The organism is Nonomuraea sp. N2-4H (assembly GCF_045291505.1).
Classification (GTDB): Bacteria; Actinomycetota; Actinomycetes; order Streptosporangiales; family Streptosporangiaceae; genus Nonomuraea; species Nonomuraea fastidiosa.
In genome coordinates this window covers 1024561-1255246 of sequence record NZ_CP147987.1, presented here as the reverse complement: position 1 = coordinate 1255246, position 230686 = coordinate 1024561, and the positions used below count along the sequence as shown (strand labels likewise).

At 70.9% G+C, this 230686-nt stretch carries 199 protein-coding genes, 1 other RNA gene and 8 pseudogenes (2 of these 208 running past the window's edge); 105 read left to right on the top strand and 103 right to left on the bottom strand.

All coding sequences use genetic code 11. The features are described from left to right. On the bottom strand, positions 1 to 408 hold the start of the coding sequence (locus tag WBK31_RS05755; protein WP_364067446.1) for a PucR family transcriptional regulator ligand-binding domain-containing protein. It extends 1194 nt beyond the left edge of the window; the window shows 408 of its 1602 coding nt (coding positions 1-408); it begins with the start codon at positions 406 to 408; the stop codon falls past the left edge of the window. A gap of 130 nt (positions 409 to 538) precedes the next feature. On the opposite strand from WBK31_RS05755, the gene WBK31_RS05750 reads away from it, so the two are divergent. The 9 genes from WBK31_RS05750 to WBK31_RS05710 all read left to right on the top strand — a co-directional run bounded on the left by WBK31_RS05750 (position 539) and on the right by WBK31_RS05710 (position 11123). Continuing rightward, the gene (locus tag WBK31_RS05750) at positions 539 to 1405 is read left to right on the top strand and encodes a DUF2877 domain-containing protein (RefSeq protein WP_364067445.1); all 867 of its coding nucleotides are present in this window, start codon (positions 539 to 541) and stop codon (positions 1403 to 1405) included. After that, positions 1402 to 2850 (top strand): FdrA family protein, encoded by a 1449-nt coding sequence (locus WBK31_RS05745; protein ID WP_406674429.1) that lies wholly within the window; start codon positions 1402 to 1404, stop codon positions 2848 to 2850. The genes WBK31_RS05750 and WBK31_RS05745 overlap by 4 nt, the downstream gene beginning before the upstream one ends. 121 nt (positions 2851 to 2971) lie before the next feature. After that, positions 2972 to 4360, top strand: coding sequence for a DUF1116 domain-containing protein (locus WBK31_RS05740; protein ID WP_378784428.1), 1389 nt, complete (start codon positions 2972 to 2974; stop codon positions 4358 to 4360). Positions 4361 to 4595: 235 nt separating this feature from the next. Continuing rightward, positions 4596 to 5546, top strand: coding sequence for a serine/threonine-protein kinase (locus tag WBK31_RS05735; RefSeq protein WP_406674428.1), 951 nt, complete (start codon positions 4596 to 4598; stop codon positions 5544 to 5546). Further along, positions 5501 to 6823 carry a hypothetical protein gene (locus WBK31_RS05730; RefSeq protein ID WP_406674427.1) on the top strand — a complete coding sequence of 441 codons (1323 nt, stop codon included), beginning with the start codon at positions 5501 to 5503 and terminating at the stop codon, positions 6821 to 6823. Before WBK31_RS05735 ends, WBK31_RS05730 begins: the two co-directional genes overlap by 46 nt. Positions 6824 to 6864: 41 nt before the next feature. After that, entirely contained in the window at positions 6865 to 7437 is a 573-nt protein-coding gene (locus tag WBK31_RS05725; RefSeq protein ID WP_364067440.1) for a TetR/AcrR family transcriptional regulator, read from the top strand. A gap of 52 nt (positions 7438 to 7489) precedes the next feature. Continuing rightward, positions 7490 to 8686, top strand: a complete 1197-nt coding sequence (locus tag WBK31_RS05720) for a Cmx/CmrA family chloramphenicol efflux MFS transporter (protein ID WP_364067438.1) — start codon at positions 7490 to 7492, stop codon at positions 8684 to 8686. Further along, the gene (locus WBK31_RS05715) at positions 8683 to 9504 is read left to right on the top strand and encodes an MOSC domain-containing protein (RefSeq protein ID WP_378784433.1); all 822 of its coding nucleotides are present in this window, start codon (positions 8683 to 8685) and stop codon (positions 9502 to 9504) included. Before WBK31_RS05720 ends, WBK31_RS05715 begins: the two co-directional genes overlap by 4 nt. Before the next feature lie 350 nt (positions 9505 to 9854). Further along, on the top strand, positions 9855 to 11123 hold the full coding sequence (locus WBK31_RS05710) for an MFS transporter (protein WP_406674426.1): 1269 nt from the start codon (positions 9855 to 9857) through the stop codon (positions 11121 to 11123). Positions 11124 to 11232: 109 nt separating this feature from the next. Here WBK31_RS05710 and WBK31_RS05705 read toward each other — a convergent pair. Further along, positions 11233 to 12799: pseudogene (locus WBK31_RS05705) on the bottom strand (bifunctional 3'-5' exonuclease/DNA polymerase). Between the two features lie 29 nt (positions 12800 to 12828). Beyond that, positions 12829 to 13986, bottom strand: a complete 1158-nt coding sequence (locus tag WBK31_RS05700; protein ID WP_364067434.1) for a metallophosphoesterase — start codon at positions 13984 to 13986, stop codon at positions 12829 to 12831. Between the two features lie 545 nt (positions 13987 to 14531). On the opposite strand from WBK31_RS05700, the gene WBK31_RS05695 reads away from it, so the two are divergent. After that, positions 14532 to 14885, top strand: a complete 354-nt coding sequence (locus tag WBK31_RS05695) for a hypothetical protein (RefSeq protein ID WP_406674425.1) — start codon at positions 14532 to 14534, stop codon at positions 14883 to 14885. A 48-nt stretch (positions 14886 to 14933) separates the two neighbouring features. On the opposite strand, the gene WBK31_RS05690 is transcribed toward WBK31_RS05695, so the two are convergent. Next, positions 14934 to 16496 carry an FAD-binding oxidoreductase gene (locus WBK31_RS05690; RefSeq protein WP_364067700.1) on the bottom strand — a complete coding sequence of 521 codons (1563 nt, stop codon included), beginning with the start codon at positions 16494 to 16496 and terminating at the stop codon, positions 14934 to 14936. Between the two features lie 31 nt (positions 16497 to 16527). Here WBK31_RS05690 and WBK31_RS05685 point away from each other — a divergent pair, with 31 nt between their 5' ends. The 5 genes from WBK31_RS05685 to WBK31_RS05665 all read left to right on the top strand — a co-directional run bounded on the left by WBK31_RS05685 (position 16528) and on the right by WBK31_RS05665 (position 21106). Then, positions 16528 to 17040, top strand: a complete 513-nt coding sequence (locus WBK31_RS05685; protein WP_364067432.1) for a helix-turn-helix domain-containing protein — start codon at positions 16528 to 16530, stop codon at positions 17038 to 17040. Continuing rightward, positions 17033 to 18550, top strand: coding sequence for a glycerol-3-phosphate dehydrogenase/oxidase (locus WBK31_RS05680; protein WP_406674424.1), 1518 nt, complete (start codon positions 17033 to 17035; stop codon positions 18548 to 18550). Before WBK31_RS05685 ends, WBK31_RS05680 begins: the two co-directional genes overlap by 8 nt. Before the next feature lie 127 nt (positions 18551 to 18677). Further along, positions 18678 to 19523 carry a sucrase ferredoxin gene (locus WBK31_RS05675; protein ID WP_364067429.1) on the top strand — a complete coding sequence of 282 codons (846 nt, stop codon included), beginning with the start codon at positions 18678 to 18680 and terminating at the stop codon, positions 19521 to 19523. 100 nt (positions 19524 to 19623) lie between these two features. Beyond that, positions 19624 to 19935 (top strand): WhiB family transcriptional regulator, encoded by a 312-nt coding sequence (locus WBK31_RS05670; RefSeq protein ID WP_080036407.1) that lies wholly within the window; start codon positions 19624 to 19626, stop codon positions 19933 to 19935. 511 nt (positions 19936 to 20446) lie between these two features. Further along, entirely contained in the window at positions 20447 to 21106 is a 660-nt protein-coding gene (locus WBK31_RS05665; protein ID WP_406674423.1) for a hypothetical protein, read from the top strand. A gap of 88 nt (positions 21107 to 21194) precedes the next feature. On the opposite strand, the gene WBK31_RS05660 is transcribed toward WBK31_RS05665, so the two are convergent. Together WBK31_RS05660 and WBK31_RS05655 are read right to left on the bottom strand one after the other, a co-directional pair. After that, a complete protein-coding gene (locus tag WBK31_RS05660) occupies positions 21195 to 21428 on the bottom strand; it encodes a DUF397 domain-containing protein (protein WP_364067425.1) in 234 nt (77 codons plus the stop codon). A 132-nt stretch (positions 21429 to 21560) separates the two neighbouring features. Continuing rightward, complete coding sequence (locus WBK31_RS05655) at positions 21561 to 22385, bottom strand: helix-turn-helix domain-containing protein (RefSeq protein WP_406674422.1); 825 nt, start codon at positions 22383 to 22385, stop codon at positions 21561 to 21563. A gap of 188 nt (positions 22386 to 22573) precedes the next feature. Between WBK31_RS05655 and WBK31_RS05650 the strand changes: the two genes are divergently transcribed. Beyond that, positions 22574 to 23047 (top strand): ATP-binding protein, encoded by a 474-nt coding sequence (locus WBK31_RS05650; RefSeq protein WP_406674421.1) that lies wholly within the window; start codon positions 22574 to 22576, stop codon positions 23045 to 23047. Here WBK31_RS05650 and WBK31_RS05645 read toward each other — a convergent pair. Both WBK31_RS05645 and rsgA read right to left on the bottom strand, forming a co-directional pair. Beyond that, positions 23012 to 23671 carry a phosphoribosyltransferase family protein gene (locus WBK31_RS05645; protein WP_364067422.1) on the bottom strand — a complete coding sequence of 220 codons (660 nt, stop codon included), beginning with the start codon at positions 23669 to 23671 and terminating at the stop codon, positions 23012 to 23014. The genes WBK31_RS05650 and WBK31_RS05645 overlap by 36 nt on opposite strands. Positions 23672 to 24152: 481 nt before the next feature. Continuing rightward, positions 24153 to 25250, bottom strand: a complete 1098-nt coding sequence (gene rsgA, locus WBK31_RS05640; RefSeq protein WP_378784442.1) for a ribosome small subunit-dependent GTPase A — start codon at positions 25248 to 25250, stop codon at positions 24153 to 24155. Between the two features lie 353 nt (positions 25251 to 25603). Here rsgA and WBK31_RS05635 point away from each other — a divergent pair, with 353 nt between their 5' ends. Both WBK31_RS05635 and WBK31_RS05630 read left to right on the top strand, forming a co-directional pair. Next, on the top strand, positions 25604 to 26092 hold the full coding sequence (locus WBK31_RS05635) for a sigma-70 family RNA polymerase sigma factor (RefSeq protein WP_378790126.1): 489 nt from the start codon (positions 25604 to 25606) through the stop codon (positions 26090 to 26092). Next, the gene (locus WBK31_RS05630; protein ID WP_406674420.1) at positions 26089 to 26820 is read left to right on the top strand and encodes an anti-sigma factor family protein; all 732 of its coding nucleotides are present in this window, start codon (positions 26089 to 26091) and stop codon (positions 26818 to 26820) included. Before WBK31_RS05635 ends, WBK31_RS05630 begins: the two co-directional genes overlap by 4 nt. A gap of 175 nt (positions 26821 to 26995) precedes the next feature. Here the strand turns inward: WBK31_RS05630 and glyA are convergent, their stop codons facing one another. From glyA to WBK31_RS05605, 5 genes are all read right to left on the bottom strand, one after another. After that, positions 26996 to 28246: a serine hydroxymethyltransferase gene (gene glyA, locus WBK31_RS05625; RefSeq protein WP_378784445.1), complete on the bottom strand. Its 1251-nt coding sequence runs from the start codon at positions 28244 to 28246 to the stop codon at positions 26996 to 26998. Positions 28247 to 28423: 177 nt separating this feature from the next. Beyond that, positions 28424 to 29869: a serine/threonine-protein kinase gene (locus WBK31_RS05620; RefSeq protein WP_406674419.1), complete on the bottom strand. Its 1446-nt coding sequence runs from the start codon at positions 29867 to 29869 to the stop codon at positions 28424 to 28426. Positions 29870 to 29907: 38 nt separating this feature from the next. Beyond that, on the bottom strand, positions 29908 to 30840 hold the full coding sequence (locus WBK31_RS05615) for a YihY/virulence factor BrkB family protein (protein WP_378784448.1): 933 nt from the start codon (positions 30838 to 30840) through the stop codon (positions 29908 to 29910). A gap of 63 nt (positions 30841 to 30903) precedes the next feature. Next, positions 30904 to 31278 carry a YccF domain-containing protein gene (locus WBK31_RS05610; RefSeq protein ID WP_378784449.1) on the bottom strand — a complete coding sequence of 125 codons (375 nt, stop codon included), beginning with the start codon at positions 31276 to 31278 and terminating at the stop codon, positions 30904 to 30906. 54 nt (positions 31279 to 31332) lie between these two features. Beyond that, a complete protein-coding gene (locus WBK31_RS05605; protein WP_364067412.1) occupies positions 31333 to 32115 on the bottom strand; it encodes a TIGR03084 family metal-binding protein in 783 nt (260 codons plus the stop codon). 18 nt (positions 32116 to 32133) lie between these two features. On the opposite strand from WBK31_RS05605, the gene WBK31_RS05600 reads away from it, so the two are divergent. The 5 genes from WBK31_RS05600 to WBK31_RS05580 all read left to right on the top strand — a co-directional run bounded on the left by WBK31_RS05600 (position 32134) and on the right by WBK31_RS05580 (position 35869). Continuing rightward, positions 32134 to 32259, top strand: coding sequence for a hypothetical protein (locus WBK31_RS05600; protein WP_378790275.1), 126 nt, complete (start codon positions 32134 to 32136; stop codon positions 32257 to 32259). A 74-nt stretch (positions 32260 to 32333) separates the two neighbouring features. Next, on the top strand, positions 32334 to 32417 hold the full coding sequence (locus tag WBK31_RS05595; protein WP_311132608.1) for a putative leader peptide: 84 nt from the start codon (positions 32334 to 32336) through the stop codon (positions 32415 to 32417). A gap of 110 nt (positions 32418 to 32527) precedes the next feature. After that, the gene (locus WBK31_RS05590; RefSeq protein ID WP_364067411.1) at positions 32528 to 34216 is read left to right on the top strand and encodes a nitrite/sulfite reductase; all 1689 of its coding nucleotides are present in this window, start codon (positions 32528 to 32530) and stop codon (positions 34214 to 34216) included. Between the two features lie 166 nt (positions 34217 to 34382). Continuing rightward, the gene (locus tag WBK31_RS05585) at positions 34383 to 35111 is read left to right on the top strand and encodes a phosphoadenylyl-sulfate reductase (protein ID WP_406674418.1); all 729 of its coding nucleotides are present in this window, start codon (positions 34383 to 34385) and stop codon (positions 35109 to 35111) included. Positions 35112 to 35170: 59 nt separating this feature from the next. After that, the gene (locus WBK31_RS05580) at positions 35171 to 35869 is read left to right on the top strand and encodes a sirohydrochlorin chelatase (RefSeq protein WP_406674417.1); all 699 of its coding nucleotides are present in this window, start codon (positions 35171 to 35173) and stop codon (positions 35867 to 35869) included. A 79-nt stretch (positions 35870 to 35948) separates the two neighbouring features. Here WBK31_RS05580 and WBK31_RS05575 read toward each other — a convergent pair whose 3' ends face one another. Beyond that, entirely contained in the window at positions 35949 to 36665 is a 717-nt protein-coding gene (locus WBK31_RS05575; RefSeq protein ID WP_406674416.1) for a DUF1707 domain-containing protein, read from the bottom strand. 184 nt (positions 36666 to 36849) lie between these two features. Here WBK31_RS05575 and WBK31_RS05570 point away from each other — a divergent pair, with 184 nt between their 5' ends. Continuing rightward, on the top strand, positions 36850 to 38193 hold the full coding sequence (locus tag WBK31_RS05570; RefSeq protein ID WP_364067407.1) for an ankyrin repeat domain-containing protein: 1344 nt from the start codon (positions 36850 to 36852) through the stop codon (positions 38191 to 38193). A 46-nt stretch (positions 38194 to 38239) separates the two neighbouring features. Here WBK31_RS05570 and WBK31_RS05565 read toward each other — a convergent pair whose 3' ends face one another. Both WBK31_RS05565 and WBK31_RS05560 read right to left on the bottom strand, forming a co-directional pair. Next, positions 38240 to 38818: an HD domain-containing protein gene (locus WBK31_RS05565; RefSeq protein ID WP_364067406.1), complete on the bottom strand. Its 579-nt coding sequence runs from the start codon at positions 38816 to 38818 to the stop codon at positions 38240 to 38242. A 166-nt stretch (positions 38819 to 38984) separates the two neighbouring features. Then, positions 38985 to 39545 (bottom strand): hypothetical protein, encoded by a 561-nt coding sequence (locus tag WBK31_RS05560; protein WP_378784451.1) that lies wholly within the window; start codon positions 39543 to 39545, stop codon positions 38985 to 38987. Between the two features lie 286 nt (positions 39546 to 39831). Between WBK31_RS05560 and WBK31_RS05555 the strand changes: the two genes are divergently transcribed. From WBK31_RS05555 to glgX, 3 genes are all read left to right on the top strand, one after another. Continuing rightward, on the top strand, positions 39832 to 41115 hold the full coding sequence (locus tag WBK31_RS05555) for an IS701 family transposase (RefSeq protein ID WP_364070937.1): 1284 nt from the start codon (positions 39832 to 39834) through the stop codon (positions 41113 to 41115). 420 nt (positions 41116 to 41535) lie between these two features. Further along, positions 41536 to 41961, top strand: coding sequence for an OsmC family peroxiredoxin (locus tag WBK31_RS05550; protein WP_364067403.1), 426 nt, complete (start codon positions 41536 to 41538; stop codon positions 41959 to 41961). An 80-nt stretch (positions 41962 to 42041) separates the two neighbouring features. Next, a complete protein-coding gene (gene glgX, locus WBK31_RS05545) occupies positions 42042 to 44174 on the top strand; it encodes a glycogen debranching protein GlgX (protein ID WP_364067402.1) in 2133 nt (710 codons plus the stop codon). Between the two features lie 152 nt (positions 44175 to 44326). Here glgX and WBK31_RS05540 read toward each other — a convergent pair whose 3' ends face one another. Beyond that, positions 44327 to 44722 (bottom strand): hypothetical protein, encoded by a 396-nt coding sequence (locus WBK31_RS05540; protein ID WP_406674415.1) that lies wholly within the window; start codon positions 44720 to 44722, stop codon positions 44327 to 44329. 145 nt (positions 44723 to 44867) lie between these two features. On the opposite strand from WBK31_RS05540, the gene WBK31_RS05535 reads away from it, so the two are divergent. Genes WBK31_RS05535 through WBK31_RS05525 form a run of 3 tightly spaced genes read left to right on the top strand, consistent with a single transcriptional unit; the run spans position 44868 to position 47130 of the window. Further along, positions 44868 to 45593, top strand: a complete 726-nt coding sequence (locus WBK31_RS05535; protein ID WP_364067399.1) for a pyrimidine reductase family protein — start codon at positions 44868 to 44870, stop codon at positions 45591 to 45593. Beyond that, a complete protein-coding gene (locus WBK31_RS05530) occupies positions 45586 to 46743 on the top strand; it encodes an ATP-dependent DNA ligase (protein WP_364067398.1) in 1158 nt (385 codons plus the stop codon). Before WBK31_RS05535 ends, WBK31_RS05530 begins: the two co-directional genes overlap by 8 nt. A gap of 24 nt (positions 46744 to 46767) precedes the next feature. Next, positions 46768 to 47130: a hypothetical protein gene (locus tag WBK31_RS05525; RefSeq protein WP_364067397.1), complete on the top strand. Its 363-nt coding sequence runs from the start codon at positions 46768 to 46770 to the stop codon at positions 47128 to 47130. 315 nt (positions 47131 to 47445) lie between these two features. On the opposite strand, the gene pgeF is transcribed toward WBK31_RS05525, so the two are convergent. Then, on the bottom strand, positions 47446 to 48153 hold the full coding sequence (gene pgeF / locus WBK31_RS05520; RefSeq protein ID WP_364067395.1) for a peptidoglycan editing factor PgeF: 708 nt from the start codon (positions 48151 to 48153) through the stop codon (positions 47446 to 47448). Positions 48154 to 48364: 211 nt separating this feature from the next. Here pgeF and WBK31_RS05515 point away from each other — a divergent pair, with 211 nt between their 5' ends. Continuing rightward, on the top strand, positions 48365 to 49747 hold the full coding sequence (locus WBK31_RS05515; RefSeq protein ID WP_378784456.1) for an MFS transporter: 1383 nt from the start codon (positions 48365 to 48367) through the stop codon (positions 49745 to 49747). Between the two features lie 32 nt (positions 49748 to 49779). On the opposite strand, the gene WBK31_RS05510 is transcribed toward WBK31_RS05515, so the two are convergent. Next, positions 49780 to 50853 (bottom strand): class I SAM-dependent methyltransferase, encoded by a 1074-nt coding sequence (locus WBK31_RS05510; protein ID WP_364067393.1) that lies wholly within the window; start codon positions 50851 to 50853, stop codon positions 49780 to 49782. 182 nt (positions 50854 to 51035) lie between these two features. Here WBK31_RS05510 and WBK31_RS05505 point away from each other — a divergent pair. The 3 genes and pseudogenes from WBK31_RS05505 to WBK31_RS05495 form a co-directional block, all read left to right on the top strand. Beyond that, positions 51036 to 51554: pseudogene (locus tag WBK31_RS05505) on the top strand (aldehyde dehydrogenase family protein); the annotation flags it as partial. 182 nt (positions 51555 to 51736) lie between these two features. Next, positions 51737 to 52102: an aldehyde dehydrogenase family protein gene (locus tag WBK31_RS05500; protein WP_378784458.1), complete on the top strand. Its 366-nt coding sequence runs from the start codon at positions 51737 to 51739 to the stop codon at positions 52100 to 52102. A gap of 28 nt (positions 52103 to 52130) precedes the next feature. Then, complete coding sequence (locus WBK31_RS05495; RefSeq protein ID WP_364067390.1) at positions 52131 to 53006, top strand: tetratricopeptide repeat protein; 876 nt, start codon at positions 52131 to 52133, stop codon at positions 53004 to 53006. A 176-nt stretch (positions 53007 to 53182) separates the two neighbouring features. On the opposite strand, the gene WBK31_RS05490 is transcribed toward WBK31_RS05495, so the two are convergent. Together WBK31_RS05490 and WBK31_RS05485 are read right to left on the bottom strand one after the other, a co-directional pair. Then, entirely contained in the window at positions 53183 to 53590 is a 408-nt protein-coding gene (locus WBK31_RS05490) for an RNHCP domain-containing protein (RefSeq protein WP_364067389.1), read from the bottom strand. Further along, on the bottom strand, positions 53590 to 53925 hold the full coding sequence (locus WBK31_RS05485) for an RNHCP domain-containing protein (RefSeq protein ID WP_364067388.1): 336 nt from the start codon (positions 53923 to 53925) through the stop codon (positions 53590 to 53592). Before WBK31_RS05485 ends, WBK31_RS05490 begins: the two co-directional genes overlap by 1 nt. A 353-nt stretch (positions 53926 to 54278) precedes the next feature. Between WBK31_RS05485 and WBK31_RS05480 the strand changes: the two genes are divergently transcribed. Beyond that, on the top strand, positions 54279 to 54464 hold the full coding sequence (locus WBK31_RS05480; RefSeq protein WP_364067386.1) for a hypothetical protein: 186 nt from the start codon (positions 54279 to 54281) through the stop codon (positions 54462 to 54464). Positions 54465 to 54470: 6 nt separating this feature from the next. Further along, positions 54471 to 55283, top strand: coding sequence for an MBL fold metallo-hydrolase (locus WBK31_RS05475; protein ID WP_378784461.1), 813 nt, complete (start codon positions 54471 to 54473; stop codon positions 55281 to 55283). Between the two features lie 101 nt (positions 55284 to 55384). Here WBK31_RS05475 and ligD read toward each other — a convergent pair whose 3' ends face one another. Continuing rightward, positions 55385 to 56386, bottom strand: coding sequence for a non-homologous end-joining DNA ligase (gene ligD / locus WBK31_RS05470; RefSeq protein WP_364067384.1), 1002 nt, complete (start codon positions 56384 to 56386; stop codon positions 55385 to 55387). Between the two features lie 506 nt (positions 56387 to 56892). Here ligD and msrB point away from each other — a divergent pair. Beyond that, a complete protein-coding gene (msrB, locus tag WBK31_RS05465; RefSeq protein WP_364067383.1) occupies positions 56893 to 57294 on the top strand; it encodes a peptide-methionine (R)-S-oxide reductase MsrB in 402 nt (133 codons plus the stop codon). Positions 57295 to 57475: 181 nt separating this feature from the next. Here msrB and WBK31_RS05460 read toward each other — a convergent pair whose 3' ends face one another. From WBK31_RS05460 to hemE, 4 genes are all read right to left on the bottom strand, one after another. Then, entirely contained in the window at positions 57476 to 58300 is an 825-nt protein-coding gene (locus tag WBK31_RS05460) for a hypothetical protein (protein ID WP_406674414.1), read from the bottom strand. Positions 58301 to 58791: 491 nt separating this feature from the next. Then, the gene (gene hemQ, locus WBK31_RS05455; RefSeq protein WP_364067379.1) at positions 58792 to 59493 is read right to left on the bottom strand and encodes a hydrogen peroxide-dependent heme synthase; all 702 of its coding nucleotides are present in this window, start codon (positions 59491 to 59493) and stop codon (positions 58792 to 58794) included. Between the two features lie 5 nt (positions 59494 to 59498). Then, positions 59499 to 60902, bottom strand: coding sequence for a protoporphyrinogen oxidase (gene hemG, locus WBK31_RS05450; protein WP_406674413.1), 1404 nt, complete (start codon positions 60900 to 60902; stop codon positions 59499 to 59501). Positions 60903 to 61711: 809 nt separating this feature from the next. Then, positions 61712 to 62734, bottom strand: coding sequence for a uroporphyrinogen decarboxylase (hemE, locus tag WBK31_RS05445; RefSeq protein ID WP_364067375.1), 1023 nt, complete (start codon positions 62732 to 62734; stop codon positions 61712 to 61714). Positions 62735 to 63332: 598 nt separating this feature from the next. On the opposite strand from hemE, the gene WBK31_RS05440 reads away from it, so the two are divergent. From WBK31_RS05440 to WBK31_RS05420, 5 genes and pseudogenes are all read left to right on the top strand, one after another. Beyond that, entirely contained in the window at positions 63333 to 63929 is a 597-nt protein-coding gene (locus WBK31_RS05440; protein WP_393205110.1) for a DUF3000 domain-containing protein, read from the top strand. Between the two features lie 45 nt (positions 63930 to 63974). Further along, positions 63975 to 65199 (top strand): annotated as a pseudogene (locus tag WBK31_RS05435) (HRDC domain-containing protein). 474 nt (positions 65200 to 65673) lie between these two features. Further along, complete coding sequence (locus tag WBK31_RS05430; protein ID WP_378784471.1) at positions 65674 to 66819, top strand: Gfo/Idh/MocA family protein; 1146 nt, start codon at positions 65674 to 65676, stop codon at positions 66817 to 66819. Continuing rightward, on the top strand, positions 66816 to 67982 hold the full coding sequence (locus WBK31_RS05425) for a dihydrodipicolinate synthase family protein (protein ID WP_364067367.1): 1167 nt from the start codon (positions 66816 to 66818) through the stop codon (positions 67980 to 67982). The genes WBK31_RS05430 and WBK31_RS05425 overlap by 4 nt, the downstream gene beginning before the upstream one ends. A gap of 17 nt (positions 67983 to 67999) precedes the next feature. After that, on the top strand, positions 68000 to 68866 hold the full coding sequence (locus tag WBK31_RS05420) for a sugar phosphate isomerase/epimerase family protein (protein ID WP_406674412.1): 867 nt from the start codon (positions 68000 to 68002) through the stop codon (positions 68864 to 68866). 27 nt (positions 68867 to 68893) lie between these two features. On the opposite strand, the gene WBK31_RS05415 is transcribed toward WBK31_RS05420, so the two are convergent. From WBK31_RS05415 to WBK31_RS05390, 6 genes are all read right to left on the bottom strand, one after another. Next, positions 68894 to 71476 carry a PEP/pyruvate-binding domain-containing protein gene (locus WBK31_RS05415; RefSeq protein ID WP_406674411.1) on the bottom strand — a complete coding sequence of 861 codons (2583 nt, stop codon included), beginning with the start codon at positions 71474 to 71476 and terminating at the stop codon, positions 68894 to 68896. Positions 71477 to 71551: 75 nt separating this feature from the next. After that, positions 71552 to 72472 (bottom strand): alkaline phosphatase family protein, encoded by a 921-nt coding sequence (locus WBK31_RS05410; protein WP_406674410.1) that lies wholly within the window; start codon positions 72470 to 72472, stop codon positions 71552 to 71554. Positions 72473 to 73369: 897 nt separating this feature from the next. Further along, a complete protein-coding gene (locus tag WBK31_RS05405; RefSeq protein ID WP_406674409.1) occupies positions 73370 to 74035 on the bottom strand; it encodes a sugar phosphate isomerase/epimerase family protein in 666 nt (221 codons plus the stop codon). After that, complete coding sequence (locus WBK31_RS05400) at positions 74032 to 75024, bottom strand: LacI family DNA-binding transcriptional regulator (RefSeq protein WP_364067357.1); 993 nt, start codon at positions 75022 to 75024, stop codon at positions 74032 to 74034. Before WBK31_RS05400 ends, WBK31_RS05405 begins: the two co-directional genes overlap by 4 nt. 222 nt (positions 75025 to 75246) lie before the next feature. Then, positions 75247 to 76611 (bottom strand): hypothetical protein, encoded by a 1365-nt coding sequence (locus tag WBK31_RS05395; RefSeq protein ID WP_406674408.1) that lies wholly within the window; start codon positions 76609 to 76611, stop codon positions 75247 to 75249. Between the two features lie 227 nt (positions 76612 to 76838). Further along, entirely contained in the window at positions 76839 to 78224 is a 1386-nt protein-coding gene (locus WBK31_RS05390) for an LCP family protein (protein ID WP_406674407.1), read from the bottom strand. A gap of 400 nt (positions 78225 to 78624) precedes the next feature. On the opposite strand from WBK31_RS05390, the gene WBK31_RS05385 reads away from it, so the two are divergent. From WBK31_RS05385 to WBK31_RS05370, 4 genes are all read left to right on the top strand, one after another. Beyond that, complete coding sequence (locus WBK31_RS05385) at positions 78625 to 79356, top strand: hypothetical protein (RefSeq protein ID WP_364067351.1); 732 nt, start codon at positions 78625 to 78627, stop codon at positions 79354 to 79356. Between the two features lie 62 nt (positions 79357 to 79418). Continuing rightward, the gene (locus tag WBK31_RS05380; protein WP_364067694.1) at positions 79419 to 80582 is read left to right on the top strand and encodes a thiolase family protein; all 1164 of its coding nucleotides are present in this window, start codon (positions 79419 to 79421) and stop codon (positions 80580 to 80582) included. Further along, entirely contained in the window at positions 80579 to 82678 is a 2100-nt protein-coding gene (locus WBK31_RS05375) for a 3-hydroxyacyl-CoA dehydrogenase NAD-binding domain-containing protein (protein WP_378784484.1), read from the top strand. The genes WBK31_RS05380 and WBK31_RS05375 overlap by 4 nt, the downstream gene beginning before the upstream one ends. Before the next feature lie 98 nt (positions 82679 to 82776). After that, entirely contained in the window at positions 82777 to 83160 is a 384-nt protein-coding gene (locus WBK31_RS05370; protein WP_364067349.1) for an SSI family serine proteinase inhibitor, read from the top strand. A 28-nt stretch (positions 83161 to 83188) separates the two neighbouring features. On the opposite strand, the gene WBK31_RS05365 is transcribed toward WBK31_RS05370, so the two are convergent. Continuing rightward, positions 83189 to 84661, bottom strand: a complete 1473-nt coding sequence (locus WBK31_RS05365; protein WP_364067347.1) for an amino acid permease — start codon at positions 84659 to 84661, stop codon at positions 83189 to 83191. A gap of 129 nt (positions 84662 to 84790) precedes the next feature. After that, complete coding sequence (dxs, locus tag WBK31_RS05360) at positions 84791 to 86671, bottom strand: 1-deoxy-D-xylulose-5-phosphate synthase (RefSeq protein ID WP_406675452.1); 1881 nt, start codon at positions 86669 to 86671, stop codon at positions 84791 to 84793. 132 nt (positions 86672 to 86803) lie between these two features. On the opposite strand from dxs, the gene WBK31_RS05355 reads away from it, so the two are divergent. Genes WBK31_RS05355 through WBK31_RS05340 form a run of 4 tightly spaced genes read left to right on the top strand, consistent with a single transcriptional unit; the run spans position 86804 to position 89342 of the window. Further along, positions 86804 to 87694, top strand: a complete 891-nt coding sequence (locus tag WBK31_RS05355) for a neutral zinc metallopeptidase (RefSeq protein ID WP_364067345.1) — start codon at positions 86804 to 86806, stop codon at positions 87692 to 87694. A 49-nt stretch (positions 87695 to 87743) separates the two neighbouring features. Beyond that, positions 87744 to 88163 (top strand): hypothetical protein, encoded by a 420-nt coding sequence (locus WBK31_RS05350; protein ID WP_406674406.1) that lies wholly within the window; start codon positions 87744 to 87746, stop codon positions 88161 to 88163. Beyond that, positions 88055 to 88546 carry a neutral zinc metallopeptidase gene (locus tag WBK31_RS05345; RefSeq protein WP_406674405.1) on the top strand — a complete coding sequence of 164 codons (492 nt, stop codon included), beginning with the start codon at positions 88055 to 88057 and terminating at the stop codon, positions 88544 to 88546. The genes WBK31_RS05350 and WBK31_RS05345 overlap by 109 nt, the downstream gene beginning before the upstream one ends. A 31-nt stretch (positions 88547 to 88577) precedes the next feature. Next, positions 88578 to 89342: a neutral zinc metallopeptidase gene (locus tag WBK31_RS05340; RefSeq protein WP_364067342.1), complete on the top strand. Its 765-nt coding sequence runs from the start codon at positions 88578 to 88580 to the stop codon at positions 89340 to 89342. 310 nt (positions 89343 to 89652) lie between these two features. Here the strand turns inward: WBK31_RS05340 and WBK31_RS05335 are convergent, their stop codons facing one another. From WBK31_RS05335 to WBK31_RS05320, 4 genes are read right to left on the bottom strand one after another with little or no spacing between them, the layout of a single operon-like run. Beyond that, entirely contained in the window at positions 89653 to 90855 is a 1203-nt protein-coding gene (locus tag WBK31_RS05335; protein WP_378784488.1) for an ROK family protein, read from the bottom strand. 35 nt (positions 90856 to 90890) lie between these two features. Continuing rightward, positions 90891 to 92153: an ABC transporter permease subunit gene (locus tag WBK31_RS05330; RefSeq protein ID WP_364067338.1), complete on the bottom strand. Its 1263-nt coding sequence runs from the start codon at positions 92151 to 92153 to the stop codon at positions 90891 to 90893. Further along, positions 92150 to 92914, bottom strand: a complete 765-nt coding sequence (locus tag WBK31_RS05325) for an ATP-binding cassette domain-containing protein (protein ID WP_364067337.1) — start codon at positions 92912 to 92914, stop codon at positions 92150 to 92152. The genes WBK31_RS05330 and WBK31_RS05325 overlap by 4 nt, the downstream gene beginning before the upstream one ends. 57 nt (positions 92915 to 92971) lie before the next feature. After that, complete coding sequence (locus WBK31_RS05320; protein ID WP_364067335.1) at positions 92972 to 94090, bottom strand: substrate-binding domain-containing protein; 1119 nt, start codon at positions 94088 to 94090, stop codon at positions 92972 to 92974. Between the two features lie 269 nt (positions 94091 to 94359). On the opposite strand from WBK31_RS05320, the gene WBK31_RS05315 reads away from it, so the two are divergent. After that, entirely contained in the window at positions 94360 to 95409 is a 1050-nt protein-coding gene (locus WBK31_RS05315) for a hypothetical protein (RefSeq protein WP_406674404.1), read from the top strand. 243 nt (positions 95410 to 95652) lie between these two features. Here the strand turns inward: WBK31_RS05315 and WBK31_RS05310 are convergent, their stop codons facing one another. The 3 genes and pseudogenes from WBK31_RS05310 to WBK31_RS05300 form a co-directional block, all read right to left on the bottom strand. Beyond that, on the bottom strand, positions 95653 to 96354 hold the full coding sequence (locus tag WBK31_RS05310) for a sulfite exporter TauE/SafE family protein (protein ID WP_364067331.1): 702 nt from the start codon (positions 96352 to 96354) through the stop codon (positions 95653 to 95655). A gap of 761 nt (positions 96355 to 97115) precedes the next feature. Continuing rightward, positions 97116 to 99847, bottom strand: a pseudogene (gene acnA / locus WBK31_RS05305) (aconitate hydratase AcnA). A 137-nt stretch (positions 99848 to 99984) separates the two neighbouring features. Continuing rightward, positions 99985 to 100710 carry a metal-dependent hydrolase gene (locus tag WBK31_RS05300; protein WP_406675451.1) on the bottom strand — a complete coding sequence of 242 codons (726 nt, stop codon included), beginning with the start codon at positions 100708 to 100710 and terminating at the stop codon, positions 99985 to 99987. Positions 100711 to 101037: 327 nt separating this feature from the next. Between WBK31_RS05300 and WBK31_RS05295 the strand changes: the two genes are divergently transcribed. Both WBK31_RS05295 and WBK31_RS05290 read left to right on the top strand, forming a co-directional pair. Beyond that, positions 101038 to 101772, top strand: a complete 735-nt coding sequence (locus WBK31_RS05295) for a PadR family transcriptional regulator (RefSeq protein WP_364067329.1) — start codon at positions 101038 to 101040, stop codon at positions 101770 to 101772. Between the two features lie 5 nt (positions 101773 to 101777). Further along, on the top strand, positions 101778 to 102332 hold the full coding sequence (locus WBK31_RS05290; RefSeq protein WP_378784499.1) for a DUF1707 domain-containing protein: 555 nt from the start codon (positions 101778 to 101780) through the stop codon (positions 102330 to 102332). 10 nt (positions 102333 to 102342) lie between these two features. On the opposite strand, the gene WBK31_RS05285 is transcribed toward WBK31_RS05290, so the two are convergent. The 5 genes from WBK31_RS05285 to WBK31_RS05265 form a co-directional block, all read right to left on the bottom strand. Further along, a complete protein-coding gene (locus tag WBK31_RS05285; RefSeq protein ID WP_364067325.1) occupies positions 102343 to 103233 on the bottom strand; it encodes an ATP-binding cassette domain-containing protein in 891 nt (296 codons plus the stop codon). After that, on the bottom strand, positions 103233 to 104174 hold the full coding sequence (locus WBK31_RS05280; RefSeq protein ID WP_364067323.1) for an ABC transporter ATP-binding protein: 942 nt from the start codon (positions 104172 to 104174) through the stop codon (positions 103233 to 103235). The genes WBK31_RS05285 and WBK31_RS05280 overlap by 1 nt, the downstream gene beginning before the upstream one ends. Further along, entirely contained in the window at positions 104171 to 105052 is an 882-nt protein-coding gene (locus WBK31_RS05275) for an ABC transporter permease (protein ID WP_406674403.1), read from the bottom strand. Before WBK31_RS05275 ends, WBK31_RS05280 begins: the two co-directional genes overlap by 4 nt. Beyond that, positions 105049 to 106044 (bottom strand): ABC transporter permease, encoded by a 996-nt coding sequence (locus WBK31_RS05270; RefSeq protein WP_364067319.1) that lies wholly within the window; start codon positions 106042 to 106044, stop codon positions 105049 to 105051. The genes WBK31_RS05275 and WBK31_RS05270 overlap by 4 nt, the downstream gene beginning before the upstream one ends. A gap of 86 nt (positions 106045 to 106130) precedes the next feature. Next, complete coding sequence (locus WBK31_RS05265) at positions 106131 to 107888, bottom strand: ABC transporter substrate-binding protein (protein ID WP_364067317.1); 1758 nt, start codon at positions 107886 to 107888, stop codon at positions 106131 to 106133. A 429-nt stretch (positions 107889 to 108317) separates the two neighbouring features. Here WBK31_RS05265 and WBK31_RS05260 point away from each other — a divergent pair, with 429 nt between their 5' ends. Then, positions 108318 to 108776, top strand: a complete 459-nt coding sequence (locus WBK31_RS05260; protein WP_406674402.1) for a lamin tail domain-containing protein — start codon at positions 108318 to 108320, stop codon at positions 108774 to 108776. Positions 108777 to 108883: 107 nt separating this feature from the next. On the opposite strand, the gene WBK31_RS05255 is transcribed toward WBK31_RS05260, so the two are convergent. Genes WBK31_RS05255 through WBK31_RS05240 form a run of 4 tightly spaced genes read right to left on the bottom strand, consistent with a single transcriptional unit; the run spans position 108884 to position 112913 of the window. Beyond that, complete coding sequence (locus WBK31_RS05255; protein WP_364067313.1) at positions 108884 to 109483, bottom strand: response regulator transcription factor; 600 nt, start codon at positions 109481 to 109483, stop codon at positions 108884 to 108886. After that, positions 109480 to 110592, bottom strand: a complete 1113-nt coding sequence (locus WBK31_RS05250) for a sensor histidine kinase (RefSeq protein ID WP_406674401.1) — start codon at positions 110590 to 110592, stop codon at positions 109480 to 109482. The genes WBK31_RS05255 and WBK31_RS05250 overlap by 4 nt, the downstream gene beginning before the upstream one ends. Next, a complete protein-coding gene (locus WBK31_RS05245) occupies positions 110589 to 111704 on the bottom strand; it encodes a sensor histidine kinase (RefSeq protein ID WP_406674400.1) in 1116 nt (371 codons plus the stop codon). Before WBK31_RS05245 ends, WBK31_RS05250 begins: the two co-directional genes overlap by 4 nt. A 57-nt stretch (positions 111705 to 111761) precedes the next feature. Continuing rightward, positions 111762 to 112913, bottom strand: a complete 1152-nt coding sequence (locus WBK31_RS05240) for a hypothetical protein (protein ID WP_364067307.1) — start codon at positions 112911 to 112913, stop codon at positions 111762 to 111764. A 119-nt stretch (positions 112914 to 113032) separates the two neighbouring features. Between WBK31_RS05240 and WBK31_RS05235 the strand changes: the two genes are divergently transcribed. Together WBK31_RS05235 and WBK31_RS05230 are read left to right on the top strand one after the other, a co-directional pair. Further along, complete coding sequence (locus tag WBK31_RS05235) at positions 113033 to 113950, top strand: LLM class F420-dependent oxidoreductase (RefSeq protein WP_364067305.1); 918 nt, start codon at positions 113033 to 113035, stop codon at positions 113948 to 113950. Positions 113951 to 114457: 507 nt separating this feature from the next. Then, positions 114458 to 115858 (top strand): sugar porter family MFS transporter, encoded by a 1401-nt coding sequence (locus tag WBK31_RS05230; protein WP_364067304.1) that lies wholly within the window; start codon positions 114458 to 114460, stop codon positions 115856 to 115858. A gap of 250 nt (positions 115859 to 116108) precedes the next feature. Here WBK31_RS05230 and WBK31_RS05225 read toward each other — a convergent pair whose 3' ends face one another. Both WBK31_RS05225 and WBK31_RS05220 read right to left on the bottom strand, forming a co-directional pair. After that, complete coding sequence (locus WBK31_RS05225) at positions 116109 to 116852, bottom strand: CAP domain-containing protein (RefSeq protein ID WP_364067302.1); 744 nt, start codon at positions 116850 to 116852, stop codon at positions 116109 to 116111. A 364-nt stretch (positions 116853 to 117216) separates the two neighbouring features. Further along, positions 117217 to 118470, bottom strand: a complete 1254-nt coding sequence (locus tag WBK31_RS05220; RefSeq protein WP_364067300.1) for a class I SAM-dependent RNA methyltransferase — start codon at positions 118468 to 118470, stop codon at positions 117217 to 117219. 65 nt (positions 118471 to 118535) lie between these two features. Between WBK31_RS05220 and WBK31_RS05215 the strand changes: the two genes are divergently transcribed. Continuing rightward, positions 118536 to 120161 carry an alpha/beta hydrolase gene (locus WBK31_RS05215; RefSeq protein ID WP_406674399.1) on the top strand — a complete coding sequence of 542 codons (1626 nt, stop codon included), beginning with the start codon at positions 118536 to 118538 and terminating at the stop codon, positions 120159 to 120161. Here WBK31_RS05215 and WBK31_RS05210 read toward each other — a convergent pair. Then, the gene (locus WBK31_RS05210) at positions 120154 to 122196 is read right to left on the bottom strand and encodes an APC family permease (RefSeq protein WP_364067296.1); all 2043 of its coding nucleotides are present in this window, start codon (positions 122194 to 122196) and stop codon (positions 120154 to 120156) included. The two genes, WBK31_RS05215 and WBK31_RS05210, sit on opposite strands and share 8 nt — an antisense overlap. A 102-nt stretch (positions 122197 to 122298) precedes the next feature. On the opposite strand from WBK31_RS05210, the gene WBK31_RS05205 reads away from it, so the two are divergent. After that, on the top strand, positions 122299 to 122964 hold the full coding sequence (locus WBK31_RS05205) for a TrkA family potassium uptake protein (RefSeq protein ID WP_364067294.1): 666 nt from the start codon (positions 122299 to 122301) through the stop codon (positions 122962 to 122964). Beyond that, the gene (locus WBK31_RS05200; protein WP_364067292.1) at positions 122964 to 123623 is read left to right on the top strand and encodes a TrkA family potassium uptake protein; all 660 of its coding nucleotides are present in this window, start codon (positions 122964 to 122966) and stop codon (positions 123621 to 123623) included. Before WBK31_RS05205 ends, WBK31_RS05200 begins: the two co-directional genes overlap by 1 nt. 43 nt (positions 123624 to 123666) lie before the next feature. On the opposite strand, the gene WBK31_RS05195 is transcribed toward WBK31_RS05200, so the two are convergent. Further along, positions 123667 to 123897 (bottom strand): hypothetical protein, encoded by a 231-nt coding sequence (locus tag WBK31_RS05195; protein WP_364067290.1) that lies wholly within the window; start codon positions 123895 to 123897, stop codon positions 123667 to 123669. 117 nt (positions 123898 to 124014) lie between these two features. Here WBK31_RS05195 and WBK31_RS05190 point away from each other — a divergent pair, with 117 nt between their 5' ends. Then, positions 124015 to 125742 (top strand): HAD-IIB family hydrolase, encoded by a 1728-nt coding sequence (locus WBK31_RS05190; RefSeq protein WP_364067288.1) that lies wholly within the window; start codon positions 124015 to 124017, stop codon positions 125740 to 125742. 343 nt (positions 125743 to 126085) lie between these two features. On the opposite strand, the gene WBK31_RS05185 is transcribed toward WBK31_RS05190, so the two are convergent. The 6 genes from WBK31_RS05185 to WBK31_RS05160 form a co-directional block, all read right to left on the bottom strand. Then, positions 126086 to 126757: a DUF3159 domain-containing protein gene (locus WBK31_RS05185; RefSeq protein ID WP_364067286.1), complete on the bottom strand. Its 672-nt coding sequence runs from the start codon at positions 126755 to 126757 to the stop codon at positions 126086 to 126088. A 4-nt stretch (positions 126758 to 126761) separates the two neighbouring features. Continuing rightward, entirely contained in the window at positions 126762 to 126968 is a 207-nt protein-coding gene (locus WBK31_RS05180) for an OB-fold nucleic acid binding domain-containing protein (RefSeq protein WP_225289212.1), read from the bottom strand. 207 nt (positions 126969 to 127175) lie between these two features. Further along, a complete protein-coding gene (locus WBK31_RS05175; protein WP_364067282.1) occupies positions 127176 to 127817 on the bottom strand; it encodes a DUF3710 domain-containing protein in 642 nt (213 codons plus the stop codon). Positions 127818 to 127900: 83 nt separating this feature from the next. After that, complete coding sequence (gene dut, locus WBK31_RS05170; RefSeq protein ID WP_406675450.1) at positions 127901 to 128293, bottom strand: dUTP diphosphatase; 393 nt, start codon at positions 128291 to 128293, stop codon at positions 127901 to 127903. A gap of 47 nt (positions 128294 to 128340) precedes the next feature. Next, on the bottom strand, positions 128341 to 128895 hold the full coding sequence (locus WBK31_RS05165) for a PaaI family thioesterase (RefSeq protein WP_364067278.1): 555 nt from the start codon (positions 128893 to 128895) through the stop codon (positions 128341 to 128343). 490 nt (positions 128896 to 129385) lie between these two features. Then, complete coding sequence (locus tag WBK31_RS05160) at positions 129386 to 130873, bottom strand: AI-2E family transporter (RefSeq protein WP_406674398.1); 1488 nt, start codon at positions 130871 to 130873, stop codon at positions 129386 to 129388. Positions 130874 to 131166: 293 nt separating this feature from the next. Here WBK31_RS05160 and WBK31_RS05155 point away from each other — a divergent pair, with 293 nt between their 5' ends. Then, complete coding sequence (locus WBK31_RS05155) at positions 131167 to 133344, top strand: DUF6351 family protein (RefSeq protein WP_406674397.1); 2178 nt, start codon at positions 131167 to 131169, stop codon at positions 133342 to 133344. 68 nt (positions 133345 to 133412) lie between these two features. Beyond that, positions 133413 to 134018, top strand: a complete 606-nt coding sequence (locus WBK31_RS05150) for an ArsR/SmtB family transcription factor (RefSeq protein ID WP_378784516.1) — start codon at positions 133413 to 133415, stop codon at positions 134016 to 134018. A gap of 27 nt (positions 134019 to 134045) precedes the next feature. Here WBK31_RS05150 and valS read toward each other — a convergent pair whose 3' ends face one another. Further along, positions 134046 to 136586, bottom strand: coding sequence for a valine--tRNA ligase (valS, locus tag WBK31_RS05145; RefSeq protein ID WP_406674396.1), 2541 nt, complete (start codon positions 136584 to 136586; stop codon positions 134046 to 134048). 78 nt (positions 136587 to 136664) lie between these two features. On the opposite strand from valS, the gene WBK31_RS05140 reads away from it, so the two are divergent. Beyond that, positions 136665 to 136949, top strand: coding sequence for a DUF4235 domain-containing protein (locus tag WBK31_RS05140; protein ID WP_364067270.1), 285 nt, complete (start codon positions 136665 to 136667; stop codon positions 136947 to 136949). Here the strand turns inward: WBK31_RS05140 and WBK31_RS05135 are convergent. The 3 genes from WBK31_RS05135 to WBK31_RS05125 are packed head-to-tail and all read right to left on the bottom strand — an operon-like array spanning position 136882 to position 140815. Beyond that, on the bottom strand, positions 136882 to 138315 hold the full coding sequence (locus WBK31_RS05135; RefSeq protein ID WP_364067268.1) for a trehalose-6-phosphate synthase: 1434 nt from the start codon (positions 138313 to 138315) through the stop codon (positions 136882 to 136884). The two genes, WBK31_RS05140 and WBK31_RS05135, sit on opposite strands and share 68 nt — an antisense overlap. A 17-nt stretch (positions 138316 to 138332) precedes the next feature. Further along, on the bottom strand, positions 138333 to 139871 hold the full coding sequence (locus WBK31_RS05130) for an FAD-dependent monooxygenase (RefSeq protein WP_364067266.1): 1539 nt from the start codon (positions 139869 to 139871) through the stop codon (positions 138333 to 138335). Further along, positions 139868 to 140815, bottom strand: a complete 948-nt coding sequence (locus WBK31_RS05125) for an MBL fold metallo-hydrolase (RefSeq protein ID WP_406674395.1) — start codon at positions 140813 to 140815, stop codon at positions 139868 to 139870. The genes WBK31_RS05130 and WBK31_RS05125 overlap by 4 nt, the downstream gene beginning before the upstream one ends. Positions 140816 to 141019: 204 nt before the next feature. Here WBK31_RS05125 and paaI point away from each other — a divergent pair, with 204 nt between their 5' ends. From paaI to WBK31_RS05110, 3 genes are all read left to right on the top strand, one after another. Further along, the gene (gene paaI / locus WBK31_RS05120; protein ID WP_364067684.1) at positions 141020 to 141388 is read left to right on the top strand and encodes a hydroxyphenylacetyl-CoA thioesterase PaaI; all 369 of its coding nucleotides are present in this window, start codon (positions 141020 to 141022) and stop codon (positions 141386 to 141388) included. A gap of 51 nt (positions 141389 to 141439) precedes the next feature. Continuing rightward, on the top strand, positions 141440 to 142705 hold the full coding sequence (paaK, locus tag WBK31_RS05115) for a phenylacetate--CoA ligase PaaK (RefSeq protein WP_378790129.1): 1266 nt from the start codon (positions 141440 to 141442) through the stop codon (positions 142703 to 142705). Between the two features lie 88 nt (positions 142706 to 142793). Next, positions 142794 to 143345 carry a TetR/AcrR family transcriptional regulator gene (locus tag WBK31_RS05110; RefSeq protein ID WP_406674394.1) on the top strand — a complete coding sequence of 184 codons (552 nt, stop codon included), beginning with the start codon at positions 142794 to 142796 and terminating at the stop codon, positions 143343 to 143345. Positions 143346 to 143362: 17 nt separating this feature from the next. Here the strand turns inward: WBK31_RS05110 and WBK31_RS05105 are convergent, their stop codons facing one another. The 4 genes from WBK31_RS05105 to WBK31_RS05090 form a co-directional block, all read right to left on the bottom strand. Next, positions 143363 to 144190: a hypothetical protein gene (locus tag WBK31_RS05105; protein WP_364067258.1), complete on the bottom strand. Its 828-nt coding sequence runs from the start codon at positions 144188 to 144190 to the stop codon at positions 143363 to 143365. Between the two features lie 92 nt (positions 144191 to 144282). Continuing rightward, positions 144283 to 144582, bottom strand: coding sequence for a DUF4193 domain-containing protein (locus WBK31_RS05100; RefSeq protein WP_020542847.1), 300 nt, complete (start codon positions 144580 to 144582; stop codon positions 144283 to 144285). A gap of 308 nt (positions 144583 to 144890) precedes the next feature. Beyond that, on the bottom strand, positions 144891 to 146159 hold the full coding sequence (locus WBK31_RS05095) for a sensor histidine kinase (RefSeq protein WP_378784522.1): 1269 nt from the start codon (positions 146157 to 146159) through the stop codon (positions 144891 to 144893). Between the two features lie 38 nt (positions 146160 to 146197). Beyond that, complete coding sequence (locus tag WBK31_RS05090; RefSeq protein ID WP_364067254.1) at positions 146198 to 146851, bottom strand: response regulator transcription factor; 654 nt, start codon at positions 146849 to 146851, stop codon at positions 146198 to 146200. 265 nt (positions 146852 to 147116) lie between these two features. On the opposite strand from WBK31_RS05090, the gene WBK31_RS05085 reads away from it, so the two are divergent. After that, positions 147117 to 147281 carry a hypothetical protein gene (locus WBK31_RS05085; protein ID WP_364067252.1) on the top strand — a complete coding sequence of 55 codons (165 nt, stop codon included), beginning with the start codon at positions 147117 to 147119 and terminating at the stop codon, positions 147279 to 147281. Positions 147282 to 147340: 59 nt separating this feature from the next. On the opposite strand, the gene WBK31_RS05080 is transcribed toward WBK31_RS05085, so the two are convergent. Both WBK31_RS05080 and WBK31_RS05075 read right to left on the bottom strand, forming a co-directional pair. Next, positions 147341 to 148129: an inositol monophosphatase family protein gene (locus WBK31_RS05080; protein WP_364067250.1), complete on the bottom strand. Its 789-nt coding sequence runs from the start codon at positions 148127 to 148129 to the stop codon at positions 147341 to 147343. Next, positions 148129 to 150150: an alpha/beta fold hydrolase gene (locus WBK31_RS05075; RefSeq protein WP_406674393.1), complete on the bottom strand. Its 2022-nt coding sequence runs from the start codon at positions 150148 to 150150 to the stop codon at positions 148129 to 148131. Before WBK31_RS05075 ends, WBK31_RS05080 begins: the two co-directional genes overlap by 1 nt. Positions 150151 to 150224: 74 nt before the next feature. Here WBK31_RS05075 and WBK31_RS05070 point away from each other — a divergent pair. Beyond that, positions 150225 to 150647: pseudogene (locus WBK31_RS05070) on the top strand (ferrochelatase); the annotation flags it as partial. Between the two features lie 71 nt (positions 150648 to 150718). After that, positions 150719 to 151114 (top strand): ferrochelatase, encoded by a 396-nt coding sequence (locus tag WBK31_RS05065; RefSeq protein ID WP_406675449.1) that lies wholly within the window; start codon positions 150719 to 150721, stop codon positions 151112 to 151114. Between the two features lie 15 nt (positions 151115 to 151129). Here the strand turns inward: WBK31_RS05065 and WBK31_RS05060 are convergent, their stop codons facing one another. After that, positions 151130 to 152329 carry a lytic murein transglycosylase gene (locus WBK31_RS05060; RefSeq protein ID WP_364067244.1) on the bottom strand — a complete coding sequence of 400 codons (1200 nt, stop codon included), beginning with the start codon at positions 152327 to 152329 and terminating at the stop codon, positions 151130 to 151132. A 114-nt stretch (positions 152330 to 152443) separates the two neighbouring features. Here WBK31_RS05060 and WBK31_RS05055 point away from each other — a divergent pair, with 114 nt between their 5' ends. From WBK31_RS05055 to WBK31_RS05045, 3 genes are read left to right on the top strand one after another with little or no spacing between them, the layout of a single operon-like run. After that, positions 152444 to 153625, top strand: a complete 1182-nt coding sequence (locus tag WBK31_RS05055; protein ID WP_406674392.1) for an MFS transporter — start codon at positions 152444 to 152446, stop codon at positions 153623 to 153625. Positions 153626 to 153679: 54 nt separating this feature from the next. Next, entirely contained in the window at positions 153680 to 154453 is a 774-nt protein-coding gene (locus tag WBK31_RS05050; RefSeq protein ID WP_406674391.1) for a polysaccharide deacetylase family protein, read from the top strand. A 59-nt stretch (positions 154454 to 154512) separates the two neighbouring features. Continuing rightward, the gene (locus WBK31_RS05045; RefSeq protein WP_406675448.1) at positions 154513 to 155781 is read left to right on the top strand and encodes a D-arabinono-1,4-lactone oxidase; all 1269 of its coding nucleotides are present in this window, start codon (positions 154513 to 154515) and stop codon (positions 155779 to 155781) included. A 76-nt stretch (positions 155782 to 155857) separates the two neighbouring features. Here WBK31_RS05045 and WBK31_RS05040 read toward each other — a convergent pair whose 3' ends face one another. Further along, complete coding sequence (locus WBK31_RS05040; RefSeq protein WP_364067236.1) at positions 155858 to 156622, bottom strand: hypothetical protein; 765 nt, start codon at positions 156620 to 156622, stop codon at positions 155858 to 155860. 113 nt (positions 156623 to 156735) lie between these two features. Here WBK31_RS05040 and WBK31_RS05035 point away from each other — a divergent pair, with 113 nt between their 5' ends. Then, the gene (locus WBK31_RS05035; RefSeq protein ID WP_406674390.1) at positions 156736 to 157683 is read left to right on the top strand and encodes a protease inhibitor I9 family protein; all 948 of its coding nucleotides are present in this window, start codon (positions 156736 to 156738) and stop codon (positions 157681 to 157683) included. Beyond that, positions 157670 to 160267 carry a septation protein SepH gene (gene sepH, locus WBK31_RS05030; protein WP_406674389.1) on the top strand — a complete coding sequence of 866 codons (2598 nt, stop codon included), beginning with the start codon at positions 157670 to 157672 and terminating at the stop codon, positions 160265 to 160267. Before WBK31_RS05035 ends, sepH begins: the two co-directional genes overlap by 14 nt. A 451-nt stretch (positions 160268 to 160718) precedes the next feature. Here sepH and WBK31_RS05025 read toward each other — a convergent pair whose 3' ends face one another. The 3 genes from WBK31_RS05025 to WBK31_RS05015 form a co-directional block, all read right to left on the bottom strand. Continuing rightward, positions 160719 to 162191, bottom strand: a complete 1473-nt coding sequence (locus tag WBK31_RS05025) for a PH domain-containing protein (RefSeq protein WP_364067230.1) — start codon at positions 162189 to 162191, stop codon at positions 160719 to 160721. A gap of 371 nt (positions 162192 to 162562) precedes the next feature. Beyond that, positions 162563 to 163084: a PH domain-containing protein gene (locus WBK31_RS05020; RefSeq protein WP_364067228.1), complete on the bottom strand. Its 522-nt coding sequence runs from the start codon at positions 163082 to 163084 to the stop codon at positions 162563 to 162565. A gap of 481 nt (positions 163085 to 163565) precedes the next feature. Further along, the gene (locus tag WBK31_RS05015; protein WP_406675580.1) at positions 163566 to 163952 is read right to left on the bottom strand and encodes a hypothetical protein; all 387 of its coding nucleotides are present in this window, start codon (positions 163950 to 163952) and stop codon (positions 163566 to 163568) included. On the opposite strand from WBK31_RS05015, the gene WBK31_RS05010 reads away from it, so the two are divergent. The 4 genes from WBK31_RS05010 to WBK31_RS04995 all read left to right on the top strand — a co-directional run bounded on the left by WBK31_RS05010 (position 163843) and on the right by WBK31_RS04995 (position 169310). Continuing rightward, entirely contained in the window at positions 163843 to 164292 is a 450-nt protein-coding gene (locus tag WBK31_RS05010; RefSeq protein WP_406675447.1) for a YbhB/YbcL family Raf kinase inhibitor-like protein, read from the top strand. The genes WBK31_RS05015 and WBK31_RS05010 overlap by 110 nt on opposite strands. Before the next feature lie 255 nt (positions 164293 to 164547). Then, the gene (locus WBK31_RS05005; protein ID WP_406674388.1) at positions 164548 to 166029 is read left to right on the top strand and encodes a hypothetical protein; all 1482 of its coding nucleotides are present in this window, start codon (positions 164548 to 164550) and stop codon (positions 166027 to 166029) included. Positions 166030 to 166107: 78 nt separating this feature from the next. Further along, the gene (locus WBK31_RS05000; protein ID WP_406674387.1) at positions 166108 to 168393 is read left to right on the top strand and encodes a SulP family inorganic anion transporter; all 2286 of its coding nucleotides are present in this window, start codon (positions 166108 to 166110) and stop codon (positions 168391 to 168393) included. A 269-nt stretch (positions 168394 to 168662) separates the two neighbouring features. Continuing rightward, positions 168663 to 169310 (top strand): class I SAM-dependent methyltransferase, encoded by a 648-nt coding sequence (locus WBK31_RS04995; protein WP_406674386.1) that lies wholly within the window; start codon positions 168663 to 168665, stop codon positions 169308 to 169310. A gap of 252 nt (positions 169311 to 169562) precedes the next feature. Here the strand turns inward: WBK31_RS04995 and WBK31_RS04990 are convergent, their stop codons facing one another. The 3 genes from WBK31_RS04990 to WBK31_RS04980 all read right to left on the bottom strand — a co-directional run bounded on the left by WBK31_RS04990 (position 169563) and on the right by WBK31_RS04980 (position 170206). Then, complete coding sequence (locus WBK31_RS04990) at positions 169563 to 169772, bottom strand: hypothetical protein (protein WP_364067218.1); 210 nt, start codon at positions 169770 to 169772, stop codon at positions 169563 to 169565. Positions 169773 to 169877: 105 nt separating this feature from the next. Continuing rightward, entirely contained in the window at positions 169878 to 170078 is a 201-nt protein-coding gene (locus tag WBK31_RS04985; protein WP_364067217.1) for a hypothetical protein, read from the bottom strand. Continuing rightward, entirely contained in the window at positions 170066 to 170206 is a 141-nt protein-coding gene (locus tag WBK31_RS04980; RefSeq protein ID WP_364067215.1) for a hypothetical protein, read from the bottom strand. The genes WBK31_RS04985 and WBK31_RS04980 overlap by 13 nt, the downstream gene beginning before the upstream one ends. 611 nt (positions 170207 to 170817) lie before the next feature. On the opposite strand from WBK31_RS04980, the gene WBK31_RS04975 reads away from it, so the two are divergent. Further along, positions 170818 to 171273 carry a DUF488 domain-containing protein gene (locus WBK31_RS04975; protein WP_364067213.1) on the top strand — a complete coding sequence of 152 codons (456 nt, stop codon included), beginning with the start codon at positions 170818 to 170820 and terminating at the stop codon, positions 171271 to 171273. Here the strand turns inward: WBK31_RS04975 and WBK31_RS04970 are convergent. From WBK31_RS04970 to WBK31_RS04945, 6 genes and pseudogenes are all read right to left on the bottom strand, one after another. Then, positions 171270 to 172109, bottom strand: coding sequence for a hypothetical protein (locus WBK31_RS04970; RefSeq protein WP_406674385.1), 840 nt, complete (start codon positions 172107 to 172109; stop codon positions 171270 to 171272). The genes WBK31_RS04975 and WBK31_RS04970 overlap by 4 nt on opposite strands. Before the next feature lie 372 nt (positions 172110 to 172481). After that, a pseudogene (locus WBK31_RS04965) lies at positions 172482 to 173602 on the bottom strand (IS701 family transposase). Between the two features lie 545 nt (positions 173603 to 174147). After that, positions 174148 to 174538: RNase P RNA component class A (rnpB, locus tag WBK31_RS04960), an RNA gene on the bottom strand. A gap of 99 nt (positions 174539 to 174637) precedes the next feature. Further along, positions 174638 to 175912: a bifunctional RNase H/acid phosphatase gene (locus WBK31_RS04955; protein ID WP_406674384.1), complete on the bottom strand. Its 1275-nt coding sequence runs from the start codon at positions 175910 to 175912 to the stop codon at positions 174638 to 174640. Then, a complete protein-coding gene (locus WBK31_RS04950) occupies positions 175909 to 176649 on the bottom strand; it encodes a C4-type zinc ribbon domain-containing protein (protein ID WP_364066714.1) in 741 nt (246 codons plus the stop codon). Before WBK31_RS04950 ends, WBK31_RS04955 begins: the two co-directional genes overlap by 4 nt. A gap of 2 nt (positions 176650 to 176651) precedes the next feature. After that, positions 176652 to 177452, bottom strand: a complete 801-nt coding sequence (locus WBK31_RS04945) for a Nif3-like dinuclear metal center hexameric protein (protein ID WP_364066716.1) — start codon at positions 177450 to 177452, stop codon at positions 176652 to 176654. A 103-nt stretch (positions 177453 to 177555) separates the two neighbouring features. On the opposite strand from WBK31_RS04945, the gene WBK31_RS04940 reads away from it, so the two are divergent. The 3 genes from WBK31_RS04940 to WBK31_RS04930 all read left to right on the top strand — a co-directional run bounded on the left by WBK31_RS04940 (position 177556) and on the right by WBK31_RS04930 (position 181270). Then, positions 177556 to 179007, top strand: a complete 1452-nt coding sequence (locus WBK31_RS04940) for a flavin-containing monooxygenase (RefSeq protein ID WP_378784536.1) — start codon at positions 177556 to 177558, stop codon at positions 179005 to 179007. A gap of 96 nt (positions 179008 to 179103) precedes the next feature. Beyond that, entirely contained in the window at positions 179104 to 180129 is a 1026-nt protein-coding gene (locus WBK31_RS04935; RefSeq protein ID WP_364066720.1) for a dipeptidase, read from the top strand. 40 nt (positions 180130 to 180169) lie between these two features. Next, complete coding sequence (locus WBK31_RS04930) at positions 180170 to 181270, top strand: M20 family metallopeptidase (RefSeq protein WP_406674383.1); 1101 nt, start codon at positions 180170 to 180172, stop codon at positions 181268 to 181270. A gap of 330 nt (positions 181271 to 181600) precedes the next feature. Here WBK31_RS04930 and WBK31_RS04925 read toward each other — a convergent pair whose 3' ends face one another. The 3 genes and pseudogenes from WBK31_RS04925 to WBK31_RS04915 form a co-directional block, all read right to left on the bottom strand. After that, complete coding sequence (locus tag WBK31_RS04925) at positions 181601 to 182254, bottom strand: TetR/AcrR family transcriptional regulator C-terminal domain-containing protein (protein ID WP_364066724.1); 654 nt, start codon at positions 182252 to 182254, stop codon at positions 181601 to 181603. Beyond that, entirely contained in the window at positions 182251 to 183144 is an 894-nt protein-coding gene (locus tag WBK31_RS04920; protein WP_364066726.1) for an alpha/beta hydrolase, read from the bottom strand. Before WBK31_RS04920 ends, WBK31_RS04925 begins: the two co-directional genes overlap by 4 nt. 894 nt (positions 183145 to 184038) lie before the next feature. Then, positions 184039 to 184997 (bottom strand): annotated as a pseudogene (locus WBK31_RS04915) (helix-turn-helix transcriptional regulator). Between the two features lie 90 nt (positions 184998 to 185087). On the opposite strand from WBK31_RS04915, the gene WBK31_RS04910 reads away from it, so the two are divergent. The 4 genes from WBK31_RS04910 (at position 185088) to WBK31_RS04895 (ending at position 189099) form a co-directional block, all read left to right on the top strand. Further along, entirely contained in the window at positions 185088 to 185630 is a 543-nt protein-coding gene (locus WBK31_RS04910) for a DinB family protein (protein ID WP_406674382.1), read from the top strand. A gap of 118 nt (positions 185631 to 185748) precedes the next feature. Further along, positions 185749 to 186558, top strand: a complete 810-nt coding sequence (locus WBK31_RS04905) for a GNAT family N-acetyltransferase (protein WP_406674381.1) — start codon at positions 185749 to 185751, stop codon at positions 186556 to 186558. A gap of 64 nt (positions 186559 to 186622) precedes the next feature. Then, positions 186623 to 188053 carry an Nramp family divalent metal transporter gene (locus WBK31_RS04900; RefSeq protein ID WP_364066734.1) on the top strand — a complete coding sequence of 477 codons (1431 nt, stop codon included), beginning with the start codon at positions 186623 to 186625 and terminating at the stop codon, positions 188051 to 188053. Between the two features lie 101 nt (positions 188054 to 188154). Continuing rightward, positions 188155 to 189099 carry a zinc-binding dehydrogenase gene (locus tag WBK31_RS04895; protein ID WP_364066736.1) on the top strand — a complete coding sequence of 315 codons (945 nt, stop codon included), beginning with the start codon at positions 188155 to 188157 and terminating at the stop codon, positions 189097 to 189099. A gap of 45 nt (positions 189100 to 189144) precedes the next feature. Here the strand turns inward: WBK31_RS04895 and WBK31_RS04890 are convergent, their stop codons facing one another. Genes WBK31_RS04890 through WBK31_RS04880 form a run of 3 tightly spaced genes read right to left on the bottom strand, consistent with a single transcriptional unit; the run spans position 189145 to position 192842 of the window. Then, positions 189145 to 190656 (bottom strand): AMP-binding protein, encoded by a 1512-nt coding sequence (locus WBK31_RS04890; RefSeq protein ID WP_406674380.1) that lies wholly within the window; start codon positions 190654 to 190656, stop codon positions 189145 to 189147. Continuing rightward, positions 190657 to 191679 (bottom strand): acyl-CoA dehydrogenase family protein, encoded by a 1023-nt coding sequence (locus WBK31_RS04885; protein ID WP_378784547.1) that lies wholly within the window; start codon positions 191677 to 191679, stop codon positions 190657 to 190659. Then, a complete protein-coding gene (locus WBK31_RS04880) occupies positions 191676 to 192842 on the bottom strand; it encodes an acyl-CoA dehydrogenase family protein (RefSeq protein WP_406674379.1) in 1167 nt (388 codons plus the stop codon). Before WBK31_RS04880 ends, WBK31_RS04885 begins: the two co-directional genes overlap by 4 nt. 161 nt (positions 192843 to 193003) lie before the next feature. Here WBK31_RS04880 and WBK31_RS04875 point away from each other — a divergent pair, with 161 nt between their 5' ends. Both WBK31_RS04875 and WBK31_RS04870 read left to right on the top strand, forming a co-directional pair. After that, entirely contained in the window at positions 193004 to 194344 is a 1341-nt protein-coding gene (locus WBK31_RS04875) for a sensor histidine kinase (protein WP_378784548.1), read from the top strand. Between the two features lie 162 nt (positions 194345 to 194506). Further along, positions 194507 to 195106, top strand: coding sequence for a TetR family transcriptional regulator C-terminal domain-containing protein (locus WBK31_RS04870; protein ID WP_364066746.1), 600 nt, complete (start codon positions 194507 to 194509; stop codon positions 195104 to 195106). Between the two features lie 102 nt (positions 195107 to 195208). Here WBK31_RS04870 and WBK31_RS04865 read toward each other — a convergent pair whose 3' ends face one another. Continuing rightward, a complete protein-coding gene (locus WBK31_RS04865; protein WP_364066748.1) occupies positions 195209 to 195979 on the bottom strand; it encodes a class I SAM-dependent methyltransferase in 771 nt (256 codons plus the stop codon). Positions 195980 to 196031: 52 nt separating this feature from the next. Here WBK31_RS04865 and WBK31_RS04860 point away from each other — a divergent pair, with 52 nt between their 5' ends. Together WBK31_RS04860 and WBK31_RS04855 are read left to right on the top strand one after the other, a co-directional pair. Further along, positions 196032 to 196772, top strand: a complete 741-nt coding sequence (locus tag WBK31_RS04860; protein ID WP_406674378.1) for a copper resistance protein CopC — start codon at positions 196032 to 196034, stop codon at positions 196770 to 196772. Then, on the top strand, positions 196769 to 197803 hold the full coding sequence (locus WBK31_RS04855; RefSeq protein WP_364066752.1) for a CopD family protein: 1035 nt from the start codon (positions 196769 to 196771) through the stop codon (positions 197801 to 197803). Before WBK31_RS04860 ends, WBK31_RS04855 begins: the two co-directional genes overlap by 4 nt. A gap of 10 nt (positions 197804 to 197813) precedes the next feature. On the opposite strand, the gene WBK31_RS04850 is transcribed toward WBK31_RS04855, so the two are convergent. The 4 genes from WBK31_RS04850 to WBK31_RS04835 form a co-directional block, all read right to left on the bottom strand. After that, positions 197814 to 198998 (bottom strand): hypothetical protein, encoded by a 1185-nt coding sequence (locus tag WBK31_RS04850; RefSeq protein WP_364066754.1) that lies wholly within the window; start codon positions 198996 to 198998, stop codon positions 197814 to 197816. A gap of 80 nt (positions 198999 to 199078) precedes the next feature. Continuing rightward, positions 199079 to 199405 carry a hypothetical protein gene (locus WBK31_RS04845; RefSeq protein WP_364066756.1) on the bottom strand — a complete coding sequence of 109 codons (327 nt, stop codon included), beginning with the start codon at positions 199403 to 199405 and terminating at the stop codon, positions 199079 to 199081. A gap of 47 nt (positions 199406 to 199452) precedes the next feature. Next, complete coding sequence (locus tag WBK31_RS04840; protein WP_406674377.1) at positions 199453 to 199650, bottom strand: hypothetical protein; 198 nt, start codon at positions 199648 to 199650, stop codon at positions 199453 to 199455. 68 nt (positions 199651 to 199718) lie between these two features. Then, positions 199719 to 201050 (bottom strand): cytochrome P450, encoded by a 1332-nt coding sequence (locus WBK31_RS04835; RefSeq protein ID WP_378784549.1) that lies wholly within the window; start codon positions 201048 to 201050, stop codon positions 199719 to 199721. Positions 201051 to 201160: 110 nt separating this feature from the next. On the opposite strand from WBK31_RS04835, the gene WBK31_RS04830 reads away from it, so the two are divergent. The 3 genes from WBK31_RS04830 to WBK31_RS04820 all read left to right on the top strand — a co-directional run bounded on the left by WBK31_RS04830 (position 201161) and on the right by WBK31_RS04820 (position 205450). After that, positions 201161 to 201568: a PaaI family thioesterase gene (locus WBK31_RS04830; RefSeq protein WP_406674376.1), complete on the top strand. Its 408-nt coding sequence runs from the start codon at positions 201161 to 201163 to the stop codon at positions 201566 to 201568. Between the two features lie 298 nt (positions 201569 to 201866). After that, entirely contained in the window at positions 201867 to 204605 is a 2739-nt protein-coding gene (locus WBK31_RS04825) for a CocE/NonD family hydrolase (protein WP_406674375.1), read from the top strand. Then, positions 204602 to 205450, top strand: coding sequence for an ABC transporter permease subunit (locus WBK31_RS04820; protein WP_364066765.1), 849 nt, complete (start codon positions 204602 to 204604; stop codon positions 205448 to 205450). The genes WBK31_RS04825 and WBK31_RS04820 overlap by 4 nt, the downstream gene beginning before the upstream one ends. Positions 205451 to 206035: 585 nt before the next feature. On the opposite strand, the gene glpK is transcribed toward WBK31_RS04820, so the two are convergent. The 3 genes and pseudogenes from glpK to WBK31_RS04805 form a co-directional block, all read right to left on the bottom strand. Next, positions 206036 to 207547, bottom strand: a complete 1512-nt coding sequence (gene glpK / locus WBK31_RS04815) for a glycerol kinase GlpK (protein WP_364066767.1) — start codon at positions 207545 to 207547, stop codon at positions 206036 to 206038. Between the two features lie 9 nt (positions 207548 to 207556). Further along, positions 207557 to 208363 carry an MIP/aquaporin family protein gene (locus WBK31_RS04810; RefSeq protein ID WP_364066769.1) on the bottom strand — a complete coding sequence of 269 codons (807 nt, stop codon included), beginning with the start codon at positions 208361 to 208363 and terminating at the stop codon, positions 207557 to 207559. Positions 208364 to 208520: 157 nt separating this feature from the next. Continuing rightward, positions 208521 to 208981 (bottom strand): annotated as a pseudogene (locus tag WBK31_RS04805) (N-acetyltransferase family protein). Positions 208982 to 209224: 243 nt separating this feature from the next. Here WBK31_RS04805 and WBK31_RS04800 point away from each other — a divergent pair. The 4 genes from WBK31_RS04800 (at position 209225) to WBK31_RS04785 (ending at position 214842) form a co-directional block, all read left to right on the top strand. After that, complete coding sequence (locus tag WBK31_RS04800; RefSeq protein WP_364066773.1) at positions 209225 to 211324, top strand: AAA family ATPase; 2100 nt, start codon at positions 209225 to 209227, stop codon at positions 211322 to 211324. Between the two features lie 143 nt (positions 211325 to 211467). Continuing rightward, positions 211468 to 212484, top strand: a complete 1017-nt coding sequence (locus WBK31_RS04795; RefSeq protein ID WP_364066774.1) for a hypothetical protein — start codon at positions 211468 to 211470, stop codon at positions 212482 to 212484. Positions 212485 to 212825: 341 nt separating this feature from the next. Then, complete coding sequence (locus WBK31_RS04790) at positions 212826 to 213725, top strand: PAC2 family protein (RefSeq protein WP_364066775.1); 900 nt, start codon at positions 212826 to 212828, stop codon at positions 213723 to 213725. Positions 213726 to 213789: 64 nt separating this feature from the next. After that, positions 213790 to 214842: a Gfo/Idh/MocA family oxidoreductase gene (locus WBK31_RS04785; protein WP_406674374.1), complete on the top strand. Its 1053-nt coding sequence runs from the start codon at positions 213790 to 213792 to the stop codon at positions 214840 to 214842. A gap of 177 nt (positions 214843 to 215019) precedes the next feature. Here the strand turns inward: WBK31_RS04785 and WBK31_RS04780 are convergent, their stop codons facing one another. Then, complete coding sequence (locus WBK31_RS04780) at positions 215020 to 215871, bottom strand: tyrosine-protein phosphatase (RefSeq protein WP_364066779.1); 852 nt, start codon at positions 215869 to 215871, stop codon at positions 215020 to 215022. Between the two features lie 64 nt (positions 215872 to 215935). On the opposite strand from WBK31_RS04780, the gene WBK31_RS04775 reads away from it, so the two are divergent. Beyond that, positions 215936 to 216808, top strand: coding sequence for a hypothetical protein (locus WBK31_RS04775; protein WP_364066781.1), 873 nt, complete (start codon positions 215936 to 215938; stop codon positions 216806 to 216808). A 67-nt stretch (positions 216809 to 216875) separates the two neighbouring features. Here WBK31_RS04775 and WBK31_RS04770 read toward each other — a convergent pair whose 3' ends face one another. Further along, a complete protein-coding gene (locus WBK31_RS04770) occupies positions 216876 to 218969 on the bottom strand; it encodes a M6 family metalloprotease domain-containing protein (protein WP_378784559.1) in 2094 nt (697 codons plus the stop codon). 106 nt (positions 218970 to 219075) lie between these two features. Here WBK31_RS04770 and WBK31_RS04765 point away from each other — a divergent pair, with 106 nt between their 5' ends. From WBK31_RS04765 to WBK31_RS04740, 6 genes are all read left to right on the top strand, one after another. Next, on the top strand, positions 219076 to 220233 hold the full coding sequence (locus WBK31_RS04765) for a PucR family transcriptional regulator (RefSeq protein WP_378784561.1): 1158 nt from the start codon (positions 219076 to 219078) through the stop codon (positions 220231 to 220233). A 137-nt stretch (positions 220234 to 220370) separates the two neighbouring features. Further along, the gene (locus WBK31_RS04760; protein WP_406674373.1) at positions 220371 to 222104 is read left to right on the top strand and encodes an ABC transporter ATP-binding protein; all 1734 of its coding nucleotides are present in this window, start codon (positions 220371 to 220373) and stop codon (positions 222102 to 222104) included. A 166-nt stretch (positions 222105 to 222270) separates the two neighbouring features. After that, positions 222271 to 222702 carry an Hsp20/alpha crystallin family protein gene (locus tag WBK31_RS04755; protein WP_364067193.1) on the top strand — a complete coding sequence of 144 codons (432 nt, stop codon included), beginning with the start codon at positions 222271 to 222273 and terminating at the stop codon, positions 222700 to 222702. Between the two features lie 62 nt (positions 222703 to 222764). Then, on the top strand, positions 222765 to 223076 hold the full coding sequence (locus tag WBK31_RS04750; RefSeq protein ID WP_364066789.1) for a MerR family transcriptional regulator: 312 nt from the start codon (positions 222765 to 222767) through the stop codon (positions 223074 to 223076). A 34-nt stretch (positions 223077 to 223110) separates the two neighbouring features. Next, on the top strand, positions 223111 to 224655 hold the full coding sequence (locus WBK31_RS04745; protein ID WP_406674372.1) for a gamma-glutamyltransferase family protein: 1545 nt from the start codon (positions 223111 to 223113) through the stop codon (positions 224653 to 224655). 117 nt (positions 224656 to 224772) lie between these two features. Then, on the top strand, positions 224773 to 225096 hold the full coding sequence (locus tag WBK31_RS04740) for a DUF5709 domain-containing protein (RefSeq protein WP_364066793.1): 324 nt from the start codon (positions 224773 to 224775) through the stop codon (positions 225094 to 225096). 105 nt (positions 225097 to 225201) lie between these two features. Here WBK31_RS04740 and WBK31_RS04735 read toward each other — a convergent pair whose 3' ends face one another. The 3 genes from WBK31_RS04735 to WBK31_RS04725 form a co-directional block, all read right to left on the bottom strand. Continuing rightward, positions 225202 to 225855 carry an HAD family hydrolase gene (locus tag WBK31_RS04735; RefSeq protein WP_364066795.1) on the bottom strand — a complete coding sequence of 218 codons (654 nt, stop codon included), beginning with the start codon at positions 225853 to 225855 and terminating at the stop codon, positions 225202 to 225204. A gap of 116 nt (positions 225856 to 225971) precedes the next feature. After that, positions 225972 to 229916: an ATP-dependent RNA helicase HrpA gene (gene hrpA, locus WBK31_RS04730; RefSeq protein WP_406674371.1), complete on the bottom strand. Its 3945-nt coding sequence runs from the start codon at positions 229914 to 229916 to the stop codon at positions 225972 to 225974. Between the two features lie 92 nt (positions 229917 to 230008). Beyond that, a complete protein-coding gene (locus tag WBK31_RS04725) occupies positions 230009 to 230368 on the bottom strand; it encodes a VOC family protein (RefSeq protein ID WP_364066797.1) in 360 nt (119 codons plus the stop codon). 58 nt (positions 230369 to 230426) lie between these two features. Between WBK31_RS04725 and WBK31_RS04720 the strand changes: the two genes are divergently transcribed. Next, positions 230427 to 230686, top strand: partial view of a MarR family transcriptional regulator gene (locus tag WBK31_RS04720; protein WP_364066799.1) — the 5' portion only. Its footprint extends 172 nt past the window's final position; the window shows 260 of its 432 coding nt (coding positions 1-260); its start codon is at positions 230427 to 230429; the stop codon falls past the right edge of the window.

The following is a 230686-nucleotide window of genomic DNA, read 5'->3' as shown; positions in this document are numbered from 1 at the left end:
CACCTGGTTGAGAATGTCGTCGAAGCCGACGTCGTTGGGCAGCAGGATGAGGGGGAAGCCGAGCCTGTCGGCCTGCTCGACCATCTCGTCGGGCAGCTCGTCGACGTACCGGCCGAGCTTGATGGCCAGCGCGGACAGCCCGCGCTCGTCGAGGTCGGCCACCAGCCTGCCGAGCGACTGCGGCGTGTTGCGCAGCGGGTAGCCGGTGGTGAGCAGCAGCTCGTGCGGTTTGACCCAGGCCAGGATGTCGGGCACTTCCATGACGTTGAGCCGCTGCACGATGCGGCCGAGCCCGCTCTCGCCCGCGATCAGCCGCGCGCCCGCGAGGGTGGAGGCGCCGAGCACCTCCCCGACGGATACGCCGTGGATGATCGTGCCGGTGCTGGCGAGGCGGACGGGGGGCTCCATGAGCTGATTGTGACGCGGCGGCCGTCTGTCAGGAAGAGCCAACCTTCCCGCTCACTGTTGGCAAATTTACCCGTACGGAGGGTTCCGGCCGCCGTTCTACGGTCACTTCCAAGGTCGGTTGGGAGGTCAGGTGACCGTCAGTACTCATGCGCGGCGTACCCGCGTGCACGTCACGGGCGCGGCGAGCACGGCGGTGCGCGCGCTGCTGGAGTCCCAGCGGCGCCCCGCGCGGGTGCTCGCGGCCTTTTCCCAGGGCGTCTACCTGGAGGTCAGGACCGAGGCGGAACCGTCGGTGATCGCGGTGATCACGGGTGAGGCCACCCGGCTGCCGAACTCCGTGGTGCTGGCCGGCCCGCTGCCGAACCTCACGATGGGTGACGACGCGGCGGTGGGCGACCGGGCGATCGAGCTGGGCCCGCTGAGCCTGACCGTACGCCGGTGGTGGGATCCGTCGCCGCCCCTGGCCCCGCTGGACCGCGACCTGCTGGCGCGGGCCGCAGACGAGCTGACCGACCCTCCCGGCGCCGGGCTGGCCGGTGACGCCTCCGTTGAGCTGCTGGCCGAGAGCTGCGCGAAGGGGTGGCTGCTCGGCGCGGTGACGGCGGCCGAGCGGCTCGTCGGGCTGGGTCCCGGGCTGACGCCGAGCGGCGACGACGTGCTCGCCGGGCTGCTGGTGGCGCTGCGGCACCTGGGCGGGGCGGCGGGCGCGGGGCGGGCCGTGTGGCTGGCGGACTGGCTGGCGGCGACCGTGACGTACGACGCCCGCACCCGTACGACACCGATCTCCGCCACGCTGCTGCACTGCGCGGCCAGGGGCGAGGCAAGCCCCGAGGTGCTCGCCGTGCTGCGCGGCCTGGCCGGGCGGCAGGCGCTCGCGCCCGCGCTGCGCCGCCTGTACCGGCTCGGCCACACCTCCGGCGCGGACCTCGCGCAGGGCATCGGTATCGGCGCGCGCACCGTGCTGTCGCTCGCGGCCTCCTCGGGAGCGGCGGGATGAGCGAGCCGGTGGTGCTGGTACGGCGGGGCGCCTACCACGACTCGGTGACGCTCATGCGGGTCAGCCGCGCCCTGTCGGAGCTGCCCGGCGTGACGGCCGGCATGGTCGCGATGGCGACGGAGCTCAACGTCTCGATCCTGCGCGACATGGGTTTCCAGGTGCCGGACGCGGGGCCGTCCGACCTGGTGATCGCGGTACGCGCCGACGACGCGGGCCCGGCCGTCGAGGAGGCGGAGCGGCTGCTCACGGCGACGGCGCAGCCGGCCGGGACGGCGGCTTCGGAGCAGCCGCCGCTGACCACCCGTTCGGCCGCCGCCCGCGAACCCGCCGGCCTGGTGCTGGTCTCGACGCCCGGCGAGTACGCCTTCTTCGAGGCGCTGGACGCCGTCGAGGCCGGACTGCCCGTCATGATCTTCAGCGACGGCGTCCCCGTCGAGCAGGAGCGGCGGCTGAAGGAGCTGGCCGAGGCCAAGGACGTGCTGGTCATGGGCCCTGACTGCGGCACCGCCGTGATCGCCGGCGCCGGGCTGGGCTTCGCGAACGTGCTGTCGCCGGGCCCCGTCGGCGTGGTGGCCGCGTCCGGCACGGGGGCGCAGCAGGTGACGTCGCTGCTCGACTGGGCGGGCGTGGGCGTGAGCCACGTGCTCGGCGTGGGCGGCAGGGACCTGTCGGCCGAGGTGGGCGGCCTGTCCACGCGGCGCGCCCTGCGCATGCTCGACGACGACCCGGCCACCGAGCTCATCGTGCTCGTCTCCAAGCCGCCATCGCCCGAGGTGGCGCGCTCGGTGGCGGAACTACCGCTGCGCACGCCGGTCGTACGCGCGCTTCTCGGCGTGAACCGCCCCGATGCGGCGTCGCGCTCCGCAGTGGCGGGCCCCGCGGCGGCGAACCCCGCGGCGGCGGACCCCACAGCGCCGGACCCCACAGCGCCGGACCCCACAGCGCCTGATCTGACTGGGGCTGCCGAGGAGGTGCTGCGGGCGCTCGGCAGGGCCGTCCCCGAGTGGCCCGCCTGGCTCGCGGAGCCAGGCCCGCGCCCCGCCGCCAAAACGCTCAAGGGCCTGTACGCCGGCGGCACGCTGAGCGCGGAGGCCGCGCTGCTCGCCGGCACCGGCGACTTCGTGGACTTCGGCGACGACGCCTACACCAGGGGCCGCGCCCACCCGATGATCGACCCGACGCTGCGCGTGGAAACCCTGTCCCGGGCTGTGGAGACGGACGTGGTGCTCATGGACGTCGTCCTCGGCCACGGCGCCGACCCTGACCCGGCGGCCTCGCTCGCGCCCGCGATCGCCCGTACGCCGGCCACGGTGGTGATCGCCCTGATCGGCACCCGGGGCGACCCGCAGGATGTGGACCGGCAGGCGCAGGCGTTCCGCGAGGCGGGCGCGTCGGTCTTCGTCTCCAACGCCCAGGCCGCCCGCCACGCCAGGAGCCTGCTGTGAGCCCGCGAACCGCCCGCCGCATCAGGAAGCCCGCCGTGAGCCCGCGAACCGCCCGCCACGCCGGGAGTGCGCCCGCACGGCGCGGGCGGGCCCGCGCCGTCCTTCTCGCCGGGAGCCTGTCATGACAGCTCAGCCGCGCCTGCTCGACGGGCCGCCCCGCGTCATCACCGTCGGGGCGGGGCTGCTCGACGAGGCGCTGCGCGCACAGGCCGTGCCGACGACACCGGTCGCGTGGCGTCCGCCGCTGCCGGGCACCGCCGAGGCGCTGGCCCGGGTGCTCGCCGATCCGCGCAGGCAGGAGGCCAACGCGGTGGCCGTCGGGCGGCTGACGTCCGCCCGCCCGCACCTGGTGGGCGTGCGGCGGGCGTCGGGGGTCCTCGAACCCGGCGTGTTCCTGCACGCGGGCCCGCCCATCACGTGGGAGCGGGCGTCGGGGCCGATGCGCGGCGCGCTGATCGGTGCGATGCTGCTCGAAGGTCTCGCCGCCGACGAGGAGGACGCGGCGGACCGGCTGGCGGCGGGCGCGGTCGAGCTGCGCCCCTGCCACGAGCACGGCGCGGTCGGCCCGATGGCGGGCGTGGTGAGCCCGTCGATGTGGTTGTTCGAGGTGCGCGACGCCGAGCACGGCGGCACCGCGTACTGCTCGCTCAACGAGGGCCTGGGCAAGGTGCTGCGCTACGGCGCGTACGGACCCGAGGTGCTCGACCGGCTGCGCTGGATGGACCAGGTGCTGGGCCCGGCGCTGGCGGGGGCGCTTGAGCGTACGGGGCCGATCGACCTGCGCGCGCTGATCGCGCAGGCCCTGCAGATGGGCGACGAGCTGCACAACCGCAACCGCGCGGCCACCTCGCTGCTGCTGCGCGAGCTGGCCCCGGCGATCGTGGAGGCGGCGCCCGGCGAGGCTGCCGAAGTGCTGCGCTTCATCAACGGCAACGACCACTTCTTCCTGAACGCGGGCATGGCCGCGGCCAAGGTGAGCACCGACGCCGCCCGCGACGTGCCCGGCTCGTCGCTGGTGGTGGCGATGGCGCGCAACGGCACCGACTTCGGGGTGCAGGTCTCGGGGCTGGGCGGGCGCTGGTTCACCGGGCCCGCGGGGGTGCCGCATGGGCTCTATCTCGGTACGTACGGCCCCGAAGACGCTAATCCGGACATCGGCGACTCGACGATCACGGAGACGTCGGGACTGGGCGGTTTCGCGATGGCGGCGGCGCCGGCGATCGTGCGGTTCGTGGGCGGCGAGGTGGCGGACGCGGTGCGGGCCACGCGCTCGATGTACGAGATCACGCTCGCCGAGCATCCCGTCTACCAGATCCCCGGTCTCGGCTTCCGCGGCACGCCGGTCGGCATCGACGTCGCGCTGGTGGCCCGGACAGGGCTGTTGCCGGTGGTCAACACGGGGATCGCGGGCCGGGTCGCGGGCACGGGGCAGGTCGGCGCGGGCCTGGTCGAGCCGCCCGTCGAGGCCTTTGTGAGAGCGCTCCACGCGCTGTCCGATATGCGTAAGTGATCCATTTTATTACTGATATTTCCGCATGTCAGGAATGGTGTCAGCGCGCCTCGCCTTCCCTTGTTCATTTACCGCCGATATCGTGACGATCCTCCATAATCTGCAAGTAGCGTGAAGAACGCACGTGACGGATGAGGCGAGATGGGGGCGGAAGATGGCAGCCGACCGCTTGCTCAGCGGACCCGGCCCAGACGGGGGCACCACGGGAGGCGGCGCTCCGCAGAGCCAGGGACGCTTGATCGGCAGGCGTTACCGGTTGTTGTCGCCCGTGGGCAGGGGCGGCATGGGCATGGTGTGGCACGCCCATGACGTGCTGCTCGACCGTGACGTCGCGGTCAAAGAGCTGATCCTGCCGTACGGGCTGGACAACGCGGGCAGGCAGATCGCGCACCGGCGCATGCTGCGCGAGGCCAGGTCGGCCGGGCGGCTCACGCATCCCGGCATCGTCACCGTGCACGACGTGGTCGAGGAGGACGGCCGGCCCTGGATCGTGATGGAGCTGGTGCGCGCGTGGTCGCTGGAGCAGGCCGTACGCCAGAGCGGCCCGCTGCCGGTGGTCCAGGCGGCCGAGATCGGCATCCGGGTGCTCGACGCGCTCAGGCACGCGCACGCGGCGGGCATCCTGCACCGCGACATCAAGCCCGGCAACGTGCTGCTGACCTCCGACCGGGTGGTGCTGACCGACTTCGGCATCGCGGCCATCGAGGGCGATGTGACGATCACGCAGACCGGCCTGCTCATGGGCTCGCCCGCGTACATCCCGCCGGAGCGGCTGTCGGGCCAGCCGATCGGTCCCGCCGCCGACCTGTGGTCGTTCGGCGCGACCCTGTACACCGCGGTCGAGGGGCGGCCGCCGTACGAGGGGCCGGACCCGGTGGCGGTGCTCGGCGCGGTGCTGACCCAGGAGCCGACCAAGCCGCAGCGAGCGGGCGCGCTGCGGCCGGTGATCGAGGGCCTGCTGCGTAAGAACCCGGCCGAGCGGCTGACCGTCGACCAGGTCATGGAGATGCTGGAGGCGGTGCTGCGCGCGCACGGCGCGCCGCGGCCGCGTACGCCGGAGACGCTGCCGAGCCCGACCGACTCCACGCCGGCCTGCTGCCGCCGCTGGAGCCGCCGTCCGGGCCGCTGCCCTCGCGCATCGTGGAGACGCCGTCGGGGCCCGTGCGGGTGCCGTACGACCCTGTGAGCAGCCCGTCGGGCGGGCACTCGATGCCGTACGAGGGGATGACGAGCCCGTCGGGCAGCCACCGTACCGACCGGCTGCCGCAGCCGCCCGCCACCGGCGACGCACCCGGCACCTATGACTCACTGGCCGGCTCGTCGGGGCCGTATCCTTCGAGCGCGTCCGGGCCATACGACTCCCTGGCGAGTTCGTCCGGTCCTTACACCTCGGCCGGGGGCTCGTCCGCGCCGTCGTACGACTCGCTCAGCAGCCCGTCCGCGCCGTCGTACGACTCCCTCGGCGGATCGTCCGCGCCGTCGTACGACTCCCTCGCAAGCTCGTCCGGCCCCTACGACTCCCTGGGCGGCGCGTCGGGACCGCAGCAACCTCCGTTCGGGGCGTCGGGACCGCAGCAGCAGCCGTTCGGCGCGCCGCCGCCCCCGACTCCCCCGGCCCGCGACTTCGACGACGACCTCGACGGCGGCAGCGGCCCGCGCCCGCAGCCGATACTCCCCCTCACCACCGACAGCCGCACCTCGGGCGCCGCTCCGTGGCCGCTGCCCACGCCCGACGACCTGGCCGACTTGTCCAGGAACATCAGCGCCGAGGTCAGCAAGGGCAGCCTGACATCGCTGCCGCCGGTCGAGCCGCGTACCGGCAAGAGCCGGCGCAGGCGAGAGGACGACGAGGGGCTGTGGATGCGCGGCGGCCGCCCGACGCCGCTGGCGATCGGCAGCTCCGTGGCGGCGGTGGCCGTCGTCGCGGGGGCCCTCGCGGTCGTCCTGACCGGCGGCTCCGGCGAGGCCCCGGTGTCCGCCGCGCCGTCGGCCGCGAGCACCGCCGCACAAGCGGGCCGGCCGTCTCCGGTGCCGAACGGCTACAAGGAGCACGCCGGCCCCAGGTTCACCGCCGCCGTGCCGCAGGACTGGAAGCTGTCGGTGGCGGGCGGCGTGGCCACGTTCAGCGGGCCGAAGGACTCGAACATGCGGATCGTGGTCGAGAAGGCCGTCCCGCAGCCCGACGGCGGGGTGGCCGAGCTGGGCAAGCTGGAGGCCGAGGGCGGCAGGGAGAACTACATCCAGGTGCGCCTGCAGGCCGTGAAGTACCGGGGCACTCCGGCCGCCGACTGGGAGTACACCTACACCACGGACCAGGGCGTCCCCATGCACGCCCTGGTCAGGTACGCCGCGCTCGGCACCGAGCTGGCCCACAAGATCACGTTCGACCTGCCCGATCTGCGGTGGGACGAGCAGGCGGCGACGCGGAAGGTGTTCCTGGACACGTTCCAGCCCGTCGCCTGACGTATTGCATCGATCAGTCCAAAACCGGTAGCATGCGGTGCATGGCACGGCCGAGGAAGTTCGAGGAGGACAAGGCGATCGAGGCGGCGATGCGCGCGTTCTGGAACGCGGGCTACGAGGCCACCTCGACGCAGGACCTGTGCGCCGCGACCGGCCTCGGCCGCAGCAGCATCTACAACACGTTCGCCAGCAAGCACGATCTGTTCATGCGCGCGCTGCGCCACTACATGGACGTGCACAACCGATCGCTCGCCGAGCTGATGGACAGCGACCTGCCGATCAAGGAGAAGGTCAAGACCGTGCTCTGGTGGGCGGTCGAGCCCGCCCCCGACGAACCAGCCGGCTGCATGGTGGTCAACGCCAGCATCGAGCTCGGCCCCCGCGACCCCGAGATCGCCGCGTTGCTGCGCCACGACAACGCCAAGCGCATAGAGCTGCTCAGGTCCGGCATCGAGGCCGCGCGCACGCGCGGCGAGGTGGACTCGGGGCATGATCCGCTGGCGCTGGCCCGCTTCGTCGCCGCCACGGTCAACGGCCTGCGGGTGATGGCGCGGGCCGGCGCCGACAAGCAGACGCTCGAATCGACGGCGAACGTCGCGCTGAGCGTCTTCTGATTTTTTCATGCCCGGTTTTTGTACTGATCAATTCAAAATGAAGGAGGTAGCCATGCCATTGGCCATCTATATCCTCGGCCTGTCGATCTTCGCGCAGGGCACGTCCGAGCTGATGCTGGCCGGGCTGCTGCCCGGTATGGCCACCGACCTCGGCGTGTCCATCCCGGAGGCGGGCCTGCTGATCTCGGCGTTCGCCATCGGCATGCTGGTGGGCGCGCCGCTGCTGGCCGTCGCCACGCTCCGGATGCCGCGCCGTACGGTACTGCTCACGTTTCTCGCGATCTTCGCGCTGTCCCACGTGGCGGGCGCGTTGACCGCCGACTACGCCGTGCTGTTCGCCACCCGCGTGATCGGCGCCTTCGTGTACGCGGGCTTCTGGGCCGTGGCCGCCGCCACCGCGATCGGCCTGGTGCCGGCCACCTCCCGCGTCAAGGCGATGAGCGTGCTGGCCGGCGGGCTCACCGTGGCCACCGTCGTCGGCCTGGCCGCGGGCACGCTGATCGGCCAGCACATGGGCTGGCGTGCGGCGTTCTGGGCGGTCGCCGGGCTGACGGTGCTGGCCGCGATCGGCGTGCTCGCCACCATCCCCGGAGGCCGCCCCGACGCGGACGACGCCCCGAGCGCGGCCACCGAGCTGCGCGCGATCGCCAGGCCGCGGGTCCTGCTCGCCTACGGCATCACCGCGCTGAGCACCGGCGCGCTGCTCGCCTGCTTCAGCTACCTGAGCCCGCTGCTCACCGACGTCACCGGCCTGGACGAGGTCTGGGTGCCCGTGGTGCTCGGCCTGTACGGCGTCGGCTCGCTGATCGGCATCACGCTGGGCGGCAGGATCGGCGATGCCCGGCCGTTCCCGCTGCTGTTCGCCGGCATCACCGGTCTCGTGCTCACCTCGGCCGCCCTGTGGCTGTCCGCCGGCGTCGCCGTGCTGGCGATCCCGCTGGTCTTCCTGCTCGGCGCGTTCGGCTTCAGCACCAACCCGGCGCTGAACGCCCGCCCCTTCGCGCTGGCCAAGGGCGCGCCCACGCTGGCCGCCGCCTTCAACGTCTCCGCCTTCAACGTCGGCATCACCGCCGGGCCCTGGGCAGGCGGCCTGGCGATCGACGCCGGGCTCGGGTACGCCTCGGTCGCCTGGATCGGCGCCGCGATCGGCGTCGCCGCCCTCGCCGCGGCCGCGCTGTCGGCGGCCCTGGAGCGCCGCGAAAACCCCCTTCGGCAATCGCCTGAGGTGGAGATACGGTCTGCCGTATGAAGCTGGCGAGCATCTCGTACTATCCCGTCAAATCCACCACGGGTCATGAGGTGAGCGAGGCCGACGTGCTGCCGTGGGGGCTGGCCGGCGACCGCCGCTACCTCATCGCCGACGCCGACGGCCGCACCCTGACCGCCCGCGTCGAGCCGCGGCTGCTGTCCATCGTCCCCCTGCTCGACGGTGACACGCTCACGCTGACGGGGCCGCACGCCGAGCCGCTGACCGTGACCCCATCCCCCGCCGCACTCTCCCCCGTCACCCTGTGGGGGCGCGAGGTGGAGCTCACCGACTGCGGCGAGGACGCCGCCGCGTGGCTGACGGCTCTGGTCGGACGGCCGGTGCGGCTCAAGTGGCTGGACGACCCCCGTCGTCGTCCCGTCGACCCGGACTACGGGCGGCCGGACGATCGGGTCAGCCTCGCCGACGGCTTCCCGCTGCTGCTCACCTCGGCGGCCTCGCTCGCCAGGCTCAACGACTGGATCACCGAGGACGCGCTCGAACGCGGTGAGGAGCCGCCCGCGCCGCTGACCATGCGCAGGTTCCGGCCGAACGTGGTGGTCGACGGGATGCCGTTAGAGCCGTTCGCCGAGGACGAGTGGAAGCGGCTGCGCATCGGCGAGGTGGAGTTCCGGGCCGTCAAGGGGTGCGCGCGGTGCGTGCTCACCACCATCGACCCCGACACCTGCGACAAGGGCAAGGAGCCGATCAGGACGCTGTCGCGCTACCGCAAGCGGGACGGCAAGGTCTGGTTCGGCGTCAACATCATCCCGGACGGCCCGGGTCACATCGCCGTCGGCGACCCGGTGACGATCCTCTGACACGGTGGCGGATCCGCCCAGCCCCGTCTGCTCGGCGAGCCGGTGGATCCGCCCGGCAAGTGGATCCGCCCGGCAAAAGGCGCAATCGGCGCGGCGGCGCATCCGTCCGGCAGAAGACGCGACCGGCACGGCGGCACACCCGCCCGGCAGAAGACGCGACCGGCACGGCGGCACACCCGCCCGGCAGGAGGCGCGGCCGGCACGGTGGACACCCGCCCCGCAGGAGGCGCGGCCGGCACGGCGGCACACCCGCCCCGCAAGAGGCGCGCTCGGCCTGGGCCGGGCATCCGCCGGAAAGAGGCGCACTGTCCCCTATGGGGTGTTGTTAGGGGTTATGCGAGACTTCACGCGTGACCAGTGCCCCCACACAATCCACCGCACCCCTTCCCGAGCGGATCGTCCGCATCCAGCGCCGCACGCTGGCGGTGCTCTCGGCGTCGCAGATCGTGGGCGGCGTGGGCGTCGCCGTCGGGCTCGCGCTCAGCTCCGTCGTGGTGGACGAGCTGTCGGGCTCGACGGTGATCAGCGGGCTCGCGGGCACGGCCACGGTGCTCGGCGCGGCGCTGCTCGCGCTGCCCACCGCCAGGGCGGCGGGCCGTGGCGGGCGGCGGGCCGGGCTGTCGCTCGCGTACTTCGCCGCGCTGGCCGGCTGCCTGGTCTCGGTGCTGGCGATCAGCCTGCGTACGTGGCCGCTGCTGCTGGCCGGGCTGGTGCTGGTCGGCGGCGGCAGCGCGGCGAACCTGGCGGCCCGCTACTCGGCCACCGACCTGTCGCCGCGCGACCGCTCGGCCCGGCACCTGTCGCTGGTGGTGTGGGCCTCGACCATCGGCTCGGTCGCCGGTCCCAATCTCGCCGAGCCCGCCGACGAGCTCGGCGTGGGGCTCGGGCTGGTGGAGAAGGCGGGGCCGTTCGCGTTCGCGGCGCTGGCCTTCGGGCTGGCGCTGGTCGTCGTACTGGGGATGCTGCGTCCTGACCCGCTCGCGCTGGCCCGCGAGCTGCACGGCACCCGCGAGGAAGGCGGCAAGCGCCGGGGCATGATCCGCACCGGCCTGCAGGCGCTGCGCACCACCCCGATGGCCCGCCACGCCCTCGTCATGATCGCGGTGAGCCACACGGCCATGGTGTCGGTCATGTCGATGACCCCGGTCAAGCTGCACCACGACGGCTCGAACCTCGACGTCATCGGCCTGGTGATCAGCCTGCACATCGCCGGCATGTACGTGCTGTCGCCGGTCGTCGGCTGGCTGGCGGACAAGGCGGGCAAGGTGCCGGTGCTGGTGCTCGGCATGGCCCTGCTGGTGAGCGCCGCCGCGCTGGCGGGCACCGCCGGGCACCGCGTGTGGCAGGTGACGGCGGCGCTGGTGCTGCTCGGACTCGGCTGGTCGTGCGGGCTGGTGGCGGGCTCGGCGCTGGTCAGCGAGTCGGTGCCGCTGGAGCGGCGGACCGCCGTCCAGGGCCTGTCCGACCTGCTGATGAACGTCTGCGGCGCCACCGGCACGATCGTCGCGGGCGCCATCGTGGGCCTGCTCGGCTACGGCGTGCTCGGGCTGGTCGTCGCCGTCATGGCCGGGCTGTCGGGCCTCTGGCTGCTCGCCGTACGTCGCCGCACCGCCCCCTGAGCCCGCACCGCACCCTGAGCCCGCACCGCACCCTGGGCCCGCACCGCGCACCCTCCGGCTGCGGGCCCAGACGGGCTGAGGCGGTATCCGCGACGATGCGGCCGGGGTGTCACTTGGCGTCGGCGTAGCAGGAGACGGCGACCGCCTCCATCGGGAAGCGCACCGGCGTCCGCCCGAACAGCAGCCTGGTCGCCTCGGCCGCCGCCACCCCGACCGCCGCCGTGACCTCCTCGGCCTGCTCGGCGGGGCAGTGGACCATCACCTCGTCGTGCTGGAAGAACACCAGCCTGGCCGGCTCGGGCAGCCGCCCGCGCAGCACGGCGAGCAGCGCGAGCGCCCACTCGGCTGCCGTGCCCTGCACCACGAAGTTGCGGGTGAAGCGGCCGCGGTCGCGGGCCGCCCGCGCGCCCTCGGGCCCTGCGACCAGCTCCTTCCACCGCGCGGACGGCGGCGGGCAGGTGCGGCCGAGCCAGGAGCGTACGAGCCGGCTCCTCCCCCGCCTTGGCCGCGTCCTCCACGAACTGGTACGCCTTGGGGAAGCGCTGCCGCATGACGGCGAGCAGCCGGGAGGCGTCGCCGCTGGTGCCGCCGTACATGGCGGACAGCATCGCGATCTTGGCGTGCGCCCGCTCGCCGCCGAACGACTTCGCCAGCGCGGAGTACAGGTCGATCTCCCCCGCCGCCTCGGCGAGCCGCCCGTCGCCGGCCATCGCGGCGAGCACTCGCGGCTCGAGCTGGGCGGCGTCGGCCACGACCAGCACCCACCCGTCGTCGGCCAGCACCGCCCGCCGCATCGCCTTCGGGATCTGCAGCGCGCCGCCGCCGTTGGTGGCCCACCGGCCCGACACCACGCCGCCGACCACGTATTCGGGCCGGAACCGGCCTTTATGCACCCATTGGTCGGCCCACGCCCAGCCGTGCGCGCTGTGCAGCCGCGCCAGCTCCTTGTACGCCAGCAGCGGCGCGACGGCCGGATGGTCGATCTGCTTCAGCTCCCACGACCTGGTGGTCTTGAGCGAGATGCCCGCGCCCTTGAACGCCTTGATGAGCTGCTGCGCGGAGTCGGGATTGACCGGATGGCCGAACGCCGCCGCCACCTCGTCGGCCAGCGCCTGCAGCTTGGCCGGCCGCATGCCGTGGACGGGACGCGGCCCGAGCAGCTCGGTCAGCAGCGCGTCGTGGACGTCTTTGCGCCACGGCATGCCCTCGTGGGACATCTCGGCCGCCACCAGCGCGCCCGCGGACTCGGCCGCGACCAGCAGCCGGAACCGGCCCGGCTCCGGCAGCGCGGCGATGCGCCTGAACTGGTCGTCGAGCACCTCGGCGACCAGCTCGGCCGACGGCGGCTCGGGCGCGAACAGCGTGCCGGGCTCGCTCGGCCGCTCGTCGGGCACCGGCAGGCCGTGCAGCCTGGCGTGGGCGGCCCTGGCCGAGCGCGGCTCGTCGTGGCGGCCCTCGTAGGCGAGCAGCAGCCGCTCGGTCAAGGCGATGTCGTGGCAGCGCCCGACGCGCACGCCCCGCTCGATGAGCGGCGGGTACGCCTCGCGCGTGTCGGCCCACACCCACCGGGGGGACTCGGCCGCCTCCAGCTCGCGCACCGCGTCGGCCAGGACGGCGGGACGGCGCGGCGCGCCGCCGACCGGCAGCACCGTGTCCCCCGCGAGCACCACGTACACGCCACCAGGGTGCCAAACGGCTCCGACAATCAGCACGCCAGGCTGATGCGGACCTCGTCCTCCAGCGGCGGGTTCAGCTCCTGCCCCAGGCAGCCGGTCGCGGCGAAGCAGCGCAGGGTCAGCTCCTGCGGCGTCACCGAGACGTGCAGGAACTGCTTGAAGAACGGCGGCGTGTCCCAGTCGGACAGCTCCGACAGGTAGCGGTGGAACATCCGGTCGACCGGCAGCCGCAGCGGCCACGTCCAGGCGCCGAGCAGCCGCGCCGCCCAGCGCATGCGCCGGGTGATGCGCACCGGTCCTGTGGGCGTTCTGACCGGGGCGTTCTTGATGCGCTCGTTCATGATGCACGCCGCCTCGGCGGGCGTCAGGTAGAGCCACGGCATGCGCAGCCTGCGGGCGTAGAGCTGGCTGTAGAACGACAGCGAGTCGCCGCGCAGCGGATAGCACCTGAAGTCGTCTTCGTGCACGCCGTTCACGTCCACCCGCTCGATGGTGTGGGTGGCGTGCATGAACGCGCCGCCGCCGCCCGAGACGACGTACTGGATCACCCGGCCGTCGCCGAGCCTGACCGGGTAGCGCTGGTAGTTGTGCACGTCGCCGCCGATGGCCGCGACGTAGCGGTGCGCGGGGTCGCGGACGATGTCGTCGATGGTCCCGCCGTCCTCCAGCGGTGAGGGCTTGTACTCGTTGCCGGTGTAGATCGGCTTACCGGTGACCAGGATCTTCGGGCGCGGGTCGCGCGAGACCCGGCGCAGCCACTCGGTCTGGTCGCGGTCGATGACGTTGCCGATGCCGGTGTCCACGCCGACGATGAGCAGGCTCTCGCTCTCGATCGCCCAGTACGGGCCCGGCTGCGCGGCCTGGCCCTCGGCCTGCTGCGACGGCCTGCCGCGCAGCTTGCGGGCCTCGGCGAGCCGTTCCTCGTCGATGGGGTCGGGCTTGCGCCACAGCAGCCCGCGCAGCCCCTTGTCCGGCACGGGCTTGAGCGGCGGGGCGTCGCAGAAGACCCGCATGAAGCCGCCGAGCCCGTCGTACCAGTCGTGGTTTCCCGGTATCGCGTAGATCGGCGCGTCGTAATCCTGGTACGGACGGAAGAACTTGTCGCCGTACTCGTTGCCGGATCCGGTCGGATAGATCACGTCACTGGCGATGATGGCGAAGGACGTGCCGGAACCGACTTTCAGCATGCCCGGAACAACGGCGTACTGGGACGCGTCGCCCTCGCCGGTATCGCCCAGTAACAGGAAAGAGAAATTTCCCCCGACAGGCGGCTTGATGCGAAATTCCGGATCAATCCCGCGGGCCTTCTGCGCCTCGATCCACCGCTTGCGCACCTGCCCGGAAGGATCGCCGAACAAGGACGCGAGCACCTCGTTACGCGAGCGCCACAACGTCGCGGGATTCAACCAGCTGAAGCCCTTGCGATCCGGTCTGAGCTGCTGAAACGTCCCAATCTGCGAGCATGCCCAGCCCGCCCCTTCCTCCGACACCCGGGACGAAAGCTGCTTTCCCCGCTCAGCCGCTACTTCCACCATGACCACATCTTTACCGTGATCTACCTTCCATGCGACCTGAACGCTCCGTACCGTACGGAACACAGAAGGTTCGCAATGGTGTAGCCTTCCTCCCCCAAGCAAGCGGTTGGGATCGCCGAGGGGAGGCTCCGATGAGCCGTAAGGGCCCGGATGACGCGACCCGAAAAGGCACTTCCGGCGTAGAGGCCATCGAGGGTTTGCTGGCATTCGCGCAAACCCGGCCGCGCTGGAGCAGAAGCACCGCGCTCAACGGTTTCCGCGAGGCGATCGCCCGCGCGCGGATGCTGGCCGACGAGTCGCCTCGCGAGCACACCGAGCTCCTGGTGCGCTGCCTCCGCACGACCGCGCGGCAGCTTCTGTCATGGGGACGTTCCACGGAGGCGCTGCCGATGGCGCAGGAGGCGGTGGCGGTCGCCCGCTCCATCGGCGGCGCGCCGCTCATCGCCTCGTTGCACACGCTGGCCGCGGTGTACGAGGCCGAGCACCACTACAGCGAAGCCGCCGCCGCGCTGGCCGAGGCCGACGCGATACGGCCGGGCGAGGACACCTGACCCGATACGCCGGCCTCGTAGACCCGGCCGGTGCCGCGCCGGAGCCGCCTACGGGATGAGCACGCCGGGGTTGAGCACGCCCTCGGGGTCGAGCGACTCCTTGACCGCGCGCAGGATCCGCACCCCGACGGGGCCGATCTCCCGCCCGTAGGCCTGAAGGTGGTCGCGGCCGACGCCGTGGTGGTGCGTGATCGTGCCGCCTGCCTCGACGACGGCCGCGTTCACCGCCTCCTTGGCCCGCTCCCACTGCGCCACCGGCTCGCCGTCCTGGGCGACGACGACGGTGAAGTAGAGCGAGGCGCCGGTCTCGTACACGTGGGAGATGTGGCAGAGCACCAGCGGCGAGCCGAGCGCGCCGAGCAGGGCGAGCCTGACGGCGTCGTACAGGCGCGGCAGGTTCGACCAGAAGCCGGCCGTCTCCAGCGTCTCGACGGTCGCGCCGGCGGCGAGCAGCGAGTCGCGCAGGTACGGCGCGGAGAAGCGGCCGTGCTCCCACGCCTGGCCCGGCCCCTCGCCCAGCGGCTCGCCGCCGTACCGGGCGAGCACGGCCGACGCCCGGGCCCGGCGCGGCTCCACGTCGGCGCCCTCGTACCCGGTGATCATGAGGCAGCCGCCGGGACCGCCGGAGCCGATGGCCTCGGGATCGGCCAGGCCGACCATCGTCTCGGTCTCGTCCGACAGCCGCAGCACGGCCGGCAGCGGCCCCTCCTGGGCGAGCGCCCGCGCGGCGGCCGACCCGGCGGCGAACGCAGGGAAGCGCCACCCCTCGTAGCGCCGCTCCGCGGGCGCGCGCCGCACCCGCAGCCGCAGCGAGGTGATGACGCCGAACGCGCCCTCGGAGCCGAGCACGAGCTGGCGCAGGTCGGGCCCGGCCGCCGACTTGGGTGCGCGGCCGAGTTCGAGCGTGCCGGTCGGGGTGGCCAGGGTGAGCCCGGCCACCATGTCGTCGAAGCGGCCGTATCCGGCGGACGCCTGGCCGCTCGAGCGGGCCGCGGCGAAGCCGCCGAGCGTGGCGTACTCGAAGGACTGGGGGAAGTGCCCGAGCGTCAGCCCGTGCGCGGCGAGCAGCCGCTCGGCGTCGGGCGCGCGCACGCCCGGCTCGAAGTCGGCGAGCATCGACTCAGTGTCCACCGAGCGCAGCCGGTCGAGCCGCCGCAGGTCGAGCGCGACGACCCCGGCGAAGCGGTCGCGCCCGCTCGGCGCGAGGCCGCCCACGACGGAGGTGCCGCCGCCGAAGGGCACGACCGCGATCCGCTCGCGCGAGCACAGCTCCAGCAGCCCGGCCACCTCGTCGTGCGAGCCGGGCAGCACCACGGCGTCCGGGGCGTCGCCGCCGTCGCCGGCGCGCATGCGCAGCAGGTCGGGGGTGGACTTGCCGCGGGTGTGGCGGACGCGGTCCTCGTGCCCGGTCAGCACGTGCTGCTCGCCGACGACGCCGGCGAGCGCGCCGAGCAGGGCCTCGGTGAGGGCGATCGGGGGCAGCCGCACCTCCTCCAGGGCGGCGGCGGGAGCGACGGGCGCGCGGACGCCGAGCAGGTCGCCCAGCAGCTTCTTGACCTGGTCCGGCAGCTCGCGGGCCTTGGCCGGGTCGCCCCAGCCCGACCACAGCATGGGTTCTCCAGTCACCTTTACACTGTGACACATGACGTCGAATCGTCACAATGACGACGCTGTGCTGGACGCGGCACGTGACTGCGTGCTCGCCTACGGGGTGCGCAGGACGACGCTCACCGACGTGGCCCGCAGGGCGGGCGTCTCGCGGATGACGATCTACCGCCGCTGGCCCGACGTGCGCACGCTGGTCGCCGACCTCATGACCAGGGAGTGGGTACGCGTGGTGTCGGAGCTCGACCTGTCCGACCCGGTACGCGCGGTGGTGGCGGGCGTCAGGGGGCTGCGCGAGCACCCGTTGTGGCGCAAGATCGTGGAAGCGGACCCCGAACTGCTGCTGCCCTATCTGCTCGATCGGCGCGGCGCCAGCCACGAGGCCGTGCTCCAGGTGCTGGAGCCGGTCGCGGGCGGGCCGCGCAAGGCGCGCGCGGTGCTGCTCGTCGCGCAGTCGTTCCTGCTGTCCGCATCGACCATGCTCGACCCCGTGACCATGGACGAGCTCGACGCCGAGCTTGCCGCGCTACTGGAGGCCTACCTTGGATAGCTCGCTGAATGCCGCACGACGATCGCGCGAGCTGCGCGAGGTCGCCGAGCTTTCGGACCGGCGGCTGGACGTGCTGGTCGTCGGGCTCGGCGCGACGGGCGCGGGCGCCGCGCTCGACGCCACCTCACGGGGGTTGAGCGTAGCGGCGATCGACGCGCACGACCTGGCTTTCGGCACATCCAGATGGAGCTCCAAGATGGTGCACGGCGGCCTGCGCTATCTGGCCAAGGGGCAGGTCGACGTGGCGTACGAGAGCGCGGTCGAGCGCGGCATCCTGCTCCGCAGGACCGCTCCGCACCTGGTCAAGGCCCATCCGTACGTGCTGCCGCTGACCCCTGACGTCTCCCGGAGCCAGGCGGCCATGGTGATGACCGGCTACCGGGTCGGCGACGCGCTGCGCGCCGCCGCCCGTACGCCGCGCCGCCTGCTGCCCGGCCCCAGCCGCCTCAGCCCGGAGCGCACCCGCAGGCTCGCGCCGGTCCTGCGCGCGGACGGCGCGTCCGGGCGCCTGCGCGGCGGCCTGCTGTCGTGGGACGGCCGGCTGCTCGACGACGCCCGCCTGGTCGTGGCGATCGCCAGGACCGCCGCCGCGCATGGGGCGCGGATCCTGACCCGCTGCCGCGCGCTGCGCCTGACCGGCAACGGCGCCGACGTGCGCGACGAGCTGACCGGCGAGGAGTTCACGATCCGCGCCCGGGTGGTGATCAACGCCACCGGCGTGTGGTCGGGCGAGCTGGACCCCCGGGTGCGGCTGCGGCCGTCGCGCGGCACCCACCTCGTGCTCGCGTCCCGCTCGCTGCCCGGCCTCATCGCGGGCCTGCACCTGCCGCTGCCCGGCGAGAGCAACAGGTTCGCGCTGGTGCTCCCGCAGCACGACGGCCGCGTGTACGTCGGGCTCACCGACGAGCCCGTGGACGGCCCGGTGCCGGACGTCCCCGAAGCGCCCGAGGAGGACGTCAGAACGCTGCTGGAGGTGTTGAACGGGGTTGTTGAGACTCCGGTGACCAGAGAGGCCGTCGCGGGCGCGTACGCGGGCCTCAGGCCGCTTCTGGCGGCCGACGGCAGGACGTCCGATCTGTCGCGCAGGCACGCGGTGTTCGCGGGCGACGGCGTGGTGACCGTCGTGGGCGGGAAGCTGACGACATATCGGCGGATGGCCGAGGACGCGGTGGATCGGGCGGTCGCGCACGCGAACCTGCGGGCCGGGCGGTGCCGTACGCGGCGGATCCCGCTCATCGGCGCGGGGCCGCGCCCGTCGAACGTGCCGCCGCGCGTGACCGATCGGTACGGCTCGGAGGCGGATGCCGCGTACGAGCTGGTCAAGGCGCACCCGGAGGAGGTCGGGCTGGGGCTGACGGCGGGCGACCTGCTCTGGTCGGTGCTGCACGAGGGCGCGCTCGACGAGGGCGACCTGCTCGACCGGCGGACGCGGATCGGCCTCGTGGCGCAGGACCGGGAGCGGGCCCTTGCGGCGACACGGGAGGTATTGCACCGAACCTCCCGCCCATGACCTCTCCGAACCGTTAGGTTAGTCTTACCTAAGTCGGTTCGGGGAAGGAGCATGTGCGTTGGCAAGGGGCTGCGAGCATCCGGCCGGGTGCCACACCGGAGCGGTGCCCACTCTGGCGAGCGCCACGGTGGGCGCGAGGCTGTGGCTGCTCGTCGAATACACCGGACCGTGGCCCTCGCACCTGGAAAACTTCGAACTTCCTGAAAAAATCTCGGAACTCGTCCGCAGAGCGCTCGAACGCGGTATCAGGCCCCAGCTGATCCGCCGCCCCGGAAGGCGGACCCGCCAGCAGGAGCAGGGGATCCGTGTGCTAGTGGCCTACGCCGTGGGCGACCGTCCGTGGCTCGCCGGGGGCGTCATCGCAGGTCCTGACGATCTTGACCTGGACGCGCTGGTGGCCGGAGTGGTCCCCGAGTCCTGCATACTTGAAGACGAGCCGGTATTTCTGGTCTGCACGCACGCCAAGCGCAATGCGTGCTGCGCCCGCATTGGACTGCCCCTCGCTCGGTCCCTGGCCGAAAAAATGCCGGACAGAGTGTGGGAAACGTCACACGTTGGCGGCGATCGCTACGCCGCCAACCTCGTGTGCTTGCCACACGGAATTTTCTACGGCAGCATGTCTCAGGCTGCTGCACTGGCAGCGGCTAACGCGTACCGGGCGGGCGAGGTCATCCTCGACCGTTACCGGGGACGCGCAGGCATCCCTGAGCCATTGCAAGCCGTCGAGCACTTTGCCCGAGCCCATACGGGAGAGCGCTCCGTCGGCGCAGTGGCCGTGGAATCCTCCAGGATGGACGGCGACGTCACTCAGGCCATCGTGCGCTGTGGTGACGTCCGGCTCCAGGTTGTGATCGAACCATCGGCGTTCGCTGCGCCGTGTGGTACGGCTTGTGCCGAGACGATCACCACCTACCGGCTGGTTTCGCTGGACAGGCTCACGCCTGTGCGGTACGCCACGCCCGCCCTCACCTGATCTGGGAACATCACGGCCCAGCCTTGCGTTGGAACAGTGATGCCAAAAGCGTCCAATGCGGCTTAAATCCCGAAATACCTCTCACGAAGGTGGTTTTCTCATGTCTCAGGTACGTCGGCAGCTCGCCCGCCCCCGCCCCAGCTGGGGTTGGCAGGATGATGCCGCGTGCCGGGGTGAGGACCTCGTGCTCTTCTTCGGCCCCGATGGGGAGCGGCAGCCCGAGCGTGACGTACGTGAGCGGAAGGCCAAGGCGATCTGCGCCCAGTGTCCTGTCCGCAACGAGTGCCTTGACTACGCGCTGTCCCGGCCCGAGAAGTACGGCACGTGGGGCGGTCTCAACGAGGACGAGCGAGCCAGCGAGCGTCGCCGTCGCATGCGCCGCGCGGCCAGCGCCGGCATCTCCGCCGCCTGACACACACCCGGCACCTTCACCACACATCGCGTGATCACGCAGTTGTCCCGATGAACCGGAGCCTGGCGTTCCATGCCCAGGCTCTGGCGAACCCGGTCGGGACAACTGCCTGATCAGGCCACCGGCATCCCTTCGCGAACGAGCGGGGGGATGTGTTGTTTTCCGCACCGCGCACACCGGCCGCGGTCGCGATCCGCTTCGATGAGAGGCCACGTCCGCGCCTCGGCACGCATCACCGACGCGGATCACCGCGTACGGGCTGCCTCGGCGCGCATCCCCGACGCGGATCACCACGTACGGGCTTTCCGGCGCATCGCCCGTGCGGCCCCTCATACGCGCCGGCGCCCCTCTCGTGTCTTTGTCCTCACGAAAGGCACGCTAGCCGACGCATCCGACATTTTTCGTCACTGCACCAATTCAGCATCTTCCCCCGCATACCCCTGCCTGCTTCTGGCATCATCCGGGGCTCGCCACGCGCGGGGCGTCGGAGGCGACCGATACCGTCGCGGTCATGCCGACTTCGCATACCGCCTCCGTCCTGGCCGGCGATCTGCAAGAGGTCATCGCGCGGGCCGTCGAGATCCTCGCGCACGCCGACGAGCCCGCCGCCTGGGACTCCAGGGCGGGCTCGCTCGAACGGACGTGCTGGGAGACGGCCGAGCACCTCGCCGACGATCTGTTCGCCTACGCCGTCCAGCTCGGGCTGACAGTGCCGCCGCTCGACGCCTACGTGCCGTTCATGATGGAGAGCAGGAGGCCGGGCGGCCCGCGCAACAGCGTGCACGCCGACCGCGCGAGCGGCGTCACCGGGCTGCTTCAGGTGCTGCAGAGCAGCAGCGCACTGCTCATCGCGGTCGCGCGCACGGCGCCGCCGCAGGCGCGCGCCCATCACATGTTCGGCCCCGCCGACACCTCGGCCTCCGCCGCGATGGGCCTGGTCGAAACGCTCATGCACGTGCACGACCTGGCGCAGGGGCTGGGCCTGTCATGGACGCCGCCCGCCGGCGTGTGCGCACGCGCGCTCGGCCGCCTCTTCCCCAATGCCCCGGAGGGCGGCGACCCCTGGGCCACCCTGCTGTGGGCCACGGGCCGCGGCGACCTGCCGGGACGGCCTCGCCAGACGAACTGGCGCTGGCACAACGCACTCCCGCCCGAAACCGAAACCACCTGACCTGACCGAAAAGGCGGCGCGGCGCGGGAGCACGGCCAGGAACGCCATCCCGTGTTCCGCCCTCGAGGGGGCGGAACACGGGATGCGGTCAGACGATCAGGTCGTCGAACTCGCCGTCTTTGGCACCGAGGACGAACGCGGTCATCTCGGCCGGCGTGTAGACAAGCGCGGGACCGTCGGGAAAGCGTGAGTTACGCATGGCGATCTCCCCGTTGGGCAGGCTCGCGACCTCGACGCAGTTGCCGTTGGGGTTGCTCCGCTTGCTCTTGCGCCAGACGACGGGAAGGCGGCCGGCGGGCGTTCCGTTCCGGAACTCTTGCATGGGGGCAGCTCCTCGCGATCTTACGGATGCACGTGCATCCGCGCTTGCGAGGTGACAATACGGCAACACGACGGGCTCCATATACCGGACAGCCAAAATCCCTCTATGGAGTGGATCACACGGATATGTGACTCAGTCGGAGAGCAGGCGTTCCAGGAAGCGCCTGGTCGCCCTCGGCTCCTCCGCCTGGACGCTCAGCCGGTCCATGACCTCCATGTAGTGGTCGGAGTCGGCGGGCTTGTCCAGGTACAGGGCGGTGGTGAGCTGCTCCATGTAGACGACGTCGGGCAGCTCGCGCTCGGGGAAGCGCAGGATGCTGAACGGGCCGCCGGCCGCCGCGTGCCCGCCCCGCTCGAACGGCATGACCTGGATGGTCACGTTGCGCTCCGCGGTGACGTCGAGGAGGTGGGCGATCTGCGCGCGCATGACCTCGCGGCCGCCGAGCATGCGGCGCACGACGGCCTCGTCGATCACCGCCCAGACCGTCAGTCCGGTCTCCAGCCGCTTCTGCCGCGTCATCCGCAGCGCCACCCGGCGGTCCAGCTCGTCCTTCGGCGCCTTCTCGTGGGCCAGCGAGATCACCGCCCTGGCGTACTCGGGCGTCTGCAGCAGGCCGGGGACGAACTGGTTCTCGTACGTGCGGATGCTGGACGCGGCGCCCTCCAGGCCGATGTAGACCTCGAACCAGGAGGGCAGCAGGTCGCTGTACCGGTGCCACCAGCCGGGGGCGTTGGCCTGCTTGGCCAGGGTCAGCAGCGGCTCGCGCTCCTTGGGGTCGGTGACGCCGTACAGGGTGAGCAGGTCGGCCACGTCACGCTGCTTGAAACTGACCTGACCTAGCTCCAATCGGCTGATCTTTGCATGAGATGCGCGAATCGCATACCCGGCGTCCTCCCGGGAGATACCCTTTTCCGTGCGGAGCCTGCGCAGCTGAGTTCCCAGCAGAATCCGCAGCACCGTAGGGCTTCCAGGCGTATGGCTGAGAAGCTTCCCCTCCGTGCTCTCCGCGCTCACTCCACCGCTCCTCGGACTCTTCTGCACGTGCAGATGCGATTCGCATCCGTAAACTACGAAAAGTCTTGCATCGGTAAGCACTGGCCGTAAAGATGGGTATTGGATCACCAGACCGCGCTTCGGGGGCCAGGATGACGACTTTCGACGCACGGCCGCAAGCCGCCATTGGTTCCCGGCCACCGGCATGGCTCTCGTCCATCCTGGTCGACGGGCGGCCCGGCGAGTGCGACGCCGTCTTCCCCTTTCCCCGCAACGCGACAGTCGAGCCCGCGTGCGTGGCCACCGCACGGCGCTTCGTCGATCAGACGCTCGGCACCTGGGGCGTCGTGGAGGCCGCCTTCGACCTGCAACTGGTGGTCTCCGAACTGGTGACCAACGCGATCCGCCACGGCGGCGGCGCCGTGCAGCTCAGGATCCTGGCCCACGGAAGCGATCTGGCCTGCGTGGTCACCGACCACAGCCGTACCGTGCCGGTCGCCGCGGCGCCCGACGTCTTCTCCGAGTACGGGCGCGGCCTGCGGCTCGTGGACGCCCTCTGTTCCGCCTGGGGCTGGCTGTCCGCCGGCGGCTCACGCAAACTCGTCTGGGCCGTCATCACCGGCTGACCCCTCCTCCAGCAGGCGCAGCACGTCGTCGTCGGTGAGCTGCTCGAAGTCCTCGTACCACTGCCCGACCGCATGGAAGTCCGCCGGGGTCCGCAGCACCACCACCTCGTCCGCCTCATCCCTTAGCGACGCCACCGTGTCCGGCGACCCGACCGGGACGGCCAGCGTGACCTTCGCGGGCTTGGCCGCGGCCACCGCCCTGAGCGCCGCCCGTGCGGTGCCGCCCGTCGCCAGCCCGTCGTCCACCACGATCACCTCGCGGCCCTCCAGCGACGGCGGCGGGCGGTCGCCGCGGTAGACGCGTACCCGGCGGGCCAGCTCGCGCCGCTCCCGCCGTACCACGTCCGCCACCGACTCCGGCGTCATGCCGAGACGGCGCAGCAGCACGTGGTCGAACACCGGCTCACCGCCCTCGGCCACCGCGCCGACCCCGAGCTCGGGAGCCGGCGGGTAGCCGATCTTCCTGGTCACCAGCACCTCGAGCGGCACGCCGAGACGACGCGCGATCGGCGCCGCCACCGCCACGCCGCCGCGCGGCAGGGCGAGGACCACGGGGTCGCGCGCGCCCCGCAACCGCTCCGCGAGCAGCGCCCCTGCCTGGGCCCGGTCTGCGAAGAGCTCCATGATTGGTGCCCTACCCGCTCCCCGCCGCCCCTTTCGTCCCCTTCCGCCGGAGTCGGCTTCCTCCGGAGTCTGCGGCCGTCCCGCGCCAACCCGTTCGGAAGGGGCACTTCCGCGAGGGTTCCCTCGGCGCACAGCCGAAAGGGTGGGGTCGCCGAAAGGGTGGGGTCGCGCCACCGTTGACAGCGACCGAAACGGGAGGACGCGCGACAGCGCTCCTGCCGCCGGGTGCCCGGCACCTGGGCCGGCACCGACCGGTCAGGCGGGTGCGCCCGCCCCCGCTCGGGAGGGCGGGCGGGCACTCGCGCGACCGGCCGCTCGGCGAGCGCTCGCGGGACCGGCCGCTCGGCGAGCGCTCGCGTACGCCCGCGCCCACCGCCCCGAGGCCGCAAGCTCGCCAGCCCGCCCACCGCGCCGAGGCCGGGGGATCGGCCACCGCCTGGGCGCGAGGCTCACGGGGTCGCCGGCCGCCCGTGCACCGACGTCAGGGCCGGTTGCGGCCGGAGCGGCGCATCTCCTTGTGGATCACCTTCCACCGGTTCTGCTGCTCCTTGCGCAGCCGCGCGTCCGTCCTGGCCGCCATCCACAACGCCTCGCGCTGCAGTTTGCGCCAGCTGTGCAGGCGGCGCTCCGGCAGGTCGCCGTTCTCGACGGCCGCGAGCACCGCGCAGCCGGGCTCGCTGTCGTGGCCGCAGTCGCCGAAGCGGCAGCCGGCGGCCAGCGCGTCGATGTCGGAGAAGACGCGGTCGACGCCATCGCCGATGTCGTAGAGGCCGACCCGCCGGATGCCCGGCGTATCGATGATCAGCCCGCCTCCGGGCAGCGGGATCAGCTCGCGGTGGACGGTGGTGTGGCGCCCGCGGCCGTCGGCGGCGCGTACCTGCTGGGTCTCCATGACGGTCTCCCCGGCCAGCGCGTTGACCAGGGTGGACTTGCCGGCTCCTGACGGGCCGAGGATGACGGCGGTGCGCGAGCCCTCGAGGTAGCCGGCGACCAGCTCGACGCCGTCGCCCTTCAGGGACGATACGGCGTGCACGTCCACGCCGGGCGCGGCCGTGCGGACGTCGGCGAGCAGGTCGTCGAGTCCTTTGTCGAACAGGTCGGACTTGGTGACGAGCACGACGGGCGTGCCGCCGGACTCCCAGGCCAGCGCGACGAGGCGTTCGATGCGGCCGAGGTCGGCGAAGTCGGTGGAGTGCATGGACGGCTCGGCCACGAAGACGATGTCGACGTTGGCGGCGAGCACCTGGCCCTGGCCGTCGCCGGACAGCCCGCCGACGGAGTCGCGGCTGACGCCGCCCCGTACGAACGCGGTGGTGCGCGGCAGCACCTCGTCGAGCTCGTAGCGGCCCTCGGGCAGCCAGGTGAGCGCCACCCAGTCGCCGACGCAGGGCAGCGCGACGGGGTCGGCGGCCGAGGCTCGGCGTACGCGGGCGCCGTACTTGACGTGGTGCTGGCCGTCGGCGGCGATCACCTCGGCGGCGCCGCGATCGACGCGGGACACCCGGGCGGGGACGGTGCCGTCGGGAAGGTCGGCGGCGCGCAGGCCGGTCCAGCCGAACAGCGAAAGATCGTAAGACAACGCAGTGAAACCTTTGATCGAGAAGGTGACAAGGAAGGCTCGGGGCCGCTCAGACGAGCGCCCGGAGGTGGACTGAAGGCACGGCGAAGACAATGACCCGCATAGTCCTCACCTCCTCGATCGTTTGCCGAAGCGACTCTACGCAAGCGGCCCCGGCGATGCAATCGCATTATGTTCCGCCGCTTGTTGAACCGCGTCAGGGCGGCCGGCCGTACCACCTGCCGACGGACTGAGAAAGGGGAATGATGCGAACCAGCACGTATCCCCCGTCCTCGGCCGAGGAAGCCGTACCGTCGGGCAAGCCGCGCTTACGCCACTGGATCCGGCGCGTACGCCCGGACGACGAGGTGGTCGTGTCCGCGCTTTACCGGGAGTACCACAGGCCGCTGCTGGCCTTCGTGATCCGGCTGACCGCGGGCGATCGGCAGTGGGCGGAAGACGTGGTGCAGGAGACGATGATCAGGGCGTGGCGGAGTGCGGAGCGGCTCGACCCTGACTCGGTCTCGTTGATGCCCTGGCTCGCCACGGTCGCCAGACGTATCGTGATCGATGATCGGCGGCGGAAGGACGCCCGGCCGCAGGAGTCGGGCGCCGGACCGCTGGAGAGCCTGCCCGTTCCCGACGAGATGGAGGGACTGCTGCATCAGGTCGTCGTGGCCGAGGCGCTGAAGGCGCTGTCGCCGGCACATCGCGAGATCCTCAACGAGACGATCCTGCGGGACCGGTCGGTCAACGACGCCGCCGCGGCCCTCGGCATCCCCGTGGGCACCGTGAAGTCCCGCGTCTACTACGCCGTCCGCGCGCTCCGCATCGCATTGGAGGAGAGGGGGGTGACGGCGTGACTTCGAGAGTCGAGCACACGGACGTGGGCGCCTACGCGCTCGGGCTGCTGGACGAGGACGACCGGCTGGCGTTCGAGGCGCACCTGCTGGGCTGCAATTCGTGCCGCTACGAGCTGCACGAGCTGTCGGGCGTGGCGAACGTGCTGCACGGCATCGGCCCTGTCGAGGACCTCGGCCCCCCTTCCGATGACCGCCGCTCCGACGTGGTGAGCCTGCTGCGGCGCAAGCGCGCGGCCGACCGGCGGGCGCGCAGGGGGACGTTCGTGATCGGCATGGCGGCGGCGGTCACGCTGGTGGCCGGAGGGCTGGTGGTCGGCACGCAGCTCGACGCGGGCGAGGCCGCGCCGCTCGCGCAGGGCCGAAGCGGTGAGATGAGTACGCACATGGGCACCGCGGAGCAGTTCTACGCCGAGGGCCGCCCGATCCAGGGCAAGGGCGTGGACGGCGTCACCGGGGGGCTGGTGGTCGAGTCGAAGAAGTGGGGCACGCACGCGGCGCTGAAGCTGGCGGGCGTCAAGGGGCCTCTGGAGTGCGAGCTGATCTCGGTCGCCAAGTCGGGTGAGCGCCGGGTGATGACCGGGTGGTCCGTACCTCCAGCCGGGTACGGAGTGCCGGGGTCGCCGGACCCGCTCTACATGCACGGTGGCAGCGCGACGCGGCTTGCGGACATCGACTACTTCGAGGTGGTCACCTCGGACGGCAGGCGGCTGCTCACCATCGAGACCTGACCCGCCGCCGTTCACGGCGGCGCGCCGCGTACGCGGCCACGATCGGCGGGCGGGGCATTCCGGCCACGCCCCGCTCGCGAACAGCGCCCCGCCGCGCATGGGAGCCCGTGCGGCGGGGCGCTTGGCCGTCTCCGGTGGCCACCGCGCCCCTGACGGGCGTGGTGGTACGCGGCTCTTACAGGCCCGGGGCGGGGAACTGCGAGGTCAGCTCGGTGACCTCGTTGCGCACGCGGTTGATGACGTCTTCCGCGTCGCCCTTGGCCACGGCCGAGACGACCTCGTCGATCCAGGCGCCGATCTGCCGCATCTCGTTCTCGCCCATGCCGCGCGAGGTGACGGACGGCGTGCCGATGCGGATGCCGGACGGGTCGAACGGCTTGCGCGGGTCGAACGGGACCGTGTTGTAGTTGGTCTCGAGACCGGCGCGGTCGAGCGCCTGCGCGGCCGGCTTGCCGCCGATGCCCTTGGGCGTGAGGTCGAGCAGGATGAGGTGGTTGTCGGTGCCGCCGGAGACGAGGTCGAAGCCGCGCGCGGACAGCTCGTCGGCCAGCGCCTTGGCGTTGCGCACGATCTGGTGCGCGTACTCGCGGAACTCCGGCTGGGCGGCCTCGTGGAGCGCGACCGCGATGGCGGCGGTGGTGTGGTTGTGCGGGCCGCCCTGCAGGCCGGGGAAGACGGCCTTGTTGAGCGCGGTGGCGTGCTCGTCGGTCATCGACATGAGCATCGCGCCGCGCGGGCCGCGCAGCGTCTTGTGGGTGGTCGTGGAGATCACGTCGGCGTGGCCGACCGGCGACGGGTGTGCGCCGCCCGCGACCAGGCCCGCGATGTGGGCGATGTCGGCCGCGAGCACGGCGCCGACCTCGCGGGCGATCGAGGCGAAGCCCTCGAAGTCGATGGTGCGCGGGATCGCGGTGCCGCCGCAGAAGATGAGCTTCGGCCGGTGCTGCAGGGCCAGCTCGCGGACCTCGTCGAGGTCGATGCGGCCGGTGTCCTTGCGCACGCCGTAGCGGACCGGGTTGAACCACTTGCCGGTGGCCGAGACCGACCAGCCGTGGGTGAGGTGGCCGCCGAACGGCAGGCCCATGCCCATCACGGTGTCGCCGGGCTGCAGGAACGCCATGTAGACGGCGAGGTTGGCGGGCGAGCCGGAGTAGGGCTGGACGTTGGCGTGGTTGACGCCGAACAGCGACTTGGCGCGCTCGATGGCGAGGGTCTCGATCTGGTCGATGACCTGCTGGCCTTCGTAGTAGCGCTTGCCCGCGTAGCCCTCGGAGTATTTGTTGGTCAGCACCGTGCCGGTGGCCTCGAGCACGGCCTTGGACACGTAGTTCTCGGACGCGATCAGCTTGACGGTGTCGGCCTGGCGACGCTCTTCAGCCTGGATGAGCTGGGCGATCTGCGGGTCGACGCTAGCGAGAGAACCCATGACTCTCCTGTCATCGTTGACGATCTGCGAAGACCCAGGCGCACGGCCTCCGCTCCTTTCGCTCCCTGGTGGTCGTTCCCACCTGATGCGCCAGTCGCGTCTCGCCCTAGACGATAGCGGATGTGACAGGCCCCTGATCCTTGGTGATCAGCACGCCGGCGAAGCGTGCCAGGTTCTTCACGCCTCTTCGACGGCCACGTGCCTGAACAGGCCGAAGAGCCTCAGGTTGACGTCCACGTGGTCGGCGTCCTCGGGCAGGCCCTCGAAGACGGCCCAGAGCTGGAGCTGCTCGCCCTGGTGAAAGAAGCCTCCAGGGACGGTGGCGCACCGGCAATGGCCTTCGTCGATCACCGGGTAGAGCGCGTCGCCCACGCCCGGCGGAACGATCGACACCTGTGACACCGTGGAGTCGCGAGCGTTCCTGCCCAACTTGCGATAGATGAGGGGTTCCTCTTTCCCGACATTCTTCACGGTCCACTGCAGGCGGGCGGCCTTGCCCTGGCGGACCAGGGAGTCGATGGTGACCTCGAACGTGGTGCCGAGCGCATCCACCTTGTGGGTCGCCTCAGGCGTGCCGGGCACGGGTCCCGGCCGCTCCCAAGGACGTACGGCGACGAGCGCGGCGGCCGCGCCCACGACGGCGGCGAGCACGCCCACGACGAGTACCGGCCAGAGCCTGCGCCGGGGAGCGCCCTGCTGCCGGGTCGCGGACGTCCCGGCGGGCACAGGCGGCCCTGCCTGCGGTCCGGACGGCCTGACCTCGGGCCGGTTGAGCGGGAGGACGACCGGCGTCCACGTCTCGGAGACGGCCTGCGTGGCCGCGGCCACCGGCACCTGCGAGCGGCCCAGCAGCGTGTCGATGAGCTGCTGGGCGGTCGGCCGGCGGGCCGGGTCCTTGTCCAGCGCCCGCTCGACCAGCGGCCGCACCCGCTCGTCGAGCCCGTCGAGCCGGGGCGCGTGGTTGATCATGCGGTAGATGACCTCGGGCACGCCTCCGGTGCCGAACGGCGGCCTGCCGGTGCCCGCGTACGCCACCAGCGAGCCCCAGGAGAAGATGTCGCTCGCCGGCGTCACGTGCTCGCCCCGAGCCTGCTCGGGCGACATGTACGCGGGCGTCCCCATCGAGCTGGCGACGGTCGCCACCGCGCCCGAGGCGTCGGCGAGCTGTGCGATGCCGAAGTCGATGACGCGCGGCCCGAGCGGGCTGAGCAGCACGTTGGACGGCTTGAGGTCGCGGTGGACGACCCCCGCGGCGTGGATGGCGGCCAGGGCGGTGGCCACGCCGACGGCGAGCGCCTCCAGGTTCGCGCCGGTGAGCGGCGCCCGCGAGACCACCGCCGACAGATCGGGGCCCTCGACGTATTCAGTGACGATGTAGGCGATGCCGTCGTGGAACCCGGCGTCCAGCACGGGTGCGGTGCAGAACCTCGCGACCCGCCGCGCGGCCTCGCTCTCCTTGCCGAACCTGCGCCGGAACTCCTCCTGCCCGGCCAGGTCGGCGCGCATCATCTTGAGCGCGACCTGCCGTCCCGCAGGATCGTGGGCGAGGTGCACGACGCCCATGCCGCCCTCGCCGAGCTTCTTCACCAGGGTGTAGGGACCGACCCGCTGTGGCGATTCCATCGAGGGGATTATTCCGGACACCCCAGGCGGAAGGAACGCTATTTGGTCCGGCTCACGCCGGGCCAGAGCCGGTCGACCTCCGCGTTGAGTATGGCGCCGATGAGCACGGCGAGCGCGGTGATGTAGAGCCACAGCAGCAGCGCGATGGGCGCGGCCAGGGAGCCGTACACGGAGACGGGCGAGAACCAGGCGGCCAGCACCTCGCGCAGCACGGCCGCGCAGACGATCCACAAGAACAGCGCCAGGATGGCGCCGGGCAGCTCGCGGTACCACTTCGTGCGCACGGGCACGCTGACGTGGTACAGCACGGTCAGGAAGAGCACGGAGCCGACGATGACGACCGGCCAGTAGGCCACGTCCACCAGGACGCCGTAGTCGGCGGGCAGGGCGTCCTTGATGAGCGTGGGCCCGACGACGAGGATCGGCATGACGATGATGCCGATGATGAGGCCCACGACGTACAGGCCGAACGACATGAGGCGGGTGCGGATGATGCCGCGCTCCTCCCCCAGCCCGTACGCGACGGATATCAGGTCGACGTAGACATAGAGCGCCCGCGAGCCCGACCAGAGCGAGAGCAGGAAGCCCAGCGAGATGATCGACACCTTGCCGGCGTCGTCGCTGAGCACGTCGGTGATGAGCGGGTTGATGACCTTGTCGACGGCGTCCTCGGTGAACAGCAGGGCGGCCTGCTGGATGACCCAGGTCTTCACCTCGCCGACGACGCCGGGGCCGAGCCACGTGCCGAGCTTGCCCAGCACGCCGATCAGCCCCAGCACGAACGGCGGCAGCGACAGCAGCGCGAAGAAGGCCGCTTCACCGGCCAGACCGGTCACGCGATAGGTGACGCCGGCGTTCGTGGCGGCGCGCACGATCGCCCACGACTTGGTGTCGAGCACCCAGCTGAGCCTGGCCCTCGCATGGGTGACGAGCCCTCGTTTGGGCCGGGGAGGGGCTTCGGTGGACGTCATGGCACCCAACGGTATTAGCAGTGACTCTTCGCCACAGCTTACGTCCCGCGACGAGCACCTGACCTAGTGGTCATCGACGATGCGCGCCCCCAGCGGCAGGAGGGAGATGGGGACGAGTTTGAGGTTGGCGATGCCCATGGGGATGCCGATGATGGAGATGAACAGCGGGATCGACGTCAGCACGTGGCCGATGGCCAGCCAGATGCCCGCGAAGATGAGCCAGATGATGTTGCCGATCGTCGTGAACGCGCCGGCGTCGGGGTCGCGCACGACGGTCCTGCCGAACGGCCACAGCGCGTACGCAGCGATCCTGAACGAGGCGATGCCGAACGGGATCGTGATGATGAGGATGTAGCAGATGATCCCGGCCAGCGCATAGCCCGCGGCCAACCAGATGCCTGCGAAGATGAGCCAGATGACGTTCAGAATTGTGCGCATGTTTACAGGATGTCATCGATCATGCCGTTCGCGTCATCCGGAATGACCCTGAACTCACCCTTGCTTGGGCGCGCGCCCCTTGCCAGGCGGCCCGGCGAACGCCTGGGCGATCTCCATCCAGGCCCTTGCGGGCTCGCCGATCAGCTCGAGGCCGGTGTCGGACAGGTGGGCGCGCTGGGTGACGGCCAGGCAGAAGCCGAGCAGCGTCCCGCGTACGGCGGAGGGCGCGGCATCGGGGCCCGCGGTCCAGGTGCCGCCGCCCGGCATCGTCAGCTCCACGCGTACGGGGTCGTCGGGCACGGGCAGGCCGCGTACGGCGAAGCTGTACGGCCTGGCGCGGTAGCCGAGCATGGCGACGTGCCGCAGCCGGTCGGTCGGCTCCCGTTCGACGCCGAGCGCGTCGGCGACGTCCTGGCCGTGCGCCCACGTCTCCATGAGCCGGGCGGTGACGAACGAGGCGGCCGACATCGGCGGCCCGAACCACGGCACCCGGTCCCGCGCGTCCAGCCCCTCGAACACCTCCAATGCGCGCGTCCGCGCCGTGCCGAACCAGGCGAGCAGTTCGGCGGGCGGGGTGCCGCGCGACTCGGCCACGAGGTCGTCCACCATGTCCGGCCCCGCGCCCGGGCCCGTGCCGGCGGCCAGCGCGGCGAAGGCATCGGGGTCGGTGGCGGCGAGCACGGCCGCGTCGTCGAACCACGCCAGATGGCTCACCTGGTCGCGCACCGCCCACCCCTCGGCGGGGGTCGGCCGCTCCCAGCCGTCGTCGTCCGCGGGCGGCAGCAGCGCGAGCAGCGCGCGGGTCTCGGCGCGCAGGTCACCGACGAGCTCGGCCATGAGGTTCATAATGCAAGCGTGATCTGCCAGAGCTGCAAGGACAAGCGCCACGAGGAATGCCGAGGCGGCTCGTGGTGCGACTGCCAGCACCGCGAGCAGGCGCTGCCGAAGGATTCGAAGCTCGCCTGGCCGCGCCAGGGCTGACGGGACGACAGGACACTATCCCACACTCTGGACCCCGTCTTGGACATCTCGGACAGCCAGAGTACTCTCGAACCATGCCAGCGGACCCCATGCTCGTCGGTCGACGCCACGTCGACCTTCAGCGTGTCCGCAGTGCCATCTGTTGCGACGCCCGTTAACCGACATTCGTTTTCCCGCTGAGCGCGTCGCACTCCTTTCTCACCAGCCCTGGGTCTCGATGACGAGCCCAGGAGGACGTTGCGCGCGCCCATGATCAGAAGGACGCGCAATGAGCACCCCTGCCAGCCGCACTCCTGCCAGCCGGCACCACAGACGCCCGCGCGGCGAAGGCCAGTGGGCTCTCGGTTACCGTGAGCCGCTCAACAAGAACGAAGAGAACAAGAAGAACGACGACGGGCTCAACGTCCGGCAACGGATCATCGACATCTACGCCAAGCGGGGCTTCGACTCGATCGACCCCGCCGACCTGCGCGGCCGCTTCCGCTGGTACGGCCTCTACACCCAGCGCAGGCCCGGCATCGACGGCGGCAAGACCGCCGTACTGGAGCCGGAGGAGCTGGACGACCGCTACTTCATGCTGCGCGTGCGCATCGACGGCGGCCAGCTCAACCTGGCCCAGCTGCGTACGATCGCCGACATCTCCAACGAGTACGCCCGCGGCACCGCCGACCTGACCGACCGCCAGAACATCCAGCTCCACTGGGTGGAGATCGAGTCGGTGCCCGACATCTGGGAGCGGCTGGAGGCCGTCGGGCTGTCCACCACCGAGGCGTGCGGCGACACCCCGCGCGTCATCATGGGCTGCCCGCTGGCCGGCATCGACGCCGACGAGGTCATCGACGCCAGCGACCAGATCAGGGACATCCACGACCGGGTGATCGGCAACCCGGCCTACTCCAACCTGCCGCGCAAGTTCAAGACCGCGCTGAGCGGCTGCCCCGCCCACTGCACCGTGCACGAGATCAACGACGTGGCGTTCGTGGGCGTGGTCAACGAGCGCGGCGAGGCGGGCTTCGACCTGTGGGTCGGCGGCGGGCTGTCCACCAACCCGATGCTGGCCAAGCGGCTCGGCGTGTTCGTCACCCCCGACAAGGTCGCCGACGTGCACGAAGGCGTCGTCGGCATCTTCCGCGACTACGGCTACCGGCGGCTGCGCCACCGCGCCAGGCTCAAGTTCCTGGTCAACGACTGGGGCACGGAGAAGTTCCGCCAGGTCCTGGAGACCGAATACCTCAAGGAGCCGCTGCCCGACGGGCCCGCGCCCGAGCAGCCGCGCGGCAGCCGCCGCGACCACGTCGGCGTCTTCCAGCAGAAGGACGGCAACTACTACGTGGGCTTCGCGCCCAAGGTGGGCCGGGTGGACGGCGACAAGCTGCGCGTCATCGCCGACATCGCCGAGCGGCACGGCTCCGACCGGGTGCGCACCACGGTCGAGCAGAAGATGGTCATCCTCGACATCGCGCCCGACAAGGTCGACTCCGTCGTGGCCGAGCTGGAGGCCAACGATCTGCAGGTCAACCCGTCCACGTTCCGCCGCCAGACGATGGCCTGCACCGGCATCGAGTACTGCAAGCTCGCCATCGTCGAGACCAAGACCACCGCGATGGACCTCATCGACGAGCTGGAGCGGCGGCTGCCCGACTTCGACCAGCCGCTGACCATCAACGTCAACGGCTGCCCCAACTCCTGCGCCCGCATCCAGGTCGCCGACATCGGGCTGAAGGGCCAGCTCGTCGTGGACGAGAACGGCGACCAGGTCGAGGGCTTCCAGATCCACCTGGGCGGCTCTCTCGGCGTGAACTCGGGCTTCGGCAGGAAGGTGCGCGGGCTGAAGACCACCGCCAAGGCGCTGCCCGACTACGTGACGCGCGTCGTGTCCAACTACGACAGCCAGAAGAAGGAAGGCGAGTCGTTCGCCGACTGGGTGCAGCGAGCAGACGAGGCCGACCTGAAATGACCGAACGAGCGGTTCCCTTCCACTGCCCCTACTGCGGTGACGAGGACCTTGAGCCGTACGAGCCCGCCGAGGGCGGTCGCGCCGGGTCCGGGACGGGCGGCGGCTGGTACTGCCGCGCCTGCGCTCGTGCCTTCAAGCTGAGTTTCCTGGGGATCGGAGTGAAGATATGACGCTCGTCGACGTGGAGATCGGGCTGAGAGAGCAGCGCGGCGTGCTCGACCTGCAGGGCATCGTGGAGTCCGCCGCCAAGTTCCTTGAGGACGCCCCCGCCCGCGAGGTCATCCGGTGGGCGGCGGCGACGTTCGGCGACCGGCTGTGCCTGACCTCCTCGATGAGCGACGCACTCCTCATCGACCTGGTGAGCAGGGTCAAGCCCGGCGTGGACGTGTTGTTCATCGACACCGGCTATCACTTCGCCGAGACCATCGGCACCCATGACGCGGTGCGGCAGGTCTACGACGTCAACGTGATCGACGTCAAGCCGTCGCGCACGGTCGAGGAGCAGGACCGCGACCTCGGGCCGCGGCTGTTCGGGCGCAACCCTGATCTGTGCTGCTACCTGCGCAAGGTCGAGCCGCTGAACCGCGCGCTGGAGCCGTACCTGGCGTGGATCTCCGGCATCCGCCGCGACGAGTCGCCCAGCAGGGCCGGTGTGAAGGTCGTGGAGTGGGACGCCAAGCGGCAGATGGTGAAGGTCAACCCCATCGCCGGCTGGACGCAGGAGGACGTCGACAACTACATCGCCGACAACGGGGTGCTGATCAACCCGTTGCACTACGACAACTACCCCTCGATCGGCTGCGCGCCGTGCACGCGGCAGGTCGCCGAGGGAGAGGATCCGCGCAGCGGACGCTGGGCGGGCCTGAGGAAGGTCGAATGCGGCATTCACCTGTGATCCCCGGCGGGGGACCCGTCCCGTTGGCAGGCGGGACGGCCTCCGGCCGCGTGCCACTGGTGGCGGTGGCCCACGGATCGCGCGATCCGCGTGCCGCCGCCACCGTGGCCGCGTTGCTCGGCCAGGTGCCGCTGGACGTGCGAGTGGCCTACCTCGACCACTGCGCGCCGTCGCTGCAGCAGGCGCTGAGCGGGCTGCGCACGGCGGTGGTGCTGCCGCTGCTGCTCACCGAGGCCTACCACAGCCGGGTGGACCTGCCCGCGGCGCTCGCCGAGGCCCGCGGGCGCGACCCCCTGCTGCGGGTCGGCTACGGGCGCACGCTCGGCCCGCACCCGCTGCTGCTGCCCGCGCTCGAACGGCGGCTCGCCGAGGCGGGCGTGCCCGCGGGCGACCTCGGCACGGCGGTGGTGCTGGTGTCGGCGGGTTCCAGCGACGCCAGGGCCAACGCCGTGGTGGCGGAGACGGCGCGGGTGTGGCGGCGGTCCGGCTGGTGGACCGTGACGCCCGCGTACGCCTCGGCCGCCCGGCCCACCCCCGCGCAGGCGGTGGCCGCGCTCAAGCGGGCGGGGGCGCCGCGCGTGGTCGTGGCCCCGTACCTGCTGGCTCCGGGCTTCTTCGCCGACAAGGTGCGGCGCGAGACGCTGGAGGCGGGCGCGGACGCGGTGGCCGACGTGCTGGGAGCGGCGCCCGAGCTGGCGGAGGTGCTGCTCGAACGGTACGAGGACGCGCTGCGTCAGCCGGTGGCGCTGGCCGGCTGACCCTGCTACGGTGCCCGGCCGCTCACGGCGGCCGGCCGGGCCGGTGGCGCCGCCCCTTGACCGGGGCCTGCCGGGGCCGTCAGTAGCCGTAGTGGCGGCCGTCGCCGTCGCGAAGCTGCCTGCGCAGCTCGCGGGCCTCGGCGCGGACCTGGCGGCTGATCTCGCGCCAGTCCTCACCGTGCAGCTGCCGCCAGTGCTCGCGCCAGGCGGCGAAGCCGCGCTGCAGCGGCTTGACGTGCGAGTCGCCGACCACCTTGACGTCGCCCATCACCGCGTACGCCTGCACGCGCACCACGGGGACGTTCACGCCTGGCGCGGCCTGCGCGACCTTGACCTTCTTGTCGCCCATGACGGCGACGCCGTCGATGTCGACGTTCACGCCGTCGGGGACGATGATCTTCACGTCGCCCATCAGGGCGACGGCCATGATGTCCACCTGGTCGGTGCGGACCTCGGCCTCGCGCAGGTCGAGCACCACGTCGCCCATCATCGCGACGGCGCCGAGCTCCTGGTCGATGCGCCAGGTGCCGCGCCGCTTGGAGTCGCCCATGACGGCGACGAACCAGCGCCGCTTCTTGCCGCCCTGCCCTGCGGGTGCGGGCGGGCGCACGCCGCCTGACGGCAGGTCCTGGGTGAGCATGGCCAGCTCGGCGTGCGTTCGCGCGGTGTAGGCGGCCTCGGTGCGGTCGGTCAGCTCGGCCAGGGTGAGCCTGCCCTCGACCGAGGCGATGCGCAGCTGCTCGACGACGGCTTCGCGCTCGGCGTCCGACGCGCGCAGCTCCCCAGGATCAGTCATGTTCGCAACATATCGCGTTTCCGCCCGGGCGATCCTCCTCCCTGGGGAGGAATAACTTGATACCTCGAAACATGCATATTTCTGGTCAGACGTGAACCAACCGATGGGCGAGGCGCGTACCACGCCATGACACGGGACCCCGGTCTGGTCCGGGGCGCGGCCGGACCAGGCTAGGGTCCCTGTCATGCATGAGGAACAGCTCTACCGCGCGGCGTTGCACGGCGAGACCGAGACCGTCGGCAAGCTGCTCGCCAGCGGCGCCGATCCCAACAGGGCCAGCGAGGGCGAGGAAGGCGGCCTGCCGCTCTGCGCGGCCGCCGCCTGGGACCGCACCGAGGTGGCCACCGCGCTGCTGGAGGCCGGCGCCGAGGTCGACGGCCGCGAGGCGGGCGGCTGGACGGCGCTGCTGTGGGCCGCGGCCAACGGCAACGCCGCCGTCGCCAGGGTGCTGATCGAGGCGGGAGCCGACGTCGACGCCACCAACGGCGACGGCGACACCCCGCTCACCCTGGCCGCCAGGCGCGGCGCGCTGGGCGTCGTGCAGACGCTGCTGGAGGCGGGGGCCGACCACGAGAAGTACGACGGTGACGGCGACACGCCGCTGGAGATCGCCCTCGACTGGGTCGGCGTGCACCTGGAGAGCGCGCTGCTCGACCAGATCGAGCAGGAGGGCTGGGAGTACGTCGTCGCCCGCCAGTACGCCAAGGACGGCACCGAGCTGGTGACCGTGGCGGGGCGCTCGGCCGACGGCTCCGAGAGCGAGCAGGTGCAGGCTCAGCGCGGCCACGCCGCCATCGCGACCCTGCTGGAGGACGCGGCGGGCGTCCACACGCCGGTGGAGCAGCTCGTGGCGCGGGCCCTGGCGCACCGCGACGTGGACGAGGACGCCGAGACCTGGTGGATCGTGGCCGACACGCTGGCCAAGCGGGCCGACGACGAGACCTACGAGGCGCTGGCCAGGCTGTGCGTGAGCGAGGACGCCAGGGAGCGGGAGTTCGGCGTCGACGCCATCGCGCAGTTCGGGTTCTCCGACGGCGAGAAGCCGTACCTGGAAAGGACGCTGCCGCTGCTGCAGAAGATGGTCACGACCGAGAGCAACCCGCAGGTGCTGCGCTCGGTGCTGGCCGCGCTCGGCCACCAGGGCGACCCTCGCGCGCTGCCGTACGTGCTGGACATCATCGGACGCCCCGATCACAAGCGCACGATGACCGACGCCATCGCGCTGGCCGACGTGCTGCCGCCCGATCACGAGGAGGGGCTGGCGCTGCTGATCTCGATGACCGAGGACGACAACGCCGAGATCCGCGACTGGGCCACCGCCGGGCTCGCCGGGCTCGACGCCGACACGCCGCAGATCAGGGAGGCGCTGGCGGCCCGGCTGTCCGACTCCGACCTGCGCACGGTGGCCGAGGCCACCCGCGGGCTGGCCGTGCGCGGCGATGAGCGCGCCGCCCAGGGCGCCGCGCGGGTGCTGGCCGAGAGCGACGACGAGTACGCGAGGGACCTCGTCTCGGAGCAGCCTTCCTGAGCGCCCCTCCCCTGCCGCGCGCCCTGCTGAGGGCCCGCGTGTGCGGTCAGCCGCCGTTGAGCACGCGGGTCACCCAGTCCAGGGTCCCCGTGCTCAGCGCCTCCTCCGCCAGGCGCTTGCCCGTCGTCGTGGTGATCGCCGCGAGCGAGCTGTCGATCCAGCCCTGCACGTTCTGGTGACCCTGCTCGCGGTACTCCACGGCCTGGATGAGGCACTCCAGCTTGTCTGCGTCGCGCGCGCAGACGGCTTCGAGGCTGGCCTTCTCCTCGTATTCGGCCACCGCGTCGCGCAGCATGCCGGCCACCTCGGCGGGCACGCCGCGCACCTGGTCGGCGGTGACCTCCTCGTTGGGCGCCGGCTTGAGGTAGAGCTTGCCGACGTACGGGATGTCGGTGATGCGCGTTTCCTGAGTGTCGTGGAACAGGCTCATGAACGCGGCCCGCTCCGGGTTCGCCCCTTCGAGCCTGGCGATCACGGCGGCTATGACGGCCGCGCGGAACGAGTGCTCGGCGATGCTCTCGGGGTCGCGTACCCCGGCCACCAGCCAGCCCGTCCGCTTATAGCGTTTGAGCAGCCCGAACTCGTACAGCAGGTCGGCCAGACCGGTCGTGTCGTCACCCGCCATGGGGACCCCCTCTCGTCTCGTGCCGCCATCCGGAGGACGCCGCGTCCGGTTGTACGTCCGGTTGTGCGTCCGTTCGCGGCGTCCTCCGGTCAACTGGTCGAGGATTGGCAAGCCTACGTCGCCGCTCCCCGATCGCGGCGTCCGGCCCTGTGTCAGGCGCGCGTCGTCAGTCCCAGTCGCCGTCGCGCCAGTCGTTGCCCCAGTCGCTCCTCAGGCCGTTGCGCCAGCTGTCCCACGGCGCCCAGTCGTCGTAGCGCGGCTTCTCCTTGAAGATCGGCCGTTCCTTGATGGGCTTCACCGGCTTGACGGGCTTATACGGCTTGTACGGATTGTGCGGCTTGTATGGATTGTGCGGCTTGTGCGGTTTGACCGGCTTGAACTTGATCGGCTTGACCGGCTTGTGGGGCCGCTTCGGCGGCACCTGGGGCGGCTGCTCAGGCGGCTCCGGCTCTTCCTGCTCCGGCTCCTCGGGCCTCGGGGCCTCGCGGGCGGGCTCGTGCCGCCGGTCGTCGTGGCGGTGGCCGCGGAAGTGGTGCTCCTCGTGGAACTCGTGGTCGTGGTGGTGATGGTGGTGGTGTCCCCACCAGGGGCGGCCCCACCAGTACGGCCCGCAGCGCTTGCCGCACTTGAGCACCGGCTTCTCGCCGGAGGCGTGACCGGCGGCGACGGGGACGACGGGCGCGCCCGCGCTCGCTCCGGCGATCCCCTGGCCGAAGGGAAGGACCATGACGCCGGCCGCGGTGCCGGCCAGCGCGAGGGTGGCGAGACGCCGGCGCAGCGCTGGGCCATGTGGTTGATGCGATTGAACGTGCATTTCTTACCGCCCTGGGTAGAACGACCCGAAATCCAATACGGCAGCCGTAGATCGTGATCTTCACGGTGTTGCCGCTGGTCGTGTGGCGTGACGCGAAGAGCCGCCGCGATCATGTCGAGTTGTGACACAAGACCAGGCCGCGGCGGCTCGTGCCGTCACCGTAGCGCATACCGAGCACGCCGCTCTACACCAGGAACTCATGGCCCGGATAGCGCCCTGCTTCCCCCGCCGTGAAAGCCGCGCCACCTGCGCACAGATGCTGGCGGGGCTGCTGATGGAACTGGAGGACAAGAACTGCTGGACCCTGGCCGAGGCGGCCGGACACCCCACCCCAGACCGACTCCAGCACTTCCTGGCCCGCGCCTCCTGGGACGAGCAGCAGGTCACCGCCCAAGCCGCCCGATGGGCGATCGAGCACCTGGACGACGGCGACCCCGACCACGCCGTACTGATCATCGACGAGACCGCCGACGCCAAGTCCTCCACCGACGCCGCCGCAGCCGCCCGCCAATACAGCGGCACCCTCGGCGGTGTCGCGTTATGCCAGGTCGCAGTCCACCTGGCGTACGCCACCCCACGCGGGCACACCATCCTCGACCGCGCCCTCTACCTGCCCGCAAGCCGCGCAGCCGACGACGAACACCGCGAGCTGGCCCACATCCCCGAACAGACCATGTTCGCCACCAAACCCCAGCTCGCCGGCGACCTGCTCCAACGCGCGCACGCGACCGGCATACGCGCCGCCTTCGTCACCGGGGACGAGGTATACGGCGGCCGTGAGCTACGCACCCTGATCCGCACCCTGCTCCTGGGCTACGTGCTGGCGGTCCGCTCCAGCACCACGATCATCACCCACGCTGGACGCACCCTCGCCGCCAAAGACGCCGCCACGCTCATCCCCGCCGGCGCATGGATGCGGCTGCGCACCGGCAGCGGCACCAAAGGCACCCGCCACTACGACTGGGCGATGCTGGCCATCCGACCCGACGACACCCCCGACGAGCACGACCCCGGACACGCCGCCCTGCTGATCCGCCGCCACCGCTACACCGGCCAGATGTCGTTCTACCGCTGCTGGAGCCCGCACCCGGTGCCGCTGGCCCGCCTGATTCACGTCGCCACGTCCAGATGGCGCATCGAAGAAGATCATCAACTTGCCAAGCAGACCTGCGGCCTGGACGCCGGACAGGTCATCCGCTGGCGCTCTTGGCACCGCTGGAGCACCATGGCCTTGCTCGCCTACGCCTTCATCGCCGTGGCCACCGCCTACCAGCGTCAACTTGACGGTCCCCTCGCCGAGCATCTCGGCCTGGTCGCCATCGCCATCCCCGAACTGCTCCGCCAACTGCGCGGCGTCGTCATCCCCGACCCACGACGGGACCCCGAGCACCGTCTGACCTGGTCCATCTGGCGGCGACGGCACCAATATCGAGCGCGCCTCTGCCACCAGCGATGGCATACCTACGCCGAGACAACACCATGATCACAACAATCTACGGCTGCCGTATCCAAGGCTCCGTTTATCGGAGCACTTGGACAGGGGCAGACGTACCCGTGCACAGAATCGCGTTTACCCGTACCGATCCAAACAACCCGTCAAATCCTTAAGGTTCGGCGAAGGGGTCGTTGTACCAGACTTTTGGGGGTTGGTAATCAAGTTTCGGGCGGCGATGCGGTAATAGGCGAACGCCCGCACCTTTTCCATTTACGGATAAGTGCGATGTGTGGAATTAGTCCAATTTCGCGGGCTTAAGGGGCAGAACGGGCGGGCGCGCGGCGCGCCTGGGGTCGCAGGCGCGCGGGCGTTCCCGGACGACGAGGAAGGAGCGGGATGACCCCGCCCCGCGAGATTCTTTCGCGTCGCGATAGTGTCGTCTTGCAGAACGCGACGGAGGGAACACGCATGGCCACCACGCGCACCGCCACAACACAGTGGAAAGGCGCCCTGCTCGACGGTTCGGGCACCGTCTCTCTCGACACGTCGGGCGTCGGCACGTTCGAGGTCTCGTGGCCGTCCAGGGCCGAGGCCGCCAATGGCAAGACCTCCCCCGAGGAGCTCATCGCCGCCGCGCACTCCTCCTGCTTCTCGATGGCGCTCGCGCACGGCCTCGCCGGGGCCGGCACGCCGCCCGAGTCGCTGCGCACCAGCGCCGACGTGACGTTCCAGCCGGGCGAGGGCATCACCGGGATCGTGCTGAACGTCCAGGGCCGGGTGCCCGGCCTCACCGCCGAGCAGTTCCAGCAGGCGGCCGAGAACGCCAAGGCCGGCTGCCCGGTCAGCAAGGCGCTCGCCGGCACCACGATCACGCTCAAGGCCGAGCTGCTCTGACCCCGGCCCGATCTTCTTACTGATTAGCGATCAGACCGTTGCGCGACCAAGAGCGCTCGCGCGTGCGACAATCGGGTCACATGCGTGAGGTCTGGCCGGGCGAGCCCTATCCACTCGGCGCCACCTGGGACGGCGTGGGCACAAGTTTCGCGGTGTTCTCCGAGGTCGCCGAGCGGGTCGAGCTGTGCCTGTTCCATGACGACGGCACCGAGGAGCGGATCGACCTGCCCGAGGTCGACGGTTTCGTCTGGCACGGCTACCTTCCTGGCATCCAGCCGGGGCAGCGCTACGGCTATCGCGTGCACGGCCCGTACGACCCGTCGCAGGGCCACCGGTGCAACCCCGCCAAGCTGCTGCTCGACCCCTACGCCAAGGCCATCGACGGCGAGCTGACCTGGAACCAGGCGCTGTTCCCCTACTACTTCACCGACCCGAGCCGGCGCAACACCGAGGACAGCGCGCCCTACATGCCGAAGAACGTCGTGATCAACCCGTTCTTCGAGTGGGGCAACGACCGGCCGCCGCGCATCCCGTACCACCAGACCGTGATCTACGAGGCCCACGTGCGCGGGCTGACGATGCGACACCCCGACGTGCCGCCCGACCTGCGGGGCACGTACGCGGGGGTCGGGCATCCGGCGATCATCGAGCACCTGCTGTCGCTGGGCGTGACGGCGGTCGAGCTCATGCCGGTGCACCACTACATCCCCGAGCACTTCCTGGTGGCCCGCGGGCTGACCAACTACTGGGGCTACAACACCATGGCCTACCTCGCCCCGCACAGCGGCTACTCCGGCTCCGGCACGCGGGGCGAGCAGGTGCTGGAGTTCAAGGCGATGGTGAAGGCGCTGCACGAGGCCGGCATCGAGGTCATCCTCGACGTGGTCTACAACCACACGGCCGAGGGCGACCACATGGGGCCGACGCTCGGGTTCAGAGGCATCGACAACGCCGCCTACTACCGCCTGCACGACGGCGACCGGCGCTACTACCTCGACTACACCGGGTGCGGAAACTCGCTCAACGTGCGCTCGCCGCACGCGCTGCAGCTCATCATGGACTCGCTGCGCTACTGGGTGCTGGAGATGCACGTCGACGGTTTCCGCTTCGACCTGGCGTCGGCGCTGGCCAGGGAGCTGCACGACGTCGACCGGCTGAGCGCGTTCTTCGACCTCATCCAGCAGGATCCGGTGATCTCGCAGGTCAAGCTCATCGCGGAGCCGTGGGACGTCGGGCCCGGTGGTTATCAGGTCGGAAACTTCCCGCCATTGTGGACGGAGTGGAACGGGAAATACCGCGACATCGTACGAGATTTCTGGCGGGGCACCCATTCCGCGCTGCCGGAGTTCGCCTCCCGCCTGACCGGCTCAGCCGACCTGTACGAGTCCTCCGGCCGCCGACCCGTCGCCTCCATCAACTTCGTCACCTGCCACGACGGCTTCACGCTCACCGACCTCGTCTCCTACGACCACAAGCACAACGAGGCCAACGGCGAGGACAACCGCGACGGCACCAACGACAACCGCTCCTGGAACTGCGGCGCCGAGGGCCCCGTGGAGGACCCCCAGATCGTCACCCTGCGCCGCCGCCAGCGCCGCAACTTCCTGGCCACGCTGTTCCTGTCGCAGGGCGTGCCGATGCTGTCCCACGGCGACGAGATCGGCCGCACCCAGCGGGGCAACAACAACGCCTACTGCCAGGACAACGAGCTCGCCTGGATCGACTGGTCCCACGTGCACACCGAGGCGGAGCTGCTGGAGTTCGTACGCGCGCTGTCGAAGCTGCGCCGCGAGCACCCCGTCTTCCAGCGGCGGCGCTTCTTCCACGGCCGCCATCCCGACGACGGCAGGCGCGACCTGGTGTGGCTGACGCCCGGCGGACGCGAGATGACGGCCGGCGACTGGCACATCAGCTACGCCAAGTCGCTCATGGTCTATCTGAACGGCGACGCCATCACCGAGCCGGGGCCCCGGGGCGAGCGCATCGTGGACGACTCGTTCCTGCTGCTCATCAACGCCCACCACGAGAACCTGTCGTTCACGCTGCCCGGCGAGGAGTTCGGCACCGGGTGGGTGCCGGTGCTCGACACCACCCACGACACGATCCAGGACGTCTACGAGGACGAGCGCTGGTCGGCGGGCGACGTGGTCGCGGTCACGGCGCGTTCGCTGCAGGTGCTGCGCCAGCCCCGCCAGAACGGTAAGCCGCTCTGAGCGGCGGGGCCGCTGTTCGGTCTCGGCGGGGGTGACGGCAGGTCAGGGCGGTGGCGCCGCCGGCGCCCCGGCGAGGTCAGAAGAACCGGGCAGCGCTGTAGGGCCCCGGCGAGGTCAGAAGAGCCGGGCGGCGTTGCCGGGCCCCGGCGAGGTCAGAAGGACCGGGCGGCGCTGGCGCTCAGGAACACGAGTGTGAACGCGGTGACGCCGGCCACGCCGTGCAGGGTCACGGCGAGCGCGGGGAAACCGCGCGCTGCCGTGGTGTGCCGGCTGGCGCCGAGCCAGCGGGTGAACATCACGAACCCCAGCAGCGCGGCGGCCGCCAGGCCGGCGAACGCGGCCCAGACCAGCGCCCGGTTGCCGGTGATCAGCCCGCCGGCCCAGCAGGCCAGCGCGGTCACGGCCAGCGCCGGATGTGAGACGACGAGCGCGGCGGGGAACCTGGTGACCTTCGCGCGCTTCAGCCCGCCGCCGGTGAGCCCGTATGACAGCAGGTAGATTCCGGCGATCGCGGCGATCGTCCACGCGACGGCGGTGGCCAGGCTCACGGCGTCCCCCTCTTCCTGTCAGCCCATCCCCTATGGGCACGTTAAGCAAAGAATTGGTAAGAAGTCCGCCGATTCACGAAAGTACTATCCTGTCCCGAATCCGGGCTCGGAGCCGATTGTCGGTGCGCTGTGCCAAGGTAGAGGGGTGCGGCGCATCTATCCCGACATTCAGGACAACCCAGACATTGCGCAGGCGTACGCGTACCCCGGCGACCGGCCGTGGCTGCGCGTCAACATGGTCGCGAGCGCCGACGGCGCCGCCTGGCTCCAAGGCCGGTCGGGGCCGCTGTCCAGCAAGGGCGACCGGCGCATCTTCCAGACGCTGCGCGGGCTGGCCGACGTGATCCTCGCGGGCGCCGCCACCGTGCGCAAGGAGGGCTACGGCCCGGTCCCGCCGCGCGACTGGTGGGCCGAGCACCGCGAGGGCAGGCCCGAGGTGCCGCCCATCGCCGTGATCAGCCGCGGCCTGGCGCTCGATCTCGACGGTGAGCTGTTCACCGACGCGCCGAGCCGCACCATCGTCATCACCTGCGAGGCCGCGCCGCAGGAGCGGCGCAGGCTGGCGGCCAAGTGCGCCGACCTGGTGGTGGCCGGTGACGCGAGCGTCGACATGCGGCTGGCCGTCACGGCGCTGCACGAGCGGGGTCTGACCCGCGTGCTGTGCGAGGGCGGCCCGCGCATCAACGCCCAGCTCTCCGCGCGCGGCCTGGTCGACGAGCTGTGCCTGACGATCAGCCCGATGCTGGTCGGCGGCGGCGCCGCCCGCATTCTCAACGGCGAGCCCGCGCAGGTCGGCCTCCGGCTCGAGCACGTGCTGGAGGAGGACGGCGTGCTCTTCTGCAGATACACAAGGGAGCGAAGCCATGAGTGACGAGCCGACCGCCGGGCCGGGTGGGGCCGAGGAAGAACCGCCGCCGGTGCCCGGCCTGCCGGTGCGGCCGCCCGTGCCGCCCATGCTGGCCAAGCCGGTCAAGGCCATGCCGGAGCAGGACGGCACGCTGTTCTACGAGCCGAAGTGGGACGGCTTCCGCTGCATCGTCTTCCGCGACGGCGACGAGGTCTATCTCGGCAGCCGCAACGAGCGGCCGTTCACGCGCTACTTCCCCGAGCTGGTCGAGGCGGCGCGGGCCGAGCTGCCCGACAAGGTCGTCATCGACGGCGAGATCGTGCTGCCCATGGGCAGCCAGCTCGACTTCGACGCGCTCCAGCAGCGCATCCACCCCGCCAAGTCGCGGGTGCAGATGCTGTCGGAGCGCACGCCCGCGCAGTTCGTCGCCTTCGACCTGCTGGCGCTGGGCGACGAGTCGCTGATGGAGCTGCCGTTCGCGGAGCGCAGGGCGCGACTCGAAACGCTCTTCCCCCAAAAGGGCGGCTCCATCAGGCTCACCCCGGTCACGAAAGACCAGGGGCAGGCGGGCGAGTGGTTCGAGATGTTCGAGGGCGCCGGGCTCGACGGCATCATCGTCAAGCCGGGCGACCAGCCGTACGTGCCCGACAAGCGCACGATGTTCAAGGTGAAGCACGAGCGCACGGCCGATGTCGTGGTGTGCGGCTACCGCGAGCACAAGTCGGGGCCCATCGTCGGTTCGCTGCTGCTCGGCCTCTACGGCGACGACGGGCGGCTGCACCACGTCGGGGTGGCGGCCTCGTTCCCGATGAAGCGCAGGGCCGAGCTGGTCGAGGAGCTCAAGCCGTACATCGCGGAGCTGAGCGAGCACCCGTGGGGCCACTGGGCCGAACAGGCGGCGGCCAACATCGGCCAGCCGGCGGCCGGGCCGTCCAGGGGCGGGCAGCGGGTGCCCGGCGCGGTGTCGCGGTGGAACGCCAAGAAGGACCTGTCGTTCATCCCGCTGCGGCCCGAGCTGGTGATCGAGGTGGCCTATGACCAGATGGAAGGCGACCGGTTCCGGCACACCGCGCAGTTCCGCCGCTGGCGTCCCGACCGCACCCCTGAGTCGTGCACGTACGAGCAGCTTGAGCGTCCGGTGCATTACAACCTTGAGGACATCCTTGTGCGCTAGCAGATGTCTAGATATATCTCGAATATGACGACAGGGGATGAGCTCAAGGCCGCCGTGTCCGCACGCCGCGACCTCGGGCCCGAGTACGAAGACGCCGTCGTGGAGTCGTTCCTCGACAAGATGGGCCAGGAGATCGACCGGCGGGTGGACGAGCGCCTGAACCAGCTCCCACCCAACAGCCGGACTCCGGCCCGCCAGGGTCCGTCCGAAGGGCAGCGGCTCGCGCTCGCCATCGTGTCCGTCTCCCTGGGCACCGTGTCGACCGTCCTGTTCCTGCTGCTCGGGGAGGGCCGGATGACCGGGCTGATCCCGGTGTGGATCGGCATCCTCATCATCAACGCCATCTTCAACAGCCCCAGGAACAGAGGGGCCGGCCCGTCGGCGTGATCGCCCCGGAGGGAGCCGCAGGCGGCGACAAGCCACGAAGGACCGATTCTCTGCGGCAGGCCACCCTGGTGAAAGCGATCGTGAACCGGGGCACGGGGCGGACGAACACGTGACCGCTTGCGCAACACCCGCAAGCGGAGAGGGGGCTTGAGGGGACGGACCGCTCGGCGCACATCGCACCACGCCCACCTGCCCGAGCTGAAGCGCGGGAGCGGTCAGAAGAACCGAGCGGGCGGCCGGGCAATCGAGCGGGCAGCCTAGGAACCGAGCGGGCGGCCGAGAAACGAGCGGGCGGCCCAGGAACCGAGCGGGCGGTCAGGCGAGCCAGATGAGGCCGGCGAAGCGGCCGGTGGGCTGTTCGCGGCGATGCGAGTAAAGCTCCTGAGACTCGATCGTGCAGCGCGCGTCATGGCGTACGTCGCTCACGCCCGCCGCCTTGAGCTGCGCCTCGATGCCGGCCCGCAGGTCGAGGGCGGGGGTGTCCCACGAGGTCGTGGACCAGGTGGCGGGGACCTTCGCGGCGACCTTCTCCCGCATCTCTGCGGGCACCTCGTAGCAGCGCCCGCACGCGCCGGGGCCGATGAATGCGACCATCCTGCCCGGCTCCGCACCCTTGCCCGCCATGGCCGTCACCAGCGCGGTGGCGATGCCCGCCTCGGTGCCGGGACGCCCGGAGTGGGCGGCGCCGACCATGCGGGCCACCGGATCGGCCACCAGCACGGCCGGGCAGTCGGCGCCGAGCGACGCCAGCGCCAGCTTGGGCTCGGTGGTGAACACGCCGTCGAGCGGGGGCGGGTCGTCGCCGAACGGCTCGCTGACGTACGCCACCTCGGCGCTGTGGACCTGGCGCATGAACACCACCGCCCGCACGCCCAGCTCGGCCACCAGGCCCGCCCGGTTGGCACGCACGACCTCCGGGTCGTCGCCGACCATGCCGCCGAGGTTGCGCGAACCGTACGGCGGGGCGCCGACGCCGCCGTTCCGGTCGGTGATGGCCACGTGTACGCCGGGGGCGAGCTCCATGCCCCGATCTTAGGCGACCGCGCCCTCACCCCGACGCCCCGCTTCCTCCGGAGACGCCCGCCGGGCGGCTGACCCCCTTTCCACGAGCGGCCCTCTGGCAACCGACGGTTCGTCTGATGCGCAGCTTCTGACCAGGCGGACCCCCGGGCGTATCCGGCCAGAACGAACCCCGGTGTTCGATTGACATAGAACACCACGTACAGTTCGTTCTATGGCTATCGAACACCGACGGGTTGTCATCGTACTGGCGTTGATCGCCGCCTTCATGGTCTTCGTTGACGGCACGATCGTGCACCTCACGCTCGCCCAGCTCGCCTCCCACCTCGACGCCTCACGGGCCGAGCTGGAGTGGGCGGTCAACGCCTATACGTTGTCGTTCGCGGCGGTGATGCTGGGTGCGGGCGCGATCACCGACACCCTCGGGGCGAAGCGGGCGTTCGTGGCGGGCCTGCTCGTCTTCACGATCGCCTCGGCGGCCTGCGCGGCGGCGCCCACGATGGGGGTGCTGAACGCGGCCCGGCTGGTGCAGGGCGTGGGGGCGGCGCTGCTGCTGCCCAGCGCGCTCGTCCTGGCGACGGCGGCGGCACCCGACGAGCATGCCAGGAACCGGCTGGTCGGCCGGTGGTCGGCGGCGGGGGGTGTCGGGATGGCGGCGGGTCCGCTGCTGGGCGGCGCGCTCGTGGCGGTCGCGGACTGGCGGACGGTGTTCGGGGTCAACGTGCTCATCGGCGTCCCCGCCGCCATCTGGAGCGTGCGGTCGATGCCGGCCGTGCCGCGTGGCGAGCGCCGCCTGGACGTGGCCGGCATGGCGACCGCGACCCTGCTGATCGGCGGGCTGGTGTTCGCGCTCATCGAGGCGCCCGCCCAGGGGCTGTCGAGCGCGCCGGTCGTCACCGCGGCGGTGCTGGCCGTGGCCGGGCTCGCCGGGTTCATCCTGACCGTACGCGCGAGCCGGGCGCCGCTGCTGCCGCCGGGCCTCTACGCCGACCGGGCGTTCGTCGCGACGGCGGCGCAAGGCGCGCTGTTCAACTTCGCCTTCTACGGGCTGCTGTTCGCGATGAGCCTGATGCTGCAGCAGGGGCGCGGGCTCGGGGCGCTGGCCAGCGGGCTGCTGTTCCTGCCACTGACCGGGCTCATCGCGGTCGCGAACCTGTGCGCGGCCCGCCTCGCGCGCCGCTTCGGGCGGCCGGCCGTGCTGGGGGCCGCTCAGGCGGTGCTGGTGGTGACGTTCCTGCTGGTGGCGTGGGCGGGCACGGCTCCGGCGCTATGGCCGCTGGCGCTCGCGCTGGTGCCCGCGGGGTTCGCCTCGGGGCTGCTCGTGCCGACGATGACCTCGCAGGCGATCGCCGCCGTCGGGCCCGCCCTGCACGGGGCGGCGTCGGCGGCGTTCAACACCTCGCGGCAGGTCGGCGGGGCGGTCGGCATCGCCGTGTTCGGTCCGCTCCTCGGCACCGTGCAGGGTCGCCTGCAGGACGGCTTCGTGGTGTGCGTGCTCGTCGGCGCCGCCGCCGTCGCGGCGGGCCTGCTGCTCACGCCGCTCACCCGCGAACGGATTCGCACCGCCGCCGCGCTCAAAGAGCCCGCCAGAGCGTGAGCCGATACGCGCCGCCGCCTCAGCGGAACTCCTCACGGTGCGAGGCGGTGGATCGTCAGCGGGCCGCCGCAGTAGCGGCCGATGGCCTCCTCATCGGCGAAGGCGAGCACGCGCAGCATGTTGCCGCCGTCGCTGAGCCGCACGTTCCTGCGCAGCCGCGCCACCAGGCCGGCGGGCAGATTCGTGGTGCCGGCCTCGACCGTGTCGCCGTAGTGGGGGGCGAAGGCCACGCCCGCGAAGCCGGTACGGGCGAGCAGCGTCCGCACGGTGTCGGCCGAGTAGAACATCAGGTGGTTCTTGGTGAAGCCGCTCCACTTCGACCCGTACGCCTTGAGCAGCAGCGAGTTGGCGTTCACGGTGAGGATGAGCAGCACGCCGCCCGGCCCGAGCAGGCTCCTGAACAGCCGGAAGTCGTCGAGCGGCCTGGGCAGGTGGGCGAGCACCGACCAGAGCGTGATGACGTCGAAGCCGCCCGCGGCGATCTCGGGCACGTCCTGCGGCGCGCCGAAGTACGTGCGCGCCTTGTGCAGCCGCTTGTTGGCCTGCTCGACCGACTCGGGCGACAGGTCCACGCCGCACGCGTCGAACCCGCGCTCCTCGGCGAGCTCCAGGAAGAGCCCGACGCCGGAGCCGAAGTCGAGCAGCCTGCGCTCTTTGCCCTCGTCGAAGACCGGGGAGAAGGCCCGCATCGTCAGGTCGTAGCGACGCTGCCGGTTGGCGGCGTACTTGCCGGTCAGAAAGGTGCTGTAGCCGCTGGCGTAGAGGTCGCCGAGGCGTTCGGGCCGGACGTTCGGGTTGCGGTAGAGGAAGCCGCAGGAGGGGCAGCGTACGACGTGATAGCGCCAGCCCTTGCCGCCGGTGGGCTCGAACAGCGGCTGCTGCACAGACTCCCCGCACATCATGCAGTCGAGAAACTCCTCGATCGCGCCGAGCGGCCGCATGCGCTCGTACGCGGCCCTGGACATCACCGGCGCCCGCCTGGTCAGCCACAGCCACTGCGCCTCGCGGGCCAGCCGCTCCCCCGGCCGTACGTAGACCCGCTGGCCCCAGGGCACATCGTCATAGCGCGACCCGTACGCCAGCCGCGCGAGCAATCGTTTCGCCATCGCCATCACCCCGCCTCGCGAGCGGTTGTGCCCCGGCCGTACCTTTACCATGCGTCCATATTTGGCCACTTTGCGGGATCAAGTGCTATTCCTGGTCATGCTGCTTGAGCAAGCGTACGCTTGGCCACGTGCCCGACTATCGCAACCTCATCGGCGGCGAGCTGGTCCCGGCCCCGCGCACGATGGAGACGGTCAACCCCGCGACCGGCGAGCCCTGGGCCCGCATCCCCGCGTCGGGCCCCGCCGAGGCAGCCGCGGCCGCCGAGGCCGCGAGCCGCGCCTTCCCCTCCTGGTCGGCGCTGCCCGCCCTGGCGCGGGCGCACTACCTGCGCAAGGTGTCGGAGCTGTTCGGCCGGCACGCCGAGGAGCCAGCCAGGCTGGAGACCCGCGACAACGGCCGCATCCTGCGCGACACGCTCACCAAGGACCTGCCGGGCATGGCGCACCTGTGGCAGATCGCCGCCGGGCAGTGCCTCGACGCGGTCAAGGGCGACACCGTGCAGCTCGGGCCGGACGCGCTCGGGCTGACCCGGTGCGAGCCGTACGGAGTGGCGGTCTGCATCATCCCGTGGAACTCCCCCATCTCGACGTTCTCCGCCAAGGCCGCGTACGCGCTGGCCGCCGGGAACACGGTGGTCGTCAAGCCGGCCGAGCAGGCGAGCGCGTCGGTGCTGCGGATCGGCGAGCTGCTGGCCGAGGTGCTGCCGCCCGGCGTGCTCAACATCGTCAGCGGCCTCGGCGAGGAGGTCGGCGACCCGCTCGACCTCGCCACGACGATGGGGCCGATCGTCTCGGCGGGCCAGTACGAGCGCGTCACGTCGTACTGGAGCCGGCCGGGAAGGAGGGCGCCCGGCTGGTCTTCGGCGGCCGGGCCGGGGCCGAGGTGGTGCCTGAGCTGCCCGGCGGCTACTGGGTGGCGCCCACGCTGTATACGACCGAGGACAACGGGCTGCGGGTGTGCCAGGAGGAGATCTTCGGTCCGGTCGCGGTGGCCATCCCGTTCGAGACCGATGACGAGGCCCTGGCCATCGCCAACGACTCCCGCTACGGCCTGGCGGCCGGCGTGTGGACGCGCGACCTGCGGCGGGCGCACCGGTTCGTCCGGGACCTGCGGACCGGCACGGTCTGGGTGAACACGTTCCGCCAGATGCCGCCGGGGCTGCCGTTCGGCGGGGTCGAGGACAGCGGGTACGGCCACGACGCGGTCCTGGAGTACACCCGGGAGAAGGCCGCCATCATCCGGATCTAGTCGTATCAGTCGGATAGATTTACCCCCCATGGATCAGGGGATCATGGATCATTCGGGGCTGTCCGAAGCGGCCGCACAGTCCCGGGCCTCGGTGCTGCGCAGCCGGGCGGTGTCGTACAACGCCCTTTTACGGCACGACGCCGCGATAGCGGACCTGACCGAGGCGATCGCGCTGGTGCCGGATGACGCCCGCGCCTGGCGGCTGCGCGGCGAGTGCCACCGGTTGATCAAGCGGTACCAGGCCGCGCTCGACGACTTCGAGGAGTCGCTGAAGCTGGAGCCGGACAGCGCGTACGCGCTCGGCTCGCGCGGCCAGACGTACACCGCGATGGAGCGCTACGAGGAGGCGCTGGAGGACTTCGAGCACGCGCTCACCCTCTCCCCCGAGACGTCGTGGATCCTCGAAGGGAAGGCGGAGGCGCTGGTGGGGCTGGACCGGATGGACGAGGCCCTGGCGGTGCACACCAAGATCATCGAACTGAACGAGGACCAGCCGTACTCGTGGTTCGCCCGTGGCGAGCTCTACCAGGACATGAACCTCTACGCCGAGGCCATCGACGACTACACCAAGTCGCTGGAGCTCGACCCCGACTACGTGCGGGCGCTGAGCCGCAGGGGCGAGGCGCTGCGCATGATCGACCGGTACGACGAGGCGCTCGCCGACCTCAACCGGGCGATCGAGCTGAAGCCCACCGCCACCCGCGCGCTCGGCAGCCGGGGCGCGGTGCTGAGCGAGATGGGCGACAACGAGGGCGCGCTGAAGGACCTGAACGCCGCCATCGAGCTGGACCAGGAGTACATCTGGGCGTTCAAGGTGCGCGGCGAGATCCTGCAGGACCTGGACCGGCACGAGGAGGCCATCGCCGACTTCACCCGGGCCCTGCACCTGGAGTTCGGCGACTGAGCTTGACGGGCCACGCCGGGACCGCGCCGCCGCGGGCGCGGTGCGCGGTCCCGGTCTGGCTGAAACGGCCCTGGCCAGAGCAGCCCCGCCAGAGCAGCCCAGCCAGAACAGTCCTGGTCGGAACGGCCCCAGTCAGAGCAGCCCGGCCAGAACAGCCCTGGCCGGAGCAGCCACGGTCAGAGCGCGAGCAGGGCGTTGACCGGCAGGCGGGCGTCCGACAGCGGCCGCATGGCGATGCGCAGCAGCGCCAGCGCGTTGTCGTCGCCCGCGATGCGGTTGGCGCTCAGCTCGCCGCACGACTGGCAACTGTGGATGATCAGCCACTCGCCGTCACCGCGGACGGTGACGCTCAGCGCCGCCATCCGGCCCCGGCAGCCCGCCCGGCGGTCGCCGGGCACGCGGTGATCCACGTGCAGGCTGGTCAGGCAGTTGGGGCAGTGGTTACGGTGCGCCGTGCCGGGCGCGACCATGGGCACGTCGAGCCGGCAGGCGACGCAGCGGAAGGCGTCCGCGGGCTCCGCGTGATGGACCTTCTTGCGCCGCTGCGGCCGGGCGCGGTCGCGTGTGACGTTCCTCCTCGGCATCACAGATCACCGAACGCCTCGAGCGGGAACGGCGGCTGCGCGAGCGGGCGTACCGCCATGCGCATGAGGATGAGCTGGTTGTCGTCCCCGCAGATGGGGTTCGAGGTCAGCTCGCCGCAGCGGGTGCAGCGATGGATGATCATCCACTCCCCGGTGCGCAGCACGGCGATCGAGATCGGGATCATCCGTGAGCTGCACTCGTCCTGCAGGTGCAGCGAGTGCAGGCAGCTCGGGCAGTGGTTGCGCCGGGTGCCGTCGGGGGCGTTCGCGGTGACCGTGAGGCCGCAGCGCACGCACACGAAGGTGTTGAGAAGAGGATTGCCGTTGGTGGACAACCTGGGTACTCCTTGCCGGATTGGTCTTCGATGTCACGCAGCAAGGGAGCGCCGAGCGAGCCTCGCGGGCACGCCGGCCGGTACGGCCTGTCCGGTTGTGGTCGTCGTCTCTCGCTCAGAGGCGGGATCCGCCGGTGGCACGACTGCGAGGCGCGCTAGGCGCGGTGCCAGGCATCAAGTCCCTCCTTCTGGCGCGGTGCGCGACCACGCGATACGGCTGATCCACGGACGGATGCGAGGGTAACGGGGCACGGCTCCGGACCGCCATCGAATTTCCGCGCGGGGCGGCGTACGGGGTGTTTGGCGTCGTACGGCCGTGGCAGTGGACCCCTGAACGAGGGGGGACGAATGCCATGAGCAATCCGCAACAGCCAGAGCTTCGCAGGTCAGGCAAGTCCGCCGTCAACACGAACTCGGCCGGCCTCGTACGCGGCGGCAAACAGCGCTCCGGCCACCCGCACGGCACGGACAAGGGCCGCAGGGGCGGAGGCAAGGGCGGCGGCGTGCCTCCGGAGCAGCGGCCGAAGCATCCGGAGTGATCAGCGGTGGCAGGCAGCCTTCAGTTCATCGGGAACGCGACCACGCTCATCCGTTACAACGGCTTCACGCTGCTGACGGACCCGAACTTCCTGCACCGCGGCCAGCTCGCCTACCTCGGGTGGGGCCTGGCCTCGCGGCGGCGTACCGACCCGGCGCTGCGGATCGAGGACCTGCCGCCGCTGGATGCCGTCGTGCTCTCCCACATGCACGGCGACCACTGGGACCGGGTGGCGCGCAAGGGCATCGACAGGGACATGCTCATCGTCACCACCCCGGCCGCCTCCCGCACCCTCCATCGGCAGGGCTTCGGCCAGGCCGTCGGGCTGATGACCTGGGCGGAGTACCGCCTGCACGGCCCCGGCGGCAGCGTACGGATCACCGCGCTGCCCGCCAAGCACGCGCCGGGCTCCGCCGACGCGCTGCTGCCGCCCGTGATGGGCACGATGCTGGAGTTCTGCGGCCCGGACGAGCGGGTCGAGCTGCGCCTGCACATCAGCGGCGACACCGTGCTGGACCGGCGGCTCGACGCGATCCCGCGCCGCTTCCCCGACATCGACGTCGCCCTCGTCCACCTGGGCGGGACCAAGCTGCTCGGCACGCTCATGGTCACCATGGACGGCGAGCAGGGCGCGGCCTGGGCCGACATGATCAATCCGCGCACCGTCGTACCGATCCACTACGACGACTACACGGTCTTCAGCTCGCCGCTGGACGACTTCCTGCGCCACATGGAGCAGGCGGGCCTCGCCGACCGGGTGGTCTGCCTGAGCCGGGGCGAGACGTGCGAGCTGGCCCCGCACCGCCTCGTGCGCCGCTGAAAGCACTGCGCGTCAGCCGCGGAACGGCGCCTCGTGCGCCGCTGAAAGCGCTGCGCGTCAGCCGCGGAACGGCGCGTCGTGCGCCGCTGACCGGCTGGTGGTCAGGTGTCGGAGCGGGCCTTGCTCGGCTGCACCCGCTTGGGCTCGCCCGGCATCTTCGGGTAGTTAGGCGGGTACGGCATGTCGCCGCGCTCGTCCTCGGCGTACATCTCCAGCAGCGGCTCGATCGAGTAGGCCCGGTCGTCGATGGCGGCGTGCACGTCGCCCACCTCGGCGAAGCGGGCGGGCACCGTGCGGATGTCGAAGTCGCGCGGGTCGGCGTCGGCCAGCTCGTCCCAGGTCAGCGGGGTCGAGACGGGCGCGTGCGGCTTCGCCCTGACCGAGTAGGCGCTGGCGATCGTGCGGTCGCGCGCGTTCTGGTTGAAGTCGATGAACACCCGCTCGCCGCGCTCCTCCTTCCACCACGCCGTGGTGACCAGGCTCGGATCGCGCGCCTCGACGGCCCTGGCCAGCGCGATGCCGGCGTGGCGCACCTGGATGAAGTCCCAGCGCGGCTCGATGCGGACGGCGATGTGCACGCCGCGGTTGCCCGAGGTCTTGACGAAGCCGGTCATGCCGAGCTCGTCCAGCACCTCTTTGGTGAGGAACGCCGCCTTGCGCGCCGCGTCGAACTCCAGGCCGGGCTGCGGGTCGAGGTCGACCCGCAGCTCGTCGGGACGCTCGACGTCGGCGGCGCGCACCTGCCACGGGTGGAAATCGATGGTGCCGAGGTTGGCGCAGTAGGCGATGGCGGCCACCTCGGTGACGCGCAGTGACCGCGCCGTGCGGCCGCTGGGGAACGTCACCTCCACCGACTCCAGCCAGTCGGGATGCCGGGGCGGCATGCGCTTTTGATAGATGGCCTCGGTCTGCACGCCGTCGGGATGACGCTTGAGGTTGGTCGGACGGTCCTTCAGCGCCCGCAGGGCGCCCTCGCCGACGCTCACGTAGTATTCGACCAGCTCACGCTTGGTGGCGCCGATCTCCGGGAAGTAGACCTTGTCGGGATTGGTGACCTTGACGGTCCGCTTCCCCACCTCGAGCTCGATGTACGGCGATGCCATGCCCCCGAACCTACCCCGAGGGACCGACAATGACCGGTCATCACGAGCCGTAACAGAATTCCTCCGGCCGCTGGTCGCTGGGCCGGTGCGGCAGCTCGCCAGGAACCCGCACGGCTCCGGCGCTCTCGCCGCGCCGCTTCCGCTCGTCGTCCGGAGAGGCCACCGTCTTCGGAGAACCGGACGGAGTCGGGCCGGAGACGGAGAGAGCCGGACGGGGTGGGCCCGTCCCGGAGCCTCCTCGGTGGCGGGACCGAGGGCTCGACGGGACGGGCCGCCAGATCACCCTTCCGCCGTTCCGGGCGCTGGCGCGCCACCCGGCCGGCCGTTTCGATCCCCAGCGGCGCCAGCACGGGCGTGGGCTGTGCCGCTCGGCGGGATCCGCAGGTGATCTCACCCCTTGGCAGGAGGTGAAGACACCTCCTTGCCGAGAAAGACGCGAATTTCCCCGAGAACGGATGCTTCACCCTGCGGAGATCTCTTTTTGCCGTATCTCGTACTCTGGAGTTATGGACAAGGTGGTCAAGAGCGAGGCGGAATGGCGGGCCCAGCTGACGCCTGAGGAGTTCCACGTCCTCAGGGAGGCCGGGACCGAGCGCCCGTTCACGGGGGAATACGTCGACACCAAGACCGAGGGGGTTTACTCGTGCCGCGCCTGCGGTGCCGAGTTGTTCCGTTCTGACACGAAGTTCGAGTCGCACTGCGGGTGGCCGAGCTTCTACGCGCCGTCCGACAGTGACGCGGTCCGGCTGCTTGAGGACCGCAGCCTCGGCATGGTCCGTACGGAGGTGCGCTGCGCCCGGTGCGACAGCCACCTGGGGCACGTCTTCCACGGCGAGGGCTACCCCACGCCGACGGACGACCGCTACTGCATCAACTCGATCTCGCTCCGGCTCGAACCCAAGGCGTGATCGGGTAACGACGGGGCGTATCGATCGCCCGCGAGGGGTACGAGCACCGCGTGCGCTTTGTCCATCTTCGCCACCGGTGGGTGACGATTGAGACCATCGGGCGGGTGGTCACACAGCGATGCGAGGTGTGCTCGAAGACACGGGTCCGGGTCCGCTGACCCGGGCCCGCGGCTGCCGCCGGTCATCGGGGGTCTGGATATGTGACGCGGCAGCTCCGATCCGAGGGGCCGATGATGTTGGCGAGCACCGGGTTGCCGTTCTGGCCGAACTCCGAGTGCACGAACACCACGGGGTTCTCGACGCCGCGCTCGTGGAGGTAGGCGAGCCCGCGCTCGCACAAGGTGATGGCGGTACGGGAGTTGTCCGCGCTCTCCGGTAGGTCCGTATAAATGCGGAGATATCCGCCCACGGTGCGGATGTCCCTGAGACGCTTCACGGCCTTGTCGTTCGGCCCCCAGTTCGCGCGGAAGTACTCGGCCGCCTGATGATCCGTATGCCGCGAGGGGCCGTCGGCCTTGTAGTCCTTGCCGTCGCCCCCGGTCGGCTCGCTCGCACCGCTCGGCTCGGCGCCGCGCGTGGCCGGGCCTGCGGCCGGCAGGTCGTTCGGGTCGGTCGTGCCGGGCACCAGGCCGGAGTTCGTGCTCGGGGCCGGTTTCGACGGCTCGGGCGGCTCCGGCTTGCGCGCCCCCTTGCTGGTGGCCTGCGCGTTCGCGCCTTTGCCGCCGTCCGCCTCTTTGCCCTCTTTGCCCTCTTTGCTGTCGGTGCCTCCGCCTGCGCCGCTGTCGGCGCTTCTGCCTGCGCTCGCTCCACCCGGCGACGCCGCCGCGGCGGCCGCGGGCCCGCCCCTGGCCCGCCGTCCGTCGCTCGCGTGGTGTTCGGCCGCCTGGCTCGCCGGGGGCGCGACGACCGTGCCGAGCAGCCCGTACGTGACCGGGGTGCCGAACATCCCCTGCATCGCGAGCGCCACGACCGCGCCGCCCACGGTCACCCCGGCGGCGACGGCCACCCGCCCGCGCGCCGCCCGTCCCGCCCGTCGCAGCAGCCCTCGGCGCCGTCTGGCCCTCCCGCCGGAGCCGCCCCGCCGGGACCGCCGAGCCTCCCCCGAAGACCGCCGGACGTCCTCCGAAGACCGCCGGACGTCCTCCGCAGACCGCCCGGCGCGCCCGATCCGCTCCGACCGCCGGACCTCCGCCGGAGACCGCCCGGCGAGTCCGGGACCGTCTCCTTCGGACCGCGCCGATCGGCGTCCTGCCGCGTGCCGCCCCCGACGGCCCCGCCTTCCGGACCTCTCCACCAGCCCTCCAAGCCCGCACCCTGGAACGTGCCACCCCGCTCACGCCCTGCGAGGCAGAGATTTCCCCGATTGTGACAAAGCGGATAGAGCGCTGCAGCGAGATCGCCGATTTGGGTCTGGCTCGCGACCGATTCGCCGGGCTGATGCGTCCGGCCGCCCAGGCCGGTGCATCCAGCCGAGAGGGCGGGGCCTGGCCGGGAGAACTACGGCAGGGCGGCGATGAGCTCAGGCAGCGGCTTGCGCGCGCCGGTGTAGAAGGGGATCTCGACGCGGGTGTGCCGGCGCGCCTGGGCGCCCCGCAGCGTACGCATGAGGTCGACGATCCGGTGCAGCTCGTTCGCCTCGAACGCGAGCATCCACTCGTAGTCGTTGAGCGAGAAGCACGCCACCGTGTTGGCCCGCACGTCGGGGTAGTCGCGCGCCATCCTGCCGTGCTCGGCCAGCATCGCCCGACGCTCGGACTCGTCGAGCAGGTACCACTCGTAGGAGCGCACGAACGGGTAGACGCTGACGTAGGCGCGCGGCTCCTCCTCGGCCAGGAAGGCCGGGATGTGCGACTTGTTGAACTCGGCGGGCCGGTGCAGCGCCATCGCCGACCAGACGGGCCTGCTGTGGCGGCCCAGGCGGGTGCGGCGGAACCTGGCGTAGACGTCCTGGAGGTCCTCGGGCGTGGGAGCGTGCCACCAGAACATGAAGTCGGCGTCGGCCCTGAACCCGGCGACGTCGTAGACCCCCCTGGTCACGACGCCCTTGCCGGCCGCCTGGTCGAGCAGCTCCTGCACCTCGGCCGCCAGGCCGTCGCGGTCGCCTGGGCACGGCTCGGTCGCCTGGAAGACCGACCACATCGTGTAACGGATCACCTGATTGAGATCGCGGGCTTTGAGCCGCGGTGCGCCCTCTGTCATGCTGCCTATTCTGCTCTCAGGGAGAGGTGGTCCAGAATCCGGGCGGCGGCCGTGCGGGCGGTGGCGATGCAGGCGGGGATGCCGATGCCGTCGTAGGCGGCCCCGCAGACGGCCAGGCCGGGCTGCACGGCCACCGCCGCGCGCACCCTGGCCACCCGGTCGAGGTGGCCCACGTTGTACTGCGGAAGCCCGCCGCCCCAGCGGGTCACCCGGCTGTCGATGGGCAGGCCGCGCACGCCCATCACGTCGGCCATCTCGGCGGTGGCCAGCGCGACCAGCTCCACGTCGTCGCGCTGCAGCAGGTGCTCCTCGCCGACGCGGCCGATGGAGCAGCGCAGGATCACCAGGTCCTTCGACAGGTGGGGCCACTTCACCGAGCTGAACGTCACCGCCTTGACCGGCCGTCCCTCCACCGGCGGCACCAGGTAGCCGCTGGTGCCGGGCGGCTCGGGGAAGGCGTCGACCGGGTAGGCGAGCGTGACGACGGCCATGCTGGCGTACTGGATGCGGGCCAGCTCGTCGGCCGCCTTGGGGGCCTCGGTCTTGAGCAGGCGGCTCGTCGCCGGGCCCGGCGTGGCCAGGATCACCGCGTCCGCCTCGACGACCTCGGGGCGCGGCACCGGGCCGGTGACCAGCCGCCAGCCGGTCTCGGTGCGGTGCAGCTCGCGGGCGGTGACGCCGGTCCTGATGTCGGCCTCGGACGCCTTCGCGACCGCCTCGGGCAGGCCGCCGAGGCCGCTGCGCAGGGTGGTGAAGACCGGGCCCTGGTTCTTCGGTGTCTCCTCGACCAGGTGGCGGGCGGCGTTGAGCAGTGAACGCTCGGATCGCGCGATCGCGGCCACCCGCGGCATCGTCGCCTCCAGCGACAGCATGTCGGCGCGGCCCGCGTAGACGCCGCCGAGCAGCGGCTCGACCAGCCGGTCCACGACCTCGGCGCCCATCCTGGCGCGGATGTAGGCGGCGACGGACACGTCGGTGCGCACGAGCGTCGCGGGCAGCACCTGGTCGAGCGGCACGCGCAGCAGCCCGCCCGGCGAGATGATGCCTGACTTGGCCAGCTCGGCGAGGTCCGCGGGCACGCCCATGACCTGGCCCTTGGGCAGGTAGCGGACGGCGCCGCGGCTGTAGACGGCGGAGCGGGTGGTGCCGGGGAAGACCAGGTCGTCACCGAGCCCGACCGCCTTGGCCAGCTCCTTGCCCTCGGGACGGCGGGCCAGCATCGCCTCGGCGCCCGCGTCGACGCTCACCCCGGCGACCTCCGAGGCATAGAGCTTGCCGCCGATGCGGGGCGAGCCCTCCAGGACCGTCACCTTCACGCGCTCACGCGCGCCCTGGCGGAGATACCACGCCGCGGCGAGTCCGGAGATACCCGCGCCGACGACGACCACGTGCGCCCGATTCCCTTCCACGCCTCCGAACGCTACCGCCTCTCATACGCGCCCATCCCCGCGGGGCAGACCTCCCACAACACACCCCGCCACCGCAGAGCGGCACAAATCGACGCCCCCGAACACCACGCCCTACGCACGACGCCCCCGAACACCACGCCCTACGCACGGCGGCCCGAACACCACGCCCCGCACACCGCGGAAAGGCCACCCAGCCCTATCGGCGGCGGCTCGAACGTCACGCGCCGCGCACCCCTGGACACTGCCCCGGAGACCATCCCAGCCCCGTCGGAGGGCCGGAACGCCACACGCCGCGCACCCCTGCGCACTGCTTCGGGGACCACCCTCAACGGCGGGCCACCACCGGACGGCGGGCGACCGATGCGTGAACTACGGCGAGCGCAGCGGGTCTCCGACACGCATAACGGCGCCCAGCCCGAGGGGTTTTCCCAAAGAACGCCGAGCACCGAAACGGCGGGGAGGAGCGAACCGGCGGCCGGCGCGTGCGCTCGGCGGAGGCCGGCGGCGTGGTCGCGCGCCCGCGCCCCAGAGCGGCGGAAAACGGCCGACCGGCCGCGCACGCACACGAGCACTCGCGCACGGCACGGCGAGGCCGCGTTGGAGCGGCCGGACCGCCCGCGCCCGCACACCGACCCCCCGAGCACGAACCCTCGCGCACGAACAACGGCGAGACCGAGCGGAGGGCCCGGGCCTGAGCGGAGGCACGAGACGCGGAGAAATGAACCCTCGTTCAGCCGAACAACGGCGACGCCAAGCAGAGGGCCAGGTCCGGACCGGAGGCGCGCTCGGATGCGGCGAAAGAGAACCCGTCAGCGGGTGTGCTCGTGGACGAGGTCGGTGAGGCGCTTGAGCTGGTCGGGGTCGGTGTTGGGGAGCACGCCGTGGCCGAGGTTGAACACATGGCCTTCGGCGGCCTCGCCGCGCCGCAGCACCTCGCGGGCCTTGCGCTCGACGACCTCCCAGGGGGCGAGGAGGATGGCGGGGTCGAGGTTGCCCTGGAGCGCCTTGCCGGGGCCGATGCGGCGGGCGGCCTCGTCGAGAGGGACGCGCCAGTCGACGCCGACGACGTCGGCTCCGGCCTCGCCGAGCACGCCGAGCAGTTCGCCGGTGCCGACGCCGAAGTGGATGCGGGGCACGCCGGCGACGCCTTCGAAGATGCGCCGGGTGTGGGGCAGGATGAACTCGCGGTAGTCGTCGGGCGCGACGGCGCCGACCCACGAGTCGAAGAGCTGCACGGCGGAGGCCCCTGCGGCGATCTGGATGCGCAGGTGCTGCAGCACGATGTCGGACAGCTTCTCCATGAGCGCGTGCCACAGCTCGGGCGCGCCGTACATCATGGCCTTGGTGCGGTCGTGGTTCTTCGACGGGCCGCCTTCGATGAGGTAGGAGCCGAGGGTGAAGGGCGCGCCGGCGAAGCCGATGAGCGGGGTGTCGCCGAGCTCGGCGGTGAGCGCCTTGACGGCCTCGGTGATGTAGGGGACGTCGCCGGGCTCGAGGGGACGCAGCGCGTCGAGGCCCTTGGCGTCGCGGATGGGTTCGGCGACGACGGGGCCGACGCCGGGCTTGATGTCGAGGTCGACGCCGATGGCCTTGAGCGGTACGACGATGTCGCTGAAGAAGATGGCCGCGTCGACGCCGTAGCGGCGGACGGGCTGCATGGTGATCTCGACGATGAGGTCGGGCGTCGAGCAGGCGGTCAGCATGGGCACGCCCTCGCGGACCTTCAGGTATTCCGGCAGCGAACGGCCGGCCTGGCGCATGTACCAGACGGGGGTGTGCGGGACGGGCTGGCGGCGGCAGGCGCGCAGGAAGGCTGAGTCGGCGAGGTTCACCTCACCAGGGTGCCATGGGCGGGGCGCGGTCAGGACACGGGTGCGAGGTGTCGGAAAAACATGCATTGGACACCCCAAATCATGATCAGATAGCCAGATGAAGGTTTACCGGTCTGCTCGGCATCGGCGTCCCGCACGGGTCCAACACACCCCATGCCCGCCCAGAGAGCCGGTCTCGACTGGGCCAAAAGTTCCCCAAGCCACCGCGCGGCACCGATTCATCGACCACTTTCGGGACACGCCGAGCGCGTTGCGGGGAATTGTCAGCGGCTCGTGCCAACGTCGGAGCCACGACCCGAAGAAAGGCCCCGGTTCGATGACTCGTGCGATGACCGCGTTGTGGAGTTCCCCAGAGCGCCGCAGTGTGCGCTGCCCGTCCTGCGACGGTGAGCGGCCGTTCGAGCAGCCGCCGTGCGCCGACGGGCACGAGCCGGGCCTGTGCCCCGAGTGGGCCTGTGTCGACTGCGGTCACGCCCTGATGTCCGGCGCCGCCGAGGCCACCCGTCCGGTTCGCCAGCTGGTTACGGCAGCGGCTTGATCACGAAGGATGAGCACCCCCGTGGTCCCCTTTCGTCCGACTTCGGCCTACGCTTCGGCTATGACGCTCGGTGACCAGCCGCCGCCTCCCGCCGCGTTCACGCGGGCCGCGGAGAGCATGCGGCTGACCGAGGTACGGCAGGAGATCGAGCTTGAGGACCTGCCCGCCCCCCAGCGGCTGGCCCCCTACTCGGCCGCCATCGGCGCGTCGGTCTACCGCGGCGACGACGAGCTGGCGGTGGGCCGGCTGATCCTGCTCTATGATCCCGACGGCCAGCGCGGCTGGGAGGGCCCGTTCCGGCTGGTTGCCTACGTCAGGGCCGACATGGAGCCGGAGATCACCTCCGATCCGCTCCTCGGCCCCGTGGCCTGGAGCTGGCTGACCGAGGCCCTCGACGCCCACCAAGCCGACTACTCCGCCGCCGGCGGTACCGTGACAAGAGCCGTGTCGGAGGGGTTCGGCAACAAGGCCGACGATCCGGTCACGACCGAGCTGGAGTTGCGGGCCTCCTGGTCCCCCGCTCAGGAGGATCTGTCCGGCCATGTCGCCGCTTGGTGTGATCTGATGTGCCTGGCCGCGGGCATTCCGCCCCTTCCGCCCGACGTGGCCGCCCTGCCCCGTCGACGTGATGATCCGGAGAGTGACCGAACGAAGTGAGGGCACCAGTCAAGACAGCACCTGCGTCATGAGGTCGGTGAACTCATGACAGAAGAACGCACCGTGGAGCCGCTGCTGGAGCCACGCGAAGGCATCCCTCCCGTCGTCGCCGACGCGGCCGGGCTGGCCGAGGTCGTGGCGAGGTTCGCGGCGGGCAGCGGCCCCGTCGCCGTCGACGCCGAGCGCGCCTCGGGCTACCGCTACGGCAACCGCGCCTACCTCGTGCAGTTGCGCAGGGCGGGCGCGGGCACCGCGCTGATCGACCCGATCGGCTGCCCCGACCTGTCCTCGCTCGACGAGGCCCTGGCCGAGGCCGAGATCGTGCTGCACGCCGCGTCCCAGGACCTGCCGTGCCTGATGGAGATCGGGTTCAAGCCGCGGCAGATGTTCGACACCGAGCTGGCCTGGCCTGCTCGGCTACGAGCGGGTGGGCCTGGGCACGATGGTGGAGACCGTGCTCGGCCTGCGCCTGGAGAAAGGTCATTCGGCGGCCGACTGGTCCACCAGGCCGCTGCCGCTGGACTGGCTGCGCTACGCCGCGCTCGACGTGGAGGTCCTGGTCGAGCTGCGCGACGCGCTGTATCAGGAGCTCGCCGATGCCGGGAAGCTGGAGTGGGCGCGCGAGGAGTTCGAGGCCGTGCTCAACACCCCGCCGCCGGCGCCGCGTCCCGACCCGTGGCGGCGCACGTCCGGCATCCACAAGGTACGGAACGTGCGCGCGCTGGCGATCGTGCGGGAGCTGTGGAACATGCGCGACCGCATCGCCCGCGAGGCTGACCTGGCGCCCGGCCGGGTGCTGCCCGACGCGGCGATCGTGACGGCGGCGCTGGAAGGGCCGCGCACCAAGAAGGCATTGACCGAAATTTCGGCATTCACCGGGCGAAGCGCCCGTCGTCACATCAACGACTGGCTCGCCGCCGTCGCCCGCGCCCGCGAGCTGCCCGACAGCCAGCTTCCCCAACCCAGCACCCCCGGCGACGGCCCGCCGCCGCCCAACCGCTGGGCCGACCGCGACCCGGCCGCCGCCAAGCGGCTCGCCGCCGCCAGGGCCGTGGTCGCCGCGCTGGCCGACGAGCACCACATGCCGGCGGAGAACCTGCTGCAGCCCGACGCCGTGCGCAGGCTCACCTGGGAGCCACCCGAGGAGATCACGGACGAGACCGTGACCGCCCGGCTGCGCAAGCTCGGCGCCCGCGAGTGGCAGCTCGCCCTCGCCGCCCACCCCATCGCCAAGGCACTGGCCCGCCTGGAGACACAGGGCGAGTCGTAATGCGGCGGTTCCCGGGTGGCCGTCCACCCGGGAACCGCCCACCCGCCGCCGCCTTGAAGCCGGCTGACCAAGCGAACCCGCAGGCCGGCCGCAACACCCACGGCCCCGCCCCTGACGCCATGGTCCCCGTCCGTGCCCGTGAGCGGGCGACGCCCCGCCACAGTCAGGCGAGCAGCGGGCGGACGTCGAGCCAAAGAACGAGCCCGCCACGACCCGGCCCGTGCGCGAAGCGGGCGATGCCGCTCGTGACGTGAGCCCGCCGTGGCCGCCGTCCGCGCCCTGACCGGATGGCGCCGAGTTGCCCTGTCAGAGGGTAATCGCCGCAGGGCGGCCGGAGCCTGGCGGGTGGGACTGAGTGCCGGGTCAGGGGCGCTCGCCGCAGGCCGCGGGCGGGTGGGGCTCTTGACGCCCTTGGCAGGCGGGCCTTACCGTTCGGGAAAGCGCTTTCCACTGGTTGTGCCTGAAGGGATCCTCATGAGCGTGCGCACGATCGGCGTCGTGATGAACGGCGTCACCGGACGGATGGGTTACCGCCAGCACTTGGTCCGTTCCGTTCTGGCCATCAACGAGCAGGGCGGCGTCGCGCTCTCGGACGGCTCCAGGGTGACTCTCAAGCCCGTCCTGGTCGGCCGTAACGCCGACAAGCTTGCAGATATCGCTAAGAAGCACGAAATTTCGGCTTTCACCACCGATCTCGACGCCGCCCTCTCCGACGACGCCAACCTCATCTACTTCGACGCCCAGGTCACCAGCGCCCGGGTCAAGGCCGTGCTGAAGGCCATCGAGGCCGGCAAGCACATCTACGCCGAGAAGCCCACCGCCGAGTCGACCCAGGAGGCGATCGCGCTGGCCGAGGCCGCGGCGGCCAAGGGCGTCAAGAACGGCGTCGTGCAGGACAAGCTGTTCCTGCCGGGCCTGCTCAAGCTGAAGCGGCTGATCGACGGCGGCTTCTTCGGCCGCATCCTGTCGGTGCGGGGCGAGTTCGGCTACTGGGTGTTCGAGGGTGACTGGCAGGAGGCGCAGCGCCCGTCGTGGAACTACCGCGCCGAGGACGGCGGCGGCATCGTGCTCGACATGTTCCCGCACTGGCACTACGTGATGGAGAACCTGTTCGGCCGGGTGCAGTCGGTCTACGCCAAGGCCGTCACGCACATCCCGTCGCGGGTGGACGAGCAGGGCAACACCTACCAGGCGACCGCCGACGACGCCGCGTACGGGATCTTCGAGCTCGAAGGCGGCATCATCGCGCAGATCAACTCCTCCTGGGCGGTCAGGGTGAACCGCGACGAGCTGGTGGAGTTCCAGGTGGACGGCACGCACGGCAGCGCGGTCGCGGGCCTGCGCAAGTGCCGCGTCCAGCACCGTTCGGTGACGCCGAAGCCGGTCTGGAACCCCGACCTGCCCGCCACCGCGCGCTTCCGCGACGACTGGCAGGAGGTGCCGGACAACGCCGAGTTCGACAACGGCTTCAAGGTGCAGTGGGAGAACTTCATCCGGCACGTGCTGGAGGACGCGCCGTTCCCGAACGACTTCGCCTCGGGCGCCAGGGGCGTGCAGCTCGCCGAGCTGGGGCTGCGTTCGAACGCCGAGGGCCGCAGGATCGAGGTGCCGGAGCTGTGAGGATCGAACTGCCCGGATTCGGGTCGTATCCGCTGCGGGAGCCTGCGAGCTGGCCGGTGGAGGCCACGCCGGCGAGCGGGCGCATCGCGTACGCCGCCGCGCACGTCGTCGCCGACCCGCTCGGCGACAACACGCCGGGCTCCCCCGCCGCCGTCGACTGGGACGCGACGCTGCGCTTCCGCCGCCACCTGTGGTCGCACGGGCTGCGGGTGGCCGACGCCATGGACACCGCGCAGCGCAACATGGGCCTCGACTGGGCGGCGACCCAGCAGCTCATCACGCGCAGCGCCGCCGAGGCCCGCGCGTTCGGCGACCCGGCCACGCTGGTCTCCTGCGGTGCGGGCACCGACCACGCGCCGCAGGCCGCCGACCTGGACGCGATCACCGCCGCGTACGCCGAGCAGATCGAGACCGTGCAGTCGGCGGGCGCGGGCGTGATCATCATGGCCTCGCGCCAGCTCGCCGCGGTCGCCACGGGCCCGCAGGACTACCACCGGGTGTACGGGAAGCTGTTCGGCCTGGCCGACCGCCCGGTGATCCTGCACTGGCTGGGCGAGATGTTCGACCCGAACCTGGCGGGCTACTGGGGTTCGCGCGACATCGACGCGGCCACGGAGTCGTTCCTCGAGCTGATCCACGCGCACGCCGCGCAGGTGGACGGCGTGAAGGTGTCGCTGCTTGACGAGGAGCACGAGGTGCGGCTGCGCGCCGCGCTGCCCGAGGGCGTCAAGCTCTACACCGGCGACGACTTCAACTACCCGTCGCTGATCAAGAGCGGCTCCCACGCGCTGCTCGGCATCTTCGACGCGATCGCCCCGGCCGCCGCGGCGGCGCTGCGGGTGCTGGACGCCGCAGAGTCGGCCACCGACGAGGCGGAGCGGGAGCGGCTGCTCACCCGGTACGACGAGATCCTCGCCCCGACGGTCACCCTGTCGCGCAAGATCTTCGAAGCGCCGACGTATCACTACAAGACCGGCATCGTCTTCCTGGCCTGGCTGAACGGCCATCAGGACGCGTTCGCGATGGTGAACGGCGCGCAGTCGGCGCGTTCGCTGCTGCACCTGTCGGAGGTGTTCCGGCTGGCCGACCAGGCCGGTCTGCTCGCGGACCAGGAGCTCGCCGTGCGCAGGATGCAGGCGCTGCTGGCGGTGAACGGTCTGTGAGCGGGGACGGAGGCCGCATGAGCCTGTCGCTGAACCAGTGGACGACCCGGCGCTGGTCGGTGGCCGAGGCGGTGGACGGCTGCGTCCGCCACGGCCTTGAGGCCATCGGGCTGTGGCGGGAGAAGGTCGCCGAGCAGGGCCTCGCGGAGAGCGTCAAGCTGGTGCGCGCGGCCGGGCTGCGCGTGTCGTCGCTGTGCCGGGGCGGTTTCCTGACCGAGGGCGGGCTGCCGGGCGAGGAGGGCCGCAAGGCGTTCGCCCGCGCGCTCGACGACAACCGGCGGGCCATCGACGAGGCCGCCGAGCTGGAGGCGGCCTGCCTGGTGATGGTGGTGGGCGGCCTGCCCGGCGTCAAGCCCGGCGAGGCGCTGCCGGACGACGGCTTCACCCGCGATCTCGCGGGCGCGCGCGAACGCGTGGCCGAGGCGCTGGCCGAGCTGGCCCCGTACGCCGGCGAGCGCGGCGTCAAGCTGGCGCTGGAGCCGCTGCACCCGATCTACTGCCCCGACCGGGCGGTGCTGTCCACGCTCGGCCAGGCGCTGGAGCTGAGCCTGCCCTACCCCGAGGAGCAGGTCGGTGTGGTCGTGGACACCTTCCACGTGTGGTGGGACCCGCGCCTGGCGGAGGACATCGCGCGGGCGGGCAGCAGGATCGCGAGCTACCAGGTGTGCGACTACCTGCACCCGCTGCCCGAGGACGTGCTGCTCGGGCGGGGCATGATGGGCGACGGCGTGATCGACTTCCCGCCGATCACGCGCGCCGTCCAGGCCGCCGGGTACACGGGCGACGTCGAGGTCGAGATCTTCAACGCCGACATCTGGGCCGCCGATCCCGACGAGGTGGTGGCCACCATGAAGGCCCGCTTCGAGCAGGTCGTGCCGGCCTGAGGGTGAGATCCCCTCGCCTGGCGGCGGTCAGGCGGGGGTGATCGTGCCGGCGGCGCCGTTCACGGTGATCCGCTCGCCGGTGCCGATGCGCTGGGTGGCCTCGGGGACGCCGACGACGGCGGGGATGCCGTACTCCCTGGCCACCACCGCGCCGTGCGACATCGCGCCGCCCATCTCCATCACCAGCCCGCCCGCCGTGAGGAACAGCGGTGTCCAGCCTGGGTCGGTGGACGGGCAGACGAGGATCTCGCCCGGCTCCAGGTGCGCGCCGTGCGGGTCGAGCACGACGCGGGCGACGCCTGTGATCGTGCCGGGCGAGGCGGGCGTGCCGGTGAGCGCGGCCCCGTCCGCGGCTCCTTCGGTGGCTTCCGCCTCGAATGCCGCCTCGGGTTCCGTGCCGTCGGACAGCAGCAGCCTGGGCACGTGCCTGCGGCGCCGCTCCCGCTCGTACGTCGCCCGCCGCCCGGCCACCAGCGCGCGCAGGTCGCCGCCGCGCAGCGCGGCCCTGGCCTCGCGCAGGTCGAGGAAGAAGACGTCGCCGGCGCGGTCGATCACGCCCTGCTCCACAAGGTGCTCCCCCACCACCAGCAGGCTGCGGCGGACCGCCGCGAGCGTCTTGACCAGGTAGAACTTGGGCAGCTCGCGCAGCCCCGCGTACTGCCGGGTGCGTCCCAGCGCCCACCGCACGACGGGGGCCCGCCACCGCGCGCGCCGCCCGGCCCGCGCGGCGAGCTCGCCGATCGTCTTCCCTGCCTGCCGCGCGCCCTTCTCGAACAGCTCGGCCGGAGTGGGCCCGCCGTCCATGCGCAGGTAGTTGGCCAGCACGCCGAGGATGTGGCCGGGCTCCTCCGACCAGCGCGGCACTCCGGCGTCGATCTCGGCCACCCCGCGGTGTCCGTATCTGGCGAGGAACGCGGTGATCTCGCGCTGGGCGACCGGCGGCAGCTCTCCGGCCTGGTAGCGGGCGACCAGCTCGGAGACCGGCAGCTCGCGGAACGGCTCGGGCTCGACGCGGGTGGCGAGGTGCCACAGCTCGATGTCCATCTCGGTGGTCGGGTTGTGCGGGACGCTGCGCAGGACGTCGCTCATCTCGTCGATCGGCACGCCCGACAGCTTCGAGGACAGCGCGTAGAGGGCGTAGCCGGTGATCGCGGTCGGCATGATCCGGATGATCAGCGGGAACGTCCCGGCGAGCACGCGTTCGGCGTGGTCGAGCCGCTGGGCGGGGGTGGCGGACTCGGGCACGCGCAGCCGCCGGTCCAGCTCGGCCCCGAGCCGGACGGTGTGCGCGAGCGCCCTGCGCGGGCTGGTGAGCGCCACGAGCACGCGCTCGGGCACCCGCACGTTGCGGGCGAAGCGCAGCGCGCCGCGCAGGAACGGGCGCAGCGAGCGGGACGCGGGGGCGAGCCGCGGGTCCTCGAACAGGCCGCGTACGAGGGGCACGGCCCTGGCCTCGCCCAACGTCAGCACGCGCGGCAGGAGGGCGCGGCCGGCGCGGTTGCGCACGGCGGCGGTGATGTCGAGCCAGATCCGGTGCCCCGACTCGGCCAGGAACCCCGCGCCGTCGTACGGGTCTGCGGGCGCGTGCCCGGCGAGCCCGGCCCCGCCCGCGCTGATCATCCGGAACGCGGCCACGCCCATGGGCGTCAGCGGCCCCATGACGCCCTGCGCGACGTTGACCGAGAAGTACACCCGCAGACCCGGCCGGGTGGTCTCGGGCAGCGGATAGAGCGTCGTGATGGGCCGTGCCTGGGTGAGCCAGAGCGTTCCGGCGGCGTCGATGGCCCATTCGGTGTCCTGGGGCGCGCCGTAGTGCTCCTCGACGCGGGCGCCGAGGCCGGCCAGGCGGCGTACCTCGTCGTCGGTCAGGCAGAGCCCGTCGTGCGGCTGCTCGACGCGCTCGGTGCCGCCGCCGGGCAGCGGCCTGATCGCCAGCGGCTTGTCCCCGGCGCGGCGCTCGATGACCCGGCCGTCGCGGAAGCGGAACCGGTCGGGGTTGACGGCACCGGAGACCACCGACTCGCCCAGGCCGGGGCTCGCGTCGATGACGATCTCGCGCCGCCTGCCGGTGACGGGGTTGGCGGTGAACATCACGCCCGCCGTGCGGGCGTCCACCATCTCCTGCACGACCACGGCGAGGCGTACGGCGGCGTGGCCGATGCCGTTGGACTCGCGGTAGGCGACCGCGCGATCGGTCCATAGCGAGGCCCAGCAGCGGCGTACGGCCGTTAACACGGCCTCCTCCCCCACCACGTTGAGGAACGTGTCCTGCTGGCCCGCGAAGCTGGCGAACGGCAGGTCCTCGGCGGTGGCCGACGAGCGCACCGCGACCGGCACCCCGTCGCCGAGCCCCCGGTACGCCTCCACGATCGCCTCGCGCACCTCGTCCGGCATCGGCGCGTCGAGCAGGTGCTTCCTGGCCCGCTCCGCCACCTGCGGGCCGCTCGTGTCGAGCCCCGCCGCGACCTGGCGGTACGCCTCCGTGGTGAGCACCCACCCGGGCGGCACCGGCAGGCCCGCCCTGGTCAGCTCACCGAGGTTGGCCGCCTTGCCGCCCACCTCGGCGAGCATCCCCGCATCGATCTCGGCGAAACTCAGGATGGTCTTCATCGCGTGTTTCCCCTGCCGTTCGGCGTCTCGCCCTCAGTGTGGCGCTTCCCCGGCAAGAATTCAACACACGATGAATCAGATCTCCAGCGGCACCCCGTCCAGGTTCCAGGCCGGGTCCACGGCCACGCCGAGCGCGGCCAGCGCCGTGGGGGCGACGTCCACCAGCCGGGGCGCCGCCAGGGAGCGCCCGCCCAGGTCGTCGCCCAGGCGGTTGAGGATCACGAAGACAGTGCGCTCCTCGTCGGAGACGCCGCCGTGGCCGCCCGCGTCCACGTGGCCGTGGTCGGTGGTGACCAGCACCGTCCAGCTCTCCCGGGAGAAGGAGGGGCGGGCGCGTACGGCGTCGAGCAGGCGGCCGAGCTGGGCGTCCTGGGTGCGCAGCGCGGCGGCGTACTCGGGGCGGTGAGGGCCGAGCGCGTGGGCCACCTCGTCGGTGTCGCCCAGGTAGACGAAGACGGCGTCAGGGCTGTTGCCGGTCACGTAGCTCTCGGCCGCCGCCGTGACCTGGGCGTCGGCGTTCGCCCAGCCGATGGCGTAGCCGTCGAGCACGAAGCGGTGGCCGATGGCGGGGCCGAACGCGCCGTGCTCGGCGAGCGCGGCCCAGGAGAAGAAGGCGGCGGTGTCCAGGCCGGGGTCGGCGGTCGCGGCCCGCGTCAAGAAGTCCGGATATTTCAGGAAACGCGGGTCGGTGAACGCGTTGTCCACGACGCCGTGCTTGTCCGGCCAGACGCCGGTGGCGATCGACGACCAGCCCGGACCCGAGTCCGTACGCGACCTGATCACCCGGTCGCAGTCTCCGGGCTCGGGGCTCTTGGGGACGACCTCGCCGGGCGACCCCGTACGCGGTGTGCCGGCCTCGCCGTACGGCAGCTTGCTGGTGCCGTACGCGCCGGTGGACATCAGGCCGGCCAGGACGGGGGCGTCCAGCGCGACCAGCCGATCGAAGCGGAGCCCGTCCATGCCGACGACGAGCACCTTGTTCTGGGAAGGGGACATGCCCCCAACTCAACACCACCGCCCCGCCGGAGAAATCAGCGGATGTCGGTGAACGCCCTCGCCCGCGCAAGCACACCAGAGAGTCACACAAGACGCGCGAATGAGCCCCGCCCCGAACAGGCCGGCGTCCGGACGGGCCCACACCTCGGACAGGCCGGGCACCCCGGACGAGCCGACACCCCGGACAGGCCGGGCACCCCGGACAGGCCGGCACCCCGAACGGGCCGGCACCCCGAACGGGCCGACACCCCGGACAGGCCGGGCACCCCGGACAGGTCGACACTCGGACGATCGGCGCCTCGGCAGGGCAGCGCCCGAACAGGCAAGGCGCACGAACCGGCGGACTACACGGGCGGGCATGACACGCGCGGCCCGCACGAGCGTCCAGCGCACGCGACTCGTCACGCCCCTCGAAGCCGGCAGGCGACACGCGCGACCCGCACGAGCGGCCGGGGCAGGCCCGGCACGCGAGCACGCTCAGCGCGGAAGGAACGCGGAGGGCACCAGACGGCGGCAAAGGCAGCGCCAGGCGGCAGCGCGAGGAGGCCGGCGAGCATCGGACGGCAACGCGAGAAGACCGACGAGCGACGGACGGCAACGCGAGAAGACCGACGAGCATCGGACGGCAACGCCAAGAGACGCGCGAATGCCAGCAGGGCGCGAAGGGACCGCAGACGCCAGAGGGCGGAAGGAGACGTGCCGGGTCAGGCGGAGAGACGTCCGAGGTCAGGCGGAGAGGTGCGGGGTCAGGCGGAGAGACGTCCGAGGTCAGACGGAGAGGTGCGGGGTCAGGGGGAGAAGCGGCGGACCCAGCCGGCTGCGCCCGGGAGGATCTCCTCGACCGGCGGCACCTGCGGGTACCAGGTGCGCTCCCACTCCAGCGACACCCACCCGTCGTCAGCCGGCCGCGCGCAGCAGTTCGCCCGACTCCTCCAGCGGCACCGTGCCGCTGCCCATGGGCACGGGGGTGGTGTCCTGCGCGGAGACCGCGTCCTTGACCTGAACGTAGCCGAGGTACGGCCGCAGCTCGGCGAGCGTGCGGGCGGGCGGCTCGCCGTGCCGCCACGGGTGCAGCAGGTCCCAGATCGCGCCGGTCGTGCCGGGGCAGTCGGCCTCGGCGAGCAGTGCGGCCACGGCGGCGCCGGTCGCCATCTCGTCGTGCGTCTCGACCAGCACGCGGCGGCCGAGGTCGGCGGCCGTACCGGAGACCGCCTTGAGCCGGCGCGCGCCCACGGACGGGTCGCCGCCGCGCGGGAAGACGCGGACGCCGGGCGCGCCGAGGTCGGCGGCGAGGCGCAGGTCGGCGATGAGCGCCTCGATCACCGGCTCGTCGGGCCCCGGCTCGCAGATGCCGACATATCCGGCAAGGGCGGAGATCTCCAGCCCGGCCGCCTCGATCCGCTCCCGTACAGAGGCCCGCTCCCGCTCGTCCAGCCCGGCGTGCACCCCGGTGTCCGGATGCAGCCGCAGTTCGAGCCCCTGGCACCCGTGACCGGTCGCGATCTCGATCGCCCGGTCCAGGTCCTCGCCGGGCATGCCCAGCGTGCTGACCGCCAGCCTCACGCGATCCTCCTGACGCTCTCGCGGAGCACGACCTCGCCCGCGACCTCCTCGACCACCACCTGGTCGGTCTCGTTCAGCGCGAGCTCGAGCGCGCGCGCTCCCATGTCCTGCAGCGGCAGCCGTACGGTGGTCAGCGCGGGCACGTGATCGCGCAGGGTGACGATGTCGTCGAACCCGGCCACCGACACGTCGTCGGGCACCCGCACACCGCGCTCCCTGTAGGCGGCGAGCGCGCCCACCGCCATCACGTCGTTGACCGCGAACACGCAGGTGGCGTCGCGGACCTGCTGGGCCGCCGCGTATCCGCCGTCGCGGTCGAAGGGCCCGTGGATGATCTGCGGCTCCGGCAGGCCCAGCTCGGCGAGCGCCGCGGCGAAACCGGCGCTGCGGTCGGCGGCGGTCACCAGATGCGGCGGCCCCGCCAGCACCGCGAACCTGGTGTGGCCGAGCTCCGCGAGCGCCTTGGCCAGCGCGGCGGCGCCGCGACGGTTGGCGGGCGCGACGGTGTCGACGCCCAGGAGGTCCTGGCCGACACACGCCGCCCGGCCGCCGCCCGCCTGGTAGCGGGCCAGCTCATCGCGGAGCCTGCCGGTGACGGCGGGGTCGGCGACCCGGGAGCCGACCAGCAGCACCGCGCGCACCCGCTGGGCATTGAGCGTGGAGACGTAGGCGATCTCCTGCTCGGGGTCGCGGTGCGTGGTGCCGACCATGACCAGCAGTCCGTGGGTGGCCGCCGCCCGCATAGCGCCGTCGGCCAGGGCGGCGAAGTAGGGGTCGGTCAGGTCGTGTACGACGATGCCGATGACGTTGCTCGCCCCCCTGGCGAGCGTCTGGGCGGCGATGTTGGCCCGGTAGCCGAGCTCGTCCGCGGCCCGCTCGACGCGTGCCCGGAGTGTCGCGCCCACCTGGCGGGTGCTGCCGTTGAGCACCCGCGAGGCGGTCGCGAGCGAGACGCCCGCCTGCCTGGCGACGTCCTCAAGCGTGACCACGAGACCTCCCGGAAAGCGGTTTCCACAGCTGCCGCCGACGCCTGGACCCGCATCCTGCCATGTCCACGCCCGGCGGCAACAGAATGCCCTACCGGGAACACGATCTACCACACCGGGAGGCCGACCGGCCCCGGCCCCGCGACCGCCGGGAGCCCGCGCCGGTCAGAGCCAGGGGAAACCGGTCAGAGCCAGGGGAAACCGGTCAGAGCCAGGGGAAACCGGTCAGAGCCAGGGGAACAGGATGTCGAGGAAGCCGCCGCCCCTGTCCTCCTGGACCGGGGCCTCGGAGGCCGACTCCGCCGGGTTACCGGTGTCCGTCTCCTGCGTGCTCTCCTGCGAGCCGGTGTCGTTCCTGTTGGTGTTGGAGTCGTCGACGTCCTTCGGCTGGTCGTTGTTCGCCTGACGCTCGGTCTCCTGGTCGGAGCGCTCGCTCCGCTCCGGGGTGTTCTGCTCCTGGCGCTGCGGCTGCCGGGTCGACGGCTCGGCCGAGGGCTCGCGGGTCGGCCGCTGGCGCGGCTGCTGCTGAACGGGCTCGGCCGGGGTGGTCGCGGTGGGCCGGTTCGGCCGGTTGCCGGTGGTGTCGGTGTTGTTGGTGTTGGTGGTGTTGGTGGTGGCGGTCGAGTCGTCGGCCGTGTCGTCGGTGGCCTCGTCCGCAGGCTCGGCCTCCTCGTCCTCGACCGGCGCCTCCTCCTCTTCCTCGGGAACGGCCTCGTCGGACGGGGAGGACACCTCGCCGGCGCTCGCACACTGGGCGCCCGCGCAGGGGTCGTCGGAGGACGTGCCGGTGAGCATCCAGCCGACACCGACGCCGACCAGCACCACAGCGGCCGCCGCCACGAGCAGCATCCTGGTACGGCGGCGCACCTCGCCCTCGCCGTCGCCGCCGCGCCCGTCGTAGTCGCGCGAGCCGCGGGAGCCGCGGTCGTCACGGTCGTCGTCGCTGTCGTCGGTCCAGCCGGAGCCGAGGAAGCCGCGCTTGGGCCGGTCGTCGTCCAGGTCGTCGTCACGGCTCGGGTCGTAGCCGCGGTCGAGCGGCAGGTACGCGTTGTCGTCCTCGATCGGGTGCGGCCCGCTGTAGTCATCCGTGCGATGCGGCCCGCTGTAGTCATCGATCCGGTGCGGCCCGCTGTAGTCGTCCACCCGATGCGGCCCGCTGTAGTCGTCGAGCGCGTGGGGCCCGCTGTAGTCGTCGGCGGGCAGGTCATGCGGCCCGTTCGATCCGCCGTACTCGCGCGCGCCGAGCACGTCGTCCACGCCGCGACCGCTCAGGTCGCGCGCGCCGTACTCGCGCGCGTCCTGGTCGTAGCCATGGTCATAGCCCTGGTCGTAGCCGCCCAGCACGTCATGGGACGCGGAGGGCTCGCGCCCGCCGAGCACGTCGTGCGGGTCGTCGAGCACGTCGTGCGGCCGCACGGGGTCGTCGAGCACATCGCGCGGCGGCGCGGGGTCGTCGAGCACGTCACGCCCGCCCCTGTCCGGCATGATGTAGGTCTCGTTGCCGCTGACCTGGATCGCGGGCTGCTCGTCGGTGTCTTCGGTGCTCCACCGCGGAGACAGCACGTCACCCGTCATCAGCTCCGGGTTCAACGACCTACCTTGCCCGTCGTCGTATGGCCTGTCGTTATCGTCGCGCGCCACGGTGGAACCTCTCTAGTGCGTATACGGACCGCGCCCCTTCCTACCACTACTTGTCCGGAAATTTCACTTGTTTCGCTGAAACTACCCCCGTAACTTTCGCCCCAAAGGTGTTTCAGCGTCACACCGCCCGGGTACGACCACCTGATCTCCAGATGCATCCAGCGCCGCTGACCTGGTCAAAGACAGGGATTGGTGCTGGTGTCGACCACCTTGTCCTTGAGCGAGTCGGGGATCGCCGACAGGACCCGCACGCCCGGCCAGTCCTTGCCGATGACGAGCTGGATGATCGGGCCCTTGGGCATCTGGGCGGGCGGGCTCTTCAGCGTGTACGGCTGCGAGACCAGCGCCTTGACCTTGCCCTCGACGGGAGTGCGCTTCTCCTTCGACAGCCGGGCGGCCACCGCGTCGCCGTAGGCGGGGCCGTCCTTGGCGTCCTTCTTGGCGTACCGGATGGTCGTGACGTCGGCGGGGGCGGCGTTGCCGACCTGCGTCACCACGAACCCCTGGGCGGCGAGCGCGTCGGCCACCTGCACGGCCCTGCCCTCCTCGCCGGAGGCGTTGAGCACCTGCAGCCGCACCTGCTCGCGCTTGACCGCGGGCGCGGTGGACTTGCCGGGCGTGGGCGACTTGGTGACCTCGACGTCGTTGCGCACGTTCTCGAAGAAGTCGCGGGCGGCCGGCTGGGCGAACTGCACGCGGTTCTTGTCCGGCGGGTACGGCTCCACCGGCACCGTGATGCCCTTGAGCTCCTTGGCCGTCATGCCGCGCACGCTGTTGGCGATCTCCAGCATGCGTTCGAGCGTGAGCCCCTCGTCCACGGTCACCGACTGGGTGGCGGCGTGCAGGAAGGCGTTGAGCTTGCCGGGGTTGGTCAGCAGGCCGCCGTCGGTGACCTTCTTCATGACCTGGGTGAGGAAGACCTGCTGCCGCTGGATGCGGCCCAGGTCGCTGCCGTCGCCGAGCGCGTAGCGGGTCCGTACGTACCCCAGCGCCTGCTCGCCCTTCACCACGTGCTTGCCGGCGCTGAGCACCAGCTTGGCCTTGGGGTCGTTGACCGGCTTGGGAAGGCAGATCTCGATGCCGCCGAGGGCGTCGACGATGCCCTTGAAGCCGGTGAAGTCCACCTTCACGAAGTGGTTGATCTTGATGTTGGTGAGGGACTCGAGCGTCTTGGCCGTGCACTCGATGCCGCCGTCGTTGAAGGCGGAGTTGATCTGCCGGAGCCCTGCGGGCACCACCTGGCCGTTGCGGCCCGTGCACTCCGGGATCGGCACCATCGAGTCGCGCGGGAAACTGATCATGGTGGCGTTGTCCCGGTTCGGGGAGATGTGCAGCAGCATGATCGTGTCGGTGCGCTCGCCGAGGTGCTGCGACTTCGGGCCGTACTTCTTGTTGTCGCCCGCCCGCGAGTCGGAGCCCACCAGCAGCACGTTGAGCGCGCCGGTCTCGGGCGGACGGCTCGCGCCCACGTTGAACGGCTGGCGATCGATGCCGCTGTCGAGATAGCGGTAGTAGGCGTAACCGCCGAGCGTGACGCCCACCAGCACGACCGTCAGCCCCACGCTGATCCAGCCGCCCAGCGTGAGGCGGCTCCTGCCGGACCGCGACCCGCCCCTGCCACCGGACCGCGGATGCGGATCGTCACGCGGCTCCTCCCGCGGCCTCTCGCGCGGCCGCTGCGGGGGCGACGGCTCGCGAGACGGTGACCGTGGAGCGACGCGCCGGCCCAGAACCGCTTCGTCGTGCCGTTCCCTCATGCGGTTCACCCCTCGCGCCATGATCGCGAAGCATAGTCATAAACGACGCTCTACGAGGATGACTCCTGTCATCACGTCAAGGTTCGTAAGGAAGCACCGGCCGGAGGGTGCCCTCAGGGGCACTCCTGCCTTACCCGAGCGTGGGCTCCATCCAAAGCGCGCGAACACCGGGCGTGACCACACAGGGTGACGCCATCATGACGTCATGCTTCTGACCGAGATGGCTCCTCCTCCCGGCGCCCAGGAGCTGGCCGGGCTGCGCGCCCAGGCCAGGTCCGCAAGGCGCGGCGCCCTCGTGGCGCTCACCGCCTCGATCGCGCTGCTGACCACCGCGCAGTTGCTCGCCGACAGGGCCGCGACGAGGGAGCAGACGCTCCCGCTCGCGGTGCTGTCGCTGGCGGTCTTCACCGCCGCCCTGCCCGCCATGGCGATCACCCAGTACGTCTGGGGCGCCCGCGCCCGCCGCGTCCGCGACCGTGAGCGCGAGCTGTACGCCACCGCATTCTCCGGCCGCACCCGGGCCCTGGCCAGGCTCGCGGTCGCCGGCTGCTGGGCGGTGACGCTGTTACTCGGCTGGACCGTTCCGCGACTGTTCGGCCAGGCCGCCCAGTACGGCGTGGCCGACACCCTGAACGCCGTCATCGAGGCGACCGCACCGATCGCCGTCGCCGCCGGCGTGCTGTTCCTGCTGTGGTGGGGCCGCGACGTCGCGGTGACCGTGACCCGCGCCCTGCGCTCCGGCGGCGGCGCGCCGGGCGACCCCTGGGACCCCGGCCGCGGGATGCGCAGACGCGAAAGCGCGCTGCTGTGGACCGGCGCGGCCGTGGCCATCGCCGCCCTGCTCGGCGCCCGCGCCCACCTATGGGAGCCGGCGACCGGCATCGTCTACGGCCTGCTCACCGCCGCCCTCGTCTGCGGAGTAGTTACTGACGAGTAGCATTGGGCACGGAACCTCAGCTGACTACGAGGAGCGAATCCGTGCCTTCCTCTCGTGACGTCGTGTTCGTCGACGGCGTGCGCACACCTTTCGGCAAGTCCGGGCCGAAAGGGCTGTACGCGGAGACCCGCGCGGACGACCTGGTCGTCCGCGTCATCCGCGAACTCATGCGCCGCAACCCCGCCCTGCCGCCCGAGCGCGTCGACGAGGTCGCCATCGCCGCGACCACCCAGACCGGCGACCAGGGCCTGACCATCGGCCGCGCCGCCGCCGTGCTGGCCGGGCTGCCCAAGAGCGTGCCCGGCTACGCGATCGACCGCATGTGCGCGGGCGCGATGACCGCCGTGACCACGGTCGCCGGCGGCATCGCGTTCGGCGCGTACGACGTGGCGATCGCCGGCGGCGTCGAGCACATGGGCCGCCACCCGATGGGCGAGGGCGTCGACCCCAACCCGCGCTTCCTGTCGGAGCGGCTGGTCGACCCGAGCGCGCTGGTCATGGGCATGACCGCGGAGAACCTGCACGACCGCTACCCCTCCATCACCAAGGAGCGCGCCGACGCCTTCGCGGTGCTGTCGCAGGAGCGGGCGGCCAAGGCGTACGCCGACGGCAAGATCCAGCCCGACCTCGTGCCGATGGCGATCAGGACCGCCGAGAAGGGCTGGGGCCTGGCCGTCGAGGACGAGGCGCCCAGGCCGGGCACGACCATGGAGGGCCTGAGCGGGCTCAAGACGCCGTTCAGGCCGCACGGCCGCGTCACGGCGGGCAACTCCTCGGGCATCAACGACGGCGCCACCGGGTGCGTGGTGGCCGCCCGCGAGGTCGCGGAGGAGCTGGGCCTGACCGCGAAGATGCGGCTGGTGTCGTACGCGTTCGCGGGCGTGGACCCCGAGGTCATGGGCGTGGGGCCGATTCCGTCCACGGAGCGGGCGCTGCGCCTGGCCGGGCTCGACATCTCCGACATCGGGCTGTTCGAGATCAACGAGGCGTTCGCCGTGCAGGTGCTGGCCTTCCTGGAGCACTTCGGCATCGCCGACGACGACCCCCGCGTCAACCCGTACGGCGGCGCGATCGCCTACGGACACCCGCTCGCCTCCTCGGGCGTGCGGCTGATGACGCAGCTCGCCCGGCAGTTCGGCGAGCGTCCCGACGTGCGTTACGGCATCACCACCATGTGCGTCGGCATGGGCATGGGCGGCACCGTGATCTGGGAGAACCTGGCATGAGCGAGTTCGAGACCTGGCGGTCGCTGCTGAGCGAGCGCAACACCGACGAAGTGGTCACCAAGGCGCTGGTACGCGACGTGCAGCTGCCGTACGGCGCGGGCACGATGGCGCTCATCACCCTGGACAACGGCTTCGACCACACCAAGCCCAACACCTTCGGCCCGCACGGCCTGTTCGCGCTCAACGGCGCCCTGTCGGAGATCGCCCAGCGCACCGACCTCGCGGCCGTCGGCGTGACCGGCAAGCCGTTCATCTTCGCCGTCGGCGCCGACCTCAAGGGCGCGGCCGCGCTGGCCACCCGCGAGGAGGCGCAGGCCATCGGCGCGCTCGGCCACTACGTGTTCCGCCGGCTCGGCGAGCTGGGCATCCCGTCGTTCGCGTTCGTCAACGGCGCGGCCATGGGCGGCGGCCTGGAGATCGCGCTGCACTGCACGTACCGGACGATCTCCTCCGGGGTGACCGCGGTGGCGCTGCCGGAGTGCTTCCTCGGGCTGGTGCCGGGCTGGGGCGGCACGCAGCTCCTGCCGCGCCTCATCGGGCCGGAGAAGGCGGTCAAGCTCATCATCGAGAACCCGCTCTCCAACAACCGCATGATCAAGGGCAAGGAGGCGTACGAGCTGGGCGTCGCCGACGCCATGTTCGAGCCCGCCGACTTCCTGGAGGAGTCGCTGCGCTGGGCCGCCAGGGTCGTCAAGGGCGAGGTGACGGTGGAGCGGCCGGCCCACGAGGGCTGGGAGAAGGCCGTGGCCGACGCGCGCTTCCTGGTGGACATGAAGCTGCGGGGCGCCTCGCCCGCCCCGTACCGGGCGCTCGACCTGATCGCGCTGGCCGAGACCGCCTCCAGGGACGAAGGCTTCGCCGCCGAGGACGAGGCGCTGGCCGACCTGCTCATGAGCGACGAGCTGCGGGCCGGGCTCTACTCCTTCGACCTGGTGCAGCGCCGCGCCAAGCGGCCCGCGGGCGCGCCCGACCCGTCGCTGGCCCGCAAGGTCACCAAGGTCGGCGTGGTGGGCGCGGGCCTGATGGCCTCGCAGATGGCGCTGCTGTTCGCCCGCCGCCTGGAGGTTCCGGTCGTGCTGACCGACCTCGACCAGGCCCGCCTCGACAAGGGCGTGGGGTACGTGCACGGCGAGGTGGACAAGCTGCTCGCCAAGGGCCGTCTCTCGCCCGACCAGGCCAACCGCATCAAGTCGCTGGTCACCGGCTCGCTGACGAAGGACGCCTTCGCCGACGCCGACTTCGTCATCGAGGCCGTCTTCGAGGATCTGGCGGTCAAGAAGCAGGTGTTCGCCGAGGTCGAGGAGGTCGTCTCGGCCGAGTGCGTGCTGGCCACCAACACCTCGTCGCTGTCGCTGACCGCCATGGGCGCCGACCTGAAGCACCCGGAGCGGCTGGTCGGCTTCCACTTCTTCAACCCGGTCGCCGTCATGCCGCTGCTGGAGATCATCAGGGGCGCGGCCACCGACGACGCCACGCTGGCCACCGCGTTCTCCGTGGGCAAGACGCTGAAGAAGTCGTCGGTGCTGGTCAAGGACGCGCCCGCGTTCGTGGTCAACCGGCTGCTCACCCGCTTCATGGGCGAGGTCGTCGCGGCCGTGGACGAGGGCACGCCGCTGGAGACGGCCGAGCACGCGCTCGACGGCCTGGGGCTGCCGATGACGCCGTTCGCGCTGCTGCAGCTCGTCGGCCCCGCCGTGGGCCTGCACGTGGCCGAGACGCTGCACGAGGCGTTCCCCGGCCGCTTCGGCGTCTCGGAGAACCTCGCCAAGCTCGTCGAGTCCGGCAAGCCCGGTGTCTACCGGCCGGACCTCACGCTCGACCCCGAGGCGGTCGCGCTGTTCTCCGGCGGCACCTCGCCCTCCACGGCCGAGCAGGTGCGCGAGCGGGTGCTGAAGGCGCTGGCCGAGGAGATCCGCATCATGCTGGACGAAGGCGTGGTCGCCGCACCGCAGGACATCGACCTGTGCATGATCCTCGGCGCGGGCTGGCCGTTCCACCTCGGCGGGATCACGCCGTACCTCGACAGGACCGGCTTCGCCACGCCGCGCTTCCTGCCGCCCGGCGTGGCCTCCGTGCCGAAACCTCGGCAAGCCTGAGTTTTAACCGTCCTTGAGGAGGTCCGTACGCGGACCTCCTCTCCTCTTCACCCTTTCCGTCGTAGCGTTTGGTGCCGTCCTACGAACGGAGAGTAACCATGATGAGAGCAGCAGGCACCCTCATGCTCTGCGCCGCCCTCCTGGCCACGTCGTCCTCCCCGGTGCTGGCCGCGGCAGCCCCCAAGGCTCGTCTCAAGGTCGTCTACGGGGTCAAGGGCGGCAGCGCCAAGTCGGCCTACCTCAACTGCGCGCCCACCGGCGGCACCCACCCCAACGCTCGGGCCGCCTGCCGCCTGCTCCAGAAGGCCGGCGGCGACCCGAACAAGCTGAACGTCAAGCCCAACCCCACCTGCACGCACGAGGTCCAGCCGCACGCGGCCGTGATCGTCGGCAAGTGGTACGGCAAGGACGTCCGCTGGGGCAAGGTCTTCGTCAACGGCTGCTACATGCGCGCCACCGCCGGAGCGGTCCTCGCGCTCTGACCACTCCCCCGGCCCCCTGGCGGAACCCTCACTCCTCTGACGCCCGCCAGGGGGCCGCGGTCCTGCTGTGCCGGTAGCCGTAGGCGAAGTAGAGCACGATGCCGATGAGCATCCAGACCACGAAGCGCAGCCAGGTCTGCACCGGCAGGTTGAGCATCAGGTAGACGCAGGCCAGCACCGACAGGATCGGCAGCACCGGCACCAGCGGCGTGCGGAAGCCGCGCGGCAGGTCGGGCCGTGTGCGCCGCAGGATGATCACCCCCAGCGACACCACCACGAACGCGAACAGCGTGCCGATGTTCACCAGCTCGGCCAGCTCCCCGAACGAGACGAACCCGGCGAGCGCCATCGTGACCACGCCGATGAGGACGGTCAGCCGCGCCGGGGTGCCGAACGTCGGGTGCACCACGGCCAGCTGGCGCGGCAGCAGCCCGTCGCGGCACATCGCGAACAGCACCCTGGCCTGGCCGAGCAGCAGCACCAGCACCACGGTCGTCAGGCCCGCGATCGCGCCCACGCTGATGATCGTGGCCAGCCACGCCTGGCCGACCGAGATGAACGCGTCCGACAGCGGCGCCGCCTCGCTGAGGCTGCTGTACTTCTGCATGCCGACCACGACGAGCGAGACCGCGACGTACAGCAGCGTGCAGATGGCCAGCGAGCCGATGATGCCGCGCGGCACGTCGCGCTGCGGCTCGATGGTCTCCTCCGCGGCGGTCGCCACGATGTCGAAGCCGATGAAGGCGAAGAACACGATGGCGGCGGCGGAGAAGATGCCGATCACGCCGAAGGCCACCGGCTGGATGCCGAACAGCACCTGCACGAGCGGCGCCTGAAGGCCCTCCACGCGGGGTGTGGAGATGGGGTCGGGGATGAACGGCGTGTAGTTGGCGCCGTTGATGAAGAACAGGCCGGCGAAGATGACCAGCAGCACCACCGCGACCTTGGTGATCACCAGGATGAGGTTGACCCGGGAGGACAGCTTGATCCCGGCCACCAGGACCGCCGTGAGCACGGCCACGATCACCACGGCGGGCACGTTCACCACCGGGTCCTCACCCGCGATCGAGGCGGGCAGCTCAAGGCCGAGCGAGGCCAGCAGCGAGGCGAAGTAGCCCGACCAGCCGACCGACACCACGGCCGCCGCCAGCGCCAGCTCCAGGATCAGGTCCCAGCCGATCACCCAGGCGGGGAACTCACCCAGGGTCGCGAAGGAGAAGGTGTAGGCGGACCCGGCGACCGGAATGGTGGAGGCGAACTCGGCGTAGCACAGCGCGGCGAGCCCGCACACGACGCCGGCGACGATGAACGAGACCGCCACCGCCGGCCCCGCCACGTCCCTGGCGACCTGTCCCGTCAGCACGAAGATCCCGGTGCCGACGATCACGCCGATGCCGAAGACGGTGAGGTCGACGGCGGTCAGGCGCTTACGCAGCTGGTGCTCGGGGGCTTCGGTGTCGCGGATCGACTGTTCCACGCTCTTCGTGCGAAAGATGTCCACTGGGTGATCCTTCCCACACCCACAGTGATCATTCTCTCGCGCGGCGGACCCGTTGGAGCACCTGGTTCGCGGCGGTGATCAGGCATGATCACCGCCGCGAACGGGACGCCAGGCGGGGCTTGTGCAGGGTCAGCGGCGGGCGGGCTCGACCGAGGAGGTGCGCCGCGCGACGGCCTCGGTGATCTGGCGGGCGAGGTCCTGCCCGGTCAGGCCGATCCGGCCGAGGATGGCGGCCCGCTTGGCGTGGTCGAGGAACTGCTGCGGGATGCCGTAGGTGCGGACGGGGACGTCCACGTCGGAGTCGCGCAGCAGCCGCGCCACGGCGTCGCCCACCGCGCCCACGCGGCCGTTGTCCTCCACGACCGCCACCAGCTTGTGCGCGGCCGCGGCCGTGACGAGCGCCTCGTCGAGCGGCTTGACCCAGCGCGGATCGACCACGGTGGTGGCGATGCCCTGCGCGTCGAGCAGCTTCGCGGCGTCGAGACAGGCCTGCGCCATCGGGCCCACGCCCACCAGCAGCACGTCGGGCTCGCTCTCGGGGGTGCGCAGCAGGTCCATCTCGCCGAGCTTGCCGACCGCCTCGACGGGCTCGGCCACCGGGCCCTTGGGGAAGCGCAGCACGGTGGGGCCGTCGGAGACCTCCACGGCCTCGCGCAGCAGCTCGGTCAGCCGGTCGCCGTCACGCGGCACCGCGATCTTGAGCCCGGGGACGACCTGGAGGATCGACAGGTCCCACATGCCGTTGTGGCTGGCGCCGTCGTCGCCCGTGACGCCCGCGCGGTCGAGCACCACCGTGACCGGCAGGCGGTGCAGGGCGACGTCCATGAGGAGCTGGTCGAAGGCGCGGTTGAGGAACGTGGCGTAAACGGCGACCACCGGGTGCAGGCCGCCGAGCGCGAGCCCCGCCGCGCTGGTGAGCGCGTGCTGCTCGGCGATGCCGACGTCGTAGATGCGGTCGGGGAACGCCTCGGCGAAGGCGTTGAGCCCCGTCGGGTGGAGCATGGCGGCGGTGATCGCGACCAGATCGTCGCGCTCCTTGCCGAGCCTGACCAGCTCCTCGCTGAAGACGTTGGTCCAGATGCGGCCCTTGGGCTTCTCCGCGCCGGTGGCGCGGTCGAAGGCGCCCGGGGAGTGGAACTGGTCCTCGTCGTGGTTCTCCGCCGGGCTGTAGCCGCGGCCCTTCTGCGTGACGGCGTGCACGATGACCGGGCCGCGGAAGTCGCGGGCCTTGCGCAGCGCCGCCTCCATGGCCTGCTCGTCGTGGCCGTCGATGGGGCCGACGTATTTGAGCCCGAGGTCCTCGAACATCACCTGCGGCGCGAGGACGTCCTTCACGCCCTTCTTGAAGCCGTGCAGGGCGTCGTAGAGGACCGGGACGTGGCCCAGCTTGTCCTTGACGTACTCCAGCATGTCCTCGTAGCGGCGGTTGACGCGCAGCGAGGACAGGTGGGAGGCCAGGCCGCCGATCGTCGGCGAGTACGAGCGGCCGTTGTCGTTGACCACGATGACGATCGGCAGGTCCTTGTTGGCCGCGATGTTGTTGAGCGCCTCCCAGGCCATGCCGCCGGTCAGCGCGCCGTCGCCGATGACCGCGACCACCGTGCGGTCGTGGGCGCCGCGCAGCTTGAACGCCTTGGCCATGCCGTCGGCGTACGACAGCGCGGTGGAGGCGTGGGAGTTCTCCACGAAGTCGTGCTCGGACTCGGCCTGGCTCGGGTAGCCCGACAGGCCGCCCTCCTGCTTGAGCGCCTCGAAGCCGGCCGCGCGGCCGGTGAGCAGCTTGTGCACGTACGCCTGGTGGCCGGTGTCCCAGATGATGGGGTCGTGGGGCGAGTCGAAGACGCGGTGGACGGCGATGGTCAGCTCGACCACGCCGAGGTTGGGGCCGAGGTGACCGCCGAACCTGGCGCACGCGTCGACCAGCAGATCACGGATCTCCCCCGCGAGCCCTGACAGCTCCTCGACGGCAAGCCTTTTGACGTCCTGCGGTCCCTTGATCGAGCCCAGCAACCCGCTCACGGAGGCGACTCCCCTCTGCTTTTTTGCGTCGATCCCCCGAGTCTAGTTCGCGAAGCCCTCACTGACTCCATCAAGTCAAATCCACCCACATATGTCCCCTCTTGACCTAGTCTTGCGGTCCATATGAACTCCCTCCCCGCAAGCAGGATCGTCGCGCTCGTCGCGGCAGGCGTGGCGCTCGCCCTGGCCGCGGCCGCGCTGACCGTCGTGCTCGCGGACGTGGCGACGACCTCGGCCGCGCCCGCACACGGGGGGCGGCAGGTCGTCGCGCCGCCGGCCAGCGCGGGCCAGGGTCACAACGGCGGCGCCACGATCGCCGGGCGGGCGACGGCCACCGCCAACCCGCTGTACAAGACCGGCCGGCTCACCGACGTGAAGTGCCGTCCGGGGACGCTGCCCGCGGGCAGCATCTCGGCGTACCGGCGCTTCCTGACCCGCGTGACGGCCTGCCTGAACAAGGCGTGGGCGGCGCAGTTCCGCAAGGCCGGGATGCCGTTCAGCAAGCCGCGGCTGCGCATCATCACCCGCAAGGTCAAGACGCCGTGCGGCACCTGGAACACCGGCGCCGACGGCGTCTACTGCTCGACCGACCGCACGATGTACCTGATGATCGGCAAGGACCAGCTGCGCAACCCTTTCCCGCTGGGCATCACCCGGCTGATCGCCCACGAGTACGGTCACCACGTACAGCAGGTCTCCGGCATCTGGGACTACTACTGGGCGGCGCGCACGGTCGCGGGCAAGGCCAGGAGGCTGCAGCTGTCGCGCAGGTCCGAGCTGCAGGCCGAGTGCTTCTCGGCGGCGTTCATGAGCACGATGAAGGGCACGTCGCTGGTCACCGACGCCGACTGGGCGTACACGGTGGGCTGGTTCAGGAAGAACGGCGCCAAGGGCTGGCCGCAGAACGACCACGGCAAGGGCCCGACGCAGGCCGCGTGGATGACGCGGGGCTTCAACCGCGGCACCCCCGGTGCCTGCAACACCTGGGCGGCCAGCGCCCGGAGCGTCACCTGACGGCGTATTCCTTCGCTACCGGCCCGGATTTTCACTAGGGTGCCGTGCCATGCGTATCCCCCTCTTAGCGCTCATGGCGGGCGCACTGGCCGGCGTGCTGTTCGCCGGCACCGCGCACGCGGCCTCCTCCACTTACCCGTCCGTTCTGACGAAGAACGCGCTCTACAAGGCGGGCAAGCCCGGCGTGCGGACCTGCGAGGAGCCCGAGGTGAGCACCGGCTCCCTGGAGGAGGCGGAGCTGTACTTCGAGACCGTCAAGGACTGCCTCGACCGCGCCTGGGCCCCGGTCGTGCGCAAGGCCGGGCACCGCTTCACCAAGCCCGCTTTCAAGATCATCACGAAGCCGGGCGCGAAGAACACGTGCGGGCGCTTCCCCGGGGCGCGCAGGCCGTCTACTGCCCGCTCGACCGCTCCATCACCTTCCTGCTCAGCCCGGACATCGTCGAGGAGCCGACCGACCTGGCGCTGATGCAGGTGCTCGCCCACGAGTACGGGCACCACGTCCAGCAGCTCACCGGCATCATGAAGGCCGCCGACCGGATCATCCTCAAGAAGGGGAGTGAGGACCGCTCGCTCGCCGCGCTGCGCCGCCTGGAGCTGCAGGCGCAGTGCATGTCCGGCGTGTTCGTCGGCCGCGTCTGGGACTCGCTGGGACGGCCCGACTCGGACTGGACCATCCTGACCAAGGGCACGCACAACGCCGTCGCGCTCGACGCCATCGGCGTGCGCAGCGGCTCCGACCAGACGCACGGCAGCGACAAGAGCAACGCCTTCTGGCTGCAGCGCGGCTTCACGTCCCAGTCGGCCGGATCCTGCAACACCTGGACGAGCCCGGCGTCCAAGGTGCGGTAGATCCCCCTATGAAGGCTTATGATCCGCGATCATGCGCCTTTCCCTCTTAGCGCCGGCGGCCTTCGCGTTGACGGCGTGCCTGGTCGCGGGGCTCATCACACCGCCGCCCGCGAGCGCCGCCGCCCGGGTCCCGCAGTCCGGGCTGCTCAGCGTGATGGGCGGGGACGTGGTCCGGCAGTCCTGCTCGATCCCGCGCATCAAGCTGGGCAGCGTGGCCTCGCTCACGTCCTTCCACCGGGCGATGGCCGCCTGCGCCGACCGCTTCTGGGCGTCCAGGTTCGCCGCCGCCGGCCTTGCGTACACGCCGCCCGCCGTCACGGTCACCACCGGGCGGGACTCCGTGTGCGGGACGATCACCAGCAGCGGGGCGCAGTACTGCCCCGACCAGAGCACGATCGCGATCCGCATCAGCAAGGCCGACCTGCGCGACCCGTTCAGGATGAACATCGCGCACTCGGTCGCCCACGAGTGGGGGCACCACGTGCAGCACCTCATCGGCGTGCTCGACGCCCACGCCGCCCTGCACGCCCCCGCCTCCGCCAAGGCCCGGCGGCTGCTCAGCCACCGGCTGGAGATGCAGGCCGAATGCTTCGCCGGGGTCTTCTACAGCGCCACGCTCAAGAGCATCAAGCCCGGGATCTCGTGGCGTGACTGGGTGGCGGCCGTACGGATGGCCGACGAGAGCGACATCCACGGCAAGCCACGGAACCTGGCGTGGTGGCAGGATCGCGGGTACCGGGGCGGCGCGACCGGCTTCTGCAACACCTGGACCGCCGCCACCGACCGCGTCACCTGAGCGTCTGGCGACCGCCGCTCTTCCGTCCTTCTCACCCCTCTCCCGGCCGCCTGCCTTCCATTCTTTCGGCGAAAGAGGGCCGCAGGAGCCGACCCGCCGCCCACCGCTTCCCCGCCGCCGGACTGCCGTCCACCGGGAGGAGAGAGGGCCGCCGGACTGCCGTCCACCGGGAGGAGAGTGCGCCTCCGGGTTTCTGTCCCCTGAGGGGAGGTGGGGTGGCGAAGGGCCTTCCCGCCGCCGGGCTGCTGTCCCTCGGAGAGGGAGAAGCGCCGCCGGGGCCGCTGTCCTTCCCCAGAGAGGGGCCGGCGGGTCAGCCGTTGGCGCGGGCGAGGACTTCCAAAGGGTCGGACAGGACGTGGGCGAAGGCGAGCTCGGCGGCGCCGACGAGCGGGGCCGAGTCGCCGAGCGCGGACGTGCGCAGGCGGACCCGTTCGCGCTGGTGCGCCATGGCGTGCAAGGCGAGCTGCGAGCGTACCTGCGCGGCCGAGCCGAGGTAGATCTCCCGCAGGATCCCCCCGAAGATCACCAGCTCGGGGTTGAAGATGTTCACCAGGTTCGCGACGCCGAGCCCGAGCCAGTCACCGACCCGGCTGAGCGCCTCCTGGGCCACGATGTCCCCCCGGTCGGCCGCCTCGACGACCTCGCGTACGGCGTCGCGCCCCCGGCGTCCGTCCGCGACCCGCCCGGCCGACTCCAGCAGGGTCCGCTCCCCCACCTCGGCCTCCAGGCAGCCGTGCGAGCCGCAGCCGCAGGCCCGGCCTCCGGGGTTGACCACCATGTGGCCGATCTCGCCGCCGTAGCCGTCGTGCCCGCCGATCAAGTGGCCGCCGGAGATGATGCCGCCGCCGATGCCGACGTCGCCGTGCAGGTAGATGAGGTCGCGTACGGCGACGCCGACCCCGCGGCTGTGCTCGGCGAGCGCGGCCAGGTTGGCGTCGTTGCCCACGCTGACGGGCAGACCGAGGCCGAGCCGCCGCGCCAGCTCCTCCCCGAACGGCACCTCCTCTGCCTGGAGGTTGGGCCCGAAGCTGACGACGCCGTCGGCCTTGCGCACGCCGCCCGACACCGCGGCGGCGGCCCCGACGCAGACGGTGTCGTTCCTGGTCTTGCGGCGCATCTGGCGGGCGAACCCGGCCAGCGTGCCGGTCAGCTCGTCCAGGTCGAAGCGGTCGCGGTCGCGTGCGGCCTCGCGCCGGTCGAGTATCACCCCGCCCAGACCGACGCGGGCCGCGGCGATCCGGTCAGGGCCCACGTCGAAGGCGAAGACGTAGACCCGAGACGACTCCGGCCGCACCACGAGCGAGGGCCAGGCCCGGCCGGTCTCGCGCGGCAGCTCCTCGCGCACCAGCCCAGCGGCGGTGAGGTCGGAGGTCAGCGCCATGATCGTGCTGCGGTTGAGCCCCATCTTCGAGGTCAGCTCGGCCCGCGAGATCGGCCCGCCCAGGTGGACATGGCGCAGCAGGGCGCCGAGGTTGTGGCGCCTGATGTCCTCTTGTGACGGGCCGGCACGCATGGTCTGGGGTTCCTTCAGGGGCTGCGGATCGCTGATCACCTTAAACCAGCGGCCGACGCCCGCTTGCGCGCCAGAGCGTCGACACCCGCCGCGAGCAGCAGGACCGACCCCGTGACCAGGTACTTCACGCTGGAACCGTACCCCATGAGTCCCATGCCGTTTTCGATCACCGCGACCACCGCGCCGCCGAGCACGGCGTCGAGCACCCGGCCCTTGCCGCCGAAGAGGCTGGTGCCGCCGATGACGGCGGCGCCGACCGCGTACAGCAGGACGGAGCTGCCGCCCGTGTTGGGGTCGACGGAGCTGGCGCGCGAGGCGGCCACGATGCCGCCGATGGCGGCCATGGACGAGCAGATCACGAACGCACTGATCTTGATCCGGTCGACGGGGATACCGGCCCTGCGGGCGGCCTCGGCGTTGCCGCCGACCGCGTACAGGTGACGGCCGAACGAGGTGCGGCGCAGCACCACCGTCCAGAAGACCAGCAGCGCGAGGATGATCGGCACCACGATCGGCACGCCGGTGAGCGAGACGAGCGCGGGGTTGCGGCTGCGCTCCAGGTTGAGCGCGGCGACCGCGAGGCCGGCGAACAGCGCCAGCATGCCGACGCGGAAGGCGATCAGCGACAGCGGGTCGGCGGTCAGGCCACGCTTGGTGCGGGTCCTGGCCCTGCGCAGCTGAACGACCGCGAAGACGGCCACGCAGACCGCGTACAGCACCCAGCCGAGCCACGGCGGCAGGTTCTTGTTGGCGATGGCGACGACCACGCTGTCGCGGATGGAGATGTTGGTGCCCTCGTCGACCAGCACCAGGACCAGGCCCTGGAAGGCGAGGAAGGCCGCGAGCGTGACCACGAACGACGGGATGCCGACCTTGGCGACCAGGGTGCCGAGCACGGTGCCGATGACGACGCCGGTGAGGATGGCCGCCAGCATGCAGACGTACCACGGCAGGCCGAGCTCGGTCAGCGTGACGGCGAGCACGGCCGCGCACACGCCGCTCGCGAACCCGGCCGACAGGTCGATCTCGCCGAGCAGCAGCACGAACACCAGGCCCATCGCGATGAGCGTGATGGCCGCTCCCTGGGTGAACAGGTTGGCGAAGTTGATCGCCGTGACGAAGGACGGCCGCGCCACGGCGAAGACCGCGCAGAGCACGACCAGGCCGAGCACGGCGGGCAGCGCGCCCATGTCACCGCCGCGCACCCGCTGCATGTAGGCGAGGAAGCTGTTCTTGATGGACGGAGTCTGCGCCGCCTCGACGATGGCCTCGCCGGGTAGTTCTTTGACCTTGTTCATGAGGTGACCCCGTTCTTGAGGCCCAGATCGCCGCTGCGGCCTGATGTGATCAGTTCGACGACCTGCGCGTGCGTCACGTCGGCGGTCTTGACCTGGGCGGCCATCCTGCCGAGGTAGAGCGCCGCGATCCGGTCGGAGACGGCGAACACGTCGTTCATGTTGTGGGAGATGAGCACGACGGCCAGGCCGGTGTCGGCGAGCCTGCGCACCAGCTCGAGCACCTGCGCCGTCTGGGCCACGCCCAGCGCCGCCGTCGGCTCGTCGAGGATGACGACCTTGCTGTTCCACAGCACGGCCTTGGCGATGGCCACGGTCTGCCGCTGCCCGCCGGACAGGCTGGAGACCTGCTGCCTGATGGACTTGACGGTACGGACGGACAGGTCGCTGAGCGTCCGCTCGGCCAGCTCCTCCATGGTGTCCTCGTCCAGGAGGATGCCGTTCTTGCGCTCGCGGCCGAGGAACATGTTCTGGACGATGTCCAGGTTGTCGCACAGGGCGAGGTCCTGGTAGACGATCTCGATGCCCAGCTCGGCCGCGTCGCGCGGGCTGTTGATCTGCACCTCTTTGCCGTCGAAGAGCATCTGGCCGGCGTCGATGGGGTGGATGCCGCCGATGCACTTGACCAGGGTGGACTTGCCTGCGCCGTTGTCGCCGACGAGGGCTGTGACCTGGCCGGCGTACGCGGCGAACTCGACCTCGTGCAGGACCTTCACCGGGCCGAAGCTCTTGTCGATCCCGCGCACTTCAAGGAGGGGGGTCATGGATCTCCCTAAACGGGGGTACGGCCGGGCCGGTGACGCCGGCCGCACCCCGCCGCGTCATTGAATGCCAGCTTCAGTGCACTTCTCGGCGAACTCGCCGGTGCACAGTTCCTCCTTGGTGACGTAGCCGTCGGCCACCACGTCCTTGACGTTGTCGAAGTAGATGGCCTGCGGCTCCATCAGCTCGGATGGCACGTCCTGGCCCGTCTCCGGGTCCTTGACGCTGCCGCTCGTCGTGGGCTTCTCACCCTTGGCCAGCGCGACCGCGAGCTTGGCGGCGGCGTCGGCCTCCTTCTTGACGGCCTTGTACACGGTCATGCACTGGTCGCCCGCGAGGATGTTCTGCAGGCCCTGGACGGTGGCGTCCTGGCCGGTCACCGGCACCTTGCCGTTGAGGTTGTTCTTCTTCAGCACGGTGATGGCGGCGTTGCCGAGGCCGTCGTTGGCGGCCAGCACGCCGGCGATCTTCGGCTCCTGGGTCAGCATCTGCTCGAAGATCGTCCCGGCCTGGCTGTTGTCCCAGTCGGGCACCGACTGGTCGGGGCCCTTGACGTACTCGCCGGAGTCGAACTTCGGCTTGAGCACGCTGTCGTAGCCCTCCTTGAACAGCGTCGCGTTGTTGTCGGTCGGCGAGCCGTTCAGGTAGGCGACGATGGGCTTGTCCGCCTTCTTGTCGGTCAGGCACTTGACCAGGCCTTCGCCCTGGAGCTTGCCGACCTTGGTGTTGTCGAAGCTGACGTAGTACGCCGCGCCGCCGCCCAGCGTCAGCCGGTCGTAGTCGATCGTGGCCACGCCCTGGGACTTGGCCTTCTCGATGACGGTCTTACCGGTGCCGCTGTCCAGGTTGACGATCATCAAAACGGTGGCGCCGTTCGTGATCATCTGGTCGGCGATGGTCTGGAACTGCGTCTTGTCGTTCTGCGCGTTCTGGATGTCGTACTCGACACCCGCGGCCTTGAACGCCTCTTCGAGGTACTTGCGGTCCGCCGTCTCCCAACGGGCGGAGGACTTGCTGTCCGGCAGGATCACGCCGATCTTGCCCACCGCACCCGAGGCCGAGGCCGATGCCGAGTCCGTTGTCGTGGTCGTGGTCTGACCGCTGTCGCCCCCGCAGGCGGTGAGACCGAGGGCGAGCGCTGCTGCCGAGGCGGTCAGGCTGAGGATCCCCTTGCGCATGGTGCAGGGTCCTTTCTTCCGGAAGGGGCCCGGATGAATGTTGTTTGCGGCAACGTATTCCGGGACGAACCAGTTGTGAAGGGGGTTGAAGGCCCGAATTTGTTGTTTCGGGTAACAATCCAGAAACGTCGCCTCAACCTTCCGGACGCCTGCCGGCCGCCCGCTGTGAGGATCGCCTCGGGAGGCGACCACGGAGTGCCGGGCCGGTGGGAGCGCGGTTGTTGGTAGGTTTGGGCCACTTTGTGACGCTTTACGGAAGGTGCGAGAAGGTGCAGCGGTTCGGACGCGTGGCCGGTGGCGTGCTCGCCGGATGCCTGGTGGCGGGCTGCTCCGGCCTGCCGGGACTCGACCCCACGGCGGCGTGGAAGGCGGCGGAGTCCGCGACCGCGTCGCCCAAGGCGTCCGGGACGTCGCAGACACCCAAGCCGTCGCCGTCCGCGACCGAGCAGCCGCTGACGGCCCAGGCGGTGATCGCCGACTACATCGAGCGCAACAACAAGGCCAACAAGACGCTCGACGACAAGCTGCTGGCCACGTACGAGGGCGGCTCCAGCCTCGCCATCGACAAGGCCGGCTACCTGTCGGCGCGCAGGCTGGGCACCAAGGCGGGCGACTACAAGCCGTTCGAGTACGTCAAGGCCACGTTCGTCGCGCCGGCCTCCAAGCGGTGGTTCCTGGCGACGGCGTACTGGAAGCGGGCCAAGGAGACCGCGAAGGACCCCACGTACCTGCTCTTCGCACACCAGGACGGCGCGTGGAAGCAGGTCTATGCCCCCGACATCTCCGAGGCGCTCGACGCCGGCGACCTGCCGAAGATCCAGAAGGACGCCTCCGGCGCGGCTGCCGAGGTGGACCAGGCCGACGGGACCGGCCTGCTCATGTCGCCCGCCCAGTTCGCCAGGAACTACTCGGTGCACCTGACGGGCAAGGGCTCGAACGCCGCCAAGAGCCGCTTCGCCTCCGACGAGCTCACCACCGACGCCGCCAGCAGCCGCGCCAACATGCGGCAGTTCGCCAAGGTGACCGAGCACGTCGCGCCGGCCAAGGAGTATCCGTCGTACGCGCTGCGCACGGCCGACGGGGGCGCGCTCGTCTTCACCACATTCGCGCGCACCCAGGTGTACGACGTGCACCAGGGCCCGCAGCGCTACTACGTCTACCGGAAGAACAGCGGCCTGCTGCGGGGCAAGTACTACAAGTACATGAAGGTGGGCGAGCTGCTGCAGGTGGCGGCGCACATCCCGCCCAAGAGCGCCTCCCCCGCCCAGGTCAAGGTGATCGGCGCCTACACCGGGATGGTCGCCGGCCGCGGCGAGTGACGGCACGCGGGAGCCCGCGGCGCTGAGCGGGCGCCTTCGGGGCTTGCGCCTTGGGGCCCGTGCGGTTTGATACCTGCGCCCCTTGAGGCCCGCGCGTTGAGGGCCCGTGCGTTGAGGGCCTGCGCCCCTTGAGGGCCCGTGCGTTGAGGCTGCGCCCGTTCCGGTCCGCGTCTGGGGCCGGGGCGGGCGCAGAGGGCTCCGCGAAGCTCAGGGCGGAGCTCAGGGCGGAGCTCAGGGCGGAGCTCAGGCGAGGGCCTGGCCGAGCACGTTCTGCACGATCAGGCCGACCGCCGAGGCCGCCGCCACGATGAGGACGGCCGTACGCACCTTGCCGCCGTCGAGGTAACGCCGCAGCGGCCCGGACACGAGGAACCCGAGCAGCATCGGCACGATCAGCGCCCCGCCCACCAGCAGCGCCCCGGACGGCAGCTCGTCCACGATCGCGAGGATGACCAGCGACTGGACGGCGCTCAGGAAGAAGAACATCGCCAGCGTGGCCCGGATCTGCGGTCCCTTGGCGTTCTGGTAGACGAGCGCGATGGGCGGGCCGCCGATGCCGGTCGCGGTGCCGGTGACCCCTGACACGAACCCGGCCGAGGTGACGGTGAGCGCGTTGCGCGGCACGCTCATGGCCCGCGCCGTCAGCGCCACGGCGACGAGCACCATGACCGCGACGAAGATGCTCCGGGCGTGTACGGAAACGTAGACGACGATGATCGCGCCGAGCGCACTGCCCGGCAGTCTCCCGAGCACCGCGAACCCGAGCCCTCGCCAGTCCACCCGCCGCCACTCCACGGCCAGCGTGAACAGCGGCAACGTCATGTTGACGACCTGCACGGCACCGGGCATGAGGTCGGGGGCGAGCAACGTGAGCAGCGGCGCGGCGACCAGTCCGAGCCCGAACCCCACGGCCCCTTGGACGATCGCCCCCACGAAAACCGCCACACTACCGACTATCAGCACCAATGCCAGATTCGCCATGCAGGCGAGTCAACCACTGCTACTCTCCGTTGCTTTCACCACCACGAGAGAGACCGCACGGTCGCCGCGCTCCTCGCGACCACCGCCCCGCAGCCCGGCTTGCCCGCGGCACGCGAACCCTCTCCCCACCGCCTGCGACACGTGGCCGGCTCCAGCCCGCGAGGTGTCCTGACTCCTCCTGACGACGCGACCGGCCAGACACAGGTGGCACGGCACGCCGGGCGCGGAGAACACAAGAGCCGCCCAGCGGGGATTGTCCCGCAGGGCGGCTCTTGATGTGTTCGGGTGGTTCCCCCGAGACGGGCGCGTGAGGATCGCGCCCAACCCCCGGCACGCCGGCCAAGGGCTCCCGTCCCCCGCCCAGGCTCATGACCGGAACAGGAACACGGGAAGCTGTCCGTCTCACCGGACGTGCGGTGAGCCCGGCTCGCACAACGCCACGTACGCGCCGCCGCATTCCGCCGGCATCCGTGTCCTTCGTCACGCGCTCCCAAGAACGTCACGGACTCCCACGAAGGAGTGCCACGCGTGCGCGGCCGACGCCAAGGCACGCGTGCCCGGACACGTGGCCCTGACGAAGGCACGCCCGCGAGAGGCCGTGAGCCCCACGGGCGGACACCCCCGCGAGGGCAGCGGCCCGACAAGAGCGGCAGGCGCGTGAGTGCGGCCCGCGGACGCCGGTGGTCACCCGCGACCGCGGCGCTGCGGGCCGCACTCCTACGGCGTCACTTGGCGAGCAGCGAGCGCAGCACGTACTGCATGATGCCGCCGTGCCGGTAGTAGTCGGCCTCACCCGGCGTGTCGATGCGGACGATCGCGTCGAACTCGACGTCGCCGGCCTTGACGTGGACGGTGCGCGGGATGCCGCCCTTGTTGAGCTCCTCGACGCCGGTGATGTCGAAGGTCTCCTCGCCGGTCAGGCCGAGCGACGCGGCCGAGGCGCCCTCCGGGAACTGCAGCGGCAGCACGCCCATGCCGATGAGGTTGGAGCGGTGAATGCGCTCGTACGACTCGGCGATGACGGCGCGGACGCCGAGCAGCGCGGTGCCCTTGGCGGCCCAGTCGCGGGAGGAGCCGGAGCCGTACTCCTTGCCGGCCAGGACGACCAGCGGGATGCCGGCGGCGGCGTAGTTGACCGAGGCGTCGTAGATGAACGTCACGGGTCCGTCGGGCTGGGTGAAGTCGCGGGTGTAGCCGCCTTCGGTGCCGGGCGCGATCTGGTTGCGCAGGCGGATGTTGGCGAACGTGCCGCGGATCATCACCTCGTGGTTGCCACGCCGCGAGCCGTAGGAGTTGAAGTCCTTCACCTCGACGCCATTGGCCTGGAGGTACTGGGCGGCGGGGGTGCCGACCTTGATGGAGCCGGCGGGCGAGATGTGGTCGGTGGTGACGGAGTCGCCGACCTTGACGAGCACGCGGGCGCCGTGGATGTCGCGCACGGGCTCCGGCTTCTCCGGCATGCCGTCGAAGTACGGGGCCTTGCGGACGTAGGTGGAGTCGGGGTCCCACTCGAAGGTGTCGCCGGTCGGGACCGGCAGCGAGCGCCAGTGCTCGTCGCCCTTGAACACGTCGGCGTAGTCACGCTCGAACATGTCGCGGCCGATCGAGGAGTTGACCACGGCGGCGACCTCTTCCGGCGACGGCCAGATGTCGCGCAGGTAGACCGGCTCGCCGTCGTTGCCGATGCCGAGCGGCTCGTTGTTGAGGTCGATGTCCATGGTGCCGGCCAGCGCGTACGCCACGACGAGCGGCGGCGAGGCCAGGTAGTTCATCTTGACGTCGGGGTTGATGCGGCCTTCGAAGTTCCGGTTGCCCGACAGCACGGCGGTGACGGCCAGGTCGTTGGCCTGGATGGCCTCGCTGATCTCGGGGAGCAGCGGCCCGGAGTTGCCGATGCAGGTGGTGCAGCCGTAGCCGACGAGGTTGAAGCCGATCTTGTCGAGGTACGGCTGGAGCCCGGAACGCTCGAAGTAGCCGGTGACGACCTGCGAACCGGGGGCCAGGGAGGTCTTGACCCACGGCTTGCGGGTGAGGCCCTTCTCCACGGCGTTGCGGGCCAGCAGGGCCGCGCCGAGCATGACGTACGGGTTGGAGGTGTTGGTGCAGGAGGTGATCGCGGCGATCGAGACGATGCCGTGGTCGATCTCGCACGACGTGCCGTCGGCGAGCGTCACGGTGACCGGCTTGTGGGGCCGGCCGTTGGCGCTGGCGTTGGAGGCGGGCGAGTCGGAGGCGGGGAAGCTCTCCTCGGAGGCCTCGTCCACATCGTCGGTGACGTAGTTGTGAACGTCGCGGCGCCAGGTCTCCTTGGCGTCCGACAGCTGGATGCGGTCCTGCGGGCGCTTGGGCCGGCGATGGACGGCACGACGGTGCTCAGGTCGAGCTCGATGTACTCGGAGAAGACCGGCTCGGGCGCCGACGGGTCGAGCCACAGGCCCTGGGCCTTGGCGTACGCCTCGACGAGGGCGATCTGCTCCTCGGAGCGGCCGGTCAGGCGCAGGTAGTCGATGGTCTGGCCGTCGATGGGGAAGATGGCGCAGGTGGAGCCGAACTCGGGGCTCATGTTGCCGATGGTGGCGCGGTCGGCCAGCGGCACCGAGGAGACGCCCTCGCCGTAGAACTCGACGAACTTGCCGACGACGCCGTGCTTGCGCAGGATCTCGGTGATCGTCAGCACGAGGTCGGTGGCGGTGGCGCCGGCGGGCAGCTTGCCGCTGAGCTTGAAGCCGACGACGCGCGGGATGAGCATGGAGATCGGCTGGCCGAGCATGGCGGCCTCGGCCTCGATGCCGCCGACGCCCCAGCCGAGCACGCCGATGCCGTTCTCCATCGTGGTGTGGGAGTCGGTGCCGACGCAGGTGTCGGGGTAGGCCTTGCCGTCGCGGGTCATGACGACGCGCGCGAGGTGCTCGATGTTGACCTGGTGGACGATGCCGGTGCCGGGCGGCACGACCTTGAACTCGTCGAAGGCGGTCTGGCCCCAGCGCAGGAACTGGTAGCGCTCGCGGTTGCGCTCGTACTCGCGCTCGACGTTGCGCTGGAAGGCGTCGGGGTGGCCGAAGTAGTCGACGATGACGGAGTGGTCGATGACCATCTCGGCGGGCGCCAGCGGGTTGATGCGCGACGGGTCGCCGCCGAGGTCGCGCACGGCCTCGCGCATGGTGGCCAGGTCGACGACGCAGGGCACGCCGGTGAAGTCCTGCATGATGACGCGGGCGGGCGTGAACTGGATCTCCACGCTCGGGGTCGCGTGGGGGTCCCAGTTGCTCAGCGCCCGGATGTGGTCGGCGGTGATGTTGGCGCCGTCCTCGGTGCGGAGGAGGTTCTCCAGCAGGATCTTCAGGCTGTACGGGAGACGTGCGGCGCCCTCGACGGCATCCAGCCGGAAGATCTCATATGACGCGTCGCCGACGCGGAGCGTGTCACGGCTGCCGAAGCTGTTCGCGGACACGATGATTCGCCTCCTCCATAGACAGGTGTTCAGACAGAATCCTGCCGCACTGCGGAAGCGGACAGCACGTTAGGTGCGCCTAACTCGCAGGCCGCGGCGGATGTCTCGACATCAAGATATCTACAGAATATCTCGACATCAAGTTAAACGGGCGCAAGCCGCCAGAAGAGCAGGCCGACGATGACGACCGACAGGATCGGCGCGAGGATCTTCTGCTCGAACTTCCTGCCGGTCTTGATGCCGATCTTCCACGGCAGCACGAACTTCACCCCCAGCGGCCAGAGCACCGGGCAGCCCCGTTCGGTCATGCAGTCGCCCACGACGTGGATGAAGCAGCCGACGCCGACGGCCAGGCCGAGCCAGGCGTATCCGACGTTGAGCGAGAGGAAGACCGCGTACAGGCCGGCGGTGAGGCCGATGTTGATCATCGCGGAGCCGAGCTTGTTGCCCGGGATGCCGACGCCGATGGCCCGCAGGGAGAGCCCGATGAGCAGGACGACCATGATGTCGCGCCCGAGCGGATAGGTGCTGGCCAGCCAGTGCGCCCCCAGTCCGAGCCCGACCGCGAACAGCAGGGAGTGGGTGGCCCCTCGGTGCCCGCCGCTGAGCCAGGAGACGAGCTTGCTCAGCGCCCACGTGATCGGCCCGAACGTCTGCGCGATGGTCGCGCTGGGATGGTCGAGGTCGGGCAGCATGGCCGCCCCCGCGCAGATGATGGCGCCGGCGATCAGCTCGGCAGGGGTGAGCGCGGTGGCCATGATGCCGGTCTCGACCCACCGGGTGGACTCGTTCAGCAGCGGGAGCGCGGCGAGCGGCGGCGCCAGCCCCAGCCATGCGATGGCCCCGGTCATCGCGTGAGTGTGCCCCATCATGATCCGGGACTGTACGGCAAAGCGGCTCTTTACGCGCCCGCCGGCGCCGGGCGGGAAGTGGAGTGTGGCGCGCACGCGCACGCTCGAAAACCCTGGAAACCCCTGAAAACGCAGACGAGGTCGTCTCCGCGGCGACAGCACCCCCCAGCCCTGCCGACGCGGAACGACCTCGTCTGCTGGGTTCAACGGTGACTTCCCGGATCCTGTTCCCCGGATTCCGCAACTTTTTCGTGATCTGGCTCACACCCGTCCGTGACTTGTCTGTCGACATGTTCTCGATATATCTTTGACGCATCGAGACTGAGTCACGATATAGGAGGAGATATGACTCACCACATGGCGGCGGGCGGAGCCTGGTTCGGCGCGCACGACTACAAGCGCGCGGCCCGCGAGGCGTTCCAGGCGATGGCCGACGCTTTCGAGCAGATCGGCGGGCGCAGGGGCGGCCCGCACCGCGGTCCCCACCACGGCCCGCACCATGGCGGCCCGCACGAGCACCGGCATCGCGGCAGAGGCGGCCCGTTCCCGTTCGACTTCGGGCGCGGCCCCTGGGGGCCCGGCCCGTGGGGCGGGCGCGGCTGGGGCGGCGGCCGCGGCCGCAAGGCCAAGCGGGGCGACGTGCGCGCCGCGATCCTGGCCCTGCTCGCCGAGGAGCCGCGCAACGGCTACCAGATCATCCAGGAGATCGCCGAGCGCAGCGAGGGCGGCTGGAAGCCCAGCCCCGGCGCCGTCTACCCGGCGCTCCAGCAGCTCACCGACGAGGGCCTGGTGATCTCGGAGGAGAACGAGGGCCGCAAGACCTTCCGGCTCACCCAGGAAGGGCGCGACTACATCGAGGCGCACGCCGACGAGGTCCGCGCGCCGTGGGACGAGATGCGTCCCGACATCGACGACAACACCGCCGATCTCTGGCACATCACCCGGCAGTCGGCATTCGCCATGATGCAGATTCTCCAGACCGGAAACGACGCACAAATCCGCGAAGCGCGTAAGACTCTGGTTGAGACCCGGCGCAAGCTCTACCAGATCCTGGCGGACGACGACCCGGGCGAGGAGTGAGAACGATGGCCGGCGCCGCGCTGGACAGCCGGTACGGAGAGAGCGAGGTAACCGTCATGGACGCCAGAGATCTCCGCATCGGCGACGCCGAACGCGAGCAGACCATGGCCGCTCTGCGCGAGCACTTCGCGCAGGGCGGGCTCACCCACGAGGAGCTCGACGAGCGCCTCGACCGCACGTTGGCCGCCAAAACCGCTCGCGAGCTCGCCGAGGTGACGGCCGACCTGCCGGGCGGGCGGCCGTCACCCCACGGGCCCGCCTACCAGGAGCCGGCGAGCCCGTACGTGATGAGCGACTGGCACGCCGCCATGCACGCGCACCGCCGGCAGATGGAGGCCATGCGCCACGCCCACCGGGACATGCGCCACCACATGCGGGGCTGGCACGGGCACATGCGCCGCCACCGGCGCGGGCCGCACCCGCTGGTGCCGATGCTGACCATGCTGCTGTTCCTCAGCCTGATCTTCGGCGGCTTCGGCGTCTTCAAGGCGCTGCTCGTGCTCTGGCTGGGCGCGCTGGTCTTCAGCCTGGCGCACCGGCGCTTCCACCGCCGCGGCTGACGCGGCCCGCTCAGACCTCGCCGGAGGGGCAGGACGGCAGGGCGGCGCAGGCCACGAAGTGCCCCGGCGCGGCCTCAAGCAGGCCGCCCGTGCCGCCCCGCTCGTGATAGAGGCAGGAGTCGACCGGCACCGCGTCGTCCCACGACTCGTGCAGGCGCGGCACCGCCGACAGCAGCTCGCGCGTGTACGGGTGCAGCGGGTCGCCGAACACCTCGTCGGTCGGCCCCATCTCGGCCACCTTGCCCCTGCGCAGCACCACGGTCCGCTCGGCCAGGTACGTGCCGAGCGACAGGTCGTGGGTGATGTAGAGCACGCCGAGGCCCCTGGTCTTGAGCTCGGCCAGCAGGTTGAGCACGTCGATGCGGGTGGAGGCGTCGAGCATGCTGGTGATCTCGTCGGCGACCAGCAGCTTGATGTCGAGCAGCAGCGCGCGGGCGATGAGCAGCCGCTGCAGCTGCCCGCCGCTGAGCTGGTGCGGGTACTTCCCCAGCACCTGGGCGGGGTTGAGCCGCACGTCGCGCAGCGACGTCTCGACCCGCTCGGCCCACTCGGCGGCGGGCACGCCCGGATAGTACGCCTCCTTGATCATCGCGAACACCCGGTCCGCCTTGAACACCGGGTTGAACGAGCTGAACGGGTCCTGGAAGATCCCCTGCACGTGCCGGTAGTACTCCTTGCCCGCCCGCACCGGCCGCCCGTCGAAGGTGATCGTGCCGCTGGTGACGGGGTGGAGCCCGAGGATCATCCGGCCGATCGTGCTCTTGCCGCTGCCGCTCTCCCCGATCAGGGAGACGACCTCGCCGGGCACGACGTCGAAGCTCACGCCCTTGACGGCCGCGACGGTCTTACCGCCGAACGCGCCGATCTTGTATTCCTTGGTGACCTCGCGCAGTGTCAGCATCAGGCCTTCCAGCAGGCTACGTGGTGGTCGGGGGCGAGCTCGGCCACCGGCGGATCCTCGGCGCACTCCTCGCCCGCGATCGGGCACCGGTCGCGGAACCGGCAGCCGGCGGGCGGGTTGAGCAGCGACGGCGGGGCGCCGGCGATGCCTTCGAGCCGCCGGTCGGCGTAGCGCACGCCGACCTCGGGCAGGGATTCCAGCAGCAGCTTCGTGTACGGGTGCCGCGGCGACTTGATGATCACGTCGGACGGCGCCTTCTCGGCGAGGCGGCCGGCGTACATGACCATGATCGTGTCGGCGAGGTGGTGGGTGAGCGCGAGGTCGTGCGTGACGAAGATCATGCTTTTGACGTAGCCGCTGTCCCTGAAGCCGAGCAGGGCGCGCGTGACGGCTTTCTGCGTGGAGACGTCGAGCGCGGAGGTGACCTCGTCGGCGATCAGCAGGGACGGGTCCAGCAGCGTCGAGATGACCATCACCATGCGCTGCTTCATGCCGCCCGACAGCTCGATCGGATAGCGGTCGAGCACCTCGCGGGGCAGCCCCACCTGGTCCATGCGGCGTTCCAGCTCGGCCAGGTCGAGGGTGGCGCCGCGCGAGGCGAGCAGCTCGGTGACCATCTTGCGGATCTTGCGGGTGGGGTTGAGCGCGCTCATGGCGTACTGCGGGATGAGCGAGACCTCGTGGAAGCGGAACTCGTTCATCTTGCGGTCGTCGTCGATGGGCAGCTCGCGGCCGTCGAGCACGACCGTGCCGCCGACGCGGCGCATGCGGCCGTCCATGCGGATGAGCGACTTGCCGAGCGTGCTCTTGCCGCAGCCGGACTCGCCGACCAGGCCGAGGATCTCGCCGTCGCGCAGTTCGAAGGTCATGCCGTCGAGTGCGCGTACGTCGCCCCTGAGCGTCCTGTAGTACACCTTCAGCTCGCTGACCTGCAGGCTCATGTCTCCCTCAGCTTCGGGTTGAAGACCTCGTCGAGGCCGACGTTGGCCACGTACAGGGCGCCCACGATGGCGGTGATGGCCGCTCCCGGCGGCACGAACCACCACCACATGCCGAGTTGCAGCGCGCTCCATTGATGGGCGTTCTGCAACATCAGCCCGAGCGAGACGCCCTCCGTGGGTCCGAGCCCGATGAAGTCGAGCGAGGAACCGATCAGCACCGAGCCGCCGAACAGCAGGATGAACGTCATGAACAGGTAGGAGCTCATGTTCGGCGCGATCTCCCTGACGATGATCCGCCAGGTGCCCGCGCCGCTCATCCTGGCCAGGTCCACGAACTCCCTGGTACGCAGCGAGAACGTCTGCGCCCTGATCGCCCGCGCCGCCCACGGCCACTGCGTGAGCCCGATGAACAGGCCCTGCACGGCCACGCTGCGGATGCCCAGGTAGGCGTTGATGATGAGCAGCACGGCGAGGGTGGGGATGACCAGCACGACGTTGGTCAGCATGTTGAGGACCTCGTCGATGATGCCGCCGCGGTCGCCGGCCACGAACCCGATGGCCATGCCGATGACCGCGGCGATCCCGCCGCCGATCACCCCCACCACGAAGGTGGCCCGCAGACCGTGCACGAACTGCAGGAACACGTCCTGCCCGAACGTGGTGGTGCCGAGCCAGTGCTCGCCGCTCGGCGGGCTCATCGGCTGCGGGCCGTAGTCGTTGGGATTGCCGCTCACCAGCAGCGGCCCCAGCAGGCCGAGCAGCAGCAGCGCGGCCACGATGCCGAAGCCGGCCATGAGCTTGGCGTTGCGCACCGCGAAGTGCAGCGCCTCGCGCCGCACGCCGGCCTCGTGCGGCGCGACGTCCTGGATCACGCTCATGCCTGGGCACCCGCCATTCCCGCCCTGGTCCGCGGATCGACCACGACGTAGACGATGTCGATGATGAAGTTGGCGATCAGCACGCCGAGCACGATGAACAGGAACGTGCCCTGCAGCAGGAAGAAGTCCTTGTTCTGGATCGCCTTGAGAATCAGGCTGCCGAGCCCCGGATACGCGAAGACGATCTCGGTGACCAGCGCGCCCGCCACCAGCGTGCCGAGCTGCAGGGCCAGGCCGGTGACCTGGGGCAGCACCGCGTTGCGGAAGGCGTAGCGGCGGATGAGCCTGCTGGGCGCGCCGAGCGCCGCCAGGTAGTTGGAGTAGTCGGATTCGAGCTCGTAGATGATCATGTTGCGCATGCCGATGGCCCAGCCGCCCAGCGCCACCAGGAACAGCGACAGGAAGGGCAGCGCCCAGTGGTGCAGCAGGTCGAGCAGGAACGTCCACGACCAGGTGGGCCGCATCGAGAAGCTGTAGCCGCCGGCCACCGGGAACCAGCCGAGCAGCACGCCGAGCCCCCAGGCCAGCAGCACCGCCAGCCACATGTAGGGCATGGCGGTCAGCACGTACCCGACGGGGAGCACGGTGTTGTCGAGCAGCTTGCGGCGGGCGGCGTACGCGCCGAACTGGTTGCCCACCACCCAGCTGAGCAGCACCGACGGGACGATCAGCCCCAGCGTGTACGGCACCGCCTGCATGATCACGTCGGCGACCGGGGTGGGGAACAGCCAGATGCTCACCCCGAAGTCGCCGCGCAGCAGCGTGCCCCAGAAGTTGAGGTACTGCTGCCAGAGCGGCTGGTCGAGGCCGAAGAGATTCGTGTAGTAGGCCCGCATGGCCTCGACGGCCTCGGGCTTGGTGACGTTGGCCCGTGCGACCATGCTGGCGACCGGGTCGCCCGGCATGAAGCGCGGGATCATCCAGTTGACCGTGACGGCGACGAAGAAGGTCAGTCCGTAGATGAGCAGTTTCCTGCCGAAGTAACGACGCACAGGTATGTGTCTCCAAAGCGGCCCCTCCGCCTCCCATGAGAGGGGGCGGAGGCGGAGGAGCAGGGGAGGTTCTCTCGGTCAGCTCGTCACGAGCCGGCGGGCTGGAGCTGGGTGAGCGTCTCGAAACCGCCGAGCTCCAGCCAGTTGCGCCAGAGCACGGCGCCGGTCTTGGGCGCGCCCTCGGCCGACGACGGCCAGTTCTTCCACACGGCGTTGCTGTGCTGCGCCCACAGGCCGTTGTACCAGAGCGGGATCACCGGCATGTCGTCCAGATGGATCTGCTGGAGCTGGGAAATGATCTTCTGCATGCCGGGGATGTCGTCGGTCTTCACCTGGTCGAGCTGCTGGACGAGCTCCCAGGCCTTCTTGTTCTCGTACCGGGCGAAGTTGACCGTGTTCTGCTGCTTCCTGATGGGAAGCTGGAAGATGTACTCGTAGTAGGTGTACGGGCTGTTGGACAACCCCCGCTCGTTGTTGATGAGCAGGTCGAAGTCGCCCTTGGCGCGCTGCTCGACCAGCGCGTTGAAGTCGGGGAACTCCGGCGTGATCTGGATGCCCGCGCTCTTGGCGCTGGCGGAGATCGACCGGGCCGCCTCCATCCAGTCGGTCCAGCCGGACGGCACGATGATGGTCAGGTCGATCTTGGAGCCGTCCTTGTTCTCCACGAAGCCGTCGCCGTCGGTGTCCTTGTAACCGGCGTCGGCGAGGAGCTGCTTGGCCTTGCCGGTGTCGAACGTGAAGCCCGACTTCGCCACCACGTCCTTGTCGATGAACTTGTCCCACTGCGGCAGCAGGCCGGTGGGGCTGGCGGCATTGACGAGGTTGCCGTAGACGCTCTCGACGATCTTGCCGACGTCGATGGAGGTGGCCAGCGCCTTGCGGAAGGCGGGATCGTCCATCGGCTTCTTAGTGGTGTTGGGCACCAGCCAGGCGGTGTTGGCCGACAGCATGTACGGCGGCTCGTTGTAGTACGTCGTCAGCCCGAAGTTGCCCTTGACCAGGTTGGCCACGCCGGGCAGGAAGTTGTTGCTGAGGTCGAGGCCCTTCTGCAGCAGCATGCCCATCGCGACCTCGTTGCTGGGGGTGGCGATGTCGACGATGTAGCGCGGCTTGGGCTCCATGTTGAGCGCCGTCTTGCCCCACCAGTCGTCACGCCGCTGCAGCACCACGCGGTCCTGGTCCTTGCTCAGGAACGTGTACGCGCCCGTCGCCACCGGGTTGTCGTTGGTGCCGTCGAGCACCTCCGACTCCGAGCGGTCCTTCCAGATGTGCTCGGGGACCATGGACCGGCTGTAGAGCATGTAGTCCCACTGCTGGTAGTTGGCCTTGGAGAAGGTGAACTTCACGGTCTGGTCGTCCACCGCCTCGGCCGACTTCAGCCAGTCCCAGAGCTGGTGGTAGGGGATCGTCTCCATCTTGCCGAGCTCGAAGGAGAAGACGACGTCCTTGGCGGTGAACGGCTGGCCGTCGGACCACTTGACGCCCTGGCGGACCTTGAGCTCGTACGTGGTGTCGTCGGTCCACGAGCCGCTCTCGGCCAGCCACGGGACGAGCTTGGCGGCGTTGATGTCGTAGTGGAAGAGCGTCTCGTAGACCAGGCCCTTGGTGCCGACCGCGGAGTCCCACTCCCTGATGGGGTTGTAGTTGGCCGGCGGCCCCCACTGCGTGCCCGTGGTGTAGAGGGTCTCGTTGCGCGGGAGCTGGTCGGGGTTGGCGCTGGCCACCGCCCCCTGGCTCTGTGCCTGGGGGGCGGAGGGGGCGGGCGTGCCTCCGCCTCCGGTGCAGGCCGCGGCGAGCAGTCCCGCCGCGACGAGCGGGATCATCATCCGAGCCCGGTTACGCATCGTCTCTCTCCTTACTCCGCGCGGCGGCGCGAAGGTATGCACGTCCTGTCAGAGACCCCGAGTCGCCCGTCAGGAAACGCTGTCTGGGAGCGCTCCCATCCGGGTGCGAAGATCGCTCCCGTCGAACAGCCCGGGAGCGATGCACTCTTCAGTAGAAGCGGCCCCAAAGGGGCTGCTGAACCGGATAAGTACCGCGAACGTAAAATCCGCGTGTCCGCTCCGTCAATAGTCGTGACGCTTTCGAGATGTGCGTCCGGAAACGCGCTCAGGGCCGGGGATGCCGTCCGATCAGGTGGGACAGGGCCGCTTCCGGTTGACCGGTTCAACGGGGTCCGGCCGACCGGTTCCAACGCGCGTGCCAACCACCCGCGCCGCTCCGCCGTCCTCTCTCTGTCGCTTCATCCTGATCAATGACGAGAGGACCTATTGGTGAGAGTCGCCCCCGCTGTCGCCGCGCTCGTCTCCGCCGTCACGCTGGCCGCCGGCACCGCCCTGCCGGCCGCCGCGCGGACCGCTCCGCATCCCGTACGGATCGTGAAGATCTACTACGACTCCCCCGGCGCCGACCGGCGCCCCAACGACTCGCTGAACGCCGAGTACATCACGCTGCTCAACACCTCAAGGCGAGCCGTCAACCTCAAGGGGTGGAAGGTGCGCGACAAGAGCGGCTACACCTACAAGTTCGGCAAGGTCGTCTTACGCGCCAAGAAGCGCGTCACCCTGCGCACCGGACAGGGCGACGACGGCGTCGCCGTCGTCTACTGGAACCGCAAGCAGTACGTGTGGAACAACGACGAGGACACCGCCTACCTGCTCGACCGGAAGGGCAGGCAGGTCGACTCCTGCTCGTACAAGGCGAGCAGCAGGTCCGCCTACGTCGACTGCTGAGCCCGCGGCGGCCGCGCCGGGCCTCCCCTCCGGCGCGGCCGGTGTCCTCCGGCAAGCCGTCCCGACGTCCTGTGCGGGAGGCGTTCCGATGTCCTGTGCCGCGGGCGTCAGAGCCAGCCCATGCGCTGGGCGGTGCGGATGGCCTCCAGCCGGTTCTGGGCGTTCAGCTTCGTCATCGCGCTCGACAGGTAGTTGCGCACGGTGCCCTCGGTGAGGTGCAGCTCGGCGGCGATGCGCGCGATCGTGGCGCCGTCGGCCGCCAGCCGCAGCGCGTCGCGCTCCCGCTCGGTCAGCGGGCTGTCGCCGGCGGCCATCGCGGCGGCGGCCAGCTCGGCGTCCAGGTAGCGGCCGCCCGACTGCACCTTGCGGATGGCCATCGCCAGCTCCTCCGCCGAAGCGTCCTTGCCCAGGAAGCCGCTCACCCCTGCGGCCATCGCCCGGCGCAGGTAGCCGGGCCTGCCCAAGCTGGTCAGAATGACGATCTTGCATTGGGAGCTGATCTGCTCGGCCGCGCTGAGTCCGTCCATGCCGGGCATCTCGATGTCGAGCACCGCCACGTCGGGGCGGTGCTCCTCGACCGCCGCCAGCACCTCGTCGCCCCGGCCGACCTGCGCCACCACCTCGATGCCGTCCTCCAGGTCGAGCAGGGCCGCGATGGCGCCGCGGATCAGGTGCTCGTCGTCGGCGAGCAGCACGCGCGTGGTCATGCCGGCACCGCCGCCCGCAGCAGGTAGCGCCCGGACTGGTCGGGCTCGGCCTCCAGGGTGCCGCCCGCCGCGCGCAGCCGCTGCGCCAGCCCGGCCAGGCCGTTCGGCGCATGCTCGCCGACCGGCCCCGTCACCCCGTCGTTGGACATCTCCAGCACCCCATCTTCGATCGTGATCGTGCAACGTTCGGCTTTGCTGTGCTTGAGCACGTTCGTGGCGCCCTCGCGGACGACGGTGGCGAGCAGCGTACGGGCCTCGGGGCTCAGGCTCGCGGTGTCCGCGCGCACGGTGCAGCGCACGTCGGCCGCCTCCAGCACCGCGCGCACGCTGGCCAGCACCTCGTCGAGGTCGACGGCCCGGTAGTTCTGCACGACCGTGCGCACCTCGCGCAGCGAGCGCCTGGCCAGGTCGCGCACCTCGAACATCTCGGCCGCCGCCGCCTCCTTGTCCGTCAGCAGCGTCCGCTGGGCGTGCTCGGTCCTGTGGGCCACGTCGGTGAGGCTCTGCCCGAGCAGGTCGTGAAGGTCGCGGGCGAAGCGCAGCCGCTCCTCCGAGACCGCCAGCCTGGCCATCGCCTCCTGCCCTTCGTAGGCCTCCTGGGTGAGCCGCCACAGCCACAGGTTCGCCCACACCGCGCCCACCGAGATCAACGTGAAGACGCCCAGGACCAGGAGCGCCGGCAGCACGGAGTAGTCGTCGAGCAGCCAGGCCCACCCGGGGACCGCCACCAGCGACGCCCCGACCAGGATGAACAGCGTGCGCCTGCGGACGAACGGCGTCATCAGCGCCAGCCACGTGGGCACCGTCCAGAACTGCGCGAAGCCCAGCACAAGCCCGATCGTGATCACCCCGGTCACCGCCAGGATGACGGTGGGCCGCGGTCCGCCCCTGACGGCGATCCTGAACGGCCGCGGGCTGAGCACGACGAAGACCGTCAGCGCCACGGCGCCGAGCGCGATCGGCGGCCACCCCATTCCCGCCTGCAGGAGCAGGAAGAAAGCGAAGTAGCCGAAGAACGGGAAGATCAGGATGAGGTCGGTGCAGTAGACGATGAGCCAGCGGACCTTGGTCAGCCGGTTCGCGTTCCTGACGCGGTCGATGACGTTCACGCCGGCACCACCGCCCGCAGCACGAACTCACCGTCAGGGGTGGGCCGGGCGGAGAACGAGCCGCCCGCCGCGACCAGCCGCTCCGACAGGCCGCGCAGGCCGCTGCCCGCCTCCGCCGGAGAGGCCGTCACTCCGTCGTTCACCATCTCCAGGACGCCCGCGTCGATCTTGATCGCGCAGCGCGTGGCCGAGCTGTGCTTGAGAATGTTCGTGCCGCCCTCGCGCACGGCCCAGGCCAGCAGCGTCCGCGCGGCCGGCGACAGGCCGTCGGTCTTGGCCTCGATCACGCAGGTGGTGCCGGCCGCCTCCAGCGCCGCCCGTACGCCCGCCAGTTCCTCGTCCAGGTCGAGCGCCTGGTAGCCGTGCACGGCCTGCTGCACCTCGAACAGCGACTCGCCGGCGAGCGCGCGCACCTCCGCCATCTCGGACGCGGCCCTGCCGGGGTCCTTGGTGGCGAGCTTGGCGGCCAGCTCGCTCTTCAGCGTGATGACCGACAGGCTGTGTCCGAGCAGGTCGTGCAGGTCGCGGGCGAAGCGCAGCCGCTCCTCGGCCACCGCGAGCCTGGCCCTGGCCTCCCTGCCCCGGTGGGCGTCTCTGATCACCCACCACAGCCACCGCCACAACAGCATGGTCACGATCACCGCCGCGGCCGACAACGTCGTGCCGAGCAGCACGCCGGGCCACGCCTGGCCGGTGACCAGCACCACGTACACGGTGATCGCCGCGACCACCGCCGCGGCGAGCCAGAACGTGGCGCGCGGCCGCAGATAGAGCGCCGCCAGCGACAGCCAGAGCGTCGCGGTGTCCACCCACATGCCGGCGGACACGCCCGCGTGGGGGATGAGCATGAGCAGCGCGACGCCCAGCAGCCCCGTCACCATCAGCTTGACCGTGGGCTTGCTGGGTCCGTCGTAGCCGTCGTGCAGGACGATGGTGAAGAGCACGAAGTACGGGACCAGCAGCACCAGGCTCGCCACCCCGCGAACGGCGTCGAGCGAGCCGCTCACCATGCCGGCCACCGAGAAGCCCGCGAGAAGCAGGCACATCAGCCCGACGCTGCCGTCCATCCAGTACAGCAGGATCTTCTTCGCGGTCTCGGGACGTGCACCCATCACGCCCCTCCCCTGCTGACCGAAAGTCCCCCGGGAACCTCCCAGGCCAGCGAAATCTTATCTATTGGGCGGGTTATGCCAAAGAATGCGTGCCACGCCCGGTCTTGGGGTGGTTCCGCGCAACGACAGCCAGGCCAGGCGGTGGCGGTTGGCGTACGCGACCAGCCTCCATGCGTCCTGGACGGTGAGATCGTCCGCGCTCGACGGCATCAGCGTGAGCGCGAGCCGCCGGTACGCCGCGTCCGCGCTCGGCAGGTCGTGGATCTGGGCGAGCTGGCCCGCCGCCTTGCGCACACCCACCGCCACCAGGTCCAGCCGGCCGCCCGCCGACGTGGCGCGCGGCTCGATGGGGGTCAGCAGGTTGACCGTGCTCACCTGCGCGCCCGCCTTGCGGGTGGCCCGCAGCATGGCGACGTCCTGCGCCGACAGGCCGTCGCGGCCGAGCGGAAGCGTGAAGCCGACCCGCAGCGGCCGTTCGCGCTGTATGGCCGCGATGGCTCGGGCCCTGCGCAGCACGGCGGCGCGGTCGGCGCTGTCGCGGATCTCGAAGTCGGCGGCGGTCGCGTCGAACGCCCGCACGACACGGCGGTAGGCGGCGGCGAGCGCGCCCGGCCTCGCGCAGGCGGCGGCCAGGTCCTGGCCGCGCGGGCCGCCGAACACCGGCATCGCGTCCCCGCCTGCCGCCCGCAGCCTCCGCACGCGTTCCGTCACGCCGCCCTTCGCCCGCCCCTTGCCTCTACGCCCGTTGCGGCCGTCATTCGGCACGCCGGGCCGGTCGGTCGGAGTCGCCGCCGAGCCGCCGGAGGTCGCACCCGGCTCACCCGTCGGAGTCGCCGCCGAGCCACCGATGGCCACGCGTGACTCGCCGCTGGAAGCGGGAGCCCAGGTGGGGACGCAGGCACCGGTCGCCGCCACCACGTGGCCGAGCGCGTAAGAGCGGACGCCGGTGCGGCGCGAGTCGGCCGCCAGGTCGAGCGCGGGCGAGCGGGCGGCGTCGGCGAAGGCCACGAACCCGCTGAACGCCTCCCCCTGGGGCTGCTGCTCGACCTGCGTGGCGACCGGCGTGGCGGCCGGCGGGCGGGCGGGACGCGGCTCCGCATCCGCCGGGAGCATGCGGATCGCCGCGGCGGTGCCGGCGGCCAGGGCGATCGCCCCGAGAACGGCGAGCGGGCGCGGGAGCGTGCCCGGCTCCCTCCTGTGCCGAGACATGGGCAACCCCGTGTGGTCGATCGGCTACGATTCGTCGCTGCCGCTGAACGTTAGCAAGCACGTACGGCGTGGCGCGGCCCTTTTCCGGTTCACGTCCGTTGTGTGCGGATAATGTGGTCATGAAGCTGCGGATCTTCACCGAGCCCCAGCAGGGCGCCACCTATGACGACCTGCTCTCCGTGGCCCAGACCAGCGAGCGGCTGGGCTTCGACGCGTTCTTCCGGTCCGACCACTACCAGCGCATCGGTCCCGGCGACCCGGGTCCCGGCTCGACCGACGCCTGGATCACCCTTGCCGGCCTGGCCCGCGAGACCTCCACGATCCGGCTGGGCACGCTGGTCTCGCCGGCCACGTTCCGGCTGCCGGGCCCGCTTGCCATCAGCGTGGCGCAGGTCGACCAGATGAGCGGCGGCCGGGTCGAGCTGGGCTTCGGCACCGGCTGGTACGACCAGGAGCACTCGGCGTACGGCATCCCGTTCCCGCCCGTCAACGAGCGGTTCGGCCGCTTCGAGGAGCAGCTGGAGATCATCACCGGTCTGTGGACGGCGGAGAAGACGTACTCCTTCGAGGGGAGCTACTACCGCCTCGCCGACTCTCCCGCGCTGCCCAAGCCGGCCCAGCGGCCGCGCCCGCCGGTGATCATCGGCGGCACCGGGGCCAAGCGCACGCCGCGGCTGGTGGCCGCGTACGCCGACGAGTACAACGTGCCGTTCCGCCTGCCGGCCGAGACCGGTGAGGCGTTCGACCGCGTACGGAAGGCGTGCGAGGCGACCGGGCGCAACGTGCGGTTGTCCGCGGCGCAGACCACCGTCGTCGGCGCCGACGAGGCCGAGTACGAGCGCCGGTGCGCGGCGATCGGGCAGAACCCCGACGCGCTGCGCGAGAACGGCCTCGGCGGCACCCCCGCCGAGGTGCTGGAGAAGATCGGCAAGTTCGCCGAGCTGGGTGCCGAGCGGCTCTACCTGCAGATTCTCGACCTGCAGGACATGGAGCACCTGGAGCTGATCGCCGCCGAGGTGCTCCCGCACGTCTCGTAACGGCTGACGGCCGTTTTCGCTGGCCGGCGGTCTTCGGCTCCTCACGTGTCCGGCGATCGGCGCCGCTGTAGACGGCGGTCTCCGGGCGTCCGTGAGCGCGCCGCCGGCGCTCGTCATGGTGTGGCGTTCCTCCCGCGCACGTCCCCCAGCGGGTGCGGGAGCCCGCGCGTACCGACCGGGCTGGATCTCGGCGGTCCGAGGTTCGTGGCGGACGCCGGGCGCGGGATGGATGTGAGCGATTCGCTTGCCCCGCGCCCGGCGCCGCTCCTGAAACGCTGCCCGTTTCCCCGCCACCTACGCCCTGCCCGCCACGCCTGCCCTGCGTCCTTCCGCTCTCAGGGCACGCCCGCTCCCGCTTCCACGCGACCGCCCTCCACGCACGCGCGCCCCTGCGCATGTGCGCTCCTGCGGCCCTGCGCGCTCGACGTCGTAGGCCCGTGACGGTCGCGCTTCGAATACGTGGGTGATCAGAGGGTAGTTCGGGACCATTCAGGGGGAAGGACCTGCATGGCTACTCGATACACCCATCATGAGCATTTGGGTCACGTGGTCTTCATCACCGCGGCCGCGGCCATCGGTGGGTTCCTCTTCGGTTACGACAGTTCTGTCATCAACGGCGCTGTGGTCGGCATCCAGCGCCACTTCCAGGTGGGTCCGGTCGAGATCGGCTTCGTGGTGGCCATCGCGCTGCTGGGGTCGGCCGTGGGCGCGTGGGCGGGCGGCGGGCTGGCCGACAGGTGGGGGCGTACGCGCTCCATGCAGGTCGCGGCGGCGCTGTTCGCGGTCAGCTCGATCGGGCAGATGCTGCCGTTCGCGGTGTACGACCTGGCGTTCTGGCGGGTGGTGGCGGGCTTCGCGATCGGCATGGCGTCGGTGCTGGGACCCGCGTACATCGCGGAGGTGGCCCCGCCCGCCTACCGGGGCAGGCTGGGCTCGTTCCAGCAGCTCGCCATCGTGCTCGGCATCGCGGTCTCGCAGCTCGTCAACTACGTGTTCGCGCGGGTGGCGGGCGGCGATGTGAACAACCGCATCTGGCTGCTGGAGGCGTGGCAGTGGATGCTGGGCGCCTGCCTGGTGCCGGCGCTGCTGTTCCTGCTGTTCGCCTCGACCATTCCCGAGTCGCCGCGTTATCTCGTCATGTCGGGACGTACGAGCCGGGCCCGCCAGGTGCTGGCCGAGATCGAGAGCGAGGACACCGACCTCGACGAGCGCATCGCGGAGATCCAGCACGTGCTGCGCACGGAACGCATTCCGGGGCTGAGAGACCTGCGCGGCAAGGCGCTGGGCCTGCTGCCGATCGTCTGGATCGGCATCGTGCTCTCCACCTTCCAGCAGTTCGTCGGCATCAACGTGATCTTCTACTACTCGTCCGTGCTGTGGCAGTCGGTCGGCATCAACCAGAGCGACTCGCTGCTGATCAGCTTCTCCAGCTCGATCATCAACATCATCGGCACGTTCATCGCGATCTCGCTGGTGGACAGGATCGGGCGCAAGCCGCTGCTGCTGATCGGCTCGGCCGGTATGGCGATCTCGCTGGCCACGGCCGCGTGGGCGTTCAGCTTCGCGCAGGGCGAGGGCGAGGCGGTCTCGCTGCCGGATCCGCAGGGCGCGATCGCGCTCATCGCGGCCAACTTCTTCGTGCTGTTCTTCGCGCTGTCGTGGGGTGTCGTGGTCTGGGTGCTGCTCGGCGAGATGTTCCCCAACCGCATCCGCGCCGCCGCCCTGGGCGTCGCCGCCGCGGCCCAGTGGCTCGCCAACTGGGCGATCACGGTGTCGTTCCCGGCGCTGGCCGACTGGAACCTGCCGCTCACGTACGCCATGTACGCGCTGTTCGCGGCCTTGTCGTTCCTCTTCGTCAGCAAGTGGGTCAAAGAGACCAAGGGGCGCAAGCTCGAAGAGATGGGCTGAACCACAGCCTCCGAAGGACGGGCTGCCCGTCACATCGGGCGGGGCTTCGCGTCGCGACGGGCGAGAGTTTCGCGTCGCGACGGGCGAGAGTTTCGCCTAGTGGCGGGCGAGGGCTCCGCCTCGCGCCGGGCGAGAGCTTCGCGTCTCAACGGACGGGGGCTTCGCGTCGTGGCGGGGAAGGGTACAGGCGCGGCCCCCTTCCCCGCCACGAGCGCCGCCGGCCCTCCTGGCGAGGCCGTGGTCCGGGGGATCAGCGGGCGGCGAAGTCCTGCGTCCAGTAGATCTGGCCCTTGGAGTTCTTGGCCGCGCCGACGCCGATGAGCGTGTACCGGCAGTTCATGATGTTGGCGCGGTGCCCGGAGCTGTTCATCCAGGACTTCATCACCTCGGCGGGCGTGCGCTGGCCCATGGCGATGTTCTCCGCCCAGGCGTTGCCGCCGGTGAAGCCGGCCGCCCTGATGCGGTCCATGAACGAGCGGCCGTCCTTGGAGGTGTGGTCGAAGTAGTTCTTCGCGGCCATGTCGGCGGAGTGGCCGTACGCGGCGGCGTGGAGCTGTGCGTCGTGCTTGAGCGGCTTGCAGCCGCCCTTGGCCCGCTCGGCGTTGACCAGCCGGACGACCTCGTTCTCCTCAGCGGTGCCGACGGTGCCGCTGCCGTTGGCGGGCGGCGGCGTGCTGGGCTTGCTCGTCGGCGGGGTGCCGGGCTTGGTGGGGGCGGGCGTCGGGATGCCGCTACCGGGGGTGCAGGTGAGCTTGACGGCCTTGGACTTCGCGGTGTGCCCGCGGTAGTCGGTGGCGACCGCGTAGTACGTACCCGCCTTGCAGGGCAGCGCGAGCGTGATGCGGCCGTCCCTGGTGGCCCCGCTCTTGACGACCGGGTCGGTGCCGGGAACGGCCCGCTTGATGCGGATGCGCAGGAGCGCGTCGTCGAAGCAGCCCCGGCGGACTGCCCAGGACTGGATCTTCAGTGCGTCGCTGACACGCGGCTTGGCCACGCTCACACGGCACCGAGCCGCCTCCGTGGCCGCGGAAGCCTGCGCCGCGCTGAGTGGCGTGGCGATCGCTGCCAGGCTGACGGCTGCGGCGAGTACCCCAAGGGGTCTACGCATAGGGGGTTTCCTCCAGTTGCGGTAGACGCTGGATGGCACCGCATTCTGTCGGGACCGATACCGATTTGTCATCCGAACGGAGACATTGGGCAGCAAAACCGGTAAACCACCGTGATGGGTGATGCGCCTGTGCAACCCCGTCCGGTCGTACCGAAACCCCTATGGGCACGGACGAATCGACCCCCGCACCCGAAGGCGCGAGGGCCGAAAATCGTGCATTGAGATCTGCGTCACATTGGCGCGGTGAAGATCAGCCTTGCCGCACGAGCAGCGCCACGCATTCCACGTGGTGGGTCATCGGGAACGCGTCGAAGGCCCGCAGGTCGGACAGGGGGTAGCCGTGGTCGCGGAACCAGGCCAGGTCGCGGGCGAGCGTGGCGGGATCGCAGGAGACGTACACGATGCGCGAGGGCTCCAGCGCACTGACCCGCTCGACCACCTCGCGGCCGAGCCCGGCGCGCGGCGGGTCCACCACGACGACGTCGGCCCGCTCGATCTGGAAACGGTCGAGCGCCTCCTCGACCCGCCCGCGCTCCACGCGCGCCTGCGGCAGGTCGCGCAGGTTGGCGCGGGCGTCGCGGACGGCGGCCGCCTCCGACTCCAGCCCGAACACCGCGCCCTCGGGGCCCACGGCCTCGGCCAGCCCGGCGGCGAACAGCCCGACCCCGCAGTAGAGGTCGAGCGCCCACTCCCCCGGCTCCGGCGCGGCGTAGGCGAGCACCGCGTCGAGCAGCGTCTCGGCCGCCCCCGGGTGCACCTGCCAGAAGCCGCTGCCCGCCACCCGGAACTCGCGGTCGCCCACCTGCTCGTGCAGCACCCCCGAGCCGCGTCGCGCGACCGTGCGGCCCCTGCCCTGGTCGAGCAGGATCGAGGCGGGCGCGTCGAGCTCGGGCACGGGCACGCTGCGGCGCGGCCTGGGCGCGACCACGACGGCGCGCTCGCCCCCGGATGAGGCGATGACCTCGACCACGGCGGCGCCGGGCCACCGGTGGTCCTGAGCGCCCACCGCCTCCACCTCGGGGTGGGCGATCAGGCAGGCGTCGATCACCTGGATGTCGTGTGAGCGGTGCTTGCGGAAGCCCAGCTCGCCGGATGGGGTGGCGGCGAACTGCACGCGCGTGCGCCAGCCGAGCCCGTCCTTGGCACCTGGGACCTCCTCGACGACGACCTCGCGCTCGATGCCCGCGAGCCGGCGCAGCTGCTCGGCCACGACCTGGGCCTTGAGCCTGCGCTGCGCATCGAGGGTGGCGTGCTGCCAGTCGCAGCCGCCGCACCGCCCGGGTCCGGCGTAGGGGCAGGGCGGCACCACGCGGTCGGGTGAGGCTTCGAGGATCTCGATCGCGTCGGCCCGCAGGAAGCGGGAGGTCTCCTCGGTGACGGCGGCTATCACCCGCTCGCCCGGCAGCGCGTGCCGTACGAACACGACGCGCCCTTCGTGGCGCGCCACACACCAGCCGCCGTGGGCGACCGGACCTACCGTCAGCTCGAGAGTTGCCTGTTCCACAGCAGACAGCCTATGCCCAGGCCCGCAGCGTCCCAGCCGGGTGCGAGCGCTTACTGTAAGGGGTCATGGACAGAGTGGTACGGCGGAGGCCCGGCTTCGGCGGCACCCTGCTGGCCACGCTGTTCGCCTGCGCCTCGCTGACGCCGTCGTTGCTGCCCAGGCCATGGCTGTACCAAGGTGTGATGGGCGCGGTCACCGCCATACTCGGCTATGCCGTGGGCGCCGCGCTGGGCGCGCTCGGCCGGGCGGTGATCCGCTACCGGCCGCCGGAGCGGGCGCGGCGGATCATCTGGCGGGTCATGCTGGCGGGCTGCGCCGCGCTGTCGGCGGTGACGCTCTGGTACAGCTACGACTGGCAGCGCGACCTGCGGGCCCTCATGGGCATGGACACCCGCATCACCTGGTTCCCGCCGGTGATCCTGGCGCTCACGGTCGTGCTCTTCTTCCTGGCCCTGCTGCTGGCCCGGCTCGTCCGCCTGGCCGGGCGGAAGCTGAACGCCTGGCTCGACCGCTTCGTCCCGCCTTACCTGGGCCACGTCGCGGGGGTGATCGCGATCGGGCTCGCGGTCACCGTGTTCGCCAACGACGTGCTGTTCAACGCGTTCGTGGCGCGGATCAACGACATCTCGTCCGTGGCGAACGAGGGCACCCACCCGGGCGTGCGCAGGCCCACCTCCGCGTACGTCTCCGGCGGCCCCGGTTCGCTCGTCTCGTGGGAGTCGCTGGGCCGCGAGGGACGCCGCTTCACCGCCTCGGCCGCCACCCCGTCGAAGCTGTCGGCCTTCTCGGGCAGGCCCGCCGTCCAGCCGATCAGGGTGTACGTCGGACTGGAGAGCGCCTCGTCGCTGACCGCGCAGGCGGACCTTGCGGTGCGCGAGCTGGAGCGCACGGGCGCGTTCGGCCGCCGGGTGCTGGCCGTGCTGGGCACCACCGGCACCGGGTGGGTCGATCCGCGCATCGCCGACGCGCTGGAGTACATGTACAACGGCAGCTCGGCCATGGTCGCGATGCAGTACTCGTACCTGCCGAGCTGGGCGTCGTTCCTGCTCGACAGGGACAGGGCGGCGACCGCGGGGCGGGCGCTGTTCGACGCGGTGCGCGCGCGGTGGGCGCGGCTGCCCGCCGGCAAGCGGCCCAAGCTGCTGCTGTCGGGTGAGAGCCTGGGCTCGTACCAGTTGGAGGAGAGCTTCCGCGACCTGGACGACCTGACGGCGAAGGTGGACGGCGCGATGTTCGTGGGCCCGCCCAACGCCAACCGCATCTGGCACCGCCTGACCAGCGACCGCGAGCCGGGCAGTCCCGTGTGGCGGCCGGTCTACGACGACGGCGAGACGGCGAGGTTCGCCCAGCGGCCGGGCGACCTGTCCACGCCGCCGGCCCCGTGGCGCCACCCGCGCGTGGTCTACCTGCAGAACGCCACCGACCCGGTCGTGTGGTGGTCGCCGGAGCTCATCTACGACCGTCCCGCCTGGCTGGAGGGCAGGCGCGGGCCCGGGGTCAACCCGGAGATGAACTGGTTCCCGCTGGTGACGTTCTGGCAGGTGCTGGTGGACATGACGACCGCGCTCGACGTGCCCGCGGGCCACGGCCACCGCTACGGCGCGAACATCGTGGACGGCTGGGCCGCCGTCGCCCCGCCGCCCGGCTGGGACGCCGGCGACACCCGGCGGCTGCGCGCCCTGCTCAGCTAGGGCTCTTCTCCCGGTGCCCTGGCGTCCGGTGCCCCGGCCGCCGCACCGCGCCCGGCGCGTACGGCTCGGGCCTGCCGATGAGCCGGTTGGAGGAGTGGAGCTGCCAGGGCACGCTGGTCACCATGACGCCGGGCTTGAACAGCAGGCGCGCCTTCAGCCGCAGCGCGCTCTGGTTGTGCAGCAGGTGCTCCCACCAGCGGCCGACGACGTACTCGGGGATGAAGACCGTCACCACGTCGCGCGGCGAGCGCCTGCGCAGCGTCTTGACGTAGTCGAGGACGGGCTGGGTGATCTCCCGGTACGGCGAGTCGAGCATCTTCAGCGGCACTGGGATGCCGCGCCGCTCCCACTCCTCCTGCAGCTTGCGCGCCTCCTCGCCCTCAACGCCGACCGTGACCGCCTCCAGCGTGGACGGCCGGGTGGCGCGGGCGTAGGCGAGGGCGCGCATGGTCGGCTTGTGGATCTTGGAGACGAGCACGATCGCGTGGTTGCGCGCGGGCAGCATGGACGCGTCGTAGTCCTCGGTGAGCTCCAGCTCGGCCGCGACGTTGTCGTAGTGACGCCTGATGCCCTTCATCATGAGGAAGAGCACCGGCATCGCGATCACCACGATCCAGGCCCCGACCAGGAACTTCGTCAGCAGCACGACGATCAGCACGAGGCCGGTCATGACCGCGCCGACGAAGTTGATCATCCGCGAGCGGTGCATCTGGTGGCGGACGCCCGGGTCGGTCTCGGTCTTCAGGTGGCGGGTCCAGTGGACGACCATGCCGGTCTGGCTGAGCGTGAACGAGACGAACACGCCGACGATGTACAGGTTCAGCAGCCGGCTGACGTCGGCCTTGAAGCCCCACAGCAGCAGGCAGGCGGCGAGCGCCAGGATGATGATGCCGTTGGAGAAGGCCAGCCGGTCGCCGCGGGTGTGGAGCTGGCGCGGCAGGAAGCGGTCCTGGGCCAGGATCGAGCCGAGCACGGGGAAGCCGTTGAACGCGGTGTTGGCGGCGAGGAACAGGATCAGCGCCGTCACCGCCGAGATCACCACGAAGGGCAGCGACCCGCCGCCGAACACCGCGTCGGCCACCTGAGAGATGATCGGCTGCTGGTGGTAGCCGGGGCCGACCGGCGTGCCGTCCGGTTTGAGCAGGTCCTCGGCCACGACGGACGGCTCGGCGAACTTGACCCCCGAGGCCAGGCCGAGCGCGACGATGCCGCTGAACATGGTGATCGCGATCAGGCCCATCATCAGCAGCGTGGAGGCCGCGTTCTTGCTCTTGGGCTTGCGGAACGCGGGCACGCCGTTGCTGATCGCCTCGACGCCGGTCAGCGCCGCGCACCCGGTCGAGAACGCGCGCAGCACCAGGAACGCGGCGGCGAAGGCGGTCAGGTTGGTCTGCTCGGGCTCGACCGTGAAGTGCGCGCTCGGGGCCTGGAGCTGCTCGTGCAGCAGCAGCGTGCGGAACCCGCCCCAGACGAGCAGGAGCAGGATCGCGGCCATGAACGCGTACGTGGGGATGGCGAAGGCGGCACCGGACTCGCGGACGCCGCGCAGGTTGACCACGGTGAGCAGGATGACGATGGCGATGGCGACGGCCGGCTTGTGCTGGGCGACGAACGGGAGGGTCGCGCCGACGTAGTCGACGCCGTTGGCGACGGATACCGCGACGGTCAGCACGTAGTCGACCATGAGGGCGCTGGCCACGGTGAGCCCGGCGTTCCTGCCGAGGTTGGTGGTGGCCACCTCGTAGTCGCCGCCGCCGCTGGGGTAGGCGTGGACGTTCTGCCGGTACGACGCCACCACCGTGATCATCACGACCACGACCGCGGCGGCGACCCACGGGCTGTAGGAATAGAACGAGACCCCCGCCAGGGAGAGGATGACGAGGATCTCTTGTGGCGCGTAGGCGACCGACGAGAGCGCGTCGCTCGCGAAGACGGGTAGCGCGATCCGTTTGGGGAGAAGTTGCTCGTGGAGCTGCCCGCTTCGCAGGGCGCGCCCCACGAGCAAGCGTTTGACAAGATCCGTTACCTTCGCCACGTAACGAGATGCTAGTCGCAGGCCGATGCCCGGCCCGAGGTGCTCCCCCCGAGGGCCATACTGGTGTCGAGCAACCGGCCGACCGCGTAGATGCGGGGGGAAATGCATATTGTGATCATGGGGTGTGGCCGGGTCGGATCGACCCTCGCGCACATCCTCGAAGACAGCGGGCATTCCGTGGCCATCATCGATCGCGACCCGCAGGCATTCCGCCGGCTGCGTGCCGGGTTCCGCGGGCGGCGGGTGACCGGCATCGGGTTCGATCGTGGCGTGCTCATCGAGGCCGGCATCGAGTCGGCCGCCGCCTACGTCGCGGTCTCCAGCGGCGACAACTCCAACATCATCTCCGCGCGGGTCGCCCGCGAGACCTTCGGCGTCGACAACGTCGTGGCCCGCATCTACGACCCCCGTCGCGCCGAGGTCTACCAGCGGCTCGGCATCCCGACGGTGGCCACCGTCCGCTGGACGGCCGACCAGATCATGCGCCGCATCCTGCCCGAAGGGGCCGAGCCGCTGTGGCGCGACCCGACCGGCACCGTCGTCCTGGCCGAGGTCGTCGTCAACCCCGCGTGGATCGGCACCCGCGTCACCGACCTGGAGGAGCGCGCCCGCACCCGCGCCGCCTTCATCAACCGCATGGGCGAGGCCGTGACCATCTCCCCCGACACCGTGGTGCAGGAGGGCGACGTGCTGCACGTGATCGCCGCCGAGTCTGACATGGATCGCATCAACAAGGTGCTCGCCGCCGCACCGGAAGGGGATGAGTGATGCGCGTCGCCATCGCCGGAGCCGGCGCCGTGGGCCGCTCCATCGCGGCCGAGCTGCTGGAGAACGGCCACGAGGTGCTGCTCATCGACAGCGACCCCCACGCCATCAAGATCGACAGCGTGCCGCGGGCCGAGTGGCTGCTCGCCGACGCCTGCGAGATCGCCTCGCTCGACGAGGCCGGGCTCAACAACTGCCACGTCGTGGTGGCCGCGTCCGGCGACGACAAGGTCAACCTCGTGGTGTCGCTGCTCGCCAAGACCGAGTACGGCGTGCCGCGCGTGGTCGCCCGCATCAACCACCCCAACAACGAGTGGCTGTTCAACGAGTCGTGGGGCGTCGACGTCGCGGTCTCGACGCCGCGCCTGCTCAGCGCCCTGGTGGAGGAGGCGGTGAGCGTCGGCGACCTGGTGCGGCTGATGACGTTCCGCCAAGGACAGGCCAACCTGGTCGAGCTCACGCTGGCCGACGACGCGCCGGTGGTGGGGCAGCGGGCCGGCTCGGTGCCGTGGCCCGCCGACTCGGCGCTGGTGGCGATCCTGCGCGAGGGCCGCGTGCTGGTGCCGACCGCCGACGACCCGCTGGAGGCCGGAGACGAGTTGCTGTTCGTTGCCAGCCAGGAGGTGGAGCAGGAGCTGGCCCACCTCCTGTCGCAGCACTAGCCGCACGCGGGCCCTCGCTCGGGCCCGCGCTCGGGCCCGCGCGTCAGAACAGGCCGACGTGCTTGTGGTGGTGGTCGTGCTTGCGCTTGAACCACACCGTCGCGCACCCGCCGTCGGTGGTCCAGATCGTGAACGGCTTGAGCCTGAGCACGTCCGTCACACCCGTTCCGCACGGGTGAGCCGCCCCCTGGAAGGTGGCGGCGATCGCGGGCGTGGTGGAGAGGAGCAGCGCCGCGGCGGTCATGGTGACGGCGGCGATAGCGCATCTGTACATGGCGGTCCCCCGATAAGTAAGAGGCGAATGTTCGCCAGGCTTGTACCCCCGAGAGTGGATCGACTGGTTCAGCGTTCCACCCGGAGATCTTTACCTTTGAGCGGGTAGGGCAGGGCCATGCGCTACAACGTGCTGGCCACCGACTACGACGAGACCCTCGCCAGGGGCGGCCAGGCGGACGAGGAGGCCATAGCGGCGCTCGAACGCCTGTCCAAGGCCGGGATCAAGCTGCTGCTGGTCACCGGCCGCGAGCTGGACGACCTGCTGTCGGTCTTCCCGCACCCCGCCCTGTTCGACCTGATCGTGGCCGAGAACGGCGGGCTGCTGTACGACCCGCACCAGCGCACCTGCGACGCCCTGGCCACGCCCCCGCCGCCCGAGCTCGCCGAGCGCCTGCGCGCTGCGGGCGTCACCCCGCTCGGCGTCGGCCAGGTCGTGGTGGCCACCCGCGAACCGCACGACGTGACGGTCCTCGAAGCCATCCGCGAGCTGGGCCTGGAGCTGCAGGTCATCTACAACAAGGGCGCGGTCATGGTGCTGCCGCCCGGTGTCAACAAGGCCAGCGGCCTGGCCGCCGCACTCGACCGGCTCGGCCTGTCACGGCACGGCACGGTCGCGGTCGGCGACGGCGAGAACGACCACGCGTTCCTGAGCGTCGCCGAGTGCGGGGCCGCCGTGGCCAACGCCACGCCCGCGCTCAGGGAGTCCTGCGACCTGGCCCTCGACGGTGCGGCCGGGCAGGGGGTGGCCGAGCTGGCCGGCAAGCTGCTGGCGGGCGACCTCGACGGCCTCGAACTCGCCCGTCACCACGTGCTGCTCGGCCACGACGACGGCGCCGAGGTGCGGCTGCCGACGTACGGGCTGGGCCTGCTGGTCGCCGGGCCCTCCGGCAGCGGCAAGTCCACCGTCACCACCGCGCTGCTCGAACGGCTCGTCGGCGACGGCTACCAGTGCGTCATCGTGGACCCCGAAGGCGACTACGCCGAATATCCGGGCGTGACCGTACTCGGCGACCCCGACCGGGTGCCCGCCATCGACGAGGTCCTGCACACGCTGGAGCACCCCGCCCACAGCGTCGTCATCAACCTCATCGGCCTGCAGCTGCGCGACCGGCCCGCGTACTTCGCCGAGCTGCTGCCCCGCGTCGCCGGCCTGCGCGCCAGGCTCGGGCACCCGCACTGGCTCATCCTCGACGAGGCGCACCACCTCATGCCCGCCGAGGTCCGCCACGTGCCGCTGCAGAGCCCCGGCGACCTCGGCTCGGTACTGATGATCACCGTGCATCCCGACGCGCTCAGCCCGGCCGCGCTGCGCATGGTCAACAGCACCGTCGCGGTCGGCAAGAACCCGGAGAACTCGCTCGCCGCGTTCGCCACCGCGCGCGGGCTCGACGCGCCCCCGGTGACCGGCGCGTCCGGCGACATCGCGCTGTGGCTCGACGGCACCGGCTCCGCCCGGCGGCTCACCCTGGCGCCCGCCCGCGTCGAACGCACCCGGCACCGCCGCAAGTACGCCGCCGGCACCATGTCCAAGGACAAGAGCTTCTACTTCACCGGGCCGGAGCAGCGGCTGCGGCTGCGGGCCAGGAACCTGCACACGTTCGTGGAGCTGAGCGAGGGCGTGGACGACGACACCTGGCTGCACCACCTGCGGCGCGGCGACTACTCGACGTGGATACGCGAGAGTCTCGGCGACGCCGAGCTGGCCGAGGAGGCGGCGGCGCTGGAGGGGGACGAGGCCGCAGACCCAGGCGAGACGCGGCGGCGGATGGCCGACCTGATCGCCGCCCGCTACACGCTGCCCGCCGAGCCCACCGCCTTCGACCCCGAACACGACGACCGCTGACCCGCACGCGTCTGCCGTGGGGCGCGGCAGACGCGTCCCACAGCCGCGGCAGACGCGTCCCGGCTCACCGGGCGCAGCCCCGCACTCCGGCCCCTCCCGGGCGCAGCCCCGCACTCCGGCCCCTCCCGGGCGCAGCCCCGCACTCCGGCCCCTCCCGGGCGCAGCCCCGCGCTCCAGCCTCTCCCGGGCGCAGCCCCCGCCCTACCGGGCACACTCTGCTCACATGGGTGCGGCCCGCACCCCGCCGGTCCTCCACTCGGGCGGGGTACGGGCCGAAGCTCAGGCCAGGTTCGTACGTCTTGTGCCGTCTTGTACTGTCCCGTACCGGCCGAGGCCGGAGGGGTCAGGCGGGGGCGACCGGAGGCTTGACCGGGGTGCGGCCGCGGCCGAGCACCCAGACCATGGCCGCCAGCGCCGCCACCTGCAACGGCCACCCCATGATGATCTTGGCGAAGCCGAGCGCGGCGACCGCCTGGTCACCGCCGCCGAACAGGTAGACCGGCCCCTGCACGGCCACCCGGATCGCGCACGGCAGCATCAGCAGCCAGGTCAGCCGCGTGCACAGCTTCACGATGCCCGGGTCTTTGTGCCAGCCCGTCGGGTCGCCCGTGACCGAGCCGATGAGGAATCCGACGATCGGCCACCGGGTCACGATGGAGATCAGCATCACCACGGCGTAGCCGGCGTTGTAGAGGATGCCGGGCAGGAAGTAGTCTTTCGCGTCGCCCGTACGGCTGGCGAAGAACGCACCGATCGCGATGCCGATCAGACTGTTGATCACGAACTGCGGCGTGGACCTCTGCAGCAGCCGTACGAGCAGCAACAACACCGACAGCGAGATACTGATGATCAGCGACAGCTTCAGATCCTCGCTGAAGATCCACGACAAAGTGAACGCGATCGTCGGCACCGCCGCCTCGATGATGCCCCGGACACCGCCGAGCGCCTTCGCCAGCTGTGCTCGAACCGCCGCTTCCACGGTGTCGTGGGCGACCTCTTCCGCCTCGGCACTCACCTGATCAACTCCCTGGCCGCAGCTCGTAACGCGGATTGAACATCACCTTGCGCCCGTCCTGCATGCTGACCAGGCCCTCGGCCTTGACCGTGCGGCCCGGCTCGATGCCCGCGATCTTGCGGCGGCCGAGCCAGACCAGGTCGATGACGTCGGACCCGTCATAGAGCTCGGCCTCGAGAGCAGGAGCACCGCCTCTCGGACGCAGTGTCACCGTACGTAGCGTACCCGCCACGCAGAAGCGGCGGCGGCCGCCACACGAGACGATCGGAGTGGCGCCGACCTCGTCGGCGTCCTCCCGCAGCTCGCGGGCCTCGATCTCTGACTGGGGGAGGCCAGCCGGCTGAAGAACCCGCGCAATCCCCCGCGTTTGGGGGGCTCTGCCGTACCCATGATGCCTCAGCCTATGTGATGTCGGCCGCTAGCGAATCTCGCTGATTTCAGGCCCTCGCTTGTACGGGTTGAACCTCGACCGCTCGGCCGTCTCCTGGCGGCTCGGGTCGTTGGGGCGGCGCAGCGGGATCGGCTCCTCCCGCGCCATCGGCTCGTCACCCCTGACGACCACGACGTCCTTGATGAACTCGTGGAACGCCTCGGCCGTCGCGTCATCGACCGCCGCCTTGCCCGAGATGACCGCGAGCAGGAACCAGCGGGGCCCGTCGATGCCGATGTAGCGGGCCGGCCTGCTGCCGCCGTCGACCCGCATCTCGCCGCTCAGCTCCGTGCCGAACGGGCCCTCCTGCTCCTGCAGGTGACCAGCCTGGCCGGCGATCTTCGTTCTGATCTCGTCCCACAGGTCCATGCTGCGCGGCGCGGCCAGCGCCTGCAGCTGCAGCGAGCTCTCGTCGTACAGGACGACCACGCCGACGTGCTGGTCTCCGACGGAGGCCAGCCGCACGTCGAAGTCAGGGTTGTGCGGCAGTCGCAGACCGCCCAGGTCGATGCGGTCGTTGTCCGGATGTGGCTCGTCGGCGTCCCACGGGCCGGACTCACGCATCGGCGGCGCGGGCTCCTGCTCGACCACCGGCTCCGGCTGCTCACGTCGACGACGACGTCGGAACACGTTCCTCACTCTCCCTGTTCATCGGGCCGGCCCGTTGTACGTCTGACGACCATCTCCGGGCCCCGTCTCGGGCCCCGCACCGGTCAACGCCCTGTGGACCCGAACCCGTTCGCGCCGCGTACGGAACCCGGCAGGCGCTCCACCTCGTAGAAGGCGGCCCGCTCCACGCGCTGCACGACGAGCTGCGCCACGCGGTCGCCCCGGCGCAGCCGGAACGGCTCCTTGGCGTCGGTGTTGATCAACGTCACCTTGATCTCGCCCCGGTAGCCGGCGTCGACCGTGCCGGGCGCGTTGACGAGCGTGACCCCGTGCTTGGCCGCCAGGCCGGACCGCGGATGGACGAACGCCGCGTAGCCGTCGGGCAGCGCGATCGCCACGCCCGTGCCGACCACGGCGCGCTCGCCGGGCTCCAGCTCCACGTCCTCGGCCGCGTAGAGGTCGGCGCCGGCGTCGCCCGCGTGCGCGTACGACGGCATCGGCAGCTCGCTGTCGAGCCGCTGGATGAGGACCTCTACTCTGCTGCTCAAGGATTCACCTCGTAGTCCGGATGTTCGACCTCGATGGCGGCCAGATCGCCGTGCTCGGCGAAGTGCTCCATGTTCACCTCGATGAACAGCGCTGCCGCGCGGACGGCGACCGGTCCGTCTGGAGCGCCGATGCGCCCCTCAGCCTCAAGGTACGCCTTCCTGCCCACGATGCCGTTGCACCAGGCACGCAGGTGGAGTGTCGTGCCCACGGGAACGGGGAGGAGGTAGTCGGTCTCCAGCCGTCCCGTCACATAAGGCTTGCGGAACAGGTAGACGGACATACCGATGACCTCGTCCATCGCGGTCGCCAGCACACCGCCGTGCGCCAGCTTCGGCGCGCCCTGATGCGCCTCCCCCACCGTGAACTCGGCCTCGACGGTCGCACCGTCGGGCGTCCTGGCCTTCAGGTGCAGCCCCGTCGGGTGCTCGCTGCCGCATCCGAAACACCGGCCGTAGTGGGAGCCCAGGACGGTGCCCGGCGCGGGCGCCCCCGGCGGCGCCTCCGGGCGTTCTGCGCCGGGCGGCGGAGTGGTGAGGGAGGAACGCGTCACGGGTGATGAGGTTACTCCGTACCGCCACCACCCGAACCACGCGACCAGCCCACCCGCGCCCTCCCCGCTCCCAGGAAACCCCGCACGCGGCAAACCGCCCTCCACCTGACGGACGGCTTGCACGACCCGGCGAGCGCGCGCCGACCGCCGACGGCCACCGTGCAAACCGCCCTCCACCCGGCGGACGGCTCACGTGGAAAGCCGCTCGCGCCCGAGACGCCTGAGTCGCCGCTCCCGGGTCACGCCGCTTCGCACCGAACGGCCGCCCGAGGCTACGCACGGGAAGATCCCCGAGGACTATGCACGGGAAGAGGCGACCTCCGCACCAGGGCCGGGGGCACCAGGGCCGGTGACATCGCTCCCGGCATCGCGGGTGTCGCTTCCCGCATCGCGCCCATCGCGAGACGCACGGCCATCCGCGCCTCGCCACCGCACCGGCCTTAGCACCGACCGCGCGCACAGCACCGCCTGCCTGCACGGCACCGCTCGCCTACACAGCACCGCTCGCGTGCCCAGCGCCGCTCGTCTGCATAGCATCCCCCGCCTGCGCAGCACGGCCGTCCTGTCCTGCGTCGCTGCGGGCGTCGCCGTCGGGCGAGGAGCTGTCGTCTCGTGCGAGGACGGCGTCCCGCCGCTCGCCACCGTCACTACGGCCGCCGTGAGCACCGCCACCACCCCCGCGACGGCCACCACCACCGCCACCACCGCCGCGACGGCCACGAGTGCCGCCGCCGTCACCACGGCGGTCACGACCAGCGTCGTCACCGTCATCAGGACGGCCCCAGTCGTCACCGTCATCAGGACGGCCCCAGTCGTCGCCGTCACCGCCGGAAGGACCCCCACCGTCACCGTGGCGGTCGGGGGTGTCGCCGGGTGGGCGTGAGCCCGGTGGGGCCGTGGAGTCGTCGTGGCCCGGGGGCAGCTCCGGCGGCTTGTGGCGGAGCTCAGGCAGGGCGCGGTAGATGACGGCCGCGACCGGGACCGCCACGGCGGCGCCCGCGATGCCGGCCAGGACGCCGCCCACGGACAGCACGAGGATGATCGCCAGCGGGTGGAAGTGCAGCGCCCGGCCCACGATCAGCGGCTGGAGAACGTGGTTTTCGAGCTGCTGCTCCACGATGAGGATGCCGAGGAAGATCAGCGCGTAGACGAGCCCCTTGGCGCCCAGGGTGACCAGGGTGGCGACGGTGCCGGCGAAGAAGATGCCGACGATGGGGATGAAGCTGGCGAAGAAGATGATCACCGCCAGTGGCGCCCACAGCGGCACGCCCATGCCGGCGAGCACGACGCCCATGATGAGCCCGTGCACGGCGGCCACCGCCACGGTGCCCTGGACGTAGTGCGAGAGCGTGGTCCAGGCGGCCCTCCCGGCGCGGTCGACCCTGGGCGCCACCGAGCCGAACGCCTTCAGGAACCAGACCCAGATGCGATCGCCGTCCTTGAGCAAGAAGAACGTCACGAACAGCAGCAGCACGATGGACGCGAGCACCTCGATGGCGACCGCGCCGGCCGACAGCACAGTGCCGGTGATGGCGGTGCGCTGCTCGTTGACCATGGCGGCGATCTCGTCGACGTAGTCGGTGATCTGCGCCTCTTCGAGGTGGAGCGGCCCGGTGATCAGCCACTCCTGCACGGTCCTCGCGGTCTCCTGGACCTGGCTGACCAGGCCGGGGAACTCCTCGCTCGCCCGCGCCCCGACCAGCCATCCCGTGCCGACGAGCACGGCCAGCGCGACCAGCATGGTGATCCAGGTGGCGTAGATGGGCCGCATGCCGGCGTTGCGCAGGCTCTTGGTGAGCGGGAACAGCAGCGCGGTCAGCAGGAGCGCGATCGCCACGGGCAGCGCCACGAACGCCAGGCGTGCGATGGCCTGGACGATGAAGTAGACGACCACGCCGACGAGGATCAGGCAACCGGACCATGCGGCCATCCTGGCCAGCACGGGCGGCACGAGCTTGGTTGGGCGGTCGGGCAGCACGTGTTCCAGACTGGCATGTCCGGGCCCGTGACGCGCGCGGATATCGCCCCGACCGCTGTGAGCGAAATCGCCCACGAGCCGCGGCCACGGCCCCATGCACGCCCGTGCGACACGCGCCACACGATCAGCGCCTCCCAGCACGTACGCGCGCACGCGATCAACGCGGCCCTCGCATACACGCACGCACACGCTCAGCGCAGCCCCCGCGCGTACGCGCACGCGGCCGGCGCGGCTCCGCACGGCGGCAAGATCGGGTCTGTGCAAGCGGGCGGGGCCGTGTCACCGTCGTGACCATGATGAAGGCTCCGGTGATCCTCGCCATGCTCGCGTCCTGCCTCGTCGCCACCCCGGCCTCCGCCTCTGCCACCGCCTCCGCCGCAGGGCAGGCGTCCGAAGCCGCCCGGCCGGCGCTGGAGGTGCTGTCCAGCCGCCCCGACCAGGTCAGCGGCGGCGACGCCCTCATCAGGGTGCACGGAGACGCGAAGATCAGGGTGCTGCGCAACGGCGAGGACGTCACGGCGGCGTTCACCCGTACCGGCAAGAGCCGTACGGGCCTGGTGACCGGCCTGCGGATCGGGGAGAACACGATCACGGCCGTCGCGGGCCACCACCGCACGAGCATCCGCTTACGCAACCACCCCATCGAGGGCCCGATCTTCTCGGGCCCGCACCAGTACCCGTTCTTATGCAAGACGGAGCGCAGCGGCCTCGGCCCGCCCGTCGCCGACAACCAGGACGGCCAGGGCATGCGGGTCGAGGGCGGCTGGAGCAAGGACTGCTTCGCGCCGACGGTGACCGACCGCCTCTATCGCTCGACGGACGGCACGTTCAAGCCGATGCCCGCCGAGCGGCCCGCCGACATGGCGACGACGACGCTGCCTGACGGCCGCACGGTCGACTTCGTCGTCAAGCGCGAGCGCGGCGTCATCAACCGCTTCCTGTACTCGATCGCGATGCTGGAGGACGGCTGGACCGGCCGGGCGGTCTACCGGTTCGACGGCGGCGTGGCGATCGGCCACGACCAGGGCACGATCGGCGGCGGCGCGCTGGACGCGTACCAGCTCGGCCAGGGCTACGCGATCATGTACTCGTCCGGCACCCGTACGAACACGCACTACAACCTGATCCTGGGCGGCGAGACGGCCCTGATGGTCAAGGAGCGCTTCATCGAGCGGTACGGCCCGCCGCTCTACACGGTGGGCGTGGGCGCGTCGGGCGGCGCGATCCAGCAGTACATCTATGCCCAGAACCACGGCACCCGGATCATCGACGCCGCGATCCCGCAGTACTCGTATCCGGACATGGTCACCCAGACCATCCACGTGGGCGACTGCGAGCTGCTCGAACGCTACATGGACGCCCATCCGCGCTGGGCGAAGTGGGACGACCGCACGGCGCTCATCGGCATGAACGCGAGCGGCACGGTCGCGAACCCGTACACCGGAAAGCCCGGCTCCGACGAGTGCGTGAACGGCTGGCGCGGCCTGACCCCGCTGACCATGAACCCGCTGTGGACGTCGAACAACGACCCCGAGTGGGAGCGCATGGACCCGCCGGGCGTCAAGGACACCGTGCAGTGGACGCACTGGGACGACCTGCGCACCGTCTACGGCGTGGACGAGCACGGCTACGCCCGCTCGACGTGGGACAACGTGGGCGTCCAGTACGGCCTCAAGGCGCTCAGGGACGGCGTGCTGACGCCGGAGGAGTTCCTGGACCTCAACGCGCGCGTGGGCTCGTGGAAGGAGGCGAAGGACATGGTGCAGGAGGGCTGCCCGTTCGTGCCCTCGGTCTGTCCCGCCGACTTCGACCCGTGGAGCGCGCGCAACGCCCACCAGGGCGACCCGGCGCCGCGCCGCACCGGCGACCCGGCGGCGATCAGGAACGTGCTGCGCAGCGGCCTGGTGTTCGGCGGCGACATCGACATCCCGGTGATCGACTGGCGCCACTACCTGGAGGAGGAGCTGGACATGCACAACGCGCACCAGTCGTTCGCCGCCAGGAAGCGCATGCTGAACCACGACGGCCAGGCGGGCAACCAGGTCATCTGGTTCACCGACGCGCGTCCGGACGGGCCCGAGTTCGACCAGACGCCGGAGGCGCTCAAGGTGATCGACGAGTGGATGGCGAACATCCGCAGGCATCCGTCACGCGGCGTGATCGGCAACAAGCCGCCCAAGGCCGTGGACCGCTGCTTCGCCACCGACGGCACCGAGATCGCCGCGGGTCCGCACGTCTGGGACGGCGTGCTCGACCGCCGCGCCCCTGGGGCGTGCACCAAGCGCTTCCCCCTGTACGGCACCTCGCGTACGGTGGCGGGCGGCCCGATCGAGGGCGGCGTCTTCAAGTGCCGCCTGCAGCCGGTCGAGCGGGCGATCGCGAAGGGCCTGTACGGCTCCTGGAAGCCCACCGCCGAGCAGCGGGCCCGGCTGAAGCAGATCTTCCCGACGGGGGTGTGCGACTACCGCTAGCGGAATGCCGACTTCATCCAGGTGTGGAGGGATAGGCGGAGAGTCACCCGGTAATAGAGTGACCTGCCATGGCCACCCAACGCCGCCCCGCCACCGAGACGGAGGCCCGCGCACTGGCCTCCGCGACGCGCCTGCGCATTCTGCGGCTCTGCCTGGACGAGGCGCTGACCAACAAGGAGATCGCGGGCCGGCTGGGCGCGAACCCCGCCACGACGCTGCACCATGTGCGCAAGCTCGTGGAGACGGGCTTCCTGGCGGCCGAGCCCCGCCGCCCCGGCCCGCGCGGCTCGACGGAGATCCCCTACCGCACCACCGGCAAGACGTGGGAGATGGACGTCTGCGAGAGCGGCGTGACCGGCGCGAACGCGGCCATGCTCGGCGCGTTCCTGGAGGAGGTGCGGCTGATCGACGTCGCGGAGGGCGAGTTCGCCAGGCTCGGCGTGCGGCTCACCGAGGAGGACCACGCGGAGCTGTGGCGGCGGCTGCGCGAGGTGATCGACGACTTCCGCGACCGCCCGCCACCGGCGGACGGTGCGGCCTACTCGCTCTTCGTCGCCGTCCACAGAGACGTCACAAGGGACGTCACCAGGGACGCCACCAGGGACGCCACAAGGGACGCCGCCAGAGACGCCGGCCCCGGCCGGCGAGAAGCCGGGCCCGGGGCCGGCGCCTGAGACGGCCTTCGAGTCGGACTCGGGCCGTCAGGCGGACTCGGGCTGTGCGACGGGCTCGGGCGCCGACAGGTCCACCTCGACCTTGAGCTGCTCGCCGTGATCGAGCACGAACTCCTCGACGTTGCCCGCCGCGCACACGTCGTCCTGGGCCTGCTTGAGCAGCTCGACGTCGGGCGTCCACACCGACAGCCGCGACACCTCGGCGCGCATCGACAGCTTGGCCTCGGACTTGGCCTTGCGCACCTGCGCCAGCACGTCGGAGGCGACGGCCAGCACGGCGGGATCGCCGGTGCCGCGCTCGGCGACCGGCCAGGAGGCGCGGTGGACCGAGCCCTCGCGCCACCACGACCAGACCTCTTCTGTGACGAACGGCAGGAACGGCGCGAACAGCCGCAGCAGCACGTCGAGCGCCCGCCGCAGCGCCGCGTGCGCCGAGGCGGAGGCGGGACCCGACTCGTACGCCCGCGCCTTGACCAGCTCCAGGTAGTCGTCGCAGAACGCCCAGAAGAAGCGCTCGACGACCTCGATGGCCCTGGTGTGGTCGTAGGACTCGAACGCCTCGGTGGCCTCGCGCACGGTGTCGGCCAGCGCCGCCAGCATCGACAGGTCGAGCGGCTCGGTGACCTCGCCGTCGCTCTCGGCCAGGCCGAGCACGAACTTCGAGGCGTTGAGGATCTTGATGGCGAGCCGCCGCCCGATCTTGAGCTGCCCCGGGTCGAAGGCCGTGTCGACACCGTAGCGGCCGTTGGCCGCCCAGTAGCGCACCGCGTCGGAGCCGTGCTTGTCGAGCAGGTCGAGCGGCGTGACGACGTTGCCCTTGGACTTGGACATCTTCTTGCGGTCGGGGTCGAGGATCCACCCCGAGATGGCCACGTCGCTCCAGGGCACCTCGCCGAACTCGTAGTGGGACCTCACCACGGTCGAGAACAGCCAGGTGCGGATGATCTCGTGGGCCTGGGGCCGCAGGTCGGCGGGGAACACCCGCTTGAACAGGTCGTCGTCGGTGCCCCATCGCCCGGCGATCTGCGGGGTGAGCGACGAGGTGGCCCAGGTGTCCATGACGTCGGGGTCGGCCATGAACCCGCCGGGCACGCCGCGCTGCTCCTCGGTGTAGCCGGGCGGCACGTCGGACGACGGGTCGACGGGCAGCATGTCCTCGGTGGGCAGGATCGGCGCGTCGTGGACGGGCTGGCCGTTCTCGTCGATCGGATACCACACCGGGAAGGGCACGCCGAAGAAGCGCTGGCGGGAGATCAGCCAGTCGCTGGTGAGCCCCTCGACCCAGTTGTCGTAGCGGACCCGCATGTGCGGCGGGTGCCAGTTGAGCTCGCGTCCGCGCTCCAGCAGCCGGCGGCGCAGCTCCTCGTCGCGGCCGCCGTTGCGGATGTACCACTGGCGGGTGGTGACGATCTCAAGGGGCTTGTCGCCGCGCTCGTAGAACTTCACCGTGCGCTTGACCGGCCTGGGCTCGCCCTCCAGGTCGCCCGACTCGCGCAGCATCTCCACGATGCGCTCGCGGGCGCTGTGGACGGTCTTGCCGGCCAGCTCCTTGTACGGCCCGGGATCGACGCCCTCGGGCGGCTCGGGCAGCAGCCGGCCGTCCCAGCCGATGACCGGCCGGGTGGGCAGGTGCAGCTCGCGCCACCAGGTGACGTCGGTGACGTCGCCGAACGTGCAGATCATCGCGATGCCGGTGCCCTTGTCGGGCTCGGCCAGGCGGTGGGCGAGCACCGGCACCTCGACACCGAAGATCGGGGTCAGCACGGAGGTGCCGAACAGGTCCTTGTAACGCTCGTCATCGGGATGGGCCACCAGCGCCACGCAGGCGGGGATCAGCTCCGGCCTGGTGGTCTCGATGTAGACCGAGCCCTTCTCGCCGTAGAAGGAGATCTTGTGGAACGCGCCCGGCCACTCGCGGTCCTCCAGCTCGGCCTGGGCGACCGCGGTGCGGAACGTGACATCCCACAGCGTCGGGGCCTCGGCGAGGTACGCCTCGCCGCGCAGCAGGTTGCGCAGGAACGCCCGCTGCGAGACCGCCCGCGCCTCGTCGCTGATCGTGGTGTAGAGCAGCGACCAGTCGACCGACAGGCCGATGCGCTTCCACACCTCCTCGAACGCCTGCTCGTCGATGGCGGTCAGCTTGTGGCACAGCTCCACGAAGTTGCGCCGGGAGATGGAGATCTCCCGCTTGCCGGGCTTCTCCGGCGGCACGAAGTCGGGGTCATAGGGCAGCGACGGGTCGCAGCGCACGCCGTAGACGTTCTGCACCCGGCGCTCGGTCGGCAGGCCGTTGTCGTCCCAGCCGAGCGGGTAGAACACCGACTTGCCGAGCATGCGCTGGTAGCGCGCCATGATGTCGGTGTGGGTGTAGGAGAAGATGTGACCGATGTGCAGCGAGCCCGACACGGTCGGGGGCGGCGTGTCGATGGCATAGATCTGCTCACGCGAGGCGGACCGGTCGAAGCGGTAGGTGCCCTCTTCGTCCCAGCGAGCTACCCATACCTGCTCCAAGCCGTCGAGAGTCGGCTTTTGGGGCATGGAGGGACGGCGTAGTCGCTGTTGAGTCATGCCTCCTTATGGTACGGCTTCGCGGGCCCGGCAAGCGGTAGAGACTAGTGTTCGTTACAAAGGGGAAGGGAGAGCGACATGGCGGAGGAGAAGCCAGATATCGCCTGGCGCGTCATCGGCGGCCTGGTGGGTCTGGTGACGGCGTGGGCGGCCCGCAAGATCCTGGGTTTCGCCTGGACGAAGGCGACCGGCAAGGAGCCGCCCGTCGACACCGAATCACCCGAGGTCAGCCTCGGCGAGGCGATCGGCTACGCCGTCGTCATGGGGGTGGGCATGTCGGTGGCGCAGATCGTGGTCAACCGGACCGCCAAGAAGCGCTACGACGCGTGGAAGTCGCTGAAGCAGGTGACTCCAGGGCAGTGAGGAATTCGTTCGCCCAGCGGTCCACGTCGTAGGTGGCGACCCGGCGGCGCATCGTCCGCATCCGCCGGGCCAGCTCGTGCGGCGTGGCCCGCATGGCGTTCAGCAACTGCCGCTTGATGTCCTCCACGTCGTACGGGTTGACGAGGTACGACTGCCGCAGCTCGTCGGCCGCCCCGGTGAACTCGCTCAGCACCAGCGCGCCCTGCAGGTCGTGGTGGCAGGAGATGTACTCCTTGGCGACGAGGTTCATGCCGTCGCGCAGGGGCGTGACGACCATGACGTCGGCGGCGAGGTAGAGCGCGGCCAGCTCCTCCTGGTTGTAGGACTGGTGGAAGTACCAGATGGGCTGGTAGCCGAGCTGGGCGTGCTCGCCGTTGATCCGCCCGACCTGCAGCTCGATGTCGTCGCGGAGCTTGCGGTACTCGTCCACGCGCTCCCTGCTGGGCGTGGCGATCTGTACGAACACCGCCTCGCCCGGCCGCAGCCGCCCGTCCTTCAGCAGCTCGCCGAAGCCTTCGAGGCGCTGCCCGATGCCCTTGGTGTAGTCGAGGCGGTCCACGCCGAGCAGCACGTGCTCGGGCTCGCCCAGCTCGATCCTGATCTCCTTGGCCCTGGCCACGATGTGCGGCTCGCGTACGAGCGCGTCGAGGTGCGCGAAGTCCACCGAGATCGGGAACGCCTGCGTGGTGACAATGCGGTCGTCAAGGAAGATCTCGTTCCCCTTGTACGGCAGCCCGAGCAGCCGGCGGCACAGCCGGCGGAAGTTCGACGCGCCGCCGGGCAGCTGGAAGCCCACCAGGTCGGCGCCGAGCAGGCCTTCGACGATGTCCTTGCGCCAGGGCAGCCGCCAGAACAGCTCGGTGGGCGGGAAGGGGATGTGCAGGAAGAACCCGATGCGCAGGTCGGGCCGCAAACGGCGCAGCATGGCGGGCACGAGCTGGAGCTGGTAGTCCTGCACCCAGACGACGGCGCCCTCCTCGGCCGCCTCCGCGGCGGCCTCGGCGAAGCGCTGGTTGACGGACTGGTACGCCTCCCACATCTGCCTGTCGAAGACAGGCGTCGCCACGACGTCGTGGTAGAGCGGCCACAGAGTGGCGTTCGAGAAGCCCTCGTAGTACAGCTCCACCTCGCGGGCGGACAGCGGGATGGGGATGAGGTTCATCCCGTCCTGCTGGAAGGGTTCGAGCTTCTCGTCTGGTGCACCGTGCCAGCCGGCCCAGGCTCCGTGGCGGCGCTGCATCACCGGGGCGATCGCGGTGACGAGCCCGCCAGGACTCCTGCGCCACGAGGCCGTTCCGTCGGGTTCGATCGTGCGGTCCACCGGCAATCGGTTCGCGACGATCAAGAACGAGCTACGGCCAGTCACGCAGTCCTCCTATGGGGTCATATGTCAGGAAAGCCGCCGAGCGCGCGGCTAACAGCGGCCGCTACCTGCTCCGGGCCCGCCTGGGGGAGGATCGCGGCGATGTGGGAGTCGGGCCTGATGATCCATGCTTCATCCGGCCCGGCACCGAGCCTCTCAGCGAGCGAGCCAGTCCCATCGATCTCCGCGAGCCCGCGAACGGCGAGCGGCGCCGTAATGACCTTGCCCAAGACCTGCGCAAACAAACTCGAATTGCACATATCACCCAATAGCACGAGAAATCCGTCTCGGGTGATCTCGCGTAGTCTGCCGCCCGGCAGCGCCATATCCGGCAGGATCACGCCGGGTGACGGCGGGCACGACCTGCCTTTGGGCGGCCTGCCCGCGAACGGGCGTGAGGGCTCGGGCGTGGTCAGCGGTGAGTCGACGTACCAGAAGGGCTCGGCGAAACGGCCGGAGTCGATCTCCTCCGCGCGCCCGCCCTCCAGCGCGGCCCGCCGCCGCATGCGCTCCTCCACGGTCCGCGGCACCAGGAAGCGCATGGTGGCGCCGGTGACCTCGAGGTTCTCCCGCGCGGCGGCGTGCCGCTCCACGTGGTACGACTCCAGCAGCTCATCCCCCGCCCAGCCGTTGAGCACGAAGGCGAGCTTCCATGCGGCGTTCTCGGCGTCCGGCACCCCGGAGTTGAGCCCGCGCGCCCCGAACGGTGCCACCAGGTGCGCGCAGTCGCCGGCCAGCAGCACCCTGCCGACCCGCATCCGGGAGGCCAGGCGCGAGTGGAAGCGGTAGGTGCTGTGCCACAGCAGCTCGTAGGGGCGGTCGCCGATGATCTGCCGGATCTTTCGCGCGATGTCGGCGTCGGTGGGGACGAAGTCGGGCGCGATCTGCCAGTCGATCCGGTACGTGCCCCCGGGACACGGGTGGATGAGCACCTGCCGCCCCGGGTTCCACACCGGGTCGAAGTAGAAGCGGCGCTCGTTCTCCCAGCCCGGCAGGTCGGCCTTGATGTCGCAGATCAGGAACTGGTCGTCGAACGTCTCACCGGTGAACTCCACGCCGAGCGCCGCGCGTACCGCCTGGCCCCGCGCGCCCGCGCAGGCCAGCACGTACGGCGCGCGCAGCCGCCGCTGCCCGCAGTGGACGGTGACGCCGGTCGCGTCCTGGGTCAGCCCGGTCACCTCGTGCTGCCAGCGCACCTCGATGAGCGGCTGGGCGGCGATGGCGGCGTCGAGGATCTGCTCGGTGCGGGTCTGGGAGATGTTCACGCACGGCGGCAGCGGCCCCTCGCGCTCGAACGTCCAGGAGAACAGCTCGCGGCCGCGGTAGTAGGTGCGGGCGGTGGTCCAGGCCAGCCCCTCCTCGGCGACCTGCCCGGCGCCCGCGGCGGCCCAGATGTCGAGCACGTCGCGCTGCTGGCAGATCGACTTCGAGCCGCCGCTCCCCCGTTCCGGCCGCTGATCGAGCACCAGCACCTGAACGCCCCAGCGGGCCAGCAGCAGCGCGGCGGTCTGCCCGACCGGCCCCGCGCCGATCACGATGACCTGCGGCTCGGCGGTCATGACTGGAGTTCGTCCCAGACCTGCCGGTCGCGCTCGGCGGTCCAGATGCGGGGCCGTTCGACGCCGTGCAGCTCGTCCCACAGCCGCGAGACGTTGAACGGCAGGCAGTGCTCGAAGATCGGCCAGGAGCCGTAGCGGGGTGCGAGCGCCTTGTGCGTGCGCTCGAACGCCTCCTTCACCGATCCGGCCGCGCTCACCTCGCGCATCATGACGGTCAGGAAGTCGCGGGTCTGCCCGATGGCCGCCGCGACGGCGTCCTTGCCGCGCGCCACCGCTCCCCTCCCGCCGACCAGCGTCTCGGCCCCGAACGAGGCCACCCGGTCGAGCGTCGTGGAGGCCCAGTCGCGGTGGAAGGCGTCGCCGGTGTAGAGGGCGGCCTGCGACTCGACCAGGTCGCCGGCGAACAGCACGCGCTGCTCGGGCAGCCAGGCCACCAGGTCGCCCTCGGTGTGGCCGCGCCCGCAGTACTGCAGGACCAGGTCGCCGCGCCCGCCGCCCAGGTCGATGGTGAAGCGGTCGCTGAAGGTCGCCGTCGGCCAGGTCAGGCCGGGGATCGAGCCGGGCTCTTCGAACAGGCGGGGCATCCTCGCGTACTCGCTGGCCCAGTCCTGCTCGCCGCGCTCGGCGATCAGCTCGTGGGTCTTCTCGTGCGTGACGATCACATCGGCCCCGAACGCGGACGCGCCCAGCACCCTGACCGCGTGGTAGTGGGAGAGCACGAGGTACCTGATCGGCTTGTCGGTGTGCTCGCGCAGCCGGGTCAGCCAGCGGCGGGCGGCCACCGGCGTGGCCATGGCCTCGAAGCAGACGAGGAAGTCCTCGCCCTCGATGGCTCCGACGTTGGGGTCGCCTTCGGCGGTGAGCGCGTACACGCCGTCCGCCAGGACCTCCAGGGACTGCCGCTTCTCGCCGAGGTCCGCCGACGAGGCGAACGGCTTGGCCATCGCTGTCTCCTCCCGCTCAAGGCACTGCCGCTCCCGGCCGGTCGGTCCGGGGCGGCGTGCACGCTCCTAGGAGTCTCTTCCCGCTCACGCCCCGGCTGTCCCCGGTGCGCGTGGTGGCTCTTGACAGGCGTGTTCCGCTGGTGATTGGTTTACCGAACATTCGGTCAGTTGACAAGGGAGACCGTTGTGGATAGTGCGCGCCGCATGATGGAGGCCGACACCGCATCAGCCGCCCTGGGCATCGTGCCGGAGGAGCTGGGCGAGGGCCGGGCGGTGTGCCGGATGACGGTGACCGGGCAGATGGTCAACGGGCACGGCATCTGCCACGGCGGCTACGTCTTCCTGCTGGCCGACACCGCGTTCGCGTGCGCGTGCAACAGTCATGGGCCGGTCACGGTTGCGGCGGGGGCGGAGATCACCTTCGTCTCCCCGGCTCACGCGGGCGACGTGCTGATCGCCGAGGCGGAGGAGCGCACGCGCTACGGCCGCAGCGGCATCTACGACGTCACCGTGCGCAGGCCCGACGGTCAGGTGGTCGCGGAGTTCCGCGGCCGGAGCCGGGAGCTGAAGTGAGACGGTCGAAATGAGACTGGGACGACCCCCGCACCCCACGAGCTCGACCCCATCGAGCGCGTATCCCGCGACGAGCTGATGGCGCTCCAGCTCGAGCGCCTGCGGCACACCCTCGACCACGCCTATCGCAACGTCCCCCTCTACCGGGAGAAGTTCGACAAGGCGGGCGTGCACCCGAACGACTGCAAGGAGCTCTCCGACCTGGCCAAGTTCCCCTTCACCACGAAGGAGGACCTGCGGCAGAGCTACCCGTTCGGCATGTTCGCGGTGCCCCGCGAGCAGGTGGCGAGGATCCACGCCTCCAGCGGTACCACGGGACGGGCCACCGTGGTCGGCTACACCAAGCACGACCTGGACGTGTGGGCCGAGGTGATGGCCCGTTCGATCCGCGCGTCCGGCGGCAGGCCCGGCGACATCGTGCACGTGGCCTACGGCTACGGCCTGTTCACCGGCGGGCTCGGCGCCCACTACGGCGCCGAGCGGCTGGGCTGCACGGTGGTGCCGGTCTCCGGCGGCATGACGCCCCGGCAGGTGCGGCTCATCGAGGACTTCAAGCCCGACGTCATCATGGTGACGCCGTCGTACATGCTGGCCCTGCTCGACGAGTTCGCGAACCAGGGCCTCGACCCGCGCGCCACGTCGCTGCGGGTCGGCATCTTCGGCGCGGAGCCGTGGACGGAGAAGATGCGCGCCGAGATCGAGGACGCCTTCGACCTGGACGCGGTGGACGTCTACGGCCTGTCGGAGGTGATCGGCCCCGGCGTGGCCAACGAGTGCGTCGAGACCAAGGACGGGCTGCACGTCTGGGAGGACCACTTCTACCCCGAGATCATCGACCCGTTCACCGGCGAGCCGGTGGAGCCGGGCGAGAAGGGCGAGCTGGTCTTCACCACCCTCACCAAGGAGGCCATGCCGGTCATCCGCTACCGCACCCGCGACCTGACCCGGTTGCTGCCCGGCACCGCGCGGCCCGCGTTCCGCCGCATGGAGAAGGTGACCGGCCGCACCGACGACATGATCATCCTGCGCGGCGTGAACGTCTTCCCCACCCAGATCGAGGAGATCGTGCTCGGGATCGAGGGCCTGTCGCCGCACTTCCAGCTCAGGCTCACCCGTCCCGGACGGCTCGACGTGATGACGGTCAGGGTCGAGGCGCGGCCCGGGTTCGTGGAGGGGCGCGAGGCGGCGGCGCAGGCGCTGCGCACCGCCGTCAAGGAGACCGTGGGCGTGAGCGTCGAGGTCGAGGTGGTGGACCCCGAGACGCTGGAGCGTTCGGTGGGCAAGCTCAAACGCGTCATCGACCAGCGCCGTGCCTGAGACCGCCTCTCAGGCTTCCTCCAGTGCCGCCTCTGGGGCCGCTCGCCCGCCCGCGCGCAGGCGCGGGCGGGGCCTCGATCCCGAGTCGGTGCTGTCGATCGCGGTCGGTGTCTTCAACGAGCGCGGCTACGACGGCACCAGCATGGAGGACCTCGCTAAGGCGCTCGGCGTGACCAAGTCGGCCATCTACTACCACGTGCCGGGCAAGGAGGAGCTGCTCGCCAGGGCATTGGACCGGGCGCTTGACGGGTTGTTCGCGATGGTGGCCGACGAGCGCGCCGCGTCGGGCTCGGCCGTCGACCGGCTTGAGTGGGTCGTCAGGCAGAGCGTGCGCATCCTCGTGGAGCGGCTGCCGTACGTGACGCTGCTGCTGCGGGTGCGCGGCAACAGCGGCACCGAGCAGGCGGCGCTGGAGCGGCGCAGGGAGTTCGACCGGTTCGTCAGCGGGCTGGTCGGCGAGGCGGTGGCGGAGGGCGCCATCAGGGCCGACGTCGATCCCGGCCTGGTGACGCGGCTGCTGTTCGGCACCGTCAACTCGATCACCGAGTGGTACCGGCCGGGGCGTGGCGCATCGGCGGACGATCTGGCCGACGCGCTGCTCAGCATGACCTTCGACGGTCTGCGGCCGCACCCGGCCTGACGGCCGGGAGGGCCCGGCTAGCCCTCCAGCTCGCCGCGCGCCCCGCCGCGCACCGGCTTCGGCGCGGGGGCCTCGGGCAGCGGGGCCTTGATGCGCAGATCGGCGCGGATGGCCTCGCCGAGCTTCTTCGTGGCCATGCGGTTGAGCGCCCCGCCGGCGATGGCGCCGGTCAGGAACGGCCCGAACGTGCTGAGATGGCGGCCGAGCGTGCGCATGAGGCGATTGCGCAGGGCCGTCTTGGTGGCCGCACCGAGCGCCAGGGAGACGGACGCGGGGGCGAGGGGGTCGATGCCGCGTTGCCTGGCCCAGGCGGCGGTGAAGGCGATGGCGCGCTGGGCGCCCGAGCCCTGGACGTGGACGCCGTAGACCTCGTGCAACTCGGCCAGCAGCTTGACCTCGATGGCCGCGACGACGATGGTCTCGGCGACGAGCTGCGCGGGGGCGGAGAGCAGGAGGGGCGGCGCGGCGAACTCGGCCGCGGCCAGTGCTCCGCCGATGGCGCCTACCGTCATCGTGGCCTTCTGGGCGGTGCGCACCAGGTCGTCGGCGAGCTCTTCGCCGGTCAGGCCGTGATGGTGCTCGGAAAGGGTGTGCAGGTCCCTGATCGGGATGCGCGGCGCGATGTTGAGGAAGACGTCCGCAAGCCAGCGGCCGCGGCCGGCGCCGGTCGCCCGTGCCCGCTTCGCTCCTTCGGACAGCCTCTGCGCAAGTCGGCCGAGCAGCCTGCGCCGCTCGGCCGGCTCGAGCTCACCCGGAGCGGTGAGCCTGCCGACGAGCTCGCCGACCTCGCGGTCGGGGCCGGCGACCTCATCGTCCGGTTGGCGGTCTTTCTCCGGTTCGGCCACGCGTTGCCTCCGTAACTGATGTCGCGATCGCTCGGGTTCGTGGGCTGTCGTGGTCCTCTGTCCCCTTACCCGGAGCTCGGTCGCTCCAGTGGTCAGGCGGCGCACTCCCGGCAGACCTGCTGGCCGTTCTTCTCGGAGGCCAGCTGGCTGCGGTGATGCACCAGGAAGCAGCGTGAGCAGGTGAACTCGTCCGCCTGGCGGGGGATCACCCGCAGGGAGAGCTCTTCGTTCGACAGGTCGGCACCGGGCAGTTCGAGCGACTCCGCCAGGTCGGTCTCATCGATGTCGATGCTGCCGGACGACTTGTCGGTGCGCCGCGCCTGAAGCTCCTGGAGGCTGTCTTCACCCAGGTCGTCGTCTGTCTTGCGCGGGCTGTCGTAGTCGGTAGCCATTGTGCTTACTCCATCCCCCTCATCTATATGTCTTCGCGCTCATCGCGCGTCTTCTAACGTCCGGGAAGCCCATCTTGTGCCCGTTCCGTCGGGGAGATTTCCCATCGGTACCCCGAGGAAACGGACGACGAACCTCCCAACACGTCAGGGCCTGCTGCCGTCGGCAATGGTTAGCCAAATATGGCGAAACCCACAGCCTTGGCGTCATGCACCACCGTGTTCGACGGCACATCCAACCACATGTGCGGCGAGAACGAGACGCCCCCTTGCGACAACACGCGGACGAACGCGCCAGGAACGCCTCCGCGTCAGCGCGCCGGTAGCCGAATGGTCACCACAAGCCCTCCGCCATCGCGCGGCACGGCGGAGACATTCCCGCCGTGGGCCTGCACGACCGCGCGCACGATGGACAACCCGAGACCGGCGCCCTTGGCCGAATCCACCCGATCCGCATGGAGCCTCCTGAACGGCTCGAACAGGCTGTTCACCTCGTACGCGGGGACGTGCTGCCCCGTGTTGGCCACCTGAACAACCAAGGCCCCGTCCACCATTCCCGTACGGATCCAGACTTTTCCGCTTTCGGGAATGTTGTACTTCACCGCGTTCTCGAGCAGGTTGCTCACCGACCGCTCCAGGAGCACGGGATCGCCCACGGTAGGCGCGCTGACCAGATCGGTGACCACGCTCACACCGTGTTCCTCGGCGAACGGCGTGACCTGTTCGACCGCCGACTGAGCGACCTCCTTGACGTCCAGCGGTTTGCGCACCGCGAGTTCGCGTTCGCTCCTGGCGAGCAGCAGCAGCCCCTCGATGAGCTTCTCGTTACGCGCGTTGACCTCAAGGAGGGTACGGCCGAGCGCTTTGAGATCCTCGGACGCCTGCGGATCGGAAAGCGCGATCTCCAGGACCGTCCTGTTGATGGTGAGCGGCGTGCGCAATTCGTGTGAGGCGTTGGCCACGAATCTTCGCTGGGTGTCGAAGGCGACGTTGAGCCGGGTCAGCATGGCGTCGAAGGTGTCGGCCAGCTCCTTCAGCTCGTCGTTGGGGCCTTCGAGCGCGATGCGCTGGTGGGCCAGCGTGCTCTCCGACAGCTTCCGCGCCGTCGCGGTCATCTGCGCGACGGGCTTCAGCGTGCGGTCGGCCACGAAGTAGCCGATGATGAGCGCGAGGATGCCCACGCCCGCCAGCGCCATGACGGAGCTGTACAGCAGCGCGTCGCGGGCCTTGTCGATGGCCATCTGCTGGAACTGCTGCCAGCGCTGCTGCAGCCGCGCGTCGGAGAAGGGGTCCAGCCCGAGGTCGATGGTCGGCCAGGCTTCACTGATGGCGTTGCCGATGATGGCGTACATCGACAGCAGCAGCGCCACGGCGGCGGCGAACACCAGGGCGCCATAGGTGAGGGTCAGGCGCCACCGGATGCTGACCTTGCCGGGAAGCTCCTTCACACGTTCCATGGTGGAGCGTTGGTGGAGCGCCTGCGCGGGCGGAGGGGGGCCGTCCCACACCGGCGGACCCGTCGGTGGCGGCGGCGTCTCCTGTACGCGCGTCGCCTTTCGCTCGGAATGCGGGCTGATCATGGGGTGCGTCGGACCCGCTTCACGCTCTGGCCTGTCCGTCACAACTTGTACCCAACCCCGGGTACGGTCTCGATCACCTGCGGCTCGCCCAGCTTTTTACGCAGCGTCATCATGGTCACCCGGACCACGTTCGTGAAGGGATCGATGTTCTCGTCCCATGCCTTGTCCAGCAGGTCCTCCTGGCTGACCACGGCGCCCTCGGCCCGCATCAGCTCTTCGAGCACCGCGAACTCCTTCTTGGTGAGCACGACCTCCCTGCCGTCGCGCTCCACCAGCCGCTTGCCGGGGTCGAGCCGGATGCCGGCGCGCTCAAGCACGGGCGGCAGCGCGGGGGCGGAGCGGCGGCCGAGCGCGCGCACCCTGGCCACCAGCTCGATGAACACGAACGGCTTGGCCAGGTAGTCGTCGGCGCCCAGGCCGAGGCCCTCCACCTTGTCGTCCACGTCGCCCGAAGCGGTCAGCATGAGAATGCGCGAGGCCGTGCGCTGCTCCACCAGCCTGCGGCACACCTCGTCACCGTGCACGACCGGCAGGTCGCGATCCAGCACGATCACGTCGTAGTCGATGTAGGAGGTACGCTCCAACGCCCCGCCGCCGTCGTAGGCGACGTCGACCGCCATGGCCTCGCGCCGCAACCCCGTCGCGATCGCGTCGGCCAGCACCTTCTCGTCCTCAACCACCAGCACGCGCACGCTCGGTACACCTCTCTCCCATTCCGGTCACTCATTCTGGCCACAGCTTCGATAAGCGCACGGTAAGGCATGTTCCGGCCGCTCCGGACCACGCCGAGGGGCGCCGCAGGGCCGCTGCGAGGCGGCCTTACGGAAGCTTGGTGAAATTCATGTTTCAGAAGGCGAGGACCTGGGGTATGCCAGCGGGACACCCATTGCCCGGGCATCAGCCCACGATGGCAATACTTCGCCCTTGCACGGAACGGACCCCCGGAGAGTAGGTGAGATGGGCGAGTTCACCACCACGATCGAACACCGCCTCGACCAGGCTTACAAGAACCTGCGGGAGGCCCGCAGCGCCGGCGACGACTACCTCGCCGACACCCTCACCGCCGAGATCGAGGACCTGCGGCGCCTGGCCGACGATCACGGCATCCCGCTGCCCCGTTAGCCGACGCGAAACGGCCGGAGCCGTGTGGCCCCGGCCGTTTGGCGCTCATCTCCCGCGGCTCAGGCGCCGCGCAGCGGGTCCAGCGACGCCAGCAGGTCGTGCAGCTCCTCGAACAGGCCGGGAGCGGCGCACAGCGCGAACTCCGGGCCGATCGGCCTGCCGTGCAGCCCGCCGATCCGGGCGCCCGACTCGGTCGCCACGAGAGCGGCGGCCGCGAAGTCCCACTTGTTGACGCCGCGCTCGTAGTAGCCGTCCAGCCGGCCCGCGGCCACCGAGCAGATGTCGATGGCGCACGAGCCGCCGCGCCGGATGTCGCGGACGCGCGGCAGCACCTTGGCCACCACCTCGCCCTGCACCTCGCGGCGGGCCTTGGCGTAGCCGAAGCCGGTGCCGATCAGCGCCTGCGGCAGCGGCACCCCGGTGTTGCAGTGCAGCCGCTCACCGCCGAGCCAGGCGCCCTCGCCGCGCGCGGCGGTGTAGACCTCGCCGCGCGCCGGCACGTTCACCACGCCGGCCACGACCTCGCCCGCCACCTCGACGGCGATCGACACCGCCCAGTCGGGCAGGCCGTACAGGAAGTTGACGGTGCCGTCGATCGGGTCGACGATCCAGCGCACGTCGGACTCGCCGGGCGCCTCCCCCTGCTCCTCGCCGAGGATGCGGTCGCCGGGCCGCGCGGCCGTGATGCGCTCGCGGATGAGCGCCTCCGACGCCTTGTCCAGGGCGGTGACCACGTCGGTGGGGCTTGACTTGGTCTCGATCTCGCGGGACATCGTGGGCCGCTTGGCGAGCAGCATCTCGCCGGCCTCGCGGGCGATCTCCTCGGCGAGCCTCAGGAAGTCCGTCATCAGGCCACCGACTCCGGTCGCTTCCACTCCTGGCCGAGCACGTGGTGGCCGAGGAAGGCGAGCACGGTCTCGTACCAGGCGACGATGTTGCCCGGCTTGAGAATCCAGTGGTTCTCGTCGGGGAAGTACAGGAACTTCGCGTCCACCTCGGTGCGGCAAAGGTCCCACCACAGCCGCAGCGCCTCGCCGATCGGCACCCGGTAGTCCTTGTCGCCGTGGATGACGAGCATCGGGGTGGTGATGCGGTCGAGCGAGTTGTGCGGCGACAGCAGCTGGTAGCGCTCGCCGCCGGGATCGCCGAACTCCCGCCGCCAGTACGTGGCGAAGTCGGTGGTGCCGGAGAACTGGTCGAGGTTCCACAGCGAGGCGTGGGTGACGATGGCCTTGTAGCGGTCGGTGTGACCGGCGAGCCAGTTGGCCATGTAGCCGCCGTACGAGCCGCCCATCGCGGCGGTGCGCTCGGCGTCGATGTCGTCCCTGGCGATGGCGGCGTCCACGATCGCGTCGAGGTCGGCCTGGGTGCGCGGGCCCCAGTTGCCCCAGCCCCTGTCGATCATCGCCTGGCCGTAGCCGGTGGACATGCAGGGGTCGGGCAGGAGGACGGCGTAGCCCTGCTGGGTGAGGATCCACGCCTGCCAGCGCCACTGCCAGTCGTTCCAGGAGCCGAGCGGGCCGCCGTGGATGAACACCACGAGCGGGGCCGGGTCGGCGGCGGAAGCGGACTCGGGCAGGGCGAGCCAGCCGCGGATGGTCGCGCCGTCGTCGGCGGTGGCGGTGACCTCGGTGAGCGTGCCGGGCACCTCGGGGCGCGGCGCGGGCGAGGGCAGGTCGGCGACCTCGCCGGTGGCGGCGTCGATCCTGGCCGGGCCTGGGGCGAGCGCGATGCCGCTGTGCAGGGCGTAGACGAAGCGCCCGTCGGGCGACGGGTTGACGTGCAGGTACGCGGCGTCGTCGCCGGTGAGCCTGGTGACCTCGCCGTCGAGCGGCACGCGGAAGACGGGGCGGCGGCCCTGGTGGTCGGCGACGAGGTAGACGGCCGACGAGTCGGGGGCCCAGGCGACGTCCATGGGGAACAGGTCGGGGGCGTACGCGCGGCCCTGCCCGGTGGTGAGGTCGGCGATCCACAGCTCGGAGCGCGCCGAGACGTCGTAGCCGGTCTTGCGGTCGCGGGTGCAGGCGACCTTGGTGCCGTCGGGCGAGACGGCGAGCGGGCCCTGGAAGTCGGCGTCGTCGTCGCTGAGCAGCACGCGGCGCTCGCCGGTGGCCACGTCGATGACCACCAGCTCCGTACGCGACTCGCCCTTGGGCAGGTAGAGCCGCCAGGTCGCGACGACGGAGGCGCCGTCGGGGGTCAGCTCGAAGTCGCCCTGGCGCAGCGCGTCGCCCGCGTCGGGGGTCAGGTCGCGGACGTCTTCGAGACGGTCGGCGCCGAGCCGGCCGGCGAACAGCCGGGGCCGGCCGGGGCCGAGGTCGTGGTCCCAGTAACGGACCGGGTACTTCTCGTGCAGGATGGCGCTGATCCCGGCGTCCTTGCGGGCCTTGCGCTTGCCGGCGTCGGCCGACTCCTCACCGTCGAGCACGTCGGAGACGAAGACGACCACGTCGCCCGCGGTGCGCACGGCGCTGATGCCGCCGGCCCTGCTCGCCACCTGACGGGCCTCGCCGCCGGCGCGGGGCAGCAGCCACAGGGCGGGCACCTCGTCGGTGGAGTCCTTCTCGGTGGGGTCGGGGCGGGCGGAGGTGAACAGCACGTCTCCGCCCGTGGTGAAGACGGCGGCCGACTCGCCCTTGGCCGACCGGGTCAGCCGGTACGGCTCTCCGTCCACGGGGATCGCCCAGAGCGCGGTGCCGAACGACTTGCCGTCGGGGTTCAGGGACTGGACGGTGGAGACCAGCCGCGACCCGTCGGGCGAGAGCTTGAGCGAGAGAACTCGGGGGATGGCCACATAGTCGCGTATGTCGTTGAATGCGCTCACCCGTCCGAACCTACCTCGCGGCAGGGACCGCCGACACACCCGCATAGTGTTGTCACGTGGGAATTTACGACGCCTTGCTGGTCCTGTCGTTCGGCGGCCCCGAGGGTCCCGACGACGTGATGCCGTTCCTGGAGAACGTCGTGCGCGGCCGCGGCGTGCCGCGCGAGCGCCTGCTCGAAGTGGCCGAGCACTACCAGAGCTTCGGCGGGGTCAGCCCGATCAACCAGCAGAACCGCGACCTGGTCGAGGCGCTGCGCCAGGTCGTGGACGTGCCGGTCTACTGGGGCAACCGCAACTGGCATCCGTTCGGCGAGGACACCGTGCGGCAGATGAAGGCCGACGGCGTGCGCAAGGCCGCGGTGTTCGCCACGTCGGCGTTCGCCGGCTATTCGAGCTGCCGCCAGTACTACGAGGACATCAAGCGGATCTCCATCGAGGGCGGCCCCGAGCTGGTCAAGATGCGCCACTACGGCGACCACCCCGGGTTCGTGGCGGCGATGGCCGACCACACCAGGGCCGCGCTCGAGCGGCTCGGCCGTGACGACGCCAGGCTGGTCTTCACCGCCCACAGCATCCCCGTCTCCATGGCCGAGACCGCCGGCCCGAAGGCGGCCTGTACGAGGCGCAGCTGCGCAGGAGCGCCGAGCTGGTCAACCAGGCACTGGGCCGCACCGAGCCGTGGGACCTGGTGTGGCAGTCACGCAGCGGCCCGCCGCAGGTGCCGTGGCTGGAGCCGGACGTCTGCGACTACCTGCGCAAGACCGACGCCCGCTCGGTGGTGCTGGTGCCGATCGGCTTCGTCTCCGACCACATGGAGGTCGTCTACGACCTCGACACCGAGGCCAGGCAGGTGGCCGCCGAGCTGGAGCTGCCCATGGAGCGGGCGGCGACGGCCGGCACGCACCCGCGCTTCGTCCAGATGGTGCGCGAGCTGATGGAGGAACCGGAGCCGGTGCCCTGCCCGCTGACCTGCTGCCCGCCGCCGCGCAGGCGTCCCCAGGCTTCCTGAGTCAGGCGTGGCGCGTCAGGCATACGCCTTGGCGTAGGCGTCGGCGATCGCCAGGACCTTGTTCACGTAGTCCCACGAGTGGTTGTAGAACCAGATCGCCTTGCGCAGCCGCTCGCCGCCCTGCCCCGCCTTGTTGGCGCACAGGTAGTCGGCGGCGGCGGGCACGGCGTCGTACGGGCTCCAGATGTCCTTCTTGCCGTCGCCGTCGCCGTCCACGCCGTAGTGCTTCCAGGTGGCGGGCATGAACTGCATCGGCCCGAGCGCGCCCGCGCTGGACGGCCCGTTGTTGCGTCCGTGCCCGCTCTCCACCTGGCCGATGGCGGCGAGCACTGTCCATGACAGGCCGGGGCAGCGGGTGGCGGCGGCCTTGTACAGCTCCAGGTAGCTGCGCGGGCGGCCGACGGTGACCTGCTGCTCGGCGGGCTGCCGCCGCTGCTGCTGTCGTTTGGGCGTACGGGCGGCGGCGTCGAGCAGGACGACCTGGCTGCCCTTGCCGAGCAGCTTCTTCACGCCCGCCTGGCTGATCTTGCCCTCCTTGCCGTGCAGCAGCACGGCCACGCCCTGGGCGAACCCCAGCGACCTGCCGAGGTCGGCGCTGATGATCCCGTCGACGCCGTGCAGGCCGAGGCTCGCCGAGGCGGCCACGCGCAGCCTGGGGCCGCCGTCCACCTGGTAGTAGGCGCCGAGGATCATGCCGTACTTCCTCATCGCCGCCGCGTCGGCCACCAGCTCGCCCCTGGTCAGCGCGCTCCACACGGCGGGCTGGTCGGCGACCGGCTGCGGGGTCCACGAGCGGAACTCGGCGGGGTTCACGGCCAGCAGGTTCAGCGGCGTGCCCGACACCTTGACGGCGCCGGCGTCCACCACGATCACCTTCTGCACGTGGGCCAGCTCGCCCAGCCGGAACCTGGTCTGCTTGGGCACGGTCCCGGCGGCGACGGCGAGCACCCGCGGCGGCGTCACGGTGACGCTGGGACCGCCCTCGCCGAAGTCCTTGACCGGCTCGGCGGTGGGCACCATCTGGTCGAGGCGGGGCGCCGGGGTCTGCGCCTGCTGCTGGGGGCGGGGCCTGCGCACGGGCTCCTGGGCGGTCCCCCGGGTGGTGCCGACCAGATCCTGATCCAGGACGATCACGACGCCCGCGGCCGCGGCGGTGACCACGAGCACGGCGGCGACCATGAGCATGACCGCACGGAAGCTGGGAAGACCGGACACTCGGGACACGTTAACTCACCCCGCCGCTAAATCACTTGCCATCCGGACATACGGTGCGCAATGGTTAGCCTGCACAAGTAAGGGGGAAACGGCGTGGTCGGGCCTTACCGGGGATTGTTCGAAAGGCCCGGGGTCAAAGCGTTCGTCCTGGCCGGGCTCATCGGCCGGATGCCGATGTCGATGCTCGGCATCGGCGTCATCCTGTTGATCTCCACGCTCACCCAGTCGTACGCCACGGCAGGCGCGGTCGCCGCCACGACCAATCTCGCCTTCGCCGTGGCCGCTCCCCTGTCCGGGCGGCTGGTCGACCGGTTCGGCCAGGGCCGGGTGATCCCGCCGTTCGCGGTGCTGAACGCGCTCGCGCTGTCCGCGCTCATGATCTTCGCCGGCTGGGGGCTGCCCGACTGGACCTACTACCTGTCCGGCCTGGTCGTGGGCGCCACGTCGCTGTCGATCGGCTCGATGGTGCGGGCCCGCTGGTCGGTCATCTACGGCGGTTCCGGGCGCCTGCACACCGCGTTCGCGTTCGAGTCGGTGGCCGACGAGGTGGTCTTCGTCACCGGGCCCGCGCTGGTCACGGTGCTCGCGACCGCCGTGAACCCGTACGCGGGGCTGATCGTGGCCATGCTGTGCATGCTGGGCGGCTGCCTGGCGCTGGCCGCGCAGCGCGGCACGCAGCCGCCCGTGCAGGAGCTCAAGTCGGGGTCGGGGACGCCGATCCTGATCCCCGGGGTGACCGTGCTGGCGGCCGTCGCGCTGGCGCTCGGCGCGATCTTCGGCTCGGTCGACCTGATCACGGTGGCCTTCGCCGAGGAGCACGGGGTCAAGGGCGTGGCGGGCTTCCTGCTGGCGGCGTTCGCCGGCGGTTCGATGGTGTCGGGGCTGTGGTTCGGCTCGCGCCGCTGGCGGATCTCGCTGCGGGCCCGGTTCGTCAGGGCGCTGGCGCTGTTCGCGATCGGCCTGGTGCCGATCATGTTCGTCGGCCATCCCTGGATCATGGCCGGCGCCCTCTTTCTGGCCGGTTTCGCCATCTCGCCCACGCTCATCACGTGCTTCTCGCTCACCGAGCGGCTGGTGCCGCAGTCGCTGCTCACCGAGGGCATGGCCTGGATCTCGACGGCCATCGGGTTCGGCGTGTCGGCGGGCTCGTGGGCGGGCGGGCGGCTCACCGAGGCGTACGGCGCCTCCGCCGCGTACGGCTTCTCCGTGGCCGCGGCCGTCGTGGCGGTGACCATCGGGATCGGTGGTTCGGGTTTGCTGAGAGTTCCCGGGGCCGCTTCACCCGCCGAGAGCTGATCCGCTACGGTCGGGAGATCCCTCGCAACACCCAACAATCTGGAAGCACTAGTCATGTCCCGACAATTGAGTTCACTTCTAGCAATCGCGGCTGTTTGCGTAACTCTCGCCCCGGCGCCGGCCATCGCCGAGGCGACCCCCGCCCCCGCCCAGGGAGCCAAGTCCACTGCCGCCAAGAAGACGGCGAAGGCGAAGAAGCCGGTCAACTGCTCCCAGGTCAAGTGCCTCGCGCTGACCTTCGACGACGGGCCCGGAAAGTACGCGGGCAAGCTGCTCGACACGCTGAAGAAGTACGACGCCAAGGCGACGTTCTTCCTTGAGGGCCAGTACGTGAAGGCCCGCCCGCAGTTCGTCAAGCGCATGGTCGCCGAGGGGCACGAGCTGGGCAACCACAGCTACAGCCACCCCGACTTCACCAAGAGCGACGGCGCGAAGATCCGCGACGAGATCAAGAAGACGCAGGACGCGGTGAAGAAGGCCGCGGGCGTCGAGCCCAAGCTGCTGCGCCCGCCGTACGGCCTCACCGACCTGCAGGTCTCGGACATCGCCACCGAGTTCGGCATGCCGATCATCCTGTGGACGGCCGGTTCGAAGGACTGGAGCTCCAAGAACGTCAAGGCCATCCAGAAGCAGACGCTGGCGGTCGCCGAGCAGAACGGCATCATCCTCATGCACGACTGGGTCAAGCAGACCGTCGACGGCATGCCGGCGCTCATCAAGACCCTGAAGAACAAGGGCTACCACCTGGTCACGGTCTCCGAGGTGATCAAGGACCAGAAGCTCGAGCCCGGTGACGCCTTCCCGCTTCCCGAGGGCTGGGAGCAGTGAGTATCGTTCGCGTCTGACCGGACGATTCTTCTGCTGGAGGGTGCTCGTGGCCTTCGTCAATTGGGCGCGCAACCAGACGGGCACCCCGGCGGAGACCCGCGTGCCAGGCCTCCGCGGAGGAGGTCGCCCGCGCCGTACGCGACGCCGCAGGCTCCGGCCGCCGCGTCCGCATGGTGGGAACGGGCCACTCCTTCACCGGGGTGGCCCTCACCGACGGCATCATGCTCCGCCCCGACGCGCTCACCGGCATCGAATCCGTCGCGGGCGACCGGGTGACCGTACGCGCCGGCACCCCCTTACGCGTGCTGAACGAACTGCTCGCCGAACGCGGCCTGGCCCTGGCCAACATGGGCGACATCGCCGAGCAGACGGTGGCGGGAGCCGTACAGACCGGCACCCATGGCACGGGACGCGACAGCGGCGGGCTCGCCGACCAGATCGCCGAGCTGGAGATGGTGCTCGCCGACGGCACGCTCACCACCGTCTCCCCCGGCGACGACCTCTTCGACGCCGCCCGCGTCGGCCTCGGCGCGCTCGGCGTACTCACCAGCGTCACCTTCCGCGTCGAACCGGCCTTCCTGCTGCACAACCGGCGGCGCAAGCTCGCGCTCAGCGACATGCTCGGCTCGCTCGACGAGCTGACCTCGGAAAACGAGCACCTCGACTTCTTCTGGCTGCCGCACACCGACGCCTGCCTGGTCAAGACCAACAACCGCAGCCCTGGCCCGCCCAGGCCGCCCGGCGCGTTCCGCCGCTGGCTGGACAACGTCTTCCTGGAGAACACCCTCTTCGGCGCCGCCTGCGCGCTCGGCGCCCGGCTGCCCGGCCTCATCCCCCGCATCAACGCCGTCAGCGCGGCGGCGCTCGGCGACTCCTCGTCGGTGGACGCCTCGTACAAGCAGTTCACGGCGCGGCGCGACGTGCGCTTCCTGGAGATGGAGTACGCCATCCCGCGCGAGCGGCTGGCCCAGGCGCTGCGCGAACTCCGCGACCTGATCGAGCGGATGGACTGGAAGATCGGCTTCCCGGTGGAGGTGCGGGTGACGCCGCCCAGCGACGCGTGGCTGTCCACCGCGTACGGGCGCCCGACCGCGTACGTCGCCTGCCACGTCTACCGGCCGACCCCCAACCCCGCCTACTTCGCGGGCGTCGAGGAGATCATGACCCGGCTCGACGGGCGGCCGCACTGGGGCAAGCTGCACACGCGGGACGCCGCGTACCTGGCGGGGGCGTACCCGAAGTTCGCCGACTTCGTGGCGCTGCGCGACCGCCTGGACCCCGACCGGCTCTTCACCAACGCCTACCTGGACACCGTCCTCGGCCCCTAGCCGCGGCCTTTGTGACGCGTATCCGAGGGGCGACTCTCAGAGGGAGGACGGTCGCGTTCCGGCGTCCCGAGCCGGATCAGGAGAGCGGCTGCGCGCGGTCCTGACCGGCCGGTTCGTCCTCCTGCCCCTGCGGGGACGACGGCGCGGCCGGGTCCTGCGGCTCCTCGGCCCCCGGCGGGCGCCCGCCGTCGCGGGACGGCGTGCTCGGCGCTTCCGACGGGTGCACCGCGCCGGACTCGCTCCCGGACGGAGCCGGCTTGGGAGTCGGCCTGACGCTCGGCTTCGTGGACGGCTGCTCCTTCGTGCCGTCCGGCGTGGGCGTGGCGGACGGCGTCGGGGCCGGGGCGTGCCCGGGCGTGCGCGTGGTGACGTACGCGGGCGGCGAGTACCCGGTGTCCCGGTGCCGCTGCTCACGGCGCGGCTCCTGGCGTGCCTGCTGGGCCTGGGCAGGCTTCTTGCCGGTGACCTGCTCGTGCACCGTCCGGTGGGTGAGCGCCTGGTAGACGAGGATGCCGCCCATGCTCACCCCGAACACGACCGACGCCGCGGCCGCCACCTTCACCCACGGCAGCCTGCGACGGGCGCGCGGCTCCTCGGCGTCCTCGCGTTCCTTGCCCTCCTTGGCGGCCTGCGTGCGCTGCTTGACCCGCTCCCCCGTGCGCTTGAGGTAGTGGGTGTAGATCGCCGTGGCCACCGTGCTCGACACGCTCACGACAGCGGCCCCGATCACCGTGCCTGCCACACCGAGGTACGACGCGGCCACGGCGGCCGTCACCGCCGCCAGGGCGCTGCCGAGGATCTGCGGCAGGCTCAGCTCGAACTTCGGCCGCTCGCCGCTCATCCCCCGGATCAGTCCTCTCTCGCCATGCGTCAGGTAAAGAGCTGTCTCGTGAATAGACGCGACTGCGTGTCCTGATGTTCCTGTGAGCTGCGTGACAGGCACCCTTGTAAATCGTGCCCCGACGACTCGGCCTGCCCTCCGTGTACCTCGCCGCGGCCGTGGCAACGGCAGCCACGACCGCCGTCCCCTTGGCCATGACGCCCGCCTCCGGACTCGCCCTGCGCGAAATGCCGCCAGAGCCCGCCCGCCCCTACGTCGTCACGGCCCGCGACCGCGCGGCCGCGCGCGACCTCGTCGGCGAGGTGCGCTGGCGAGTACGCCGTTACTACACCTCGGCGCTGCCCGGCCTCGCCACCTTCCTGACGCCATCGGAGCTCGCCGAGCTGCGCGCCGACCCGCGCGTGCAGACGATCGAGCCCGATCGCGAGATCCACGCCCTGGCCACCCGCGGACCCGCCCGGCGCGTCCCCGTCAGGAGCGGCGGCGACGGCACCACCGTGTACGTCGTGGACAGCGGCGTCAAGGTCCGCCGCGCCCGGTTCGACGATCGGGCCTGGCGGGCGTTCGACGCCACCGGCGGCACCGGGCGCGACTGCCGGGGCCACGGCACCCGCGTCGCCGCCCGCGCCCACCGCGCCGCGCCCGAAGCCGGCATCGCCTCCGTGCGCGTGCTCGGTTGTGCCGGCACCGGCACCCTGTCCGACCTGCTCGCCGGGCTGGATTGGATACACCGGCACGCCCGCGGCCCCTCCGTCACCGCCCTGTCCATCGACGGTGCCGACTCCCCTGCCCTGAGCAGGGCCGCGCGGTCGCTGTCCCGCTCCGGCATGTTCGTCATAGGAGCCTCCGACACCGGTGCCTGCCAGGTCACCGCCGACGGGCTCGCGTACTCCGCCCGCGCCCCGTACCTGGCCGGAGTCGCCGCCCGCCACCTGGCACTTCATCCCAATTCAGGACCGGCCGCCCTGGCCGACAAGCTCGGCTGCTCGAACGCCCGGGGCGCGATTCGCCAGAACCCTTCGCGGCCGCATAACCTCCTCATGCGCGATGGCGGGCTCTAGAGGAATGGACTCCACAAATGTGATCGGCGTCACATCGCCCTTGGGCTATCCCAGGAAGGCGATGTTCGGACATGCCGGGTACGGTGCTGGCAGGCAACCGGCACACGCGAGAGACTCAAGGGTCCGGGGGAAGAATGGCGACGCTGACGAAGGGACTCGCATGCAGGAGCTCCGACTCGTCGCGGTGAGTGAGGACGGCACTTACCTCGTCCTGGCTACTGCCGGGAGAGGGACACGCTTCACGCTCCCCGTGGACGACCGGCTCCGAGCTGCCGTCCGCGGCAACTTCTCCCGTCTCGGCCAGTACGAGATCGAAGTGGAGAGCCCGTTGCGTCCCAAGGAGATCCAGGCCCGCATCCGCGCCGGAGAGACGGCGGAGGAGATAGCCGCGACCGCCGGGATCCCGGTCGAGCGTGTCCGCTGGTTCGAGGGGCCGGTGCTCCAAGAGCGGGAATACGTCGCCCAGCAGGCGCAGCGGGTCGCCGTACGCATGCCGGGAGAGTCCGCGCCCGGGCCCACGCTCGGTGACCTCGTGGCCGAGCGCCTCACCCGGCGCGGCGTGCCCACCGACGAGATCGACTGGGACAGCGCCAAGCGCGACGACGGCCTGTGGCGGGTCAAGCTCGGCTACGTCTGGAACGGCCACACCCGGCACGCCGAGTGGCTCTTCGACCCGCGCAAGCGTCACGTCACTCCCCACGACGACGAGGCCCTCCGCCTGTCCTCCGCCGACTTCGACCCCGAGCCGCCCGTGGTCGAGGACACCACGGTGACGCCGTTCACGCCGCGCGTAGCCAAGCTGCAGCCGGTGCCGCCGCTGTCGTCCGAGACGCTGCCGTTCCCGTTGCGGCGCGAGCCCGCCGAAGAGCCCGCCGTGGGCTACGACCTGCCCGGACGGCCGGGCGACCGCGACGCGTCCCGCCAGGACCACGCCGAGAGCGGCGCCCGCGACGCCGAGCCCTTCGAGCCGGCCGCCCGCGACACCCCGGGCTCCGACACCCCGGGCTCCGACACCGCCACCCGCGACACCTCGCGCCCCGGGCCCTTCGATCCGGCCGACTTCGACCCCGCTCGGGACACCTCGCGTCCCAGGCCGCTCGACCCTGCCCGCGAGACACCGCGTCCCGGGCCTTTCGACCCGCTGACCCGCGACTCCTCGCGTCACGAGCCGGGCGCCCGCGAGCCGTTCCACCCGCCCACGCGCGACCCGGCACGTCCCGAGTCCGCCCGCGAGACCGGCCACGCCCGCCCCGGCGAGAGCTCGACCCGCCGCGGCGGGTCTTCGCCGTGGCTGCCCGACTTCAGCTCGGGCCGCGACACCGGGCCCTCCATCTACGCTCCGGCCGACCGCGCACCCGGCACAGAGCCCGTCACGCCGCAGCCCTCGCCCGCCGCCGCGTCATCCGGCTCCCCCGCCACCAGCGCACCCGCTCGGCAGGCCACCCCGTCCCAGACTCCCGCCACCACCGCCGAGGGCACCACAGGACAGGCGTCCCAGCCGAGCACCGGCCACACGGCCGTACCGCAGCCCGCCGCCGAGGCGAAGACCACGTCCGAGCCCGAGGCGTCCGCAGCCGTGCCGCAGACCGGCGCTCCTACGGCCGCCACATCGCCGGCGACCACCTCCCCGGCCGCCGCCGAGCGGTCGGGCACGTCTTCGGCGACCGCCGGACAGGACTCTCCTGCGGCGACCACCGCCCAGGCGACCGCACCCGCGTCCGAGGCCCCTGCCGCCGCTTCGGCCACCGAGCAGCCGGCCGCCGGCGCCGAGGGAACGGCCACCGTACCCGAGACGGGCGCGACGACGACCGTGGCCGAGACGGGTGCGACGGCCGAGGCCACCACCGTCGCCGCCGGGTCCGCCGGCGACGTCCAGGCCGGTGCCGAGGTCAAGGCGGAGACCACCGCCGACGTCCAGGCCGGTGCCGAGGTCAAGGCCGAGGCCACCGCCGATGTCCAGACCGGCGCCGAGGCCGCGAGCGCCGTCTCTCAGCCTGAAGCCGCCGCTCAACCCGAAGCCACGGCCGCCACCGGCACCGCCGAGCCCGCGACCGCCGAGCCCGCGACCGCCGAGCCCGCGACCGCCGAGGCCGGGGACGGGGACGGCGCGGAGACGGACAAGGCCCAGGACGCGGCCGCCGACGCCGCTGCGGCGAAGGCCGAGCCCTCCGCCGCCGAAGCGGACGTGGCCACAGCGGCCGAGCCCGCGAAGGCCGAGCAGGAGCAGCCCTCTTCCGCGGAGGAGCCGGCCGCGTCCGGCGAGGCGGCGGTCCCCGTGCCCGCACCGGCTCAGGAGCAGCCGGCGGCCGCCGCCGAGCAGGCCGAAGCCGGCCGCGAGGAGAAGGCGCCCGAGCCTGCCCCGGAGCCGAAGCCGCGTCCCGCGCCCAAGCCGAAGCCCGCCCCTCCGGCGGTCCCTGCGGCCCGGACGGGCAAGGACGACGGCAAGGAGGCGCCGGCCGTCCCGGTGCCGGCACCCACGCCCGCGCCCGCGCCGAAGCCCGCTGGGCGTCGCAAGTCGCGTGGCCGCCGCGCGTCCGTGCCGACGTGGGACGAGATCATGTTCGGCGCCCGCCGCCAGGACTGACCCACCGGAGCCCACCGCCCCGCTCGTCGCCGGGAAGCGTTCATCAGGCAAGGGGAAACCCTCCCGCTACGGCCTGCGCACGCTTCCGCCGGCGAACGCCGCCATCGCCACGGCCCTTGGCCTTGCGTGCCCACACCCGGCAGACCACCCACTGAGCACGCAGCGCGCACACCGAGCCCGCACCGGTGCGCCGAAGGCCACCCCTAGCGCCGCATGCGGCGAGGTGCGCTTCTCACCAGTGCCTGCCGCACTGCCACCGCAACCGCCCCAGTCAGTGGTCAGGTCGGGGCCGCTGCGTCCGTCGGGACCTCCAGGGCAGCGTCCGTCGAGACCTCCGGGGCAGCGCCGAAGCCAGCGCGGCCCTTGAGAGCCCGTACGCGGCAGCCCAGATCGCGTCGCCGCCCCGGAACCGGCCGCGTTCACCCCCTCGTACGGCCACGCGCACCTGCCGTCAGCGGTTCCGGTCGAGGAAGGGGGCGAGCCATTCCGGGGTGACCTCGCCGGCGAAGCCGACCGCCTGATCCATCGACACGTCCACGGCCGAATAGCCGCCCTTTCCCGCCCCGGCGCCGGCGATCAGCGTGAGCACCCCGGCGCGGCGCTGGAACCAGGTCTGGCGCAGCCGCCAGCCCACCACCGCGCGGCGTTCGACCACCGCCTGGGCGCGGCGCAGCGACCCGGATCGCACGGAGAGCCGCCGGCCGTCGTAGCCGTGCCCGAGCGAGGCGTACCTGTCGAGGCCGAGCGGGACACCGGCGACGGCGAGCAGGGCGGTCAGGACGAGGAGGATCCACCAGATCATCGCCCCGGTGAACCAGACGCCGGCCGCGCTCGCCAGGGCCGCCACCGCCCACGGGGCGATCGCGCGGAACAGGCGGCGCTGCCGCGCCACCGGCGGATGTTCCCGCAGGTCGCCTCGGTAGGGGCCGATGGCGTCTCCGGTGACCTGGAAGGCGACATCGCGCGGCACGTCGGGCAGGAGCTGTCCGCGCGTCTCCGAGTCGCCGAGCCCGGTCACGATGGCCCAGACGCGTACGACGTCCGCCCAGCGTTCGGCCAGGCCGTCCACGATCTCGTAGCCGCGTACGCGCTGGAACTCCAGCGACACGCTGCGCCGGTTGACCAGCCCGCGCTCGGCCACCAGGTAGCCGTCGCGGCGCTTGAGGCGGAAGTCCCAGTTGAAGACGGCGTACATGAGGCCGCCCGCGAACGGCATCGCCAGCACGAGCAGCACCGCGACGGCGAGCAGCAGGTACGGGTGCTCCCACAGCCACTGCCCCACGCTCCAGGCGGCGTCCCGGCCGAAGCCCAGCTCGTCGCCCCACTGGAACGCCAGCCCCACGACACCGCCCGCGAAGGCGAACGGGGTCAGCAGGTACGCGCCGGACAGCGGCCCGTACAGCAGCCACTTGCGGGGCACGCTGATGATCGTACGTTCGGCGGGCGGTGCGGGCTCGTGCGCCTGAGCCTGGACGCCGCCGGGGACGGGCGCGGCCGTGTGGCGCAGGAGCACGGCCTTCAGGCGTTCCGCCTCTTCGAGGGTGACGCCGGCGAGCTTGGCCTCCTCCTCGTCGCCGCTCGCCCCCGTGTCGATCTTGACTACGGCCAGGCCGAGCAGCCGGTGCATGGGCGGAGTGCTGACGTCGACGCCGCGGATGCGTTCCAGGGGGATGGTGCGGATGGAGCGGCTGATCAGGGAGCGCTTGGTCTCCAGGCGGTCGCCGACGATCTCGTACGTGAACGTGGCCCACTTGACGACCGAGAACACCACGGCCGCGATGACGCCCGTCGCCGCGAAGGCGTACGACCTGGCCGAGAAGCCGCCGACGAACAGCACGCCCACCAGCGGGAGGAGGAGGGAGGGGAGCGTGCGTACGGGGTCGATGAGCAGCACTTTGGGGCTGAGCCGCTGCGCCACCCGCACCGGCCCCTCCCACGGCCCCCGCCCATGGCCCTGCCCCGGATACGGCCCGCCGCCTTGCCCCGGATACGGCCCGCCGCCCGCGCTCGGATACGGCCCGCCCGGCCCATGCGGTGGCGGCGGCACACCGGGATGACCTCCGGCTCCAGAAGGTGGTGGCGGCGGCACACCGGGACGACCTCCGGCTCCAGGAGGCGGCGGGGGCGGCACGGCGGGCCTGCCGCTGGCGCCGGGAGGCGGAGGCGGCGGCCCGACCGGGTGGCTCGGGGCACCGGGGTGCGGTGGCGGCGGTCCCGCGGGACGGCTCTCGGCATCAGGTGCCGGCGGTTCCGTGCCGTCCCTCGGGTCGTCGTCCGGGGCGGGGTGGGGGCCGGTCATGTGGCGTCGTCCCGGAGTTGTTCGGCCCGGTGCGCGAGCTGTTCGGCGAGCCGGGCCGCCACGTGGAAGTCGAGGCCCTGGATGGTGGACGAGCCGGCGTGTGAGGCCGTGCGGATCTCCAGGGTCGCCAGCCCGAGCATGCGCTCGAACCATCCTTGCCCCTTGTCGACCGTCTGGATGCGGCTCACGGGCACGAACACCCACTCCCTGGTCAGGAACCCCGACCTGGCGTAGACGACGTCGCCTGACAGCTCCCAGCGGTGCACGGCGTACCGTACGAACGGCTCGGCCGCCAGGAACGGCAGGACGACGACCGCCACCGCGAGCGGCGGCAGCCACGGCGAGGCGGCGAGCCAGTCGGGCACCCACGGCCACCCGCTCCCGCCGACCCACGTCGACACCAGCAGCGCGCCGCCCACGAAGAAGACCAAGGCGACCAGGGATTCGAGCAGCCACAGCCGGATGGCCTTGGGCGAGACGCGGTTCGCCGGATCCCGCAGCGGGCCTGTTGACGTCACAAGCCCAGCTTAGGGTGCGAACCGGGCAGGAGATCGGCTCGCATGCCCGTTGTCCACCGGCCTCCCCGCCCGGGCTCGGCGTGTCGGTTCGGCGGGCGGCCGGGGCGATGCCATGCTCGGTGGCGGCCGGCCGCAGGCTGTCGAGCCTGGCCACGTCGGCGGCGGCCACGTTCGTGCCAGCCAGGCCCGGCAAGCGCGTGACCGCACCACTGCGCGATCGCCTCACGCAACGTGGCCAGCCGCCGTCCGGAAACCCCGATGATCGCGCAGCGAAGCGGCTCCGTTACCCTTACGTACGAGCTGGCACACCTGGTTTTTCGGCCGTTATCCACCCCGACACCAATGTCGCCTTTACGGTGGTCAACGGGCTATCTTCCGGTCATCCGACGAAAAGGCGAATGCGCAGGTAAGAGGGCTTTCGTCACTCCAACCCCCGCATTCCCAGGAGGCCTCTCGTACCCCTCTCATGTGGCCAACTTCACTACCCGGATGCCGTCAATACGGCCGTTTTCGGATCCTTTACCGAGCACGGACCATCGAGAAACGGTCTGCGCACCGCCGCAAGCCGCGTAGCATCGTCCGGCATGGGGCTGTGTACCACGGCATCACGCGTGCGACGCGTCGCCGCCATCGTGACGGCGATGGGTGTCGCGTTCGCCTCGGCAGGTTGCGGCAGCCTCGGCTTCATCGGCAGATCCCAGGCGAAGGACATCGCGGAGATCAACGTCACGAGTCCTGAGCTGCGCGAGGGCAAGCCGCTGCCTCGCGAATACTCCTGCAAGGGCGACCAGGGCAGCCCGCCGCTGCGCTGGTCGAGCCAGCCGCTGTCCGAGGCGAGGTCGATCGCGATCGTGGTCGACAGCCACACCGGGTCAGACTCGGCCGTGCACTGGGTGATCTACAACATCCCGGCGACCACGACCGAGCTGGGCCCCAACGCCGCAGCCGACCCGCCGGAAGGCTCCGGCCAGGCGAAGGTGACCAGCGGTCGCGAGGGCTACGAGCCGCCCTGCGAAGAGAAGGCCGGCGTACCGGTTCACCGTCTACACGCTGAACGACAGGGTCGAGCTCGACGAGGGCCCGGAGCTTCCGCAGATCCTGAAAGAGATCGCCGGCAAGACCATCGCCCGCGGACGACTGACGGCGGTGGGCATCGAGTGAGACCCCGAACACGACATGTAGTGCCGGTGTACCAATTCTTCACGTAGGGTGTGACAACTCTCATACCGGTCCGACACAATCAGATCCAATCGTTAGGCACTGGTGATCAAAGGGGGCAGATCGCGTCGATGGCCGCGCGATCTCACCGGTGCCAGAGAGAGGCCATGGCTTTGAGGGTGGTGCAATGATCGCGGTCGTAGTGAGCTTGGTCGCTGTCGTGCTCCTCGTGCTCGTCGTCGTGGCACTGGGCATGCGTTCGATGAACCGCAGGGAGAGCTCGCTTCCCCGAACGGCTGAAGGAGATGGCCGAGAAGGAGGAGAAGACCAAGACGCGCTCCACGGACGAGTTCGCCAAGCACGAACCGCGCATGGCCAACTTCAGCCCCGATTTCAGCCCGATCGACGCGCCGAAGCAGAAGCCGGTGCGCACCGGGCAGCGTGGCCGTCGTGGCGTCGACGAGTGGGGCAACCCGGTCAACGACGACGATGACGAGGAGTTTTGGGCCAGCATCCGCAGTGAGGCGGAAGAAGGCGGTTTCGGTGCAGGGGGCACCGTCGCCGCCAGGAAGGCATCCTCCTCCTCTCGTTCCGCCGACCGCCACTCAGAGCGCACCTCCGAGCGTCACTCCGAGCGCGAGCAGCGCCCCGCCGCCCAGGCCGACAGGCCCGCGCGCCCCTCCGGACGACCCGGCGAGCGCCCCGCCAAGCGTTCCTCGCGCTCGGCCAGGCCGCAGCCCGCCACCGCCTCCGCCGACCCCGACGCGACCACCGTTCAGGCCCCCCTCCCCCAGCGCCAGCCCTCTTCTCAGCGCCAGTCCTCCTCTCAGCGCCAGCCCGCCGCCGGCCTCGCCGACCTCGTCGAGCCGCAAAAGCGCGTCCCCAGCAAGGCCGAGCTCGCCGAGCAGCGCACCGTGACGTTCGCCGCGCCGACCTCCGACGTCATGAGCATCCTCGGCCCGGGCGCCCAGCCGGTGCCCGCCCCCACGCCCCCTGAGCCCCCCACCAGGCCGGCGCCGGTCGCCTCCAGCGGCGTCTCGTCGAGCCAGTCCGCCACCGGCGGCTCCTACGGCGCGAGCAGCACGACCAGTGGCTCCTACCCCGCCACCCCGGCGGCGACGGGGAGCGGCTCGTTCCCGGCGGTCAGCCCCACCTCCAGCGGCAGCTTCCCCGCCGCGCCCGCCGCGCCCGCCGCGCCCGCCGCGCCCGCCGCGCCCGTCCACGGCGCGCCGACGAGCGACCCGTTCCCCGCGTACGGCGGCACGCCCGACCCGCTCGACACCGGCTACGGCAGCACCTCCAGGCCGGCGGCGAGCACCACGTCCGGCTCGTGGCCCGCCTCACCCTCACCCGACATCCTCGACGACCCCGCGCCGAGCAGCGGCACGTCCTACGGCGGTGCCACCTCCTGGCCGGGGTTCGAGCAGCCCGCGGCCCGCTCGTCCTACCCCGCCACGTACGAGGTGAGTTCCGGCTACGCCGTGGCCGACGACTCCGACCCGCTGACCGGTCCCTCCCCCGCCACCGGCACCCCGACCGTGCCCGGCCGGGCGGTCTCCAACTACGACGTGCTCTCCGCGCCGACGCCGCCTCCCGCGCAGCCTGCGTCGCCGTTCGCGATGGGCGCGTACGAGACGGGCGACATCACCACCAGCCCCGCCTCCGCCTCATGGCCCGAGCCTCCGGCCCCGGAGAGCGGCCGCTCCTCCTACAGCAGGGGGCGCAGAAGCGGCAGCCACCGCAGGGCGGCCCCTGACCAGGATCTTCCCCACGATTACTATCGGTGATCTTTCGTACCCATTAATCCGTAAAACCAGCGTGACGCCCCCCTAAAGCAGGGGAGACGGAGCAATAGGGTTTGCTCCATGTTCCGCGACACGAAGAGTAGCTGGCTGAGCACCCTCCGACATGACGTGCCGGCCTCGCTCGTGGTTTTCCTCGTCGCGGTGCCCCTGTCCCTGGGCATCGCGATGGCCTCGGGGGCGCCTCTCGTCGCCGGTCTGATCGCCGCGGTGGTCGGCGGCATCGTTGCGGGCGCTCTGGGCGGATCCGCGGTACAGGTGAGCGGCCCGGCCGCGGGCCTGTCGCTGGTGGTCGTGGATCTCGTGCACACCTACGGCTGGCGGGCCACCTGCATGATCACCCTGCTGGCGGGGGTCGTGCAGCTCGTGCTGGGGGTGTTCAAGGCGGCCAGGGCGGCGCTGGTGGTCTCGCCCGCGGTCATCCACGGCATGCTGGCCGCCGTCGGCGTGATCATCGCGCTCGCGCAGCTGCACATCGTGCTCGGCGGCAGCTCCCAGCGTTCGGCCGTGGCCAACCTGGTGGAGCTGCCCGGCCAGATCGCGAACCTGCACGGACACAAGGCCGCGGTCGGCGTGCTCACGATCCTGGTGCTGGCCCTGTGGACGCGGCTGCCCAGACGGATCCAGGTGGTGCCCGCGCCGCTGGCGGCGCTGTTCGCGGCGGCGGTCACGGCGTGGGCGTTCGGCTGGGACGTGACACGGGTCGATCTGTCCGACAGCGTGGCGGAGTGGGCGTTCCCGGTGCTGCCGCAGGGCGACTGGCACCTGGTGGTGGGCGCGGTGCTGCTGGTGGCGCTGCTCGCGGGCTGCGAGTCGCTGCTGTGCTGCGTGGCCGTGGACGGCATGCACACCGGCCGCAGGGCCGACCTCGACCAGGAGCTGACCGGTCAGGGCGTGGCCAACATGGTCACCGGCGCGCTCGGCGGGCTGCCGGTCGCCGGGGTGATCGTGCGCAGCAGCGCGAACGTGCAGGCGGGCGGGCGCACCCGGTGGTCGGCGATCCTGCACGGGGTGTGGGTGCTGGTGTTCGCGTTCGGCTTCGGCTGGACGATCACGCTGATCCCGCTGGAGGCGCTCGCGGCGCTGCTGGTCTTCATCGGCGTCCAGATGGTGAACCTCGGCCACGTCAAGAAGGTGCACGGGCACGGCGAGGTGCCGGTGTACGTGGTGACGATGGTCACGGTCATCCTGCTCGGGCTGGCCGAGGGCGTGCTGGCGGGGCTGGCGCTGGCCGCGCTGCTGGCGCTGCGCCGCCTCACCATGCTGACGGTGCTCAAGCGTGAGGACCGCGACGGGCGGCTGCGGGTGACGATCTCGGGGTCGCTGACGTTCCTCGGCGTGCCGAGGCTGACGCATGAGCTGCGGGCCATCCCCGCGGGCTCCCATGTGGACCTCGATCTGAACATCGACTTCATGGACAACGCCGCCTTCGAGGCCCTGCACTCCTGGCGCCTCGACCACGAGCGCATGGGCGGCACCGTGGACATCGACGAGCTCCACGACGAGTGGTACACGCTGGCCGCGAGCGGCGGCCGCACGCTGCCGAAGAAGTCGCCGCTGAAGGCGCCCGACCGGTCGTGGCTGCCGTGGGCGCACCGGCGCCGCACCACCGCCACGCCGCCCGACAGCACTGGTGCCGAGTGCCAGCTCACCGCGGGGGCGCGCGAGTTCCACCGGCGTACGGCGCCGCTCGTCCGCCCGATCTTCACCGAGCTGGCGCGCAAGCAGCAGCCCTCGCACCTGTTCATCACCTGCGCCGACTCCAGGATCGTGCCCAGCCTGATCACCGCGAGCGGGCCCGGCGACCTGTTCACCGTGCGCAACATCGGCAACCTCGTCCCGCGCAGGGGCGCGGAGCCGCACGACGACTCGGTGGTGGCCGCCATCGAGTACGCCACGCAGGTGCTCAACGTCCGCACCATCACCGTCTGCGGGCACTCGGGCTGCGGGGCGATGGCGGGGCTCCTGAGCGCCGGCGTGCAGGCGGGCAGCCTGCCGGGGCTGCGCCGGTGGCTGCGGCACGGATACCACAGCCTGGCCACGTTCATCGAGCGCGAGGGCGACCGGCTGCACAGCGGGGCACTGGACGTGCTGTGCCGGGTGAACGTGCAGCAGCAGCTCGAGAACCTGCGCACGTACCGGAAGGTCGACGAGCAGGTCAGGGCGGGCAAGCTGGAGCTGGTCGGGCTGTACTTCGATATCAGCTCGGCGCGCGTCCACATGGTGCCGCCGCTGCGGCCCGCCACGCCGTACGTGGGCGGGCCCGCCCGCGAGATCGTGACCGCCGAGCACGCGACGACCCGCGTTCTAGGTAATTCTCCACAGACCGGGCACGCCGGGCGGGGTTAGGGTCGCGGTGCCGGCGAGGCCCGCCCCGTTGCCCACGGCGTTCCTCGCGACGCCGGTCCCGGCTCCCAGGGGCCGGAGGGGCTGAGGCGGCCGCTGTTGGGTGGCAGGGCGGCCGCCTCCGCCCCAGTAGGGCGACCGTCCCCGCTCCGGCAGAGCGACCGTCACCACACCGGCAGGGCGGCCGCCTCCGCCCGGTAGGGCGACCGTCTCCACACCGGCAGGGCGACCGTCCCCGCCCCGCCTCGGCGCGTACGAGGCATGCTGTACATATGGTCAACACGTCTCGTGCCGAGTTCCAGCATCCCCGCTTCGCGCAGGCTTACATCCGGGCGTCCGAGCTGGCCGACCGGCGCGGCGCGTACGAGCACCGCCGCCGCCTGCTTGCCGGCCTCCAGGGGCGGGTGATCGAGATCGGCGCGGGCAACGGCCGCGACTTCCCCCACTACCCGCCAGCCGTCACGGAGGTGGTGGCGGTGGAGCCGGACGACACGTTGCGCGCCCACGCGGCCGAGCAGGCGCGCTCGGCACCGGTGCCGGTGTCCGTGGTGCCCGGCCACGCGGGCGCGCTCCCGGCCGGTGACGGCACGATGGACGCCGCCGTCGTCTCGCTCGTCCTGTGCTCGGTGCCGGAGCAGCGGAGCGCGCTGGCGGAGATCGTCCGGGTGCTCGCCCCCGGCGGCCGCCTCCACTTCTACGAGCACGTACGCTCCCCGCGCCGCCCGATCGCCCTGCTTCAGGATCTGATCACCCCCGCCTGGCACCGCGCGGCCGGCGGCTGCCACCCCAACCGCGACACGCTGGCGGAGATCGAGCGCGCCGGCTTCGAGGTGGTGTGGATCGACCGCTTCCCCTTCGCGCCGAACCCCCCGGTGCCGCCGCTCACCCACATCCTCGGCGCCGCTGTACTGAAGCGCTGACGCTGTTCAGCGCACCTTGCGGAAGAACCGCCGCATGTCGTCCATGAGGAGGTCGGGGGCTTCATGCGCGGCGAAGGGGCTGCCCCGGTCGTAGACGTTGAGACGATCTTCTTGTGGTCGCGCTCGGCGAACGTCCTTATCGACTGGTAGTCCCAGGCGAAGCCGGCCAATTCGAGCGGCACGGTGGTCGGCTCAGGCACGCGGGTCCCCCGGCCGTTGGTCTTCAGCCGGGCGGGTGACGTCGCCGCGTCCTCATAGTAGAGCCGAGCGGCCGAGGCCGCGGTGTTGGTCGGCGAGCGGGTGCGCGAGGCTCTGCAGCTCGGTGGGCTGGAACTTGTCGTACGCGCCCCGGTTCTCGGTGAACCACTTGGCGAAGTCGAGCTTGCCGCGCTCCTCCTCGGTGAGCCGGTCCATCTGCCCTGGGGTGCCAGAGGGGAACGAGAAGACCTGCGTCACGTGCATGTCGGCGACTTGCTCGAGGTCGGCGCGGCCCACCTTGGGGGCGAGACCAGAGAGCCCACGTCGTTGCCCGCCGCGCCGTAACGGTCGTAGCACCGAGCCTGCGCATCAGCTCGGCCCAGGCGCAGCGATGCGGTGCCTGTCCCAGCCGTGTTCGCGGGTGGGGCCTGAGAGGGAGAAGCCCGGCAGCGACGGGATGACCAGGCGGAAGGCATCCACCAGGTCGCCGCCGTGGGCGCGGAGACGCAGAGCGTCCTCGCCGCCGCTTGCCGCGACCACGAGCACCTGCGCTTCGACTACTGCAGCCACGACGGCTCGGCGAGCCGGCGGGAGGTGTAGCCGTACCGGCTGGTCACCTGGGGGCGGCGGTGATACCTCGTGTGGCCTACGACGTCGAACGGGCCGCCTGACGGACGTTCCGCGTCGACCGCCTCCACCCGCGCACCCCGTCCCCCGCGAGCTGCCGAGGAGGCCGTGGACCAGGTGCGCGGGGCTTGTCATCGGCCGCCTGGCGCTATCGTGCCGCGTGGTCGTGCACGCACCGACCGAGCAGATCGCCGAACGCATCACCGCCGCCATCGGCACGGTCACCCCTCTGGACGCCGACCGCTGTGTGCTGGAGACGGGCGCGGACACCCTGAGTCGCTCGCCGTCCACCTCGGCTTGCTCGGCGCCGACTTCACCGTCACGGAACCCGCGGACCTGGTCGCGTACATACACACCATGACCGCCCGCTACGCCCACGCCACGACGCCGACCGGGTAGGCCCTGCACCCGGCCGATCACCGTGACCGACCTCAAGGGTTTCGGCGTGGAGAGCGCTGAGGATCAATGCAGCGTTCAAGGAAGCGACGTCATCATGAACGCTCGACACAGACTGCACCGCACCGACCTGCAGGGGCCACTTCGATGGCACACGCACCGTTCGCCTATTCTTTGACAGCTTCGGCGCATTATCCCTGGACATCTCATACCTGAGATCGATGATCGGATAGGTATGGCAGGGTCTACGAGCGGACCGAACCGCCCGTGTGAAAGGCTATGGAGCGTGAGCATCAACGAACGGAGCGGAGTCATCGGCCTCGGGTATGAAGGGCGTGATATCGATGCCTTCGTCCGTGAGGTGGTCGAGATTGGCTTGGCATACTTGGTTGACGTTCGCCTCAATCCCATCTCGCGCAAACCGGGCTTCAGCAAGAGACGTCTGTCTGAAGCACTGTCCGAGTGCGACATCAGCTATATCCACATGCCACAGCTCGGCAATCCGAAGTGGAATCGAGCAGGATTTGGTGTAGGGGGCGCAGAGCTTGCTCACGCGATAGCCGCATACGCCGAGGAAATCAACTCGCCAGAGGCGAATGACGCTATCGATGACATCGTGACGATGGCGCAGAAGGGCCTGACGGGCGTGCTGTGCTTCGAGGCCAGTCAAGGCAGATGCCATCGGCAGGTGGTACTTGACCACGTGAACGCTCGGCTAGGCGCTCTTCCAGCCTCGTTCTAGCGGCGGGGATAGAAGGCCCCTAGAACACTGAACACATGCTGCCGTTTCGCTTGATTGCCTACGAAGAAGACGGTGTCGCGGTCTGTAGCGCAAATTTTCTCAAGCCAGCGCTTTCGCAGCTCCTGCTTGGCAGCGGTGTCGTCAAGCTCGCCGAGACGGCGCTGGTGGGCGACGAACTCCCAGTCGAGTACGCCTTGGCGGTGGCCCTTACAACTCCGAGTGTGACACCGGTAGCGATACCACGCCTTGAAGCGGGGAGCCTCAAGGGCTGTACGAGGACCGCTGTCGAAGAGCGACTCCTGCCGAAGGTAGGCATCGATTTTCGCCTGTTCCTCCGGCGTCCAGCCAGGATGCGGCTCAATGTCCAGGCCGTCTATCTGGCGGGGATGTATGGCCGCTAGCGAGCGCGCGGGCGGGTTGGAGCGGACTGCGTCGAGAAGGTCGCACATGGAACCCTCCACATGGTCAGCCACCCAGGGAAGGCGCTTTGCCCAACCGCCAAGGTGGCCTACCTTCTGGAGCGTCGGCATGATGGGCCGCCAACTCTCGTAGCGAGGATCTGCCAGCGCAGGCTTGGCATCGACAGTCACTATGTCGTACTTCTGGAATGCGTTTGGATCCTCAAGAGCACGAAAGTTGATCGGATACAGCCGCACCCATTGATTTTTCTCAAGATCCAGGCGCAATGCGGCAACACAGACAGTTTCGCCGTAAGCCTGCGATGGATTCGGCGCCGCCTTGACCACAATCAAGAGCTTCAACCGTTCCGGACGGTTGCCTTGTGGCTTGCGGGTAGGGGCATCAGGATCCGGTGCAAAAAGTGACTGCTGTGTCACGCATTACCTCCTCATGCACTGGCCTGCCCGCACAGTTTGGACCGTTACAGAAGCACTCCGTTACATGCATAAGTCAACAGCCGGCCGATGTCACTAGGCCAGTTACGACCGCCTTTTGCATGCGAACTCATGGTCGGTAATGGCAGCGCGCAGTCGGGCGTCTAGTACTCCAGCCGCATTTAGTGATCGATGATTCGTCGCTGTCGCTGGTAATGGCAGCGGCGGGCGCGGGCTTGATGCCGACGTCGCCACTGTGACCAGCGGATTCGATGACTGGCAGGGTGCCGGGGCTGGGCAAGATGAGCATGCAGACGCCGGATCTCGTTGACGGTAAGCGGGATCAGCTCGCCGGAATCGTCACCGTTCGCACCCTCAAGCTGTGATCGTCCCTGTCGGCAGGGCCCCCTGTGTGGCCAGGCCCGAGAAAGCCTCGCCCTGCTGAGCGCCCGTTGCGCCGGGTGGGCCGGCGGCGAGGAAAGCCAGGTGAGCGTGAGCGACCATGGCCAACGTGACGTGCCGATACCAGGCCAGGTGCTTGCGGACCTGGTAATGGTCCAGGCCGACCTCGTTCTTGGTGGCCTGGAAGCATTCCTCCACGCTCCACCGCGATCCCGCCACTCGCACCAGCTCCGGCAGCGCGACCGGGCCGGTGGCCCAGCAGGTGTAGAACGCCAGCTCGCCGGAATCAGTGATGGAGCGGCGGGCCAGCAGCCACTCGGCCGGGCCGAGCGGGATCCACGCCCAGTCGTAGTAGCGGTGGCCCTTGGCACCCTGGCCGCAGGAGTAACGCTGCCACGCCTGCTCCTCCAGCGCGGCGAAGACCTCATCGGCACGCATCTTCCGGCCGGCCAGCACGATCGGGTGGTCACAGGAGACAGCGAACACGTAGCTCAAACCCCGGCTGCGGCACCGCTCACGCAACACGGGGTTGTCGCCGTAGCCCTCATCCGCGGTGAGCCAGGCGAAGGTGAGCAGCGGATCGTCGGCGGCCCGCTCGATCATCCTCCAGGCCAGCTCCGGTTTGGTCGCGAACTCCACCTGCTCCGGGATGCCGGCGTCGGTGCGCCGCTCGGGTGCGGTGAACCAGGAAGCGGGCAGATACAGTTCCCGGTCGATCAGCACCCGTTGCCGGCCGGGTGCAGGTAGGAGGCGAACACTCCGACCTGACAGTTGGTGATCTTTCCGGCCGTGCCGGTGTACTGGCGCTGCACCCCGGCCGAGCGGCGGCCCTTCTTCTCGAACCCGGTGTCGTCGACCACCAGCACCCCGTCCAGGCACCCGAGCCGCTCGGCGACCTGGGCCCGCAGTGCATCCCGGACCGCATCGACGTCCCAGCGGGCGTGGTTGAGCAGTCGTTGCATCCCGTCGGGTGTCGCGTCTCCGGCGAACTCGGCCAGGGACCAGCCGTTCTTGCGTTCCAGCGAACTCAGCAGGCCCAGCAGGTAACCACGCGCTCTGATCCGCGGCTCACGCCGGCCGAAGAACGGTGCCACTACCTGCGCGAACAGGTCATCGAACGCATCGGCCCATACACGCGGGTCGATTTCGGCTACCGTGGCTGCCACGGCCACCGCCGATCATCTGGATTCCACACACCCACATGATCACTGCGGTGGCCGTCTCACGTCTCAGCCTCGACCAGATCGAGATCTCGAAGTGCGGCTGGAGTACTAGTCGGTTCGACATCAGACCAGGATGTCTCTCGCTTGTGGCGCGAAGATCCTTGACCGTCGATGCCGCATCTCCTGCGAAGATACGCAGAAGCGCCGCTCCCTCCACGGCACCAGCGCCTCACAAGTCCGGGCAGAGGACGTCAAACGGCGAACGCTTCAAACGCGTTGTCGCGAACGCCGTGAGGCAAGTTCATCTGATGCGGCTACTGCAATGCCGACGTTCTCAAGCCTGCGGTCCCGCGGCGAAGCACGGGAGGCAAATGTCACTGAGCAGCAGACTTCCAGCGAGTGCGTCCCCGATGCGTCCACTGAGAGCTTTTATGGCGACGGCTGAGGCTTTCGCCGCAGGTCAGGGGAAGAGGTGAGGGACGAGTCGGCCTGTAGGCCGGGTTCTGTCCTTCTTGCGAAGGGGCGGCCATCCATCTAGGACCGCCGTTGCCGGCGGCCTCAAGCGGTCTACCCGCGCGACTCGGGCGGGCAGCCCTCAAGCGTCGCGCGCGGGACACCCCGAAGGGAGTCCCTTCTTGACCTTGCTCCGGGTGGGGTTTACCGAGCCGCCTGCGTCACCGCAGGCGCTGGTGGTCTCTTACACCACCCTTTCACCCTTACCTTCCGGCCGAGACCGGGAGGCGGTCTGCTTTCTGTGGCACTTTCCCGCGGGTCACCCCGGGTCGGTGTTACCGACCACCCTGCCCTGTGGAGCCCGGACCTTCCTCGGCGGGCCCGGAGGCCCGACGCGGCCGCCCGGCCGACTCGTCTGCAGGAGGGTATCAAACCCTCGGTCATCCCCCGTCAACGGCGAGATCTGATCGCTCATGCCCGGGGCCGTGCCCACGAACCCGGCCCCGGGCGATGTCAGCGGAGGTGGGCCGTGTCGTTGAAACTCTTCACCACGGCGGGGCCGTCGGCGTAGTACTCGATCAGCGACAGGCACGCCAGGTCGAGGTGCATGCGGTAGATGCCCTGCAGGGGTGCTGTGAGCGCGTCCTGAAGGAGCAGCTTGATCGGCGTGACGTGGGAGACCGCGAGCACGGTGCGGCCTTCGTACCGCTCGATCAGGCGCTCCCTGGCCGCCTGCACGCGGCGGGAGGTCTCGGCGAAGCTCTCGCCACCGGGCGGGGCCACATCGGGGTCGGAGAGCCAGGCGTTCAGCTCGGCGGGCCAGCGGCGCTGCACCTCCGTGAACGTGTGCCCCTCCCACGCGCCGAAGTCGGCCTCCCGGAGGTCGTCCCAGACCTCCACGTCGAGGCCGGTCCGCTGGGCGACCGCCTGCGCGGTCTGGCGGGCGCGCTTCAGCGGCGAGGAGACGATGACATCCAGCCGGTACGGCTCCCGCGCCAGCCGCTCGGCCGCCGCCGACGCCTGGGCCAGGCCGTTGGCCGTCAGCTCGGCGTCGCCGCGACCGGAGAAGCGGCGTTCGACGGACAGCTCGGTCTCGCCGTGGCGCAGCAGGAGCAGCGAGGTGGCGACGCGGGTGGGCGGGGCCCAGCCGGTGCCGGTGCCCGCACCCGTACGCCTGGCCGTCGTCTGCTGGGCTGTGGCGACCGAGGCCGTGGGGGCGGACAGCTCGGCGATGTCGCCCGCGTCGAGGAGGTCGGTCTGCTTCGGCACGGACGGCGCCGCCGTACCCGACACTCCCGCCGAATCGGACGCGCCCGCCGGAGCGGACTCCCCCGCCCCACCGGACGCGGCGCCGCCCGCCTTCCACGCCAGGCCCTGGGCGGCGGCGTCCATGGCCTCGTTGGCCAGGCGGTCGGCGTGCTGGTTGCGCTCGCGCGGGATCCAGGTCCACTCGGTCACCCGCAGCCGCCTGACCAGCGAGCCCGCCTCGGCCGCCAGCGGGCGCAGGCCCTCGTTCTTGATCTTCCAGCGGCCCGCCATCTGCTCGATGACAAGCTTGGAGTCCATGCGTACGGCCACCTGCGCGCCCTCGCCGCCCAGGTCGAGCGCGGCGCGCAGGCCGGCGATCAGCCCGCGGTATTCGGCGACGTTGTTGGTCGTGACGCCGATCGCCTCCGCCGCCTCCGCCAGGACCTGCCCGTCGGAGGCGTCTTTGACGACCGCGCCGTAACCGGCCGGACCCGGGTTGCCGCGCGAGCCGCCGTCGGCCTCGATGACGTAGGAGGTCACAGGCCCGACTCTGCGGTACGGACGAGGATGCGGCGGCACTCCTCGCACCGGAGCACCTCGTCGTGGGGGGCGGCCTTGATGGCGTTCATCTCGGCGATGGACAGCGCCACCTTGCAGCCCTGGCACCGGCCGCCGCGCAGCATGGCCGCGCCGACGCCGTACTGCTCCCTGAGCTTCTCGTAGAGCTTGAGCAGGTCGGCGGGGATGTCGCCGGCGACGGTCGTGCGGCGGCCCTGGACCTCGGCCACCTCCTTCTCGATCTCGGCGAGCGCGGCGTCGCGGCGCTCCTCGGCGGCCGACAGCTCGGCGCGGACCTCGTCGCGCTTGGCGATCAGGTCGGTCACCTTGGTGTCGGCGGCCTCGCGGCGTTCCATGATCTCAAGAACGACCTCTTCCAGGTCGCCCTGCCGCTTGTGGAGCGAGGCGATCTCGGACTGCAGGCTCGCGAGGTCGCGCGGCGAGGTGACGGCCCCGGAGTCGAGGCGCTTCTGGTCGCGCTCTGCGCGGGTGCGTACGGCATCGACGTCGCTTTCGGCCTTGGCCTGCTCGCGCGCCAGGTCGCCCGCCTCGGTCTCGGCCTCGATCACCTGGGTGACGAGCCTGGCGTACAGCTTGGAGCGCTCGTCGATCTCGGCCAGCTCGGGCAAGGTGCGGCGGCGGTGTGCCAGCCGATCAAGCGTGGTGTCGAGCTCTGCCAGGTCGAGCAGTCGCTTCTGTGCCTCAGGGGCTGCTTTCATGATCAATATCCTCTTGTCCAAGCATCGGTGACCGTGGCGGAGACACGCGTTTCAACGTTAACGCCACTCTCGCGCAGGATGGACGCCGCGCTGTCGAGCCAGGGCCACTCGGTCGCCCAGTGCGCGGCGTCGATCAGCGCAGGGCCGCCCGCCTCAACGAACTCGCTGGCCGGGTGATGGCGGAGATCGGCGGTGAGGAAGACGTCGACGCCGGCGGCCCTGGCCGCGCCGAGCAGGGAGTCGCCCGCTCCCCCGCTGACCGCGACGCGCCGCACGGGACGTGTGGGGTCGCCGGCCACGCGGATACCCCACGACGTGCGCGGCAGGCCCTTGGCCACGCGCTCGGCGAACTCCTCCAGCGTCGTCTCCTCGGGCGGCTCGCCGATGCGGCCGAGCCCGCGCCACGGGTCGTCGGGGAACGGCTGGAGCGGCACGAGGTCTCCGGTCAGCCCGACCGCCCTGGCGAGGGCGTCGGAGACGCCGGGGTTGGCCACGTCGGCGTTGGTGTGGGCGGTGTAGAGGGCGATGTCGTTCTTGATCAGAGTGTGGACGAGGCGGCCCTTGGGCGTGGTGGTGGCCACGGTGGTGGTGCCGCGCAGGTAGAGAGGGTGGTGGGTGACGATCAGGTCGGCGCCCCACTCCAGCGCCTCGTCGGCCACGGCGGCGACCGGGTCGACCGCGAACAGCACCCGCCGCACCTCCTGCGCCGGATCTCCGCTGACCAGCCCCACCGCGTCCCACGACTCGGCCCGGGCGGGCGGATAGGCCGCCTCGAGCACTCCGATCACGTCATTCAACGTCACAGCAGCCACCTGCGCAGACTACCGGTACGCGGGAGATCGAGGGGTGTCGCGGCGGCGGCGTTCGGCGTAATGTAAGTGAATCCTGACTTGCGGAGGGACGGGCATGGCGCCACGCGTCGCGATCATCGGAGCGGGTTTCGGCGGGCTGTGCATGGCGATCCGGCTGGAGAAGGCCGGGATCCGCACGTACAGCGTCTTCGAGAAGGCGGACGATCTCGGCGGGACGTGGCGGGACAACACCTATCCCGGGGCGGGGTGCGACATTCCCTCGCATCTGTACTCGTACTCATTCGAGAAGTACACGAGCTGGACGCGGCGCTACCCCGAGCAGCCGGAAATCCTCGGCTACCTCCACCATTGCGCCGATAAATACGGCGTCAGGCGGAAAATCCGCTTACGGACGGAGGTACGGCGGGCGGTCTTCGAGGGCGGCGCCTGGCACGTCACCACGTCGTCCGCCGACGGCGCGCGTACGGAGACGTTCGACGTGGTCGTCATGGCGGTGGGACAGCTCAACCGGCCTCGTCTGCCGGACATTTCCGGCATAGAGGACTTCGAGGGGGTCTCCTTCCACTCGGCCCGCTGGAACCACGACCACGATCTCACCGGCAGGCGCGTCGCGGTGATCGGCACCGGTTCGTCGGCGGCCCAGCTCGTGCCGCGGGTCGCGGAGCGGGCCGCGCACCTCTACCTCTTCCAGCGCACGCCCAACTGGGTGATCCCCAAGCCGGACGCCGTGTTCGGGCCGGTCGCGCGGCTGGCGTTCCGGTTCGTGCCGGGGTTGCAGCGGGCGTACCGCGAGTGGATCTACCGTTACGCCGAGGGCACCCTCTATCCGGCGCTGGCGCGGGGCTGGAGCGAGGGGCTGCTCAGGCAGCGGGCGCTGCGCCACCTGCGCGATCAGGTGCCCGACCCCGGGCTGCGGGCCAAGCTCACGCCCGACTATCCGCCCGGCTGCAAGCGGGTGATCATCGACAGTTCCTTCTATCCGGCGCTGAGCAGGCCCAACGTGTCGCTGGTGACCGATCCCATCGCGCGCATCACCCCCAAGGGGGTCGAGACCGGTGCGGGCACGTACGAGGTGGACACCATCGTGTACGCCACCGGCTTCAAGAGCACCGAGTTCCTGACGCCGATGGAGGTGATCGGGCGCGAGGGGCGCTCGCTGCACGAGCGGTGGAAGGACGGCGCCGAGGCGTATCTCGGCATCTCCGTGCCGGGCTTTCCGAACCTCTTCATGCTGTACGGGCCCAACACCAACCTCGGGCACAACTCCATCGTCTTCATGATCGAGTGCCAGGTGGCGCACATCATGGCGTGCCTGCCGTACCTCGGCAGGTCAGGGCCCATCGAGGTGCGGCCGGAGGCGATGGCGGCCTGGCGGCGGCAGCTCGACGCGGCCATGAGCAGGATGGTGTGGGGCGCGGGCTGCCGGAGCTGGTACAAGACGGCCGACGGGCGCGTGACGAACAACTGGCCTGGGCCCACCACGCTCTACCGCAGGCTGACGGCCAGGCCGCCGGAGCCCGCGTACCAGCCCGTCGGAGCAGGGTAGGAGCCGCCGTGATGGTGCGTCAGACCAGGATCGGACGCCAAAGATCGGACCGGGGCACGATGGTGCAGGTCACGGGCGCGCGATAACGTCCTGAGCATGACGCTTCCCCTGCATCAGCGCGCTATCGTGGCCGACACCCACAACGACCTTCTCATGGCGGTCTCCGCACGGCCGCCGCAGCAGTGGGCCTCGTTCTTCCGTGAGCGATGGCTGCCGCAGCTCCAGGACGGCGGGGTCAACGTGCAGGTGCTGCCGGTCTTCATCGACGACCAATACCGGCCCGAGGGCGCGCTGCGGCAGACGCTGCGCATGATCGAGTGCGCTCACGTGCTGGCCGAGGGTAATCCCGACCACGTGAGCCTCTGCCTCGACGCAGGCGACATCGACCGGGCGCTCGACGCGGGCAAGATCGCGCTGGTGCTGGCGATGGAGAGCATGCCCGGCCTCGACGCCGACGTCGAGCTCATCTCCACCATGCACCGCCTGGGCGTCAGGGTGGCGTCGATCGCCCACTTCGGCCGCACTCCCCTGGCCGACGGCAGCGGCGAAGACGACACCGGCAGCAGGCTCACCTCCCACGGGGTCGAGGCGCTGCGGGAGATCGAGCGGCTCGGCATCATCTTCGACGTCTCCCACCTCGGCGCCTCCGGCGTCGCCCACGTGCTCGAGCTGGCCACCAGGCCGGTCATCGCCACCCACTCCTCCGCCCGCGCCCTGCGCGACCACCACCGCAACCTCACCGACGACCAGCTCCGCGCCATCGCCGCCAACGGGGGCGTCATCTGCGTCAACTTCTTCGCCCCGTTCCTCGCCGAGCGCGAGGAGGACATGACGCTCGACCGGCTGCTCGACCACATCGAGCACATCGTCTCCGTGGCCGGCATCGACCACGTGGGGCTCGGGCCCGACTTCATCCGCGAGGTGATGGACGACCTGACGCCGCCGTGCTGCGAGGACGTCCCCGTGAGGGGCCTCGACCCGAAGAAGGCGATCCCGGGCCTGGAGGGTCCCGCCGGGCTGCCCATGGTGACCGAAGGACTGCTGGCGCGCGGTCTGCCGGAGAAGGACGTCATGCAGATCATCGGCGGTAATGTGCGGCGCCTGTTCGGGGAGCTGCTCTGATGCGGGTTCACGTACGTACGACCTTCGGGGGACGACCGGCATGACCGACCACCACACCACCTTTCCGGAGCTCGCCGGCATGCTGGCCGACCTTGAGGAGCTGGTCTGCTGCGAGTCGTTCTCCAGCGACCTGGAGGCCGTGGCCCGCAGCGCCAAGGTGGTGGCCGCAATGGGCACCCGTCACCTGGGCAGCGAGCCCGAGTTCCTGGTGATCGACGGTGTCACCCACCTGCGCTGGTCGTTCGGCACGCCCAAGGTGCTGCTGCTCGGCCACCACGACACGGTCTGGCCGATGGGCAGCCTCGCCACCCACCCCTGGTCGGTAATCGACGGGGTGGCCAGGGGGCCGGGCGTGTTCGGCATGAAGGCGGGGCTGGTGCAGACGTTCCACGCCCTGGCCGGGCTCGACTCGCTCGACGGCATCACGCTGCTCATCACCGGGGACGAGGAGGTCGGCTCGCTCACGTCGTCGCGGCTGATCCAGGACACCGCGCGGGGGCTGGCCGCCGCGTTCGTCATGGAGGCGAGCGCCGACGGCGGGGCGCTGAAGACGTCCAGGAAGGGCACCTCGCTCTACACCGTCAACGTCCACGGCAAGGCCGCGCACGCCGGGCTGGAGCCGGAGAAGGGGGCCAACGCGGGCATCGAGCTGGCCCACCAGATCCTGGCCATCGCCGGGCTGGGGGCGGGCGCGACGACCGTGACGCCGACGGTCCTGTCGGGCGGCTCGACGCTCAACACCGTTCCCGCCTTCGCGTCGGTCGGGGTGGACGTACGGGTCGCCGAGGTGGCCGAGCAGGAGCGGGTCGACGCGGCGATGCACGCCCTGCGGCCCGTCGTGCCCGGCACCCGCCTGGAGGTCGTCGGCGGGCCTAACCGGCCGCCGCTCGAAGCGTCCATGTCGGCCGCGCTCTTCGCCCGCGCCCAGGAGCTGGCGGCGGAGCTGGGCCTGCCGCCGCTCACCTCCGCCTCGGTGGGCGGCGCCTCCGACGGCAACTTCACGGCCGGCGTAGGCTGCCCGACCCTCGACGGGCTGGGCGCGGTGGGCGGCGGGGCGCACGCGGACCACGAGCACGTGCTTGTGTCGGAGCTCCCCGGCCGCACGGCCCTCCTCCGCGCCCTGATCGAGGCGGTCCGCTGATCGGCCGTTGTGCGGGGTGACCGACTACCCAGCAAGCACGCCCCGCAGCGACCTCAACGGACAGGCCCACCGCCACCCAGCAAGCACGCCGCCGCAGCAGGCTCAAGGGACGAGACCTACAACCACCCAACGAGCACGCCCCCACAGCAGGCTCAAGGGACAAGACCCACAGCCACCCAACGAGCATGTTCCCGCAGCGAGCTCAACGGACAGGCGCACTGCTACCCGGCGGGTAAGGCCCAAAGCGGGGTCCAGAGAGCGAAACCCGCAGCGGCCAGCCCAACGAGCGGCACCCACAACGGCCCTAAGGGGCGAGACCTGGCAGTGGCCTCAGGAGGTGGGGTGGGCGAAGCCCTCCAGGAGGGCGGTCAGGCCGGGTTCGAAGTGGTCGTCGAGGGTGGTGGCGTCGGCGGCTTCGGCGAGGAGGTTGTAGTCGGGGCTGCCGGGCTCGGGTTTGCGGCTGCGGCGTTCCGCGCCGAGCTTGGTGACGGCGATGGCGAGGGCGTGGCCGACGGTGAACTCGCGCAGGCAGCGGGTGAGGCGCAGGGCCTGCGCCGGAGGGATGCCGTCGGCCTGGAGCTCGCTCAGCATTTTGACGCCGGCGTCGATGGCGGCGGGAGAGCGTACCGGCCGGGTCGCGAACACCTGGACGGCGTGGGGATGGCGCAGGAGGGTGTCGCGCAGCCGCAGGCAGTATTCGCGGACGAGTTCCTGCCAGGTGCCGTCCCAGGGCAGGGTGTCCACGTCGATCTCGTCGAACATCGCCTCGGCGACGCCGTCGAAGAGCGCCTCCTGGTCGTCGTAGTGGCGATAGACGGCCATGGGGTCGAAACCGACCGCGGTGCCGAGCTTGCGCATGGAGAACTTGCGCAGGCCGTGGGCGTCGATGAGGGCGAGCGCGGCGGTGGCGAGGTACTCGCGGGTGAGCCTGGGCCGGGTGGGCGGCTCGGGCACCTCGCCCGTCGGTCTGGAATCGGTCGTCATGGTGCGAAGCCCTCCAGGACGGCGCTGAGTGTCGCGGTGAATTCCTCCGGGTGCTGCATGTACGGGACGTGGCCGCCGGGGAACTCATGGCAGGGTACGCCAAGGCGTTCCGACAGCAGGCGGACGGCGGTGTGATACGGCTTGCCGACGCTGTCGCGCCCGGCGGCCAGGCACCACGGCGCCGTGGTGGCGGCGAGGGCGGTCAGGTCGGGCCGGTAGTCGTAGCAGAAGGCGGGCAGCTCGCGGCGCAGCAGCAGCTCGGCGTTGTGGAGCTGGCGGGTCATCGGGTCAGGGTCGCGGCGGGTGACCTTCCGCGTCAGGGTGTCGGCGGCGAGCATGAGGCGGGTTCCGGCGGCGATGGCGGTCTGGCCGGCGGGTGACAGGAAGATCCGCGGCGGGTCGGACAGGGTCATCGCGCCGAAGGCCGCGTACGCCCGCATCAGATGCCCCTCCTGGCTGAGGCGGGCGATGTGGTCGATCTCCCGGCGCTCCGCGGAGCCGGCGGGCAGGAGCTGGACCAGCGGCGCCTCGTGCACGACGGCGCCCAAGAGGCGGTCTGGGTGCCTGATCACCATCTCCAGGGCGATGATCGCGCCGCCGCTGCTGCCGAAGACGTAGGCGCGGTCGAGGCCGTGGTGGTCGAGGACGGCGGCCGCGTCGTCCGCCTGGGTGGCGGGTGTGATCGAGGCGTCGGGGCGGGTGAACGGGCTGCGCGAGTTGCCGCGCCGGTCGTAGGTGATCACGGTGAACGTCCGCGAGAGCGGCTCCACGACGTCCGCGTACATGGCGGCGTCGCCTCCGCCGCCGGGGATCAGCAGCAGTGCGGGGCCGTCGCCTGCGCGCTCCACGTGCAGCCGGGCTCCGGGCACCTCAATCGACTCGATCGCCATGGTTCTCTCTGTCCCCTTACGCCGCTTGTCTACACTGTAGTTGGAGTCTACGACGTAGACATCGAGGAGTGGTTGGGGCAGCAGCTCTCCGCGGGGGAGAAGGGGTGGTCACGGCTTCACGCCGCCGTAGGCCGCCACAAGCCGTCTCGGGCCGCATGCCTCGGCCCGGCGTTCCGGCCGGAATGCGGTTGGGCGGGCCCAGCCGGCGTTCCGGCCGGAATGCGGTTGGGCGGGCCCAGCCGGCGTTCCAGTGGAAAGGTGGTGGGCAAGCCCAGCTGGCGTTCCGACCGGAGGGTGTCGCGGTTACGTCCGCGAATGGGCGGCCAGGCATTCTCCGTCCGGAGCGAGTCGGCGGCGGGCTGCCAGCGCGGCCGTGCGTCGTTGAGCGGACCGACGGCCCTGGCCGGAGCGTCTCGGGAGGGCCGGCGGTCCGGCCGAAGCGCGGTCAAGGGCGGACTGGCAGGCTGGTCGAGGCGCGGTGGGGGCGGGCCGGTGAGGCACGCCGAGCAGGAGCGCGCCGCCGTCGCCGCCGTCTCGGCGCGCAGCGGACGTGATCTCAAGGGCGGCATCGGCGGTCTGCGGTTATGGGACGCGATCGACATCGCGGCCAGCCGCCCCGTAGGTCACGTGCGGCCCGGCCATGGGCGGTGTGGAGACGGACGAGAAAGGACGAAACGAGCGGGCCGCAGCGCGGCGTGTAGTCAGCGTGGCAGCGGCTGGATCCTGTCTCCCGGCTTATCAGCCACGTAGGAACGCGCGACCACTGAGCCCGCTCACCTGCACGTGATCACCAGGCCCGTACGCAAGCACGTGATCACCAGGCCTGCACGCGGGGACGTGATCCCTGGCCCGGACGTAAGGACGTGATCATTTGGCCCAGAGGCGGGGACGTGGTCACCGGGCGCGGGTGAAGCGGGCGCCCCAGGCGTGGATGCGGGTGAGGAGCTCGGGTGGGCTGATGACGCGGAAGTCGGCCTCCAGGCTGCCGAGGGCCATGATCGGCCAGTCGAGGTCGTCGGTGCCCATGTAGACGAGGCAGTGCCCGTCTTCGGCCTCCTCGACCGTGGCCCACCGGCCGATGCGCGCCCGCACCTCGTCGGCCGGGGCGTACACGAGGACCTTCGTCCGGTACGTCTGCGGCTGCATGTTGTCGAGGCCGGCCTGGACGAACTCGGCGGCGTCGGCGGTGGGCAGCTCGCGGGGGCGGAAGCGGGCGCCGGTGCTCTCAGGGGCGGACATCCGGTCGACGCGGAAGCTGCGCCAGTCGTGGCGGGTGAGGTCGTAGGCGACGAGGTACCAGCGGTGGCCGATGGACACCAGGCGGTGCGGCTCGACGTTCCGCTCGGTCCTGTTGCCGCCGGCGGCGGTGTAGGAGCACCGGATGCGTTCGCTGTCACGGCAGGCGAGGGCGACCGTGGTGAGGACGGCGGGGTCGGCGGCGGCCCTGGCGGGGTTGCCCAGCCGGCGGAGACGGTCATGGCGCGCAGCGCGTCGATGCGCCGGCGCAGGCGTACCGGCATCACCTGGACGACCTTCGCCAGCACCCGTACGGACGACTCCGCGATGCCTTCGACCGGGTTCTGTGCGGCGGCCTGCAGGCCCACGGCCAGGGCGACCGCCTCCTCGTCGTCGATCACCAGCGGCGGCAGGGCCGCGCCCGCGGCGAGCTGGTAGCCGCCGTCCACGCCGCGCTGCGCCCGCACCGGGTAGCCCAGCTCGCGGAGGCGGTCGATGTCCCTGCGCAGGGTGCGCGGCGACACGCCGAGCCGTTCGGCCAGCTCCCTGCCCGGCCAGTAGCGGTGGGTCTGCAGGAGGGAGAGCAGTCGCAACGTACGGGTGCTGGTGTTCGCCATGTTCTCCATTGTCTTTGTCATTGCGGACGGAAAGTGGCCGCAATGGAGGTCATCGTGGAGGTGAAGCGACCGAGAAGAAGGGCATCACCCATGACCGTTGAGACGCTGAGCAGCACCCTCGAAGTGACCGGCGAGCGCGCCGACCTGCTGGCCGAGCTGGCGCAGGCCCGCCACTTCCTGCGTTTCACCACCCGCGACCTCACCGACGAGCAGGCCCGCGCGCGTACGACCGCCAGCGAGCTGTGCCTGGGCGGCCTGATCAAGCACGTGACCTCGGTCGAGCGGAGCTGGGTGGACTTCATCCTGAACGGCACCTCGGCCATGAAGAACTTCACCGACATGACCGAGGAGGACTTCGCCCAGCGGGCCGCCGACTTCCGGCTGCTGCCCGATGAGACGCTGGCCGGGGTGCTGGCGGCGTACGAGGAGGTGGCCCGCAGGACGGACGAGGTGGTCGCCACCCTGCCGGACCTCAACGTCGCCCACCCGCTGCCGGAGGCGCCGTGGAACGAGCCTGGGGCGCGCTGGTCGGCGCGCCGGGTGGTGCTGCACATCATCGCCGAGACGACCCAGCACGCGGGCCATGCCGACATCATCCGCGAGTCCCTCGACGGCGCGAAGACCATGGGGTGAAAGGTGGCCGGGGGCGGGTCGCCGGCGCGCCCCCGTCCTCCGGGCCCGCCGTCCGGACTCCGGGACGGAGGGTGGTGCCGGGTGCGGGCACATACCGGTGACGTGCGTAAATGGGGGCATGGAGCACGAGGAGGCGGCGGCCCGGGCCGGGGTGGTGGTCAGGGAGCTGTGCGAGATCGGCGAGTTCGAGCAGGTCTACCGGCTCTTCGACGAGATCTGGCGGCCCGGGCCGACGAACGTGCCGGCGACGGTGGAGCTGATGGTGGAGTTCGCGCACACCGGCAACTACGTGGCGGGTGCGTACGCGGGCGACGAGCTGGTGGGGGCGTCGGTCGGGTTCCGGGCGGCGGGGCGGGCGCTGCACTCGCATGTGACGGGCGCCGTGGTGGGACGGGGCATCGGGTACGCGCTCAAGGCCCACCAGAAGTGGTGGTGCCTGGAGCGGGGGCTTGAGCGGATCACGTGGACGTTCGACCCCCTCGTACGCCGGAATGCCTACTTCAACCTGGTCAAGCTGGGCGCCCGCCCCGAGGAGTACCTGCCGGACTTCTACGGGGTGATGGCCGATGCGATCAACGAGGGGGACGAGTCCGACAGGCTCATGGCGGTCTGGCATCTCGACGAAGACACCGGGGCAGATCACGATCCGCGGGAAGCCGCCGTGCGGCTGTGGGAGGGGCCGAACGGGGAGCCGGTGCTTGAGCCCGACATTTCACCACAGCCGGCGCTTGAGCCTGGCATTTCACCACAGAGCCGTACGCTCCTCGTCGGCACGCCGAGCGACATCGAACGCCTGCGCCGGGACAACGCGTACGCGGCCCGCGCCTGGCGGCGGGCGATGCGCGAGGCGCTGGGCGGAGCCATGGCGGCGGGCGGACTTGTGGTGGGTTTCACCACTCGCGGAGAATATGTCGTGTCGATTACTTAGGTATTCCACCGCCGTTATAGGTCTCTGTAATGTGACGGCAGGAATGCCGAACAAGGAGATCCGCATGTCGGAGTTCACTCCCACCGTTCCTTCGCGAGTCCTGCCCACCGTAGAAGTCCGCGACCTTCCCGAGCCGCCGCGCTCCACCTGGCGCATCATCGGCCCCGGCCTGGTGGGCGCCGGTGTCGGGCTGGCGTCGGGCGAGTTCATCCTGTGGCCGTACATCGCCTCGCAGGTCGGTCTCGTCTTCATCTGGGGTGCCGCGATCGGCATCATCACCCAGTGGTTCCTCAACATGGAGATCGAGCGCTACACGCTGGCCACCGGCGAGACGGCGCTGACCGGGTTCAGCCGGATGTGGAAGCACTGGGGCCTGGTCTTCGTGATCATGACGTTGTGCTCGAACCTCTGGCCGGGCTGGGTGACCACGTCCGCGACCATGGTGACGTACCTGACCGGCACGGGTGAGGGCTCGGTGCGCTACATCGCGATCGCCATGCTGATCGTGATCGCGCTCGGGCTGACGCTGGCGCCGGTGATCTACACCGCGCTGGAGAAGGTGATCTTCGTGAAGATCGCCCTGGTCGCGACGCTGATCGTGGTGGGCATCGTGGTCGCGATCACCGCCGAGAGCTGGGTGCAGCTCGGCCGGGGCCTGACGGTCGACGCCCGGTTCCCGGTCCCGCCGCTGGAGTTCGCCGTGCTCATGGGCGCCATCGCGTACGCGGGCGCGGGCGGCGGCCAGAACCTGTGCCAGAGCAACTGGATCCGCGACAAGGGCTTCGGCATGGGCCTGTACGTGCCGCGCCTGGTCAGCCCGGTCACCGGCCAGGAGGAAGCGGTCTCGTCGACCGGGTTCCAGTTCGCGCCGACCAAGGAGAACCTGGCGCGCTGGAAGAACTGGTGGCGCTTTGCGAACGTGGAGCAGGCGTGGACGTTCGCGGTCGTGTCGTTCGTGACGATCGCGCTCATGTCGATGCTGGCGTACTCGACGGTGTTCGGTAAGCCGGGGCTGGAGAACAGCATCGCTTTCCTGCAGGCCGAGGGCGAGGTGCTGCAGGACGTCGTCGGGCCGTGGTTCGGCATCCTGTTCTGGGTGATCGGCGCGCTGGCGCTGTTCGCCTCGGCGATGGGCATCGTCGACTACACCTCGCGGCTGGCCTCCGACACGATCAAGACGGTCTACCTGCGGGACAAGCCGATCTCGGTCAACCGCGTCTACTTCATCGTGGTGTGGGCGCTGGCGCTGTTCGGCACGGTGATCCTGCTGGCGGGCCTGGACCAGCCGCTGATCCTGCTGGTGTTCTCGGCGTGCTTCGCGGCCGTGATGATGTTCGTGTACTCGATCCTGCTGATCGTCCTCAACCGGAAGGCGCTGCCGGAGGCGCTCAAGGTGCGCTCGTACCGGCTGGGCGCGCTGATCTGGTCGGTGCTGTTCTTCGGCACGCTGACCGTGATCGTGGTCTTCCAGCAGGCGCAGAACCTGTTCGGCTGACGGCTGCTGCGATCGGCGTGCGGCCCGGCGTGCGCGGCGAATCCTCGCCGCGCACGCCGGCGCTTGACCTCAAGCGAAGTCGAGGTACCAGACTCGGCCGCATGCGAGTCGTTGAAGTGACGAAGTACGGCGGCCCCGAGGTGCTCCAGGTGAGCCGGGCGCCGGAGCCGGTGGCCGGTCCCGGGCAGGTGGTCATCGGCGTTTGCGTGGTGGACGTCATGTCCATCGACGCCCAGTTGCGCGCCGGGTGGGGGCGGGACTGGTTCCCCGCCGAGCCGCCGTTCGTGCCGGGCACCGGGGTGGCCGGGCGGGTCGTGTCCGTGGGCGACGGGGTGGACGCCGGATGGCTGGGCAGGCGGGTGGCCGCGCAGCTCCCCGGCGGAGGCGCGTACGCCGAGCGGGCCGTCGCCGGGGTGGAGACCGTCGTGGAGGTGCCCGGTGAGGTCACGTGGCGGCAGGCGGCGGCGCTGATCCAGGTGGGTCCGGCCGCGCTGAGCCTGGTGGGGGCGGCGGAGCTGAAGCCGGGCGCCGAGGTGCTGGTCACGGGGGCCGGTGGGGCGCTCGGGCTGGCCGTCGTACGGCTGGCGCGTGCGGCCGGCGCGACGGTGACGGCGGCGGCGCACGACCCGGCCAAGCGGGAAGCGGCCTCGGCGGCGGGCGCGGCGAAGGTCATCGGCTACGCCGAGTTCGCGGGAACGTTCGACGTGGTCTTCGACGGGGTCGGGGGCGAGGTGGGCGGGTCCGCGTTCCGGCTGCTGGGGCCGGGCGGGCGGTTCTTCGCGTACGGGGTACCGAGCGGGTCGGCCGCGCTGATCGACCCGGCCGAGGCCGAGCGGCGCGGGGTGCTGGTCGTCGGGATGGAGCAGGTCCAGTTCGCGCCGGAGGAGTTCAGGGGGCTAGCCGAGCAGACCATGCGGGAGGCCGCGGCCAGGCGGCTGACGGCCGAGGTGGGGCTCGCGGTGCCGCTGGAGCGGGCCGCCGAGGCGCACGCGGCGCTGGAGGAACGCCGGCTGGTGGGCAAGGCGCTCCTCCTCGTCGCCGAGTGAACCCCGTCGGCCGAATGAGCCCGGCCGAGTAAGCCCCGTCGCCGATCAGGAACCGGTGCCGGGCCGGGAGGCCAGGTAGTCCTCGCGCACCTTCGACCGCGACAGCTTCCCCGTCGGCGTCCGTGGCAGCGTCTCGCGGTACTCGATCACCTTGGGATGCTTGAACCTGGCGATACGCGGCCCGCAGTGCTCCAGCAGCGCGGCCGTCAGCGCAGGCCCGGGCTCGGCGCTCGCGGCGGGCTGGATGAGGGCGACCACGTTGTGCCCCCACTCCTCGTCGGGCACCCCGATGACGGCCACGTCGGCCACCGCGGGGTGTTCGAGCAGCGCCGCCTCGATCTCGGCGGGATAGATGTTCACCCCGCCTGAGACGATCATGTCGGTACGCCGGTCGCACAGGAACAGGTAGCCGTCGTCGTCGAGGTAGCCGATGTCTCCGGGGGTGTACCACTCCCCCAGCTCCCCCAGCTTGGAGGCGGCCGTCTTGGCGGGGTCCTTGCGGTATTCGAACGTGCCGATGCCGGACTTGACGTAGACCAGGCCGGGCTCGCCGGGCGGCAGCTCGTCGCCGGACTCGTCGCAGATCTTCGCCTCGAACGTGGGCACCGGCCGCCCGACGGTGCCGGGGTGGGCCAGCCACTCGTGCGGCTTGACGGCGAAGGCGATGGAGGACTCGGTGGAGCCGTAGTACTCGTACAGGACCGGCCCCCACCACTCCATGATCTGTTTCTTGACCGCCACGGGGCAGGCGGCGGCGGTGTGGACGACCTGCCGCAGGCTGGAGACGTCGTATCTGGCCTTGACGTCGCCGGGCAGCCGCAGCATGCGGTGGAACATGGTCGGCACCATCATCGCGTTGTCGATGCGGTGGCGTTCGATCAGCTCCAGCGTTCCGGCCGGGTCGAAGCGGGGCGCGATGACCACGGTGTGCCCGAGGTGCAGCGCGAGCTGGGCGTGCGCGCAGGGCGCCGAGTGGTACATCGGCGAGGTGACCAGGTGCCGCGCGTCGCCCGGCTTCAGGTCGGCGACCTCGCCGATGAACCACAGGTGCAGCGGCAGCGTCGCCTCGGGCTCCCTGCCGGGCAGCGGGCGCTGCACGCCTTTGGGGAAGCCGGTGGTGCCGGAGGTGTACCACATGACGGCCCCGGCGGTGCGGTCGTCCGGCGCGCCGGCGGGCTGCCCTCCGGCGAGCCCGTCCGTGCCGATCTCGCCGCCGGGCACGGCGTACTCCGGCCCGGTCACGACGACCTTGGCGTCGCAGTCTTTGAGGATGTACGCGATCTCCGAGGCGGTCAGGTGCCAGTTGATCGGCACGTAGTAGAGCCCGATCTGGGCGGTGGCCATGACCATGATCAGGGCGTCGATGCCGTTGGGCAGCACGCCCGCGGCGACGTCGCCGGTGGCGAGGCCGCGGGCGCGCAGGCCGTGGGAGACCTGGTTGACGCGGGCGAGCAGGTCGCCGTACGTGGTCCGCGTGCCGTCGGCGTCGATCACGGCGAGGCGGCCGGGGTCGGCGGCGGCGATGGCGTAGAAGCCGGGTAGCCCGCTGATGTCCATTCAGAGCTCCAGCAGTTCGGCGAGCCTGGCGCGGTGGAGGCGGGGCGGGCCGAGCAGCACCTCGTCGGCCTTGGCCCGCTTGTAGAACAGGTGGGCGTCGTGCTCCCAGGTGTAGCCGATGCCGCCGTGCAGCAGCAGGTGGTCGCGGGCCACCTCGAAGCAGGCGCGGCCGACGTACGCCTGGGCGAGCGCGGCGGCCTCGGGCAGGTCGGCGGGCGACTCGTCGGCGGCCCACGCGGCGTACCTGACGATCGACTCGGCCTGTTCGAGCTTGGCGTGCATGTCGGCGAGCTTGTGCTTGACGCCCTGGTAGGAGCCGATGTAGCGGCCGAACGCGACCCGGATCTTGGCGTAGGCCACGATGGCGTCGAGCGCGGCGCGCATCACGCCGAGCTGCTCGGCGGCCAGCGCCACGCACATCCGCTCGAAGACGCCCGTCTCGGGGACGGGCCCGAGCAGCCGGGCCGGGGCGCCGGCGAGCACCACCTCGGCCTGGCCGCGGGTGATGTCGAGCGTCTCCAGCGGGCTCCTGCTGACTCCGGGCCCGGCCAGCTCGACGGCCAGCAGCACGGGGCCGTCGTCTGCTCCGGCGGGCACGATCAGCACGTCCGCCTCCATGCCGGAGAGCACCTGGCCGAGCCGTCCGGTGGCGGTGGCGCCGTCGTAGGCGACCTCGCTCGCGTGCACGGTGGCGGCGATGCGGCCCTCGGCGATGCCGGCGAGCAGCTCCTTGTCGGGCACCCCGCTCAGCGTGATGGCGGCGAACGCGGTGGCGAGGAACGGTCCCGGCAGCAGGGCCGCGCCGGTCTCCTCCAGCGCGACGGCCAGCTCGGTCAGCCCGGCGCCGGCGCCGCCGTACTCCTCGGGGACGATCAGGCCGGACAGGCCGAGCTCGCCGCCCAGCCGCGCGTACACCTGCGGGTCGTAACCGTCGCGGGCCTTCGACACCGGCGATGCGGCGCTGAGGAAGGCGCGTACGGCCGCGCGCAGCTCCTGCTGTTCGGTGCTGAGTACGAGCTTCACCCCTGCGTCCCCACCTTCAGGTCCTTGAACGGCACGTTCTTGTCCACGCGCGGCTCCGGCGGCAGGCCGAGCACGCGGTCACCGATGATGTTGCGCATGATCTCGTTGGTGCCGCCGCCCAGCGCCATGCCGGGGGCCATGGAGATCGCGCGGGCGAGCGGGTGGCCGGCCAGCGTGGCCTCGGGGCCGACGAGGCGGGTGGCGAGGTCGGCCTGGAACTGGGTCAGCTCGGCGAGCAGCAGCTTGGCGGCGCTGCCGCGGGCGCCGGGGAAGACCCCCGCCTTCGTCTCCTGGGCCAGCCGCTCGTTGAACAGCTCCAGGGCGCGGCTGCGGATGTGCAGCTCGACGAGCTGGTCGCGGACCAGCGGGTCGGAGGTGTCGACCTCCTTGCGCAGCGCGCCGAGCGCGGCCGGGTTCTCCTTCTGGCCGCTCATGCCGACGCCCGCCGAGATCGACAGCCGCTCGTGCAGCAGCGTCGTGACGGCGACGCTCCAGCCGTCGTTGACCTCGCCGATGCGGTGCTCGTCGGGGATGGGGACGGCGTCGACGAACACCTCGTTGAAGTTGGCCCGGCCCGACATGTCCTTCAGCGGCCTGACGGTCACGCCCGGGTGGTGCATGTCCACCACGAACATGGTCAGGCCCTTGTGCTTGGGCTGCTCCACGTCGGTGCGGGCGAGCAGCAGGCCCCAGTCGGCGTGCTGGGCGACGGACGTCCACACCTTCTGGCCGTCGATGATCCAGTGGTCGCCGTCGCGTACGGCCCTGGTCTGCAGGCCGGCCACGTCGCTGCCGGCGCCGGGCTCGGAGAAGAGCTGGCACCAGATCTCCTCGCCGCGCAGCAGCGGGCGGATGAACCGTGCGCGCTGGGCGTCGGTGCCGCGGTCGGCGATCGTGGGCCCGGTCATACCGAGGCCGATCGAGAAGACGTAGGTGGGCAGGGTGAAGTCGCGGGCCTCCTCGGCGAAGGCCCGCTCCTCCGCCTGGGTCAGGCCCTGTCCGCCCCACTGCTTCGGCCAGCTGATGCCGGAGTAGCCGGCGTCGTACAGCTTGGCCATGAACTCCTTGGCGCGGGGGATGGCCTCCGCTTCGGGGTAGTCGCCGGACGGTACGTTCTCCTGCAGCCACTGGCGGGCCGCACGCCGATACTCAGCAAGGTTCACTTCGACTCCTCGGCATCAGTGCTCACTTACTCTAATCAGCTCACCGCGGCACGCATAGAGCATTGCTCTGGTGCTTGCCCGCCCGATTCGTCATGGAATCTCCGGTGATTCGAGGAGAAGCCGCCCGATGTGGTCACCTGGCCTTCAGAGGGGGATGGGGAGTGATCGCACGGCCGGGCCGGTCCATACGCACGCAGCTGGCGACGCTCGCCGGCGTGGCCACGGCGCTGCTCTGCGTAGGGGCGGCGGCGCTGCTGCTCTGGGCGACGCGCAGCACGATCGTGGACATCAGGACCCGCGAGGTCCTCAGCAGCGCGCTGCGGGTGGTGCACCTCATCAAGGACGACCATCTCCCCCGCGTGACCTCGATGGACCTCGACGGGCTGCAGGTGGTGAACGCCTCCGGGCAGGTGGTCTCCTCGACGCCGAACCTGGCGGGATCGCCGCGCCTGAGCCACGCCACCCCCGCGCTCGACGAGGCCACCCGCGTCGCCACGATCTGCGACCTGCCCGAGTTCGGCGGCCGCTGCGAGATCATGGTGTCGTTCCGCGTGTACGAGCCGGAGGGCGACTGGCTCGTCTACGCCTTCGGCCCGCTGCCGCCTTGGTACGTCAGCCCGGCCGCGATCGCGTTCCTCCTCCTGTTCACCGTGACGCTGGTGGCGCTGGCCTGGTTCGGCGTCTCGCGGGTGGTCGCCAGGACGCTGGCTCCGGTCCAGGACATCACCGAACGGCTGGCCGAGATCACCGCCGGCGACGGTTCGCTGCGGCTGCCCGTACCGGAGACCGCCGCCGAGATCAAGGGCCTGGCCCTGACCGCGAACCAGACGCTCGAACGCCTGGAGTCCGCGCTCGACCAGCAGCGCCGCTTCGTCTCCGACGCCTCGCACGACCTGCGCAGCCCGATCACGGCCATGCGGACCGAGCTGGAGATGGCGCTGCTCGATCCCGACGAGAACGACTGGCGCGAGACCGCGTCGAAGCTGCTGACGAGCATCGACCGGCTGCAGAACATCGTCAGCGACCTGCTCACGCTGGCCCGGCTGGACGCGGGCGAGCCCGGCGCCCTGGAGCCGGTGGACCTGGGCGAGCTGGTCGCCGGCGAGACCGCCAGGCAGCGCTCGAAGCGGATCGTCACCTCGCTGCAGCCGGGCGTGGTGGTCACCGGCGACCGGCACCGGCTGGCGCGTCTGCTGACGAACCTGCTGGACAACGCCGAGCGGCACGCCGAGAGCACGATCACCATCACCGTGCGGGGCGAGGGCGGCCAGGCGGTGATGGAGGTGCTGGACGACGGCGCGGGCATCGCGCCCGAGGATCGCGAGCGGGTGTTCCGGCGTTTCCTGCGCCTGGACGCGGCCCGCAACCGGGACGCGGGCGGCACGGGTCTCGGCCTGCCGATCGCGCGGGAGATCGCCGAGACGCACCACGGGACGCTGCGGGTCGAGGACTCCGACAAGGGTGCCCGTTTTGTAGTCAGAATGCCGAGAAGTAACGGCTGACGGAATGTGTTGCGACCCCAACCGAAAGCCGTTCTAGTGCCATGGCTACCATGATCATGATGAACGGGACAACTGAGACATACAGGGGCTTCACATAACCAGAAGGACCGACGTCCGTTTTGTCCTATAAATACTAGTGATCAGAAGTTAGAGTTACTCGCTGTGACAACTGGTTTCAGCCGATTACGGCGCGAGGATTTGCTGAAGACGGCCTGCGAGGTGATCGCGGAGCAAGGTTTCGGGCACACCAGGACCCTGGACATCGCCAGGGCCGCCGGAGTCAGCCAGGCCCTGCTCTTCTACCACTTCGAGACCAAGGAGCAGCTGTTCGCGCAGGCATTCGGCTACGCGGCGCGCGTGCATCTCGAGGCGCTCGCCGATGTCGAGCGTTCCTCGGGCACGCCGCTCGAACGCCTGCGCTCCCTGCTCAGGCTCTGCTCGCCGGCGATCCCCACGGAGGGCTGGCGGCTGTGGATCGACGCCTGGTCCGAGGCCATGCGCAGTGACGAGCTCGAGGAGATCTCGCGGCGCATCGACGCCAGGGGCCGCACGCTGATGCGCACGATCATCGAGGCGGGCGTGGCGAGCGGCGACTTCGACTGCGAGGATCCCGACGCGACCACGTGGCGGCTGTTCGCCCTGATCGACGGGCTGGCGGTGCAGACGCACACGCATCCCAAGGTGTTGTCACGGCGCCGGGTCAACGTGCTCATCCGCACGGCGGCGGCGATGGAGCTGGGGGTGCCCGCGGAGAACCTGTGACCCTCACCCTCCGGTCTCATCGGACGGCCTCCGCCTGGCTCCTCCGGCCCGCGCCGAGAGCCGCCGGAGGCGGACCCGGGGCCGGCAGGCGCACGGGGAAGCTCATGGGGATCCGGGCGGGCGTCGCGCCGTCAGCACCTCCGTGACCGTCGTCACCTCCCACGTGCCCGGCGGATGGTCGGCGAGCAGCGCGCGCCTGGCCGCCTCGGTGAAGGCGCCGAGCCGGTCGCCGAGGCGGGCCGGCGCGGTGTAGGAGTACGACAGCTGCAGGCCGATCACGGCCGCCACGTCGTACGTCAGCCGCTGCTCGAACCGCGCCCTGCCGAGCACGCTGAACGGCGAGCCGCCGAGCACGGCCTCGTGCGGCACGCCGGTCGCCTGGTAGCTGTTGCGCGCCGTGAACGTGTTGATGCCGAACGCGTCCCGCACCCGCCGCATCGCCGGCTCCCACGGCAACTCGGGGTGATCGACCGCCGGGCCCACCAGCGCCACCACGCCGTCCGGCGGCAGCAGCGCGTCCAGCTCGGCGAGCACCGCCCGCCGGTCCATCCAGTGGAACGACCTGGCCATCACCACGTGGTCGAACGCGGGCAGCTCCCGCAGCCGCTCGGAGTCGCCGGCGATCCAGCGCACGTTCGGCCGCCGCGCCGCCAGGCGCCTGCCCTCCGCGAGCATGTCCTCGTCGGGATCGACGGCCAGGACCTCGCGCACCCGCCCGGCCAGCGGGATCGCCACCGTGCCAGGGCCGCAGCCGAGGTCGAGCACCGTGCTGTCCGCCCCGAACGCCTCCGCCAGATGCCCGATCGCCGGCTCCGGGTGGCGGAAGCGGTATCGCGCGTAGTAGGGGGCCGCGCCGCCGAACAGGTCCGCCATGGATGGGACCATATACAGGTTCATGACGAGGTTCGATGGAAGGTTGCGATCTGTGAGGCGGCTACTCACGGTCCTGCTGCTCGCCGTCGCCGCGACCGGGGTGCTCTGGTCGCCGGCGCGGGCGCACAACGTGCTGATCAGCAGCGATCCCAAGGACGGTGCCACGCTGACGGCCCCGCCCGAACGGGTGACGCTGGTGTTCGACCAGGCGGTGCGTCAGGGGTACGCGCAGGTAGGCGTCACGTCCGCCGACGGAGGCTCGTGGGCCGACGGCGCCGCCGTCGTCGCGGCCGAACGCGTCACCGTACAGGTCAAGCCGTTGCCCGCCGGCTCGTACACGGTCGGCTACCGCATCCTGTCGGCCGACGGGCACCCGGTCACCGGGAAGATCGGGTTCACCGTGACGGCCGGAGGCGCCGCCGCGCCCGCCACCCCACCCGCCGCGCAGGAGCCCGGCTCCGACGCGGCCGCTGCCGAGGCGGCCGCCAACGGTGGTGCCGGGATGGCCGTGGTGTGGGTTCTGGGGGCGCTGGTCGTGCTCGCCATAGGCACCGTCGTCGCACTGCGCCGCTCGGCCCCCGCCGCTCCTGCGGCCCCTGCAGCCTCCGGCACCGCCGGACCCGCCGCTCCCGTGGCCTCTACTGCTTCTGCGGCCCCCGCGGCGCCGGCCGCCGCGCCCTCCGAGGCACCCGCCGCGCCCGCGGCCGCCGCGTCCACCGCAGGCGCCGGGAGCGAAGGCGAAGCCGGGACCGGGGCCGGCGGCGGGCGTCCCGGTGAGGGGGCGGGGGCGTGAGTGTCGCTGCTCCCCCGCTGCCCCAGACGCGCGAGACCGGCGGGCGGCTGCTGGCCGGCGCGTTCGGGGTGTGCGCGGTCGTCGCCGCCGTGGCGGCCAGTTCGCTGACCGCGCAGGAGTCCGTACCGGGCATCCCCATGCCGGGGCCCGTCGTGGCGATCGGCCTGCCCGTGGTGCGGGCGCTGCTCGACATCGCCGCCGTGGCCGTGGTCGGGCTCAGCCTGCTGCCCAAGCTGCTCGGCTTCGACGCGCCGGAGCGTACCGAGCCGGTGCTGCGGCGGGTGCGCCCGCTGGCCGTGACGGCCGCGTGGGCGTGGGCGATCTGCGCGCTGCTCACCATCGTCTTCCAGACCGCAGAGCTGAACCCCGGCGTCGTGCCGACGTTCGGAATGATCGCCGACTACGTCGACAGCGTCGGCACGGGCCAGGGCCTGCTGTTCAGCGCCGCGTGCGCGCTGGCGGCGGCCGGGATCGGGCTGATGGCGGTGCGGTTCGGCGAGAAGGTGCCGGCCGAGCTGCGGATCATCGTGGCGCTGTTCGGGCTGCTGCCGATCCCGGTCACCGGCCACGCGGTCAACTCGATCTGGCACGACCCCATCATGATCTCGATGGAGGTCCACGTGATGGGCTCGGCGGCGTGGACCGGCGGGCTGATCGTCACGGTCGCGTTCCTCTCCCGGCGCCGCGACCTGCTGGCCCTGGCGCTGCCCAGGTTCTCCAAGATCGCCACCATGTGCCTGCTGCTGGTGTCGCTGTCGGGGCTGATCACGGGTCTCAGCACGATGGCGCTCACGCCCGGCGTGACCCTGCCCGACGCGATCGTGACCAGCGACTACGGGCTGCTGGTGGTGACCAAGGCGGCGCTGGTGGCGCTGCTGGTGCCGCTGGCCGGGCACATCCGGTTCCGGCTGCTGCCCGCCATCAGGAAAGGACAGGCCACCGCCCTGATCGGGTGGACGGTGGCCGAGGTGAGCGTGATGGGTCTGGCGTACGGGGTGGCGGTGGCGATCACCCGCTCCTCGATCGCCTGACCGCCGCTGCTCAGGTGGTGGCCGGCGCCGCCACCACCGGGGCCGGGGCACCGGCGGGCACGTTCCGCCGGCTCGTGATGGCCTCGATCGCGAGCCAGGCGACGAGCAGGCCGATCCCGGCCCACACCGCCGACGAGGTGGCCAGTGGGGGCGCGCCGAGCAGCCCCTCCTGGCCCTTGATCGCGCCGTAGACGGGCCCCATGGCCGCGTTCTGCACGACCAGCGCGCCATACGCGGCGGCCGTCGCGATGACCGCGCCCAGCACCGCCCGCACGTACGGCCAGCGCACCAGGAACGCCACGTCCACCAGCAGCCCGGCCGCGATCAGGAAGAACGGGATCGCCGACGGCGGGAAGCCGGTGAAGGTCAGCAGCGGCCAGATGACCGTCCTGAACCCCACATAGCCCGCCGCGACGAGCGTGGCGGCCCCGAACCGGCCGATCAGCCGCCTGGCCAGCACCAGCACCGCCAGCCCGGCGATCACCGCGTAGACCGGGTAGACGTAGTCGGGCACGGGCAGCGTGAACCCGGCCATCATCTCCCTGTCGACCGGCCGCTGCATCTGGTCGGCCGCGAACCGCAGCAGGATCGGTTCGGCGTAGGTCGCGCCGTTGTCCCACGCGCCGAGCGAGAGCACGCCGTACTCCTGGTGCTGCTCGGGGAAGTGCACGTTCTCCAGGAAGAACGCGAAGAACGCGCCCAGCACGACCGTACGCTCGCGGCCGGGCGGGGCTCCCATGTACCAGCCGCGGATGACGCCTGCGATCATGAGGAACGTCCCCGCGTACAGCATCATGTGGGACGGGCTCCACGAGGTGATGTCGAGCCCGTTGATGCGGTGGTTGATCAGGTCGAGCGGCACCGCGACGAGGAAGACGCCGGTGCCCCACTGGATGAGCCTGAGCGCCGCCTTGTCCACGCCGTAGCCGGTGTAGCCGTGGATCACGGTCAGGGCGACGACGAGGGCCGTGCCGACGGAGTTGAGCAGGTGCGGGGGCGCCAGGTCGTCGCGCAGCCACTTGAAGTGCCAGGAGACGTCCCAGGCCGAACCGAGCAGCTTGAGCGTGAGCGCCACCAGCCAGCCGAAGTAGAGCACCCTGAACAGGTCGTGCGGTGTGTCGCGGCCCGCCTCGCCGCGGGTCCAGTAGGGCGCGGCCCAGGCGGCTGCCTTCTTGAGCGATGCTGGAGACTTCACGCCGGAAATCTTACGGTCAAGCGTCCGAAAAGCCGTGCCCGGAGGGGTTTCAGGGCCGCTTCGAAGGACGACGTACGAGATCAGCGCCCTGCCGCCGGAGGTGCGCAGGCGCGCAGCGAGAACATGAGCGGCACCCTGGGCGCGCCCTCCGGAGCCCAGTAGGCGCCGTCGCGCTCGGTGAGCGCGTAGAAGCGGCGGAACAGCGTGTACTCGTGCTCGTGCAGGAACTCAAGGCGCAGACCTGCGTTCACGAGCGCCGTGACGATCTCGCCCATGCCGTGCCTGAACTGCACCGACGTCGGGTGATCGTGCAGACCGCCGGTGTAGGTGCCCGGATCCGACCAGATGTGGGGCCCTTTGTCGAAGTAGTCGTGCGTGAGGGCGGTGCCGGTCTCGTCGTCGAACACCTCGGTGATCGGGTGGAACTCGGCGAGGTAGAGGAAGCCGCCGGGGTTCAGGAGCCTGGCGACGGTCTCGGCCCAGCGGGTGATGTCGGGCAGCCAGACGAGAGCGCCGATGCCGGTGTAGACGATGTCGTACGCAGCGCGTTGCGTCCCTTCTTGAAACCTTCGACGTCGTAGAAGTCGCTGGAGACGTGGAGGGGGACGCGCGCGTTCCAGTCGGCCCGGTTGATGCTCAGGTAGTCCACCACAGGCACCGATGGTAGGCGGCGGGGGGTGCGGCCAGTCGCGGGGTTTTTCCGCGGTTGTCGTGGTGGCCTCAGCGGTTGCTCGTGCGGCGGCGCAGGCGTACGGGGAGATGCTTGAGGCCGTTCTGGAAGTTGGAGACGAGACGGCGGGGCGTGCCCACGAGCTCGACGTCCCAGGAGAGCAGCTCCCTGAACACCGAGCGGAGCTGGGCGCGGGCCAGGTGCGCGCCCAGGCAGAAGTGCGGGCCGAAACCGAAGCTCACGTGGTCGTTGGGGGTACGGGCGATGTCGAAGCGGTCCGGGTCGGGGAAGACGGCCGGGTCACGGTTGGCGGAGGCGTGGTAGACGACCACCTTCTCGCCGGCCCTGATCCGCCGGCCGCCGAGCGTGAGGTCGCGGGTCGCCGTACGCCTGAAGTGCATGACCGGCGGCCAGAACCGCAGCATCTCCTCGATCGCGGAGTCCAGCAGCACCGGGTCGGCGCGCAGGCGGTCGAACTCGGCGGGATGCTCAAGGAGCGTGAGCAGGCCGCCGGGGATGCCGTTGCGCAGGGTCTCGTTCCCGGCGACGGCGAACAGGAAGAACATGTTCTCGAACTCGGCCTCCGTCAAGCCGCCCCTGCGCATCGCGGACATGATCGACTCGTCGTCCACGGGGGACTCGGCCAGCGCGTGCGCGTATGCGAACATGTCGGCGAGCGCCGCCCGCGACCGCGGGTTGACGCCCGGCTCCGGCCGCGGCCTCACCTGCACGGCCCGGCGGCCCATGGGGGTCAGGGCGTTGACGTCCGCCGTGGACAGGCCCGCGTAGTCGGCGTCCTGGTAGCCGATGACGCGGGACGCCCAGTCGTACAGCAGCCGCTTGTCCTGCTCGGGCACGCCCATGATGTGCGCGAGCGTCCACACGGGCAGGTCGGCGGCCACCTCCACGAAGTCGCACTCCCCCTCCTCGAACAGCGCCGCCGCCCGCTGCGCGATCGTCCGCTCCAGGGCGCGCACGGCGCGCGGCGTGAACGCCGCCGCCACGATCCTGCGCAGCCTGGAATGGCCAGGCGGGTCCATGTTCAGCATCTGCACCTGGACGAACTCCAGGTCGGCCGGGGTGTCGGGGTCGCGGATCTGGGTGGCGCCGAGGTGGGAGGAGAAGTCCTCGGGGGTGCGCAGGACATGCTTGACGTCGGCGTGCCGGAAAACCGCCCAGTAACCGGGACCGGCCCGCCAGGGGCCGACGGCGGGCTCGGGAATCCGGCAGACGGGGCTCTCCTCGCGGAGGCGGGCGAAGAGGTTGTACGGGACGGCCTTCTCGTAGGTGGAGGGCAGGAACACCTCGACCGCGGCGTTGTCGTCGTTTCTGTCGCTGTTGTCGCTGTTGTCGCTGTTGTCGTCGTCGTTCATGGCCGGCATGCGCGTCCGTCCTCCCGGCTCGTCCACAGGCGTCGGCGGGCCGGGGCCGCTTGTCCACAGGTCGTGAGCGAGGCGGTCCGCCCGTCCCGTCCAGCGTGCATGATGGCCGCGTGACTTCAGAAGAAGCAGAGGCGATCCTCCAGGAATACTTCGCCCCCTGGATCCGTCAGCTCGGGTTGCGCGTGGAGGAGGTCGGCGAGCGCCACGCGATCGTCCGCCTCCCCTGGTCCGACGACCTGGCCAGAGAGGGCGGCGGGCTGTGCGGCCAGGCCATGATGGCCGCCGCCGACACGGCCACGGTCGTCGCGATCTCGGCGGCGCGCGGCGGGTTCGTGCCGATGACGACGGTGCAGCAGTCCACTACGTTCCAGCGGCCGGTGACCGGCAAAGACGTGCTGGTCGACGTACGCCTGACCAAGCTCGGGCGCACGCTGGCCTTCGCCGACATCACCATGCGGGCCGACGGCGGCTCCGACATCACCGCCCAGGCGACGACGGTCTACGCGCTCCTGGCGTGACAACCGTCGTGAAGACCCCCTGCTCTGCCGCTTCGTCACTCGGCGTGCGTCCGCGCGTACGCCGTCTCAGGGATCTCTCAGGTGCGGAAAGTAGGCTCACCACATGAAGCGTGTGGCCGCTCTGGTAGTGGCACTCGCCCTCATTGGGGTGGCGACATGGCTCGTATGGCCGTCGGCGCCTCAAGTGCGGGGCCAAGACCAGCAGATAACCGTCGTCGATGGACCGGCTGACGACCAACAGGTCCAGCTCGACACGACGTTCTTCCCGCCGCCCGATGGCGGGAAAGCTCCTGTCGTCATGCTCGCCCACGGGTTCGGCGGCAGCAAGCGAAGCATACGTGACCAGGCGATCCGCCTCGCCCAGCAGGGCTACGGCGTGCTCACGTGGTCGGCACGCGGCTTCGGCCGCTCCGGCGGTCAGATCGCGCTCAACTCGCCCGACTACGAGGTCAAAGACGTCAAGCAGCTCATCGACTGGCTCGCCAAACGCCCCGACGTGCAGCTCGACGCGGCGGGCGACCCGCGCGTGGGCATCGCGGGCGGCTCCTACGGCGGCGCCATCGCGCTGATGACGGCGGCCTACGACAAGCGCGTCGACGCGATCGTCCCGCAGATCACCTGGTCCGACCTGGCGGACGCGCTGTTCCCCAACGCCGCCAGGCAGGGGGAGACCGACGGGACCGACGGGGTCTTCAAGCGCATGTGGGCCGGCATCTTCTTCGGCCAGGGCGTCTCGCTCGACACCGCGTCGCTGCTCGGCCGCCGCGAGGCCGCCGCGCCACTGACGCCCGAGCAGGCGCGCTGCGGCCGGTTCCTGCCCGAGATCTGCGACATCTACCAGAAGGTCGCCACCGACGGCCGGGCCACGCCCGAAGCGGTGGAGCTGCTGCGCAAGTCGAGCCCCGTCACGGTGGCCGGGCAGATCAAGGCTCCGACCCTGCTCATTCAGGGGCAGCGCGACTCGCTGTTCCCGATCAGCCACGCCGACGCCAATGCCAAGGCCATCGCGAGCGGCGGCACGCCGGTGAGCATCGCCTGGTTCGACGGCGGCCACGACGGCGGCAACGGCGAGGCCGACTGGCTGTTCGAGCAGACCGCGGCCTGGTTCGCCCGCTACCTCAAGGGTGAGGGCTCCGGCGATGCCGCGCCGCCGGTGAGCGCGTTCACGGTGACCCGTGACGGCGGGCGCGACCCCGGCACCCGCCAGCGCATCCGCCTCCACCCCGAGGCCGGCTCCTACCCCGGCCTGACCGGCACCGACACCACGACGGTCCGGCTCGCGGGCCCCACCCAGAACATCGTCAATCCGCCGGGCGGCGCGCCCGCCTCCATCTCCAGCGTTCCCGGCATCGGCGGCCTGCTGGGCGGCCAGGGCAGCGGCGTGTCCATCGACATGCCGGGCCAGAGCGCCGCCTTCGAGTCGCAGCCGCTCACCGCTCCGCTCCAGCTCACGGGCAGCCCGACCGTCAAGGTCAGGGTGTCGGGCTCGGGAGATGTGACGCTGTTCGCCAAGCTGTACGACGTGGCCGACACCGTCCAGCCGCCCACACTCCCCGCCGGGCTGGTGGCGCCGTTCCGGGTCTCCATCCCGGAGGGCTCGCAGAGCGCCGAGGCGACGATCACGCTGCCGGCCGTCGATCACCGCTTCGCCGTGGGCCACCGCCTGCGCCTGGTGGTGACGACGACCGACATGGGTTATGCGACGCCGGACCAGCCGGCCGCCTACCAGGTCGAGCTGGCCTCCCCGGCGGTGACGATCCCCACCGTCCGCACGCTGGCCGCGGCGCCGACCGGGGTCGCCTGGTGGGTGTGGGCGATGCCGCTGGTCGCCGTGGTGGTGGCCGCCGTCATCCTGGTGACGGGCCGCACCTCGTCCCGCCGCCGCCCCGCCCTCGCCGGTAAGAGCGCCCGTCCGATCGGCACGGACCCGACACCCGACGTGGTGAGCACCGCCACCGGCGCATCGGCGAAGGCCGCCGTCGCGGATGGCGTGAACGCGGATGATGGCGCAAACACGGATGGCGCGGTCGCGGACAGCGCAGATGGCGCAGTCGCGAATGGCACGGCCGTGGAGAGCAGGTCCGTAGAGAACGCAAGCTCCAACGGAAGGGCTGCGGAAGGCGCAGACGGCGAGAGCGCGGCCGCGGAGAAGGTGAGCTCCAACGGCACCGAGAAGGTGAGCCCGGGCGGTTCGCCGTCCGCGCGCGTGGTCGTCGTGAACGGCGACAGGAGCAAGGCACACGAGCGCGCCGGCTCCGGTGACACCGCCGCGGACGAAGGGCCCACGGCCTCTTCTTCGGAGGTGCCGCTGGAGATCAGCGGGCTGACCAAGGCGTACCGCAACGGTGAGCTGGCCGTCGACAACCTGTCGTTCCGCGTCGAGCAGGGCCAGGTGCTGGGCCTGCTCGGCCCCAACGGCGCGGGCAAGACGACCACGATGCGGATGATGATGGGCCTCATCCAGCCCGACGCCGGCGAGATCCGCATCTTCGGCGAACGCGTGACGCCGGGCGCGCCCGTGCTGTCCCGGCTGGGCTCGTTCGTCGAAGGCCCCGGCTTCCTGCCGCACCTGTCCGGCCGCGACAACATCGAGCTCTACTGGGCGGCCACCGGCAGGCCCGTCGCCGACGCGCACTTCGACGAGGCCCTGGAGATCGCCGGGCTCGGCAAGGCGCTGGAGCGGGCCGTACGCACCTACTCCCAGGGCATGCGGCAACGCCTCGCCATCGCCCAGGCGATGCTCGGCCTGCCCGACCTGCTCGTGCTCGACGAACCCACCAACGGGCTCGACCCACCCCAGATCCGCGAGATGCGTGAGGTGCTCAAGCGCTACGCGCGCGACGGCCGTACCGTGATCGTCTCCAGCCACCTGCTGGCGGAGGTCGAGCAGAGCTGCAGCCACGTCGTGGTGATGCGGCGCGGGCGGCTGGTCTCGACCGGCCCCGTGTCGCGGCTGCTCAGCTCGGCCGCGACCGGCAACGGGCACGGGCCGCGCCTGGAAGACGTGTTCCTCGACCTCATCGGAGACAAGTCATGACCGCCGCGACCGGTTACGCGCCCCGCCGCACGCTGCCGCTGCGGGTCGAGATCGTCAGGCAGTTCAAGCGGCGGCGCACGATCGGCATGTTCGGGCTGCTGCTCGCACTGCCGTGGATCCTGGTGATCGCGTTCCAGTTCGGGCCGCAGTCGAGCGGGCAGGGGCAGTCGTCGCTGCGCATCTCCGACCTCGCCACCGAAAGCGGCCTCAACTTCGCCGCCTTCGCCCTGTCGGTCTCCGCCAACTTCCTGCTGGTGGTGGCGGTGGCGCTGTTCTGCGGCGACACCGTGGCCAGCGAGGCCAACTGGTCGTCGCTGCGCTACCTGCTGGCGGCGCCGATCCCCCGCGACCGGCTGCTGCGCCAGAAGCTGATCGTCGCGCTCGGTTACGCGGCCGCGGCGGTGATCTGCCTGCCGCTGATGGCGCTGCTCGCCGGCACGCTGGCGTTCGGCTGGGACGACATCCAGGTGCCCGGCACCGGCGAGGTCATACCGGCGCTCGACGTCCTGCCCCGGTTCGGCATCGTGATCGGGTACGCCCTGGTCAGCCAGCTCGTGGTGGCCGCCCTGGCGTTCCTGCTCTCCACCATGACCGACTCCCCGCTCGGCGCCGTGGGCGGGGCGGTCGGGCTGTGGATCGTCTGCACGATCCTGCAGGCGGTCGAGGCGCTGGGGTCGCTGCGCGAGTTCCTGCCCACGTTCTGGAACAACGCCTGGCTCGACGCCCTGGCGCCGGAGCTCGACTGGAGCGGCATGGCCAAGGGCGCATCGGTGTCGATCACGTACGCGGCCATCCTGATCGCGATCGCCTTCCGCCGCTTCCGTACGAAGGACGTAGTGAGCTGAGCTGGTCCGCCGACCGACCGCCGGTGAGCCGCCACCCGGCAGAGCCGGCTGCTGCGCACGCTGTGCGTCCCGGCGGCGAGGGTGTGCGTCCCTCGTCCGCCGGGACCTGTGAACACAGCCTCGCCAGACGGACGGGGCACGAATGTCACGCGCCGGGCGAGGTGTCGCGAATTCGCCGGACCGGCAGGGCCCGCCGCCTCGCGCGCCGGGCTGGGAGGCCCAACGGCCCGGCGGGTGGGAGGCGCAAGCTCGCAAGACCGGCAGGACACGCCATCTCGCGTGCCGGGCTGGGAGGCCCAACGGCCCGGCGGGTGGGAGGCGCAAGCTCGCAAGACCGGCAGGCCCGGAACCTCGCGCGCCGGGTGGGCACGGTCTCGCCCGACCGGGTGGGAGCGCGACCTCATCGCTACCGCGTCAGGCCCCACCCCACTTTGCTCGCCCAGCATCCGCGTCAGCCCTACCCACACCACTAGCCCCACACCACTAGCCCCAAAGCGTGGTCAGCCCCACCCACACCACTAGCCCCACACCCATGTCCGTCTCAGTGCCCCGAGCCGGTCGAAGGGCGGGGTCGGTTCGGCGGCGCTAGTCGAGCCAGCCGAAAGACTTGGTGACGGCCTTCTTCCAGCCGGCGTAGCCCTGTTCGCGCTGCTCCTCCGTCCACGTCGGCTCCCAGCGGCGGTCCTCCGCCCAGTGGGTGCGGAGTTCGTCGGTGTCCTGCCAGTAGCCGACGGCGAGGCCGGCCGCGTACGCCGCACCCAGGGCGGTCGTCTCGGAGACCGTGGGGCGGCTGACGGGAACGCCGAGGATGTCGGACTGGAGTTGCATGCACAGGTCGTTCGAGGTGACACCGCCGTCCACTCGCAGGACGTCCAGGACCACCCCCGAGTCGCGCTGCATCGCCTCGACCACGTCGCGGGTCTGGTAGCAGATGGCCTCCAGGGTCGCGCGGGCGATGTGGGCGTCGGTGTTGAAGCGGGACAGCCCGACGATGGCGCCGCGCGCGTCGGCCCGCCAGTACGGCGCGAAGAGCCCGGAGAAGGCCGGTACGAAGTACACGCCGCCGTTGTCGGCCACCTGCCGCGCCAGGGTCTCGCTCTGCGGGGCGGAGGTGATGATGTGCAGCTGGTCGCGCAGCCACTGCACGGCGGAGCCCGTCACGGCGATCGAGCCTTCGAGCGCGTAGACGGCGGGCTGGTCGCCGAACTTGTAGGCGACGGTGGTGAGCAGGCCGCTTTCCGAGCGTACGCGGGAGGTGCCGGTGTTGAGCAGCAGGAAGTTGCCGGTGCCATAGGTGTTCTTGGCCTCGCCGGGCGCGAAGCAGACCTGGCCGACGGTGGCGGCCTGCTGGTCGCCGAGTATGGCGGTGATGGGGACTTCGCCGCCGAGCGGGCCGTACCGGAAGGTGACACCGTAGGTCGAAGGGTCGGAGGAGGGGCGGATCTCGGGCAGCATCTGGCGCGGGATGCCGAAGAACGACAGCAGCTCGTCGTCCCAGTCGAGCGTGTCGAGGTCCATCAGCATGGTGCGGCTGGCGTTGGTGACGTCGGTGATGTGCACGCCGCCGTTGACGCCGCCGGTGAGGTTCCACAGCGTCCAGGTGTCGGTGTTGCCGAAAACGGCCTCGCCGCGGTCGACGGCCTCGCGGACGCCGTCCACGTTCTCGAGGATCCACTGGATCTTGCCGCCGGAGAAGTACGCGTCCGGCCGCAGCCCCGTCTTGTCGCGGATGACCTGCCCGCGGCCGTCGCTTTCGAGCGCGGCGGCGATGCGGTCGGTACGGGTGTCCTGCCAGACGATGGCGTTGTAGTAAGGGCGGCCGGTACGCGGGTTCCACACCACGGTGGTCTCCCGCTGGTTGGTGACGCCGAGCGCGGCCAGGTCGTCGAAGTGCAGGCCGGTGCGCTGAAGGGTGGTCTGGATGACGGCGGCGGTCCTGGTCCAGATCTCGATCGGGTTGTGCTCGACCCAGCCGGCCCTGGGCAGGATCTGCTCGTGTTCGAGCTGGTACTTCGCGTACTCGGCGCCGTCGTGATCGAAGATCATGAAGCGGGTGCTGGTGGTGCCCTGATCCACCGCGCCGACGAAATCAGGCATGGCTCACTCTCAATCTGACGGCTTGACGGTGTCGCGGTCCTCGCCCTGCGGCAGGAAACGGGCGATGCACAGCTGGTAGAGCGCGGCGCCGAGCGCTCCGCCGACCAGCGGGCCGACGATGGGGACCCACCAGTACGGGTCCCCATGCTGATCTCGCCAGGCGCCTTCGTAGCCGGTGAGCCAGCTGGCCAGGCGGGGGCCGAAGTCGCGGGCCGGGTTGATGGCGTAACCGGCGTCGGTGCCGAACGACATGCCGATGCCGACGATGAGCAGGCCGATGAGGAACGGCCCCATGTTCGCTCCCGGCGCCATGTTGAGGACGTCGGAGAGCGCGAAGACGACGAACAGCAGGATCGCGGTGCCGATGATCTGGTCGCGCAGCCCGCCCCACATGGAGACCGGCAGTGTGCCGTTGCCGGGCAGGGTGGAGAAGACGATCTGGGTCTTGATCGTGTGCCCGGGGTCGGCCATGGCCAGCACTTCGGTGTAGTTCCAGCGCACGATGAGCGCGGCGACGAACGCGCCGAGGGTCTGGGCCAGCGCGTACGGCAGGACCTTCGGCCACGGGAACCCCCTGAACAGGGCGAATCCCAGCGTCACGGCCGGGTTGATGTGGGCTCCCGTGGTCCGGCCGGCGACGTACACGCCGAGCGTCACGCCGATGCCCCACGCCCACGCGATGCTGTCGTGGTCGCCCAGCTCGGCGGCGATGACCTGTGCGACGACGCCGCAGCCGAACAAGATGAGCACCATCGTGCCGAGGAACTCCGCGACGAGCTCGCCGGTCAGCTTCCGCCGGGTGAGGATATGCGCCACCGAACCACCTCCTTGCCGTGATCAGAGACTTTCCCGATCAACGATCAACACATACGGAAAGTGGTGGATAAGTTACGCAAAGTGCTTGACGTGCCGTCCGTACGCCTCTCGCCGCACAACACGGACGCCTCTCGCCGGACGACGTACGGAGAAACCGTCAGAGAGAACGGGTGAAGGTGATCAGGCTGGTGCCGGGGCCGTTGTAGTCGGGCACCGGGCCGGAGACCGTGAAGCCCATCTTGCGGTGAAAGGCGATGGACGCCGTGTTGACGGGCGCGGTGATCGCCCGGACGACCCGCCGCCCGTGATCACGGGCGAGGGCGAAGAAGCTCTCGTACAGGGTGCGCGCCAGACCGCTCCCCGGGCCGCGGGGTGGACGCCGACGAAGTGGATGTACGCATCGTCGGGCAGCGACGGCGACGGGAACCCGATGAGGAAGCCGGCCAGGTCGCCGGAGCCGGGGCGTTCGGCGATGAGGCTGGTGGCGTGGAAGTGGTCGAGGAAGAGCCGGGGCAGCGAGGCGCGTACCGGCCGGCCCCACCAGTCGTCGACCACGGCGGCGATGGCGTCGTAGTCGGCGGGCCTGGCGGGGCGCAGAACGTGGTCGCCGGAGGTCACCTGGTCAGTCCCAGTGCGGGGGCCGGTTCTCGAGGTAGAAGGAGTCGTCGTCGGCCTCGCGCCAGTCGCCCCAGCCGAGGTCGGTGTCGTCCAAGGTCTGCTCGGGTAGGAAATCCTTCACGCCGTACATGCTACCGAGGCGTACAAACCCATTCCCGATGTGTCGTCGGGATCAAGGACAGTTCGCGAGGTCAGCGGTACGATGCGTAGGCAGGTGTCGCCGATCCCCCCGTGAGGCTGCTCATGGCCACCCCGACAGGCTGGCGGCGAGAAGGCAATCTACCGGCGGAGCTGACCAGCTTCATCGGCAGGACACGTCTCCTCGCCAACCTCAAACGGCACCTCAACGAGTCACGCCTGGTGACCGTGACAGGCATCGGAGGTGTGGGCAAGTCGCGTACGGTGCTGCGCCTGGCCCATCAGGTGCGCGCCCAATATCCCGACGGCGTGTGGTTCGCCGACCTCGCCCGGCTGCAGGACGCGGGCATGGTCAGGCACACGATCGCCTCGGCGCTCGGCATCGCCGACCAGTCCTCGCGGGCGGAGTCGGAGTCGCTGTCGGATTGGGTGGGCGAGCGCGACATGCTGCTCATCATCGACACGTGCGAGCACTTGGTGCAGGGCTGCGCCGAGCTGGTGCACGAGCTGCTGGAGGCGGCGCCCAACCTGAAGGTGCTGGCCACCAGCCGCCAGTCGCTGCACCTGCCGTACGAGCACGTGGTGCCGGTGCCGCCGCTGCAGGTGCCGGGCGACGACCCGGCGGAGAGCCTGTTCACCAACGAGTCGGTGCAGCTGTTCGCGGCCCGCGCGAGCGCCAGCGTGCCCGACTTCGTGCTCGATGAGGACAACATCGGCCCGGTGGCGGAGCTGTGCCGCAGGCTCGACGGCATCCCGCTGGCGATCGAGCTGGCGGCGGTGCGGCTGCGCGCGCTGTCGGTCGAGCAGATCCTCGCTTTACTGGCCGACCGGTTCAGCCTGCTGGCGGGCGCGAGCCGTACGGCGCTGCCGCGGCACCAGACGCTGCGCGCGGCGATCGGCTGGAGCCACGAGCTGTGCGAGCCCGCCGAGCGGCTGCTGTGGGCGCGGCTGTCGGTGTTCGCCGGCGACTTCGAGCTGGAGGCGGCCCGCTTCGTCTGCTCCGACGGGCGGCTGCCGTCGGAAGACATCACCGACCTGGTGACGGGCCTGGTGGAGAAGTCGATCCTGCTCATCAGAAGCAACCACGCGGGCGTGCGCTACAAGCTGATCGACACGCTGGCCGAGTACGGCGAGGAGTGGCTGGAGAAATTGGGCCAGACCCAGCAGCTGCGCCAGCGCCACCTGGAGTACTACCTGAGCCTGGCGCAGCGCAGCGAGGACGCCTGGTCGGGGCCGCGGCAGATCTACTGGTTCGTCCGCATGCGGCAGGAGCACGACAACGTCCGCCTCGCGCTTGAGCACGCGCTGTCCACGCCGGGCAAGGAGCCGCTGGCGCTCACCCTGCTGTCGTCGCTGTGGTTCATGTGGGTGTGCTGCGGCTTCGCCCGCGAGGGCCGTCTCTATCTCGAACGCGCCCTTGAGGCCAACCCGAAGCCCAGCAAGGAGCGCTGCAAGGCGCTGTGGGTGCTGTCGTATGTCCGCAGCGCCCAGGGCGACAGCGTGGGCGCGCGTGAGACGGCCGAGGCCTGCAGCGTCGAGGCAGTCCAGGTGGGCGACTCCCGGGCCGTGATCCTCGGTTCCAAGATGCAGGGCACGGCCGCGATGCTGCAGGGCGATCTGCAGAAGGCGAGCGCTCTGCTCGGCGTGGCGATCGAGTTCAACACCGACAACAAGGAGCTCAACCCGGGCCTGCTTCCCGCCATCGTGGAGCTGTCCATCGTGCTCACCGAGCAAGGGGACGTCAACGAGGCCGAGTCGCTGTTGACGGACTGCCTGCAGGTCTGCCGCGAGCGCGGGGAGCTGTGGGTGAGCTCGTACGCGCACTGGGCGTTGTCGCTCCCGATGATGGCGATGAACAGGCTGGAGGAAGCGCTGGCGACCGCCCAGGAGGCGCTGCGCATCAAGCGCTACTTCCATGACACCGTCGGCACGCTCATGGCGCTCGAGACGATCGCCAAGATCTACTCGTCTATGGGCCAGGCCGAGCGGGCCGTGATGCTGCTCGGTGCGCTGCACCAGAACTGGCGCTCGTCCGGCCTGCCCATGCTCGGCGCCCCGTTCCTCACGGCGGACCACGACAAATGCGTCAAGGAGTGCAAGAAGCTCCTCGGCGAGGACCGTTACAAAATGGAGTTTGAGGCGGGTGCAGCGCTCGATTTGGACCAAGCGGTCACGGTCGCACAGGATGATGCATACGACAGCTAAATCGCCCAGTCCGTAATCTTTTTCGCCCTTACCCGTAATCGACTAGATGATTGGGCAAATTCTGCTTCGGGTAGGCCCACGGGAACGACATCTGCCCCAACGAGGGGCATTTGCCACAGTTCCCGTGGGGAGGCTGCGCACTTATGCCCGAAATACCGCCTGTTTCGCTACCCACCCCTTCCATTCCGTACCCCTCCAGGATCAATCCCTTCGAGGCCGTCGCTGCCGAGCACACGATCTCCTGGGCTCGGCGGCTCAAACTCGTCGCCGACGAGACCGCGGCCTCGCGCTTCGCAGGGGAGTCGTACTCCCGGCTCGTCGCCAGGCTCTATCCGGAGGCGTCGGTGCCGGCCCTGGCGCTGGCCGCCGACCTCAACAGCTGGTTCCACGTCTACGACGACCAGTTCGAGCTGGCCGAGGTGGGCTCGGACCCCGACCTGGCGCGGCGTATGGCGGACAAGTTCCGTGCGGTGCTGAACGGCGAGCCGCTGCACGACTCCGCAGGGCCGATACTCCACGGGCTGGCCGATATCCGTGACCGCATGCTCCTGCACGCCAGCGCACAGTGGTGGAACCGTTTCGCCACCCACCTTCAGGACTGCTTCGAAACCGCCCAGTGGGAGGTCGATAACCGCACGAGGGGTGAGATCCCCGATCCCGACAGTTATGTCGAGCACAAGCTCAACATCGCCTACGTCCCGCCCTCGTTCGACATCATCGAACTTGCCGAGCAGTTCGAGGTGCCCGACGACATCCGCGCCTCGACCGCGTATCGCACGCTCGTCCACGAAGCCGGGCACGTCGTCGTCTGCACCAACGACCTGATCGGCTTAAGGCGCGAGCTGCTGCAAGGGGAATTCCACAATCTCGTCATCGTCTATTGGAAGGCCCTGAACTGCCCCCTTCAGGTCGCCGTGGAAATGGTCAACGAGAAGATCTCCGAGCGCGTACGCGTTTTCGAAGCGGCCAAGGCGGACCTTCAGCGCACGTTCGACGAGCTCGGCACCGACGAGAACCGCCGGCACAGCACCCTCCGCTGCGTGACAGGGCTCGAGAACTGGATGCGCGGCTACCTCGACTGGGCCAAGGAGACGCGCCGGTTCGCCGATCCGGTGCTGCGCGGCCAGGTCACCGGCTTCCAGCGCGAGCTGGCCGACTAGCTCGATCTCACTGACGACCATGCGGGCCGTGCCCACGACCGGGAACACCCGCATGGCGTCGGTGCCCTTCTCGATGAGCGCTGCGTGCGTGACCGCCTTGAGCCTGCGGTGGCCAGCAAAGTGTCACCTTCGCCGTCCGCCAGGGCCCCGCTTGCGGCATGCGCGCGCCGTGATCGCGATGTCGCCCGCTCTGACCAGGGAGATCGGCGTCGTCCAGGACGCCTACGCCTTCGGGTCTTCGTCCATACGAACTGGTTCGTCCCGATAGGGTGCCGTGCACGGAATCGTTCTGTCCCGCCGTAGGTTCTGGTGAAGAGTACCTAGGGAAAGGCTGTCCAACCGTGTTCGACCCGAAGGATCTCTACGAGCTCGCAGACGACGCGCCCGAGCTGCATGATCCGGTCTTGCTGTACCACTTCGACGGCTTCGTCGACGCGGGCGGTGCCGGACGCCTCGCGCTGGGCCACCTGCTGGCCGAGCTGGAGCACCGGGTCGTGGCGAGGTTCGACGTGGACCGGCTGCTCGACTACCGGTCGCGGCGTCCCATCATGACGTTCGACACCGACCGGTGGGTGGACTGGGAGAGCCCCGAGCTGGCCGTGCACGCCGCCGAGGACGCGACCGGCACCCCGTTCCTGGTGATGAACGGACCGGAGCCCGACCGGGAGTGGGAGCTGTTCGCCAAGGCCGTGGGCGAGCTGGTGGAGCGGCTGAACGTGAGCAAGCTGGTGACCGTGCACGGTATCCCCATGGCCGTGCCGCACACCAGGCCGCTCGGCATCACCGCGCACGCCAGCCGGCCCGAGCTGATCTCCACGCAGTCCAGCGTGTTCGGCCGTGTGCAGGTGCCCGGCAGCGCGGCTGCCCTGCTGGAGCTGCGGCTGGGCGCCAAGGGCCATGACGCCGTGGGCTACGCCGTGCACGTGCCGCACTACCTGTCGCAGGCCGAGTACCCGACCGCCGCCGTGACCGCGCTCGAGGCGGTGACGCGCGGCACGGGGCTGGTCTTCCCGATGGAGAAGCTGCACGAGGCCGCCCGGCGTACGACGACGGAGATCGAGGAGCAGATCAGGGCCTCCGCCGAGCTGTCCACCGCGATCATCGGCCTTGAGCAGCAGTACGACGCGTTCGCCGCGGGCGCCCAGAAGGAGAACCTGCTGGCGGAGGCCACGCCGATGCCCACCGGCGACGAGCTGGCCGCCCAGTTCGAGCGTTTCCTGGCCGAGCGTGACGAGGAGTAGCGGGCGTGACGAGGAGTAGCGGGCGCTCTAGGGCGGGCGGGTGGGCAGCGGTTACCCTGAGCCGATGAGCGAGATCCGCGTCGGCCTCGTCGGCTACGGCACGGCGGGCGCCTACTTTCACGCCCCGCTGATCCACGCCGCCCCCGGCCTGTCCCTGGCCGCCGTGGTGACCAGGAACCCCGATCGCCGGGCCGAGGTGGCCGCCAGGTACGGGGCCGCCGCAGTGGACGACGTACAGGAGCTGTGGGGCCGCTGCGACCTCGTCGTGGTCGCCTCCCCCAACCGCACCCACGTGTCAACGGCCGCGTCCGCGCTCAAGGAGGGCCTGCCGGTGGTCGTGGACAAGCCGCTGGCCAGGACCGCCGATGAGGGGCGCGAGCTGATCCGCCTGGCCGAGGAGCGCGGCCTCATGCTCACCGTGTTCCAGAACCGCCGCTGGGACGGCGACTTCCGCACCGTGCGCCGCCTGGTCGAGGAAGGGGCGCTGGGCCGGGTGCTGCGCTTCGAGTCGCGCTTCGAACGATGGCGTCCGGTGCCCAAGGGCGGCTGGCGTGAGAGCGGCGGCCCTGACGATGTTCCCGGGCTGCTCTACGACCTCGGCAGCCACCTGATCGATCAGGCGCTGCAGCTGCTCGGCCCGGTACGCGCGGTCTACTGCGAGAGCGACGTGCGGCGCGAAGGGGTGGCGGCCGACGACGACACCTTCATCGCGCTGACCCACGCGAACGGGGCGCGGTCGCACCTGTGGGTCAGCTCCGTGGCCGCCCGGTTCGGGCCCAGGTTCCGGGTGCTCGGCTCGGCGTCCGGCTTCGTCAAGCACGGCATGGACGTGCAGGAGGAGCGGCTGCGGGCCGGGATGACGCCCGACACGCCAGGCTTCGGCGACGACGTGGAGGAGCGCTGGGGCGTGCTGGGCACCGAGGATCAGCCCGCGGATGAGCGGCGCGTCGTGCGCACCGAGCCGGGGGCGTACCTGGACTTCTACCGGCAGGTGGCGGCGGCGCTGCGCGACGGCGGCGCGCCCCCGGTGGATCCGCAGAGCGCTGTGGAGGCGCTGACCGTCATCGAGGCGGCCCGCCGGTCGGCCTCCGAAGGCGTCGTCGTCAACCTCGGCTGAAGCCGGGCAGGCCGCACGGAAACAACCCGCCGTCCAAGCGGCCCTCCGCCCGCTAGCGGCTCACCGTCCCCAGAGCGGCCCGCCGCCCACAAGCGGCTCGCCGTCCTCAGAGCGGCCCGCCACCCACAAGCGGCTCGCCGTCCTCAGAGCGGCCCGTCGGTCAAAAGCGCCGGGCCGTCAGTCGCGCAGGCGCCCGCGGAGCGCCGCCGTGTCGGCGTCGGTCCAGCCGTTCGCGGCCAGCCACCCCATCGGGCCGCCGAACCGGTCGTCGAGCACACCGAGGAACTGCTCGATGTAGCGGGCGCGCGGCATGTGGTCGTCGGCGGGCCTGGAGTCGAGGTCGTCCCGGTACGTGTCGCTGCTGCGCAGCCGCTTGAGTATCAGCTCGATCCGCTCCCCCGTGGCCACGTAGTCCTCGACGATGGCCTCCCTGGTGACGCCCGCGACCTCCAGGGCCAGCGCCGACACCACGCCGGTGCGGTCCTTGCCCGCCGCGCAGTGCACCAGCGCAGCGCCGTCGTCCAGCGCCATCGTCCGCAGCGCGGCCACCACCGCGTCGGGCCGGTCGCGCAGGTAGCCGAAGTAGAACCCGGTGACCCGCAGCTCCTCGTCGAGCACCCGGTCCACCCAGGGCAGCACCCGCTCGCCGTCGATGCCATCTATGGCGGCGTCGGCCTCGGTGTCGGCATCAGTGTCGGCATCAGTGTCGGCATCGGTGTCGGCATCGACGTCGGTGTGCCGGCCGCCCTCGGCGAAGAGCGTCAGGTGGTGGTGGCGCACCTCCGGCACCCGGGTCAGCGGGCCGGGGCCTTCCAGGTGCACCTCGGCGGTCGAGCGCAGATCGACCACGTGCCGCAGGTTGAGCTCGCCGACGAGGAGCGCCACGTCGGCGGGAGTGAGCGCCTGCAGGTTGTCGGCGCGGTAGAGCCGCCCGCGCCGGGTGCGGCCACCGTCAATCGTGGGCAATCCGCCCAGGTCACGCGCGTTGACCGCGCCTTCAAGGTCGATCCACCTCGTCGTCTCGCTCACGATCACGACCCTATATGTCCCCGAGAATGCAGCGAATTGGAGATTCATAACGCAGCATGAACGTATGGATCCACGAGCTCTGCCTCCCCGGCTGGTGATCGATCCATCGCTGCGCCCGGAGGTCTCGGCCGAGCTGCGGTCGAGCCCGCACATTCTCCGCCAGGCTCGTACCGGTGCGCGCATGGACACCACGCACAATCCGGCCGTGTTGTTCGTCCTCCCGGCCCTCCTCCTTCTGCTGTTCATGATCACCGGCAGCGCGCCGCTGTTCGTCATGGGCATGGGAGCCGGTGTCATCGTGCTGCTCAGGTGGCTGGCGACGGACGGCGCCTACCGCACGACCAGGCGAAGACTGCAGCTGGCCAGAGCGCACGCCGAGCACTACGTGCTACCCGAGGATCTCGATCATCCCTGCCAGATGCTGCTGCGCAGGGCGCAGAACGCCGTGGATGCCATCCTGAACTCCACCGTGCACAAGGAACGGCTGATCGACAGCGTGGACAACCAGGTGTCGCTGCCGGAGGAGCTCTGGCAGATCGCGCAGCGGCTGCGGCGGCTGTCGTCGATGCACGCCGAGCAGCGCAAGCTGGTGCCGCGTGAGCTGCCGCCGGACATGGAGGAGGCGTTCCGGCCGTACACCAGCGCGCTGGACGCGGCCTGGACGTCGCTGACCCGGCGCGTACGCCACCTGGAGAAGTACGCCAAGCAGGTGATCAAGGCGGACAAGGCGTATCACGCGCACCAGCGGCTGGAGAAGCTCGCCGCCAAGACGCCGGAGTACCAGCAGCTGCTGGCGGAGACCGTACGCGACGAGCTGGCGCACGACCGCATCAGGGAGCTGTCGGACCAGGCGAGCCACGTCCGCAAGCTGTTCGAGGAGAGCATCATGGAGGCCAGGCAGACGGCGGGCGAGCTGCTCCGCTCGCCCCTGACCTAGCCGATCTGGGGACGATGAGGCACGGCCCGCGCCTGCCGCGCCCCATCGTCGTCCAGTGGATCGCCGGTCAGCCGATGACGGTGCAGGTGGCCGTCATCTTCTTGGCCGGGTCGCTCTCAGACGTGGCCGTGAGCTTGACCTTGGCCACGTGAGCGCCGCCGTCGCGCACGGCGTCCACGCTGACCAGCTTCTGCTTGCCGAACTCCACGGAGGCCAGCGCGTTCGGCACGCGGACGCTCCAGCCCTTGCCCTGGACCTCGGCCGTGAGCCGGTAGATGTCGGCGTTGAGGTAGGCGCTGACGTCCTCGGGGTGCTGCCCGCGCGCCGGGGCCTTCTTGCCGGTGTTGATCAGCGGGAACTTGCAAGTGGAGACGTTCTTGCCGGACGGCAGGCCGGCCGAGGGCAGCAGCTTGACCCCGCGCCGCTGCGGGCCCGCGCCGTCGAGCGAGCGGATCGCGACCGTGTACGACAGCTCGCCCTCACGGTTGCGGTGCACGTCGGTGATGTAGAAGTGCAGCCGGTTGGCCTCATCGACGTACTCGTACTCGCTGCCGGAGTCGGTGCCGGCGTGGAAGAGGGCGTCGGAGAGCTGGCGGTAGTCGCCGACGGTGATCGGGACCTTCGTGCCGTCGGGCAGCACGTAGTCGGTCATGCCGATGTCCTGCGGGTTGGCGTCGATCACCCACTCGAACGGCGCCCGGTCCTCGTTCTTGGTCTTGGCGAGCAGAACGCCGGAGTCGGGGGTGAACGAGTCGCTGCCCATGCGGTCCACGACCTCGATGGTGTAGTTGTCGTAGCCGCCGCCGTCGCACAGCGGATCGGTGGTGTCGCAGCTGCTGCGGTCCTGATCCATGGCGATGTTGATGCCGGACAGCTCGTTCTTGCCCGGCTTGACCACGCGCGCGGTCACCCTGGCGGTGACCAGGCCCGACTCGGCGAGCGCCTCGCGGCTGAGCCGCAGCACGTTCGCCTCGTCCACCATGTTCAGCTTGATCTTGTTGCGGAGCATGTGGTGGGAGCCCAGGGACGCGCCCGCGACCGGCGGGATCAGCCAGCGGGAGTGCGGGCCGCCGGGTCCGTTGAAGCTGCCGCGGCTCAGCATCTCCCAGATGCCGGTGTACGAGCGCCGCGGCGGCTGCCCGTACGGGTTGTTGTAGTTGTCGGCGATGCCCATGATGTGGCTCAGCTCGTGGGCGAACGTCGCCATGCCGGAGCTTTCGGCCTGCACCGAGTCGATGCCGAAGCGGGCGTTGGGCCAGAAGTTGGAGCCGGCCTGCCAGGAGGTCCACTCGACGTAGCGGGTGGGCGACCAGTTGGGCAGCGCGTCGTCCGGCGGGCCCCACTCGTCGGTGACGTCCTCCTTGGTCGGGAACTTCATCATCCCGAACTCCTGCCAGGTGGCCGACTCGTCCTGCCCGGCGCTGAGGTAGAAGATGAAGTCGAACTGGTCGGCCACCTCCTGGCCGACGTCGGCGATCCAGGCGGCGTTGCCGTCGGCGCGCAGGTTCCTGTTGCAGGTGTCGCCGGCCGGGCACGACTCGCGCTGGTACTCCATCGCGTACTCGTGGTCCTTGCCCGGCATCATGTACGGGCCGAACCCGGTCAGCTCCACGCCGATGCGGCCGCCGGAGTCCTCCATCCAGTATTCGTGGATGGTGTGCCCCTTGTTGAGGGCGTTCGGGGTGTTGAGGAAGTCCTCGTAGAACTTGGCGACCTTCTCGCGCGGGATGTCGTGGGCGTCGGCGCTCGGGTTGCCGTACACCGTGGAGTTCTGCGGCTGGGTCACCACGAACGGCTGGTTGGGGTAGTCGAGCAGCACGAGCGCGCCCTTGAAGGTGCGCTGCGACCCCTTGACGTTCGGGTCGTTCCACTTCGTGCCGGGCGGCTTCTTGTAGTCCGCCCACGTCATGTTGTCGGGGTTCTTCCAGTTCTGCGGGTCGATGGGCTTGAGCCCGCTGCTCGGCGTCTTGCGCAGAGCCTGCTCACCGGCGTCGAGGGACTCGTCGAGTTGCCAGGGCTGGGTCTGCGGCCAGTGGTCGCGCCGCCAGGGATGTTCCGGGTTCTCGGGGGGTGCTGCGGAAGCGGGGGTCGCCACCAGGCTCACCGGGAACAGCACGATGGCCGCCAGGAGACCCTTCAGCAGCTTCTTCGGGGCGTTCACGGCATGACCGTATAGAGACTGTTGACGGAGATCACCGAGCAGTTGTAGGGAAGACCTGTAGTGACATTTCCGTCATTTGATGAAAAATGCAGGTAAAGGTGCCATCGTGGCGGATCTTCAGCGGGCCGTGGACGAGCTCGCCACGCGTCTCGGGCGCCCCCTGCTCCTGGAGGACCGCAACCAGCGCGTGGTCGCCTACAGCGAGCAGAGCGGCGCGGTGGACGACGTCCGCCGCGACTCGATCCTGCGCCGGCACACCGTGCCCGAGGTGCGGCAGTGGCTGCGCGCCGCCGGGATCAACGAGGCCACCGAGCCGCTGCGCACCCCGGGCGCGCCGCAGCTCGGGCTGCTGCCGCGGGTCTGCGTCCCCGTACGGCACGCCGACGGCCTGCTCGGCTTCCTGTGGTTCATCGACGCCGAACCGCCCATGCCCGACGCCGACGTCGCCGAGGCCGCCCGCGCGGCGCCGGGCCTGGCGCTGGCCTTATTCCACGAGAGCCTGGCCGGCGACCTCGCCTCGCAGCGGGAGCTGGAGGCGGTGACCGGGCTGCTGCTCGGCGAGGAGGACGCGGCCAGGCAGCTCATCGAGGCCGGCGCCTTCCCGCAGGCGCAGCCGGTGACCGTACAGGTGGCCAGGCCGCGTACGGCCGAGCCGGACGACGCGCTCCGGCTGGCGGTGGAGCAGGGGCTGCTGGCGCTGCGGCGGCGGCTGAGCGGGCACCACCCGCTGCACCTGGTGCGCTACGACCACGGGGTGCTGCTCACGGCGGGGCCGCCGGTGCCGGCCGACGAGCTGCACGCGGCCATGCCGGTGCCGGTGGTGGTCGGGATCGGGCGGTCCAGGCCGGAGCTCGCGCAGGCGGCGGAGTCGTACCGGGAGGCCAGGCGCGCGGCCGAGGTGGCGGCCCGGGTGCCGGGGCTCGGGCCCACGGCGGAGTGGGCCAGGCTCGGCGTCTACCGGATGCTCACCCGCCTGCCCGACCAGGAGCTGCATCCGGGGCTCGAAGGGCTGCTCGCCGACGAGCAGTACCTGCCGCTGCTGGAGACGCTGGAGACGTACCTCGACCTGGCGGGCAGCGCGGTGGCCACCTCGCGGGCGCTGCGGCTGCACCGCACCTCGCTGTACTACCGGCTGCAGCGGGTGGAGGAGCTGGCGCGCACCGACCTGAAGGACGGCGGTGAGCGGCTGGCGCTGCACCTCAGCCTGAAGCTGGCCCGCCTGTCCGGGCGCTACCTGCCGAGGAACCTGCCGGATCAGTCCTGACCCCATCCACGCGCGGCTCTCCGGCGGGCGCCGAAGTCGTCGCGGCGCAGGCTGCTCCTGGCCCGCCCGCGCGCGGCTCGCCGGCCGGCCGCGACCTACCCTCTGTGGGGATGGCCGTCTGCGAAGGGAGCTCCACGTTGGCGGAGGAACCGCGCGCGCCGATCGGGCGCATCATCAGGCTGTTCGGCGCCTACCGCGGCCGCCTGGCCGTCGTGGCCCTGCTCATCCTGCTGTCCTCGCTGGTGGGGCTGGCCTCGCCGTTCCTGCTGCGCGAAGTGCTCGACGTCGCGATCCCGGCCAGGGACGCCGGGCTGCTCACGCTGCTGGCGCTCGGCATGATCCTCGTGGCGATCACGACGACGGTGTTCGACGTGCTGCAGACGCTGGTGTCCACCACCGTGGGCCAGCGGGTCATGCACGACCTGCGCGTCTCCGTCTACGCCCACCTGCAGCGCATGTCGCTCGCGTTCTTCACCCGCACCAGAACCGGCGAGGTGCAGTCGCGCATCGCCAACGACATCGGCGGCATGCAGGCGGTCGTCACCTCGACGGCCGCCTCGCTCGTCTCCAACCTGACCACGGTGATCGCCACGGTCGCCGCCATGGCCGCGCTCGACTGGCGGCTGACGCTGCTCTCGCTCGCGCTGCTGCCGGTGTTCGTGTGGATCAGCCGCAAGGTCGGTGCCGAGCGCAAGCGCATCACCTCCGAGCGGCAGCGCAAGCTGGCCGGCATCGCCTCCATGGTGCAGGAGTCGCTGTCGATCAGCGGCATCCTGCTCGGGCGCACGATGGGCCGCTCGGCGGAGCTGACCGAGCGCTTCGCCAGATCCTCGCACGAGCTGGCCGAGCTGGGCGTCGCCACCAGCATGGCGGGGCGCTGGCGGCAGGCGTCCATCCAGCTCGTGATGGCCGCCATGCCCGCCACCATCTACTGGGCCGCAGGTCACACCGAGGTGATCTCGGTGGGCACGCTGGTGGCGTTCACGACGCTGCAGACGAGCCTGTTCCGGCCGATGGTGTCGCTGCTGCGGCTCGGCGTCGAGGTGCAGACCTCGCTGGCGCTGTTCGGGCGCATCTTCGAGTATCTCGACCTGCCGGTGGACATCCATCCCGGTACACGGGAGCTGACGGACGTGCGCGGCGAGGTCCGCTTCGAGCAGGTCGACTTCTCCTACGGCGACACGCCCACGCTCACCGGCATCGACCTGACGGTGCCCGCGGGCTCGTCGCTGGCCATCGTGGGCGAGACGGGCTCGGGCAAGACCACGCTGAGCTACCTGCTGCCCCGCCTGTACGACGTCACCGGCGGCCGGGTCACCATCGACGGCGTGGACGTGCGTGAGCTGACGTTCGCGACGCTCAGCGCGACCGTGGGGGTGGTCTCGCAGGAGACGTACCTGTTCCACGCCTCCGTCGCCGACAACCTGCGCTTCGCCCGCCCGTCGGCCACCGACGAGGAGCTTCAGGCGGCGGCGCGGGCGGCGCGCATCCACGACCACATCGCGGCGCTGCCCGACGGCTACGACACGGTGGTGGGCGAGCGCGGCTACCGCTTCTCCGGCGGCGAGAAGCAGCGCCTGGCCATCGCCCGTACGATCCTGCGCGACCCGCCGATCCTGGTGCTCGACGAGGCGACCAGCGCGCTGGACACGCAGACGGAGAAGGCCGTGCAGGAGGCGCTCGACGCGCTGGCGAAGGGGCGTACGACGATCACCATCGCCCATCGCCTGTCCACCGTGCGCGACGCCGATCAGATCGTGGTGCTCGACCACGGGCGGATCGTGGAGCGCGGCACCCACGACGAGCTGATCGCCCGCGGCGGGCACTACGCGGCCCTGGTGAGCCGGGACCAGCCCGCGGAATTCGTCTGACCGCGTTTGAACGTGGCATGTGCTCGGCCTGCTGAGCGGCATCCTCGCCTGACCTCGGCGGGAATAGGTTTTCCCCCGATTTGGTTGCGAACGGATGAGTAGCTAACCTATAACTGAAGTTGGAGGTTAGCTACAGACTCACAACCAACAAGGGAGGGACGTGGAAATGTTGCTGACCTCGATCGACCCGTTCCTGCAGGAGTTCGAGCGCCAGTTCAACCGCATCGCCCGGCAGGCCTTCGACGGCGACGGCGCGATCATGCCGATGGACGGCGTGCGCCGCGACGACGACGTGATCCTGCGCTTCGACCTGCCCGGCATCGACCCCGACTCGATCGACGTGACCGTGGACCGCGGCGTCCTGAGCGTCACCGCCCGGCGCGAGGAGCAGGTTCCCGACGACGCGCGGCTCTTCGTGCGCGAGCGTTCGATGGGCACGTTCACGCGGCGTGTCTACCTGTCGGAGCACCTCGACAGCGACAAGATCGACGCGGGTTACGCGAACGGCGTGCTCACCGTGCGCATCCCCGTTCTGGAGCGGGCGAAGCCGCGTAAGGTAGCGATCCGGCGCGGCGAGCCCAAGGCGCTCAAGGCCTGACACGCGGTCCGGGGGCGGGCATCCTCGGACCGCCCCCGCCCCCGACCACGTGAGGAGATGACATGCCGGACCTGCCCCTCGACGACGAGCACGCGCCTCTCTATTCGCTCGGGCAGGTGGCGGAGATGCTGAAGGTGCAGCACGCCTTCCTGCGCCGGCTCGACCAGCACGACGTGATCAAGCCCAGCCGGTCGAGCGGCGGCCAGCGGCGTTACTCGCGGCGCGACATCCTCATCGTCCAGCACGTCACCCGCATGGCCGAGGAAGGCATGACGCTCATCGCCATCCGCCGCATCCTGGAGCTGGAGCGGGAGATCGCCGCCCTGCGCCAGGAGCTCGAGGAGACCAAGGCGCGGCTGCGCGAGAAGGAGTGACGTCGGGCGTGACGAAGGCGCGTACGCTCGTGCCGTGCACAACACGAGATACGCGCCATCCGGCATGGTGTGCAGCGTCGACCACCTGGCATCGGCGGCCGGGCTGGCGATGCTGGAGCGCGGCGGCTCGGCCGCCGACGCGGCGATCGCCGCCAACGCCGTGCTCGCGGTCGTCGCCCCCCACATGTGCGGGCTCGGCGGCGACCTGTTCGCCCTCGTCCACGACGGTGCGACCGTCACCGCGCTGAACGCCTCAGGACGGGCCGGATCCGGTGCCGATCCCGCCCGCCTGCGGGCCGAGGGCCATACCCGCATGCCCCACCTGCACGACATCAGATCCGTCACCGTGCCCGGGTGCGTGGACGGATGGGTCGCGCTCCACGCCAAGTACGCCAGGCTGCCCATGGCCGAGCTGCTGGCGCCCGCGATCCGGCTGGCCGAAGCCGGGTTCCCCGCCTCGCCGCTGATGCCGGCGGGCGCGGCGAGCGCCGCCCGGCGGCCCGGCGGCGGCGACTTCGCCTCCGTACGCGCCGCGGGCGACCGCGTCACCCGGCCCGGCGTGGCCCGCGCGCTCAAGGCCGTGGCCGAACGCGGCCGCAAGGGCTTCTACCTGGGCGAGTTCGGTCAGGGCCTGATGGAGCTCGGGGCCGGCGAGTACATCGAGGCCGACCTGGCGCTGCCGGGCGCCGACTGGGTGGAGCCGCTCAAGACCCGCGCGTACGGACACGACGTCTACTCGATGCCGCCCAACTCCCAGGGCTATCTGCTGCTGATGTCCCTCGCCATCGCCGAGGGCCTCGACCTGCCCGCATCGCCGGCCCACCCCGCCTGGGCCCACCTGCTCGCCGAGTCGGCCAGGATCGCCGGGCACGACCGGCTCGACGTGCTGCACGAGGACGCCAAGGACCTGCTCGACCCGGCCGAGATCGACCGGCGGCGGGCGCGTATCGACTCCCGGTCCAGGCTGCGGCTCGCCGCGCCCGCACAGCCCGGTGACACGACGTACCTGTGCGTGGTCGACGGCGACGGCATGGGCGTCTCGCTCATCCAGTCGAACGCGGCCGGGTTCGGCAGCATGGTGTTCGAGCCCCGTACCGGGATCAACCTCCACAACCGCGGCATCGGCTTCTCGCTCAAGCCCGGCCATCCCGCCGAGTACGGCCCCGGCCGCCGCCCGCCCCACACGCTGACCCCGGCCCTGATCACCCGCCCCGACGGCACACTCAGGTCCGTCGTCGGCACCATGGGCGGCGACGCCCAGCCGCAGATCCTGCTGCAGGTCATCACCCGCCTGCTGCGCCACGGCGAGGAGCCGGGACGCGCGATCGCCGCGCCGCGCTGGCGGCTCGGCACCGGCGGCACCGGGTTCGACACCTGGGACGCGCCCGACGACGCCGTGCTCGACCTGGAGGAGGGCGCCGGCTGGTCCGACGGGCTCGCGGCGCTCGGCCACCGGGTGGCGGCGCTCCCCTACGGGAGCTCGTTCGGCCACGCCCACCTCATCGACGTACGCAAGGACGGCATGCTGGCGGGCGCGGCCGACCCGCGCTCGCTCGTCGGCTCCGCGATTGGACGCTGACCCCTCGGGTAGCGGGTGCCGCTGGTGCCGCTACAGGGTCGCCCGGAAACCGGCCCAGGCTTTCGAAGAAGGCCGGATCCTAGGATTCCGGCCCGTCCAGAGGGTAGGGGTAGTCGTATGACGGAGCTGCCGCCGGATCGGTTCGGTCTGGCCGACGAGCAGGAGATCGAGGTCGAGGAGTGGACCGACGACCTCGGATTCCGGCATGAGATCGTCGAAGACGACCCCCGGCATCACGACACGCTCGACGAGCGCCTGCGGCGCGAGGCGCCCGAGCGGCTGCGCGGGCCGCGCCCCAAGCACCGGCTGACCCAGCCGGACGAGGGGCTCGGCCCCGACCTGGACGGCGAGGAGATCGCCACGCTGTACGTCGGCGACACCGACGACCTGTCGCCCGAGGAGCGGGCGCTGCGCATCGACTCGGAGGACGACCTCAGCTGACCCGCGCACCTCAGCTGACCCGCGCGCCGAGGACCTCAGGCGCGGTCCGGCGACCTCGCCTGTCGCCCGCAAGGAGTCGCACGCGAGGGTCGCCCGCCAGGTGACTCAGGTGAGGTCGCGCAGGGCGGGGAGCACGGCGTGGAGGTCGTCGATGATGACATCGGCGGCCTTCGCCTGCGGCCTTTCGGCGTGCAGGTAACCCCAGGGGCCGCGGCGCAGCAGCGCGGTGCGCATGCCCGCCTTCGCGGCCGGCAGCACGTCGTTGTCCAGCCTGTCCCCCACGTACAGGATCTCGCCGGGCGCGCACCCCGCGACCTCGGCCACCTTGGCGAAGAAGCCCGCCTCCGGCTTGGCCACCCCCCAGCCGTCGGAGGTGTGCACCGAGTCGGCGGGCAGGTCCATGGCCACGAGCGCGTCGTAGGCCCGGCGCGGCTGGTTGCCGGCGATGATCACCTGGTATCCCGCCGCCCTGATGGCCGCCAGCGCCTCGCGCACGTCGGGGTAGAGGTCATCGGCGTCGAAGCGGTTGCGCAGGCCGTCGGGGTCGTCGCGCTCCCAGGCCGCCGCCTCGGCGTCGAGGTCGATTTCGGGGCGCAGCAGGCGGAAGGCGTCGGTGTGCGGCCGGTCCATGGCCGCCATGCCGCCCAGCGCGCCCATGAGCTCGAAGGGCGTGACGCCCAGCCGCTCGGCCCAGCGGCGCCAGATGCGGTTCTCGCTGATGAGCGTCTCACCGACGTCGAACACCACTGCTCTGATCATCGATCCTCCTGCGCGAACGGCCACGGAGCGCCGGCCACCCGGCCCTGGAGAACCGGACAATCGACGCAAGGGGCGATTCTCTCACGCGCCGGGCGTGTCGGCGACCGCGCCAAAGCTCAGGGCAGGAGCCGGTCCATCGCCTTGGCGATGCGCTTCTCCGAGACGGGCGTGGGGGTGCCGAGGGTCTGGGCGAAGAAGCTCACCCGCAGCTCCTCGATCATCCACCGGATCTCCACCACGTCGGGGTCGTTCCGCCGCGCCGGAGGCAGCTTGTCCAGCAGCTCGTCATAGTCGTCCTCGACCTTGTGGACGCGGTCCATCCACTCCTCGTCGCGCCACGGGTCCTCGGGCAGCTTGGTGAGGCGGCGGTCGATGGCGCGCAGGTAGCGCAGCACGTCGGGCAGCCTGCGATAGCCGGTGGCGGTGACGAAGCCGGGATAGACGAGCCTGCCGAGCTGGTCGCGTACGTCGTCGGTGGCGGCGCTCGGGCGCAGGGACTCCAGCCGGACCCCCGCCTCGTGCCAGACGCTGAGGATCTGCTCGACCTTGGCCAGCACGTCGCTCGCGGTGTCGTACAGGTTGGCGCGGACGTGCTGGTAGAGGCGGTCGTAGGCGTCCGGCTCCCAGACGGCGCCGCCCGCCTCCAGCATGAGCTTGTCGACCGCCGCGTTGATCACGTCGTCGAACAGCGCCACCGCGCCGCCGTGCGGGCTGCGCGACAGGGCCAGCTTGGCCTGGTTGGACAGGCCGCCGAGCAGGGACCTGGCGGGGTTGGTGACGTTGAGCAGGAGCAGGCGGCGCACGCCCGGCCAGTGGGAGCGGCGCTGCTCCGCCTCGGTCTCGAAGATCTTGATGGAGACGGAGTCGCCGGCGTCCACGAGCGCCGGATAGCCCTTCATGCGTCCCTGCTCGAACACCTTGGGCAGGGTGCCGAAGCTCCACGTGTGCAGGCCGGTCTGCTCGAGGTCGTCACCGGCCTGGGAGAGCGTCTCGCGCAGGCGCGGGGCCAGGCGGCGCTTGAGCTCGTCGAGGTCTTTGCCCTCGGCCACCGTGCGCCGCTTCTCGTCGATCACCCGGTACGTGATGCGCAGGTGGTCGGGCACCTGGTCGAGCTGCCAGGCGTCGCGCGGCACGCGTACCCCGGTGAGCTTGAACAGCTCGCGCTCGACGGCTTCCAGCAGCGGCTCGCCGCCCGGCTTGACCCCGGCCAGCACCTGCTTGGCGTAGTTGGGCGCGGGTACGAAGTTGCGCCGCAGGTTCTTCGGCAGCGACCGGATCAGCGCGGTGATCAGCTCTTCGCGCAGGCCGGGGATCTGCCAGTCGAAGCCGTCGGAGGTGATCTGGTTGAGCAGCGCCAGCGGCACGTGGACGGTGACGCCGTCGGCGTCGGCCCCCGGCTCGAACTGGTAGGTCAGCTTCATCCGCTGACCGAGCTGCTTCCAGGTGTCGGGGTAGTCGCGGGCGCTGACGTCGGCGCCCTCGTTGACCAGCATCTCGGGCGAGAACGTGAGCAGGTCGGGCTGCTCCTTGCTCGCCTTCTTCCACCAGGCGTCGAAGTGGCGGGCCGAGACGACGTCGGCGGGCACCCGCTGGTCGTAGAAGTCGAAGAGCGTCTCGTCGTCCACGAGGATGTCGCGGCGGCGTGCGCGATTCTCCAGCTCCTCGACCTCGCCGAGCAGCCGGCGGTTCTCCTTGAGGAACTTGTGGTGGGTGTCCCAGTCGCCCTCGACCAGCGCGTGCCTGATGAACAGCTCGCGCGACAGGTCGGGGTCGATGCGGCCGTAGTTGACCTTGCGGCCGACGACGAGCGGCACGCCGTACAGCGTGACCTTCTCCAGGGCGATCACCGCGCCCTGCTTCTTCTCCCAGTGGGGCTCGGAGTAGGTGCGCTTGACCAGGTGCTGGGCGAGCGGCTCGACCCACTCGGGCTCGATCTTGGCGTTGACCCTGGCCCACAGGCGCGAGGTCTCGACCAGCTCGGCCGACATGACCCACTGCGGCTGCTTCTTCGCCAGCGCGGAGCCGGGGAAGATGGCGAAGCGGGCGTTGCGCGCGCCGATGTACTCCTGGATCGGCCGGCGGCCGCCCTGATCGCGCTGCTTGTCCAGCACGTCTTTGACGCCGATGTGGGACAGCAGGCCGACCAGCAGCGAGGCGTGGATCTGCTGCGGGTCGGCGGGCCGGCTGTTGGGCTGGACGCCGAGCGTCTGGCGGAGCTGGCTGTAGATGTCCTGCCACTCGCGCACGCGCAGGTAGTTGAGGAACTCGGCCTTGCACAGCCGGCGGAACGCGCTGGAGGACAGCTCTTTCTGCTTGTCGCGCAGGTAGTTCCACAGGTTGACGTAGGCCATGAAGTCCGACTCGGGGTCGGCGAAGCGGCGGTGCTTCTCGTCGGCCTGCTGCTGCTTGTCGGCGGGGCGCTCGCGCGGGTCCTGGATGGACAGCGCGGCGGCGATCACCATGACCTCGCGCAGGCAGCCGTTCTTCTCCGCCTCCAGCACCATGCGGCCAAGGCGCGGGTCCACGGGGAGCTGGGCGAGCTTGCGGCCGATCGGGGTGAGCTTGTTGCCCGCGTCGAACGCGCCCAGCTCGTGCAGGAGGTTGATGCCGTCCTTGACCTGGCGGCGGTCCGGCGGCTCGACGAACGGGAACGCCTCGATGTCGCCCAGCCCGATGGAGGTCATCTGCAGGATGACGGAGGCCAGGTTGGTGCGCAGGATCTCGGGGTCGGTGAACTCCGGCCGGTTGAGGAAGTCCTCCTCCTCGTACAGCCGGATGCAGATGCCCTCGGACGTACGGCCGGAGCGGCCCTTGCGCTGGTTGGCGCTGGCCTGCGAGATCGGCTCGATCGGCAGCCGCTGCACCTTCGTGCGGTGGCTGTAGCGGGAGATGCGCGCGTACCCGGGGTCGACGACGTATTTGATGCCGGGCACGGTCAGGGACGTCTCGGCGACGTTGGTGGCCAGCACGATGCGGCGGCCGGTGTGGGGCTGGAAGACGCGGTGCTGCTCGGCGGCGCTCAGCCGGGCGTACAGCGGCAGCACCTCGGTGTTGCGGAACTCGGCCTTGCCCAGGGCGTCGGCGGCGTCGCGGATCTCCCGCTCGCCGGACAGGAACACCAGGATGTCGCCGGGGCCCTCGCCGATCAGCTCGCGGCAGGCGTCGACGATGCCCTGCGTCTGGTCGTCGTCGTCGCCCAGCGGGCGGTAGCGCACCTCGACCGGGTACGTGCGGCCGGAGACCTCGATGATGGGCGCGTCGTCGAAGTGGCGGGAGAAGCGCTCGGGGTCGATGGTGGCGCTGGTGATGATGACCTTGAGGTCGGGGCGCTTGGGCAGCAGCTGTTTCAGGTAGCCCAGGATGAAGTCGATGTTGAGGCTGCGCTCGTGGGCCTCGTCGATGATCAGCGTGTCGTACTGGTCGAGCATGCGGTCGTTCTGCAGCTCGGCCAGCAGGATGCCGTCGGTCATCAGCTTGACCAGGGTGCGGTCGCTCGCCTGGTCGGTGAAGCGGACCTTGTAGCCGACCACCTCGCCCAGCTCGGTGCCGAGCTCTTCGGCCACGCGCTCGGCGACCGTGCGGGCGGCGATGCGGCGGGGCTGGGTGTGGCCGATCACACCGCGTACGCCCCGCCCGAGCTCCAGGCAGATCTTCGGGATCTGGGTGGTCTTGCCGGAGCCCGTCTCGCCGGCGATGATCACGACCTGGTTGTCGCGGATGGCGTCGAGGATGTCGTCCTTGCGCTGCGAGACCGGAAGGTTCTCCGGGTACGTCACCGCCGGCACGGCCGCGCGGCGGCGTTCGAGGCGCTGCTCGGCACGCTCCACGTCGGCGAGGATCTCGGCGGCGATCTTGTCGCGCGCGTCGCGGGAGCGCACCCGGCGCATGCCGTCGAGCCTGCGCCGCAGCCGCCGCTGGTCGCGCGGCATGAGCTCGGGCAGGCGGGCCTGGATCTCCGCGAGGGATCCGGAAGGCCGGGCCGGCCGATCGGCACGGGCCGGTCGGGCCTGGTGGGCCTGGTGGGAAGGTGTGGACGGCGAGGACAACGAAGGCGTTCCCATACTGCTTTCAGGATATTTGAGCCCCGCGTCACCGGAGCCAACCGTCCATGCTGCCCCACGCGCCCGCCGCGCGCATCCCAAATATCGCCGCCCTAGCGTGTGTGCACGGTGATCACGTAGCCGTCGGGGTCGGCGAAGCTGAACACGCGCCCGAACGGGCCGTCCGCCGGCGGCGCCACGATCGGCACGCCGGCCTCCTTGAGCTCGTCGTGCAGCTTCTGGGCGTCGTCGGCGGCGAACCACAGGACGGCGCCGGTGCCGGGGCGCTCGGGCAGCTCGACGCCGGGGAGCGGCTCCCGTACGGCGAAGGGAACGGGCTCGGTGGCGAAGACCACGGCGCCGGGCGGGGCGGAGGGGGCGCGCTTGAGGCCGAGGCGGCTCTCGTAGAACTCGGCGGCCCTGTCGAGGTCACGGACCTGGAGGGCGACGAAGTCGATTCCGATGGCGGTCATGGTGTCTCCTCTGCAATGTCAGGAATTTGACATAGACACTGTATGTCAGAATGCTGACATGGCGCAAGAGGACCTCGATCTCAGCGTGGGTTACCAGCTCAAGCGGGTGCAGGCGGCCCTGCGGGCGGCCATGGACGACGCGTTGCGCGCCCACGGGCTGACCACCCCGCAGTACTCGTGCCTGGAGCTGCTCAGGCAGCGGCCCGGCATGTCGAACGCCGAGCTGGCGCGCGGCACGTTCGTCACCCGGCAGTCGATGAACGTGCTGCTGCAGCACCTGCAGGAGGCCGGGCTCGTCGAGCGGCCCGCGACGGCCCC

Excerpts from the sequence above, each read along its gene's own strand:
- WBK31_RS05745 (WP_406674429.1), top strand. The coding sequence starts at position 1,402 with ATGAGCGAGCCGGTGGTGCTGGTACGGCGGGGCGCCTACCACGACTCG.
- WBK31_RS05740 (WP_378784428.1), top strand. The coding sequence starts at position 2,972 with ATGACAGCTCAGCCGCGCCTGCTCGACGGGCCGCCCCGCGTCATCACC.
- WBK31_RS05725 (WP_364067440.1), top strand. The coding sequence starts at position 6,865 with ATGGCACGGCCGAGGAAGTTCGAGGAGGACAAGGCGATCGAGGCGGCG.
- WBK31_RS05720 (WP_364067438.1), top strand. The coding sequence starts at position 7,490 with ATGCCATTGGCCATCTATATCCTCGGCCTGTCGATCTTCGCGCAGGGC.
- WBK31_RS05715 (WP_378784433.1), top strand. The coding sequence starts at position 8,683 with ATGAAGCTGGCGAGCATCTCGTACTATCCCGTCAAATCCACCACGGGT.
- WBK31_RS05700 (WP_364067434.1), bottom strand. The coding sequence starts at position 13,986 with ATGCTGAAAGTCGGTTCCGGCACGTCCTTCGCCATCATCGCCAGTGAC.
- WBK31_RS05690 (WP_364067700.1), bottom strand. The coding sequence starts at position 16,496 with ATGCTGTGGTCGGGCTGGGGCGACCCGGCCAAGGCCCGCGAGCTGCCG.
- WBK31_RS05685 (WP_364067432.1), top strand. The coding sequence starts at position 16,528 with ATGACGTCGAATCGTCACAATGACGACGCTGTGCTGGACGCGGCACGT.
- WBK31_RS05670 (WP_080036407.1), top strand. The coding sequence starts at position 19,624 with ATGTCTCAGGTACGTCGGCAGCTCGCCCGCCCCCGCCCCAGCTGGGGT.
- WBK31_RS05665 (WP_406674423.1), top strand. The coding sequence starts at position 20,447 with ATGCCGACTTCGCATACCGCCTCCGTCCTGGCCGGCGATCTGCAAGAG.
- WBK31_RS05660 (WP_364067425.1), bottom strand. The coding sequence starts at position 21,428 with ATGCAAGAGTTCCGGAACGGAACGCCCGCCGGCCGCCTTCCCGTCGTC.
- WBK31_RS05650 (WP_406674421.1), top strand. The coding sequence starts at position 22,574 with ATGACGACTTTCGACGCACGGCCGCAAGCCGCCATTGGTTCCCGGCCA.
- WBK31_RS05645 (WP_364067422.1), bottom strand. The coding sequence starts at position 23,671 with ATGGAGCTCTTCGCAGACCGGGCCCAGGCAGGGGCGCTGCTCGCGGAG.
- glyA (WP_378784445.1), bottom strand. The coding sequence starts at position 28,246 with ATGGGTTCTCTCGCTAGCGTCGACCCGCAGATCGCCCAGCTCATCCAG.
- WBK31_RS05620 (WP_406674419.1), bottom strand. The coding sequence starts at position 29,869 with ATGGAATCGCCACAGCGGGTCGGTCCCTACACCCTGGTGAAGAAGCTC.
- WBK31_RS05615 (WP_378784448.1), bottom strand. The coding sequence starts at position 30,840 with ATGACGTCCACCGAAGCCCCTCCCCGGCCCAAACGAGGGCTCGTCACC.
- WBK31_RS05610 (WP_378784449.1), bottom strand. The coding sequence starts at position 31,278 with ATGCGCACAATTCTGAACGTCATCTGGCTCATCTTCGCAGGCATCTGG.
- WBK31_RS05605 (WP_364067412.1), bottom strand. The coding sequence starts at position 32,115 with ATGGCCGAGCTCGTCGGTGACCTGCGCGCCGAGACCCGCGCGCTGCTC.
- WBK31_RS05595 (WP_311132608.1), top strand. The coding sequence starts at position 32,334 with ATGCCAGCGGACCCCATGCTCGTCGGTCGACGCCACGTCGACCTTCAG.
- WBK31_RS05590 (WP_364067411.1), top strand. The coding sequence starts at position 32,528 with ATGAGCACCCCTGCCAGCCGCACTCCTGCCAGCCGGCACCACAGACGC.
- WBK31_RS05585 (WP_406674418.1), top strand. The coding sequence starts at position 34,383 with ATGACGCTCGTCGACGTGGAGATCGGGCTGAGAGAGCAGCGCGGCGTG.
- WBK31_RS05575 (WP_406674416.1), bottom strand. The coding sequence starts at position 36,665 with ATGACTGATCCTGGGGAGCTGCGCGCGTCGGACGCCGAGCGCGAAGCC.
- WBK31_RS05570 (WP_364067407.1), top strand. The coding sequence starts at position 36,850 with ATGCATGAGGAACAGCTCTACCGCGCGGCGTTGCACGGCGAGACCGAG.
- WBK31_RS05565 (WP_364067406.1), bottom strand. The coding sequence starts at position 38,818 with ATGGCGGGTGACGACACGACCGGTCTGGCCGACCTGCTGTACGAGTTC.
- WBK31_RS05560 (WP_378784451.1), bottom strand. The coding sequence starts at position 39,545 with ATGGTCCTTCCCTTCGGCCAGGGGATCGCCGGAGCGAGCGCGGGCGCG.
- WBK31_RS05555 (WP_364070937.1), top strand. The coding sequence starts at position 39,832 with ATGGCCCGGATAGCGCCCTGCTTCCCCCGCCGTGAAAGCCGCGCCACC.
- WBK31_RS05550 (WP_364067403.1), top strand. The coding sequence starts at position 41,536 with ATGGCCACCACGCGCACCGCCACAACACAGTGGAAAGGCGCCCTGCTC.
- glgX (WP_364067402.1), top strand. The coding sequence starts at position 42,042 with ATGCGTGAGGTCTGGCCGGGCGAGCCCTATCCACTCGGCGCCACCTGG.
- WBK31_RS05530 (WP_364067398.1), top strand. The coding sequence starts at position 45,586 with ATGAGTGACGAGCCGACCGCCGGGCCGGGTGGGGCCGAGGAAGAACCG.
- WBK31_RS05525 (WP_364067397.1), top strand. The coding sequence starts at position 46,768 with ATGACGACAGGGGATGAGCTCAAGGCCGCCGTGTCCGCACGCCGCGAC.
- pgeF (WP_364067395.1), bottom strand. The coding sequence starts at position 48,153 with ATGGAGCTCGCCCCCGGCGTACACGTGGCCATCACCGACCGGAACGGC.
- WBK31_RS05515 (WP_378784456.1), top strand. The coding sequence starts at position 48,365 with ATGGCTATCGAACACCGACGGGTTGTCATCGTACTGGCGTTGATCGCC.
- WBK31_RS05510 (WP_364067393.1), bottom strand. The coding sequence starts at position 50,853 with ATGGCGAAACGATTGCTCGCGCGGCTGGCGTACGGGTCGCGCTATGAC.
- WBK31_RS05495 (WP_364067390.1), top strand. The coding sequence starts at position 52,131 with ATGGATCAGGGGATCATGGATCATTCGGGGCTGTCCGAAGCGGCCGCA.
- WBK31_RS05490 (WP_364067389.1), bottom strand. The coding sequence starts at position 53,590 with ATGCCGAGGAGGAACGTCACACGCGACCGCGCCCGGCCGCAGCGGCGC.
- WBK31_RS05480 (WP_364067386.1), top strand. The coding sequence starts at position 54,279 with ATGAGCAATCCGCAACAGCCAGAGCTTCGCAGGTCAGGCAAGTCCGCC.
- ligD (WP_364067384.1), bottom strand. The coding sequence starts at position 56,386 with ATGGCATCGCCGTACATCGAGCTCGAGGTGGGGAAGCGGACCGTCAAG.
- msrB (WP_364067383.1), top strand. The coding sequence starts at position 56,893 with ATGGACAAGGTGGTCAAGAGCGAGGCGGAATGGCGGGCCCAGCTGACG.
- hemQ (WP_364067379.1), bottom strand. The coding sequence starts at position 59,493 with ATGACAGAGGGCGCACCGCGGCTCAAAGCCCGCGATCTCAATCAGGTG.
- WBK31_RS05440 (WP_393205110.1), top strand. The coding sequence starts at position 63,333 with ATGACGCTCGGTGACCAGCCGCCGCCTCCCGCCGCGTTCACGCGGGCC.
- WBK31_RS05430 (WP_378784471.1), top strand. The coding sequence starts at position 65,674 with ATGAGCGTGCGCACGATCGGCGTCGTGATGAACGGCGTCACCGGACGG.
- WBK31_RS05420 (WP_406674412.1), top strand. The coding sequence starts at position 68,000 with ATGAGCCTGTCGCTGAACCAGTGGACGACCCGGCGCTGGTCGGTGGCC.
- WBK31_RS05415 (WP_406674411.1), bottom strand. The coding sequence starts at position 71,476 with ATGAAGACCATCCTGAGTTTCGCCGAGATCGATGCGGGGATGCTCGCC.
- WBK31_RS05410 (WP_406674410.1), bottom strand. The coding sequence starts at position 72,472 with ATGTCCCCTTCCCAGAACAAGGTGCTCGTCGTCGGCATGGACGGGCTC.
- WBK31_RS05385 (WP_364067351.1), top strand. The coding sequence starts at position 78,625 with ATGCTTCTGACCGAGATGGCTCCTCCTCCCGGCGCCCAGGAGCTGGCC.
- WBK31_RS05375 (WP_378784484.1), top strand. The coding sequence starts at position 80,579 with ATGAGCGAGTTCGAGACCTGGCGGTCGCTGCTGAGCGAGCGCAACACC.
- WBK31_RS05370 (WP_364067349.1), top strand. The coding sequence starts at position 82,777 with ATGATGAGAGCAGCAGGCACCCTCATGCTCTGCGCCGCCCTCCTGGCC.
- WBK31_RS05355 (WP_364067345.1), top strand. The coding sequence starts at position 86,804 with ATGAACTCCCTCCCCGCAAGCAGGATCGTCGCGCTCGTCGCGGCAGGC.
- WBK31_RS05350 (WP_406674406.1), top strand. The coding sequence starts at position 87,744 with ATGCGTATCCCCCTCTTAGCGCTCATGGCGGGCGCACTGGCCGGCGTG.
- WBK31_RS05340 (WP_364067342.1), top strand. The coding sequence starts at position 88,578 with ATGCGCCTTTCCCTCTTAGCGCCGGCGGCCTTCGCGTTGACGGCGTGC.
- WBK31_RS05335 (WP_378784488.1), bottom strand. The coding sequence starts at position 90,855 with ATGCGTGCCGGCCCGTCACAAGAGGACATCAGGCGCCACAACCTCGGC.
- WBK31_RS05330 (WP_364067338.1), bottom strand. The coding sequence starts at position 92,153 with ATGAACAAGGTCAAAGAACTACCCGGCGAGGCCATCGTCGAGGCGGCG.
- WBK31_RS05325 (WP_364067337.1), bottom strand. The coding sequence starts at position 92,914 with ATGACCCCCCTCCTTGAAGTGCGCGGGATCGACAAGAGCTTCGGCCCG.
- WBK31_RS05320 (WP_364067335.1), bottom strand. The coding sequence starts at position 94,090 with ATGCGCAAGGGGATCCTCAGCCTGACCGCCTCGGCAGCAGCGCTCGCC.
- WBK31_RS05300 (WP_406675451.1), bottom strand. The coding sequence starts at position 100,710 with ATGGGGCACACTCACGCGATGACCGGGGCCATCGCATGGCTGGGGCTG.
- WBK31_RS05295 (WP_364067329.1), top strand. The coding sequence starts at position 101,038 with ATGACTCACCACATGGCGGCGGGCGGAGCCTGGTTCGGCGCGCACGAC.
- WBK31_RS05290 (WP_378784499.1), top strand. The coding sequence starts at position 101,778 with ATGGCCGGCGCCGCGCTGGACAGCCGGTACGGAGAGAGCGAGGTAACC.
- WBK31_RS05285 (WP_364067325.1), bottom strand. The coding sequence starts at position 103,233 with ATGCTGACACTGCGCGAGGTCACCAAGGAATACAAGATCGGCGCGTTC.
- WBK31_RS05280 (WP_364067323.1), bottom strand. The coding sequence starts at position 104,174 with ATGAGCCTGCAGGTCAGCGAGCTGAAGGTGTACTACAGGACGCTCAGG.
- WBK31_RS05275 (WP_406674403.1), bottom strand. The coding sequence starts at position 105,052 with ATGAGCGTGATCCAGGACGTCGCGCCGCACGAGGCCGGCGTGCGGCGC.
- WBK31_RS05265 (WP_364067317.1), bottom strand. The coding sequence starts at position 107,888 with ATGCGTAACCGGGCTCGGATGATGATCCCGCTCGTCGCGGCGGGACTG.
- WBK31_RS05255 (WP_364067313.1), bottom strand. The coding sequence starts at position 109,483 with ATGACCACGCGCGTGCTGCTCGCCGACGACGAGCACCTGATCCGCGGC.
- WBK31_RS05245 (WP_406674400.1), bottom strand. The coding sequence starts at position 111,704 with ATGGGTGCACGTCCCGAGACCGCGAAGAAGATCCTGCTGTACTGGATG.
- WBK31_RS05240 (WP_364067307.1), bottom strand. The coding sequence starts at position 112,913 with ATGTCTCGGCACAGGAGGGAGCCGGGCACGCTCCCGCGCCCGCTCGCC.
- WBK31_RS05235 (WP_364067305.1), top strand. The coding sequence starts at position 113,033 with ATGAAGCTGCGGATCTTCACCGAGCCCCAGCAGGGCGCCACCTATGAC.
- WBK31_RS05230 (WP_364067304.1), top strand. The coding sequence starts at position 114,458 with ATGGCTACTCGATACACCCATCATGAGCATTTGGGTCACGTGGTCTTC.
- WBK31_RS05215 (WP_406674399.1), top strand. The coding sequence starts at position 118,536 with ATGGACAGAGTGGTACGGCGGAGGCCCGGCTTCGGCGGCACCCTGCTG.
- WBK31_RS05205 (WP_364067294.1), top strand. The coding sequence starts at position 122,299 with ATGCATATTGTGATCATGGGGTGTGGCCGGGTCGGATCGACCCTCGCG.
- WBK31_RS05200 (WP_364067292.1), top strand. The coding sequence starts at position 122,964 with ATGCGCGTCGCCATCGCCGGAGCCGGCGCCGTGGGCCGCTCCATCGCG.
- WBK31_RS05195 (WP_364067290.1), bottom strand. The coding sequence starts at position 123,897 with ATGTACAGATGCGCTATCGCCGCCGTCACCATGACCGCCGCGGCGCTG.
- WBK31_RS05190 (WP_364067288.1), top strand. The coding sequence starts at position 124,015 with ATGCGCTACAACGTGCTGGCCACCGACTACGACGAGACCCTCGCCAGG.
- dut (WP_406675450.1), bottom strand. The coding sequence starts at position 128,293 with ATGCCGTCGTACGCGCACGCGGGCGACGCCGGCGCCGACCTCTACGCG.
- WBK31_RS05155 (WP_406674397.1), top strand. The coding sequence starts at position 131,167 with ATGATGAAGGCTCCGGTGATCCTCGCCATGCTCGCGTCCTGCCTCGTC.
- WBK31_RS05150 (WP_378784516.1), top strand. The coding sequence starts at position 133,413 with ATGGCCACCCAACGCCGCCCCGCCACCGAGACGGAGGCCCGCGCACTG.
- valS (WP_406674396.1), bottom strand. The coding sequence starts at position 136,586 with ATGACTCAACAGCGACTACGCCGTCCCTCCATGCCCCAAAAGCCGACT.
- WBK31_RS05140 (WP_364067270.1), top strand. The coding sequence starts at position 136,665 with ATGGCGGAGGAGAAGCCAGATATCGCCTGGCGCGTCATCGGCGGCCTG.
- WBK31_RS05130 (WP_364067266.1), bottom strand. The coding sequence starts at position 139,871 with ATGACCGCCGAGCCGCAGGTCATCGTGATCGGCGCGGGGCCGGTCGGG.
- WBK31_RS05125 (WP_406674395.1), bottom strand. The coding sequence starts at position 140,815 with ATGGCCAAGCCGTTCGCCTCGTCGGCGGACCTCGGCGAGAAGCGGCAG.
- paaI (WP_364067684.1), top strand. The coding sequence starts at position 141,020 with ATGATGGAGGCCGACACCGCATCAGCCGCCCTGGGCATCGTGCCGGAG.
- WBK31_RS05100 (WP_020542847.1), bottom strand. The coding sequence starts at position 144,582 with ATGGCTACCGACTACGACAGCCCGCGCAAGACAGACGACGACCTGGGT.
- WBK31_RS05095 (WP_378784522.1), bottom strand. The coding sequence starts at position 146,159 with ATGATCAGCCCGCATTCCGAGCGAAAGGCGACGCGCGTACAGGAGACG.
- WBK31_RS05085 (WP_364067252.1), top strand. The coding sequence starts at position 147,117 with ATGGGCGAGTTCACCACCACGATCGAACACCGCCTCGACCAGGCTTAC.
- WBK31_RS05080 (WP_364067250.1), bottom strand. The coding sequence starts at position 148,129 with ATGACGGACTTCCTGAGGCTCGCCGAGGAGATCGCCCGCGAGGCCGGC.
- WBK31_RS05075 (WP_406674393.1), bottom strand. The coding sequence starts at position 150,150 with ATGCGGGTGTGTCGGCGGTCCCTGCCGCGAGGTAGGTTCGGACGGGTG.
- WBK31_RS05050 (WP_406674391.1), top strand. The coding sequence starts at position 153,680 with ATGTCCCGACAATTGAGTTCACTTCTAGCAATCGCGGCTGTTTGCGTA.
- WBK31_RS05040 (WP_364067236.1), bottom strand. The coding sequence starts at position 156,622 with ATGAGCGGCGAGCGGCCGAAGTTCGAGCTGAGCCTGCCGCAGATCCTC.
- sepH (WP_406674389.1), top strand. The coding sequence starts at position 157,670 with ATGGCGGGCTCTAGAGGAATGGACTCCACAAATGTGATCGGCGTCACA.
- WBK31_RS05005 (WP_406674388.1), top strand. The coding sequence starts at position 164,548 with ATGGCCGAGAAGGAGGAGAAGACCAAGACGCGCTCCACGGACGAGTTC.
- WBK31_RS05000 (WP_406674387.1), top strand. The coding sequence starts at position 166,108 with ATGTTCCGCGACACGAAGAGTAGCTGGCTGAGCACCCTCCGACATGAC.
- WBK31_RS04995 (WP_406674386.1), top strand. The coding sequence starts at position 168,663 with ATGGTCAACACGTCTCGTGCCGAGTTCCAGCATCCCCGCTTCGCGCAG.
- WBK31_RS04990 (WP_364067218.1), bottom strand. The coding sequence starts at position 169,772 with ATGCACGTGACGCAGGTCTTCTCGTTCCCCTCTGGCACCCCAGGGCAG.
- WBK31_RS04950 (WP_364066714.1), bottom strand. The coding sequence starts at position 176,649 with ATGAAAGCAGCCCCTGAGGCACAGAAGCGACTGCTCGACCTGGCAGAG.
- WBK31_RS04940 (WP_378784536.1), top strand. The coding sequence starts at position 177,556 with ATGGCGCCACGCGTCGCGATCATCGGAGCGGGTTTCGGCGGGCTGTGC.
- WBK31_RS04935 (WP_364066720.1), top strand. The coding sequence starts at position 179,104 with ATGACGCTTCCCCTGCATCAGCGCGCTATCGTGGCCGACACCCACAAC.
- WBK31_RS04930 (WP_406674383.1), top strand. The coding sequence starts at position 180,170 with ATGACCGACCACCACACCACCTTTCCGGAGCTCGCCGGCATGCTGGCC.
- WBK31_RS04925 (WP_364066724.1), bottom strand. The coding sequence starts at position 182,254 with ATGACGACCGATTCCAGACCGACGGGCGAGGTGCCCGAGCCGCCCACC.
- WBK31_RS04920 (WP_364066726.1), bottom strand. The coding sequence starts at position 183,144 with ATGGCGATCGAGTCGATTGAGGTGCCCGGAGCCCGGCTGCACGTGGAG.
- WBK31_RS04910 (WP_406674382.1), top strand. The coding sequence starts at position 185,088 with ATGACCGTTGAGACGCTGAGCAGCACCCTCGAAGTGACCGGCGAGCGC.
- WBK31_RS04905 (WP_406674381.1), top strand. The coding sequence starts at position 185,749 with ATGGAGCACGAGGAGGCGGCGGCCCGGGCCGGGGTGGTGGTCAGGGAG.
- WBK31_RS04900 (WP_364066734.1), top strand. The coding sequence starts at position 186,623 with ATGTCGGAGTTCACTCCCACCGTTCCTTCGCGAGTCCTGCCCACCGTA.
- WBK31_RS04895 (WP_364066736.1), top strand. The coding sequence starts at position 188,155 with ATGCGAGTCGTTGAAGTGACGAAGTACGGCGGCCCCGAGGTGCTCCAG.
- WBK31_RS04890 (WP_406674380.1), bottom strand. The coding sequence starts at position 190,656 with ATGGACATCAGCGGGCTACCCGGCTTCTACGCCATCGCCGCCGCCGAC.
- WBK31_RS04865 (WP_364066748.1), bottom strand. The coding sequence starts at position 195,979 with ATGGCGGACCTGTTCGGCGGCGCGGCCCCCTACTACGCGCGATACCGC.
- WBK31_RS04835 (WP_378784549.1), bottom strand. The coding sequence starts at position 201,050 with ATGCCGGCCATGAACGACGACGACAACAGCGACAACAGCGACAACAGC.
- WBK31_RS04825 (WP_406674375.1), top strand. The coding sequence starts at position 201,867 with ATGCTCGCCCACGGGTTCGGCGGCAGCAAGCGAAGCATACGTGACCAG.
- WBK31_RS04820 (WP_364066765.1), top strand. The coding sequence starts at position 204,602 with ATGACCGCCGCGACCGGTTACGCGCCCCGCCGCACGCTGCCGCTGCGG.
- glpK (WP_364066767.1), bottom strand. The coding sequence starts at position 207,547 with ATGCCTGATTTCGTCGGCGCGGTGGATCAGGGCACCACCAGCACCCGC.
- WBK31_RS04800 (WP_364066773.1), top strand. The coding sequence starts at position 209,225 with ATGGCCACCCCGACAGGCTGGCGGCGAGAAGGCAATCTACCGGCGGAG.
- WBK31_RS04795 (WP_364066774.1), top strand. The coding sequence starts at position 211,468 with ATGCCCGAAATACCGCCTGTTTCGCTACCCACCCCTTCCATTCCGTAC.
- WBK31_RS04785 (WP_406674374.1), top strand. The coding sequence starts at position 213,790 with ATGAGCGAGATCCGCGTCGGCCTCGTCGGCTACGGCACGGCGGGCGCC.
- WBK31_RS04775 (WP_364066781.1), top strand. The coding sequence starts at position 215,936 with ATGGATCCACGAGCTCTGCCTCCCCGGCTGGTGATCGATCCATCGCTG.
- WBK31_RS04755 (WP_364067193.1), top strand. The coding sequence starts at position 222,271 with ATGTTGCTGACCTCGATCGACCCGTTCCTGCAGGAGTTCGAGCGCCAG.
- WBK31_RS04750 (WP_364066789.1), top strand. The coding sequence starts at position 222,765 with ATGCCGGACCTGCCCCTCGACGACGAGCACGCGCCTCTCTATTCGCTC.
- WBK31_RS04740 (WP_364066793.1), top strand. The coding sequence starts at position 224,773 with ATGACGGAGCTGCCGCCGGATCGGTTCGGTCTGGCCGACGAGCAGGAG.
- WBK31_RS04735 (WP_364066795.1), bottom strand. The coding sequence starts at position 225,855 with ATGATCAGAGCAGTGGTGTTCGACGTCGGTGAGACGCTCATCAGCGAG.
- hrpA (WP_406674371.1), bottom strand. The coding sequence starts at position 229,916 with ATGGGAACGCCTTCGTTGTCCTCGCCGTCCACACCTTCCCACCAGGCC.
- WBK31_RS04725 (WP_364066797.1), bottom strand. The coding sequence starts at position 230,368 with ATGACCGCCATCGGAATCGACTTCGTCGCCCTCCAGGTCCGTGACCTC.